The organism is Leisingera sp. ABD4_442 (genome assembly GCF_056160905.1).
Genome location: NZ_JBSWYB010000005.1, coordinates 1 through 196,218 on the forward strand (window position 1 = coordinate 1; position 196,218 = coordinate 196,218).

General features: G+C 60.3%; 179 protein-coding genes, 5 tRNA genes, 3 pseudogenes and 2 riboswitches. Of the genes and pseudogenes, 76 read left to right on the top strand and 111 right to left on the bottom strand.

Annotated features, from left to right (window positions below; translation table 11 throughout):
- Positions 1–178: 178 nt before the first annotated feature.
- Together ACXAHG_RS05835 and ACXAHG_RS05840 are read right to left on the bottom strand one after the other, a co-directional pair.
- On the bottom strand, positions 179–1,456 hold the full coding sequence (locus ACXAHG_RS05835; RefSeq protein ID WP_475056363.1) for an ImmA/IrrE family metallo-endopeptidase: 1,278 nt from the start codon (positions 1,454–1,456) through the stop codon (positions 179–181).
- A gap of 95 nt (positions 1,457–1,551) precedes the next feature.
- Positions 1,552–3,246: an RNA-directed DNA polymerase gene (locus tag ACXAHG_RS05840; protein ID WP_475056364.1), complete on the bottom strand. Its 1,695-nt coding sequence runs from the start codon at positions 3,244–3,246 to the stop codon at positions 1,552–1,554.
- 291 nt (positions 3,247–3,537) lie between these two features.
- On the opposite strand from ACXAHG_RS05840, the gene ACXAHG_RS05845 reads away from it, so the two are divergent.
- Positions 3,538–3,771 carry a hypothetical protein gene (locus ACXAHG_RS05845; RefSeq protein ID WP_475056365.1) on the top strand — a complete coding sequence of 78 codons (234 nt, stop codon included), beginning with the start codon at positions 3,538–3,540 and terminating at the stop codon, positions 3,769–3,771.
- 215 nt (positions 3,772–3,986) lie between these two features.
- On the opposite strand, the gene ACXAHG_RS05850 is transcribed toward ACXAHG_RS05845, so the two are convergent.
- The 3 genes from ACXAHG_RS05850 to ACXAHG_RS05860 form a co-directional block, all read right to left on the bottom strand.
- Positions 3,987–4,241, bottom strand: a complete 255-nt coding sequence (locus ACXAHG_RS05850) for a hypothetical protein (protein ID WP_475056367.1) — start codon at positions 4,239–4,241, stop codon at positions 3,987–3,989.
- A 303-nt stretch (positions 4,242–4,544) separates the two neighbouring features.
- Positions 4,545–6,059 carry a hypothetical protein gene (locus ACXAHG_RS05855; protein WP_475056368.1) on the bottom strand — a complete coding sequence of 505 codons (1,515 nt, stop codon included), beginning with the start codon at positions 6,057–6,059 and terminating at the stop codon, positions 4,545–4,547.
- On the bottom strand, positions 6,059–6,691 hold the full coding sequence (locus ACXAHG_RS05860) for a hypothetical protein (RefSeq protein WP_475056369.1): 633 nt from the start codon (positions 6,689–6,691) through the stop codon (positions 6,059–6,061). The genes ACXAHG_RS05855 and ACXAHG_RS05860 overlap by 1 nt, the downstream gene beginning before the upstream one ends.
- Positions 6,692–7,781: 1,090 nt before the next feature.
- On the opposite strand from ACXAHG_RS05860, the gene ACXAHG_RS05865 reads away from it, so the two are divergent.
- The 4 genes from ACXAHG_RS05865 to ACXAHG_RS05880 all read left to right on the top strand — a co-directional run bounded on the left by ACXAHG_RS05865 (position 7,782) and on the right by ACXAHG_RS05880 (position 14,377).
- Positions 7,782–8,402 (top strand): hypothetical protein, encoded by a 621-nt coding sequence (locus tag ACXAHG_RS05865; RefSeq protein ID WP_475056370.1) that lies wholly within the window; start codon positions 7,782–7,784, stop codon positions 8,400–8,402.
- 539 nt (positions 8,403–8,941) lie between these two features.
- Positions 8,942–11,977, top strand: a complete 3,036-nt coding sequence (locus ACXAHG_RS05870; protein WP_475056372.1) for a trypsin-like peptidase domain-containing protein — start codon at positions 8,942–8,944, stop codon at positions 11,975–11,977.
- Positions 11,978–12,768: 791 nt separating this feature from the next.
- Positions 12,769–14,145, top strand: a complete 1,377-nt coding sequence (locus ACXAHG_RS05875; protein ID WP_475056373.1) for a S8 family peptidase — start codon at positions 12,769–12,771, stop codon at positions 14,143–14,145.
- Positions 14,146–14,152: 7 nt separating this feature from the next.
- Positions 14,153–14,377 (top strand): hypothetical protein, encoded by a 225-nt coding sequence (locus ACXAHG_RS05880; protein WP_475056374.1) that lies wholly within the window; start codon positions 14,153–14,155, stop codon positions 14,375–14,377.
- Positions 14,378–14,641: 264 nt separating this feature from the next.
- Here the strand turns inward: ACXAHG_RS05880 and ACXAHG_RS05885 are convergent.
- Positions 14,642–15,208, bottom strand: a pseudogene (locus ACXAHG_RS05885) (IS5 family transposase).
- Between ACXAHG_RS05885 and ACXAHG_RS05890 the strand changes: the two are divergent.
- A pseudogene (locus ACXAHG_RS05890) lies at positions 15,194–15,715 on the top strand (IS3 family transposase); the annotation flags it as partial. The pseudogenes ACXAHG_RS05885 and ACXAHG_RS05890 sit on opposite strands and share 15 nt — an antisense overlap.
- A gap of 86 nt (positions 15,716–15,801) precedes the next feature.
- Here ACXAHG_RS05890 and ACXAHG_RS05895 read toward each other — a convergent pair.
- Positions 15,802–16,317, bottom strand: coding sequence for an RES family NAD+ phosphorylase (locus ACXAHG_RS05895; RefSeq protein WP_475056375.1), 516 nt, complete (start codon positions 16,315–16,317; stop codon positions 15,802–15,804).
- Between the two features lie 2 nt (positions 16,318–16,319).
- A complete protein-coding gene (locus ACXAHG_RS05900) occupies positions 16,320–16,670 on the bottom strand; it encodes an MbcA/ParS/Xre antitoxin family protein (protein ID WP_475056376.1) in 351 nt (116 codons plus the stop codon).
- Positions 16,671–16,827: 157 nt separating this feature from the next.
- Between ACXAHG_RS05900 and ACXAHG_RS05905 the strand changes: the two genes are divergently transcribed.
- Complete coding sequence (locus tag ACXAHG_RS05905) at positions 16,828–17,385, top strand: TA system antitoxin ParD family protein (RefSeq protein ID WP_475056378.1); 558 nt, start codon at positions 16,828–16,830, stop codon at positions 17,383–17,385.
- Between the two features lie 93 nt (positions 17,386–17,478).
- On the opposite strand, the gene ACXAHG_RS05910 is transcribed toward ACXAHG_RS05905, so the two are convergent.
- From ACXAHG_RS05910 to ACXAHG_RS05920, 3 genes are all read right to left on the bottom strand, one after another.
- On the bottom strand, positions 17,479–17,673 hold the full coding sequence (locus ACXAHG_RS05910) for an MbcA/ParS/Xre antitoxin family protein (RefSeq protein ID WP_475056380.1): 195 nt from the start codon (positions 17,671–17,673) through the stop codon (positions 17,479–17,481).
- Complete coding sequence (locus ACXAHG_RS05915; RefSeq protein ID WP_475056381.1) at positions 17,663–18,004, bottom strand: hypothetical protein; 342 nt, start codon at positions 18,002–18,004, stop codon at positions 17,663–17,665. The genes ACXAHG_RS05910 and ACXAHG_RS05915 overlap by 11 nt, the downstream gene beginning before the upstream one ends.
- 408 nt (positions 18,005–18,412) lie before the next feature.
- A complete protein-coding gene (locus tag ACXAHG_RS05920) occupies positions 18,413–18,958 on the bottom strand; it encodes a glutathione S-transferase family protein (protein WP_475056383.1) in 546 nt (181 codons plus the stop codon).
- Here ACXAHG_RS05920 and ACXAHG_RS05925 point away from each other — a divergent pair.
- Positions 18,947–20,122, top strand: a complete 1,176-nt coding sequence (locus ACXAHG_RS05925) for an MBL fold metallo-hydrolase (protein ID WP_475056384.1) — start codon at positions 18,947–18,949, stop codon at positions 20,120–20,122. The genes ACXAHG_RS05920 and ACXAHG_RS05925 overlap by 12 nt on opposite strands.
- A 112-nt stretch (positions 20,123–20,234) precedes the next feature.
- On the opposite strand, the gene ACXAHG_RS05930 is transcribed toward ACXAHG_RS05925, so the two are convergent.
- Entirely contained in the window at positions 20,235–21,143 is a 909-nt protein-coding gene (locus ACXAHG_RS05930; RefSeq protein WP_475056386.1) for a LysR family transcriptional regulator, read from the bottom strand.
- Between the two features lie 106 nt (positions 21,144–21,249).
- Between ACXAHG_RS05930 and ACXAHG_RS05935 the strand changes: the two genes are divergently transcribed.
- The 3 genes from ACXAHG_RS05935 (at position 21,250) to ACXAHG_RS05945 (ending at position 25,980) form a co-directional block, all read left to right on the top strand.
- Positions 21,250–22,773 (top strand): sulfatase-like hydrolase/transferase, encoded by a 1,524-nt coding sequence (locus tag ACXAHG_RS05935; RefSeq protein ID WP_475056387.1) that lies wholly within the window; start codon positions 21,250–21,252, stop codon positions 22,771–22,773.
- 47 nt (positions 22,774–22,820) lie between these two features.
- A complete protein-coding gene (locus tag ACXAHG_RS05940) occupies positions 22,821–24,485 on the top strand; it encodes an ABC transporter substrate-binding protein (RefSeq protein WP_475056389.1) in 1,665 nt (554 codons plus the stop codon).
- A 103-nt stretch (positions 24,486–24,588) separates the two neighbouring features.
- A complete protein-coding gene (locus ACXAHG_RS05945) occupies positions 24,589–25,980 on the top strand; it encodes an amidase (protein ID WP_475056390.1) in 1,392 nt (463 codons plus the stop codon).
- 48 nt (positions 25,981–26,028) lie between these two features.
- On the opposite strand, the gene ACXAHG_RS05950 is transcribed toward ACXAHG_RS05945, so the two are convergent.
- The 5 genes and pseudogenes from ACXAHG_RS05950 to ACXAHG_RS05970 all read right to left on the bottom strand — a co-directional run bounded on the left by ACXAHG_RS05950 (position 26,029) and on the right by ACXAHG_RS05970 (position 31,547).
- Positions 26,029–27,279: a hypothetical protein gene (locus tag ACXAHG_RS05950; RefSeq protein WP_475056509.1), complete on the bottom strand. Its 1,251-nt coding sequence runs from the start codon at positions 27,277–27,279 to the stop codon at positions 26,029–26,031.
- 216 nt (positions 27,280–27,495) lie between these two features.
- Positions 27,496–27,846, bottom strand: a pseudogene (locus ACXAHG_RS05955) (TniQ family protein); the annotation flags it as partial.
- Positions 27,846–28,832 (bottom strand): TniB family NTP-binding protein, encoded by a 987-nt coding sequence (locus ACXAHG_RS05960; protein WP_475056391.1) that lies wholly within the window; start codon positions 28,830–28,832, stop codon positions 27,846–27,848. The pseudogene ACXAHG_RS05955 and the gene ACXAHG_RS05960, both read right to left, overlap by 1 nt.
- Entirely contained in the window at positions 28,822–30,771 is a 1,950-nt protein-coding gene (locus ACXAHG_RS05965) for a Mu transposase C-terminal domain-containing protein (RefSeq protein ID WP_475056393.1), read from the bottom strand. Before ACXAHG_RS05965 ends, ACXAHG_RS05960 begins: the two co-directional genes overlap by 11 nt.
- Positions 30,768–31,547 (bottom strand): hypothetical protein, encoded by a 780-nt coding sequence (locus ACXAHG_RS05970; RefSeq protein ID WP_475056394.1) that lies wholly within the window; start codon positions 31,545–31,547, stop codon positions 30,768–30,770. The genes ACXAHG_RS05965 and ACXAHG_RS05970 overlap by 4 nt, the downstream gene beginning before the upstream one ends.
- Before the next feature lie 2 nt (positions 31,548–31,549).
- Between ACXAHG_RS05970 and ACXAHG_RS05975 the strand changes: the two genes are divergently transcribed.
- The 3 genes from ACXAHG_RS05975 to ACXAHG_RS05985 all read left to right on the top strand — a co-directional run bounded on the left by ACXAHG_RS05975 (position 31,550) and on the right by ACXAHG_RS05985 (position 34,507).
- Positions 31,550–32,377: a hypothetical protein gene (locus ACXAHG_RS05975; RefSeq protein WP_475056395.1), complete on the top strand. Its 828-nt coding sequence runs from the start codon at positions 31,550–31,552 to the stop codon at positions 32,375–32,377.
- 427 nt (positions 32,378–32,804) lie between these two features.
- A complete protein-coding gene (locus tag ACXAHG_RS05980) occupies positions 32,805–33,920 on the top strand; it encodes a hypothetical protein (RefSeq protein WP_475056397.1) in 1,116 nt (371 codons plus the stop codon).
- A 263-nt stretch (positions 33,921–34,183) separates the two neighbouring features.
- Positions 34,184–34,507: an H-NS histone family protein gene (locus tag ACXAHG_RS05985; RefSeq protein ID WP_475056398.1), complete on the top strand. Its 324-nt coding sequence runs from the start codon at positions 34,184–34,186 to the stop codon at positions 34,505–34,507.
- A 253-nt stretch (positions 34,508–34,760) separates the two neighbouring features.
- Here the strand turns inward: ACXAHG_RS05985 and ACXAHG_RS05990 are convergent, their stop codons facing one another.
- Both ACXAHG_RS05990 and ACXAHG_RS05995 read right to left on the bottom strand, forming a co-directional pair.
- On the bottom strand, positions 34,761–35,972 hold the full coding sequence (locus tag ACXAHG_RS05990) for a phosphoribosyltransferase family protein (protein WP_475056400.1): 1,212 nt from the start codon (positions 35,970–35,972) through the stop codon (positions 34,761–34,763).
- A 56-nt stretch (positions 35,973–36,028) separates the two neighbouring features.
- Positions 36,029–37,006, bottom strand: coding sequence for a DNA-processing protein DprA (locus ACXAHG_RS05995; protein WP_475056402.1), 978 nt, complete (start codon positions 37,004–37,006; stop codon positions 36,029–36,031).
- 727 nt (positions 37,007–37,733) lie between these two features.
- Between ACXAHG_RS05995 and ACXAHG_RS06000 the strand changes: the two genes are divergently transcribed.
- Together ACXAHG_RS06000 and ACXAHG_RS06005 are read left to right on the top strand one after the other, a co-directional pair.
- Positions 37,734–38,198, top strand: a complete 465-nt coding sequence (locus ACXAHG_RS06000) for a helix-turn-helix domain-containing protein (protein WP_475056403.1) — start codon at positions 37,734–37,736, stop codon at positions 38,196–38,198.
- On the top strand, positions 38,195–38,770 hold the full coding sequence (locus ACXAHG_RS06005) for a PIN domain-containing protein (protein WP_475056404.1): 576 nt from the start codon (positions 38,195–38,197) through the stop codon (positions 38,768–38,770). Before ACXAHG_RS06000 ends, ACXAHG_RS06005 begins: the two co-directional genes overlap by 4 nt.
- A 711-nt stretch (positions 38,771–39,481) precedes the next feature.
- Here the strand turns inward: ACXAHG_RS06005 and gyrB are convergent.
- The 13 genes from gyrB to ACXAHG_RS06070 form a co-directional block, all read right to left on the bottom strand.
- Positions 39,482–41,899 (bottom strand): DNA topoisomerase (ATP-hydrolyzing) subunit B, encoded by a 2,418-nt coding sequence (gene gyrB, locus ACXAHG_RS06010; protein ID WP_475056405.1) that lies wholly within the window; start codon positions 41,897–41,899, stop codon positions 39,482–39,484.
- A gap of 140 nt (positions 41,900–42,039) precedes the next feature.
- A complete protein-coding gene (locus ACXAHG_RS06015) occupies positions 42,040–42,660 on the bottom strand; it encodes a LysE family translocator (protein ID WP_475056407.1) in 621 nt (206 codons plus the stop codon).
- Complete coding sequence (gene recF / locus ACXAHG_RS06020; RefSeq protein ID WP_475039945.1) at positions 42,657–43,754, bottom strand: DNA replication/repair protein RecF; 1,098 nt, start codon at positions 43,752–43,754, stop codon at positions 42,657–42,659. The genes ACXAHG_RS06015 and recF overlap by 4 nt, the downstream gene beginning before the upstream one ends.
- Positions 43,755–43,817: 63 nt before the next feature.
- Positions 43,818–44,936 carry a DNA polymerase III subunit beta gene (gene dnaN / locus ACXAHG_RS06025; protein WP_475039946.1) on the bottom strand — a complete coding sequence of 373 codons (1,119 nt, stop codon included), beginning with the start codon at positions 44,934–44,936 and terminating at the stop codon, positions 43,818–43,820.
- A 259-nt stretch (positions 44,937–45,195) separates the two neighbouring features.
- Entirely contained in the window at positions 45,196–47,646 is a 2,451-nt protein-coding gene (locus ACXAHG_RS06030) for a GcvT family protein (protein WP_475056408.1), read from the bottom strand.
- Positions 47,647–47,729: 83 nt separating this feature from the next.
- Positions 47,730–48,743 (bottom strand): GlxA family transcriptional regulator, encoded by a 1,014-nt coding sequence (locus tag ACXAHG_RS06035; RefSeq protein WP_475039948.1) that lies wholly within the window; start codon positions 48,741–48,743, stop codon positions 47,730–47,732.
- Positions 48,744–48,761: 18 nt separating this feature from the next.
- Positions 48,762–49,658, bottom strand: a complete 897-nt coding sequence (locus ACXAHG_RS06040; RefSeq protein ID WP_475039949.1) for a homocysteine S-methyltransferase family protein — start codon at positions 49,656–49,658, stop codon at positions 48,762–48,764.
- Between the two features lie 123 nt (positions 49,659–49,781).
- Positions 49,782–52,229: a GcvT family protein gene (locus tag ACXAHG_RS06045; protein ID WP_475056409.1), complete on the bottom strand. Its 2,448-nt coding sequence runs from the start codon at positions 52,227–52,229 to the stop codon at positions 49,782–49,784.
- Between the two features lie 15 nt (positions 52,230–52,244).
- On the bottom strand, positions 52,245–52,616 hold the full coding sequence (locus ACXAHG_RS06050; protein ID WP_475039951.1) for a GFA family protein: 372 nt from the start codon (positions 52,614–52,616) through the stop codon (positions 52,245–52,247).
- Positions 52,609–53,010, bottom strand: coding sequence for a GFA family protein (locus tag ACXAHG_RS06055; RefSeq protein WP_475039952.1), 402 nt, complete (start codon positions 53,008–53,010; stop codon positions 52,609–52,611). The genes ACXAHG_RS06050 and ACXAHG_RS06055 overlap by 8 nt, the downstream gene beginning before the upstream one ends.
- Positions 53,011–53,020: 10 nt before the next feature.
- A complete protein-coding gene (locus ACXAHG_RS06060) occupies positions 53,021–53,608 on the bottom strand; it encodes a helix-turn-helix domain-containing protein (protein WP_475039953.1) in 588 nt (195 codons plus the stop codon).
- A gap of 180 nt (positions 53,609–53,788) precedes the next feature.
- The gene (locus ACXAHG_RS06065; RefSeq protein WP_475039954.1) at positions 53,789–54,244 is read right to left on the bottom strand and encodes a GAF domain-containing protein; all 456 of its coding nucleotides are present in this window, start codon (positions 54,242–54,244) and stop codon (positions 53,789–53,791) included.
- Between the two features lie 98 nt (positions 54,245–54,342).
- Positions 54,343–55,515 carry a thiolase family protein gene (locus tag ACXAHG_RS06070; RefSeq protein WP_475039955.1) on the bottom strand — a complete coding sequence of 391 codons (1,173 nt, stop codon included), beginning with the start codon at positions 55,513–55,515 and terminating at the stop codon, positions 54,343–54,345.
- A gap of 95 nt (positions 55,516–55,610) precedes the next feature.
- On the opposite strand from ACXAHG_RS06070, the gene ACXAHG_RS06075 reads away from it, so the two are divergent.
- The 3 genes from ACXAHG_RS06075 to ACXAHG_RS06085 all read left to right on the top strand — a co-directional run bounded on the left by ACXAHG_RS06075 (position 55,611) and on the right by ACXAHG_RS06085 (position 58,308).
- The gene (locus ACXAHG_RS06075; RefSeq protein ID WP_475039956.1) at positions 55,611–55,955 is read left to right on the top strand and encodes an STAS domain-containing protein; all 345 of its coding nucleotides are present in this window, start codon (positions 55,611–55,613) and stop codon (positions 55,953–55,955) included.
- Between the two features lie 35 nt (positions 55,956–55,990).
- Positions 55,991–56,452, top strand: a complete 462-nt coding sequence (locus ACXAHG_RS06080) for an ATP-binding protein (protein WP_475039957.1) — start codon at positions 55,991–55,993, stop codon at positions 56,450–56,452.
- Between the two features lie 281 nt (positions 56,453–56,733).
- Positions 56,734–58,308 (top strand): gamma-glutamyltransferase family protein, encoded by a 1,575-nt coding sequence (locus ACXAHG_RS06085; protein ID WP_475039958.1) that lies wholly within the window; start codon positions 56,734–56,736, stop codon positions 58,306–58,308.
- Positions 58,309–58,343: 35 nt separating this feature from the next.
- Here ACXAHG_RS06085 and hspQ read toward each other — a convergent pair whose 3' ends face one another.
- Positions 58,344–58,670 carry a heat shock protein HspQ gene (hspQ, locus tag ACXAHG_RS06090; RefSeq protein ID WP_475045174.1) on the bottom strand — a complete coding sequence of 109 codons (327 nt, stop codon included), beginning with the start codon at positions 58,668–58,670 and terminating at the stop codon, positions 58,344–58,346.
- 86 nt (positions 58,671–58,756) lie between these two features.
- Between hspQ and ACXAHG_RS06095 the strand changes: the two genes are divergently transcribed.
- On the top strand, positions 58,757–59,644 hold the full coding sequence (locus tag ACXAHG_RS06095; RefSeq protein WP_475039959.1) for an AEC family transporter: 888 nt from the start codon (positions 58,757–58,759) through the stop codon (positions 59,642–59,644).
- A 66-nt stretch (positions 59,645–59,710) separates the two neighbouring features.
- Positions 59,711–60,298, top strand: a complete 588-nt coding sequence (locus ACXAHG_RS06100) for a transglycosylase SLT domain-containing protein (protein ID WP_475039960.1) — start codon at positions 59,711–59,713, stop codon at positions 60,296–60,298.
- A 166-nt stretch (positions 60,299–60,464) separates the two neighbouring features.
- Here ACXAHG_RS06100 and ACXAHG_RS06105 read toward each other — a convergent pair whose 3' ends face one another.
- From ACXAHG_RS06105 to ACXAHG_RS06120, 4 genes are all read right to left on the bottom strand, one after another.
- Positions 60,465–61,055 (bottom strand): LolA family protein, encoded by a 591-nt coding sequence (locus tag ACXAHG_RS06105; protein WP_475039961.1) that lies wholly within the window; start codon positions 61,053–61,055, stop codon positions 60,465–60,467.
- Between the two features lie 79 nt (positions 61,056–61,134).
- Positions 61,135–64,149: a DNA translocase FtsK gene (locus tag ACXAHG_RS06110; RefSeq protein ID WP_475039962.1), complete on the bottom strand. Its 3,015-nt coding sequence runs from the start codon at positions 64,147–64,149 to the stop codon at positions 61,135–61,137.
- A 114-nt stretch (positions 64,150–64,263) separates the two neighbouring features.
- Positions 64,264–65,442: an aminotransferase class I/II-fold pyridoxal phosphate-dependent enzyme gene (locus tag ACXAHG_RS06115; RefSeq protein WP_475056505.1), complete on the bottom strand. Its 1,179-nt coding sequence runs from the start codon at positions 65,440–65,442 to the stop codon at positions 64,264–64,266.
- Between the two features lie 109 nt (positions 65,443–65,551).
- A complete protein-coding gene (locus ACXAHG_RS06120; RefSeq protein WP_475056411.1) occupies positions 65,552–66,883 on the bottom strand; it encodes an amidase in 1,332 nt (443 codons plus the stop codon).
- A 110-nt stretch (positions 66,884–66,993) separates the two neighbouring features.
- Here ACXAHG_RS06120 and ACXAHG_RS06125 point away from each other — a divergent pair, with 110 nt between their 5' ends.
- Positions 66,994–68,220, top strand: coding sequence for an FAD-dependent monooxygenase (locus ACXAHG_RS06125; protein WP_475056413.1), 1,227 nt, complete (start codon positions 66,994–66,996; stop codon positions 68,218–68,220).
- Positions 68,221–68,244: 24 nt separating this feature from the next.
- On the opposite strand, the gene ACXAHG_RS06130 is transcribed toward ACXAHG_RS06125, so the two are convergent.
- From ACXAHG_RS06130 to ACXAHG_RS06140, 3 genes are read right to left on the bottom strand one after another with little or no spacing between them, the layout of a single operon-like run.
- Positions 68,245–68,433, bottom strand: a complete 189-nt coding sequence (locus tag ACXAHG_RS06130) for a Trm112 family protein (protein WP_475039966.1) — start codon at positions 68,431–68,433, stop codon at positions 68,245–68,247.
- Entirely contained in the window at positions 68,430–69,074 is a 645-nt protein-coding gene (locus tag ACXAHG_RS06135) for an LON peptidase substrate-binding domain-containing protein (RefSeq protein WP_475056414.1), read from the bottom strand. The genes ACXAHG_RS06130 and ACXAHG_RS06135 overlap by 4 nt, the downstream gene beginning before the upstream one ends.
- A gap of 27 nt (positions 69,075–69,101) precedes the next feature.
- Positions 69,102–70,028 carry a tetratricopeptide repeat protein gene (locus ACXAHG_RS06140; RefSeq protein WP_475056415.1) on the bottom strand — a complete coding sequence of 309 codons (927 nt, stop codon included), beginning with the start codon at positions 70,026–70,028 and terminating at the stop codon, positions 69,102–69,104.
- A 74-nt stretch (positions 70,029–70,102) separates the two neighbouring features.
- Between ACXAHG_RS06140 and ACXAHG_RS06145 the strand changes: the two genes are divergently transcribed.
- Entirely contained in the window at positions 70,103–70,624 is a 522-nt protein-coding gene (locus ACXAHG_RS06145; RefSeq protein ID WP_475056417.1) for a DUF6653 family protein, read from the top strand.
- A gap of 148 nt (positions 70,625–70,772) precedes the next feature.
- Here ACXAHG_RS06145 and ACXAHG_RS06150 read toward each other — a convergent pair whose 3' ends face one another.
- Together ACXAHG_RS06150 and ACXAHG_RS06155 are read right to left on the bottom strand one after the other, a co-directional pair.
- A complete protein-coding gene (locus ACXAHG_RS06150; protein WP_475039970.1) occupies positions 70,773–71,561 on the bottom strand; it encodes an exodeoxyribonuclease III in 789 nt (262 codons plus the stop codon).
- A 245-nt stretch (positions 71,562–71,806) separates the two neighbouring features.
- Positions 71,807–72,493, bottom strand: a complete 687-nt coding sequence (locus ACXAHG_RS06155) for a response regulator transcription factor (RefSeq protein WP_039164198.1) — start codon at positions 72,491–72,493, stop codon at positions 71,807–71,809.
- A gap of 173 nt (positions 72,494–72,666) precedes the next feature.
- On the opposite strand from ACXAHG_RS06155, the gene ribA reads away from it, so the two are divergent.
- Positions 72,667–73,755 carry a GTP cyclohydrolase II gene (gene ribA, locus ACXAHG_RS06160; RefSeq protein WP_475039971.1) on the top strand — a complete coding sequence of 363 codons (1,089 nt, stop codon included), beginning with the start codon at positions 72,667–72,669 and terminating at the stop codon, positions 73,753–73,755.
- The gene (locus ACXAHG_RS06165) at positions 73,755–74,264 is read left to right on the top strand and encodes a L,D-transpeptidase family protein (RefSeq protein WP_475045176.1); all 510 of its coding nucleotides are present in this window, start codon (positions 73,755–73,757) and stop codon (positions 74,262–74,264) included. The genes ribA and ACXAHG_RS06165 overlap by 1 nt, the downstream gene beginning before the upstream one ends.
- Before the next feature lie 55 nt (positions 74,265–74,319).
- On the opposite strand, the gene ACXAHG_RS06170 is transcribed toward ACXAHG_RS06165, so the two are convergent.
- Together ACXAHG_RS06170 and ACXAHG_RS06175 are read right to left on the bottom strand one after the other, a co-directional pair.
- Positions 74,320–74,970 (bottom strand): YggS family pyridoxal phosphate-dependent enzyme, encoded by a 651-nt coding sequence (locus ACXAHG_RS06170; protein WP_475056418.1) that lies wholly within the window; start codon positions 74,968–74,970, stop codon positions 74,320–74,322.
- Positions 74,971–75,092: 122 nt separating this feature from the next.
- Positions 75,093–76,103: a porin gene (locus tag ACXAHG_RS06175; RefSeq protein WP_475039973.1), complete on the bottom strand. Its 1,011-nt coding sequence runs from the start codon at positions 76,101–76,103 to the stop codon at positions 75,093–75,095.
- 338 nt (positions 76,104–76,441) lie between these two features.
- Here ACXAHG_RS06175 and ACXAHG_RS06180 point away from each other — a divergent pair, with 338 nt between their 5' ends.
- The 5 genes from ACXAHG_RS06180 to ACXAHG_RS06200 all read left to right on the top strand — a co-directional run bounded on the left by ACXAHG_RS06180 (position 76,442) and on the right by ACXAHG_RS06200 (position 81,770).
- Entirely contained in the window at positions 76,442–76,930 is a 489-nt protein-coding gene (locus ACXAHG_RS06180; RefSeq protein WP_475039974.1) for a DUF3576 domain-containing protein, read from the top strand.
- An 88-nt stretch (positions 76,931–77,018) separates the two neighbouring features.
- The gene (gene leuS / locus ACXAHG_RS06185; RefSeq protein ID WP_475056506.1) at positions 77,019–79,583 is read left to right on the top strand and encodes a leucine--tRNA ligase; all 2,565 of its coding nucleotides are present in this window, start codon (positions 77,019–77,021) and stop codon (positions 79,581–79,583) included.
- Positions 79,570–80,085 (top strand): LPS assembly lipoprotein LptE, encoded by a 516-nt coding sequence (lptE, locus tag ACXAHG_RS06190; RefSeq protein WP_475039976.1) that lies wholly within the window; start codon positions 79,570–79,572, stop codon positions 80,083–80,085. Before leuS ends, lptE begins: the two co-directional genes overlap by 14 nt.
- Complete coding sequence (gene holA / locus ACXAHG_RS06195; RefSeq protein WP_475039977.1) at positions 80,082–81,110, top strand: DNA polymerase III subunit delta; 1,029 nt, start codon at positions 80,082–80,084, stop codon at positions 81,108–81,110. Before lptE ends, holA begins: the two co-directional genes overlap by 4 nt.
- 69 nt (positions 81,111–81,179) lie before the next feature.
- Positions 81,180–81,770 carry a glutathione S-transferase family protein gene (locus ACXAHG_RS06200; RefSeq protein ID WP_475039978.1) on the top strand — a complete coding sequence of 197 codons (591 nt, stop codon included), beginning with the start codon at positions 81,180–81,182 and terminating at the stop codon, positions 81,768–81,770.
- Here the strand turns inward: ACXAHG_RS06200 and ACXAHG_RS06205 are convergent.
- Positions 81,743–82,942: a TIGR03862 family flavoprotein gene (locus ACXAHG_RS06205; protein WP_475039979.1), complete on the bottom strand. Its 1,200-nt coding sequence runs from the start codon at positions 82,940–82,942 to the stop codon at positions 81,743–81,745. The two genes, ACXAHG_RS06200 and ACXAHG_RS06205, sit on opposite strands and share 28 nt — an antisense overlap.
- 68 nt (positions 82,943–83,010) lie before the next feature.
- Here ACXAHG_RS06205 and ACXAHG_RS06210 point away from each other — a divergent pair, with 68 nt between their 5' ends.
- On the top strand, positions 83,011–83,304 hold the full coding sequence (locus tag ACXAHG_RS06210; protein WP_475056420.1) for an HNH endonuclease family protein: 294 nt from the start codon (positions 83,011–83,013) through the stop codon (positions 83,302–83,304).
- On the opposite strand, the gene ACXAHG_RS06215 is transcribed toward ACXAHG_RS06210, so the two are convergent.
- Genes ACXAHG_RS06215 through ACXAHG_RS06225 form a run of 3 tightly spaced genes read right to left on the bottom strand, consistent with a single transcriptional unit; the run spans position 83,301 to position 85,341 of the window.
- The gene (locus ACXAHG_RS06215) at positions 83,301–83,987 is read right to left on the bottom strand and encodes a VOC family protein (RefSeq protein ID WP_475039981.1); all 687 of its coding nucleotides are present in this window, start codon (positions 83,985–83,987) and stop codon (positions 83,301–83,303) included. The genes ACXAHG_RS06210 and ACXAHG_RS06215 overlap by 4 nt on opposite strands.
- On the bottom strand, positions 83,984–84,595 hold the full coding sequence (locus ACXAHG_RS06220) for an enoyl-CoA hydratase/isomerase family protein (protein WP_475039982.1): 612 nt from the start codon (positions 84,593–84,595) through the stop codon (positions 83,984–83,986). Before ACXAHG_RS06220 ends, ACXAHG_RS06215 begins: the two co-directional genes overlap by 4 nt.
- Positions 84,592–85,341 carry an SDR family oxidoreductase gene (locus tag ACXAHG_RS06225; protein WP_475039983.1) on the bottom strand — a complete coding sequence of 250 codons (750 nt, stop codon included), beginning with the start codon at positions 85,339–85,341 and terminating at the stop codon, positions 84,592–84,594. The genes ACXAHG_RS06220 and ACXAHG_RS06225 overlap by 4 nt, the downstream gene beginning before the upstream one ends.
- A gap of 135 nt (positions 85,342–85,476) precedes the next feature.
- On the opposite strand from ACXAHG_RS06225, the gene ACXAHG_RS06230 reads away from it, so the two are divergent.
- From ACXAHG_RS06230 to lpxK, 5 genes are all read left to right on the top strand, one after another.
- On the top strand, positions 85,477–87,000 hold the full coding sequence (locus tag ACXAHG_RS06230) for a DUF2125 domain-containing protein (protein ID WP_475056422.1): 1,524 nt from the start codon (positions 85,477–85,479) through the stop codon (positions 86,998–87,000).
- A gap of 122 nt (positions 87,001–87,122) precedes the next feature.
- Entirely contained in the window at positions 87,123–88,469 is a 1,347-nt protein-coding gene (locus tag ACXAHG_RS06235) for a TldD/PmbA family protein (protein ID WP_475056424.1), read from the top strand.
- The gene (locus ACXAHG_RS06240) at positions 88,456–89,259 is read left to right on the top strand and encodes an inositol monophosphatase family protein (RefSeq protein ID WP_475056426.1); all 804 of its coding nucleotides are present in this window, start codon (positions 88,456–88,458) and stop codon (positions 89,257–89,259) included. Before ACXAHG_RS06235 ends, ACXAHG_RS06240 begins: the two co-directional genes overlap by 14 nt.
- 113 nt (positions 89,260–89,372) lie before the next feature.
- Positions 89,373–90,566 carry a 3-deoxy-D-manno-octulosonic acid transferase gene (locus ACXAHG_RS06245; RefSeq protein WP_475039986.1) on the top strand — a complete coding sequence of 398 codons (1,194 nt, stop codon included), beginning with the start codon at positions 89,373–89,375 and terminating at the stop codon, positions 90,564–90,566.
- Positions 90,553–91,554 carry a tetraacyldisaccharide 4'-kinase gene (lpxK, locus tag ACXAHG_RS06250; protein ID WP_475056427.1) on the top strand — a complete coding sequence of 334 codons (1,002 nt, stop codon included), beginning with the start codon at positions 90,553–90,555 and terminating at the stop codon, positions 91,552–91,554. Before ACXAHG_RS06245 ends, lpxK begins: the two co-directional genes overlap by 14 nt.
- Positions 91,555–91,627: 73 nt before the next feature.
- Here the strand turns inward: lpxK and ACXAHG_RS06255 are convergent, their stop codons facing one another.
- Positions 91,628–92,299 carry a DsbA family protein gene (locus tag ACXAHG_RS06255; RefSeq protein WP_475039988.1) on the bottom strand — a complete coding sequence of 224 codons (672 nt, stop codon included), beginning with the start codon at positions 92,297–92,299 and terminating at the stop codon, positions 91,628–91,630.
- Positions 92,296–92,823: a DUF721 domain-containing protein gene (locus ACXAHG_RS06260; RefSeq protein ID WP_039130804.1), complete on the bottom strand. Its 528-nt coding sequence runs from the start codon at positions 92,821–92,823 to the stop codon at positions 92,296–92,298. The genes ACXAHG_RS06255 and ACXAHG_RS06260 overlap by 4 nt, the downstream gene beginning before the upstream one ends.
- Positions 92,824–92,907: 84 nt before the next feature.
- On the opposite strand from ACXAHG_RS06260, the gene mutY reads away from it, so the two are divergent.
- Both mutY and ACXAHG_RS06270 read left to right on the top strand, forming a co-directional pair.
- The gene (gene mutY, locus ACXAHG_RS06265) at positions 92,908–93,972 is read left to right on the top strand and encodes an A/G-specific adenine glycosylase (RefSeq protein ID WP_475056429.1); all 1,065 of its coding nucleotides are present in this window, start codon (positions 92,908–92,910) and stop codon (positions 93,970–93,972) included.
- 84 nt (positions 93,973–94,056) lie between these two features.
- Positions 94,057–95,190, top strand: a complete 1,134-nt coding sequence (locus tag ACXAHG_RS06270; RefSeq protein ID WP_475039990.1) for an alkane 1-monooxygenase — start codon at positions 94,057–94,059, stop codon at positions 95,188–95,190.
- A 3-nt stretch (positions 95,191–95,193) separates the two neighbouring features.
- Here the strand turns inward: ACXAHG_RS06270 and ACXAHG_RS06275 are convergent, their stop codons facing one another.
- From ACXAHG_RS06275 to ACXAHG_RS06290, 4 genes are all read right to left on the bottom strand, one after another.
- Complete coding sequence (locus ACXAHG_RS06275; RefSeq protein WP_475039991.1) at positions 95,194–96,582, bottom strand: adenylate/guanylate cyclase domain-containing protein; 1,389 nt, start codon at positions 96,580–96,582, stop codon at positions 95,194–95,196.
- Between the two features lie 194 nt (positions 96,583–96,776).
- Complete coding sequence (locus tag ACXAHG_RS06280) at positions 96,777–97,880, bottom strand: DNA methyltransferase (RefSeq protein WP_475039992.1); 1,104 nt, start codon at positions 97,878–97,880, stop codon at positions 96,777–96,779.
- Between the two features lie 107 nt (positions 97,881–97,987).
- Entirely contained in the window at positions 97,988–98,605 is a 618-nt protein-coding gene (locus ACXAHG_RS06285; protein WP_475039993.1) for a ribonuclease HII, read from the bottom strand.
- Between the two features lie 99 nt (positions 98,606–98,704).
- Complete coding sequence (locus ACXAHG_RS06290) at positions 98,705–99,217, bottom strand: hypothetical protein (RefSeq protein ID WP_475056430.1); 513 nt, start codon at positions 99,215–99,217, stop codon at positions 98,705–98,707.
- A gap of 170 nt (positions 99,218–99,387) precedes the next feature.
- Here ACXAHG_RS06290 and ACXAHG_RS06295 point away from each other — a divergent pair, with 170 nt between their 5' ends.
- From ACXAHG_RS06295 to ACXAHG_RS06305, 3 genes are all read left to right on the top strand, one after another.
- Positions 99,388–99,681, top strand: a complete 294-nt coding sequence (locus ACXAHG_RS06295) for a hypothetical protein (protein ID WP_475039995.1) — start codon at positions 99,388–99,390, stop codon at positions 99,679–99,681.
- Positions 99,653–100,354 (top strand): winged helix-turn-helix domain-containing protein, encoded by a 702-nt coding sequence (locus ACXAHG_RS06300; RefSeq protein WP_475039996.1) that lies wholly within the window; start codon positions 99,653–99,655, stop codon positions 100,352–100,354. Before ACXAHG_RS06295 ends, ACXAHG_RS06300 begins: the two co-directional genes overlap by 29 nt.
- A 145-nt stretch (positions 100,355–100,499) precedes the next feature.
- Positions 100,500–102,074 carry a DUF427 domain-containing protein gene (locus ACXAHG_RS06305; RefSeq protein WP_475039997.1) on the top strand — a complete coding sequence of 525 codons (1,575 nt, stop codon included), beginning with the start codon at positions 100,500–100,502 and terminating at the stop codon, positions 102,072–102,074.
- A gap of 232 nt (positions 102,075–102,306) precedes the next feature.
- Here the strand turns inward: ACXAHG_RS06305 and ACXAHG_RS06310 are convergent, their stop codons facing one another.
- The 15 genes from ACXAHG_RS06310 to ACXAHG_RS06380 form a co-directional block, all read right to left on the bottom strand.
- On the bottom strand, positions 102,307–103,341 hold the full coding sequence (locus ACXAHG_RS06310; protein WP_475056431.1) for an ACP S-malonyltransferase: 1,035 nt from the start codon (positions 103,339–103,341) through the stop codon (positions 102,307–102,309).
- A complete protein-coding gene (locus tag ACXAHG_RS06315) occupies positions 103,338–105,527 on the bottom strand; it encodes a dehydrogenase E1 component subunit alpha/beta (RefSeq protein WP_475056433.1) in 2,190 nt (729 codons plus the stop codon). The genes ACXAHG_RS06310 and ACXAHG_RS06315 overlap by 4 nt, the downstream gene beginning before the upstream one ends.
- 160 nt (positions 105,528–105,687) lie before the next feature.
- On the bottom strand, positions 105,688–108,567 hold the full coding sequence (locus ACXAHG_RS06320; protein WP_475056434.1) for a Hint domain-containing protein: 2,880 nt from the start codon (positions 108,565–108,567) through the stop codon (positions 105,688–105,690).
- A gap of 360 nt (positions 108,568–108,927) precedes the next feature.
- Positions 108,928–109,410, bottom strand: coding sequence for an A24 family peptidase (locus tag ACXAHG_RS06325; RefSeq protein WP_475040001.1), 483 nt, complete (start codon positions 109,408–109,410; stop codon positions 108,928–108,930).
- On the bottom strand, positions 109,407–110,192 hold the full coding sequence (locus tag ACXAHG_RS06330; RefSeq protein WP_475056435.1) for a helix-turn-helix transcriptional regulator: 786 nt from the start codon (positions 110,190–110,192) through the stop codon (positions 109,407–109,409). Before ACXAHG_RS06330 ends, ACXAHG_RS06325 begins: the two co-directional genes overlap by 4 nt.
- Positions 110,193–110,496: 304 nt before the next feature.
- Complete coding sequence (locus tag ACXAHG_RS06335) at positions 110,497–111,498, bottom strand: type II secretion system F family protein (protein WP_475056436.1); 1,002 nt, start codon at positions 111,496–111,498, stop codon at positions 110,497–110,499.
- 14 nt (positions 111,499–111,512) lie between these two features.
- Positions 111,513–112,505, bottom strand: coding sequence for a type II secretion system F family protein (locus ACXAHG_RS06340; RefSeq protein WP_475056438.1), 993 nt, complete (start codon positions 112,503–112,505; stop codon positions 111,513–111,515).
- Positions 112,506–113,807 (bottom strand): CpaF family protein, encoded by a 1,302-nt coding sequence (locus ACXAHG_RS06345; protein WP_475056439.1) that lies wholly within the window; start codon positions 113,805–113,807, stop codon positions 112,506–112,508.
- 94 nt (positions 113,808–113,901) lie between these two features.
- The gene (locus ACXAHG_RS06350) at positions 113,902–115,131 is read right to left on the bottom strand and encodes a CpaE/TadZ family protein (protein WP_475040006.1); all 1,230 of its coding nucleotides are present in this window, start codon (positions 115,129–115,131) and stop codon (positions 113,902–113,904) included.
- A 23-nt stretch (positions 115,132–115,154) separates the two neighbouring features.
- Positions 115,155–115,799 (bottom strand): TadE/TadG family type IV pilus assembly protein, encoded by a 645-nt coding sequence (locus tag ACXAHG_RS06355; protein WP_475040007.1) that lies wholly within the window; start codon positions 115,797–115,799, stop codon positions 115,155–115,157.
- Positions 115,796–116,302: a TadE/TadG family type IV pilus assembly protein gene (locus ACXAHG_RS06360; protein WP_475045178.1), complete on the bottom strand. Its 507-nt coding sequence runs from the start codon at positions 116,300–116,302 to the stop codon at positions 115,796–115,798. The genes ACXAHG_RS06355 and ACXAHG_RS06360 overlap by 4 nt, the downstream gene beginning before the upstream one ends.
- A 2-nt stretch (positions 116,303–116,304) precedes the next feature.
- Positions 116,305–117,660 carry a TadE/TadG family type IV pilus assembly protein gene (locus ACXAHG_RS06365; RefSeq protein WP_475056440.1) on the bottom strand — a complete coding sequence of 452 codons (1,356 nt, stop codon included), beginning with the start codon at positions 117,658–117,660 and terminating at the stop codon, positions 116,305–116,307.
- 132 nt (positions 117,661–117,792) lie between these two features.
- Positions 117,793–118,599 (bottom strand): Flp pilus assembly protein CpaB, encoded by an 807-nt coding sequence (cpaB, locus tag ACXAHG_RS06370; protein ID WP_475040009.1) that lies wholly within the window; start codon positions 118,597–118,599, stop codon positions 117,793–117,795.
- 175 nt (positions 118,600–118,774) lie between these two features.
- Complete coding sequence (locus ACXAHG_RS06375) at positions 118,775–118,966, bottom strand: Flp family type IVb pilin (RefSeq protein WP_475040010.1); 192 nt, start codon at positions 118,964–118,966, stop codon at positions 118,775–118,777.
- 280 nt (positions 118,967–119,246) lie between these two features.
- Positions 119,247–119,323 (bottom strand) — tRNA-Arg (locus tag ACXAHG_RS06380).
- 146 nt (positions 119,324–119,469) lie between these two features.
- On the opposite strand from ACXAHG_RS06380, the gene ACXAHG_RS06385 reads away from it, so the two are divergent.
- Together ACXAHG_RS06385 and ACXAHG_RS06390 are read left to right on the top strand one after the other, a co-directional pair.
- The gene (locus tag ACXAHG_RS06385; protein ID WP_475040011.1) at positions 119,470–120,495 is read left to right on the top strand and encodes a LacI family DNA-binding transcriptional regulator; all 1,026 of its coding nucleotides are present in this window, start codon (positions 119,470–119,472) and stop codon (positions 120,493–120,495) included.
- Complete coding sequence (locus tag ACXAHG_RS06390) at positions 120,495–121,700, top strand: winged helix-turn-helix domain-containing protein (protein ID WP_475056441.1); 1,206 nt, start codon at positions 120,495–120,497, stop codon at positions 121,698–121,700. The genes ACXAHG_RS06385 and ACXAHG_RS06390 overlap by 1 nt, the downstream gene beginning before the upstream one ends.
- Before the next feature lie 6 nt (positions 121,701–121,706).
- On the opposite strand, the gene ACXAHG_RS06395 is transcribed toward ACXAHG_RS06390, so the two are convergent.
- The 6 genes from ACXAHG_RS06395 to ACXAHG_RS06420 all read right to left on the bottom strand — a co-directional run bounded on the left by ACXAHG_RS06395 (position 121,707) and on the right by ACXAHG_RS06420 (position 126,781).
- Positions 121,707–122,135 carry an acyl-CoA thioesterase gene (locus ACXAHG_RS06395; protein ID WP_475040013.1) on the bottom strand — a complete coding sequence of 143 codons (429 nt, stop codon included), beginning with the start codon at positions 122,133–122,135 and terminating at the stop codon, positions 121,707–121,709.
- A gap of 88 nt (positions 122,136–122,223) precedes the next feature.
- On the bottom strand, positions 122,224–122,400 hold the full coding sequence (locus ACXAHG_RS06400; RefSeq protein ID WP_475056443.1) for a hypothetical protein: 177 nt from the start codon (positions 122,398–122,400) through the stop codon (positions 122,224–122,226).
- Positions 122,401–122,550: 150 nt separating this feature from the next.
- Positions 122,551–124,056 (bottom strand): TRAP transporter large permease, encoded by a 1,506-nt coding sequence (locus ACXAHG_RS06405; protein ID WP_475040015.1) that lies wholly within the window; start codon positions 124,054–124,056, stop codon positions 122,551–122,553.
- The gene (locus ACXAHG_RS06410) at positions 124,053–124,634 is read right to left on the bottom strand and encodes a TRAP transporter small permease (protein WP_475040016.1); all 582 of its coding nucleotides are present in this window, start codon (positions 124,632–124,634) and stop codon (positions 124,053–124,055) included. The genes ACXAHG_RS06405 and ACXAHG_RS06410 overlap by 4 nt, the downstream gene beginning before the upstream one ends.
- Before the next feature lie 79 nt (positions 124,635–124,713).
- Positions 124,714–125,757 (bottom strand): TRAP transporter substrate-binding protein, encoded by a 1,044-nt coding sequence (locus ACXAHG_RS06415; protein ID WP_475056444.1) that lies wholly within the window; start codon positions 125,755–125,757, stop codon positions 124,714–124,716.
- Between the two features lie 325 nt (positions 125,758–126,082).
- On the bottom strand, positions 126,083–126,781 hold the full coding sequence (locus ACXAHG_RS06420; protein WP_475040018.1) for a fumarylacetoacetate hydrolase family protein: 699 nt from the start codon (positions 126,779–126,781) through the stop codon (positions 126,083–126,085).
- A gap of 191 nt (positions 126,782–126,972) precedes the next feature.
- Here ACXAHG_RS06420 and ACXAHG_RS06425 point away from each other — a divergent pair, with 191 nt between their 5' ends.
- Entirely contained in the window at positions 126,973–127,992 is a 1,020-nt protein-coding gene (locus tag ACXAHG_RS06425) for a DMT family transporter (RefSeq protein WP_475056445.1), read from the top strand.
- Between the two features lie 127 nt (positions 127,993–128,119).
- Here ACXAHG_RS06425 and ACXAHG_RS06430 read toward each other — a convergent pair.
- Positions 128,120–128,195: transfer RNA gene (locus ACXAHG_RS06430), tRNA-Lys, on the bottom strand.
- Positions 128,196–128,382: 187 nt separating this feature from the next.
- Between ACXAHG_RS06430 and dapF the strand changes: the two genes are divergently transcribed.
- Together dapF and mtaB are read left to right on the top strand one after the other, a co-directional pair.
- Positions 128,383–129,225: a diaminopimelate epimerase gene (gene dapF, locus ACXAHG_RS06435; RefSeq protein ID WP_475056446.1), complete on the top strand. Its 843-nt coding sequence runs from the start codon at positions 128,383–128,385 to the stop codon at positions 129,223–129,225.
- Positions 129,222–130,487 (top strand): tRNA (N(6)-L-threonylcarbamoyladenosine(37)-C(2))-methylthiotransferase MtaB, encoded by a 1,266-nt coding sequence (mtaB, locus tag ACXAHG_RS06440; protein WP_475056448.1) that lies wholly within the window; start codon positions 129,222–129,224, stop codon positions 130,485–130,487. The genes dapF and mtaB overlap by 4 nt, the downstream gene beginning before the upstream one ends.
- Positions 130,488–130,534: 47 nt before the next feature.
- On the opposite strand, the gene ACXAHG_RS06445 is transcribed toward mtaB, so the two are convergent.
- From ACXAHG_RS06445 to ACXAHG_RS06465, 5 genes are all read right to left on the bottom strand, one after another.
- Positions 130,535–132,013 carry a calcium-binding protein gene (locus tag ACXAHG_RS06445; RefSeq protein WP_475056449.1) on the bottom strand — a complete coding sequence of 493 codons (1,479 nt, stop codon included), beginning with the start codon at positions 132,011–132,013 and terminating at the stop codon, positions 130,535–130,537.
- Between the two features lie 80 nt (positions 132,014–132,093).
- The gene (locus tag ACXAHG_RS06450) at positions 132,094–132,879 is read right to left on the bottom strand and encodes a cytochrome c1 (RefSeq protein ID WP_475040030.1); all 786 of its coding nucleotides are present in this window, start codon (positions 132,877–132,879) and stop codon (positions 132,094–132,096) included.
- A 19-nt stretch (positions 132,880–132,898) separates the two neighbouring features.
- Positions 132,899–134,233, bottom strand: coding sequence for a cytochrome b (petB, locus tag ACXAHG_RS06455; RefSeq protein WP_475040031.1), 1,335 nt, complete (start codon positions 134,231–134,233; stop codon positions 132,899–132,901).
- A 12-nt stretch (positions 134,234–134,245) separates the two neighbouring features.
- Positions 134,246–134,806 carry a ubiquinol-cytochrome c reductase iron-sulfur subunit gene (petA, locus tag ACXAHG_RS06460; protein ID WP_475040032.1) on the bottom strand — a complete coding sequence of 187 codons (561 nt, stop codon included), beginning with the start codon at positions 134,804–134,806 and terminating at the stop codon, positions 134,246–134,248.
- Between the two features lie 212 nt (positions 134,807–135,018).
- Complete coding sequence (locus ACXAHG_RS06465) at positions 135,019–135,618, bottom strand: glutathione S-transferase (RefSeq protein ID WP_475056450.1); 600 nt, start codon at positions 135,616–135,618, stop codon at positions 135,019–135,021.
- Between the two features lie 111 nt (positions 135,619–135,729).
- Here ACXAHG_RS06465 and ACXAHG_RS06470 point away from each other — a divergent pair, with 111 nt between their 5' ends.
- Entirely contained in the window at positions 135,730–136,026 is a 297-nt protein-coding gene (locus tag ACXAHG_RS06470; RefSeq protein ID WP_475056452.1) for an antibiotic biosynthesis monooxygenase family protein, read from the top strand.
- A gap of 51 nt (positions 136,027–136,077) precedes the next feature.
- Positions 136,078–136,276, top strand: a riboswitch (FMN riboswitch).
- Positions 136,277–136,355: 79 nt separating this feature from the next.
- Positions 136,356–136,793, top strand: a complete 438-nt coding sequence (locus ACXAHG_RS06475) for a 6,7-dimethyl-8-ribityllumazine synthase (protein WP_475056453.1) — start codon at positions 136,356–136,358, stop codon at positions 136,791–136,793.
- On the opposite strand, the gene ACXAHG_RS06480 is transcribed toward ACXAHG_RS06475, so the two are convergent.
- Genes ACXAHG_RS06480 through thiB form a run of 3 tightly spaced genes read right to left on the bottom strand, consistent with a single transcriptional unit; the run spans position 136,790 to position 139,978 of the window.
- Positions 136,790–137,482, bottom strand: a complete 693-nt coding sequence (locus tag ACXAHG_RS06480; protein ID WP_475056455.1) for a thiamine ABC transporter ATP-binding protein — start codon at positions 137,480–137,482, stop codon at positions 136,790–136,792. The genes ACXAHG_RS06475 and ACXAHG_RS06480 overlap by 4 nt on opposite strands.
- Positions 137,469–139,025: a thiamine/thiamine pyrophosphate ABC transporter permease ThiP gene (locus ACXAHG_RS06485; RefSeq protein ID WP_475056457.1), complete on the bottom strand. Its 1,557-nt coding sequence runs from the start codon at positions 139,023–139,025 to the stop codon at positions 137,469–137,471. The genes ACXAHG_RS06480 and ACXAHG_RS06485 overlap by 14 nt, the downstream gene beginning before the upstream one ends.
- Positions 139,001–139,978: a thiamine ABC transporter substrate binding subunit gene (thiB, locus tag ACXAHG_RS06490; protein WP_475056458.1), complete on the bottom strand. Its 978-nt coding sequence runs from the start codon at positions 139,976–139,978 to the stop codon at positions 139,001–139,003. The genes ACXAHG_RS06485 and thiB overlap by 25 nt, the downstream gene beginning before the upstream one ends.
- A gap of 32 nt (positions 139,979–140,010) precedes the next feature.
- Positions 140,011–140,102, bottom strand: a riboswitch (TPP riboswitch).
- A gap of 232 nt (positions 140,103–140,334) precedes the next feature.
- Between thiB and aroC the strand changes: the two genes are divergently transcribed.
- Positions 140,335–141,435, top strand: a complete 1,101-nt coding sequence (gene aroC / locus ACXAHG_RS06495; RefSeq protein ID WP_475040039.1) for a chorismate synthase — start codon at positions 140,335–140,337, stop codon at positions 141,433–141,435.
- Between the two features lie 86 nt (positions 141,436–141,521).
- Positions 141,522–142,676, top strand: a complete 1,155-nt coding sequence (locus ACXAHG_RS06500; RefSeq protein WP_475056460.1) for an AAA family ATPase — start codon at positions 141,522–141,524, stop codon at positions 142,674–142,676.
- A 3-nt stretch (positions 142,677–142,679) separates the two neighbouring features.
- Here the strand turns inward: ACXAHG_RS06500 and ACXAHG_RS06505 are convergent, their stop codons facing one another.
- The gene (locus ACXAHG_RS06505; protein WP_475056462.1) at positions 142,680–143,096 is read right to left on the bottom strand and encodes a MerR family transcriptional regulator; all 417 of its coding nucleotides are present in this window, start codon (positions 143,094–143,096) and stop codon (positions 142,680–142,682) included.
- Between the two features lie 73 nt (positions 143,097–143,169).
- On the opposite strand from ACXAHG_RS06505, the gene ACXAHG_RS06510 reads away from it, so the two are divergent.
- Entirely contained in the window at positions 143,170–143,802 is a 633-nt protein-coding gene (locus ACXAHG_RS06510; RefSeq protein ID WP_475056463.1) for a cation efflux transmembrane domain-containing protein, read from the top strand.
- Positions 143,803–143,896: 94 nt separating this feature from the next.
- Here ACXAHG_RS06510 and ACXAHG_RS06515 read toward each other — a convergent pair whose 3' ends face one another.
- The gene (locus tag ACXAHG_RS06515; protein ID WP_475056507.1) at positions 143,897–145,399 is read right to left on the bottom strand and encodes a malonate--CoA ligase; all 1,503 of its coding nucleotides are present in this window, start codon (positions 145,397–145,399) and stop codon (positions 143,897–143,899) included.
- A 94-nt stretch (positions 145,400–145,493) separates the two neighbouring features.
- Here ACXAHG_RS06515 and ACXAHG_RS06520 point away from each other — a divergent pair, with 94 nt between their 5' ends.
- A complete protein-coding gene (locus tag ACXAHG_RS06520) occupies positions 145,494–146,429 on the top strand; it encodes a DMT family transporter (protein WP_475056465.1) in 936 nt (311 codons plus the stop codon).
- A 102-nt stretch (positions 146,430–146,531) separates the two neighbouring features.
- Here the strand turns inward: ACXAHG_RS06520 and ACXAHG_RS06525 are convergent, their stop codons facing one another.
- Positions 146,532–147,236 (bottom strand): SDR family oxidoreductase, encoded by a 705-nt coding sequence (locus ACXAHG_RS06525; protein ID WP_475056467.1) that lies wholly within the window; start codon positions 147,234–147,236, stop codon positions 146,532–146,534.
- Positions 147,237–147,332: 96 nt separating this feature from the next.
- On the opposite strand from ACXAHG_RS06525, the gene ACXAHG_RS06530 reads away from it, so the two are divergent.
- Entirely contained in the window at positions 147,333–148,169 is an 837-nt protein-coding gene (locus ACXAHG_RS06530; RefSeq protein WP_475056469.1) for a LysR substrate-binding domain-containing protein, read from the top strand.
- A gap of 3 nt (positions 148,170–148,172) precedes the next feature.
- Here the strand turns inward: ACXAHG_RS06530 and ACXAHG_RS06535 are convergent, their stop codons facing one another.
- The 3 genes from ACXAHG_RS06535 to ACXAHG_RS06545 form a co-directional block, all read right to left on the bottom strand.
- Positions 148,173–148,544 carry an SPW repeat domain-containing protein gene (locus tag ACXAHG_RS06535; protein ID WP_475056470.1) on the bottom strand — a complete coding sequence of 124 codons (372 nt, stop codon included), beginning with the start codon at positions 148,542–148,544 and terminating at the stop codon, positions 148,173–148,175.
- Between the two features lie 142 nt (positions 148,545–148,686).
- Positions 148,687–149,646: an AraC family transcriptional regulator gene (locus ACXAHG_RS06540; RefSeq protein WP_475040048.1), complete on the bottom strand. Its 960-nt coding sequence runs from the start codon at positions 149,644–149,646 to the stop codon at positions 148,687–148,689.
- A gap of 78 nt (positions 149,647–149,724) precedes the next feature.
- Positions 149,725–150,039 (bottom strand): DUF1330 domain-containing protein, encoded by a 315-nt coding sequence (locus ACXAHG_RS06545; RefSeq protein ID WP_082020690.1) that lies wholly within the window; start codon positions 150,037–150,039, stop codon positions 149,725–149,727.
- 321 nt (positions 150,040–150,360) lie between these two features.
- Here ACXAHG_RS06545 and ACXAHG_RS06550 point away from each other — a divergent pair, with 321 nt between their 5' ends.
- On the top strand, positions 150,361–151,449 hold the full coding sequence (locus ACXAHG_RS06550; protein WP_475040049.1) for a calcium-binding protein: 1,089 nt from the start codon (positions 150,361–150,363) through the stop codon (positions 151,447–151,449).
- 89 nt (positions 151,450–151,538) lie between these two features.
- On the opposite strand, the gene ACXAHG_RS06555 is transcribed toward ACXAHG_RS06550, so the two are convergent.
- Positions 151,539–152,405: a branched-chain amino acid aminotransferase gene (locus ACXAHG_RS06555; protein WP_475056471.1), complete on the bottom strand. Its 867-nt coding sequence runs from the start codon at positions 152,403–152,405 to the stop codon at positions 151,539–151,541.
- A gap of 161 nt (positions 152,406–152,566) precedes the next feature.
- Here ACXAHG_RS06555 and ACXAHG_RS06560 point away from each other — a divergent pair, with 161 nt between their 5' ends.
- The 6 genes from ACXAHG_RS06560 to dxs all read left to right on the top strand — a co-directional run bounded on the left by ACXAHG_RS06560 (position 152,567) and on the right by dxs (position 158,102).
- Positions 152,567–153,079, top strand: coding sequence for a MarR family winged helix-turn-helix transcriptional regulator (locus ACXAHG_RS06560; RefSeq protein ID WP_475040051.1), 513 nt, complete (start codon positions 152,567–152,569; stop codon positions 153,077–153,079).
- Positions 153,076–153,777 (top strand): response regulator, encoded by a 702-nt coding sequence (locus ACXAHG_RS06565; protein ID WP_475040052.1) that lies wholly within the window; start codon positions 153,076–153,078, stop codon positions 153,775–153,777. Before ACXAHG_RS06560 ends, ACXAHG_RS06565 begins: the two co-directional genes overlap by 4 nt.
- Before the next feature lie 285 nt (positions 153,778–154,062).
- Positions 154,063–154,989: a histone deacetylase family protein gene (locus ACXAHG_RS06570; protein WP_475040053.1), complete on the top strand. Its 927-nt coding sequence runs from the start codon at positions 154,063–154,065 to the stop codon at positions 154,987–154,989.
- Complete coding sequence (locus ACXAHG_RS06575; protein ID WP_019297546.1) at positions 154,986–155,228, top strand: exodeoxyribonuclease VII small subunit; 243 nt, start codon at positions 154,986–154,988, stop codon at positions 155,226–155,228. Before ACXAHG_RS06570 ends, ACXAHG_RS06575 begins: the two co-directional genes overlap by 4 nt.
- A gap of 3 nt (positions 155,229–155,231) precedes the next feature.
- Complete coding sequence (locus tag ACXAHG_RS06580) at positions 155,232–156,131, top strand: polyprenyl synthetase family protein (protein WP_475056472.1); 900 nt, start codon at positions 155,232–155,234, stop codon at positions 156,129–156,131.
- A 42-nt stretch (positions 156,132–156,173) separates the two neighbouring features.
- Entirely contained in the window at positions 156,174–158,102 is a 1,929-nt protein-coding gene (gene dxs, locus ACXAHG_RS06585) for a 1-deoxy-D-xylulose-5-phosphate synthase (RefSeq protein WP_475056473.1), read from the top strand.
- A gap of 51 nt (positions 158,103–158,153) precedes the next feature.
- On the opposite strand, the gene ACXAHG_RS06590 is transcribed toward dxs, so the two are convergent.
- Positions 158,154–159,023 (bottom strand): SDR family oxidoreductase, encoded by an 870-nt coding sequence (locus ACXAHG_RS06590; protein WP_475056475.1) that lies wholly within the window; start codon positions 159,021–159,023, stop codon positions 158,154–158,156.
- Between the two features lie 74 nt (positions 159,024–159,097).
- Here ACXAHG_RS06590 and ACXAHG_RS06595 point away from each other — a divergent pair, with 74 nt between their 5' ends.
- Positions 159,098–159,733 carry a class I SAM-dependent DNA methyltransferase gene (locus tag ACXAHG_RS06595; RefSeq protein ID WP_475056477.1) on the top strand — a complete coding sequence of 212 codons (636 nt, stop codon included), beginning with the start codon at positions 159,098–159,100 and terminating at the stop codon, positions 159,731–159,733.
- Positions 159,734–160,009: 276 nt separating this feature from the next.
- Here ACXAHG_RS06595 and ACXAHG_RS06600 read toward each other — a convergent pair whose 3' ends face one another.
- From ACXAHG_RS06600 to ACXAHG_RS06615, 4 genes are all read right to left on the bottom strand, one after another.
- The gene (locus tag ACXAHG_RS06600; protein WP_475040058.1) at positions 160,010–160,795 is read right to left on the bottom strand and encodes a carnitinyl-CoA dehydratase; all 786 of its coding nucleotides are present in this window, start codon (positions 160,793–160,795) and stop codon (positions 160,010–160,012) included.
- A gap of 50 nt (positions 160,796–160,845) precedes the next feature.
- Entirely contained in the window at positions 160,846–162,876 is a 2,031-nt protein-coding gene (locus tag ACXAHG_RS06605; RefSeq protein ID WP_475040059.1) for an acetate--CoA ligase family protein, read from the bottom strand.
- 243 nt (positions 162,877–163,119) lie between these two features.
- A complete protein-coding gene (locus tag ACXAHG_RS06610) occupies positions 163,120–163,416 on the bottom strand; it encodes an Rdx family protein (RefSeq protein WP_475040060.1) in 297 nt (98 codons plus the stop codon).
- A 3-nt stretch (positions 163,417–163,419) separates the two neighbouring features.
- Positions 163,420–164,583, bottom strand: a complete 1,164-nt coding sequence (locus tag ACXAHG_RS06615) for an acyl-CoA dehydrogenase family protein (protein ID WP_475040061.1) — start codon at positions 164,581–164,583, stop codon at positions 163,420–163,422.
- A gap of 80 nt (positions 164,584–164,663) precedes the next feature.
- Here ACXAHG_RS06615 and ACXAHG_RS06620 point away from each other — a divergent pair, with 80 nt between their 5' ends.
- Positions 164,664–165,605 (top strand): GlxA family transcriptional regulator, encoded by a 942-nt coding sequence (locus ACXAHG_RS06620; RefSeq protein ID WP_475056478.1) that lies wholly within the window; start codon positions 164,664–164,666, stop codon positions 165,603–165,605.
- Here ACXAHG_RS06620 and ACXAHG_RS06625 read toward each other — a convergent pair.
- On the bottom strand, positions 165,602–166,792 hold the full coding sequence (locus ACXAHG_RS06625) for a hypothetical protein (protein ID WP_475056479.1): 1,191 nt from the start codon (positions 166,790–166,792) through the stop codon (positions 165,602–165,604). The two genes, ACXAHG_RS06620 and ACXAHG_RS06625, sit on opposite strands and share 4 nt — an antisense overlap.
- An 83-nt stretch (positions 166,793–166,875) precedes the next feature.
- On the bottom strand, positions 166,876–167,298 hold the full coding sequence (locus ACXAHG_RS06630; protein ID WP_475056481.1) for a VOC family protein: 423 nt from the start codon (positions 167,296–167,298) through the stop codon (positions 166,876–166,878).
- 142 nt (positions 167,299–167,440) lie between these two features.
- On the opposite strand from ACXAHG_RS06630, the gene ade reads away from it, so the two are divergent.
- From ade to msrA, 8 genes are all read left to right on the top strand, one after another.
- Positions 167,441–169,243: an adenine deaminase gene (gene ade / locus ACXAHG_RS06635; protein WP_475056483.1), complete on the top strand. Its 1,803-nt coding sequence runs from the start codon at positions 167,441–167,443 to the stop codon at positions 169,241–169,243.
- Positions 169,240–170,706, top strand: coding sequence for an AMP nucleosidase (locus tag ACXAHG_RS06640; RefSeq protein WP_475040066.1), 1,467 nt, complete (start codon positions 169,240–169,242; stop codon positions 170,704–170,706). Before ade ends, ACXAHG_RS06640 begins: the two co-directional genes overlap by 4 nt.
- Before the next feature lie 139 nt (positions 170,707–170,845).
- On the top strand, positions 170,846–171,133 hold the full coding sequence (locus tag ACXAHG_RS06645) for an HU family DNA-binding protein (protein WP_008553440.1): 288 nt from the start codon (positions 170,846–170,848) through the stop codon (positions 171,131–171,133).
- Between the two features lie 163 nt (positions 171,134–171,296).
- Positions 171,297–171,920 carry a LysE family transporter gene (locus ACXAHG_RS06650; RefSeq protein ID WP_475056485.1) on the top strand — a complete coding sequence of 208 codons (624 nt, stop codon included), beginning with the start codon at positions 171,297–171,299 and terminating at the stop codon, positions 171,918–171,920.
- A gap of 71 nt (positions 171,921–171,991) precedes the next feature.
- Positions 171,992–172,897, top strand: coding sequence for a DMT family transporter (locus ACXAHG_RS06655; protein ID WP_475040068.1), 906 nt, complete (start codon positions 171,992–171,994; stop codon positions 172,895–172,897).
- Positions 172,898–173,006: 109 nt separating this feature from the next.
- A complete protein-coding gene (locus ACXAHG_RS06660; protein WP_475056486.1) occupies positions 173,007–173,570 on the top strand; it encodes a DUF4202 domain-containing protein in 564 nt (187 codons plus the stop codon).
- Between the two features lie 115 nt (positions 173,571–173,685).
- Positions 173,686–174,135, top strand: coding sequence for a peptide-methionine (R)-S-oxide reductase MsrB (gene msrB, locus ACXAHG_RS06665; RefSeq protein ID WP_475040070.1), 450 nt, complete (start codon positions 173,686–173,688; stop codon positions 174,133–174,135).
- Positions 174,132–174,647: a peptide-methionine (S)-S-oxide reductase MsrA gene (gene msrA / locus ACXAHG_RS06670; protein ID WP_475056487.1), complete on the top strand. Its 516-nt coding sequence runs from the start codon at positions 174,132–174,134 to the stop codon at positions 174,645–174,647. Before msrB ends, msrA begins: the two co-directional genes overlap by 4 nt.
- Positions 174,648–174,796: 149 nt before the next feature.
- Here the strand turns inward: msrA and ACXAHG_RS06675 are convergent, their stop codons facing one another.
- The 8 genes from ACXAHG_RS06675 to ACXAHG_RS06710 form a co-directional block, all read right to left on the bottom strand.
- A complete protein-coding gene (locus tag ACXAHG_RS06675; protein WP_475056489.1) occupies positions 174,797–176,803 on the bottom strand; it encodes a hydantoinase/oxoprolinase N-terminal domain-containing protein in 2,007 nt (668 codons plus the stop codon).
- Between the two features lie 72 nt (positions 176,804–176,875).
- Complete coding sequence (queG, locus tag ACXAHG_RS06680; protein WP_475056491.1) at positions 176,876–177,919, bottom strand: tRNA epoxyqueuosine(34) reductase QueG; 1,044 nt, start codon at positions 177,917–177,919, stop codon at positions 176,876–176,878.
- Between the two features lie 69 nt (positions 177,920–177,988).
- Positions 177,989–178,654, bottom strand: a complete 666-nt coding sequence (fzlA, locus tag ACXAHG_RS06685; protein ID WP_019297524.1) for an FtsZ-binding protein FzlA — start codon at positions 178,652–178,654, stop codon at positions 177,989–177,991.
- A 66-nt stretch (positions 178,655–178,720) separates the two neighbouring features.
- Positions 178,721–179,458: a monofunctional biosynthetic peptidoglycan transglycosylase gene (gene mtgA, locus ACXAHG_RS06690; protein ID WP_475056493.1), complete on the bottom strand. Its 738-nt coding sequence runs from the start codon at positions 179,456–179,458 to the stop codon at positions 178,721–178,723.
- A 99-nt stretch (positions 179,459–179,557) separates the two neighbouring features.
- The gene (gltB, locus tag ACXAHG_RS06695; protein ID WP_475056495.1) at positions 179,558–184,090 is read right to left on the bottom strand and encodes a glutamate synthase large subunit; all 4,533 of its coding nucleotides are present in this window, start codon (positions 184,088–184,090) and stop codon (positions 179,558–179,560) included.
- 12 nt (positions 184,091–184,102) lie between these two features.
- Positions 184,103–184,879 carry a hypothetical protein gene (locus ACXAHG_RS06700; RefSeq protein WP_475056496.1) on the bottom strand — a complete coding sequence of 259 codons (777 nt, stop codon included), beginning with the start codon at positions 184,877–184,879 and terminating at the stop codon, positions 184,103–184,105.
- 61 nt (positions 184,880–184,940) lie between these two features.
- Positions 184,941–185,372, bottom strand: coding sequence for a GFA family protein (locus ACXAHG_RS06705; RefSeq protein WP_475040077.1), 432 nt, complete (start codon positions 185,370–185,372; stop codon positions 184,941–184,943).
- A gap of 109 nt (positions 185,373–185,481) precedes the next feature.
- Positions 185,482–186,921, bottom strand: coding sequence for an NAD(P)-dependent oxidoreductase (locus ACXAHG_RS06710; RefSeq protein ID WP_475056497.1), 1,440 nt, complete (start codon positions 186,919–186,921; stop codon positions 185,482–185,484).
- Between the two features lie 242 nt (positions 186,922–187,163).
- On the opposite strand from ACXAHG_RS06710, the gene ACXAHG_RS06715 reads away from it, so the two are divergent.
- Positions 187,164–187,970, top strand: a complete 807-nt coding sequence (locus tag ACXAHG_RS06715; protein WP_475056498.1) for an undecaprenyl-diphosphate phosphatase — start codon at positions 187,164–187,166, stop codon at positions 187,968–187,970.
- Between the two features lie 63 nt (positions 187,971–188,033).
- On the opposite strand, the gene ACXAHG_RS06720 is transcribed toward ACXAHG_RS06715, so the two are convergent.
- A complete protein-coding gene (locus ACXAHG_RS06720; RefSeq protein WP_475056499.1) occupies positions 188,034–189,023 on the bottom strand; it encodes a complex I NDUFA9 subunit family protein in 990 nt (329 codons plus the stop codon).
- Between the two features lie 229 nt (positions 189,024–189,252).
- Here ACXAHG_RS06720 and ACXAHG_RS06725 point away from each other — a divergent pair, with 229 nt between their 5' ends.
- Together ACXAHG_RS06725 and ACXAHG_RS06730 are read left to right on the top strand one after the other, a co-directional pair.
- Positions 189,253–189,663 carry a globin domain-containing protein gene (locus tag ACXAHG_RS06725; RefSeq protein ID WP_475056501.1) on the top strand — a complete coding sequence of 137 codons (411 nt, stop codon included), beginning with the start codon at positions 189,253–189,255 and terminating at the stop codon, positions 189,661–189,663.
- Positions 189,664–189,772: 109 nt separating this feature from the next.
- Positions 189,773–189,859, top strand: a tRNA-Leu gene (locus tag ACXAHG_RS06730).
- A gap of 99 nt (positions 189,860–189,958) precedes the next feature.
- Here the strand turns inward: ACXAHG_RS06730 and ACXAHG_RS06735 are convergent.
- Both ACXAHG_RS06735 and ACXAHG_RS06740 read right to left on the bottom strand, forming a co-directional pair.
- Entirely contained in the window at positions 189,959–191,446 is a 1,488-nt protein-coding gene (locus ACXAHG_RS06735) for a flavin-containing monooxygenase (protein ID WP_475056502.1), read from the bottom strand.
- Between the two features lie 10 nt (positions 191,447–191,456).
- Positions 191,457–191,900: a cupin domain-containing protein gene (locus tag ACXAHG_RS06740; protein WP_475040083.1), complete on the bottom strand. Its 444-nt coding sequence runs from the start codon at positions 191,898–191,900 to the stop codon at positions 191,457–191,459.
- A 127-nt stretch (positions 191,901–192,027) separates the two neighbouring features.
- On the opposite strand from ACXAHG_RS06740, the gene ACXAHG_RS06745 reads away from it, so the two are divergent.
- The 3 genes from ACXAHG_RS06745 (at position 192,028) to ACXAHG_RS06755 (ending at position 193,428) form a co-directional block, all read left to right on the top strand.
- Complete coding sequence (locus tag ACXAHG_RS06745) at positions 192,028–193,044, top strand: AraC family transcriptional regulator (protein WP_475056503.1); 1,017 nt, start codon at positions 192,028–192,030, stop codon at positions 193,042–193,044.
- A 70-nt stretch (positions 193,045–193,114) separates the two neighbouring features.
- Positions 193,115–193,190 (top strand) — tRNA-Thr (locus ACXAHG_RS06750).
- Positions 193,191–193,341: 151 nt separating this feature from the next.
- Positions 193,342–193,428, top strand: a tRNA-Leu gene (locus ACXAHG_RS06755).
- 137 nt (positions 193,429–193,565) lie between these two features.
- On the opposite strand, the gene ACXAHG_RS06760 is transcribed toward ACXAHG_RS06755, so the two are convergent.
- Together ACXAHG_RS06760 and ACXAHG_RS06765 are read right to left on the bottom strand one after the other, a co-directional pair.
- Positions 193,566–195,041, bottom strand: a complete 1,476-nt coding sequence (locus ACXAHG_RS06760; protein WP_475040085.1) for a heme biosynthesis HemY N-terminal domain-containing protein — start codon at positions 195,039–195,041, stop codon at positions 193,566–193,568.
- Between the two features lie 10 nt (positions 195,042–195,051).
- Positions 195,052–196,218, bottom strand: a 1,167-nt coding sequence (locus ACXAHG_RS06765; protein WP_475056504.1) for a COG4223 family protein, incomplete at its 5' end; no start/stop codon positions are given.

Here is a 196,218-nt window from a genome sequence, read left to right on the forward strand (position 1 = left end):
CGGGAACAGCCTTATAAAATGGGCGTTCGGCCACATTTTAAAAGGCCATTTTCTGCGCCAGCAACAGGGTGTTTTTCAACAGAATCGGGACCTTGCAGCCATTCGCTGCGGCTGCAGCTAGGGCAAGGTCGAGAGTCCGCTTTGCCTAGGAGGCGGAGGTTGGTCAAACTCACCACCGCTAGACGCCGGGAAACCGCAGGCGATTTGCTGTGCCTGTGCCACGCATATCTGTAACGAGGCCCGCTCTCTTTAACCTGATTTCAATGGCCCGCTTCGAGGCACCAAAATGGTCCGACAATGCAGTCAATATTTGATTATAGGGTGTATAGTTACAGGGCTGATCATCAACGAAGATATAGCCGAATCCCCTGTCATTGACATTGAGTTGCCGTCTAAGCACTTTCACGGCGTGCCGAAATTGTGCCTCTGGTAGAAGCAGCATAGAACCAAAGAGATTGGCCTGATATTCGAGCCGGTCGTAGTTGAAGGCGTCTTCCGTTTCCGTTTCAATAAAGAGGTCGCGTTCAACGATTGACTCTGAACGCAGGTACTTATCGTGCTCTAAGAGAAAGTGGCCGATTTCATGCGCGACTGTGAATCTCTCGCGGTTTCGGTCGTCATGTCGGTTTACTTGGATCGACCTATTGCTGAAGTTCGCTGATCCCAAGATGGTATTCTCATCTGAGTCCTGAAGCACTTGTTCTGAATACGACAAATCAAGAGCCAGAAAAGCGCAAAGTTGCTCAACATCAACTTCACCACCATCATAACCAGCTAGGGTCAAGATCTTTTGAGCAGCCGCTTGGATCTCTGCTTCTGGCAAAAAAGTTACAGACTTAGCTTGATGGTCTTTGGTCTTGCTTGCTGTATCTGACCGATCTATCTGAAAACTATACAGCATTTGCTGGAACGAGCCGAAGTATCTACCATCGCTGCAAGCAGAGAACTTGAGCGACTTAGACCTTCTGGGACCGTCAATCATCTGCTTTTGTACGAAGCGGTTTTCTGCCCAGGCTCTGCCAGTGCGATCAGCAATTACATCGACCCCGTTAGCGTCGAACTTTACGATACCAAGCCGTCTACTCCTGGCGATACTTTCGGCACCTGACTGCAAACGCGAAGTAGTGACGATCAAGCCCTTGGCAGCATGTCCAAATATGCGTCCGATCTTGTCGGAGAAATCAGTAATGTCGCGTTCTTGAACGGGATCCTTATGGTTCTTGCACTCAAAAAGTACAAAAAGGTGGGGTTCTCGACGGCCCGAGCGACGAAGTTCGACTACTACGTCGAACTCAACATCTCCACCTCGTTCTTTGCAGAAGTATTTCTTTTTCTTATGCACTTCGCAGAGTGCAGCCGGATAAGCATCGAAAACCAGTTCCTCTCGATCCAGTTGATCTTGCAAATAGCCAAAAAGCTGGTCTTCGAGTCTATTGCCCTTCTCAATCGTGCTCATAGTCTGCCATTTGGCCATACCTGCCATTTGCCGAGTCGCAATGACTGCGCTGCCGCATTTTTAAACTTGCCCCCTCTGAGGCGGAACAACTATATTTAGTATTCATACTCGAAATCTGCTTCAAGGTCGTCGATTGCCTCATCCTCATCGAATTCAAGCAAGTCAATGTCGAAATCTTCCAGGAAATCTAGGCGAAGAATGTTAGCTCTGGTGTTTTCGGCTCTTCTGACACGAAGTGCGGATCCAATGGATGAAAAACCGCGAGACGGATCGAAGAATTTGATGTTTCTTTTCAACAGAAGTGAGAAGAATGGATCCTGCTCAATGAAGGTTCTGTCTGTGAGCGGGTTCGTTCCGTTGCGCACAGTTTCATAAGCAAACAACCACATCGGGCTCCTAAGGCCTTGTAACGTAAGATGCCTCTGCCAAACACTGTGGTCTATTGCACCCACGACCATGCCATGATGGGCGGCATAGGTTACCATCAGAGCTACCATCGAATTTTCAATTTTAAACAGGGGAGATATCTTGTCCGAAGACACTTGCATCTCAAGCCTTATGATCAAAAGCAAAAGCCAGATGATTTCACCCGTCCTGTTTTCTTGCGCCAGCTCGGGAAGCCGGCGTTCAAGAAAGCCCGCAAGTTTTACTCTATCAACGTCGTTATGTTCAACTTCGCGCAGGATCAGTATTTCAACGAGGAAGGAAACCAGTGTTGAGTTGCGCCGGTAAGCATTAATGAGATGGCTTTGCACCCCGCTCCACTCATTGGCATTTACGAATGAAGACCGCGCATTCTGGAAGGCGAACTTTTCGACATTCAACTCAGGGTGTTCATTACAGATCCTTCCTGTCTCGTAGAAGAAACGAAGAAACGAGTTAGTCGATCTATCGGTTCGTGGAAGGTGTGCCAGTGCTACTTGCTTCCAGCCTGTTGGGAGGCGCTTTGATGTGAGATGAACTTCAGATTTATCGTTGTTGAGCTCTAGTTCGAAGTTTGCAGCGGCTTGCCGTACAGCTGCGATAACGCTGTCGCCGGATTGCCCCCTATCGACGGCTATCGTGTAATCGTCGATGTACCGCGAGGCGTCTTGGTTCTCAATTTGGACAAACTGTTCAAGCTCGCTATCTATTGCAGAAGCAACGACCTCCGCAATTAGCCGAGACGTGTCAGGGCCAACGGGCAATCCGATTGTCTGCCCATCCTGAGCATTGCGGCAGTATAAGTCCAAGAGGTTACCGAAATGGTGGTTTTGACGATTTTGCTTTGCCCATTCTTTCCCATAAATAGCCCATGGAATTGCGTGCGTATAAACTGAATGGAAAAACGCTCGTATGTCTGCTGCTACATACCTTTCATGCCTTGTTGCTAGATTGACGCGAAAATCGTCACGCAGGTCAATGTTTGGTCTGAACAACGCACGGCTGCCTGCCCAGTCGAACACTAAAGGGGAGGCGCTGATTTTTGATCTTCTGGACGCTGATCTGAGTTGTACGAAATTGTCAGATAGCACTTTCGATATTGCGAGGTAGGAGATTGGATTAATAACAGCGTGTTTTCGGTCATCCCTGCCATACCTTGGAAAATAGAACCATGAAGGTTCAGAAACGAATTGCTTGGCACCTGAAAAACGCCTTCTTGGCGGAGCAGGTATGCTTTCAATTGCAGTCCACAGACTTTCTCTATAGCGGGCGAGGTCATCTGAAACGAAGCAAGGCGGCAGTTCGGGCGCAAAAAAGCCATGTGAAATTAAGCGCTTGAACCTTTGCGTCTTCGTCTTGGCAGTCATTGAGGCTTACCGAGTTGATTCAACTTGTGAGGTACTGTCACGAAGTCGACATGGATACGCAAGGCAAATGTGTTGGCCCTGATATCTTAGCTCATTAACAACACAGCAGTGTTTACTTTTTTCACGCAGCAAACAGCAAGTTTCTGCCCATAGCGAAGTGCTGCATACGCACAGACCTGGAAGATGATCAAAGGCGGCTGTGGGCTCGATCCGGTCGCCTAGTCTCGCCGCGGCATAATGTAGGTGCGAGCTCCATATTGCTCCTGTCCGCAACGCGGCTATACATTAAACATGAAATGGATCGCCCTAGTTACTGGAATACTCCTGATCTTTGCAGCTTGGCTGATCGTCCAAGTCGGCAAAGGAGTACTTTTCACCTATAGCGGCTTCGAAGAATGGGACGACACATTTTTAGCAGCATATAGAGACTGCTGCCTCATGACCGATTTACGCACGGCAGCGCCGTTTGGTTTGCTTGGTGTCGCCTTGCTTGGTTTCGCCGCGTGGAAGTTCGCACGAAACTAACGGTTACGGACGCAGCTACATTACCAATATTGAGACGGCCGGTTTTGCCGCTCTGCGGCTTTTTGGTCGACAGGTCTCAAACGACCGCTTTGCACCGTTCACGCCCTGCCGCACATGCAAAGGACTGCCAGGTGGTCAGCGTCCGCTGTGGGCTCTTTCTGCCCCCCACAGAGCTTTCCTCGCAGACACTGTGCGCGCCTAGTGTCTGCACACAGTCAGTCATCACGACCGACATTCGTCATTGCACACATCAAGCTATCGACGACATCATCTGCGCCGTGATAGCCGACTTTAAGCCCATCCAGGCCGACTGAGGCGTGAAGAATTACGGGCGCCGGCGTTGTCTTCGGCTCCTGATCAAACCAGTTCTCAAAATTACCAGTATCGCGATCAGAGCCGTTCTTGACCAGCACCGCAAGGATATGATCGTGCAGTTCTTGCCAAGATTTCAGCACCGATTTGTCAGTCATTTCGCTTCCTCGAATCATACTTCATTGCACTTCGATTGGTGCAATGAGGATTACGCAACGCCGCAATCAGGTTGAACTTAGGCGGGACAAACCGTGAATTGGGCTATCTTGCGCTAACGGTTGCTGAACCACTGTTAGCGACCATAGCCGACATCGGTCTGGAGTGACTACAAGATTCGAACATATCGAAGCACAGCGAGGCGAGTGTAAAGTCCGCCGTTCAGTCGATGAAAATTAGAAGTTCGGATCGATCATACCAAACACTGACAAAGCAGACGGACGGAAGTTCCAGTACCTTCTCGCTCAGTTCACATCGCACAACTCCAATCCCAAGCTTCGCGCCTTAGAAACTTGACTTGAAAAGAAGGCACCACAAGAAGTGGTAGCGTCCGGATTCCAAAACGCCCTTCGGTGTTCTTGGTCGTGCTGAAACGCTGCGAACGGAGAAAGTTGACCGTAACGCTCATCGACTTCTGGCGAAACCAGAGACGTTTTTCCATCCCTTAACAGCAGGCCTATCAAACTATGCGCGTTGTAGAACGCAATCGCAGGCTCATAGTTGTCAAGAAAGATAAACTCAACACTCGGGTAACCATCCACGGGCTGATATTCCGTACCAGTGTATGAAGAAGGAAATCCGGATTTGAGCGCATCAATCTCGACAACTTCGTCGTCAAAACTGCACCTCAATCGTTCAAGATCCGGTGACACTGCAATACAATCTGCACGAAAGGCTCCGCATTTTAGGTTGCGGCGATTTTTCGAATTTGAAGGCCACACCAATTGGGCAGTTATCATTTCCAACCCGAAGTAAAGGGTGTAGTTCTGCGCAATTTGGACATCACTATCGCTTCCGAGTTGAAAATTCAGGGTATCTGGTCGGGTTCCGTCCATAAGCGCTTGAACATATGAAACTACACACCGCCTTCGATAGTCGTGATCATGTCTCAACCTGTACAATCGAAGCTTAAGGTATTCAAAAGTTCGATCCAACCCGACTTCATCGGCTTGACTTGCCTCAATCGCAACGCCCATTCGCGAAATCCGAGCGGCAAGCCCATAATCATGAAATACATAGTTACAAAGAAAACCCAAGGCGACATCGCTGTCATTGAGGTCTTCATCGAGCAACTCCAGGACACTCTTAATGAACTCAAACCCCCTCCAATATACTGAGTAATCTGGTGGCTTCGCCTGCATTACGTCCAGTGTCGCTGCAAACTGTGATTTCTCCTTATTTCGCTCATGAGTTAAGAACTCTCTTAGGTGTGAAAGCATGAGTTCCTGCAAGTCACTAGAAGACGAATTCAACATTCGACCCTTAAATTCACGTTGGAGAAATAGCTTTATGATATAAAATGGAATAGGCGTCATCACCTCGGAATATCCGGGTTTAGCGAGACATTCTCCAAAAACTGCTAATCCTTCTGCGAGAGGTTGAAGCAACGCAAGCGCGGCACTATGAGCTACTCTATTTGCACATGAAATATTCTCCAAGCAAGCCAAGTCTTCTTCGCTGGACTTGCAAAGAAGCCGCAGGTTCGCTCCATACTGCGCAGCCACTCTTGCTGAAAGGATAACAGCCCCGACAATACTATCAAAACAATAATGATGAGTCGCTTCGTGGACGAAATTTGACAAGAAGCTGGTTGGAAATGTTCCATCGATGAATTCTCTATAAACTTCACCTTTCGATTTTATCTCCGGGAAGCTCACAGCGCCTGAGCAAGGATACATCCATGCTCCATCCTGAGAAGCATAGGCCGCTGGTAACGGGCACAAAATTGCGTCCTCAATGCTCGTTCCATACCATGACATTAGACCGTCGCCCTCCAGTTACCTTCGTTCGATTCCACAAATTCCTTTGAACTCCCGTCTCCAACCGGGTACTGTGATAATCTCCTTAAAGTTGCTTGAACATCCTCACCCTTCAACTCGAGGCGATCAGCGATCTCAGCACACGTGACACCACTATTGGATTTCAGGGACTTTACAAAAAGAAGCACTTGAAGCTCCTCATCACTTAATACTGCCCCCTTGTCCTTCAATCGAATAAAGACCTTTAGAAGTGAAATCGTAATTCCTACCTTTGCTGCCAAGAGTGCATGCGAAGGGACAGCTACCGCAAAAAATCCAACAGAGGCCGCAGTTTCAACTGAATTTGCCAGCTCCTCTAGGAAATTCAGGTCATCACGCCTAATAACGTACTTTCCGAATACCGCCCCAAATGCTCCTTCTGGGGTGGTATTAGTTTTAAAATCCTTATCTTCGTCAATACACTGCGCAAGCTGCTTCGAAAAGTCAGGCGAAATCTTTGAGAACCCCGAAATTGAAGAAGTTATGGTGTCCATGGAAACTCCGTACGCAAGTGTTGCACTATGGCTGCTCACAGCGTCTTGCTTCTCAAGCAACAATGGAGAAGCCTGCAAAAACAACCTCAGAGTGTTCAAGCGAACCGCTTACTATGTAGCGCGCCTGGCTTCAAAGACCAGTACGAGGAAGTGCGCTCGAAATTGCCAATGACATGGGTCATGGAGGCGGTATTCTTATAGCGGCAAGAGTGTACAGACAGCGGTCGTCGGTGCATCGGGCAACATCAGGCGCTTCGGGCTGATTCCGTTGAAAAAAGGTGTTGGTTTTTGCGTCCTGCTACGATTTATCGCATTGATTTTCCTCGGATGTCGGAGGCCCGCGTGCCTCGCGCTACCGCAACTTTCCCCATCGCCTTGAGCTTGGCTAGTTTCCGAGGATTTTAGGCGATGGCTGCGAAGGTGAACTCATCCTGGACACCAATGGGGACCCAAACTCGGAGGCGTCCCAGCCCAAGAATGCGTTTAAGATGGGCGAAGAGCACCTCAATCTTCTTGCGTCGCCTTCTGGCAGTTGACCTATACTCAGAGGCTATGCATTGGCGGAGAAGTCCGGTTCTGGTTTCCTTCTCAGAGGCAGCCGACTGTAACCTCCCTGGGGCCCCTGGTTCTCGAGTGCGAAGACTGTACGAATAGCGTGACAAGCCTCGCCTCAATTTGAAGTAGCACGACCGAAGCTTGAGTTTGACATAGAACGCCTCAAACAGAGGCGGTGCGACATGAAAACGGCCAAAATTGCCGTGATTTCATCCCCCAATGGGCGGGCTTAAGCTGTCTTCGCCTACTATCGCTGCAGGTTGGAAGCGTCGTTAGCGCTACGCCTTTTGTCGAATTCGTTATCAATCGGCTCGGAAGCGTTCACCAAGCCCTCAATGACTTGGTCGACCTGCCAAACCGCCAGAGATGGGAATCTTTTCTTAGCCTTTGATGAGGTCGTGAACTCCAAAGAACTCGCCACCCAAGTACACGCCAAAAAATTGATCATAACCAAAAAAAGATACCGCCATGATGGAATTTAAAAAGGAGAGAATTATCTTTACACGGGAGGGGTTTTCTCGAACTCGCCGTTCAAGAGACCCTCTGCTAAACAACGTACGCCTTTTGCAGATGTCGTAGCGATCCTTGGTGGAAGGCAAGACGAAAGTGAAGTTTAAGAGGGGAGGGTTAGTCGATGACCTTTGGAAACGTTAGTTGTGGAATTTTCGAAAAGTTACCTGCTGGCAGCTTTGTGGTATTGGCCGCTGTTTCGATTGTCTCACTAAGCGGTTGCGCGGAGCTGAGCCGCCCAGCGAACCCGGTCATTTCTTCCAACCTAAATGAGGATGTCAGCACACTTACGACCCGCGCTGAACGCAGAATTGTGATTTCACAATACGATAGAAAGGCCGACCGATACAATGTTTGCGCTGAACCGTCACCTGACGCTATCGAAGCTGTAGCCGCCAGCATAGAGCGATCAATAAGTGTTCAAGCAAGCGCCGGGCGGGAGGCCAGCGCGGAATCTCTGCAACAGCTCGCGACAGCTGCTGGAGCGACACTACGCAAATCTCAAGGACTTCAATTCTTCCGTGATGGAATATTTGCTCTCTGCCAAGGCGGTATGAATGGCATTGAGGACCCTGACGACATAATTACGGCCTTTGAAAACCTAGTAAAGGTGAGCGAGAGGCTGATCTTAGCGGAACTCAAGACAAAAGGGTGGAACAATCCAACTCAATTGCAGACCGTAAACGCTCCCGCGCTGTCGCAGCCTCCGAAAAAGCCAGCTCAGGATGGTGGAGCAAAGTCGTAAGTTAACGCAAAAATGGCTCTTCTGAACCAGGCGTATGCAGACATAAGCCGCAGAACACTCTTGGATTGCGTAGCGAAACTTCAATTCTTCACGCTTGAAGTTGGGCTTCGGTAGTTTCTCGCCCTGATCAGGATGTTTCGCGCCATTTTGAGCGTGAGTAAAACCGACTGTGCTCAACCCCGACGGCGTTCCCAGTACCGGCGCTCTTGGGCGCAGGCGTCCAAGCGGCGTCGCCATAAAAACTTAGATTTACTGCTACAACCAGAACATTAGTGTTACTTCGGATTGCATTAGGCATACGTCAAGCCCTCCATCCAAGCATGACATGGATCGTGCAACACTTTCTTAGAGTCCGAACGCAAAGCACCTCGATCTGATTAACTCCACCAGATCCAAGTTGGGCAGGTTTAAGCCCGACTATGGGCCCCCTTGCAACTTTTCTTTAACAAGTCGGCATTGCCGGAACCGAAAGAAGCTACTCAACGCAACCATGTTTTTCTGATATTGTCATCGCGTAAATGTTGCAGAGGGGGCCCGTTATGCCGAAGGTGATTTCGCTCGAAGAATTACAGAAAATGCTGGAAGATCCGTGTGTTGATGAGGATAAGATTGCTGAATACTTGCTGCCTCAAGATAGCTTTAGCGGTTTTGATCCGTCATTTATCCCGAATCCCGAGTTCGTTGAAATGGGCCGGGAAGAAAGCGGCATGGCAATCGGCAACTGGATTTGCCGGCGCCGCAGAAGGGCGAAATTCAAGCGAAGAGTTCGGAGGGGAGAAGACCTCCCGGTTATTGTCAGTGAAGGTGACAGCTGGCTTCAATTTCCATTTTTTATCAAAGAAGTAATAGACAACTTAGAGGACGATTACCTGATCTGGAGCTGCGGCGCTGCTGGTGACACCGCGCGAAACATGATCTTCGATAACCCGGAGTACATGACCGCTCTGAATGAACAAGCAGACCGTGTTGACGCCTTTCTGTTTTCTGCCGCAGGGAATGATGTCATCGGGGAAGATGAGACTGGTACACCTGTTCTAGAAGCACTGTTGCATCGCCCCTCCTCTACAAGGCAATCCGCGCGTCAGCTCATCAACAAGAGTGAGCTGAGGCGTGTTTTGGACGCTCTAAGAGACGGTTACCTGACGGTTATCCAAACCGTTCGCTCTGATGAACGCTTCTCAGACCTTCCGATCATCATTCACGGTTACGACTACGCTCTGCCGTATCCGGCAAGCAGAAACGACCAACGCAGTCCGATCTACGCCGCTAAGGACAAATGGCTCGGGTCACCCATGACCTCGAAGGGGATCAACGACCCTGTGGTCCGGAAAGAAATTATAGAACTCCTGATCGATGCCCTTTACGAGATGCTGCAAAGCGTTGCTGGGACAGACCCCCATGTGCACTTGGTTGATGTTCGCGGGGTCCTAAAGAAGAGCAGCGATTGGAACGACGAAATCCATGGCACTTCAAAGGGCTTCAAGAGGGTCGCTGAACGCTTCCGCCTCGTACTTGCATCCGTGGTACGTGAGAGAGCGCCGGAAGCAACAGTTTTCGAAAGCAGTTCAGGGCAGACCTACATTGATGTCGACATAAGTGACCTTTCGGTCCTGAACCGGAAAATGCGACAGGCAGACCCAGGCGTTCTTGGTTTTGGGAATGTCGAAAAGTTTGCGTCTGGCTTCACTCGTACGAAGGATCGCATTTCCGATAGATCGATACCAGAAGTTGCGATTGGCGAAGATGACTCTCTGCCCTACCGCTTTTTAATGCAGGGCGCTGAAACCGGCAGAGCAGTATGCAAAATCATGTGTCAAGGAACAAACTTCCGCAACCAGACCGGCCGCTGGAGCGGAACCGGTTTTCTCGTCGCTCCGAACGTCCTGTTGACGAACCATCACGTCGTCAATTCTCAAACGGTCGCTGGTGCTGCACAAGCGGTGTTTGACTATTACGAAGAGACGCCAGGCATCATGGCAGCAAGTTCTGTGTTCACCCTGGATCCCAACCGCTTGTTCCTTGCGAGCCCGTTTGAAGAGCTTGATTACTGCTTCGTTTGGATCAACGGCAATCCGCAGGAAACATATGGAATTATTCCCCTATGGAGGGGATCTTTCATGGCTGGACCTCAGGCAACAGCTAACATCATTCACCACCCGCAGGGGCATCCCAAAAGAACATCCATCAAACAGAACCGGGTTGTCGACCTCGGCTTCAATGACGTTCTGATCCACTATGCGGCAGATACTGAGCCAGGAAGTTCCGGCTCCCCGGTGTTTACTGATGAATGGCGTTTGTTTGCCTTACACCATGCTTCCAGCGGAGAACTGCCTCAGCACATAAAAAAACAGCTCCAGCGGGAGATTGGCCCGGATACTCACGTACTCAACGAAGGCATTAAAACCTCCGCTATTGCTATTGATATTGACCGGCGTGCGGAGCATGGGCACGACCGGTCGACGGCCAGGCAAGTGCAGGCCCACTTGTCCGGCACCGATTCACGAACCGGCTTCTTTGGCACCCTGGGCCGCGACAGCCGGGGGACTGGCGTCGAAGCAGTGGTCAACACATACCTGGGAGCGCCAGGTGACATCGACATCGCTTTCTGGAACGTTGAATGGTTCAACCGTCACTATGAAGAAAAGGCCGATGATGTGGCCCGGGTCGTTGCAGACCTAAACCTCGACATCTGGGCTTTCGAAGAAACGTCGCCCCAAGCTACTGAATTTCTGGTTAAACGGCTGCGCAAAGAGTTCGACCTTGATTTTGACTTCGCAGCGTCAGAACCCAACGCCTCTTCCGGCAAACAGACCACGACAGTGATCTGGAACAAGAAAACCGTCGCAGGAAGGAGGCTGACCTGGCCCAGAGAAATTCACAACCTTCTGAAACTGCGGAGCGACGACTCTGGTGCCAATCGCTTTGAGGCTGTCGAAGGAAAAATCTTTGACCGCTACCCAGGTCTTTTCCATTTCGAAGCACTGCATCAGGAGGCAGGCGCCCCAAGTTTCGACTTCAACCTTGTTCCGGTGCACCTAAAGGCCAAAGGGGAAGGTTCGAAACGCCGAAGAATGGCAAGCAACGTCTTGGCCGCTGCCGTTCAGATGTCAGTGGGGACTGACGTCGCAGAAAACGACTGGATGATCGGCGGTGACTTCAACGCAGAACTGGCCACCGGGGAATTTGATCCACTCATGAACGCCGGTTTCAAAGCAATGAGCGCAGCTGACGAAAAAGGTGGGGCAATTACCTACCTTGGTAGAAATCACCGCTCGCTAATCGATTCCATCTTTCTCTCTCCTGGGCTGCAGACCCGGGCTGGCGGCGACGATTTCATGATCATCGCTCCAGATCGCTTGGATTCAGGGTTCGTCAAACGAGTATCAGACCACCGCCCTGTCATGGTGAGACTGAGCACTTCAGAGGAACCGAAGTCCGGCCTGGAGAAAGATCTGGCACGCCCGTTTAGTTCCAGTTCCGAAGACAGAGAATTCCTGGACATCTTTGCAGAAGAAGTGAGGCGCAACCCTGAGAAAACGCTAGCCGAACTGGCGAAGAAGTTTCGCGACGCCTGAACTCACTTAAGACCCGCGGTCAACGCCTCAGCCGCTCCGGCGTCCAGTCCGCATAGCCCAGCACGCGCCGCACGGCTCACATACTTGCTGACTGCTGTCGCCCACTTCCCGGGTCGTCAGGCCGCTTGCCCGCAGCCTCAAAGCTTCTCTGATCTTCCTCATAGGCAATCTCGCCATTGGGGGCCTCCCGCTCTTTCAAAAGAGCGAAAGGCTACCCGCCACGTGATTGCTCAGCACCCAAAACAGACCTCCAGAGCGCTTGTCCGCGCACCCCGGAATCCTGTCCGCGCTAAATCGGAATCGCTATCCGCGTCAGATTGGAAACCTTGTCTGCGCTACCCCGGTACGCGCACGACACCCAATAGTACCCCTCGGTATCCCCCAAAATCGGGAAAGTGTACCTCGAAAAGGGGGGCTTTTCAGTGTTTGAGGTGCAGTTGCTAAAAGCAAAATCAAATCCTTTGACAAGGGATGATTTCAAAAGCATTGAAAGTATTCACTGCTCCACAAACAACAAAAGCCATGGCGCAAACCGGGGTTGTCCTTTACGAGACCAGGCTGCCGGCTATACCGCCAGAACAAGGCTGCAGACTTTGATGATCTTTGGCACCGCAGTAGCGGCGGGCGCTGTGATCCCTTCGAACTGTTTGAGTCGACAAGCTCCGATGCGGCGGTTTCCCTGAAAGGCTGCGACAAGCTTTCTCATCACACCTTAAGCAGGAATCAAACAGACTCTAAATTGAATCAAATATATGCTAGTATCACTTATTGGTGAATTGTGGGAGGTTACTATGGCTGGCGTTCAAGTGCTGATCGAGGTTGCTGCTAAACCTGGAAAATCACTGGAAATGTTTGGAGCAGCGGCAAACTCTAGTGCGGAGGCTGAGCGGCAAGCCGCTGATCTGCTATCAGACGTAGGCGGAGCGGGTATTGAATTTGATGAGGGGTTTTCCCCTGTTCCAATGTTTACTCCGGAAGATAAGCATCCCACTCCAGGAGCATTTTTAGAGACGTTTTCACCTATGGCCAGTGCTGAACCCGTCGCAGAGACTTATGTTCTGCCAGCCGAAGTAACGCGCTCGCGGCTCGAAAAACTACAAGATGCCGGGGACGTAAAGATTTGGCCCAACTCGCAAATCACACTTTTTGGGTCAGTGCGAGAAACTATTACTGCAGCCAGTTCAGTAGGAGGGGTGGACTGCCGTCCATTCCGGCCGGCAGTTGAGATGGATGTTTTGAGAGATCTATTAGGTGTGGACGTGCTTTGGAACCGAGGGTTTCGCGGACAGAATATAATCGTGGGTATTTTGGATGAAGGAATTGATGGCAGCACGTACCCGGTTGTAGGGGGATTTGCACGACCGGATGCCGCGATTCAGCCCGGAGGAGCTTCTGTCTCCAGCCATGGCTCAATGTGTGCTGCTGATGTTTTGGTCGCAGCTCCGTCCGTTCGGCTGTATGACTACCCTTTCCTTGGAATTCCTCGTTCGGGGGGCGCGATTCAGATGTTTCAAGCTGTGTTAAACCAGCGAAACATCGATGGCACACCCCATCTGACAAATAACTCTTATGGGTTCACCGGCGTTCCAGATGCAGGCAGTTTTCCCAACCACGAGATTCATAACGTGAACCATCCGCTACATAGAAAAGTGCGTGAAGTGGTAGCCGCCGGAGTGCCATGTTTCTTTGCGGCAGGTAACTGTGGTCAAAATTGTCCAAGTGGAGCATGCCACCCAAGCGGAGTTGGTCCAGGTCAATCCATTCACGCTTCAAATAGCCTAGCTGAAGTAATCACAGTTGCTGCAGTCAACGCTCATCACGAGCGGATTGGTTACTCCAGTCAAGGACCTGGCATGTTTGCCGAGGAAAAACCCGACATTGCGAGCTACTCCCACTTCTTTGGCAATTTTGGTCCCGACCGACCAGCAGGTGGTTCAACAGATAACTTTGATAATGGGACTTCGGCTGCAACGCCGGTCGCTGCTGGGGTTGCAGCTGCTCTGATGTCAGCAAATCCGGATCTTACACCTGAAGACCTAAAGAAGCTCTTTACTGCCACCGCTGGAGATGTCGGTTCAACGGTTGGATGGGATCCGGATCATGGTCACGGGATAGTCAACGCGGCAACGGCATTCATGGCTATGAACCAAAGAGCACCTTTGGTATAGTTGGCCTATGGAGAGCTGGCTGGTTACAGTTGATGATACGATCACTGATGCGGAAGCGTTCAAGCACCTCGTTGCTGCCGGTGCTACGCTGGACGCAGAAATCGAAGTGATACCCTTCGATAAAAAGGAGCGGGCGATTACAGTTTTTGCCACTGCGCCCGTTGCCTCAAATTTGATCAGCTTCAAATGGGTGTGCGGTGTGTTTCCAAACTCAGAAATGCGAGCTTACTGAGCGTTCCTTTCACCTCGCCTGCTAGCCTCCCTATCCTGCTTCGGTGAAAGCCGCCGTGTCCTGACCGCTTTGCAGCACCAGCTGCGGCCTTTAAGGGCAGACAAAGACCCGTCTGGCGTGGCCGGCAAGCGTCAACCCAATGGAGTCGGCCTACGCTGACGGGTTAACGTGACCGTCCGGCAAAAGCGCTCTGGTGCTACACTGCTATCGGGCATTGTTGCAGAACTCCCTCTTGAGGCCTGACTACCCCTTTCCCCTCCGAACTTAGGCGACGCGGATGATCTCAGCGGTGCCGAATGCGTTGAAGCGGTTGATGAGTGCGATGCGGATATGGATCTCGGCGGTTTGGCGGTCGGGGTCTCTTGCGGCAATGCGCTCGCCGAATGCCTTTAAGCAGCGCATCTTTGCCTCGATCCGGCTTCGGACGTGGTATCCTGTCCAGCGCTTCCAGAAGGCTCGACCATAGTGTCGGGTGGCTCGCAGAGTTTTGTTTCTGACCTGCGCAGCCGGACAATCTTCTTTCCACAACCGACCATTCTTGCGGATCGGGATGATCGGGGCCGCGTCGTGTTCGAGGATCGCGGCATGGCAGCGTCACGTGTCATAGGCACCATCGGCGATCACGGTGCCGATGTCTTCGTCCTCGGGGAACTGACCCAACAAGTCCGGTAAGACCGGGCTGTCGCCGTCGCGGCTGGGGGTGAATTCGACGGCACGGATGTCAGACGTGGCAGCGTCCATCGCAAGATGAACCTTGCGCCATTGGCGCCGCCCCTGAGCGGGCTGTTGCTGAGCTGGCGAGCCAGTTTGGCGTTCATGGCGGTCCCGCAGGGGCCGAACCAGCGGTGGTCGCTGGACTTCGTGTCCGACACGCTGTCAGACGGGCGCCGGTTCCGTATTTTGTGTGTGATCGACGACTTCAGCCGGGAATGCCTGGCCACTGTCGTGGATACATCGCTGTCGGGCCTGCGGGTCGCCAGGGAACTGGACAGGATCGCCGATCTGCGTGGCTATCCCTGCTTGGTGGTGTCCGACAACGGCACCGAACTGACCAGCAACGCGATCCTGAAATGGCAGCAGGACCGGCAGGTCGAATGGCACTACATCGCGCCCGGCAAACCGATGCAGAACGGCTTCGTGGAGAGCTTCAATGGCCGCCTTCGGGATGAGTGCCTGAACGAGCACTTGTTTGCGAGCCTGCGCCATGCCCGTAACCTGATCCACGCCTGGCGCGACGACTACAATCACCACCGCCCGCATTCGAGCCTCGACGGGCTCACCCCGCGGGAGTATCACCAACGGTCAAGAGAGGACCAAACCCTGAACAGAGCTAACTGAAAAACGCGGACTCTAAGGGGAGCACGTCACCACCTCAACCACACTGGTCATCTACACCACCACAGTTCAGGTATCGCTCATAAAGCTCAACGACTGGCAGGTGGGTCTGGCAGGCGCCTGTTGTTATCAACAACCTTGATCATTTCTGGAGGCGTGTCGCCCCATCGCCATAACACGACGTTAATATCAAGATCTGTCGGTGCCCTGGCGAAGCTTTGCACGCGAATTCCCACGAAACCTTTTGCGATCAATTGATCGGCAACCTTGTGAGAATCGGGAATTCCGCCACCCAGCATTTCATCCATCCAGTTCGGACACTCAAGATGACGGAACTCGATCCCATGTTTTGCAAGTAGCGTGGGGTCGGTTGCATCAAACACAGGTCCGCAATCAACTTGATATTCACAGATGGTGATTGGTTCCATTGGTCGCCCCAACGGACTAGCCTCCCGAATAGCCGTCAAAACGTTCTCGGCCATATAAAGAGCTGGGACGCCAATTTTATTGAAGCGCCCGCCATTGATGCGAGCACCCTCTCCAGACACAGGATCCCAGGACCAATAAGGGTTATGTGCTCTAAATAGCGGGCCTTTATGCTGCATGCTCAGGCGTAGCCACCAGCCGCGACGTGATCCAAGTAGCGTCGAACACGGTCGGCCTTACCCTGCCGAATGAGCTCTTCTGCTGTTTGTCCACCGAAACCAATAATCGGTTCTGATCGCATCCAGGCATAGGCAGCCAAAGGGGAGCCGGTAAACCTCTCGACACGGTTTAGGATTTCTACCATCTCACGCAGTCGCGTCTGTACTCGAGCAGACTTTAGGCGATCTTTTCGGGCAAAAGCATCGCGGGACAATCCAATAGTGGCTGCAATTTCAGATTGCGTTGTGCGCAACATGCTTGCCATCTTCTCAGGTGCGAAGATCTTGTCATCGATGAATTCGGCGAGTTCCATAACGCCTCCTGCCACGCAAAATGACATTAAATACTGTCATTATGTGCGATGTCAAGAGGTGCTGCATGGAACACACCTACCAAACATCACCAAGAGTACGACCTAAGAACCGCCTTCTTTCGCCCACCCGGGGTTCTGTTCTGAAAGGGGCCTGATGATGATCTTGAAAGTGAAGCCCAAATGCTACAGCCTTGAGTTTGCAATCTTCGATGGCAGTGCGGAGCTTCGCTACGCCAGCGGCAACACCGCAGACGGCAACCCTGCCTCGCCAGCCCAGCCGTGCCACCCGCGGGGCGACGTCCAGACTTTGACTCCAAGGTGGCATGTCGTTACCCATTTATCAGTTCAGGAGGCGAACATGGTTCAGTCCGTGAAACTTTCCGATGACATCATGGCCTTGGTCCGCCGTGAAGCACAACTGAGTGGACGCTCATTGGCTGGTCAGATTACCCACTGGCTGAAAATTGGCCGGGCAGTCGAGCGCTCCAGTAGTTTCGACTACGCCCGCATCTCCACCGTGCTCGAAGGCAATCATACCTCCACACGACCGCATGATGAGGAGGAAAATACGTGGCTGGATACATTCACCGAAAAGATGGGGCATCCGACGAAAGCTGAAGAGGATTTCTTTAGCCGACGCCAATCACTTGGCCGCGGAGTTGGCCTCGATGCTGGAGGCAATCTCGTCTACGCCAAGCATGGCACTGCCGATTGAGGCCGTGCCTTACCTTGCATGGGGACGCTTGTCGGCCTGGATTAATTGCCTCTTGGAAGGCGGAGCCATCCTAGCTCATAGCAGCCGTACTGTTCACATGGTCCAATCTCCGTGTTCCAATTCGCGAAGGTAGCGGGCAACGCGAAACACCCCACCACTGTTACAGAGATCAATCGGCCGTCTGCCATCGAATGCGTGATGCTTCTTTATCAGCCAGCTTCGGGCGTACTTGGGGCTTTCGGACCAAGCCACGATCATCTTGATGATTACGCGTTCTTCAGCTGTCATCGCGCCCACTCCCAGAGTGTCCACGCTTTAAACGAGTCATTGATTTCTCAATGTAATTCACGCGGGCACGCAGCATGGAGGTCGCATCATCGACACCAAAAGGGCGATCTGCATTCAAGGAGCGATGATGTAGAGACAGCTCAGCTTCGAGCCAGTCTAATGCGGTTTCTGCCAGCTTGCGATGCTCCTTACTCGACGCCTCATACCGGATGTCCGGAAACAAGCGTGACCAGATAAAGCCACCTGGATCTGAATGTGTCTCCCGTAATCGAGAGCCAATCTCCTTCAAGAGCTCGCGAGCCGTCGCGCTTCTCAAACCGTCTCGTGACATACCTCTTTCCTCCAATGAATCTTGGTGGAAACGTCGGGATTTGCACCCGAGGGTACACTCTGATCTGGAGCTACTGGGGGTATAAGGCCCGTCCCGCACTACGCCGCTTCCGCTGTCTGGAATTCAGATCAGGCGGATATTCGATGCAGCGTATAGAAGGTATAGGACATGCCCTCATCGTAAGCAAAGTTGGTTGTCTTGGTCAATCACTGCAGGCGCTCAGGTAAACTGACCGGGCACCTGTCCAACTACGAAACCGCCCAGAGAGCGTCTCGTGATCGGAACATCGCCCCCCCGACATCGCAAGCTTCGCAGGGTCGATCAGAAATTCGGCACCTCGCCCAGACGGCAAGCTTATCTGATCAAAGCAGTTGTTCTGCTGAGCCAGAGCAATGCCCCTAAGACCGCTTAGCGCGCAAATTCAGGGTGCCCGTAGGCTTCAGGATAAGGCGTTGGCTTGCTTGGGCCCATTGGCACCACGCCGTTCCAGCTGCGCCCGAAATATCCCTGTCGGCAGTGGTCAAGCGAGTTGCTTTCAGCAACGCCAGGAATTGCATACACACGGCAGAGCCAGCGCCAAACGTGCGGATAGTCGAGGATTTTTGCGCCGTTCAGCTTCATCCGCAGATAATAGACGGGATCGTGACGGTACAGCGTGGGGAATAAGCGCAGATCGGCTTCGGTAAAACGCTCTCCAGTCAGAAAAGGCCGATTATCAGAAGCAAGTTTTGTTTCCAGTGTTGAAAGTGCTTCAAAATATGCGTCGAAGGCGGTCGCATAAACAGCCTGGTCCGATGAGAACCCGGCCTTATAGGCACCATTGTTGATGGCGACATAGACTAGCTCATTCAGCGCATCGATCTCCACCCTCAGATCTGGATCGTTAGGATACAAGTTGGGCCGCTCAGCATCCAAAAGGCTGCTGCCAAGTAGCGCAGCGTGTTGATCCAGCATTCGGATGATTTCAGCGCTTTCGTTATTGACGATCCTTTTGAGTTTTTTGTCGTAGAGGATCGGGACAGACCGCTCCTCAGACCCTTCCAAACTGTAGATCTCCTTTACAAGCCGACAGCTCCGGCCTGTGGCTGTTTCACGGGTGCATTCTGGCAATGGCGCACCTGTCAAAGAAGCCGCAAGTTCCGGTGCGAACTGCCAGTGGTTAGGCCCTTCGGGATCGTCTTCGCCAGTTCTGTTGGGATAGCCGGGGCTGCCTCCGCACAGGAGCCGGTCTGGGACGGCAACAAGGTCGAACTGGAAGCTCAGGAACTAGCTGAAGGTGTTTTCGCCGTTATTCCAACCGGCGCAACTGAGATGGCTGAAAAGGGCTACCCGATTGCCACGACGGGCGGGTTTGTTATCGGGTCCGAAGGCGTTCTTGTCATCGAGTCGATGCTGAATGAACGGCTCAACAACCAGTTGTTTGAACTGATTGCGAAAGAGACTGACAAGCCTGTGAAGTTTCTGGTGAACACAAGCTTCCATGGCGACCATTCCTATGGAAACCAGTATGTCCCGGAAACCGTCGAAATCATTCAACACGAAAACGCAGCCTCCTATATCGACACTCACTTTGAAGCCGACACCGCCTTCATGATCCAAAACTTTGGTGAAGGCCGCGGCATCGAAGAGATCGTGCCCACAGATGCTGACGTGCTTGTCGGTGCAGGCAGCCGCTTGAGTGTGGATCTCGGAGATATCAGCGTAGACATCCGCGATTATGGCTTTGCCCAAACCGGTGGCGATTTGTTTGTCTCAGTTCCGGAGGCCAACGTCCTTTGGACAGGCAATGCTATTGTTGCAGAAGCGCCTGCTCTCCCATGGCTCCTGGATGGGCATCTCCTCGAAACTCATGCCACTTTGAAAACTGTCTATGAGGATTTCGATGCAGACACGAAGGTGGTCCCGGGACACGGGCCGGTCACAGATATCGCGGCCATCAAATGGAGCATCGACTATCTGGAAGCGGTTCGAGACGAAGTTCAGGCAGCAGTAGACCAGGGTCTATCCCTCGAAGAAACTGTAGCGAAAGTTCAGCTTCCGGACTTCAGCGGCTATGCTCTGTTCGGCTGGGTGCATCCGGGCCTGAATGTTCCTGCTGCCTACAATGACTTGAAGTAACGCTGCTTGTGCAAAAACGAAGGCGGGCCGAAACCGGCCCGTCTTTATCGCGTCATATACCACGGGCGGCCGTTTCCTTCCCGTCCAACTACTCGGGAGCTGTTGCTTTTACCTATGCGGGCATTTCGTCGACCCAGCGTAGTATGCGTTCCGTTTCGCTTATGAGTTCTTCTTTAAACCGGTGCGCGATCAGAGACGGTCTTGTGCCAATGGGCTCAAACAACGCGAAACGATAAGCTGGGAGATCGGCAATCGGAATGGCCGCAGACGGCTTCAACCCCGTCCAGAAATGCGCCGTGAATGCATCTGCGATGGGAAGGCCAACATCTTGTTCGCCCAGCAACAATGCCGTGATCGATAGCTCAGACGTCAAAGGGGAAAGGAACCTGTCTCCAATCTGACGCATGGACAATTCGTCGGCAATGGCCCCTTGCAGCCCAATGAGCCGTTCCTGTCGCAGGTCCTGAAGGCGAAGTGTCCTGTGCGCCCCGGCCAGTTCGTGCTCCTTTCTCAGAATGCACATGTGCGGGACCGCCCCTTCGTAGAGCAGGTTAACGCCTTCGGGAATGTCCTGGATGTTGGCAAAACCCAATTTCAGCGTACCCATGCTGGCGTATTCGGTGACCCAGCGGGACGTTTTGACATGCCAATTGACGGCAATACCGTGCTCATGAACCCCAAGCGCTTTCAAAGCCTTAGGCACGACCTCAAGTGACAAAGCGGTATTGGCGCCAAACGTCAGAGAACCACGTTCCTTGCGGGCAATTTCCTCTGCAGCCTCCTCAAGAGAGGCAAGCGCTGAATACGTGCGTTCGACTTCGATCAGAAACTCTTCTGCTTCCGGGGTCGGCTGCACGCCTTTGCTTTTCCGCGTGAACAGAGAGCAACCGAACTCTCGTTCAATATCACTTAGAATACGGCTGACGCTCGGTTGAGAAAGGTTCAGGCGGGTTGCTGCCCCGGATACCGAACCAGTCCTCATCACAGTGCGAAAGATCTCGAGTTGCTTTCGGTCAAACATCACAAACCATATTTGAGTTTCGAATATCAGTGCAAAAACATAGTATTTTTTTAAATGCAAATTTGTCGCTACCGTCTTGAGATCACGATCACAGGACGGTCCGAATATGACAAATGTTGTCCTTATCATGACTGATCAGCAGCGTGCTGACAGCCTAGGGTGCACAGGCAATCACATTGCTAAAACGCCCAATGTCGACGCTCTGGCTGAGCGCGGAGCAGTATTTCAGAACCACTACACGCCGCACCAGATTTGTTCGCCGAGCCGTGCAACACTGTTTTCCGGCCTTCTTGCCAGGAACCACGGGCTGACCCGCAACGGTGTTGCTCTGAGCGAAAACATTCCTCTCATCTCGCATGAACTAAAGGCGGCCGGATACAGAACGCACGGCGTTGGCAAGTTTCATTTCCAGCCGATCCTAGCCGGCGCTGAACACAAAATGCCAGATTCAAACGCCTTCTGGGAACTTCCCGAGAGCGCAGGATGGAACGGCCCATTTTATGGTTTTGACACCGTCGACATTTTGATCGGTGAGTCTGTCAGCGCCACAGAGGGCGGTCACTACGCCAACTGGCTAAGAAAAACCGCGCCAGAAGCAGCGGAGCTGTTCCTTCCCGAAAACGCCTTGGAACCGATGCCCGAGGATTGCGATGAGATCTGGAAGAGCGCGGTGCCGGAAGAACTGCACTACAATAGCTGGATAGCTGACCAGGCATGCAGCTTCATTGCCGGTGCCGACACGTCAAACCCCTTCTTCCTGCTTGTTTCTTTTCCCGATCCGCATCACCCGTTTTCACCGCCGGCTCCCTGGTGCGACATGTATGACCCCGCCGGCATGCCTGCGCCGGATGCACAGGTGAACGAGCTTGCACTAATGCCAAGCTATGTTTCTGAAAGCGACGGAGCAGACGGCAGCAAGAGCTACGTGGACTTTCTCCGCGATCCCGGACCGCCGCGGGAGCAGGGGTTCATGCAGACCACACACGGATTGTCCGACGCATCGCTTCGGCAGGCGATGGCTCACACTTACGGAATGGTCTCTATGATCGACAGCCGTGTGGGCCAGATCCTGCAAGCCCTTGATGACCGGGGGCTGACCGAAGACACATTGATAATCTTCACCTCCGACCATGGCGAACTGCTGGGGGATCACAATCTGATCCGGAAAGGGCCCGCACCTTACCGTCAGTTGCTGAACATCCCCATGATCATGGCTGGGCCCGGAGTGGAACCAGGACAGCGGCCCCAATTCACCAGCCATGTCGACCTCAAGGCGACGCTGCTGGAATACTTGGGCGTTGCCGGAGAGGCTGGAGATGGAGCGTCTTTTGCCAGCCTCCTGCCGGACGAGCACCACAAAACCCAAGACCACCTGATTGCGGAATACCACGCCCGCACCCGCACTGAGACCTACAATCAGACACTGATTACAGAAGAATGGCGCCTTACTCTCTACGCAAATAATCCGAGTTGGGGAGAGCTCTTCGACCGCAGCGCGGATCCCGGCGAGCACTTCAATCTCTACCACAACCCTGAATATGAACCGGTCCGGGAAGAGCTGGCACGCCAATTGCTGGATCGCTTCCCACCTGCGCCCGATGCAGGCGGACCATCTATCGCAACGTACTGAACCGCCACACACGGCGGACAAGCCAGGCTTCTAAACGGGAGGATGAAATGCCTAGTCAATCCAAACCAAAACTGCAAATCCATCCAGCTGCAAAAATGTACGCTGAGGAATTCGGCGCGGGCAAACTGAGCCGACGGGAATTCCTGGCGCGCGCCACGTCGATGGGTGTCGCTGCCGCAACCGCATATGGGATGATTGGAGCGGCCTCACCCGCCCTGGCGTCCCAGACACCAAAGGCGGGCGGCACTCTGCGTATCCAGATGAACGTGCAAGGTCTAAAGGAACCCCGGACCTATGACTGGTCGGAGATGGGGAACCTCACCCGCAGCACCTTGGAGTATCTGGTCGAATACAACAACGACGGAACCTTCCGGGGGATGCTTCTTGAAAGCTGGGAGGTGAATGACACCGCCACCGAATACACGCTCAATGTCCGGAAGGGCGTGAAGTGGCACAATGGCGATGACTTCACCGCCGAGGATGTCGCCCGTAATATCATCGGCTGGTGCGACAAGTCGGTCGAGGGCAACTCGATGGCGGGCCGCATGGCTACACTCGTAGATCCCGAGACTGGTAAAGCAATCGAGGGTGCCGTCAAAGTGGCGGACGATCACACCGTCCACCTGAGACTGCCCCGCCCGGATATCTCGATTGTGCCGGCCATGGCGGACTATCCTGCCGCAATCATTCATAAGTCCTACAAGGCGGACGATGGGCACAAGAATGTCGGAACCGGCCCTTACCTCATCGAAGAGCTGGAAGTCGGCACCAAAGCCGTGCTGGTCCGCAACTCGGGACAGGATTGGTGGGGAACAGAAGTCTATGGCGGGCCATTTCTGGACCGGATCGAATTCATCGACTACGGAACTGATCCGTCCTCCTGGCTTGCCGCAATCGAAGCTGAAGAAATCGACGTGGTCTATGAATCGCTGGGGGATTACATCGCACTGTTTGACGGCATCGGGCTGGAAAAATCCGAAGTGGTCACCGCATCGACTATTGTCATTCGCCCCAATCAGCAGGCCGAGGTAAACGGCGTAAAACCTTATGCGGACGTGCGGGTTCGCCGCGCGCTTGCGATGGCCGTGGACAATAAGGTCTGCCTGGAACTTGGGTACAATGATCAGGGGATTCCTGCAGAGAACCACCATGTTGCCCCAGTCCACCCGGAGTATGCCGAACTGCCGCCTCCCGTTTATGACCCCGAAGCAGCCCTTGCCTTGATGAAAGACGCGGGCATGGAAGACTTCGAACATGAACTCCTGTCTATTGACGACGACTGGCGCCGGAACACCACTGACGCCGTCGCTGCTCAATTGCGCGATGCAGGCATCAAGGTGAAACGCTCCGTGTTACCGGGATCCACATTCTGGAATGATTGGGCCAAGTATCCGTTCTCCTCGACGAACTGGAACCACAGGGCATTGGCGGTCCAGATTCTGGCAGTCGCCTACCGCTCGGGTGAACCCTGGAACGAATTCGGCTGGGAAAATGCTGAATTCGATGCCCTACTTGACGAGGCCCTCGCCATTGCAGACGCTGATAAGCGCCGCGCGGTTATGGCGAAAATCCAGAAACTCATCCAGGACGACGGGGTGACGATCCAGCCTTACTGGCGCTCACTGTACCGCCATGTGCGCCCGGGCGTTATCGGAGCGGGCATGCATCTCACCTACGATCTGCATCACTATAAGATGGGGTTTGCCGGCTAATACCGCCCGGTTCCCGGCTCGGGTCTTTTGCCGAGCACCCGGGCCCTAATTTTGAAGGGAGCGCCAGCCAGGTGCTCCCTTCGGGCAACAAGGACATGAACTTATGCAGGAATGGCTATTTGCTTCTGCGGTCGAAATGGCCACTGCAATAAAAAAGAAGACAATCTCTTCGCACGAACTAGTAGCCCTGCATCTAGACCGCATCTCAGCAGTGAACCCGGCGATCAATGCCGTGGTCGCCTTGTCTGCGGAACGCGCACTCAACGAAGCCCGAAGGACAGATGCACAAATTGCCCGAGGCGAGAATTCAGGACCATTGATGGGGGTTCCGGTCACGATCAAAGACTCGTTTGATACAGAAGGGATTGTCTCCACCTACGGAATACCGGCCCGGGCTGGATTTGCCCCCAGCAGAAACGCCACTGCCGTGGCCCGCCTGCGCGAAGCGGGCGCAATAGTCCTTGGCAAAACCAACACTTCCGAACTGACAGTTTACCAAGCGGCACACACCAATCCTTCGCTGTTTGGCCGTACCAACAACCCCTATGACCTGGCACGGTCACCGAGTGGCAGCAGCGGCGGCGCGGCGGCAGCGGTAGCGGCAGGATGTGCCGCTTTGGACATTGGCAGCGACACCGGCGGCAGCATTCGTGACCCGGCTCATGTTTGCGGAATTGCTGGGATCAAACCCTCTGCGGGCCTCGTGCCTCGCACTGGCCATTGCGTTTCATATGGTCTTGGGATGCTCGATACCCTGACCCAAATTGGGCCGATGGCACGCTACGTTGAAGACCTCGCTCTTGTGCTGTCCGTTATCAGTGGCCCGGATGGACACGACCCCAATGCAGTGTCGGTTTACTCGGACCTAACCGCAGAATCCGACTTAGCTGGCATCCGAGTGGCTTACTACAGCGATAGCGGTGCTCACCCGGTTTCTGTCGACACAACCAATGCTGTGACCAGCGCGGTTGCTGCTTTGCAGGATGCAAAAGCGGAAATTTTCCAGGACCGTCCTGCATGTCTTTCTAAAGCGTCCGAGCTGTTCGAGACCTTGGTGACAGCAGATGGCGGCAAGTGGAAGGCTGAACTTTCGAGCCGCGCTCTAGAAGGTCACTATTCCAATTCAATTCCTCTAAATCCTCTCCAAAACCCACCCACGGCAGACCAGAGCGAGGTCGAATTGAGCAAGCTGGTGTCGGGGTTTAAAGACGATCTGACGGCCTTCTTCAGCAGGTATGATGCACTGCTTGGTCCTGTGTCACCGCGGGCTGCGCGTTTGCATGGAGACACACCACAAGGCTATGAATTCTGGAACGAGCTAAGCACCCACAACATCAGTGGATTTCCAGCGGTAGTGGTTCCCGCAGCATACAGTCCGGATGGTCTGCCAATCGGTGTACAAATCGTGTCAGCGCCCGGCCGCGATCATGTTGCATTGGCAGTGGCAAAAGCCATCCAATCCAGGACAGGGCACATTCCAAAACCAAAAATTTAAGAACGGCTTCCTCGTACAACTCCTTGAGTTTGCCTCGGGAGCAGTAAGTCAACAAGTAGCTTCAGCAGCGAGCCTAGGCACCGCAGCAGCTAAATCTGTAAGCCTGATCAAATGCCCTCTGCTGGTAGCGCCCTCACTTTCAGCACCGCATGTTTCGATCCCGCGTTCTGCAAATTCTTGTAGGAGCTTCCGCGAAGACGATCCGCGTGCCTTCGCCAATGTCGCAACAGGCACGAACTCCCCCTGAAACTTCGCAAGGCTGTTAGGGCTGATCAGAAACCCAGCACCTCGCCCATGCGGCACAGACCGCGCTTCCAGCAATCCGAGCTTACACCAGTGGGTCACACACTGCGGCTTCCAACCGGTAATTTCCGCAACGTCGTGGGCCGTCCAGTCGAGTGAATGACGGCCTGATCTAAGCTCTCGCTTAACGTCAGCCTCCAGAAAGCGGAACTCGGCTAGGACCAGGCCAGCCTCAGCCACGACCGCTCTAATCTCTCCGGCAAAGATACCCTTAAAGAGCTTCGTCATTGCTGCACGATCTGTTGTGCGCCTTAGCGACAGGTCCTTGAAGGCGATTGTGCCCCCATCTCGGGCCTGGGCCGAGTTTCTAATGATTTCGACACTGGCATCGATGACACTGACATCAAACCCACCATCTACCAATGGGGGACGATCTTGCTTCAACACTTCCTTGATGGCACCTGCACCCTTGAGCAGGTCAAACTGGCCGCGGGAAATGCCCAAGCGATCACGGACAAACTTGCCGTCTCTAAACAACGAGCGGTTTGCCCTGATCTCCTCAACCTCAGAAACAGACACAACAGTGTGCCGGTGACCAAGCCCGCTGTTGGCCATTTTGCCCAAGACCTGCCCACTCGAGACTGCTTCCACAAGGCGTTGAGATGACACCCCGATCTGTGAAGCAGCCTCTTTCGCCGTCAGCCACTCCCGCGGCTGGGATGTGGAGAGCGCTCCCGCATAAGTACCGTCGAAGTTTTGCGCGATCACGGCGGCCACACAGTCTTTGTAGGGCTGGTAGGCAGGCTCTTTGAAGCTCATGAGCCTTTGATACCAATTGCCGAGCCTGGCAGGTGCTGAATTCAGACCCTGACCGCCGGCAGCAAGCCGTTCTTCAACATGGTCTTTGAAACCGCACGGCCAATTCTCCAGCAAGGGCGCAACATGCTTCAGGAGCGCTACCGTTTCAGCGACCGTCTTCGGAGTTGCGGTCTTGCCCTCCTTTCCCGTTCGGTTTTGCTGGAAACCAGAAGCAAGAAACTGGATAAACCTGCCCACGCTCACCGGGGCCTCTTTGGCCAAAGTGTCTGGAACGCCCTTGGTTCCTCCACTGGGGTCATGAGCAATCAACCGGGCTATGGCTATCTCGTGCGGCTCGGCCTCCTCCTGCGGAAACTTGCCTAGGCTGTGCCCGCAGGAACAAGTTTCTGAGCCGCCATTTCGTGGAGACCGGCGCTCAAAGCAAACGGGGCAACCGTCCTGCAATCGAACTCCGTGTACATGACAAGCAGAGACAAGAGCATGCCGCCACGACACATGATGCGTCCTACCTTCCTCACAGCAGGCTGGGCAAATAGGATCTGAATGACATCGCTCAAACTGCCAATCCAGTGGTGGTGTTGCTGGTTGAGCTGACGGCGCCAACCGGGAGAGTTCTTTCTCCGGGATGCCGAGTTGATCAGACACCGACTGGAGTTCTCCAATAAGCGGTCGGCCATACCTGACGTTTAGACGCGCCAGGAAACTTGAAGTCTCAGGATATGCGTTAAGCGTGGCTAGCCTGCGCAGGAACCCAAGCAGGCTTTCATTTTCTTGTGGTTTACAAAGGAGGAATTGGCCGGACATCACACCCCCTGAGCAGCTGCGAGATCGTGGAGAGTACTCACTTCGACATCCAGGCCAGCGTCGGTCATAACGTCGAAGTATGAATTGACCAGATCACGGTCCGATGGCGGCGTTTCTTCGAAATAGATCTTTGGCGGGACATGGGATTGCACTGTAGCCAGAGCCGCATCTGCAATCTGCTCCATTGATAATTGCTGCAGGTCCTGACCATTGGCAGAGGTTCTCAGCACCTTCAGCACGACACCCACACGACCGCCTGAGACCCCATACAACCGCCGCACCGCATCGTCAGGATCCAAGTCAATTGGCAGCCCCGCCTCTTCTAGACACATGAAAGCAGCCTGCACAGCCTCATTGAAGGACTGCCTATCCTCTTCCCTGGACCAGGAGTAGGGCAATAGACTCACTGTCTTGAGAGATCTGGCCGCGAACTGCTCATTGCCGTCAATGAGCTTTTGAAACCTGGGCAAGCCGGCCAAGATAAGCGTGACGCCCGTTTCGTCCACTATGGTCTTGAAGTGATCTCCTGCTGCACGTTCAGACAGGTTTGCCCCTCGTTCAGCGCAATGACTGGCCTCATCCAGGGCGATTACGCGGATGCCGAATTTGCGTATGAACTCTATCAGCCTGTCCCTGACCACACTCGTCCTGTCCCGCGGTCCGCTGCTGACGCCCAACGCCGACAGCATTGCGCAATAGAGATCACGGTCATTGGGCTTCGCTGAAATGCGGCCAACGGCAAAATCAGAGCTGTCCAGCATCATACCTGGTGCCTGCCTGACCGTCTCACACTGCTTTCGCAGATCTGCAAGCAGTTCCGTCTTACCGCATCTGGTAGGTGCCAATAGGGGGATGATGGATCCAGGGTTGTGGTCAGCGATGGTCAGCGAGGAAACCAACTCATCGTAGGTTTCCTGGTAAGCGCGATGGCGGATAGTGATGTTGTCTAGTGCGTCTGAGTGCGCGCCAGCAGTGTTATGGAGCATCTTTTCGTTCGACCTTTGGGAGTTTTCCAGCGGGTGGGACTTCTAGTGGTTTAGCTCTGCCCATCGGTCTTACTTGACCATTGAGCGAAGGATCTTCTTGAGAGCGCTTAAGCATTTCCTGGATCTTGCGGTTGCCAATTTCCTTCGCCCGTGCGCGCTTCATTTTGGTGCCCTGAGATTGCTTTTCCGCCTGCCTAGCCTGGATGTCCGCGAGGATTTCATCCTTGGTTCTTTGCGGTCCGCCGTGCGCCCTGCGGGGTTTTCTTCCAGCTTTAATCTCGGAGAATGGTATACCCGCCAGGCCTGACACTTTGTTGTCGGCTTTTAAGAAGTAACCAGTATGCGGGTCCTGAACCCGGATACTGCTTGCATCCAATGGATTGTATCTAATCTCAAGTTTCTTACCAAACCCGATGCGCCTGAGAAGTTCACCCAATTCACTGGAGAAGTACTGCATACGCTCGAATTCTATCCCGTACTTCCAGCCGGCTCGGATCTCTTCGCGCACCCAAAAGAACTCAGAAATCTCGGCCTCAGTGGGTGGATCTGGGATCAGATGTTCCTTGGCAAGCCTTTCCATTGCTTCAGTCGGAGTCTCTTCAATCAAAAAGACATTGTTAATTCGCCGACGCGGCGTGCGCCCATACTCATCAAAGCGCCATTTTTGGATGATTTCATTAAGCTCATTCAACGTCAGGCACGCTTCTCGTTCCGCCTTTAGCGTACGTTGTTGAGCAGGCAGAAGTTGGCTTTTTGAGGCACCAGGCAAGGTGGTGCACTTTAAGCTGAAAGCCCCGAAGAAGGACTCGACGAAGGACTTCTCCTGCGGATTTCCGCCCTCCGCCCAATATGCTTCGAAACGAGCGGCGCGAATTACTGTATCCAGGATATCACCAGCGTTTTCGGGACCCTGATCGAACACCGCAAGCTTGATGCGAGCCGCAACGTTTAGACGGTTTACAATTCCGAACTCATCAAAGAAATCATCATCGAAGAACGTCATAGCCTCCTGAAGTGCACGTGACACTATCTCGCTATTGGGAGGCTGGACAGAGATAATGAGTGCCAAGACCCAACCTGTGGCGCAATCAATGGCAGCCGTTGCGTATGGCCGACCAATATTCTCGCCTTTGTCATTTACAACGAAGGCGTCAACTGGCGTCGAGTCGATCTCCACACGGTCAAATGGAGCCTTTATGTCGTAATATTGGGACGCCAGTTTGCGATGCGTTTTGTAATACTTGCTACCGATCCGCCTCTTGACCACATCATCATGGGGTATTTTTTGCACAATCGCCTCAACGATTTTCCTGCCATGATTTCCGGGCTTCTGGCCATATTCATCACACAAGACAAGGTACTGCTCTACAGCCTTGTTCCACAGATCGCTTATTCTCATACGGTCATGTGGAAGATAGTTTTGCTCGATTAGGTCCTCCACGATCTCCCGAAACAGAGCGTCGCACCTATCAGTCCTGTTCCCAGAGCGGTGTGTCTTGGGGCGCAAACCGAGCGGCCCCATCTTAACGTAAGCATTGACCCAGTTTCGAATGGCGCTTTGCTTTGGGAATGGCTTACGTCGCTGTGAAAACTCATCGTGTTCATTGATTGTAGCTAAGATCAAATCTCGCCGGTACTTCAAAGGCACACTTTCGTCCCTTAGACGCAGTTCTTCTTGCGCGACTTTGATCCTAAACCGGTACTCGAAGTTTTGCTCCAAGGAGAGCATCCTTCCAAGCCCCTCCAACGGATCACCGGTCTCACGGACCAGCCCCTTAGAAACATGAAGTCTAAAGGCCTCCCCGCTAATCTGGACCACTTCCCCGCTCATATCCCTGAGTTGCACGGTATCCTTGTGCGGTAGGGGGCCTTCGACAGTATAGTCAGCGCCTTCATAGGTGATAATCCGACCGTCAAATTTCGATACTGGAGACGTCATAGTTCTATGATCTCCAAGTGCTTCTGACACCCCCCGCAGGGTCGCAGAATGGAGTCATGCTTAAGTTCAGCCTCGGCAACCTTGAAAGACAGCAGACCACGAAGAATAGCGGTACAAATCTCTCCCAAGGAGAGGCCGAGTTCTTCCCTGATGCCCTGCACTTTCATTCCGGTTTGAGGGATTTCATTGATAACCACTCTAGCACTGTCCTTTAAGTCGCGACCCACATAAGGAGCTAGAAGCCTGACGTTACCCCAGATAGGTCCCTGCAAAAGAACCTCGGTCACCAAGGTTAAAGAGATGCCGAATTCCTTCAATAACTCTGGATACTGAAGGTACTCGGGTTTCTTCTTGATATGGGCTGTATGTTTGGCATCCAGAAAGCATTTACCGCCCATAGTCAATTTGACTTCGATATCCGGCGTATAAGGTGACGGCTGATAACTTCGTCCCTTAAAGCGGTCTATCAACTCCTTCTGAGTTCTGTAGACCCTTCCGCTATTGAGGTCGATAGTGCATGGTTGTACCCGAAGGGTATCCACTCGTGGATCGATCTCTAAGCAAAGAACAAGCGTGGTCTCCATTTGGCTCTCGAGCTGAATTAACCCAGCGAACTTTGTGCCGCTGATTTTGCTGGCTCTTTTCTGCATGCCGCGCTTGTGAACACGGCGGGCGGTCGGATCTGCGAACTGGTCTTCCTTCATGATTTTAAAATAAAATTGCCCATTCGCATCGGCAATGGATGCGCTGCGAATGAGCGGAAAGGCGCCGATCAATAATGAAGGAGCGAGCAGAGTTTCAGAAACTCGCCAATACCGATAACTGGATTATTCTGGGAGACTGGCTGAATTCGCTGGTCGAAAACCCTTTAAAATATGGCTTTTCCTACTCGGAAGAAGCCCTCCAGGCTGTTGCTGATATTCGAGGAACAAAGGCTGCCAGTCTACGGAATCCAATATTGGCTGCGACCTGGCTACAAAAAAACTACCCAACAATTTTTAGAACCAAGCCTCAATGGTTGGGCATGATGCAGGTATTAATGTTGGCCCGCATTACCTCTTACAGTCAGGAGGAGGCGGAAAAAGTAGCCCCCAAAATATTCTCCGGGGAGATGTCCCAATCTGAAGTAAAAGATGTACTTCAGAGTGTTCGAACAAATAAAGCTGATCTAGGCTCCCCCATTAATCTCGGCAGACATAATGCCCAACTGCGAAGCCAGTTTTTTGATAGATCCGCGACACGTTTCTTCAAGACTCACTCAGACCAACTGTTCAGCAAGTGCGGCCTCACAGTTCGAGGAGGACGAGCGCTTGAACCACTATCAACAGATCTTCTTGTCTGCGAAGGGCACGAGGTAATCTGCGCCATCGAAATAAGGGGGCCACGCCTTCGGGTCGATCCTGCATACATGATAGACCAGTTAGCCCGGCTGGCCTTGCTGCTCAGAAAGGTCCCTGAAGTTCTATACGTTGTTCCAGAGGGATCTGAGTACGACTTGGTCCAATTGGAGCAAACTAGAGCAAGGCTGGAGATCGATGGTATCAGATTTGCGTCGCTGCCCGAAGGAGAGCAACTGAAGGTCTCAGATCTAAAGTTCGCAAAATAGATCCGAGCGCCCGACGTGGCACTTAAACTAGATCTGGCACAGCTCATCCGAACAGCGTCACGGGAACCGCTTCAGAAGCGAAAACTCCCGTATGGAACTTAACCTTGAGAAGCCAGTTTGGACTGGCTTGCTGCATGAGAACACCACTTCTGCCGGGCTGTCCGACGGCTCACTGAATTTTTCGTCCAACCAATGCATGATCGTAAAATGACGTCACCAGCCATTTGGACTGCTACGCAATGAAGGGCAGCTTGCTCATAGATGGCACTCGTGATTGACTGCGGTCACTGGGCGCTTCCGCCGCCCCGAACCTGAGGCCGGGTAACAATCGAAGGACACGTGTCCGCGGATTATCAACTTCGAACCTCACACTGTATCTCGGTGTAAGGGCTCTCCTGGCCAGCTCTGCACCATTGGAGATTCACTCATGGTTCATCTCGTCTCGCCCTCAGGGACAGCTCTCGACGTCTTGAAGAAAGCAGCGCGCCAACGTCAAAAAGACAGGAAACTGCCATTCACAAAGGCGCTGGACGAAACCGCCCAAGAAGAGTTTTCCCGTATGCGACGGAAGAAACTTGTCCCTCATAGTGGCTATGGTGGGCCTTTCGAGGAAGAGCTTCTGGAGCTAGCTTCGTGGCGTGACCTCACTGCTATGTCCTGGAGTTTTGATCCGGCGAAGCGGACTTTGACTTCGCCACGACCACGGAAAGAGATTGGAGTACTAGAACGTCGCGATCTTTCTCATATCCTCGACTGGAGTAAGATTGAACCTGATCCAAACTTCTTTGGAAGACCCCAAGTCAGACCCAATATTTGGGGTGCTGATACTCTTCACGTTTGGATCAGCGTCGAAAGACGCGGCGTGTATGATTATCCAGCGCGGATCTATTTCGTTGGGCATGACGAGATGGAGACAGTACCAATTGTCCGAGCAACTGACTTTCCAGGCAGCTTCGAAACCCTGGAAGAGAACCTCGCGGCTGCTATGAAATTGGAGTGGAGTCTCCATCAGGCCCTGAGAGATGCAAAGTCTTCTGGATATGAAGTTGACCCGCGTGCCAAGTTTGAATTGCAAACCAGTGAGATGCAAAACGACAGCACCCAAATACTTTGCATTCTCGGCCCTGCAGATGGCGTTCCTGGTGGCTTTGGGGCGTGGTTTTCGCATTTCCCATACTTTGGCCGCCCGCCAATGGTGCACTTAGCAAGTTTCGGCCATGATCGCTCTTTCAGTGAGCTAAGTTTGGAATCCTTAACACTGCAGGCATGGAATGGAATTGTGGCGAGCTGCTCGTCCACAGAGCGGAGCCAGGCCATCAAGGCTAACAAGGAATACTATGACGTCGCGATACCGCTTACTTCGGCCGATGTTGCTTCAGTCCGGGCCGCTATTTTTCATCCCACGCAAAGAGGTCCAGCATATATTCTTGAGGAAGTTCCCTGGATGCTTGCCAGACCGGAAAAGGGAAAAATCAGGCGCGTCTCCGAAATCCTTGACGGTGCGAGGCCTGGCATTGTTGCCCCACTGATGGCACCTTCGTAGCCGACGATAAACAGCCCCAAAACCATACCGGGTGTCTGTCTACTTACAGCGATGGGCACCCAATTCAGCTAAGCACCTTTCTCCTCGGGAGGAACCACTTTGACTGATTCAAGCTGTTCCGGCGCTCCTAAAATTTGAGCGCTGTCGCCAAATGGGCTGCGCTACGCGTCACTGGCCTTTTCTTACCCTGCGCCCTGTTCGTCTTCAGCTTGCTACAATGTCACTTTTCTGATTTGACCGTGCAAAACTGAAAAAGGTGAACCATGGCAATTGATATTACCGGCCTCAACGTTTCTGAACTTGAAGCACTCTCGCAGGAAATTGAGGCTCGCAAGGCCCAAGTTGCTGAAGAGGCCAAGCAGAATGCTTACAATGAGATGTTTGCCATTGCTGAAAAGCACGGCGTTAGCTTTGAAGAAGTTGTAGCTCTGCACAGCGGCAAAGGCCGTAAGTCAGGTTCGAAAGCAGCCGCGAAGTACGCCAACCCCAATGACCTCTCGCAGACTTGGAGCGGACGGGGTCGCAAGCCTGGTTGGGTTCATGAGGCCTTGGAAGCTGGCAAATCTCTTGAGGACATCGAAATCTGAAGAGATGGATGACGGAAGGGTCTGTCTCTTTCTTTTGGTCCGTTTCAAAATTCCTGAGCGCAGGCGGCCTCCCGCCGCCTGGCTTCTTCCTGAAATGTTGGTTCCTCGAAAAGACCGTTCAGCGACTGTCTAAAGAACCTACAGCAAGCCCCTAGTCCGCGTTCCAATCACGCCGTTGCGTTATTTGACGTACATTCGGAGGAAGAGCGTTTTCACGCTTTGATCGAAAATGAAAGTGGGTAGCCCCCCGATCCTAGAGACCGGTGGGCCAATCCCAGCAGCAATAACGCGTGAAGGCCTCACCAATCTCCTTCGCGGCGTCATAGTTTTTTACCTGATGGGAGTTCCGGTGGATAACCTCCGAGACATTGCCGGGGGGGAACGGCGCGAAGCGGTTCTTAATCGGTGGGTCCAAGGCCACGATTTCGTGGTAGTCGTTTTTACCGGGCGTCTTTAGCCACGTCAGCAATATCGCCTCGCCGCCGCCGGCCTCGACGAACGCTCGCGCCGCTTCTAGCGAAAATCCTTCTGTGCAGATGTCGTCAACGATCAAAACCTTTTTGCCCTTAAGGCTGGGTGGATGCTTGTAGGTGGAGCCCGACTGGCCCGGTTTAGTTGGTTTCCGGCGAAGGTGGATCGTCGAAAGCTGGTTTTTGCAGTCTGGCGTCAGCCCCTTGTTCCGCATGTCCTGCGATTTCTGGGCGTCCGTGTGGCGCTGGATCATATCGACAACGTATTGTGCACGCAGAGATCCAGAAACAATTGCGATGGCGTCCATCAGGTCGGCCTTCTTAGAGGTCGTCTTGTGACCCGGATAAGGGGCAACGAACTTAGCCTCTTCCCCGATGCCGGAACAATGGATGCGCGCCGCCATCAACAAGCCCCAAAAACGCTTGTGCCCGACGTCCTCTTTTACGGCGCCCTTAGCATCGGTGGAGTAGATCGCAGCCTCGGGGTACGTCGAGGAATACTCGCCAAATGGCGCGATGCAATAGCACCGCAGGTTCTGATCCTCGATTGCCCAAAACCAATTCTGGGGGATCAGACAGCAGCACTCAATGAACTGGGCCACGGCCTTTGGTGAGTCGAAACTGAAGCCGTAGGGATTGTGCGTCTCGTGCCAATCAGCGCGAAGGTATAACAGCCCACCATTCCGCGCAGCCCTCATGTCATCATCAGTGCTGCCAACGTAAACGACCTCCTGCTTTACCCACCCGAACTTCCCTCTAAGCGCGTCCATTGCCGAGGCATATTGCTTGTAGTCAATGTCACGACCACCTTCGAGGTACGGGATATCCGTTCCGACCAGTTCGGAGAGCCAATCGGGAAAGAGTTTTTGGGTTCCGTCCTCGAAGTTTACAGTCCACTCGCTGTTACTCACAAGTACCGGTTGGACGTTGACAGATAACAGAAACCGGAACAGCCGCACCACCTCTCCTAGAATGTCTTGGTCGATGTCGCCCATGCGAGCAACCACGTCGCGGAGGGAGAAAACGGCGCCTTTGATCGTATGCACTAATGTTAGTCCTCAAATAGATTAGGTTGTGGGCTACCCGCTGTCCGCCATCTGGAAGTTTCACGGAGCAAGTCGGAAAATTTCGATTGGTCGGTTGGAAGCGTGTAGAGTTTTGCGCCGTCAGCGAATTCACGCGGTATCCAGTGAAATGGCTGCTGCGTGTTGACACGGATAAATGCAAGTTGCCGACCGAGGTCTCTGGCGAATTTGACTGTGTGCGCCGTGCCGCTCTTAACGGCCCATTCTACCGGTATCACGGTGTTGCCTAACGCGGCTTGAATGCGGTTACGCCTGACGAAGTTCTTCGCGCTAAAACTGTCATTCGGGAGGTACTCGGTGACGATGGCCCCCCTGCGTCGGACTATGTCCATTCTCAATCTGCCTGCCCCCCGCGGATAGTCAGAGTAGATGCCGGTTCCTAGAACCGCCACGGTTGGAAGGTCATACCTCAGACTTGCGATATGGATCGCTTGGTCTATTCCGTCAGCCAAGCCGCTGACGCTTGTCAGCGAATGCTCCCACAGACAATGGCCCACATACTCGGCAAGCCAAACTCCGTCTCTAGTAGGCTTTCGCGTGCCAACGACCGTGAGCGTTCTGTCAAACAAAGCCGACAGGTTTCCTTGTACGAACAGCCATTCCGGGGGGTCGCGAAGATCCATCAGCCGGGAAGGGTAGTTGTATGCTCCCTTGAAAATGATGCTCACACCCTTCTCGGACATGTCATCGAATTGCGATTCCGCCTTCTCCAACAGTTCGCGTTTCTGACATCTCCATTCTTGCTCGGGAGCGAGCTCGCTGCGGGCGCCGTGCAACCGCAAGATTGAATTCAGGCTTTCGCGGTCTGCGCTGTTCCACAAGTCGGTAAAGGAATAGCCCTTGCGGGCCAACTTGCATAACGTCTCGAAACCGACCCCGCGAATCTCGGAAAGGGCCAGCAAGGCGACGGCATTGTTGATGTGGTGCGGTTCGATGGCGTTCAAATACTCTTGATTATTAGGTTCGATCCAAGACTCACCGTTTCGTGGGCCTCGGGCTGTGAACACTATGAACCGAGGCGGGAAGGAGAGAAAGTGGGGGCAACACTCAATGAGGGAAAACCACTTCCGTATTGGCCCACAGCGCCAAAAAATAACGGGTTGCGCCCCCCCGGTAAGCACCAAGCTGGGGGTTGAATGCAACGCTTTTTTCAATTGAATACTGGTTGCATAGAGAAGTTTAAGTTTGACCGAGAGTAGGTCCGCTCCGGACTACGAACGGCCTAGTGGGCTTGCAGCATCCAGGGTGGGCAGCGATGGCAGAAAGGGGCTCTATCTGCCCCCCACAGAGCCTTTCTCGCAGACACTGGGTTGCGCCTGGTGTCTGCACTTAGTCAGTCATCACGACCAACATTCGTCAGTGCACAGATCAATCTATCGGCGACATCATCTGCGCCTTGATAGCCGACTTTTAACCTATCCAGGCCGGCCGAGGCGTGAAGAATGACGGGCACGGGCGTTGCCTTGGATTCCTGGTTAAACCAGTTCTCAAACGCTTCAACGTCGCGATCAACTGGCCGCCTCTTTGCAGTAAGTGTTGTACCGCTCTCCGAACCCGGAGCTCGGTGTTTGTTAAAACTTGCCCAAATTCGAGTATTTCGTCTATTGCGTTTGCTTCGAATACGCCTTATATCCATATTCAGGATGGAGAATGAAGAAATGGAGAATGAAGATGTCTGCCCTGAAGCATGAAGCTTTTGCGGATCGCCTTCCAAATGAGCTGGAAATCAAGAACGCAGAGCAACTACGAAAAATCATTGCATCTCAGATGACTGAGGGTCGACCAACTGAACTGGCCTTGGCATTGAAGGAGGGCGAAACACAGCCACTCACCCTGGCTCCTGCCCTTGCAGAGAGCCTTCTCGAGGTGTTGCGACTGGTATCAACTGGCCGAGGTTTTCGTATGATCCCAGTGGAGGCCAGCCTTACCACCCAAGAAGCCGCTGATTGTCTCAATGTATCGAGACCATATCTCATCAAGCTGTTAGAGAGTGGTGAGATTCCTTTCACCAAAACAGGACGCCACCGGAAAATTCGAGCAAACGACCTGTTCGAATACAAGGACAAGCGTGATGCCATCAGGTCTGATGCGCTGAGTGAGCTGGCCGAATTGGATGCGGAGAACGATCTTATATGAACCACTACACCGACCGTTTTACTGCGCTTCTTGACGCCTGCGTTCTTGCCAGCGCATTGAAGCGCAATATCCTCCTCAGTTTGGCTGAAACTGGTTTCTTTCGCCCTATATGGAGCGACAAAATCATGGATGAAACTGAGGGAGCAATAAGAAAGATCACCAAGGGCAAGGCGGACACTTCAAAGCAGCGGAACGCGATGGAGCGCGCCTTTCCCGCAGCTCGGGTGGAAAACTATGAAGAGATTGGGCGACTTTTTGAACTGCCCGATCCAGATGACGTTCATGTATTGGCAGCGGCGTTAGAAGCAAAAAGTGATGTTGTTGTAACCGATAACCTTAAAGACTTTCCGGCTAAAATTCTAAAGCTTTTCAATATTGAAGCAAAGTCGCCTGACGAATTCATTTGCGACTGTATTGACCTTGACGAACCACGAGCGATGCACACCATCAATACAATGCGCGAACGTTTTAAACGACCAGAGTACGACTGGGAATCCCTTACCTGGAAAGCAGAGGCGCAAGGCCTAATCAGGACGGCCTCCGCCATGGAAAAATACAAAAACGTATTCTGAACGTTAGGAGAATAGATCCTTCGTATTGACTTTGCCCCTGGCCACCCCCGGCTTCATTGCTGGGGGTTTCCTTTGTTGAACGTTTGCCCAGCCAATTATGTGTGAAACGATAGATATCGACGATTCTCACCATGGTTTCAGGGGTGTAGAGGTAATGTCGATGCCAAGCGCGGCCGTCGGCGATTGGCGTATGCGAAGGTCGCTCTGCGAGCTTCAGATTGCTTCAGGTCTAGTGAAAAAAAGCATCCACGTTATGCAGCTTTTCCAGACGCATGAGATGCGCTCGACGATCTGGTGCCATAGACAGGTGGCAATGGCCGGTCAAGGCTCAATCCTGCCATCCACTGCGGTGAATACATAGACTGGCGGCTTGGAGCCCTTTGCGGTTGTCGGCCGCCTGACAGCCTCTCGTATGCGCAGCAAGACTTGAACGGGCCGTCACTGCCGTTCGCCGCACATGCAGCATAGGGCCTTCATTGCGCCTGGAACCTTCTTAGCCCACAGCTCACCGTGCTCATGGCGAGTACAGCTAGCCGAAGCGGCAAGCATGAAAAAGCCATAGAGCAAGAACCTCTGCTATCAACTCAAGCAAGAGTATTTTGCAGCTCCCAGCGCCCGCCTCACCTTTGCCGTGTGCGAGAACCAAAACTATGGGCAACTTCCGCAAAAGTATGGGGCTAAAACACGCTTTTGGGCGATCCTACAAAGCCGTTAGAAATCCAGGTTTTCAACGCTCAAAGCGTTTTTCTGGATAAATTCGCGGCGCGGTTCCACCACGTCACCCATTAGCTTGGTGAACAGATCATCCGCCTCGACCATGTCGTCGATCCGCACCTGCAGCAGAGTCCGCGCATCCGGGTCCAGGGTGGTTTCCCACAGCTGGTCCGGATTCATCTCACCCAGGCCCTTGTAACGCTGTAAAGTGAGGCCCTTTTCGCCTTCTTCCAGGATCGCCTTCAACAGGCCCAGCGGGCCATGGATTACCTGGCTGCGGTCGCGGCGGACCAGCTGGGCGGTGGTGCCGTAAACTTCCTGCAGGCTTTTGGTGAAACTGCCGGTCTTACGGGCTTCGCCCGAGCGCAGCATCGGGCCATCCAGGGTGCGGACTTCCTCGACGCCGCGCAGGATACGGGCCAAGCGGATGCCGTGGTCCTGGGTGATCCGGCCCTGCCAGCCGCGTTCATATTCCAATGCGATCAGGTCCAGCCGTTGGGCAACTTTGTCGGCCACGCCCTGCAGGTCGGAATCTACGGCACCGGGCACAAAGGCGCCGGCCACGGCAGCCTGCTCCAGGATGTGGCGCGGATAGTGGGTCGGGAAAGCATCCAGCACGCGTTTGAGCTGTCGCGCCTCGTCCACTACGCGGGTGAGGTCGGCGCCGGCCATTTCAGACCCGTCGCCCAGCTTCAGAACCGCGCCATCAACGCCCTGGTTGATCAAATAGTCGTCCAGTGCTGCCTGGTCCTTGAGGTAGACCTCTGACTTGCCGCGCGCGACCTTGTAAAGCGGCGGCTGGGCAATGTAGAGGTAACCGCCCTCGATCAGCTCCGGCATCTGACGGTAGAAGAAGGTAAGCAGCAGGGTGCGGATGTGGGCGCCGTCAACGTCGGCGTCGGTCATGATGACGATCTTGTGGTAGCGCAGCTTCTCGATGTTGAATTCATCGCGGCCGATGCCAGTACCAAGCGCCATCACCAGGTTGCCGATCTCCTGGGAGGACAGCATCCGGTCAAAGCGCGCCCGTTCCACGTTCAAGATCTTGCCGCGCAGGGGCAGGATCGCCTGGGTCATCCGGTCCCGCCCGGTTTGGGCGGAGCCGCCGGCCGAGTCACCCTCGACCAGGAAGACTTCGGTCTTGGAGGGGTCTTTCTCGGAGCAGTCCTTGAGCTTGCCCGCCAGGTAGTTCACGTCCATCGCGGTCTTGCGGCGGGTCAGCTCGCGCGCCTTGCGGGCAGCTTCGCGGGCCAGGGCCGCCTCGACGATCTTGCCAACGATCTGCTTGGCTTCGTTGGGATTTTCCTCGAACCATTCGGCCAGCTTTTCGCCCATCAGGCTTTCAACCACAGGGCGCACCTCGGAGGACACCAGCTTATCCTTGGTCTGGCTGGAGAACTTCGGGTCCGGCACCTTGACCGACAAAACACAGGTCAGGCCTTCGCGGGCGTCGTCACCAGTGAAGGAGACCTTCTCTTTTTTGGCGATCCCCGAAGTCTGAGCATAGTTGTTGATGGTCCGGGTCAGCGCGCCGCGGAAGCCCGCCACATGGGTGCCGCCATCGCGCTGCGGAATGTTGTTGGTGAAGGGCAAAACCGTCTCGTGGTAGCTGTCGTTCCACCACATGGCGATCTCGACGCCGATGTCGTCCTTTTCCCCCACGATGTAGACCGGGGCCTCCATCACCGGGGTCTTGTGCCGGTCCAGGTATTTGACGAATTCCTTGACGCCGCCCTCGTAGAACAGCTCAGCCGAGAGTTTCTCTGCCGGGCGTTCATCCTCCAGAATGATCCGCACGCCGGAGTTCAGGAAGGCGAGTTCACGCAGGCGCTTTTCCAGTGTCTCGAAAGAGTATTCCAGATTCGAGAAGGTATCCGTCGACGCCATGAAGCGGACCTCGGTGCCGGTCTGGTCGCCGCAATCGCCGACCACTTCCAGATGCTTGACAGTATCGCCGCGTTCAAACCGGGCTACGTGTTCCTTGCCGTTACGCCAGATCCGCAGTTCCAGCCAGTCGCTGAGCGCGTTCACCACGGACACACCTACCCCGTGGAGGCCGCCCGATACCTTATAGGAGTTGCTGTCAAACTTACCGCCTGCGTGCAGCTGGGTCATGATGACCTCGGCCGCCGAGACACCCTCTTCGGCATGGATATCCACCGGAATGCCGCGGCCGTTGTCGCTGACCGAGACGCTGGAATCGGCGTGAATTTTCACCGTCACATGGTCGGCGTGGCCTGCCAGCGCCTCGTCGATGCCGTTGTCCACAACCTCATAGACCATGTGGTGCAGGCCCGAGCCGTCATCCGTGTCCCCGATGTACATGCCGGGGCGCTTGCGAACCGCTTCCAACCCTTTGAGAACCTTGATGGAATCCGCACCGTATTCTGCGGGAGCCTGCTCGTTTCCGGACATTCACATTTTCCTGTCTTTGCTTCCGGAATTTATACGAAACCCCGGGCGGAATGTCACCCGCGGAGCCCTATTTTTCTTGGTGGAATCAGGCCGCTCCGGATCAGCCCGGCAAACCCGGCCCTGCCCCGCCGCAGTATGCCTCAAGTAAAGGGTATGATCAGCCCTACGCCAATCAGCAGCCCGCCAGACACCAGATTGATCCGGCGCAGGATCCGGGGCGAGGTGATGGCCTTGCGCACCCGGTGCACCATGCCTGCCAAGGCCAAGTTGCCGGCCAGTGGAATCACGAAGGACAGGGTCACGATTGCCGCCACATCCGGCCAGGAAGTGCCGGACAGGTCAAAGAAGCCGGGCAGCACCCCCATGTAAAACAGGATCGCCTTGGGATTGCCCAGGATCGCCGCAATCCCCGCCATGAAACCGGCCCAGATGCCGGGCCTTGTCAGCGCCCGGTTCTCCTGCACTGCCTCACCCGCATGGCGGATAAGCAGATAGCCCATACACAGGAACATCAGGCAGGCCAGCCAGCGCAGCGCGGTCATGATGCCGGTGAATTCCGACACCACCCAGGACATCCCCGCCACGGCAATCAGCGGCCACAGGATATCACCGCAAGCCACCCCCACCGCCAGCGGCCAGGCCGCCTGAAACCCGCCCGAAACGGAGCGCGCCATCAGCGCCAGCCACACTGGGCCGGGGGTCAGGAACAGGATAAGCAATGCACCCGCATACAGCAGCAGGTCCCAGGAAGTAACCGTCATTGCGGGATCACCTCTGACGTGCCGCCACTGTCGGACACTTCCAGCACCTGCGCCCGGCTGCCCAATTCGGCAAACAATTCCGGCCCCGTGCCGGTCATCCAGGCCTGTGTCCCCAGAGCGCATATCTCATCATACAGCGCGGCCCGGCGGTCGGCATCCAGATGCGCGGCCACCTCGTCCAGCAGCAGGATCGGGGGCGCCCCTTCGCGCTGTGCCAGCGCCCGCGCGTTGGCCAGAATCAGCGACACCAGCAGCGCCTTCTGCTCGCCAGTAGAGCAATCCTTGGCCGGAACCCCCTTGGCCCGGTAGGTGCCGATCAGATCGGTGCGGTGCGGCCCCACCAGGGTGCGCCCCGCCGCCAGGTCCCGGAACCGGCTTTCTTCCAGCGCCTCGCGGAAATCCTCTTCGGAGGACGGCATACTGCCTTCCGACTGCAGCAGCTCCAGCTCGGCAGCCGGAAAGGCGGTTTCCGCATCCGCCTGCGCCAGCTGCAGCAGATCCACCGCCTGCACCCGCGCTGCATGGATCCGGTGCCCGGCAGCCGCCATACGGTCTTCCAGCACCCGGTACCAGGCAGCATCGCGGATCTGTTCTTTCAGCAGCCGGTTGCGTTCCCGCATTGCCTTTTCATAGGCCAGCGAGGCCTCGGCATGGGAGGGTTCGAAACTGAGCGCAATCCGGTCCAGAAACCGCCGCCGCCCCTCTGCGGCCTCGATCCACAGCCGGTCCATCGCCGGGATCAGCCAGACCACCCGGCACACCTGCCCCAGCGCCAGTTGGCTGGCGGATTTGCTGTCGATCTTCACCTGCCGGGCATTGCCGCCCTCAGACCAGGTTTCCACTTCATAGGCCTGCGACGGCGCCCGCAGCTCGCCTTTCAGCTTCCACCCCAGCGCCTCCGGCTGGCGCGCCATGTCTGCTGCACTAGCCCGGCGCAGGCCGCGGCCAGGGGAGAACAGCGACACCGCTTCCAGAATGTTGGTCTTGCCCGCCCCGTTGCTGCCGTGAATGGCCACCGGCCGCCCATCCAAATGCAATTCCGCCCGCAAATGCGAGCGGAAATGGGACAAAACAAGTGAGGTCAGAGCCAGCACGCGGGAGCTCCCTAGTTCTTCTGGCCTAAAATATCCCCGCCGGAGGCAGCGCCGTCAGGCGCTTCAAACCCGCATTGGCATCACGACGTAGACGGCGCTTTCGTCACTGCCTTCGCGCATCAGGGTCGGATCGCCGGAGGAGTTGAACATGAACACCGCATTCTCGCGGTCCACCTGGTTGGCGATCTCCAGCAAGTACTTGGCGTTAAAGCCAATTTCCAGCCGTTCGTCGTTATAGGCCACCGCCAGCTCTTCCTCGGCAGCACCGCTGTCGGGGGCGTTCACCGACAGGATCAGCCGGTCCTCTTCCAACTGCAGCTTCACCGCGCGGGAGCGTTCCGACGAGACCGTTGCAACCCGGTCGACGGCCTGCGCGAATTCGGCGGCGTCCACTTCCAGGCGGCGGGTGTTGCCGGCCGGTATAACGCGGGTGTAGTCGGGGAAGGTCCCGTCGATCACCTTGGAGGTCAGGGTGATGTTCGGGGTGGCAAAGCGCACCTTGGTTTCCGAGACCGAAACTGCAATGTCCATATCGTCGTCGTCCAGGAGCTTGCGCAGCTCGCCCACGGTTTTGCGCGGTACGATTACGCCGGGCATATCCTCGGCACCCAGCGGCAGCTCTGCGTCGATACGGGCCAGCCGGTGGCCGTCGGTAGCAACGGCACGCAGCGCCTTGCCGCCGTCGGCGGACGATACATGCAGGTAAACGCCGTTCAGGTAATACCGGGTCTCCTCGGTGGAGATTGCAAATTTCGACTTGTCGAAGAGGCGCCGCAGCACAGAGGCCTTGGCGGCGAAGTTCGAGTGATATTCCGACGAGGCCATCACCGGGAAGTCCTCGCGCGGCAGAGTAGCCAGAGAGAAGTTCGACCGGCCTGCCTCAACGGTCAGGCGGCCAGTTGCGGCGTCCGCGCTGAGGGTGACCAGGGCGCCGTCGGGCAGCTTGCGGACAATCTCGTGCAGGGTGGTGGCGGCAACAGTGGTGGCGCCGGCGCGCTCCACCTGCGCGGGGGCCTTGTCGACCACCTCGATATCCAGGTCGGTGGCGCGGAACTGGACGTGCTCGCCTTCGGCTTCGATCAGCACATTTGCGAGGATCGGAATGGTGTTGCGGCGCTCGACCACCGACTGTGCCTGAGCCACAGCTTTGAGAAGCGTGCCGCGTTCGATGCTGATCTTCATGTCCCAAATCCTCTTCGTCAGGCGCCCGTGTCAGTAGCCGGGACAAGCAACCTACCTGTTTACCCCTGCCGCACAAGGCTTTTTATGGATTTCTCCAAGGGATTTCCGGCGGGGTCAAGAGGGGCTGCGCGGCATTGGGGCCAAAGCGGGGCAAACGTTGCAGCAGAACCCGGGACCGTTCCCATGAAAACGAAAAAGAAAACGCCCCGGCGCGCGGGCCGGGGCGTAAAACGGGCAGGTGAATGCACTGGAGAGGTGCTTAGGCTCTCACCCGCTCCGATTTCGGATCGTACATCGGCTTCAGCGAAGCCTCAGCCTTCACCTTCACACCGCAGACGTCGATCTCGTAGGTGGAACCCAGCACATCCGCTGCGCTTTCGCCTTCGCAAGGAACGTAACCCATGCCGATGGCAGCACCCAGGGTGTGGCCGTAGTTGCCGGAGCTGAGATAGCCCACGTATTCGCCGTCGCGGATGATCGGCTCGTTGTGGAACAAGAGCGGCTCAGGGTCAGTCAGCTTGAACTGGACCATGCGGTTCTTGGGGCCGCTCTCCTTACGCTCCAGCACCGCCGCCTTGCCGATGAAATCCGCCTTGTCGGTCTTCACCGCAAAGCCCAGGCCTGCGTCGATCACATTGTCCTCGCAGGTGATGTCATGGCCGAAGTGGCGGAAGCCCTTCTCGATCCGGCAGCTGTCCATCATGTGCATGCCGCAGAGCTTGAGCCCCATGTCCTGGCCTGCTTCCCACAGGGTCTCAAACGCGTGGCCCGCCATGTCGGCGCCGACATAGATCTCCCAGCCGAGTTCGCCAACGTAGGTCACGCGGTGCACACGGGCGAGCCCCATGCCCAGCTCGATCTCCTGCGCGGTACCGAAGGCGTTCACCTCGTTGGAGAAGTCGTTCGGCGAGACCTTCTGCAGCAGCTTGCGCGCGTTCGGGCCCATTACAGCCAGCACGCCTTCGCCCGCAGTCACATCGGTGATCACCACGCGGTGGTCGCCCACGTGGCGCATCATCCAGGTCTGATCGGCCAGACGCGTCACCGCCGGGGTTACCACCAGATAGGCGGTCTCGCTCAGGCGGGTGACGGTCACGTCCGCCTCGATGCCGCCGCGGGCGTTCAGGAACTGGGTGTAGACGATCTTGCCCGCCGGGACGCTAAGGTTGGCGCCGCAGATGTAGTTCAGGAAGGTTTCGGCATCCGGCCCCTCGACGCGGATCTTGCCGAAGGACGACATGTCGTACATGCCGACATTTTCGCGGACCGCCTTGTGTTCAACCGCCGAATTCTTGAACCAGTTCTGGCGCTTCCAGCTGTACTGATACTCACGCTCCTGGCCTTCGTTGGCAAACCAGTTGGCACGTTCCCAGCCGCCGATCTCGCCCATCACCGCGCCCTGCTCCAGCAGGTGGTGATGGAACGGGGTGCGGCGCACGCCCCGGGCGGTGGCCTTCTGGCGGTAGGGGAAGTGGTCAGCGTACAGAAGACCGAGAGTTTCTTTCGAGCGTTCGAAGAGATAGTGCTTGTTGCCCTGGAACGGGTGCATGCGGGAGATGTCCACGTCGCCCAAGTCGAACGGCTTCTGGCCGTCTTCCATCCACTGCGCCAGCGCCATGCCCGCGCCGCCAGCCGACTGGATGCCGATCGAGTTGAAGCCTGCGGCGACCCAGAAGTTGTCCATCTCCGGCGCCAGGCCCAGGTGGTAGGCATCGTCCGGCGTGAAGGATTCCGGGCCGTTGAAGAAGGTATGGATACCGGCCTCGGCCAGCATCGGCATCCGGTTGCAGGCAGCCTCCAGAATGGGCTCGAAATGGTCGAAATCCTCGGGCAGCTGGTCGAATTCAAAGCTGTCGGGGATGCCGTTCATCGCCCAGGGTTTGGCGTTGGGCTCAAAAGCGCCGAGCAAGATTTTGCCTGCGTCTTCCTTGTAGTAGGCGCATTCGTCCGGCACGCGCAGCACCGGCATCTGAGTCAGGCCTTCGATGCCTTCGGTGACGATGTAGAAGTGCTCGCAAGCGTGCAGCGGCACGTTGACGCCAGCCATGCGGCCGACCTCGTGGCCCCACATCCCGGCGCAGTTCACCACCATGTCGGCCTCGATATGGCCTTGGGACTGGCCGTCGTCGCTGACCCAGTCGACGCCAGTGACGCGGCGGCCTTCCTTGGAGATGCCGGTGACCTTGATACGTTCCTTGACCAGGGCGCCGCGCTGGCGGGCGCCTTTGGCCAGGGCCAGCGCGATGTTGGCCGGGTCGCCCTGCCCGTCCTTGGGCAGCCAAACGCCGCCGGTCACATCACCGACATTCAGGTGCTCGTAGCGGGCTTTGACTTCCTCGGGGGAAATTTCCTCGACCTCAACGCCGAAGGCGCGCGCCATGGCGGCCTGGCGGAAGATCTCTTCCTTGCGCTCGTCTGTCAGAGCCACGGTGATCGAGCCGCAGCGCTTGAAGCCGGTGGCGACGCCGGTTTCCTCTTCCAGCGAGCCGTAGAGTTCCTGGCTGTATTTCGCCAGCTTAGTCATGTTGGCGGTGGCGCGCAGCTGGGCGATCAGGCCCGCGGCGTGCCAGGTGGTGCCGGAGGTCAGCTGCTTGCGCTCCAGCAGCACCACATCCTTCCAGCCCAGCTTCGCCAGGTGATAGGCCACCGAGCAACCAATCACGCCGCCGCCGATAATGACCACGCGGGCCTTGTTGGGAAGATCGCTCATATCATCGCTCCTGAGTGAGGGTTTGCGCCTGATTATCACAAATAGGCGGCGAAAAATGCATGAAAAACGCCAGACTCCCGGAGCTATTCCCCAGCCTTCAAGATTTTTTCCGGGCCGTCCTCCCCCAGCCTGCGGCGCTTGCGCAGAGCAAAAGGGGTGATGCCGAAAAAGCTCTTGTAGAGGCTGGAAAATCCGTTTGGGAACCCGCAGGCGAGACCGATTTCCCGCACACTCATGGTGGTGTTCAGCAACAGATTGTTGGCCTTGGAGAGCCGCATTTCCCGGTAGAACCCATTGGGGGTTGTCCCTAGAAACGTCTTGAATTTGCGCTCCAGCGAACGGGTGGAGATGCCCAGTTCATCGACGATGTCGCTGATTGGCACCGGCTCCTCGATGTTGTCCTGCATGATGCGGATACAGTGGTCCAGATCACTGTCGCCGGTAATGGTCGGCTTGGCACCTGCAAAAGGCTGCAGCGAGGAAAAGTCGCGCACCTGCTCATGCAGCATGATGTTGGCCACGGTCATCTGCGCCGCGGCAGAGGTGAGACGCCCGACCAGTGCCAGCACGATGTCGACGGTAGAGCCCATGCCGGCGCAGGTCACGACCATTCCGTCCTCGCTGGCCAGCGCATGGCTGGAATCGTTCAGCCCCATCCGCTCACGCAAGAGGGCGGAGTTTTCCCAATGGGTCGTCAGCCGTCCAGATGCCCCCCCTTGATCGCGGATGTAGCGTGCCGCGGCCTCGGCCAGCAGATAGACTTTGATGTCGCGGCAGGTGTAGCTGGAGATCACCCGACCCAGGCTAAGGCCCGGATGGTCCGGATCCGAGTTGCCAAGGAAAAAGGCGAAATCCGCGTCCGGCTTGACCGCGAAGGGTTCGGTATCCACGCTGAGGCCAGCCCGGCAGCCCACCCGGCCGCCTTGCAGCGAGCGGACGGTCCATTTGAACGGCGGCTGGGCCAGCACGCGGTTGGCAATCCGCAGCACCTCCAGAATCGCTGACATCTCGATCAGCACAAAACCTTCGGTGACAATGATGTCAATGTGCCAGACCCGGGCCGGGTCGGCTGCCTTGAGTTTTTCCGGAGCTGCCATGCTGGTCCCCTCTCCTGGTCAGACGATCCGATGCCCGGCCGCGCGCAAGCAGCGGGCCAGTTCAGCGATGTGGTCCGGGCCGACCTCGCAGCAGCCGCCCACGATTGTGGCGCCTTGGGCGACCCAGCCCATCGCAAATTCCGCGTAGGCCCTGGGCCCCAGGTCTTGGCGCTGCTCCAGCGCGTCCACGGTGGGGGCGTCTTTCAGGAAGCCATCGGAAATCCGGGTGAAGCCGTTGGCATAGGCGCCGAAGGGCTTGCTGAAGCGTTTCACGATCTCCATGCCTGAGCCGATCACTTCGGGGCGGGAGCAGTTCAGCAGTACTGCTTGGGGCTGGAATTCCTCGACTATAGAAGCAAGGTCCGCCAGCGGCTCGCCGGAGCGCAAGAGGGTGCCGTCTTCATCGGAAACGGAGGCGGCCAGCCAGACGGGTTTGTCCGTGCCCGCGCAGCCCATCAATGCGCCCTTGGCCTGCTCCAGCGAGGAAACAGTTTCGATCAGGAACAAATCCGCCTGCGGTGCCAGCAACTGGACCAGTTCTGCGTAAGCATGTTTGGCCTCTTCCGCGGGCGGGCAGATGTCGGGGCGGTAGGAGGCAATCAAGGGGCCAAGCGCAGCAGCAACGCGGCCTGAACCATGAGTTTCGCGGGCGGCGGCGGCCTGGGTGGCAGCCTTGGCCAGCAGTTCCTCGAAATGGGTTTCGATGCCGGCGCGGACCAGGCGGTCGCGCAGCACCGCATAGGTGTTCATCGTCGCAACAGTGGCACCGGCGGCGAAGTAGTCAGCGTGAACGCTGCCCACCACCTCGGGTTTTTCGATCATCACCGACGTGGACCACAAGGGCGTCGCCCGGTCGCCGGAGCGTTTGACAACCTCCTGCCCGATCGAGCCATCCAGAAGCGTGATCTCAGCCATAATACAGTGACCTTTCCTTGGAGCGCCTGCGCCGCCAGGATACATGAAACGATCCGGCGGCGCAGGCTGTGTTTCTTTGAGGCATCGGCCCGGATCTGTAACAGCCCGGGCCTTTGCTCATTATCAGGCGCGCAGGCGCTCGTTGGCCGGATCCCACAGCGGTTCGTCCTTCTGAACCACCGCACGGCATTTCTGCCCGTAGATCTCAACCTCCAGCTCGGTGCCCGGCACCGCCAGCTCAGGACGCACCATGCCCAGCGCGATGGAGGCGTTCACACGGTAGCCCCAGTCGCCCGAGGTGGTCTCGCCCACGATTTCGCCGTCTTTCCAGATGCAGGACATGTACGGCGCATCGGCATCGCCGGCTTCGACGATCATGGTGACGAAGATCTTCTTCACGCCCTGCTGTTTTTCGTTCTGGATCGCGGCCTTGCCCGGGAAGTCCTGCGGCTTGTCCAGTTTAACGAAACGCTCAAGGCCCCCTTCGAGCAGCGAGTAATCGGTGCTGAGATCGCCCTTCCAGGTACGGTAGCCCTTTTCGATCCGCAGGGAGTTCAGCGCGTACATGCCAAACGGCTTGGCGCCGCCTTCGATCAGGGCCGCATAGATCTCTGCCTGATGCTCGTTGGCGCAATGCACTTCCCAGCCGAGTTCACCGGCGTAGGACACGCGCGCCAGGAAGGCCGGCTTGCCCGCGACAGTTGCTTCCTGGTGAGTCAGCCAACCAAGCGACAGATCCGCGTCGGAGATGCCTGCGAACAGCTCACGCGATTTCGGACCTGTGACGATCATGGTCGCGAATTCGGTGGTGCGGTCGGTCAGGGAGAGGCCTGCGGGCAGCGCCTTCTTCAGGATCTCGAAATCGTGCCACTGGGCCGAGCCTGCGGTGATCATGGTCAAGTGGTCTTCGCCATGACGGACACAGGACATCTCGGTCAGGATGCGGCCGCGGTCGTCAGAGAAGTAGACCAGGTTCATCCGGCCCACTTTCGGCAGGCCGCCGGTGACCAGGCCGCGCAGGAATTCCGCTGCACCTTCGCCTTCCAGGTTGAAGCGGGAGAAGCCTGGCAGGTCCAGCACGCCGACGCTGTCGCGGACCGCTTCGCATTCTTCCTTGATGCGCTGCTGCCACGGGCCGGAACGGCCCCAGGTGTGCGTGGCCTCTTCCGAAGTGTCATCCCCGGCTTGCGCAAACCAGTTGGCGCGTTCCCAGCCGTTGTAGGCGCCCATCACGCCGCCCAGTTCCTTGATCTTGGCGTGGACCTGGCTGACCTTCTTGTCGCGTGCGGCCGGCCATTCGTGATGCGGGAAGTGCATGGCGTATTCGTTGCCGTAGACTTCCATGCCTTTCTGGTTGCAGTAGTCCTGGTCGGTGTAGTCGGTGTAGCGGCGCGGATCGACCGCCCACATATCCCACTCGGTCGCGCCATCGACGATCCATTCTGCCAGCACCTTGCCGGCGCCGCCGCCCTGGGCAATACCAAAGGTGAAGCTATGCGCCTCAAACGCGTTTTTCACACCCGGCATCGGGCCGATCATCGGCAGGCCATCGGGAGCATAGGGGATCGGCCCGTTGATGACGCTGGAGACACCGGAGGACGCCATCAGCGGCACCCGCTCCATCGCGTCGGTAACGATATCTTCGATCCGGTCCAGATCTTCTTGCCACAGCTGGAACGAGAAATCCTCGGGCATCGGATCGTCTTCGGTCAGCCAGTGGCCTTTGCAGTTCGGCTCATAGGGGCCAAGGTTGTAGCCGTGCTTTTCCTGACGCAGGTAGTAGGACACGTCCACGTCGCGGATCAGGGGCAGCTTGCCGCCGTGTTCCTTGGACCAGGCTTCGACTTCGGGGATTTGTTCGGTCAGCAGGTACTGGTGCTCCATCACCATGGCAGGCACGGTACGGCCGCCATAAGGCTTGAACATCTCGCCCACGCGCTGTGCATAGTAACCGGCGGCGTTCACCACATAATCACAGTCGATATCGCCCTTTTCGGTGTGCACGGTCCAGGTGCCGTCTTCGTGCTGGGTCACACCGGTCGCCGGGGTGAAGCGCAGGATCTTCGCGCCCATATCGCGCGCACCCTTGGCCAGAGCCTGGGTCAGCTGCGCCGGGTCGATGTCGCCATCGGTCGGGTCATAAAGAACCCCTGCCAGGTCGTGGGTCTCCAGGAAGGGGTAGTGTTCCTTGGTTTCTTCCGGGGTCCACATCTCCATCGGGATACCTTGGTAGCGGCCCATGGACATGGCACGTTCGAATTCCTGCATCCGCTCTTTGCTGTGCGCCAGACGGATCGAGCCTGAAACATGGTAGTTCATCGGGTAGTCGACTTCTTCGGCCAGGCCCGAATACAGCTCGGTCGAGTAGCGCTGCATGTTCATGATCGCCCAGGAGGTCGAGAAGGTCGGCACATTGCCGGCCGCATGCCAGGTTGAGCCGGCAGTCAGCTCGTTCTTCTCCAGCAGCACACAATCTGTCCAGCCTTTCTTGGCCAGATGATATAGCGACGAGCAGCCGACAACGCCGCCGCCGATGATGACCACACGGGCCTTGGTTGGAAAATCAGACATGTTCGCTCCCTAATCTCAGTCTTCTTGCGGCACGTCGTCCGCAATCCGGTAGTAGTCGCCCTTGGAGGCGGTAAAGATGTGCTTTTCGACGCTGAGACCGGTGTTCCCGTCGACAGCGCCCAAAGCGAAACTGGTGGTGCCTTCCCCCGTCCCCTTCCAGAACAGAAAGGAGCCGCAGCGCGGGCAGCTGCCGCGCTTGGCCTGCGGAGTTGCCTCAAACCAGCTCACCGGGCCGGTGATGGCCAACTCCGTGTCCTTGACATAGGCCGAGGACCAGATGCCGCCCGACTGCTTGCGGCACTGGCTGCAATGGCACATCGAGGCGCCTTGCGGGCGGGCCGCGGTTTCAAAACGGATGTCGCCGCAAAGACAGGATCCCTTAAGCACCTTCGTCTCCCTTGAAGCCGGCGCATTGCGGCAGCCCGTCGGCGATCTCGTAATAGTCGCCCTTGTCCGCCATGAAGACATGCGCCTTGGTTTGCAGATCCGAGGGAGTGTCGATGGCGCCCGCTGCCACCACTGTGCGCCCCTCGCCCTCGGGCACCCAGAATAGGCTGGAGCCGCAGTCTCTGCAGAATCCCCGCCTGGTGGTTTCGCTCGACTGGAACCAGCGCAGGCCGTCCTGCCGGGTCAGCGCAAGGGCTTCATCAGGCACCGAAGTGGCGGCCCAGAAATGGCCGGAGGTCTTGCGGCACTGGGTGCAATGGCAGGCATAGACCGGCCGCAGGGGCGGCTGCAGTTCAAAGGCCACGGCACCGCACAGGCAGGATCCCTTGTGCATCACATGCCTCCTAGTAAACCGGCGGGGCGATGACCCAGACGGCCACCGCGGGTTCGTCATAAGGGTTCGACCACTGATAGGGTTCATGCTTGATCCGGAAGCTGTCGCCGGGACCGACGGTAAAAGCGCGGCCGCCGATCAAGAGGTCCAGCTTGCCCGAGATCATGTAGCCGACTTCCTGCGTCGGCCGGTGTGCCGGCGTCTGCATCCGGGAGTTCGGCCGGAAGGTGGAGTGCACCATCTCGAAGTCATCGGTCAGATCCGGGGAGAGCAATTCTTCGATCAGCCCCTCCTCGCCTGAGCCCATCGGGCGGCGGCTGCCAGCGCGCACCACATAGCCGTGCTCCTCGGCCGGTGCTTCGGAATGGGCAAACAGCATCGACATCGGCACGCCCAGCGCCTCAGCCAGCTCGCGCAGGTCGGAAATCGAAGGGTCTGACATGTCCCGCTCAACCTGGCTCAGCCAGCCGACCGAGCGGTTCAGCACCGCGGCGAGATCCGCTAGCGTCAGCCCGCGCGCCTTGCGCAGAGCACGGATGTCCGCTCCCAATGTGGCCGCTGCCAGCGCCTGGTCGTTCACCAGCTCTCTCCCGTCCATGAAAAAATCTCCTCGTTTTTCACGATGCCCCGAATCCGTGAAATTTCCAAGCTTTTTTTCACGAGGCGGGACATCCCATGAAAAAACCCAGCGCATAAAGGCGCCGGGCTGTTTCCTTCTGGTTCCAAATACCCTGGGGTGAGGCCGTCAGGCCGAGGGGCAAAGCCCTTCAGTCCCGAATCACAACCGGCCGAACACTTGGGCCAGGATCGCCGTCAGCTGCTCCGCATCCTCCTGAGTGAAGGCATCCGGCTGATCGCTGTCGATGTCAAAGACACCGATCAGATTTCCCTGCCCGTTCCAGACCGGCAGCACCAGCTCCGAGCGGGTCGAGGAGGCACAGGCGATATGGCCCGGGAAAGCCTCCACATCCGGCACCAGCTGCACTTCGCCTGTGCGCGCAGCAGCGCCGCAAACGCCACGGGAAAACGGGATTTTCAGGCAGCCGTGGCCGCCCTGGTAGGGGCCGATCTTCAGCAGTTCCGGAGCAACCGCGCGGTAAAATCCGGTCCAGTCGAAACGGCTGTCCGAATGGTGCACTTCGCAGGTGACGGTTGCCATCAGCGCCACTTCATCCGTTTCGCCTTCGGTGAGTGCCGCGATGGTCTTGGCGAGGGTTTCATAATCAGCCGGCATGGACAGCTCTCCTTCAACGTATTGAGGGGGCTGTCTGCCCCCTCTTGACCTCACGGTCAATTCACCCCCGAGGATATTTGCGGCAACAGGAAAGCGGCTCAGACCCGCTCAATCGCAATCGCCGTGCCTTCGCCGCCGCCAATGCAGATGGCGGCCACCCCCCGTTTCAGGCCGCGCTTTTCCAAAGCATTCAGCAAAGTGACCATGATCCGCGCGCCCGACGCGCCAATCGGGTGGCCCAGCGCACAGGCACCGCCATTCACGTTGACCTTGTCGCGGGGGATACCCATTTCATGCATGAAGGCCATCGGCACGACGGCAAAAGCTTCGTTCACTTCCCACAGGTCTACGTCCTCGACCGTCCAGCCGATTGACTTGAGCAGTTTCTGGGCAGCCGGAACCGGCGCTGTGGTGAACCAGCCCGGAGCCTGTGCGTGGCTGGCGTGGCCCAAAATGCGGGCACGGACCTGCAGGCCCTGCGCTTTGGCAGCTTCGGCTGAGGCAAGAACCAGAGCCGCCGCACCATCCGAGATAGACGAGGCATTGGCCGCAGTAACCGTGCCATTCTTTCGGAAGGCAGGTTTTAGCGTGGGGATTTTTTCCGGACGTGCGGATTTCGGCTGTTCATCCGCATCGGTGACCACTTCTCCCTTGCGGGTCTTCACAGTCACAGACGCGACTTCACCATCAAAGGCACCGCTTTCCTGCGCTTCCAAGGCGTTGGACAGCGACTTCAGCGCGTATTCATCCTGTGCCTCGCGGGTGAACTGGTACTTTTCGGCGCAATCTTCTGCAAAAGTGCCCATCAAGCGGCCCTTGTCATAGGCATCTTCCAGCCCGTCCAGGAACATGTGGTCAATTACCTGACCGTGACCGATGCGGGCGCCGCCGCGCATCTTCGGCAGAACATAGGGGGCATTTGTCATGCTCTCCATGCCGCCGGCGATCATCGTATCGGCGTGGCCCAGCGCAATCTGGTCAAAGGCGATCATTGCCGCCTTCATGCCGGATCCGCACATCTTATTGAGGGTCGTAGCTGGTACATCTTCGCCCAACCCTGCCGCAAAACCGGCCTGGCGTGCAGGTGCCTGGCCCTGGCCTGCTGGCAGCACACAGCCCATCAGCACCTCATCCACGGTGGCAGTGCCGGCCCTGTCCAAAGCCGCCCGGATCGCAGCACCTCCCAGCTCTGCAGCCGTCACTCCGTCATACATGCCCTGAAACCCGCCCATCGGTGTCCGGGCCGCTCCGGCGACAACAACATCTTTCATGCAATTTTCCTCCAATCGTCAAAATAATACCTACAGAATAGTAAGCTTTGCGGTCTAGAGTGCTGCCTAATGACGTTACATCCCGGGGGATTACAATGAGCCTTACCACCACCATGACGGACGATGCTCAGATCGTCAAAGTCAATGCGGAACGCATTGATGCCGCCATGGCCATCCAGTTCAAGGAGGACATGCGCACGGAAACCGAAGCAGGGCCGGACCGCGTCATCCTGGATCTTTCCGAAGTGCAATTCATCGACTCAAGCGGATTGGGGGCAATTGTCGCGGCAATGAAGCAGTTGGGCGGCACCCGCAAGCTGGACCTTGCCGGCTTGACCCCAATGGTGGAAAAGGTGTTCCGTCTGACCCGTATGGACACGGTCTTTGATCTGTACAGTTCGCTAAGCGAAGCAACCGCTCCGGCAAACGCAAACTCCTGAAGACAAAGGCGCTGCCGGCGCAAAGCGAGAACTCGATGGTAAAAACCTTTGCCTGCTCGTTCACGGCCACAAACCTGGATGCCCGTTCCGGCATTTCAGATATTGTGGCCCAGTTGCGGTCCCTGGGGATCCCAGGCGCCCGCGTGGACGAGGTGCAAATCGCCCTGACCGAAGCCGTGAACAATGTGGTCGAGCACGCCTATGAAGGCGCGCAGCCGGGCGATGTGCGGATTAGGGGCGAACTGTATTCCGAACGTTTGTGGATCAGCATCCAGGATACCGGAGCGCCGTTTCCCCAGGGAGAGCTGCCCGAAGGCAAACCTGCCGACATCAATGTTCCCGCCGGCAGTCTGCCTGAGGGCGGGTTCGGCTGGTTCCTGATACGTGAATTGGCCAGCCAGGTGCAGTATGAGCGCTCGGAAGGCAACAACAATCTTTCGCTCTGCTTCGAAATCCAAGTGACAAGCCCTTCTGCCAGTACGCAACGGGAAGCATGACCAGACTTGGCTCAGACAGTTTTGCCGCATTTTAACGCTCCGCCACATTGGCGCCGCAATCCGGGCCAACCGCAGCCAAATACATATGCGACACCTTGCCTGTAGCTAAACAGAGCTTCCCCCGGTGCCGCGTGTTCTAGCCCCCACCAGTGCGCGGCGCCGGGGATACGCCCCCCCTGCCCCGTACACTGACGCTCCGTTTCCGCCCGGCCTGCGCGGATTTGATTTGCCTTATTGACGCCTGCGCATAGGCTCTGCCCGGAAGTACAAGGAGCAGCTCTATGCGCGATTTCCATCTACCGGGGCGGTCAGCCGTTTATGCGCAGGGCGGCCTCTGTGCCACGTCGCACCCGCTGGCGGCCGGCGTGGCCGTGGACATCCTGAAACGCGGCGGCAATGCTGTGGACGCAGCAATTGCCGGGGCAGTTCTGCTGGGAATCTGCGAGCCTCAGATGACAGGGATTGGCGGGGATTGCTTTGTGCTGTTTTCACGCCCTGGCCAGGACATTCAAGCCCTGAACGGCTCTGGCCGGGCGCCGATGGCTGCAAACCCGGCAGCACTGCGGGCGCAAGGTCTTTCTTCCATCCCGCTGGGAAGCCCGGACGCGGTCACTGTCCCTTGCGCGATTGATGCATTCAGCAGACTGTCTGAGCAAGAGGGGAGACTGGGTCTTGATACTTTACTAGAGCCTTCAATCCGCTACGCCGAGGACGGGGTACCTGTTGCGCCGCGCACTGCGTTTGACTGGGCAAACAGTGCGGCAACCCTGCAGGGGACAGCACAGCGGCACTACTTGAAGGCCGGAAAACCCTTGCAGTGCGGCGATGTGTTCCGGGCCCCTGGACAAGCTGAAATACTGCGGCGTATCGCCCGGCATGGACGCGACGCATTTTATACAGGTGAAGCTGCTGAAGACATGGTTTCCGCGTTGTCAGCTTTGGGTGGCAGCCACCAGCTGGAGGATTTTGCGGCGGCGGCCAGCTTTGCAGCGCAGCCCGTCCTGGGCCAATATCAAGACCTGAGCCTGGCAGAGCATCCGCCCAATGGCCAGGGTGCAACGGCGATACTTCTACTGAATATTCTCAAGCACTTCGACATTTCCAGCATGAAGCCCTTTGGCGCCGAGCGGGCCCATATCGAGGCAGAAGCCGCCAAGCTGGCCTATGATGCGCGCAACCGTTTCCTAGCCGATCCCAGCCATGCAGCAAGGCTTGAACATATGCTGGCACCAGAAACGGCAGGGAAGCTCGCCGCACTGATTGATCCCAAAAGCGCGATGGCTGCTGCCGCGCCGTTGACTGAGGCTGTGCACAAGGACACCGTCTATATCACGGTTGTAGACCAAGACCGCATGGCGGTTTCGCTGATCTATTCCATCTTTCATGGTTTCGGCTCCGGCATCGCCTCAGAGAAGTTCGGCATTCTGCTCCAGAACCGCGGTGCAGGTTTTACTCTGGAAGAGGGCCACCCGAATGAACTGGGGCCCGGAAAGCAGCCGATGCACACAATCATCCCAGCCATGCTGCAACAGGAGGGAGCTGTCATCATGCCGTTTGGCGTAATGGGCGGCGGTTATCAGCCCACCGGTCACGCACGGCTGGTGTCCAATCTGGCGGACTTTGGGATGGATTTGCAATCCGCCCTAGATGCGCCCCGCTGTTTCGCTGATGGCGGCGTCTTGAAGGCAGAACGCGGCTATGCTGCAGATGTCCTTCAGGAACTGGCGGACATGGGTCACCAAGTGGAGGTGCCCGGCACGCCGCTTGGCGGTGCGCAGGCAATCCGGATCCATGCCTCCGGGGTGCTGGAAGGGGCCAGCGATCCGCGCAAGGATGGCTGTGCGCTGGGGTATTGATCAGCCGGCCGCTTGGCCGGCGGCCATAACAGGCGTCAATTCAGCTGATAATGCAGAGCGTAGGCGCCGCCGTCGAAGTTGCCGAACATCTCCGGCACGTCCGGGTGGCCGACAGGCTCGCCGGAGTAATCTGCGACCAGATTCTGTTCGGACACATAAGCTACATAGTAGCTCTGATCGTTCTCTGCCAGCAGATGGTAGAACGGCTGATCCTTTACCGGGCGGCTGTCCTCTGGGATCGCCTCATACCATTCCTCGGTATTTGCGAACTCCGGGTCAACGTCAAAGACGACACCGCGAAAGGGATGCTTCCGGTGGCGGACGACCTGCCCAAGGTTGTATTTTGCTCGTGTTCTCAACATGGTCATGCTAGCCCCCGTACCTTGTAAATAGCGCGCACGCCACGCAATTGTCCAACTCTTGACGCAAATTTTCAGGGAAACAGACTGTGAACCTCGCTTTGACAGTGCTCGAAATCACCACCCCGGTGTTCCTGCTGGCCTTAGCCGGGTTCACCTGGGTGAAGCTGGGTTTCGAATACCGGACGCAGTTTGTCACCCGGCTGGCGATGACATTGGCCGTGCCCTGCCTGATCTTTACTGCGCTGATGAACACCGACCTCGACAAAGGGGCGCTTGGGGCCTTTACCCTGGCGGCGCTGGCTGGCCATGTACTGCTGGCAGCAGCAGGAGAGTTCCTGTGCCGCATGGGGCGGCTTGAGAGGCGGACCTACCTGGCGCCTTTTATTTTCGGCAATACCGGCAACCTGGGCATCCCGCTGTCGCTGTTTGCCTTTGGTGAGGCCGGTCTTGGGTATGCCGTTGTCATGCTGGCCGTTTCGGCGATCCTGTCCTTTACATACGGCATCTATCTGGTTGCAGGCCAAAGCGCAGGCAGCAAGGCAGTGAAGGAGCCAATGGTGTGGGCCACGTTGCTGGGCGGGCTGTTTCTGTGGCAGGACTGGGAGACCCCGCGCTTCCTGACCAGCACACTGGAATTGGCCGGGCAAATGGCTGTCCCGCTGATGCTGATCACCCTGGGCACGGCGGTCGCCCGGCTGACCCCGGGCAAGACGGGAAAGGCCATCGCCCTTTCTTTGGTAAAATTTGCCCTTAGCGCCACCGCTGGCTGGTTTCTGGCAATGGTCTTTGGCTTGGACCCGACGGCTTCCGGCGTGCTGATTCTACAACTGGCGACGCCAGTCGCCGTAACCGCGTATTTGCTTGCAGAGAAATTCGAAGCCGACTCCAGCGCAGTTGCAGGCCTGGTCGTGGTCTCGACCTTGATGTCCGCGGTTCTGCTGCCGCTGCTTCTGACACTGATTCTGGAATTGTGATTTTCACATCTGCCGCAATCGGCTAAACTCGCCCAAAACAAACCCAGTAAAAAATGGGCAGAGGCAATGAGCAGACTCATCAGCGCCCTCGTTCTCCTCTTGGCGGTTGCGTCTTGCGGAGGCGGGCACAAAGCGCCGCCGCGTAATTTGGATAATGCCTGCAGCATTATTCAGCAGCGGCCGGAATACCTGAAGGCCTTCCGGGCCTCACAGCGCCGCTGGGGTGTTCCGGTCCATGTGCAAATGGCGACAATCTATCATGAAAGCAGGTTCCGTGGCGATGCGCGCACACCGCATCAGTTCCTGCTGGGAGTGATCCCGGTCGGGCGGCAATCCAGCGCTTATGGCTATAGCCAGGCCCTGGACGGCACTTGGGATGACTACCGCCGCGACACTGGGCGGCGGCGCGCCAAGCGCGACAGGATCAGTGATGCGGCCGATTTTATGGGCTGGTACATGCGCAAAAGCCGCGAAAAGAACGGCATCCCGTTGTATGACGCGCGCAACCAGTACCTCGCGTACCACGAAGGCCACTATGGCTATGCCCGCGGCAGCTACCGGTCAAAACCCTGGCTGATGCGGGTGGCCGGTCAGGTCGAGGCCCGCGCGCAAACCTATCAAGCGCAACTGGCAACCTGCCGCAAATTCCGGTGATCTTCAGCAGCTTTGCCTTGCCCTCCCCTCGTTTCTCATGAGGGGGAGCTTGTGTGCCAACCTACGGGCTATTCTCAAATGAGGCAAAGCCTGGGCGGGTGCCAGAAAGAATGCTGGCGCCTTGCTTCGGGGACCTACTGCCGCAGCTCTGGGCAAAGCCAGAGGTTCAGCGTGACGCGCCGCGCCCGCTTGTTTTGAACAGGCTGGATGACAACGGCAGGCCGGTTTCCATCGCGCCGAGAATGACCGTGGTCTGGCCGCCTGCACTGTCGTGGATCACCCATTTTCGCAACTCAACGGGATCACCGGTGAACATCATTTCGATGCTGCCATAGTCAGGATGCTCGGGGTCTTGCGCTCTGACAATGGTGGAAGTACCGTCAAAGGCATGACCCACCACCATGTTGGCGCGGCCTAAATCCACCTTGCGGTCCAGGATGATCGACAGCGGAGTGCGTTTCAGCGGATAGGTTTCCGGCGGCTGGTTGGACTTGGGGTCATGAATTACAACCGCCCCGCTGCCAGCAACAACTGTGCCGCCCCCCTGACCGTCGTATTCGAACCGCATCCGGCCAGGCCGGTGCATGTACAATTTGCCTGTCGACAGGCTGCCGTCGTCATTGATCTGGGTGAATGGCGACGCCGCGGTGCTGATCCCGTTCAAATAGCGGGAAATCTCGTTGAGGCTCAGCTGCTCTGCCGCCCAGGAGGCCGGGGCAGCGAGGATCAATGCAAGGGAAAGTGCAATCCGTTTCATGGGCACAACATAGGTGCACTGCTGCAGATGTGAAGATGCCGGCCCCAACAAGGACCGGCATCGGCAGAAATCCGTCAGTTCATTGCTCTGGAACCAGAATTTCCCGCTTACCCACGTGGTTGGCAGCTGAGACAACGCCCTCATCCTCCATCTGCTCTACCAGGCGCGCGGCCTTGTTGTAGCCGATCGCCAGCTTGCGCTGAATATAGGAGGTCGAGCACTTGCGGTCCTTGATGACGATGGCGACGGCCGTGTCATAGAGCGCGTCCTCGGTGTCGGTGTTGCCGCCGGTGTTCAGCCCCAGAACCGCATCGATATTGTCGGCCTTGTCCTCATCCGGGCCATCCAGAACGCTTCCCACGTAGTCCGGCGGACCGAATTGCTTGAGGTGATTCACGACTTCCTCGACCTCTTCATCCGAACAGAACGGGCCGTGGCAGCGGGTGATCTTGGCCCCGCCTGCCATATAAAGCATGTCACCCATACCCAGGAGTTGCTCGGCGCCCATCTCGCCCAGAATGGTGCGACTGTCGACCTTTGAGGTCACCTGGAAGGAGATCCGGGTCGGGAAGTTTGCCTTGATAGTGCCGGTGATCACGTCCACGGACGGACGCTGGGTGGCCATGATCAGGTGGATGCCCGAGGCCCGCGCCATCTGCGCCAAACGCTGAATACAGGCCTCAATTTCCTTACCCGCAACCATCATCAGATCGGCCATCTCGTCGACGATGACGACGATATACGGCAGTGCCTTGGGTTCGAACTCTTCGGTCTCGAACACCGGCTCGCCCGTGTCATCGTCAAACCCGGTCTGCACCGTACGGCTGAACATCTCGCCTTTGGCCAGCGCTTCCTTCACCCGGCCGTTGTAGCCCGCGATGTTGCGCACACCCATTTTGGACATCTTGCGGTAGCGGTCCTCCATCTCACCCACCACCCATTTCAGGGCAACAACCGCCTTCTTCGGGTCAGTCACAACCGGCGAGAGCAGATGCGGGATGCCGTCATAAACGCTGAGTTCCAGCATCTTGGGATCGATCATGATCAGGCGGCATTCATCCGGTGTCAGCTTGTAAAGCAGCGACAGGATCATGGTGTTGATCGCCACTGATTTACCGGAGCCGGTAGTACCCGCAATCAGCAGGTGAGGCATCTTGGCCAGGTTCGCGACCATGGCATCACCGCCGATGTCCTTGCCCAGCGCCAACGGCAGCGCGTGGTTACCGTCGCCGAAGTCGCGGGAGGACAGGATTTCACGCAGAACCACCTTCTCGCGTTTCTCATTCGGCAGTTCGATGCCGATCACGGTGCGGCCGGGCACAGTCGAAACCCGCGCTGACAGCGCAGACATGGACCGGGCAATGTCATCCGCCAGTCCAATCACGCGGGAGGCCTTGAGGCCCGGTGCGGGCTCCAGTTCATACATGGTGACAACCGGGCCCGGGCGGACCGAGACGATCTCTCCCTTCACGCCATAGTCATCCAGCACTGTCTCCAGCATCCGGGCGTTTTCTTCCAGCGCCTCGTCACTCAGGTGGTGGCGTTCGATGCTGACCGGGTTGGTCAGCAGGTTCAGCGGCGGCAGTTCGAAATCACTGCCGCTGTCTTCAAACGCTAGATTGGGTTGGGCTTCGGCCTTAGCCCGCGCCGAGGGCTGGACAGCCTTGCGCACCGGTTTTTCGACCACCGCCTTTCGCGGTTCTGCAACTGGCAGATCAACTGTAAGGCGCGGCCCCGGTGCCGTGGCCGGTTGCGGAGCTTTCTCAACCGGCAACGCTGTATCAGGCAAGGCTTCCGCCGCCACATGGTCCGGAGCCAGCACCTGAGGCACATCGTCAAATTCGCCTTGGGCGTTATGTTTCGGCGCATGAACTTCGGGCACCGGCGGGACAAATGCCTCTTGATCCGCGGTCTGCCAGGTCAGTGCTGGCTCTTCTGCGATCGACGGCACCGCCACTTGTGCAGCGGTCAACGGCGGCTCGGCTGGGAGACCACCTTGTTCTGCGGGATTAAAGATCAGCGGTGCCGGGCGCTGCCCGCGGCCCTTGGTCAGCGGCAGGTTCGGATCCATCTCTGGCGGTGTGTCGGCAGCACGGCGGATCCGCACCGCATTTGCGATCTTCTTGGAGATCCGGTCTTCGCCGCCTTCGCTGTCATCAACGGGTTCTTGTACCTCCGCATAACCCGTTTCGGCCGCAAAAGCCTCTTCAGGTGCCGGTACAGCAGGTGTGGCACGGCGGATCAGGCTTGGCACGCGCGACAGCAGACCGCCCTTGGCCGGCGCCTCAGGCTCTTCATCGAAAGTATCGGCGGAATAGGCGTCTTCCGGGTAATCCTCGAACATGTCCGGGTCAGCTTCGTCATTGGCATAAGTGTCGCCGCCCTCTGCACGTTCGGCCCGTTCCTTCCGGTAGGTCATAGCGGCCTGCAGCCCGCTGGAGGCACCACGCCCAAGCAGGGCAGCGACGGCTCCATACCCAAGAATGAGGCCGATCATCACCTTGTGGAGTCCCTTTTTAACCTCGGGCCAGGTAAAGCCCAGCACCACGCATCCAAGCGCCAGCATGCCTGCGGCGCTCAGCAGCGACATGATCTTGACCATGAAGTGCAGGCCCACAGGCAACAGCGCCAGCAGAGCGCCCAGGAAGGTGTAGCCCACCATGCCGCCAAGTCCGAAATCATAATTCTGCTGCCAGCTGGTGCTGGCATTCAGGGTCTCCATGTGCAGGGCCACCACCAGCAGCCACGGCACCGACAGCAAAAGCGGCCAGACCACGCGGTCCTCGCCCTTGTGCAGCACGAACCGCAGACCCCAGGCGCACAGAAACAGCGGCATCGCCCAGCTGGCCTTGCCGAACAGAGTGATCAGTATGAAGGAGACAGAGGCGCCCGGCCGGCCCAGCCAGTTCTGCACCGGTGCGTCGGTGGACACCGTCCAGTTCGGATCTTCGGGCGTGTACGAGCCGAGCATAGCCGCAACCATCAGCCCCACCAGAATCAGGGCAATCCCGATCAGTTCCTTGCCGCGCTTTTCAATGGCCGCCTGCATATTGCTGTCGAGCAGCGGATCGCGGCTGCGGGTTTGAAATGCCATGCCTACCTCAGTTCCGTTTCATTCGCCCCTGCCCCGCTGTTCACCGCGGGGTCACCGGCCTGTCCGTTCTTGGTTTTGGCTGCGCGGCCCCAGTCAAGGGCCGCTCAGCAGAATTCAGTAAAGGCAGCCGCGCAGCGTGCTCAGCGCTTTGCGGGTGTCCTCAGCAGGGGCGACAAGCGCCACCCGGATGTAAGTTTCGCCCGGGTTCTGGCCGGGTGCGCCTTGCGCCAGGTAGGCGCCGGGCAGCACCCGCACCCCGGTTTCCTTCCACAGCTTCAGTGCGGCCTGCTCGCCATTTTCCACCGGGAGCCAAAGGAAGAAGCCCGCCTCGGGCGCCAGGTAACCGTTGAGGCCGTTAAAGACCTCATCCGCAATTTTGTATTTTTGCTGATAGAGCGCACGGTTCTCTGCTACATGCGCTTCATCCGCCCAGACCTTGGCCGCAGCGGCCTGCAAGGGGCCTGGCAGGGGTGCACCGGAATAGGCGCGCAACTGTTTAACCCGCTTGATAGTCTCCGGCCCGCCGGCAATCAGCCCGGATCGCAGCCCCGGCAGGTTCGAGCGTTTCGAGAGCGAGTTGAACAGCACCACCTGCTCGGGATCGGCGCCCAGTTCCTGCGCAACGGTCAACGCCCCGACGGGGGCGTCGTCACGGTATATCTCGGAGTAGCACTCGTCCGCGAAGATGCGGAAATCGTATTTCTCTGCCAGTTGAATCAGCCGGGTCCAGTAGTCGCGCGAGGCCACGGCGCCCTGCGGGTTTGCGGGCGAACAGATGTAGGCGACCGTCGTGCGGTTCAGCACATCCTCCGGCAGGTTCTCATAGTCCGGCAGATGGCCGGTCGCGGCGGTTGCGGGGACAAACACAGGCTCTGCCCCGACGGAAATCGTCGCCACCATATAGACCTGGTAGAAGGGGTTCGGGATCAGCACCACCGGCCTTTGCCCATTCTTTTGCTCTGGGCATAGCGCCATGGCGGCATTGTACAGACCCTCCCGTGTGCCGTTCAACGCCATGATCTGGGTTTCCGGATCCGCTTTCACAGCATAGCGGCGGTGGATCCACTCCGAAATCGCACCGCGCAGCTCAGACGTGCCGTCGTTGTTAGGATACTGATTAAACCCGGCGGCATTTTCCGCGATGACATCAGTGACCCAGGCCGGAAACGCATGTTTCGGCTCGCCAATAGTCATATGCACCACGTCCCCGCCAGGGGTGTGATGGTCCAACAGCGCTCGCAGGCGCGGAAACGCATAGGCTGGCAGGTTCGAAAACCGCTCAGGAAAGTCCATATCTTGTGCCTCGGTCACGGGATCATTGGCGCCCCGTTTGCGCCTTAGGTTACAGGGGGTGGGCGGATGCGTCCACCCGGTGATGCGGCCGCTGGTCCGAATGTGGCTTTCAGGCCAAGGCGGCCTCGATCGCGGCGCCGGTGCGCAGCAAAGCTTCCTCGCAGTCCGGCTGCCCCAGCACCTGCAGCCCGCAGCTGGGAGTGCCAGTGGGCAGCGACAGGCCGCACAGCCCCATCAGGTTGCCAATCCGGGTGTTGCGAAGCGCCATCAGGTTGGAGCGAACGTAATAGTCGTGGTCGCTTTGCAGCCGGTCCAGATTGGGTGGCAGAATTGGAGAGACGGGGCTGAGCACTGCATCAAACCCCGCCACGGCATGATCCCAGGTCATGCGGCACTGCTCCAGCTTGGCCCAAGCGGCGACATAATCCGAACCGCTGAACTGCGCCCCTGTGCGGAATCGCTCCAGGATTTCCGGGAACATCAGTTGCGGCGACGCCTCAATCACGTCCTTCCACAGGCCATAGGCCTCGGTCGTGTAGAGAATCGGGCTGAGGCCCATCGCCTCGTCCAGCGCAGGCACCTCCAGCGGCACGATCTCCGCCCCGGAGTCTTTCAGCCTTTGCAGCGTTTCGCTGTGGGCGGCAGCAACTTTCGGATCGAGATCCTCCTGCGCCACATTCTGCAAGTCGGCAAACCGGCGGCCTTTCAGGGATCCAGAGTTGCGCAGGTCTGGACCCGCGACCCCTTCCAGCACGCCCAGCAGCAGCCCCGCATCTTCGACAGACCGGACCAGCGGGCCGACGGTGTCGAACTTCAGGCACAGGGGCACAACACCCTCCAGCGTTATCCGGCCGGAGGTTGTCTTGAGCCCCACAAGATCGTTCCAGGCGGAAGGGATGCGGACGGAACCGCCCGTGTCAGAGCCGATTCCGCCGGCTGCCAGCCCGTAAGCCACAGAGGCTGCCGCGCCCGAGGACGACCCGCCGGGGGCGGCGTTCTGGTCATTGACGCAGGGTGGTGTTTCCTTGACCGGGTTGAAGCCAAGACCGGAGAACGCCAACTCGCTCATGTGGGTTTTGCCGAGGCAGACCGTGCCCATGAGCGTTGCATTGGTCAAAACGGCGGCATCCTGATCCGGCACCCGCCCCTTGAGCAGGTCTGAACCGGATTCGGTTGCGGTGCCGGCGCTGTCGAACAGGTCCTTCCAGCTGACCGGCACCCCATCCAAGAGCGAGCGGCGCAAGCCCAGACCAGCACGCTGCTCAGCCGCTTCTGCCTCCGCCAGCGCGCGGTCATAGGTCACTTGCGCGTAGATCCGGTCTTTCAGGGGGTGCGCGTCGATAGCATCCAGATAACAACGCACCAGTGCCACCGGACTAATCTCACCGGCCTCAATCCCGCGTCCCAGATCGGCGGCAGTCATCGTTAGCCAGTCTTGCATCAGCATCTCTCCCCTTGGCAGCTGATGGTGACGGTAGCGGCAGCAGGACGCAGGTACAATCCCGCGCTTCCTGCATGGACAATCCCGTCAGCAAGCGCATATTGCGGGGCATGAAAAATGCGTCCGATATCCTGATCGTAGGCGGCGGGCTGAATGGTCCGGCCCTGGCCCTGGCCCTGGCTCAAACCGGCCACAGCGTAACCGTGGTCGACTCTCTGACCCCGGACAAGCTGGCTGATGAAGCCTTTGACGGCCGCGGCTACGCCCTGGCGCTGGCCTCGCAGCGGCTACTGCGGCAGATAGGTGTGTGGCAGCACGTTGGAGACAGCGCGCAACCCATGCTGGAGATCAAGGTGACCGACGGCCACGCGGGCCATGGGTCATCGCCGTTTTTCATCCACTTCGACCATGCTGAGCTGGAAGAAGGACCGATGGGTTACATGGTTGAGGATCGTTTCCTGCGCCGCGCCTTCCTGCAGGCGATGGAGGACGCGCCCGGTATTACTCTGGTGTCCGGACGCACCGTGGTCGCACAGGCGCCGGATCAGACCGGCGTGACAGTCACCCTGGATGACGGCGGAGAGCTGCGCGGCCAGGTTCTGGTCGGCTCCGACGGGCGCCGCAGCGGCACCGCGCAACGGGCGGGGATCAAGCGCTCCGGCTGGGACTATGGCCAGACCGCGCTAGTCTGCGCCATCGACCATGAAAGACCGCACCACGGCATTGCCCATCAGTTCTTCATGCCGCCCGGGCCGCTGGCGATCCTGCCGCTGCCGGGCAACCGGTCGTCGATTGTGTGGAGCGAGCGGACCGAGACCGCCAAGGCGATCCACGCCTTGGATGACGCGGATTACATTCAGGCGCTGCGGCCTCGGTTCGGTGATTTCCTAGGGCAGATTTCCCTAGCCGGGAAACGTTTCACTTACCCGTTAAACCTGACCATCGCCAACAGCTTCATCGGAGAGCGAATGGCGCTGATCGGCGATGCCGCGCACGGGATGCACCCGATTGCGGGCCAGGGCTTGAACGCCGGCCTGCGCGATGTTGGCGCACTGGCAGAAGTAATCACCGAGGCCACCCGGCGGGGCGAAGACATCGGCTCCTCTCTGGTGATGGAGCGCTATCAGCAATGGCGCCGTTTCGACACTGCCTCACTGGCAGCGGCGACTGACGTGTTCAACCGGCTGTTTTCCAACGCCAACCCGCTGCTGCGCCTGGGCCGGGACATCGGCATGGGGCTCGCAGGTGCCATCCCCGGCCTGCGCCGCGGTTTCGTGCGCGAGGCGGCCGGCCTTACCGGCGATTTGCCGCGGCTGCTGAAAGGGCAGGCGATCTAGGGGAAATTTGCGGCGCCAGCCGGGTTAATCCAACGCGCGCGCCTCATCCACCAGCATCACCGGAATCCCGTTGCGGATCGGAAAGGCTAAATTGGCCGCACGCGAAACCAGTTCCTGCGCCTGGGCATCGTACTCCAGCACCGTCTGGGTCAGCGGGCAGACCAGCGCTTCCAGCATACGGCGGTCAAAGGCAGGTGCCTGAGTTTCGGTCATTGCAGAGTTTCCTCCTGGGAGCCGCCGCGCAGGGCAAACTCGATCAAAGTGACAAGCGTTTCCCGCCTTGTGGCAAGGCAGGGCGCCTCGAGCAAGGCCTGTTTGTCCTCGGGATCGAATTCCAGAAGCATCGCCAATGAATTGATCAGCAGCTCATCGTCCGCCTCTTTCAGCGCCTCCCAATCCGTCGACAGGCTGCGGGCAGAAAAGAAGCGCTCCAGAAGATCCAGAAACGCGGGACGGTCGAGGCTCTTGTCCGCTTCTGTCCGGCCAAGATCCCGTTCAAAGCCAGTCCAGCTGACATCGCAGCGCCGATAGGGAGTAAAGCCGTCAGCCTCCTGAATAATCCTGAACCGGGAGACACCGGAAAGGGTGACCAGATAACGCCCGTCTTCTGTCTCGGAAAACTGGGTCACACGCCCGGCGCACCCTATGCTGTGCAGCTTTTCCCCGTCGCTCTGCCCGCCATGGCAGGGCTGCACCATGCCAATCAAACGCTGACGCGTTTTCAGCGTGTCCTCGAGCATCTGTAGGTATCGCGGTTCAAAAATATGCAGGGGCAGCCGGGACCGGGGCAGCAGAAGCGCCCCGGGCAAAGGAAACACGGCAACCGTGTCCGGCAGATCAGCTGGCTGGATCATGGGTCAGACTGTAGTGCTGGCCCGGCCTTAGGCAAATATCATTGAGCTGAGTTTGCGCCGCCCGTTCAGAACCACCGGATCATTCGGTTTGAGCGCGTCGAAAATAGTGAACAGCTGGGCCTTCGCCGCACCATCATTCCACTCCCGATCACGCCGGAAAAGCTCGAGCAATTCCGTCACGGCGGCCTCGGCATCCCCCGCCGCGTGAAGCGCCTGCGCCAGATCGAAACGTGCCTGCAGGTCATTCGGGTTTGCTTCCACAGCGGCCCGCAGTTCGGTTACCGGACCAGCATTCTCGGCCTGCCGGGCGAGTTCGATTTGAGCAAAAACCGCTTCAATCTCTGCAGCACCTGCAATTTCTGCAGGCGCGCCGTTAAGAACCGCCTCGGCCTGATCCAAGTCACCCAGCGCGATATGCGCCCGGGCCAGCCCGCCAAAGGCTGCGGCGTTGCTGCCGTCCTCGCCCAGAATCGCGGCAAAGGTCTGGACCGCGTCTGCCACCGCACCTTCGGTCAGCATCTGTTCTGCCGCTTCAAGCGCTTCGCCAAGGCCTCCGTCGGCAGAGCCACCCGCCGCTTCGATCACCTTCTTCACGAAGGCATCAATTTCCGAGGCAGGCAGAGCGCCCTGAAACATATCGACCGGGCGCCCCTGAACGAAGGCCACAACGGTCGGGATCGACTGCAGAGGCAGGCCTTGCTGTGCCAAGGCCTGTGCCAGGCGCTGGTTCTCATCCACATTGACCTTGGCCATCGTGGCCGCACCCTTGGCTTTGGTTACAGCAGCCTCCAGCATCGGGCCCAGTGTTTTGCAGGGCCCGCACCAGGGTGCCCAGAAGTCCACGATCACTGGGGCCTGCATGGATGCGTCCACGACATCCTGCATAAAGGTGGCTTCAGTCACGTCTTTGATCAGGTCGCCCGCCGGTGCGGCGCTGCCAAGAATTTCGCTCATCAGATTGTTCTCCGCTAGGAACTTGCCCCCTATATGGAATCCTGCGCGCCGGAAACCAAGAGAGGAGTTTGCCAATGGCCTGCCGCCGGTTCGATCTCTTTGCCGCCTCCGAAAGACTGATGCGCATGGATGAGGCCGCCTGGGCGCGGCACGCAAACCCCTGGAGCGTCTTCAGCCGCATGACGATCCTGCCGCTGATGACGCTGGCCATCTGGTCGCGAGTCTGGTTTGGCTGGGGGGCTTTGCTGCCCGTAGCACTTGTTCTGGCATGGACGTGCTGGAACCCGCGCGCCTTTGGCCCGCCTGCGGGCACGGATAGCTGGGCATCCCGCGGAACATTCGGGGAGCGGGTTTTCCTGAACCGCCGGCAAGTGCCGGTTCCGGCGCATCACATCCGCTGGGCAAAGGGGCTGGCCTGGATTTCAGGCCTGGCTGCCCTGCCCTGGTTGCTGGGGCTTTGGCGGTTTGACCCGGGGCTGACCCTTTGCGGGCTGGTGCTGATGATAGGCGGCAAGCTCTGGTTCGTGGACCGGATGGTGTGGCTCTATCAGGACATGCGGGACCAGCACCCGGAATACAAAAGCTGGCTGCGTTAGCCGAAGCGCTCTCACCACCGGCAGCGGGTCCCGGCTGCGCCAGGACCCTTGCGGTGTACCCGCACTGCGCGCCAGCGCAGTACCATGACCAACTGAGACGGGTCGCCTATGGAGACCCAGGATCAGGCGGGAGCCCCCCCACCTGCCGTCACAGATCAAATGTTGCAAAGACTGGCGCATGGTCGCTGGGCTTTTCCCAGCCGCGGGCATCGCGCAAAATCCGGCTGGAGTGGGCCGCATTCCGGATGTCCGGCGTGGCCCAGACATGGTCCAGACGGCGCCCTTTGTCGGCAGCGTCCCAATCCTTGGCCCGGTAGCTCCACCAGCTGTAAAGGCGGCCGTCGGGGAGGTCGTTCCGGGTCACGTCGGACCAGCCGCCCGCTTCCATCACGTCAGCAAAATGCTCGACCTCGATAGGTGTGTGGCTCACAACCTTGAGCAGCTTCTTGTGGTCCCAGACATCGTCCTCGCGCGGGGCAATGTTGAGGTCGCCCACCAGGATCGACTTCTCCGGCTTCTCTGCCTTGAACCAGTCGCGCATGTCCGTCAGGTAGTCGAGCTTCTGGCCGAACTTCTCGTTCTGCTCCCGGTTCGGCACATCGCCACCTGCGGGCACATAAAAATTGTGGATCACCACACCGTTCTCCAACCGCCCGGCCACATGGCGGGCATGGCCGAGACCGGCAAAATCCTTGTCGCCGATATCCTCGATCGGCAGCCGCGACAGGATGGCAACCCCGTTATACCCCTTCTGCCCGCGGGCAATCATGTGGCTGTAGCCAAGTGCCGCGAACCCCTCCATCGGGATCTTCTCCACCGGGCTCTTGCATTCCTGCAGGCACAGCACATCCGGGCCTTCTTCCTGCAGCAGTTTCTGCACGATCGGCTCGCGCAGGCGGACCGAGTTGATGTTCCAGGTGGCAAGGGTAAATGGCATCGCGCGCCTCATCATGTGTTCCGGGTTCCGGCGCGATACTGCCTGTCCGGGCAAGGAAGGGCCAGAGGCGATTATGCGCCCGGGTCGGAACTTTCCATGTGCCCCTGGCAAAAAAGAGGCCGGGCACGCAGCCCGGCCAAGTCCAACAGGGAGGTGCATACCGTAACCCGGATATGCGCGGGATCATGTGCAGTCTAAAGATGCGGTGCAGTTGCCTCTTTGATCTGCGTCAACAGGCCTATAGCTCAGGCCACCAGGCGGTATCCGCCTGATTCCGTCACCAGCAGGCGCGCATTCGACGGATCGGGCTCAATCTTCTGCCGCAGCCTGTAGATATGTGTTTCCAGCGTGTGGGTGGTGACACCCGCGTTGTAGCCCCAAACCTCGTGCAGCAGCACATCGCGCGGCACAACCCCGTCGCTGGAGCGGTAGAGGAACTTGAGGATGTTGGTCTCCTTCTCGGTCAGCCGGATCTTGCGGTCGTCTTCGGTGATCAGGAGCTTCATCGACGGTTTGAATGTATACGGTCCCAGGGCAAAGACCGCATCCTCCGATTGCTCATGCTGGCGCAGCTGGGCACGGATACGGGCCAGCAGCACCGGGAACTTGAACGGTTTGGAGACATAGTCGTTGGCGCCTGCATCCAGCCCCAGGATGGTGTCAGCGTCGCTGTCGTGGCCTGTCAGCATCAGGATCGGCGCCTTCACCCCCTGCTTGCGCATCAGGCGGCACAGCTCGCGGCCATCGGTGTCCGGCAGGCCGACATCAAGAATGATCAAGTCATAAAGAGCTTCCTTGGCGCGCTCCATTGCACTTTGGCCGTTTTCGGCCTCGAAGACATCGAAGTCCTCGGTCATCACCAGCTGCTCGCTCAAGGCCTCACGCAGGTCCTCATCGTCATCAACCAGCAAAATTTTCTTTAGTTGCGCCATCGGCTCGCCCTCCTGTTCTCCTGACCACACATGCGTATCCTTCACGCCGCCGGCAAGATTTGCTGCAAAACTCTCACGCCGACGTGTCCATGGCATGGAAAATGTTTCACATCCGTTGCATTTAGGCGTAAAGACAGCGAGCCTTTGTTACAAAATAACACCGGATTCCCCGCATGAGCCTGATGCCCACTATGATCGAACTGCTGGCCCGCGCCCGGGTTGATCTGCGTATGGGCCTTCCGGTGGTGCTGACCGATGGGCAGGAGGCTGCTCTGGCGATCAGTGTGGAAGCCTTGAACAGCCAGCGCCTTGCAGATTTGCGCGCGTTGGGCAGCTTGTCGCTGGCGCTGACCGCCAGGCGGGCGGAAACGCTGAAAGCACGTGTATATGACCAGGACATTGCCCGTATCGAGGTTCCGGCCGCGGAAGATCTGAAGTGGATTCAGTCTTTGGCAGATCCGGCAGACGATCTGAACACACCGATGAAAGGCCCGGTTTCCAGCCTTCGCGGCGGTTCTGCCGAGCTGCATAGGCTGGCGATTGCTCTGGTGAAGTCTGCTCGTTTGCTGCCTGCGGCCGCGCTTGTTCCCATCAGTGATGCATCCGGATTTGCCGCCGCTCACGGGCTTACTGCCCTGTCGCGCCTTGCTGCAGGGCCCTTGCTCAGCGAAAGCTCGCCCCTTCATCCGGTTGCTGCGGCCCGGCTGCCAATGGACGCAGCCGAAGCAGGCCGGTTGCATATCTATCGCCCGGAAGATGGCGCCGAAGAGCACTACGCGGTGGAAATCGGCCGTCCGGACCGGTCAAAACCTGTACTGGCCAGGCTGCATTCCGCCTGTTTCACCGGTGATGTTCTCGGCTCCCTCAAATGCGATTGCGGGCCGCAGCTGCGCGGTGCCTTAGCACAGATGGGTGAAGAAGGTGCGGGCGTTTTGCTCTATCTGAACCAGGAGGGCCGGGGCATCGGCCTTGCCAACAAAATGCGGGCCTATTCCCTGCAGGATCAGGGATTTGATACGGTGGAGGCCAATCACCGGCTTGGATTTGAGGATGATGAGCGTGACTTCCGCCTAGGCGCCGCTATTCTTCAGAAGCTGGGTTTTTCCCAGGTCCGGCTGCTGACCAACAATCCCAACAAGATCGCAATGATGAAAAAGACCGGAGTAAAGGTGGCAGAGCGTGTGGCGCTGAAAGTAGGTGAGAACGCTCACAATCAGCACTATCTGGCCACAAAGGCCCGTAAATCCGGCCATATGCTGTGATATCGCCTGCGGATCTGGTTCTGACACCGCGCGGCGTGCGCTTCATGGGGCGGCTGTTGCCCTGCACGATCGGCAAAGGCGGGCTGTCTGCCGGCAAGCGGGAAGGGGATGGCGCCACTCCTGTTGGCCTGCATCGCATAGCAGGCATGTTCTACCGTCCTGACAGGCTCGCGCGCCCCGCAGCTTGGGCCAAATCGATTGGCCCAAGGGATCTTTGGTCCGATGATCAAAGTGATACGGACTACAACCGGCATGTACGGGCACCATACGGCTTCAGCCATGAGCACCTGCGCCGGGCAGACCCGATGTATGATCTCATTCTGTTCACTGATTGGAACTGGCCAAATGCCGTTCCTGGCAGGGGCTCAGCCATTTTCATCCACCAATGGCGCCGGCCCGGTTACCCGACTGAGGGCTGCATTGCCTTCTCCCGCGCCGATCTGCATTGGCTTGCTGCCTGGGTGCAGCCCGGCACCCGGGTCCTTGTGCCGCCCTTGGCCAGCGCCTGACGGGACCAAGACTTTTTAAAAAGTCTTGGCAAAACTCTTCAAAGAGTTTTGCGCCTCAATACGTGCGGTCACCGAAAATAGCAGAACCGACACGCACATGAGTGGCACCGAGGGCAATTGCTTTCTCGAAATCTCCGCTCATGCCCATGGATAAGCCTTGCAGCCCGTTTCGTTCAGCAATCTTGGCTAGTAGGGCAAAATGCAGGCTCGGCTCCTCGTCGACAGGCGGAATGCACATCAGCCCTTTGACGGGCAGGCCCAGCTGACGGCACTCCGCAATGAAAGCATCTGCGTCGGCAGGCAGGACACCCGCTTTCTGCTCTTCTTCACCGGTGTTGACCTGAACAAACAGCTCAGAGCATTTGCCTAGTTCCTGCGCCACCCGGGCCAGCGTTTTTGCAAGCTTGGGCCTGTCTAACGAATGGATGCTATCGAACAGCTCCATCGCCTGGCGGGCCTTATTGGTCTGCAGGGGGCCGATCAGATGGAGGTCAATCCCGTCAAAATTCTGTGCGAAGCCAGGCCATTTGCCTGCGGCCTCTTGCACCTTATTCTCGCCAAAGCAGCGGTGTCCCTGTTGCAAAACGGATTCCACACGCTCATTCGGCTGCACCTTGGATACCGCAATCAGCTGAACACTGCCTGCAGCACGTCCGGCTTTCGCTTCAGCCTTGGCAATCTTGGATTTGATATCTTCAAGCGGCATTGGATGGGCCTCATATCTGTTTGGCCGCAAAGAACACTGTTTGCCAGGAAATGTTAAGAGGCAAAAGAAAAGGGCGGGCCCCCGAAAGAACCCGCCCCAAATCACGCTAGGCGTGCTTCAGCTTAGAAGCTGAAGTGCAGACCTGCCTGAACCTGCTGATCGTCGTCGTCAGCTGCCGAGTTCACATAGCCGGCAACAAAGGTCACGCCGCCGCCCAGGTCATACTCGTAGTTGATGCCGAAGGAGGTGCCATCGGTCACGGTCTGGTCAGCTGCTGCCACACCAGCGTCAACGTCTGCGGAGTTAACCCATGCGATCAGGTTCGAAGAAGCGCCGATCTCTGCTTCACCAGCCAGGGTAACGCTGTCTGCGCGCTCGGTCTGACCATAAGAAACGGTTGCGCCGAACTGACCGAAGTCTGCGCCAGCTGCAACGAACACAACGTCGTCGTTTGCTTCAACAGTTGCGCCGTTCTTGGTGATGGTCGGGCCGTCGGAGGACGACTGGTATGCACCGGAAACGAAGAAATCGTTGAAGGAGTAGGACAGAGCGACTGCAGTGCGCGATTCGCCGCCTGCGGTACCAGCAACAGTGCCGCCGTTACGCTGCGAGTGCGAGATGTGGCCGGTGAAGCCGCCTGCGGAGTAGATGGCTTCAACACCAACCGGGCCGATCGCCGCGGAGGTGAAGGAGTCCCAGCCTGCGCCTTTGATTGCGACCGAGTTGAAGTCCATGCCGTCGATGCCGGTGCCAACAGACAGGCTGTTGATGTACAGGCCGCGAACGCTGTCAACTGCGCCCCAGAGCTGGCCAGCGTTCACACGCAGACCGCCGTAAGCAACGTAGAACTGAGGGTTGTTGAAGGTTGCCTGACGACGGGCATCGCCACCGTCACGGTCACGGCTCTGTGCACGCAGACGGGCACCAACGGTCACGCCGCTGTCGGTTTCGGTCGACGCGTCGATGGTCAGACGGAAACGGCTGGTGATGTTGGTGTCGGAGGTACCAACAACGTTTTTGTTGGCTTCGTTGTAGTCCAGGCCAAAACGTGCGTAGCCGGACAGGCGGACTTCAGCCGCAGCCATGCCAGCGGTGGCGATCAGCGCGGTGGTCGCGAAGAGAACCTTTTTCATAGTTTTTCCCTCGGTTTTCTAATCTGTAAGCCCAAACCGGGGAATCCGGCGTGGGTATGCCAAGGGGTTTCGCTCTTTCGCCCCCGTTTTGGCAAGTCTTGGGAAAGTTGAGGGAAACGATGCAGTCCGGGATGGTGCAGCTTTGCCACAGTCCACCTCATCACAACTCCCTCAGGACAGTACAAACAGTGGAGGAGTTGCCTGAAACCACCTTTGAACAGCGGCCTGGCTTACCTGGCCGCCTCACGGCATCCATATAAGGAGCAAGGCACTTGCTCCGCCTGCGCCGCTTGCGCTAGGTGTTCGCCCAGATCCAGATATTGGCTCCGGGAGCGGTTATGATCAGAACAAAAACCTTGCAGGCAAATTTGGCCGGCGCATTATGCTTCACTCTGGCCGCGTGCGGCGGCAGCGGAGACCGGGTCCCGGACGGCACGCAACTAGGCAAGGACCGCCTACCGGTTGATGAGGCCGCGGCCCAAGGCAAGCAATCCTCTATCTGGGACGTGTTCCGTGGCAAGCCTGATCAAAATGTGCAGGTGAACCGCTACCTTTGGACCGCCAGCTTGGACGTTCTGAGCTTCCTCCCGGTGCAATCCGTGGATCCGTTCACAGGTGTCATCATCACAGGCTACGGCACGCCGCCCGGCGGAGGCAAGTCCTACCGGGCGACCGTGCACATTAAAGATCCAGCACTGGATGCGCGGTCTTTGAATGTTGCCCTGCAGTCCAAAGGTGGCCCGGTCAGCGCCAGCACCACACGCGCGGTTGAAGATGCGATTCTCTCCCGTGCCCGGCAGCTAAGGATTGCGGATAAGAACCTCTGACCCGCTGCCCTCTGGAATCGCCAGCCAAACCCCATTATCAGAAGCGCCGGGCCCGAAGCCCGGCGTTTTCATGCAAAGGACCGCTCTGATGTCGCGTTACTCCGCCACGGAAATCGAAGCTAAATGGCAGGAAGCCTGGGACAAGGCCGGGATTTTCCAGGCCAAGCGCACCGGCGATAAGCCAAAGTATTATGTGCTGGAGATGTTCCCCTACCCGTCAGGTAAGCTGCACATGGGCCATGTGCGCAACTACACCATGGGCGACGTGATCGCGCGCTACAAGCTGTCGACCGGCCATAACGTGCTGCACCCAATGGGGTTTGACGCCTTTGGCATGCCGGCCGAAAACGCCGCGATGGCCTCGGGCGGGCATCCGAAGGACTGGACCTATTCGAACATCGACACCATGGTCGAGCAGATGAAACCGCTGGGCCTGTCGCTTGATTGGTCCCGGATGTTTGCCACCTGCGATCCGGAGTATTACGGCCAGCAGCAGGCGCTGTTCCTCGATTTCCTGGAAAAGGGCCTGGTCTACCGCAAGAACGCGGTAGTGAACTGGGACCCGGTCGACATGACCGTTCTGGCCAACGAGCAGGTCGAGAACGGCCGCGGCTGGCGTTCCGGCGCGCTGGTGGAGCGTCGCGAGCTCACGCAATGGTTCTTCAAGATCTCGGATATGTCCGAGGAGCTGTTGTCGGCGCTGGATACGCTTGAGAACTGGCCTGCCAAGGTCCGCCTGATGCAGGAAAACTGGATCGGCAAGTCGCGCGGGTTGCAGTTCTCGTTTGAGCGCACCGATGGCGGCGAGCCGATTGAAGTCTATACCACCCGCCCCGACACGCTGATGGGCGCGTCCTTTGTCGGCATCTCGCCAGACCACCCGATTGCCAAGGCTCTGGAAGCCGAATCGGAAGAAGTTGCAGCCTTTGTTGCTGAGTGCCGCAAGGGCGGCACCACCGAGGAAGCCATCGAGACCGCTGAAAAGCTGGGCTATGACACCAGCATCCGCGTGAAGCACCCGCTGAACCCGGATTGGGAGCTGCCGGTCTGGATTGCCAACTTCATCCTGATGGACTATGGCACCGGCGCAATCTTCGCCTGCCCGGCCCATGACCAGCGCGACCTGGATTTCTGCCGCAAGTATAACCTGCCGGTCACAGATACTTTCTTTGCGCTGGACAATGATTCCCCGGTCGCAAACGAGGCCTTTGTCCCGCCGAAGACCGAAAAGGTCCGGTGGGTTGACCACTTTGCCGGGCTGACCGAGGCAACCGGCGAGGAAGCAATCAATGCCACCGTCGATTTTGCGGAAAAGGCCGGCTGGGGCCAGGGCGTCACTAAATACCGCCTGCGCGACTGGGGGCTTTCCCGCCAGCGCTACTGGGGCTGCCCGATTCCCGTGGTCCACTGCGAAGACTGCGGCGTGGTGCCGGAGAGGAAAGAGAACCTGCCGATCGCCCTGCCCTATGATGAAGATGGCAAAGCCATCGACTTCTCGGTGCCAGGCAACCCGCTCGACCGCCACCCAAGCTGGCGCAACTGCGCCTGCCCCTCCTGCGGCAAGCCTGCGCAGCGCGAAACCGACACCATGGATACCTTTGTCGATTCGTCCTGGTACTTTGCCCGGTTCACCGCCCCGCGCGCCGGAACTCCGACCGATATGGCCGATGCCGAATACTGGATGAACGTCGACCAATACATCGGCGGCATTGAGCATGCGATTCTGCACCTGCTTTATTCGCGCTTCTTTGCCCGCGCGATGCAGATCTGCGGCCACCTGCCCCAGAAATCGGTAGAACCCTTCGACGCACTGTTCACGCAAGGCATGGTGACCCACGCGATCTACAAGACCACCGGCGACAACCACCGCCCGGTCTACCACTACCCCGAGGAAGTGGAGCTGCGCGACGGCAAGGGCTTCCTGAAGGACGGCACCGAGGTGGAGATCATCCCGTCGGCCAAGATGTCCAAGTCCAAGAACAACGTAGTCGACCCGCTGCACATCATTTCGTCCTTCGGCGCCGACACCGCGCGCTGGTTCGTTCTGTCCGATTCGCCGCCCGAGCGCGATGTGGAATGGACCGCAGCCGGGGCCGAAGCGGCCTACAAGCACCTGAACCGGGTCTGGAACCTGTGCGACCGGATTGGCGAGATGGATCCGGAAGCGGCAGGCCAAGGCGACGAGGATCTGCTGCGCGAGATGCACAAATGCATCCGCGACGTGACCCTGGGTGTCGATTCCTTTGGCTTCAATGCGGCAATTGCCAAGCTTTACGCCTTCACCAACACGCTCGCCAAATCCAAGGCCAGCGCCAAGGTGCAGAAACAGGCGATCATGACCCTGGCCCAGCTGATGGCGCCGATGACACCGCATCTGGCGGAGGATATCTGGAACCATCAGGGTGGCGAAGGCCTGGTGGCCACCGCGCCCTGGCCGGTCGCGGATGAGGCGATGCTGGTCGAGAACACCGTCACCCTGCCGATCCAGATCAACGGTAAACGCCGCGGCGAAATCGAAGTTGCTAAGGATCTGGACAAGGCAGAGGTTGAAAAACTCGCTCTGGCGCACGAAGCTGTGCAAAAGGCGCTGAATGGCGGCGCGCCGAAGAAGGTGATCGTGGTGCCGGGCCGGATTGTGAATGTCGTTGCTTGACCGCAGAACCCTGCTGCTGGCCCTGCCCCTGACCGCAGCGGCCTGCGGCTTTACCCCGGTGTATGCCCCCGGCGGCACCGGCGCCGCGCTGCATGGCCAGATCGTGGTTCAGGCGCCGGAAGAGGTCAAGACAGCCAGCGGAACGGATGCCTATTTCCTGGTGCAGAACCTGGAACAGCGCCTGGGCCGCGGCGGCAGCGCAGCATACAAGCTCGACCTGACGCTGCGCACGCAGGAAGAAGGCCAGGCGATTACCGCAGACAATGAGATTACTCGCTATTCGGTGATCGGAACGGCTGGCTATTCGCTGACCCGCCTGGCCGATGGCAAGGTCGCCTCCAGTGGCACGGTGCAGAACTTCACCGGCTATTCCGCCACCGGCTCCACCGTGGAGACCCTGGCGGGCGAACGCGACGCGCATGAGCGACTGATGGTGATTCTGGCCGATCAGATCACTGCGCAGATCCTAGCAACTGCGGATCTCTCCGCACTTGTCGAATGAAACTCTCGCCGCGCGAGGCGGATGGCTATTTCGCCAAGCCCGATCCGGGCAAGACCGGCATCCTGATCTATGGCGCCGATGCAATGCGCGTGTCACTCAAGCGGCAGCAGGTGCTGGCGGCCCTGCTTGGCCCTGGGGCCGAGGAGGAAATGCGCCTCAGCCGCCTGCCCGGCGGCGACCTGCGCAAGGACCCTGCGCAGCTGTTGGATGCAGTGAAGGCCGTGGGTTTCTTCCCTGGCGTCCGTGCGGTCTTTGTCGAAGGCGCCAATGACACCGCGACACCTGCGATCACTGCGGCGCTGGAGGAATGGCAGCCGGGCGACGCGCAGATCGTGGTCACGGCCGGGCAGCTCAAGGCCACCTCCAAGCTGCGCAAAGCGTTTGAAGGCCACAACAACGCCTATGCGGTTGGGATCTATGACGACCCTCCCTCGCGCGCCGAAATCGAACGGATCCTGGGAGAGGTCGGTATCCGCGATGTTCCTGGCGACAGCATGTCGGCGCTGTCAGACATTGCGAACGACATCGGTCCCGGCGATTTCTCCCGCATGATCGAGAAGCTGGCGCTCTACAAACACGGCGACACCAGCCCGCTGTCGCTGGACGACATCGGCGCCGTGGCCCCGCAATCGACCGAGGCCGCGCTGGATGACGTGCTGAACGTGGTGGCCGAGGGACGCAGCCCCGAAATCGGCCCGCTGATCCGCCGACTGCAGGCGCAGGGCACCAATGCGGTGACCCTCTGTATCGGGGCCACCCGGCATTTCCGCACGCTGTACACCATCGCCGCGGCCCCCGGCGGCCCGGCCCAAGGCATCGGCCAGCTGCGCCCGCCGCTCTACGGAAAGCGCCGCGACCGGATGCTGCGGCAAGCGCAAAACTGGGGTGCAAACCGTCTGGAAACCGCGCTCACGATCATCACAGACACCGATCTTGCCCTACGTTCAGCGGGGCAGACCGCCCCTGCGCTGGCTCTGATGGAGCGCGCCCTGATCCGTCTTGCCATGCTGAGTCGCGCCCGCTAACCCGGCCGCCTTGCCTTGATCCGCTCCTCTGAGCAGTTCATCTTAGCTGCACACAACAGGAGAGAGACGATGTATACGGTCACCGGCATCCCGCTCACCCGCACTTTCCGGGTGCTCTGGGCGCTTGAAGAGCTTGGCGCGCCTTACGAACTCAATCAGCACGGCCCCCGCAGCCCGGAAGTTCAGGCGCTGAATGTCTCTGGTAAGGTACCGGTGCTGCAGGTGGAGGGTGAGGTCATCACCGATTCGACCGCCATACTCACTTATCTGGCTGATAAGCATGGTGCACTGACCGCCCCGGCCGGCACCGTGGCCCGCGCTAAGCAGGACGCGATGACTCACCTGCTACTAGACGAGGTCGACGCCGTTCTCTGGGCCGCAGCCCGCCACAGCTTCATCCTGCCCGAGGATCAGCGGGTGCCTGAGGTGAAAGCCAGCCTGAAATGGGAATTCGCCCACAACTTGACCCGGCTGGAAACCAAGATAGCAGGCCCCTTCCTTATGGGAGAGAACTTTACCATTGCCGACATCATCTGCACCCATTGCCTGAATTGGGCACGCAGCGCCAAGTTCCCGGTAGAAAGCGAAAAACTGCAAGACTACGGCAAGCGGATGCGGGAACGCCCAGCATTTCAGCGGGTAGCCGAACTCGCTAAGTAATCCGCTGCCGCACGCCCGGCCCAGCGCCCTGTTGCCAGACAGGCAGTCAGCAGATAGCCGCCCGTCGGAGCTTCCCAATCCAGCATCTCTCCGCTGCAGAACGTTCCCGGCATCTGTTTAAGCATCAGGCCTCCGTCCAGCGCTTCGCGGCACACTCCGCCGGCCGTCGAAATCGCCTCATCCATCGGACGCAGGCCAGCGTGCTTCACCGGCAGCGCCTTGATCAGCTGTGCCAGGGCCGTTGGATCCTGAGGCAGCGGACGCCCGAACTCCTGCAAAAGCGCTGCAGCTGCCGGAGCCAGCTTCAAGGTCTTGCGCAGATGGTTTGAAAAACTTGCCTTGCCACGCGGACGAGACAGGCGGCGGGCGGCCTCCGCCTCTTCGAGGTCTGGCAACAGATCCATGTGCAGCGCCGCACCGTCCCGAACCGCAGCGCAAATGGAATAGATGCCGCCGCCCTCCAAGCCTCGTTCCGAAATCACCGCCTCGCCGCGCGACACCAGATCGCCAGACCGCAGCGCAATACCTTTCAGGGGCTGGCCAAAGTACGGCACCATATATTCGGACCATTCTGCTATCAGGCCGGCATTAGCGGGTTTGAACGGCGAGACGTCCACCGCTCTTTCCTGCAACAACGGCCTCCACGCGCCATCCGATCCCAGCCGCGCCCAGCTCGAACCACCCAGCGCCAGGACAACGGCCGCTGCCTCAATACGCTTCGGTCCGCCCAGCGTTTCAAACTCAAGAGTTGCGCCGTCCCAACCCGCCCAGCGCCAATGAGTCCGGATATGCACACCGTACCCGTCCAAACGCCGCAGCCAGGCACGCAAAAGCGGCGATGCTTTCATCACCTTCGGGAACACGCGGCCGGTTGAGCCGGTGAATAACTCGCTACCAAGCCCCCTCGCCCAGCTCTTCACAGCCTGGGCATCAAAGACCCGAATTATCGGCGCCAGCCAGTCAGCAGCGTCACCGTAGCGGGTGATCAGTTGATCGAACGGTTCGTCCTTGGTCAGATTCAGGCCTGACTTGCCCGCCATCAGAAACTTGCGCGCAGCTGACGGTTTGGCCTCAGCCACCAGCACCCGGTGCCCGGCCCGGCCCAGCTCTTCCGCAGCCATGAGCCCGGCTGGCCCGGCTCCAACCACCACTGCGTCCCACGCCTCTGTCATGCCACCCCCTTGCCAGCCCGTGGTGAGGGCGTATCTAGTATCCGCACGAAACCAGTTGAGGCCAGTGCATGTCTGATCCGGTCTGCCCGCTGTGCGGCCGCCCCATTCCAGAGGGTGTTCCGCAAAGCCTGCACCATCTGATCCCAAAATTGAAAGGAGGCAAGGGCGGACCAACCGTTCTGCTGCATGACATCTGCCACCGCGAAATCCATGCCACGCTGACAGAAGCGGAACTGGCCCGCGACTTCAACTCCCTGCAGGCACTGCAATCCCATCCGCGGCTGGCGAAATTCATCGCCTGGGTCCGCAAACGCCCGCCGGAGTTTCGCTCCAGTGTCCCAGGCAAGCGCCGCAAACGCTAACTAATTTCAAGCCCCATAAACGCCGGGCTGTCGCGCAGCTGCGCCCCAGGGATGTGCTGGAACTCCAGCGTTGTATACGGCCGCCGCCAAAGCCATTCACGGTTCGCCACTGACCGCAGGTCCGGATCTGGCGGCGTCTCTTCGGTGAAGGCCAGGAAATGCAGATCAAACCCGAACTCCGCTACCTCCTGCACCGACAAGAGCTTCATGTCGGCACGCAGGGCAAGTTCGGCAGCGATGTCCCCGGTGCGCAAAGTGATCTGCCCGACATGCGCACCGCCGCCTAGCGGCAGTGCAGGATCGCCAGCACCACCGGGCCGGTTGCCCAAAAAATCATGCTGCAAAAGCTCTATCGAAAATCCCTCAAGATCGTGCAGATGTGCCATATAGCCGATATCGCGGAACTGGTGCGGTGCCGAAACCGCCACCCCCTTTTGACGCAACTGCTCGCAAGCAAGGTCCAGATCAGGCAGGCAGATACCGGTTTTCCAATAGCGCTCATCGCGAGTATGCGGCGCCCGGGTTCCACCGGGCAGCAGGATCAAGTCTGCATCGCCGCCGGCATAACCGGCGCGCCAGGCATCACCATCAATCCGGGCCTCCATGCCGAACACATCCGTATAGAAACCAGCCAGTCGCTCCGGATCTTCAACCTGAAGCTGAAGCCCTGACAGCCGCTTCACCGGCACATCCTCAGGATGCCCGCAGCGATCTCCGGCTTAGCCTCCAGCGAATGGGTCAGCAAGTCCTCCGCCGTTTCCAGCAAGGCCTCAGGCTCTACGATCCGGTCCACGAGGCCATAGCCGTATGCCTCCTGCGCGGTGATCCTCTGCCCGGCCGCCAGAATCATCTTGGTGCGGGCGGGCCCGATCAGCGCCGCCATACGGCCTGCGTCCGAAGGCTGCGGCAAATAGCCGAGCTTCATCACCGGGTAAAAGAACTTGGCCGACGGCACCGCAATACGAATGTCACAGGCTAAAACCATACCGTTGGCGCCACCCGCCAATGTGCCGTTCAGCGCGGCCACCTTGAGGCAAGGCACAGCAGCCATTGCCGCCGACAGCCGTTCCCACACCGGCGAGGTCGCCAAGCCTGCCCGCGCCTCGTCCAGATCAGCGCCGGCGCTGAACACTTTGCCGGTGCCGGTCAGGATCAGCCCGCGGGCCTCCTGCGCGCGTTCGGCAATGTCCGCCAGTTCAGTCAGCATCGCCTCAGTCAGTGAATTCGCCTTGTCTGGCCGATTGATAGTAACGGTCCACTGACCGTTTTCCGCGACCTCCAGCCCGATCATAGCAGGCCCACCCGTTTCCGGATGCTATCCTCGCGCAGTGAAACTTCCTGGCCGATGCAGCCGTCTGCGTCCGGCGTACACATCCACATCAGCGTCCGGGCCGGCCACTCTGCTGGAATGTGATCTTCCCAGTCCAGCTTACTCACCGGATTGATGCCGCTGGCCTTGATCTCACGCTGCATCCGGGTCGCAACCGTTCCTGGCGACAGGCCCATAGCGCGGATGCCATTTGCGCGTTCCTCCAGATCAAGCGCCGAAGTCAGCATCGCCGCACCGGCCTTAGAAGCACAATAGGCGCTCCACCCCTCAAGCGGCCGGTGCGCGGCGCCGGAGCTTACGGTGATAATGGTGCCACCACCCACCGGCTTCATCAGCGGCAATGCGGCCCGGATGCCATTGAAAACGCCTTTCAGGTTGATGTCGATCAGCTTGCCCCACTCATCTGATGACGCATTTTCCAGCCGGGATATGGGCTCGATCACACCTGCATTGTTGATCAGGACATCAAGGCTGCCAAATTCCTGATACGCCGTGCCCAATGCGGCCTCCACGGAAGCAAAATCTGCCACATCGCAGGCGAAGGTCAGCACGTTTCCGCCGATCTCCTCCGCGAGGGCCTGCATTGCGTCCGCGCTCCTTGCCAGCAAGGCCAGATTGGCCCCGGCGGCAGAAAATACACGGGCTGCATCCGCGCCAATTCCGCGGCTGGCTCCGGTGATTGCAATTGTTTTTCCGTTGAAATCCATCCGCCGTCCCTCCAAGTGACTGATAACCCATGTGGTAAAGCGGTTAGGGGGAACGGTCCAGCCCATGGCCCCCTTGACGGCGCTGCCCGCCGGGCCGACGATGATTTCAATTATCTCTCAGAGGAAGGTTCTCTTATGTCCGTTAATTTTGCGCGCGGCGGAGCCGCAGCAGCAATTTTGGTTGTTTCCGCCCAGGGAGCGCTGGCTGATCTCAGCGCTCAGGATGTCTGGGCCGACTGGAAAGCCTATCTGACCAGCACTGGCTATAGTGTTTCCGGCTCCGAGGCCGTGTCCGGCAATACGTTGACCGTCTCCGATGTTGCTATGGTAATGCCTATCCCGGAAGAAGACGGTTCCGGCACAATCAGCTTCCCGCAGATCCAATTCGTGGAAAACGGTGACGGCACTGTAAACGTGCTTCTACCGGCGGAATTTCCCATGGGGTTTGAGTTTTCCGGTGAAGGAGAAACCTTCTCCGGCAAGCTGATTTATGCCCATGACGGCAGCCCGATGAAAGTGGCCGGCGACGCGGAAAGCATGAGCTACGACTACAACTCCTCCAAAGTTACTTTGACCTTGGACGAGTTGACCGCAGACGGCGAAGCGGTTCCAGCGGAGGTGGCGAAAGTACGGATCGTTTTGAACGACGTTGCCACAAGAACTGACATGAAAATCGCCGGAGCGCGCAGCTACGACCAAACGCTGACAGCTGAAAGCCTTAGCTACGACATGGGTTTCAACGATCCGGAAAGCAATGGCACCGGTTCTTTCAAAGGGGCTTTGCAAGGGCTTAACTTCACTGGCACCAGCACCGTTCCTGCTGATTTGGAAGGTCCGGATATGGCGGCGCTGCTGGACGCAGGATTTGCTTTTGACGGCACATTCACCTTTACCGGCGGCAATGGTGCAATCTCCGGGGTGGACGGCAGCGAAAGCTTCGCAATGGAAAGCAATTCCCAAGGCGGCGCAATCACCGTTGCAATGGACAAGCAGCATCTGACCTACGACGTTTCACAGGTTGGCACCAACGTGAATATCTCCGGTTCGGAAATTCCGTTCCCGCTGGCACTCAGCATGGCGGAGACTGGTTTCAAGCTGATGATGCCGCTTGCCAAGTCCGACGCGGAGCAGGATTTCGCCCTGGGTATCACCCTGCGCGATTTTGCAGTTCCGGAGATGCTGTGGGGCATGGTCGACCCGACCGGCCAGCTGCCGCATGACCCAGCAACAGTCATTCTGGACCTGGCTGGCAAGGGCAAGGTTTTGTTTGACCTGTTTGACCCGGAAGCCATGGAAGCCGTGGAAATGGGTGATGAGCAGCCAGGTGAGCTGAACGCCCTGACCGTGAAACAACTGCAAGTGTCCGCGGCGGGCGCCGAGTTGACCGGCACCGGCGATTTTACCTTTAACAATGAAGACTTGGTCAGCTTTGACGGCATGCCTGCACCCTCAGGCGAAGCCAACCTCAAGCTGGTAGGTGCCAACGCACTGATCGACAAGCTGATCGGTATGGGCCTGATGTCTGACAGCGATGCCATGGGCGCGCGGATGATGATGGGAATGCTGGCTGTGCCGGGCGAGGGCGAGGACACTTTGACCTCGAAGATTGAAATCTCTGAAGGCGGTCAGATCCACGCCAACGGACAACGCATTAAGTAAGCATAAAAATCCTGAAGGGGTCAGCAAAGGGGCTGCCAAACGCAGCCCCTTTTTTGCGGCCTGCACTTGCGGCACGGCGCTTCACTGGATAGCTCTTTTAGAGAGCAGAACAGAAGGTGCCCATGACCCAGTCTCCCGAAGCGCTTTGCCACGCCCTAATCGATGCCGCCTGCAAGGCTGGCGCGGATGCCGCTGACGCAATGGCAGCGGAGGGCAGCTCTCTCAGCATCGAAGTCCGCGAAGGCAAGCTGGAGCATGCAGAACGCTCAGAAGGCACCGATCTGGGTCTGCGGGTGTTTATCGGCAAACGCCAGGCCCTGGTGTCTTCGTCGGACATGCGTCCGGAAACGATAGCCGCAATGGCAGAACGTGCAGTCGCCATGGCCAAGGAAGCGCCAGAAGACCCCTACGCGGGCCTCGCCGATTCGTCTCAGCTGGCCGAAGATTGGGACCTTGCCGCACTTGAGCTGGAAGACCCAAGCGGAGAGCCGGAACCGGCTTCCCTCCAGGCAGACGCGCTGGCCGCCGAGGCAGCCTGCCAGGCGGTCGAGGGCATCACTCAAGTACAGTCAGCCGCCGCCGGATACGGCCGCCACGTGGTGCATCTGGCAGCCACCAACGGTTTTTCTGGCGGCTATCAGCGTACTGGCCGATCGCTCTCTTGCACCGGGATCGCGGGCGCGGGCACTGGCATGGAACGGGATTACGACGGCGATTCCCGCACCTTCCAAGAAGATCTGCGCAGTGCCGGGGAAATTGGCCTTACCGCAGGCGAGCGGGCCGTTGCCCGTCTGGGTGCACGCAAACCCAAGACCGGCAGCTTCCCGGTCCTGTTCGACGAACGCATTTCTTCATCCCTGATCGGGCATCTGATGTCGGCCGCGAATGGCGCGGCAATTGCCCGCGGCTCCTCCTGGCTGAAAGATTCGCTCGGCCGACAGGTGCTCCCCAACTCTCTGTCCGTTGTCGAAGATCCGCACCGGCCGCGGATTTCAGGCTCCCGCCCCTTTGACGGCGAAGGCCTGCCAACCCGCCAGCGCACGGTGGTGGACAAGGGGATGCTGACCGGCTGGACGCTGGACCTCGCCTCTGCCCGCAAGCTGGGGCTGGAAAGCACCGGCAACGCCGCCCGCGGCATCGGCGGAGTGCCCTCTCCTTCCACGTGGAACATCGCGCTGACGCAGGGCGAAGCCAGCCGCGAGGACCTGATTGCGCAGATGGGCACCGGGCTGCTCGTCACCTCTATGATCGGCTCCACCATCAACCCGAACACAGGTGACTATTCCCGCGGCGCATCTGGGTTCTGGGTTGAAAACGGCGCGATTGCTTACCCGGTCAATGAATGCACCATTGCAGGCAACCTGCATGACATGCTGCGCCGGATCGTGCCTGCAAATGACGCGCGCCGGCACTTGTCTACAGTGGTCCCGTCACTCTTGATTGAAGGGATGACCCTTGCCGGCAACTGACCTTTCCCTGCTTGTGAAAGCGGCGGAACGAGCCGGGGATATCGCCTGCCGTTACACAGGCCCTGAAGCCAAGAGCTGGGACAAGCCGGGCGGTGCAGGCCCGGTGACAGAGGCCGACTTGGCCGTGAATGCAATGCTTGAAGACATGCTGCAGAAGGCGCGGCCCAAGTACGGCTGGCTGTCTGAAGAGACTGAGGACAGCGGCGTGCGATTGTCGCGCGACCGGGTGTTCATTGTCGATCCGATCGACGGAACCCGCAGCTTTGCAGAAGGCTCCCGCACCTGGGCGCATTCCTTTGCGGTTGCGGAACACGGCGAGGTGACGGCGGCGGTGATCTACCTGCCGCAGCGCGGGCTGATGTTCACTGCTGCCAAGGGCTGGGGCGCGGCGTGCAACGGCAAACCCATCCAGGTTTCCGCAAACGCAGAGCTGGCCAGCTCCGAAGTCCTTGCCGCCAAACCGAACCTGCAAGCCCACCATTGGATTGGCGGAGCTCCACCGGAGTTCATCCGCAGCTATAGGCCGTCGCTGGCTTACCGCTTGGCCAAAGTGGCGGATGGCCGCTTTGGGGCCATGCTGACGCTGCGGCCCAGCTGGGAATGGGATATCGCGGCTGGCGAGCTGCTGGTGCGGGAGGCCGGCGGCACGATCACGAACCGGGACGGCGAACCGCTGCGTTTCAATAATCCAAACCCGCGCTTAAACGGCGTGATTGCTGCCAGCAGGCCCTTGCACCAGGCTCTGCTGGGATCGTTAAACCCGAACGGCCCAGGCATTGCTGGACATTGAACCGGTTTACCCTTATCCGGCCATCGCAGGCCCGCCACGGTCAGACGCAAGTTTTTCACAGACAAACCGGTATGTTGCAGATACTTTGGGCCGGAAAAAACAGATCGAACCAAATGCAACGGCGAACAAACGCACCCAGCCGCCAATCCGTGCTGCAGCCCCGCCCAAGAGGCGAGCTGCTGTGGGTGCATGCCACAACGCCGGAACGCTACCTGGCTCTTTGCGACCTCGGCCGCAGGCTTAAGTCCTTGCGCCCTGATCTTTCGGTTCTGGCAAGCTGGGAGCCTGGTTTACGGATGACCGGAACAGTCGGTTGCGACATTCCTGTCGGGCCGCTTGCAGAGGATACGATGGCGGAGTCCCGCGATTTCCTCGATCACTGGCAACCTGACGCCTGCATCTGGACCGGAACTCCGGCACGGCGGGTCATGCTGCGGCAATTACGCGAGCGGGGAACCGGAGTTCTGCTGGCAGATTTGCTGGAAGATGAAATGCCCAACCGTGCCAGCCGCTGGCTGCCGGATCAACGGCGGCGCCTTCTGGAAGGGCTGACCTGCATCCTGACACCGTCAAAGGCCGTTCAGGCCCGGCTGATCCGGGTCGGTTTTCCAATTGAACGAGTAGAGCTGGCCAGCAAACTGCGGGTGTCCGCTCTTCCGCCCGGCTGCAATGATGATGAACTTGCGGCCATGCAGCAAACGCTGGGCAGCCGCCCTGTCTGGCTGGCTGCCCATACCAAACTAAGCGAGCTGCCCCGCGTATTGGACGCGCACAAATCTGCCCTGCGGTTGCTGCACCGGCTTCTGCTGGTCGTCGCCCTGGACGATTATTCCAACTTAGACGCCGCCCGCAGCCTGCTGCAAAACAGCGGCTTGTCTTTTGCGGATTGGGAAGACGGCGCTGAACCGGAAGACCTGACGCAGGTTCTGCTAACCGGCGGCGAGGATCTGGGCCTATGGTACCGCCTCGCCCCCGCGGCCTTGATCGGCAGCAGCCTGGACCCGGCAGCGCAGGGCCAGTCACCGCTGGATGCCGCCGCATTGGGATCTGCGCTGCTGCATGGTCCGGGCGTCCATGCGCACCGTGATCTCTATGAAAGACTTGCAGCCGCTGGCGCGGCCCAAGCGGTATTAACGCAATCTGAACTTGCAGATGCGGTTGTCGCCCTGTCAGCGCCCGACAAGGCTGCCGAAATGGCCTTGGCCGGCTGGCAGAGTGTAACTGAAAGTGCGGCAACTACTGACACACTTCTGGAAAAGGTCCAGGTTCTGCTGGACCAGCGAGAGGCTTCGCATGCGGCCCCCTGATTTTTGGCACAAGCCACCGAACGCCTTTGACCTGCGGGCCGCCTTGCTGGCGCCGCTCGGCTGGGTCTATGCCCGCGCCACCGCTTCCAGGCTTGCAAAGGGCACTCCCGGCGCGCCGGGTGTCCCGGTGATTTGCGTCGGTAATTTGAACGCAGGCGGTACCGGCAAAACGCCCACAGTGATCTGGCTGCTGGAGACATTGCGCCACCTGGGACACGAGCCGCATGTTGTGACACGCGGCTACGGCGGCACGCTGAAGGGGCCGGTGCAGGTGTTTCCAGGTCGGCACGAGGCTGCGCAAACCGGGGATGAACCGCTGTTGCTGGCCGCCTTTGGCGAAGTATGGGTCGCCAAGGACCGGGCCGCAGGCGCCCAGGCGGCGGCCGCAGCAGGAGCCACAGTCATCATATTGGATGACGGTTTTCAGAATCCATCGGTGGCCAAGGATCTGTCGCTTGTTGTTGTGGATGCTCAGCAAGGGTTTGGCAATGGCCGCTGCCTGCCTGCGGGCCCATTGCGCGAGCCGGTATCTACTGGGCTGAAACGTGCCGACGCCATCCTGTCTCTGGGGACGGATACCGCCCAACAGAAGTTTGCCGCCGCCTGGGGCAACCAGCTGCAGGGGCTGCCGCATTTCACCGGTGCGCTGGAGCCGCTGCAAACCGGGATGCCCTGGAACGGCACCCGGGTGCTGGCCTTTGCCGGCATCGGCCATCCGCAAAAGTTCTTTAACACTTTGCGCGGCCTTGGGGCTGATATCATTCGGGCTGAGGCACTGGACGACCATCAGCCGTTGACTACTGCACTTCTCAACCGGCTGGAAAATGAGGCCAAGCAACAAAACGCACAACTTGTCACCACGGAAAAGGATGCCGTGCGCCTGCCGGACAAATTCCGGCGAAAGGTAATCACCCTCCCGGTCAGGCTGAAGGTTGCCGGGGATAGTGCCCTAAGGACATTGCTGGAAAGTTCAGCACCCGCACCCTGACTGCTCACACCTCTGAGAAAAAAAAGCCCGGGTAAATGGCCCGGGCTTCGCAAATCTGCGAACAGGTTTTCACTCAGCTTTCCAGCTCTGCGTCGAGCAGCTTTCTGAATTCATCATAAGACTGGTTCGAAACCTTTTCGCCATTGAGAATGAAGGAAGGTGTCGACTCGATACCGTGCTCGGTCGCGTTCTCCTGGTACCAGGTCACCAGGGTCTGTGCCTTGGTTCCATCCTGCAAGCAGGCTTCCAGTTGCTCACTCTCCAGCCCTGCAAGGCGGCCGATCTTGCGCAGCTCGTCGATGATCTCCGACGCTCCCCCAGCGCGTGCCCATTCGGACTGCCCCTTATAGATCAAGTCAGAAATGCCAAAGAACTTCTCCGGTCCGTTGCAGCGTGCAATCATCGACGCCCACAGCCCGTAGCGGTCGAAGTAAACCTCGCGGTAGATGAACTTCACTTTGCCGGTGTCGATATAATCTTCTTTCAGCTGCTTGAAGACATTGTTGTGGAAATTGGCACAGTGCGGACAAGTGTAAGATGCGTATTCTATCAGCGTGACTGGCGCATCCTCGGCGCCAAGGGTCATCTCGGTGATAGTAGAGGTATCCACTTCAGTCTCCTGCGCGAAGGCTGCGCCGACCAGCGGGTTTTGCGGCAGATTGTTCTGGCCACTGAAACCTGACAGGACATAACCACCTGCAACCACCGCAACCGCGGCAAAGACACCAGACATGAGACGGGTCATTTGAACCCCTTTCCTTGCGTTTTTTGTTTTGTCAGCACATTGCGCCCCAGGCGTTCCAGGGCGGCGCGCAAATCGTCGTTTTCCACCCCTTCCGCCGCTTTGCTGGCCTCCGCAGCATCCTGCGGGTCTGGCTGAAGCGGCGCTTGCACTTTGGGGGCATATTTGAATTCCACGCGGCCATCGGAGAAACCCGTCGGCGCCGTTTGCGTGATCCGCACCTTGGAGATGGCATTGAAGCCATAGACCGCATTCACCCGCTCGCGCAGGCGTTCCTTTTGCATTTCGAGCATGGGCGCGTTGGCGCCGGTCGTGAGCACTGTCAAAGTAGCACCAAAGGAGCCGCGCCCGTAGCCTACGTTCACCGGGCGCGCCATCGCAGCGATATCCGGCCCGGCGATCTCTTCCCAATGGGTGAGCAGGCGCGATACCGCGAATCCCCGGCTTTCCCCCGCCTTGCGGATCTGCTCGCTAAGGAGCTTGGAGGTCCGGGAGAACCCGCGTGTGGTGCTGCGCCTGAATGCCATGATCTAGGTTTTGCTCGACTGCCTGCCCTATTGTAAAGAGCGGTAATGCAGGCGCCAGCCAAACCGCAAGCCAAGGAATAAACAATGCGTGACTTAAAGAGCGATTCCGCGGCGATGAGCGAAGAGTTGCTTGCGTGGTATGACATTCATGCCCGCGAGATGCCTTGGCGTGTAAGCCCGGCGGACCGCGCCACAGGCATCCGCCCGGATCCTTACAGGGTCTGGCTCAGCGAGGTGATGCTGCAGCAAACGACCGTGGCCGCCGTCCGCGAGTACTTTCTCCGCTTCACTAGCCGCTGGCCATCGGTTCTGGATCTGGCTGCTGCGGAAGACAAAGACGTGATGAGCGAATGGGCCGGCCTCGGCTATTACGCCCGCGCCCGCAACCTGCTGAAATGCGCCCGCGCGGTGGCGCAGGAGCACGGCGGCAGCTTCCCGGACAGCTATGAGCGCCTGCTCAAGCTGCCTGGTATCGGCCCCTACACCGCTGCGGCCATCGCCTCCATCGCCTTTGACCGGCCTGAAACTGTGCTGGATGGCAATGTGGAGCGAGTGATGGCCCGCGTTCACGACATTCACGACCCGCTCCCAGGCGTCAAACCGGTCCTGAAAGACCGCGCAGAAGAACTCACGCCAATGCAACGGCCCGGCGACTACGCTCAGGCAGTGATGGATCTGGGCGCCACCATCTGCACCCCCCGCAACCCGGCCTGCGGCATCTGCCCCTGGCGCGGCCCCTGTGCGGCGCGGGTTGCCGGAACCGCCGCCCAGCTGCCCAAAAAAACGCCAAAGAAACCGAAACCCACCCGGCAAGGAATTGTCTATCTGGCGGAATCCGCCGATGGAACCTGGCTTCTGGAACGCCGTCCGGACAAGGGGCTACTGGGGGGTATGCTGGGCTGGCCCGGTTCTGACTGGAGAGATATCCCCATCCCGAAACCGCCCTTTGAAGCGGATTGGCAGGAACTGGCTGGCGAGGTCCGGCATACCTTCACCCATTTTCACCTGATCCTGCGTGTCATGACTGCAGAATTGCCTGGCGGGTTCAATCAAAGTGCAGAGCAGGAATTGATTGAACGCCACGATTTCCGCCCTTCCAGCCTGCCAACTGTGATGCGCAAAGCCTTCGATCTATACAAAGGCCGCTAAGTTACCCTGCGCCCCTATTGGGTTTTCAGAAATCTGGGCATAGGGTTTGCGCAAACGCGCGCTGACTGATTTGGGAGACCCGGCATGATTGCCCCCGAAACTCTTTCCCGCTGGCAAAGCGCCCTGCCGTTCTGGATGTCTTTCCTGTTGCTGCCGCTGGTCTGGATCGCGGCGCTGCAAGGCGGCTGGGCACTGCTGCTGCCGCCGCTGGTCACCTGGCACCTGTTTGCGCTGCTGGACGGGATGTTCGGGCTCAACCTGGAAAACGCCGACCCGGAAACACCGGACAGCGACCTCAAGTGGTACAAGGCACTGACTGCGGCCTGGGTGCCGCTTCAGTTCCTCACACTTTTCGGGCTGATCTGGTATGTCAGCGACGCAGAACATCTAAGCGCGTTCGAGAAATTCGCAGCCTTCTTTGGCGTAGGCGTTGTGACCGGCGCGGTTGGCATCAACTACAGCCACGAGCTGATGCACCAATCCAGCCGGATGGAGCGCTGGCTGGGGGATATCCTGCTGGCGATGGTGCTATACTCGCACTTCCGGTCTGAGCACCTGCTGGTGCACCACCGCCATGTCGGCACGCCGCGCGATCCGGTCACTGCGCGCTACAACGAGGGTTTTCACCGTTTCTATCCGCGCGTGCTGCGGCAATGCTGGCACTCCGCCTTCCAGGCCGAGAAGGAGAAGCTAGCCAAGAAAAACCGCCCCTGGACCGACCGGTCCAACCCGTTCTTCCGCTACTGGGCGTTGCAGGCAGCCATGCTTCTGCTAGCTCTGATGCTGGGTGGGCTGACTGGTGCCCTCCTCTTCCTGGTTCAGGCCGGCACTGCAATCTGGCAGCTGGAAGTGGTCAACTACGTCGAGCACTACGGGCTGACCCGCAAACACCTGGGCGAGGGCAAATACGAGCCGGTCCAGCCGCGCCATTCCTGGAACGCGGCGCACAAGGCATCGAACTGGCTGCTGATCAACCTGCAGCGCCATTCGGACCACCATTACAAGCCGAACCGCCGTTTTCCGCTGCTGCAGAACTACACTGAAGCTGACGCCCCGCAGCTGCCTTACGGTTATCCGGTAATGACAATTGCCGCGATGATCCCGCCCCTGTGGCGGCGTGTGATGAACCCGCGGGTGCGCCGTTGGCGGCAGACTTATTATCCCGAAATCACCGACTGGCACGCCTATAACAAGGCGCAGAACCCGATGCCGCGTTAGAGGTCAGGCCCAAGCCAAAACCGTCATCGGCTGATCCAGCCCGCGCACTTCCTGATCTGGATGGCGGGCTGCGCCGGCCAGCAGGTCCAGGCTGGCCAGCTCAGCCTTGACCTGCGCGTCCACAGTTTCGCTGACAACAATACTAGCCTCCAGCCTGCGCGTCAGGTTCTCCAGCCGCGCGGCGATGTTCACTGTCAAACCCAGAACCGCATATTCCAGCCGGTTGGCACCGATATCGCCCAGCAGCGCCTCACCATAATGAATACCAATCCCTGCCCGGATCTCGGGCTTCCCCTGTTTGGCGCGGCCCCGGTTCCATCTCGCAAGCGAAGCCCGCATCGCGAGGGCGCAGGCCAGTGCATTGGTGGCGTCCTGCTTGCCAGCCACCGGCGTGCCAAAGGTCGCCATCAGCCCGTCTCCCAGATACTTGTCCAGCGTTCCGTGATGGCGGAACACCTCCCGTTCCATCCGGCCATGAAATTCGCGCAACAGGTCGATCACCGCGTGCGGGTCCATGCCTGCTGACAGCCGGGTAAAGCCGATGATGTCGATGAACAGAACCGCCACGTTCTCGCTGCGCACCTGCTTCAGCGGCTCATCGTTCTGTGACAGCTGTTCCACCACATTGGGCGAGAAGTAGCGCGACAGGTTCGCCCGCTCCCGTTCCAGGCTAGCATTGTTGCGCAAGAGCCCATTGAAACGGCGCACCGAAAAAGCCAACGTTACGGCCACCAGAACAAAGACAACCGCCTCTTGCACCCGTAGCTTGATCACGAAGCTGTTCGGGTCAAAGAATTGTGCCAGTTCCGGCTCAAACCCAAGGGCCGCACCAACAGCCTCCGTCAAGCCAGGAACTGGGCTGGAGAACCACCAGACCAGCCCCAGAGCGCTGAGCCACATCATCGCGGTCCAGGTCCCGATCGCGATAACTGTGCGCCAGGAATAGGCCATAGTGCCCGCTGCAAGAATGATGAAGAAATACTGGAAGTTGTCGAATCTGTAGTGCATCGCCGCAGGTATTTCGCGGGCATCAAACGGGTTGGGCACAACCAGCGCAAATGTCATGATCACCAGGTCAAGGAAGATCAGGAACAGCTCCAGCCGCGATTTGCCAACCTTTCCCGCCCGGCCGATAAACCAGCCATTCAGGCACAGAAGCGCAAGAAGTCCGTGGTAATACAGCACGCTCCAGACAGGGTTAAGAAAGACGATGAATACCGCGACGATCGGCAGCGCGATCCATCGCGCCCGCACAGCAAGCTGCAGCCCGCGCCGCTTGTGCGCATCCAGTGCAGCTTCCGCAAACCTGCCCTCCGCAGCAGAGAGCTCCTGGCGGCTTGCTTCTGCTGCACTGGCAGCTCCGGGTCCTGTTGCAAACGCCGTATCGGTCATTGGCTCTCCCTCTTCCCGCTGGCTGCGGCAGGCATCGCACTTCAAATAGTGATCTTGCGTCAATCAGGAAATAGCGCATCAGACCGCATCCTTGCAAAAAACCCCGCCTGAACCAGGCGGGGCAAGGTGTGCGCCTGCGCAAATTGCACAAGCACCTGCAATAGACTATTGGGTACTAAATAGCTCCAGGAGCGTCAGTTCTGCATTTCCGCCCGGATCTGCTGGCGCAGCACGTCGATCGGCACGGTCTTGCCATCGCGCTTGAAGCACCAGTAAGTCCAGCCGTTGCAGGACGGAGCATTTTCCAGATGTGCACCGACCTGATGGATCGAACCCTTGATGTTGTCGCCGATCAGGGTGCCGTCTGCCCGCACCTTCGCCTTGTGGCGGCGGTTCATCGAATAGAGCTCCTCTCCCGGGCGCAGCATGCCGCGCTCCACCAGCTGCCCAAAGGGCACCCGTGGCGCCGCGCGCTTGCTGGCGGAAACCTCCAGCGCTTCGCGGTCGAACTTGCGCACCGCCTTGATCCGCTTCTCCGCTACCTTGCGGTAGGCTTCCTCGCGTTCGATGCCGACGAACTCGCGGCCCAGCATCTTGGCCACCGCACCGGTGGTACCAGTGCCAAAGAACGGATCCAGCACCACGTCGCCCGGGTTGGTCGCGCCGACCAGGATCCGGTGCAGCAGCGATTCCGGCTTTTGCGTCGGATGCGCCTTGTCGCCGTTTTCGTCCTTCAGCCGCTCGTGGCCGGTGCAGATCGGCAGCACCCAGTCGCTGCGCATCTGGATGCCCTCGTTCAGTGCCTTCAGCGCTTCGTAGTTGAAAGTGTATTTGGCACCCTCGGATTTGGACGCCCAGATCATCGTCTCATGCGCATTGGTAAAGCGCTTGCCGCGGAAGTTTGGCATCGGGTTCGACTTGCGCCAGATCACGTCGTTCAGCACCCAATAGCCTTCGTCCTGCAGCACGGCGCCGACGCGGAAGATATTGTGGTACGAGCCGATCACCCAGATCGAGCCGTTCGGCTTCAGCACCCGGCGCGCTGCCTTCAGCCACTCGCGAGTGAACTGGTCATAGGCCTGGAAGCTGGAGAACTGGTCCCAGTGATCATCCACGGCATCGACTTTGGAGTTGTCAGGACGGTGCAGCTGGCCTTTCAGCTGCAGGTTATACGGCGGATCCGCAAAGATCAGATCAACCGAATTGGCCGGCAGACTGTTCATCGCTTCGACGCAGTCCCCGCCAATAATCGTGTTTAAAGGGAGCGCTGCCGCGCCCTTTGTCATGGTTTTATTCATTGCTCTGCCTCATAACCGCGGCGCATTTTTGCGCTCATTAGGTTGTCCACAGGATGAGTCATCGCGGATTCGAGGTCAATTTGTTTATTATAACAACGCCCTACGGTTCACTCTTGATACAAGATATTGTGTACCGGCTTAAACGAGCGCCGATGATGTGGGGTCACACCAAGATTAGCTAGCGCTTCACGGTGCTGTTTCGATGGATAGCCTGCGTTTTTCTCCCAGCCGTATCCCGGAAACTGTTGCGCCAAATCCACCATGATCCGGTCGCGTGCCAGTTTTGCGACAATTGAAGCGGCGGCAATCGAGAGTGACTTGGCGTCCCCCTTGACCACGGCTTCAGAAGACAGGCTTAGCCCTTTAGGGATCATGTTGCCGTCAATCAGCAGATAGTCTGGCGCCGGGTTCAATGCCGCAACCGCGCGCTCCATCGCCAGATGCGAGGCCCGCAGAATGTTCAGAGAATCAATCTCTTCCACCGTCGCATGGGCAATGGCCACATCAGCAGTCGCAAGAATTTCCGCCTCCACGGCCTCCCGTTTCTTCGGGCTCAGTTTCTTGGAGTCGTTGAGCCCTGCAGGAATGGCAGAGACGTCCAGCACCACCGCTGCGGCAGTCACCGGACCGGCCAGCGGGCCGCGGCCCACCTCGTCCACTCCGGCAATTCTCAGGTACCCTTTGAATCGGGCGGCGTCTTCCAGATTATAGTCAGGCTGTGTCATGCCCCTGACAAACCCAATCCCGGTCCCGGATGCAAGCCGCACAAAAAGGGGGAGCCGAAGCCCCCCAGGTTTGCTGCTGCTCGAAACTGAAAGTCTATCTTACCGGCCAACCATCCTGTAGCCGTGCCGTTTGAGGCAGTGTGGCTTGAAACCGGTGCGGTGGCGCTGGCCGTTCCAGAAGGTCACCTTGCAGGCCTTCGGCAACTTGTGTGTCTGACCGTAGTTACGATCCAGGCAACCTTTTCCGGCCAGCGGGTAGCTGGAGCTGTAGCGCGGGAAGTAACGCACGCAGTGGGCCGGCAGGTCATAGCGGCGCACTCGCGGCGGCAGCGGTTTTACATAACCGCCGTGGCGGTTGTGAGAATGATGCCCGGAACCATGCCGATGGTCATGCGGCGGGTTATAAGTCCGGGAAACATGGCGGTCGTCATCTTTTCTGGCGTCATTGATGGCAGCCCCCAGAATCCCCAGCAGCGCCATCCCGGCAATGAACTTTGCGACATCCTCATCGGCGCGGGCGGGAGCTGCAGAGAAGCCGGTGATGGCAATCGAAACTGCCACGATCAGCGCGATGAACTTGCGGTGCGGTTTGGAAGCTTGTGTCTGGGCCATGTCGGGACCTTTCTTCTTGATTGGCAGATGCGCAGCCATTGCGCTTGGATGAGCCCAACCTGCTCCCGCCCCCTTCCGACAGGCAATATCGGCCGCATGTTATCGGATATCAGCCACCTCAACCCCCTGCGGTTATTGAATTTCACCCGGCTTCCACGCAGGATGCCCCTATGAAACAGCACCTCCTGATACCCGCCCTTGCGGCTGCCCTTCTGGCGCTTTCATCGCCGGCCCAGGCGGCTGACTGCTATGCCGACTACAAGGCCAAGCAGGACAATCCGCTGCGCCTGCATTACGGCGTCATCCAGCTTTCCGGCGCCTGCAAGAAGAAAGCGGCCCGCCAGGAAATTCAGGCCCGCATTGCACCCGGCGGTTGGAAACTCTTGAATGTCCTGTCGGTCTTTGGCCCTGAAGGCCTGCAGCAGAGGAAGGCAAATGCCGGATCCTACTATCTCCGTTTCTGAGGCCCGCGCTTCCGGCAGCAAGGTGATTGCGCTTGGCATCGCCGCCATAGTAGCGCTCTTGGTGATTGCAGGCACCGTGCTGCTGCTGACCCTGCCCGATGCCAATGCCTTCAACGCCCGGGTCGAGACCCTGTTCATCGAGAACGACCTGACCACGCAAGGAGAGATCAAGCTCCTGGAGATCCTCGCCCAGTCGGGAACCGCCTTTGCCGACACGCTGACCAGCTACAGGATGGTGATCTTTGTGCTGCTGGTCTTTGCCACTGCAATGATGGTGGCGGCGCTGACGGTGCTGGGCATGCTGGTGATGCTGAACCGGCGCATGGCGCAGATCGAACGGGCCGGCATCCAGGTGACCGAACTGCTGATCAGCCGCGACGAGAACACCGTCTACCTCAACAATATGGGGTTCAAGCTGACACCAGCCGCAATGGAGACCCTCTCCGTCCTGGCCGAAGCCCGTTTGGACGACGACGTGCTGTCAGGGGCTGAAATCGAGGCGGTGATTTCCGGCCGTGCCTCCGCCGATTGCGAGGAGGCCGCCGGCGCCACCCGCATCAAGCGTCTGCGCGACACATTGGGTAACCAGATGGTCAGCGAGCTGCTGGTCAAGAATATTGCCAAACGCGGCTATGTGCTGTCGATCAGCAAGGACGTGATCCGCATGGTCTGACCCGGGGCGCACTTGCTCCGCTTTGCTCAACATCCTGTGTTCCCCTCTGGAATTCCGGCACCAGAACCCCAAATAGCCCAGAACCGGCCCAAGCCGGCCGGTCCTGGTTTTGGCATGTTTCGGCATAAGGACAAGGACCACTGGGATGGACACACAGGTGCATGCACCGCGACAAGGCTACGGCATCATTGTCGAGCCGCTGCAGGGCCAGATCACGGCCCGGCGCAATGGCACCATCCTGGCGCAAAGCAGCCGCGCCAAGGTGATGTATGAAACCCGGCTGCCACCCGCGATCTACTTCCCAGCCGAAGATGTGACGGCGCCGCTCTCACCCCATACTGATCTGCAAACCTTCTGCCCGTTCAAGGGCACCGCCAGCTACCGCGATATCCTGCTGCCCGATGGCGGTGTGCAAAACGGTGTCTGGGCCTATGAAGAAGCCATGCCAGAAGCGTCGGCCATTGCCGGCCATGTCGGCTTTATGCCCGGCGCTGGTGCGGAATTCGACCTGGGCAGCAACACGGTGGAGATGCCGGACTACGGCAATATATCCGGCCCGGTGATAGACTGGCTTCTGCGTGATGCCGCACTGGTGCAAACACCAGAGGAGCTGACCTCCGCCCTGGCGGAGAAATTCGTCGAACAGGGCATCTATCTCTCCCGCCTCTCGGTCATGGCCTGGTCCCTGCATCCGCTGATCGCGGGCAAGAATTTCATCTGGCAGAAGAAGACGGGCGAGGTCACCACCTATGCCCCCTCTTACGAGATCCACGACCACCCCGCATATCAGAACAGTCCGCTACGGCATGTCTCCAACGGTCTGGGCGGCGTGCGGCACCGGCTGGACCGCTGCTGCACGGATGATGCCTTCCCGATCCTCGAAGACCTGCGCAATGAAGGCGCCACCGACTATGTTGCCATGCCCCTGCGGTTCTCGGACGGGCGCATCAATGTGCTGACGCTTACCAGCAACCACACAAACGGCTTCTCCACTGCCAACCTGGGGCTGATTTTCGAATGCTCCGACGTGATCGCCCGCTACTATGAAATCTTCATGCAGCGCGAAAACGCTCAGTCTCTCCTGGAGACATATGTCGGCAAGCGAACCGGCGCCCGGGTGCTCGGCGGCGAGATCCGCCGCGGCGACGGCGACGAGATCGACGCCGCCATCATGTTCTGCGACCTGCGCGGCTCGACCCGGCTGGAAGAGCAGCTGGGCCGCCAGGACTATATTGCGCTTCTGAACCAGTTCTTCGAGACCGCCTCGACCCTCGTGCATGATCACGGTGGCGAAGTGCTGAAGTTCATCGGCGACGCTGTGCTGGCGGTATTCCCGGCCGGCAGCAACCCGGCGCATGCCCGGCAGCAGGCCCTGAACAGCGCCCGCGCCATCGTCACCCGTCTGGAGGAGATCGCCAATCAGCCGGACGGCCACCGTTGCGAAGCTGCCATCGGCATCGCTTACGGGCGCGTCACCTACGGCAACGTCGGCTCGCGCGAGCGGCTGGACTTCACGGTGATCGGCCAGGCCGCCAATATCGCCGCCCGGCTCGGCGACTACGGCAAGACCGTCAGCCACGCGGTTGTTGTCAGCCACGACATTCTAAGCAATCCCTCCCAGGGCATCCCCCTCGGAGCGGTCAGCCTGCACAATGTGTCTCAGCCGGTCACCTGCTTTGCCATCCCGGCTGCCGAGAAACCGCAAGCCGCCGCCGAATAGCCCCTGCCGTTCAGCCCTGGGTCAAGGCGGCGCAGCCGTCGCGCGGTTCACCCTTGGGGCGTGGATGAAGCCTCCCTAGTCGAAAACGGTCTTCGGGAGCAAAGCCGCCTCTGAAGGCCGTCTCGGCAAAAGCCTTCCGCCCTGCCCGCAGGGCAGGGCCACGCCCAAGGCTGCTTTGCCCGCATCTTGGATGCAGGCAACAGGCGCGAGAGCCCCTCCCCTTGCGGCAGGTTCAACCCGTCACCAAAGCGCGCTGCACCGCATCCCCCATCGACACCAGCAGCGGCGCGTCTGCCTGCCGTGATTTGAAGACATCCTTGGATACCATCCCCTGCCAGCCGCAGTGCACCAGCGATTGCGCCACCGCGCCGCCCAGCGTGGTGCCGGGGCCGGTGACGATGAACAGATCCGGTGCAAACTCGCAGGCGGCATTCTGCACCGCGCGGGTGAAGTCATAAGGCTCCAACACCTGATGCCCCAGCGTGTAGTCCCAGAGAGTTCCGTTATCTGTTGCCCCCGGCCACCAGATCTGGCCACGCCCGTCGATCAGCGGAACCTGCGGCTGGGTGAACATCTCCGCCCTCAGCCGCTTGCGCCCCTCAGCCGCCACCGGCGCCTGCAGGCTGGTGTGAAACGCCGCATGATTGGCCAGCCGCATCGGGAAACGCTCATCCGCCACCGGCACCGCCGCCTCGAACGCCCGCAGCCCGGCCTCGTTCCCGGCCAGGACCAGCATGCCCCCCAGATCAATCGACAGTGCCAGAACATGCTCTTCGCGCGCATCGATCTCTGCCGCCAGCACCAGCAGCTCCGCCTTGCGCCTGGGATCGTTCTGCCAGTCCGCCCCGGCAAATGGATAGACCAGCTGGCCGCCGATCAGCTGCTCCTGCATCAGGGTGCCCATGGTGTTCACAACGTTGAACCCGCCATCTGCGCTCAGCGCCCCGGCCGCCGCCAGTGCAATGTACCAGCCCATCGAGTTGCCGGTGACCGCAACCACCTCGATATCCTCCGCCAGGGACTGTGCATCCGCGAGAGCCGAGGCATAGATCAAGGGCGAGGCAATATCCCCGCGGGAATACTTCGACACCGAAAACCGCGCTGCGCCGTCCAGCGCAGTAATCTCCTCCTGCCCGGAAGCTTTGCGTTGCGCGTCAAAACCGGCAAACAGCGCCGCCTTGTCCGCGTGATGGCGATGCAGATACCCCAGCTCGGCCTTGTTGTAACTGCCCCGGCCTGGGCAGATCAGAACAGCAGTACGGGTCATGATGCACCTCCTGCAAGCGTCAAGGCCGCTTCAACGATACTGTCCTTCGAGGGCAGCGTTGCGCCATAAGCAGGTCCGGTTGCAATGAAACAGTCACTGGCTGCAATTCGCGCAGTGGGAAGGTCAGACTGCTCTGCAAACAGCGCCATCAGCGCCTCCGACTGGCTGCCGGTGATGCGGCATTCGTCGACGATCAGCACATGCTTGCAGCTCTTGACCGCCTTCAGCAGCGCAGCCTCCGGCAAGGGCGCCAGCCAGCGCAGATCCACGATCCGCGCATTCACGCCTTTCGCCGCCAGCTCCGCCTGCGCCTGGGCCGACAGATAGCGCCCGTTGCCATAGGTCACGATGGCCAGATCGGTGCCCTCCCCATCCACGCCAACTTCTCCCAAGCCAATGCGCCGGTCTGGCGACGGATAGCTGCGCATCCAGCCGCCATCTTTCGCCTCTTGCAGATCCCGCATCGGGTAGAGCGCGATGGGTTCGACAAAGACCACCACCCGCTGCTCCTCGCGCGCTAGCCGCACCGCCTCGCGCATCATCATCGCAGCCTCAGCCCCGTCCGAGGGGCAAGCAATCACCAGCCCCGGAATATCGCGCAGCACCGCCAGCGAGTTGTCGTTGTGGAAATGGCCGCCAAATCCCTTTTGATACCCCAGCCCGGCAATCCGCAGCACCATCGGATTGGAAAACTGCCCGTTGGAGAAGAACGAAAGCGTCGCCGCTTCGCCGCGCAGCTGATCCTCGGCGTTGTGAAGATAGGCGAGGAACTGGATTTCCGGGATGGGCAGGAAGCCGTTGTGCCCCATGCCGATCGCCAGCCCCAGGATCGACTGCTCATCCAGCAGCGTATCTATCACCCGGTCCGGCCCGAACCGCTGCTGCAGCTTCTGAGTGACACCATAGACCCCGCCCTTGCGGCCCACATCCTCGCCCATCATGACGATTTCGCCGTGTTCCAGCATCAGGTCTGTCAGCGCCCAATTAATCAGGCGCGACATCGGCTGCGGCTCCTCTATCGCCCGCATGTCGCTGCCGAACGTCTCTGCGCGCGCCTCGGCACTGGGGCCGTTGTTGGGCGCACAATCCCGCTTGGGCGGAATCAAACTAGCCGCCACATCGGCAGCCGTCTTCAAATGCGGCCGCGTCACCGCTTCCGCCCGGATTCGCTCAACCCGCGCACAGGTGTCCGTGTAGATCTTCAGCGCGTCCTCGGGACGCAGCGCGCCTGCCTGATCCAGCAGCCGCACCGAATGCAGCAGCGGATCATTGGCCTCATCCGCTTCCACCTCGGCCTTGGCCATATAGGTGGTCGGCATATCTGCCCCGGCATGACCGTACAGGCGCACCGTGCGCAGGTGCAGGAATGCCGGCTTCTTGCGCGTCCGCACATACTCCGCCGCCTCCTGCGCCACCGCATAGGCGTTATAAATATCCAGCCCGTCCGCCTTAAAATATTTGATGCCGGGCCGCCCCGACATCGAGGCCTCGATCCACCCTTTCGGCGTCTTGGTCGAAATCCCGATACCGTTGTCTTCGCAGACAAACAGCAAGGGCAGCGGCGTCGACTGAACCGAGGTCCAGCCCGCCGTGTTGACCGCCCCCTGCGCCGTCGAGTGGTTAGCCGACGCATCGCCGAAGGAGCATATGACAATCGCATCCTCCGGCAGCAGCTGATGCTCCGGCTTGTGCCGCTTGGCTGCACCGATGGAATAGGCAGCGCCCACCGCCTTGGGCAGATGCGAGGCAATGGTCGAGGTCTGCGGCGGGATCATCAGCGCCTTAGACCCCAGCACCTTGTGCCTTCCACCGGACGTCGGGTCCTCGCTGGAGCAGGCAAAGGACAGCAGCATATCCCAGGCAATCCGCTGCCCCGGCACCTGATCTGCCCGGGCGATCTGAAACGCTGCATCGCGGTAATGGAGAAAGGCCATGTCTGTTGGCTGCAAGGCTTGCGCGACCGCTGCCATCCCTTCGTGCCCGGAGGAGCCGATGGTATAAAACCCCTCTCCCGCCTTCTGCATGGACCGGCTGGTCAAATCCAACGCCCGGCTCAAAACTTGCGAGCGATAGACTGAAACAGCTTCAACAGCAGACAATGGCCCGGCAGGAACGGCGCCTGCCGGGAAATCTCCAGCCTGAACGCGGTTCAGGAAATTTTGGTGCACAATCTCGGCGCGGTCCATGCAGCCTCCTCAAAATACAGCTGCGTCTTTATCCGGGAAATCACGGTCCAACGCCAATGAGATTGAGTCCTCCAGCTATTCCATAACGGAATAAATAACCCTGGATACAGTCGAAATGCTCACGCCGTGGCAGCATCCGCATTGTAGCGGATGACGAACATCATGCTACCTGAATGCCTTGCAGATCGCGCCTTTTCAGAACCTGACGGGCCAAGTCACCGTAGGTAGACCGAACATGGCTGCGCCCCGCTTCACCGGAAAGCCCGTGAACGGATGCCAGGTCCGGGAAAAGATCAAACAGCTCCCGCATATCCGCCCGGCTCAATCCGCGTACCGCCTCAGGGCCTGGCCAAAACGTTTCTGTGGCTATACCTTCAGCGAAAATCACCTCATGCCGCTCTGTCATAAGATGCACATAGGTAACCGGTTCGGCGGCAAATACCTTTTGACTGCAGCTCTGGTCTATATCAGCCAACAGCTTGACAGGCACAAAGCGCTCATCCTGACTGGGATTTCCAGAAAGGGCATGTCGGCCCAAAAGCAAGCGGTGCTGCGGCGACAACAGCATCGGGCGTTCCGGGGACAGGAGCCCGCCAGGAGAGACACAATAGGGCCTTAAATGGGGACGTTGAACCAGCTCAGCCGGGCAGAGTGTTCGTTTTCCAACCCAGATGACCGGCTGATAACCATTGTCTGCGGTTTGCAGCAGATCGCCCACCTGAATTCTTCCTGCAGGTATGGCACCGCGTTGCGTAGCCAGGCGAACGTCTGGGGTAAAACACGGAATACCTGCAGACAAAAGTTGCGCATTTGAGGTGATCTGAGCAGGAGCTACCCCTTGCAGCACAAGTTTTTCACCGCCTGGAAACGTCAGAAGCGCATTGCCGCTGCCGTCATCTGAAACGGAAACATCATGAGTGCGGATCGCACCGCTCGGCCCCGTGCCGCCGGTCAGTGCGGATACATCCAGCTGGTCGTTGAAAAAGCCATCAGCGTCGTCATCACCGATATCGAAATCGCTTATTGTATCAATCCCGCCTGCTGCAGTCAGGATTACGTCGTCGTAGCCGGAACCGGTCGTCAGAATATCATTGCCGGCACCCAGCGTAACGGTGTCGTCGCCAGCGCCCGCATCGATATCCACACCAGCGCTGTCAGCAGAAGCGTCCACCAAATCGGCCTGGTCCGTCAGATCCAGCGCCTCGATCTCGGAATATGTGATCGTGTCTGTGCCGTCGGTAATCGTGCCTGCCTCATCACCCGTATAGGTGACCGTTACCCCTGCTGTGACGGCAGAAACATCAACATTATCAAAGTCGTTCCCGGTTTCCCCGCCGGTCAAAGTGTCGTTGCCGAAACCATCGGACATTTCAAAGGTGTCCGCATCAGCCTCGCCGTGCATCAGATCATCGCCACTGCCACCAATCAGGAGGTCGTTATCGTTGCCCCCGTACATGGTGTCGGCACCGTCGCCACCTTCCAGAGTGTCGTTGCCATCGGTCGCCACGATGCTGTCATTGCCGGTCCCGCCGACGAGACTGTCGTCGCCAGCCGAGTTTCTGAGCGTATCATTGCCAGCACCGCCAATCAGCGTGTCGTTACCCAAGCCGGTGGTCAGGCTGTCGTCGCCATCGCCGCCATCAATGTAGTCGTCACCATCCCCACCAGCGATCGTATCAGCGCCAGCACCGCCAATCAGCGTATCGGAGCCAAGACCACCATCCATGACGTCATCGCCGTCGCCGCCATCAAGGCTGTCGTTGCCATCCTCGCCGTACATAAGGTCCGCATCCAGCCCGCCGGACAGAACGTCGTTGTCGTTGCCGCCATACATGGTGTCGGCGCCATCCCCGCCCTCGAGGGTGTCATTGCCGTCAGTCGCTACGATGCTGTCATTACCGGTCCCGCCAACCAAGCTGTCGTCGCCAGCAGAGTTTCTCAGAGTGTCGTCGCCTTCACCGCCGATCAGCGTGTCATTGCCAAGCCCGGTGGTCAAACTGTCGTTGCCTGCCCCCCCTTCGATATAGTCGTCACCGTCTCCGCCCGCCAAGGTATCGCCGCCGGCTCCGCCAATCAGGGTGTCGGCGCCAACTCCGCCGTCGATGACATCGTCGCCATAACCGCCATCCAGACTGTCATTACCTTCTTCGCCGTAAAGGGAGTCGTCTCCTCCTTGGCCAAAAACAACATCGTTGCCCGCCCCGGCCAGAACTGTATCGGCTCCTTGCTCGATCGGAGTGACAACAGGATTGTCAATGGTATCGCCAGACAGCGTAAAACCAGCGGGGCCTTCGCGGGTCTGCAAAGTAAATTCGATGGAGGAGCGGTCTTCAAACTCTGCGGAAAACCAAGCATCCTGATCGGTGTAGGCGTTTTTCTCCGCTCCGGTAGCTGTCACCATGTTGCCATTGACAGCCGTGCTAAGAGAAGAATCTGCAGACACCCCAAAGGAGGTGAAGCTGTTACCGTCAATGATCACCGCCTCGGCGTCGCCGTAGCCGCTGTTGTCATCGACGTCATTGAAGGTTGCAGTCGAGTTCAGATATACGGGTTCGCCGGTCGCCGGATCGAAAAACTCCAGCCGGAAAGTGGCCTGATCTCCGGGATCATCACCGTCCAGCAGGATTTCAGCCCCCTGAGTGTAACCGAATTCCACCGACATATACGGGTTTGACTTTTCAACAAGGACCAGTTTGCCCCAAACCTTGGAACCGTCATTCAAAGTTGCAACATCTTTGAAGACGGCGTAGTCACCCGAAGACCCCGTCCATCCATCGTGCGAGATGCCTTGGATGTTGTAGATGTCCAGAACCAGCGGGCTGGCATCCAGGCCCTGCTCGAACCCGTCTCCCATGTCACCATAAACCGTATCATTGCCAGCACCGGCATCGATAACGTCGTCACCTTCTTCGCCTGCAACGGAATCCTGTCCTTCTCCGGCATCGATCGTGTCGTCGCCCGTGGATCCATCTAATTTGTCATTTCCCTTCGAGCCAGTTTTGCTGGCCACAAGGTCCTTGACCCAATCCAATATCCCCATGCGCTTTTCTCGGCTTTCAAACAGGCGTTGGTGACGCGCAACCCCTTGCTCTGAGGAACAAGAGTTTACGCTCTGCAGTTGCCGCTGACGGCAAAAGCAGAGTTATGAGTATCCCGGTAAAAAAGCGTAAATCGCAGGCGAATAATCCGAGCTGAGACTGGCAATTTTTGCGGTTTAACGCTGTCAGAAACTGTTCCTCATTCCGTTAACAGCACAGCACATGCTGTCGGCCGCCTCCGTCAGCCGGCCTCAACATCCGGCGAAGAAAAATCTGTATTGTATCTCAGGTGTTTGAGAAAAGCCCTGCTGGCTCAGACAGCAGTTTCAGCCGCTGCACGCCGTTGGTTACAGAAAAGAATTTCAGGAAGTAAGCAGTTCGACCGCAGGCAGCATTGCCAGTGACAAGGAGATTGCCAGACCCATGGGCAGTTTGCCAGGTTGCGCGACCGCGGCCCATCGGGCTTGCCCCGGAAACAGGCATGTCCGCCGCAGCGCGGAAACGGCGGCAACGGCGGCAATCATAGAGATGCTGAAGCTCCAGCCGTAATTGCTTAAGGAAAGTGAAGGCACGAACAGCAGTGCTGCTGACATCATTTTCACATCACCGCCTGCCAGAACACGCCGGCAGAACAATAGAAAGCAAACCACAAACACCGTCCCAGCCGCGAGCAGCCGCATCCCGGCCTCAGGCATCTCAAGCGCCGGGGCCGTGAGGACGAACACCCCCATCAAGCACAGCACCAAGCGGTTTGAAATATGCAGGCGCCGCACATCTTCAATCCCGGCATAAAGCAACAGCGGGCTGGCCGCGATCAATGGCACAAATTCCATCACGGCTGTCATGCAGCGGAACCGCGCCGGGGCAGATGGCCTGAAAACGTATCGACTGAGACCAGATTATACACCAGCTCTGTCAGGTTGCGGGAGCCCGTCTTGGCATAGATGTTGCGCAGATGCGTCCGCAGCGTTGACTTAGAAATCCCCAGGTCATTTTGCACCCGCTTGGCGGGCTGACCTTTACTCAGCAGCACACAGACTCGGTATTCCGCGCGGCTCAGCTGAGCAGGGTTCTCCATACTCAAAAGATGCGCTTGAACATCCCGGTGCCTGCGCAGCCGGCGCCCCTTCAAACAGGCCTCCGTATACAAGCCTGGCGACCGGTTGGTCCAGGTGCCCACCAGCGTGCCGGAAATCATGTTCAGCAGCGCCTGCTGCACCGCTCCTGGACTGGCGGCAAAATGAAGTTCCAGAAAATCTATGTGCTGTTTGCCGGAGGAGAGTGGAATGACAGCAAGCTCGGCCAATTTGCGCGCTGAATGAAATTGCTCAAGCGCTGGTTCCTGGTCTTCGCCGCTCATTGACTTGTACCAGATCAGCCCTGGCTTTGCCTTGTCCAGATATGTCCCCAGCACGGATCTTGCAAATGACCGCTCAAGCGGCGGGCCCTTCCCCGCGGCCACCACCGCGTCATAAATAACTGATCCGGAAAGCCGGCCACTGCCGGTCGAAACTCTGCAAACAGCTGCAGCTTCTCCATTGATGGCTGCAGCCAAGGCGCGCAATGCATCCCTGAACGGCGCACAGCCATGAAGGCACTCACACCACCGCGCAATAGGCGCGATCATTCCAGCCTCAGCGGCTTGGATGGTGCGGGTGTCAAAAAGCGCATTGGTCCCCATAACGCGCATCCCCCACAGTAACATGTACTCATTTAACTTAGCGCCTTTAGCGACTTAGCAAGCGCTGATATCAATTTACCCCTCGTTACCCTTATAATGCTGGTTCGCTCACTGCAATTCGTCAAGAGTTTGACAGGCATTACGTGGCACAGGTCAATTTTTCAATTAATAGGCGAATTTATCACCTCTATCAGCGACCGAGAAAGAACCAATTCCAGCACTTAACCCGAATTGTTGAACGTTTTCCGGCTCAGCTGGCGATAAAGCGAATGTAGCGGATTACCACTGGCCCGATCGTGATCATGATCAAGGCTGGCAACATCAAAGAAGCCAGAACAGCTGACATTTTAACCGGCAGCTTGTTGGCCATTTCCTGCGCCCGCATCTCCCGCTGTTCCCGTAAATCTTCAGAATAGGTTGCCAGCGCTGATGCCATGCTGGTTCCGAACTGCATGGACTGCAGGGCAACATTGGCAAAGGATTTAGCAGTCTCAACGCCGGTCCTGCTGGCCATGTCCAGCAGGGCGTCTTCCCGCTGCCTTCCAGCCTGAACCTGCCTTTGCATACTCAGCAGTTCAAAAGCCAAATCGGGAGCGACCACTGCCAGCTCGTTGCCAACCCGGGTCATGGCAGCATCAAAGCCCAAGCCGGAATCCACTGAGATCCTCATCAAATCCAAAGCGTTGGGAAACGCTTCCTCGATTCTGCGGCGCCGTGCGGCCGCACGTGCGTTCAGCACGTAAACCGGACCGAAATAGCCCGCCCCAACCAGGCTGCTGAGCCCCTGAAACACCTGCAGATTCGTCCAGCCGGCAACAAATCCGGTGACCGGATTTGGCGGAAGCAGGCCAGGCGTTTTCCCGGCGGCGATGATCAAAAGCAGCAATCCAGGCACGGCAAGCCCCAAAAAGACACGGATCAGCATGAATTTCTGCAGCGCTCCGGCTTGCGAAAACCCGGCCTGGGACAATTTGCTTTCCAGCGCAGAGCGCTCACGCTGGTCAGCCGGAACGAAGGCTTTCATCAGCCCGTCCGCAGAGGGTTCCGGGTCTTTGAGCAGGTTCATATCCCGGCGCATCCGCTTTCGGGTATCACCCAACAATGAGAGACGGGCCGCTGCGGGTGATTTTCTGGCCAGGGTTCCAGCCAAACCAAAGTAGAGAAGCAAGGCTGCCACCGCGAAACCCGCCATAGCTATCACGCTCGCGGACACGTCCAATCGCACCAAAATTCCGTTTATGACTTCTTGCATAGCTACCTCCCCGGTCAAATCCGGAAACTGACGAGTTTCTTGAGCGCGGCAGCGTTCAAAACAGTCAGCAGGATGATCCCGCCCATCATCGGGCGGAACATCGGATCATCGGCCACGCCCGAGTAATAGCTGGGCGTCAGGACAGAAACCGTCGCAAAAATGACCAGCGGAAGTGCCGACAATAGCCAAGCCGTCAACCGCCCCTCGGACGCCAGCGCGTGTACTTTCCGGCGCAACGCAATGCGGCTGCGGATGACCCGCGCCAAGGTTTCCAGCATTACGGACAGATCACTACCGGTTCCATGCTGGATCCCAATGCTGGCAGCCAAATATTTGGCGTCCTCAAGCCCCGCCCGGTCCGCGAACTCCTGTACGGCATCTGGTAAGTCTTCCCCGAAAGTCACTTGGTCAAAGATAACCCCCAGCTCCGTCCCCACCGGGTCCGGCATTTCACGGGCGGCTATATCTATGGAGTTGTTCAGCGGATGGCCGACCTTTAACCCCCGCGCCATCATTTCCAGCGCGTCCGGCAATTGGTGCATCAGCTTTTCCAACTGTTTCTGCCGCTGATTAATAACCAAGGCGACCGGAATCCCAAGTCCTCCGCTTACACCTATTGCAATGCCTGCCAACGGACCCGCAAAGGAAACCGCAGCCAGACAGAAAATCAGGGTCAGCGCAGCGCAGCCGCTCAGGAACACCCCGGCGCCGAATGGCAAGCCTGCCTGAAGAAGGAGCTTCGGCAGTTGCCCCACGACAGGCAAACGGAGCCATCCTGCCTTGGAGGAAGGCGGTTTCAGGAGCGCAAGCCGCTCGGCCCCGCTGCGGCCCTGCGCGATCATCTTCAACCGGCGGCTGCGCATCGCTTCTGCGCTGGCTTTCCGGCTTAGGATTTGTTTAAGCCCGGACATTGCAAGCAGCACACCCACGGCAACCCCGCAATAGATGGCATACCCGCCCAGATACCCATTCCATCCTGCAAAAGCGCTCAAGAGATCCTGGTACATTCACGCTCCCTCCGGCAGAAACATGTTCGCGTCGAGGCCAGCGCCTGCTGATTCAAGCAGCCCCGCACATTGCGGCCGAATACCCGTGGCAAGGAACTCGCCTGCGATTCCGCCCTCCGGGGTTTTGCCGAGCCTTCGGAACACAAAAATGTCCTGCATTGTGATGACCTCCCCCTCAAGCCCGGTAAGCTCAGAAATGCTGACCACCCGCCGCTGACCGTCTGCCATCCGGGCAAGCTGCACGATGAACTGAAGACCAGACGCGATTTGAGAACGGATCGCTGCCAACGGCAGCTCCATGCCCATCATCGAAACCATCTGCTCGATCCGGCCCAGCGCATCCCGGGCAGAGTTTGCATGAACGGTGGTCATTGACCCGTCATGACCAGTGTTCATTGCCTGGAGCATGTCGAAGGTTTCTGCACCCCGCACTTCGCCCACTATGATGCGGTCCGGGCGCATCCGCAGGGCATTGCGGACAAGATCCCTTTGGCTCACGGCGCCGCCGCCGGAAGGGTTCGGCGGCCGCGTCTCCAGCCGAACAACATGCGCTTGCTGAAGCTGCAGCTCTGCCGCATCTTCGATGGTCACAATTCGCGACCGCGGATCGATGCCTGCGGAGATCGCGTTCAGCATGGTGGTCTTGCCTGAACCAGTCCCGCCAGAGATCAGGATGTTCATCCGCGCCTCTACCAGCGCCTGCAAAAAGGCTGCAGCCCGGCCATTCATCGCCTTGTTCGCAACCAGTTTTTCCAGCGTCAGAGGATCACGCGCAAACTTGCGGATCGACAGGGACGGCCCGTCAATTGCGCAGGGGCGGATGATTGCATTGACCCTGCTGCCGTCTTCCAGCCGCGCATCTACCCACGGGTTGCTTTCATCAACCCGGCGCCCGACACGGGAGACGACTTTATCGATAATCCGCAACAGATGCTTCTCGTCGCGGAACCGCACTCCGGTCTGCTCCAGCACCCCGCCCCGCTCGACAAACACAGTCTTATGGCCATTGACCAGAATGTCATTCACACCCGGGTCCGCCAAAAGCGGCTCCAGCGGCCCGAGCCCCAGCACTTCGTCAATGAGTTCATCCACCAGGCGGCGGAATTCATCCGCGCGCAGCGGATTGTTTTCCTCCGCCAATACGTCGCTGACAAGCTGGGCAACTTCCCGGCGCAGCTCCTCTGCCTCAACCTTGTCGATCACAGCAAGATTCAGGCGCTCAATCAAGGCTTCATGCATCCGGCTCTTGAGTTCCAGAAACGCAATCAGTTTCAGATCTTCAACAGGAAGTTCCGCTTCCAAAGGAGATGCCGCCTCCTCCGTCTGGGGCCAAAGGGAAACAACCGTCTCCGCATCGCCGGCGGATTTTGTCCGTTTGCCAAAGTTCCTGAACATCTCAAACCGCCTTTCTATGCGTGGCCTGCTCCGCCGGCGGGCGGGCGTTCCGGGTTTCGATCAACTCCTCGGCCATGCGCCGGATTGCCTTTGTCAAACCCGATCGCTTGGCAGCTGAAGACAATGGCACGCCGCTGTCAGCAGCCGCGCCAGCCGCCGAAGGATCGTTTGGCAGCCAGTACTTGAACGGCCTTTGGAGCAGCTTGGAAGCTTCCTTGTGATGACTGGCAGAAAACAAGGGTTTGCTTTCCCGGCTGATCACAATATCGGCCTGCAAACGCATGCTGGTTTCGCCGTAAAAGTCGAGCAATCGCCGCGCCTGGCATATCGACGGGACAGAACTGCCCGTCACCATGAGCAGCCGTTCGCTGGCTTCCAATACGGGCGTCAGCCATTCCGCCACCGCCCGGGGCAAATCGAGCACAACAAAATCAAACTTATTGCGCAAATGCGCGATCAGGGTCTTAATCTGCTCCGGCTGCAAGGCATGCAAGGGCGCGATTTCTAAGGGTGCGGCCAGCACCCACAAGCCCGGCTGGGCTTCGGTCATGGATTGCTCCAAGAATACTTGGTCCGGGATAAACCCTTCGCTGGCCAGTTCATAAAGGCAGCGGTTCGGTTGCAGATCCAGAAAGCTCCCGATGGTCCCGAACTGAAGGTCAAGATCTACCAAGGCCACTCGGAATTCGGCTTCCTTGACACGCAGCCCGCGTCGGCGGGTCAGGCAATCTGCCAAGTTCACTGCCAGGGTCGTCGCACCCGCCCCGCCGCCAGACTGGCTGACCGGGACCACCATCCCCTCGCGTGAACCACGCTCATTCACCTCGCCATTCACAGGCTTCACCCTATTCAGGCAATTCCGAATGGACTTGGACAGTTCATCCGGCGAGACCGTGTCCGGCAAGACATCATCAACCCCGGCGTCAGCCAGTCTGCGGAGTTCCGAAAAGGGCATGTTCGCGTCTGCCAGCGCCAGGAAGAGTGCCCCGCCGCCTGTGCGGTCCAAAATTCCTCTTACTGCCGCAGCATCTCTTTTGGCACTTTCGCCAACCCGGAAGATCACCAGGTCGTTTTCCTGCGCCAATTCCAGAGCAGTACCGTTGATTTCGCTCAGCTCCGCGATGCACTTCTTTACCCCGGTCCCTGGTCGGAACTGCGCCACGCTTGTGACCAGCGTGCTAAGCGCCGGATCATTCGAGACCACAACGATGGAAGTACCTTCATCCTGCATCGGCAACTCCTTTCTGCTATGCCTCAACCGCTTTGCCCTAGCGCCAGGTCCTCAGCCGGCAAGGAAACACTCATCGGCGGAAACGGCACATCCGCCCCCAGGGATGGATCCGCAGAGGCGCCCGCCAGCGCTGCCAGCCGTCCCAAAGGCGATACAAACTCAAACGACTGGTTCCGCAGCTCAACAGTGACAACAGGCACATAAGGGCCACCCAGAAACCCGAGATTCTGGTCATAACTGTAGCTAAAGGAGAGCGCAGAGATCGTAGCGCCCGGCGGCATAGCCCCGCGCACCAGCTGCCAGATTTCAGTCGCTGTCGAACTGGCGGCCAAGCCAGCGCACGTCACTGTTCCAGCATCATAACAGACGTCAGGTCCAGCCCGGCACGACGTTCCAAAGCTGGGCAGCGTTCCGCTGGCGGCTGGATCGCGCTCATGAATTTCCGGGACTCCGGCACAGGCGGGCGGACGTACCGCTGCCACCCGCGCAGCGACATTCATCGCGCGTTCGGCCACCACATAGTGGAATGCCATTCTGCCAAAGTCGATAATCCCCATGAACAATAGCAGGAACAGCGGCATAGTTACCCCAAGTTCCACCAGAGAGGCACCGCCCTGATCCTGGCGGAACCGGCGCAGTGCCGCATATGCCCTCGTAAAGCTTTTCACGTGCCAAACACCCTGCTTTGATCGGCAACAAAGGTGGTGATGCCAGGCAAGCTGCCACCATTCAGCGCAAAGATGCCTGCAAACGGGAATGTCATTGATAGGCTGGCCCTGACTTCCACGACTGGAGATGGAGAAACCCTGTAACTGCCAGCGTGACAGGTCAGGGCTGGCGTGACAGACGTCACTGCCAAGCCCGGCGGAAACAGCGCAGTTTCTTGAATACTCTGCTGCACGATGCTGGTCAGCTGTGGCGTGTAGCCGGCAACAGACCCGCCAGAGCTGCAAATATCCTGAGGCGCGACCCGCGCCAGATACCGGGCGGCGTCACGCACACCGGAAACCGCGGCCTGATAGGCCCACATCATTCTGCCGCCCTCAATGATAACGGCGAAAATCAGCAGCATCATGGGCAGCATCAGCGCGAACTCCACCAGGACCGCGCCATAATCTTCCCGGCGAAAGACCGCTATTCTGCTTTTGATATGTCCCCGGCTCAGCATCATTTTCACCGGTACAGCTGAACTACATCGCGGAAGACGCCTGCATTTCCGGTACCTCCGGAACCGCCCCCCGCACTGCCGACAACTTCACCCCAGATATCCAGGGTCGGTGGCGACGCGCCGTCGTCACCAACTGGTTCGGTCAGAAACACCTTCACGAATTCCTCGACCGGCACGTCAGTGGCTGAGCCGTTAACGGGATTCGCTGCACAGTCCACGCCCGCAGCAATGACCACGCGCCGGTTCTTGTCCACGCTCTGGCTTGGTGCACAGATTGGCCGCCCAGTTTCGGCCAAGCCACTCAGAATGTCAGCACTGCTGCCCGGACCGCCCGCTGCGTTGATTTCCGCCTGATAATATTCAAACCGGGTTGCTGCGCCGGGATGCGGATCAACCCCGCCGTAGTTAATATCGACATATTCAGTCCGGCCTGCCGTCCATATACCGTCCCCGAAGCGGGAGCATCCGCCGGTGCCAAAGCAGTCATCCCGAGGCAGGCCGACCGTGTCAGGGGAAACCTGCTCTTTCCCTTTGATGCAGCTCCCGCCGCCCTTTGGCACGATCCCCTTGATGACATTGGGCGCCGGCCGGTAATCGGGATCATTCCGCTTGCCGTTCATAATCGCTTTATAAATGTCAAAGCGGACATTGAAGACCGCATCACGGATTCCGACCTTTTGGCCTGGCTCGATATCCACGCCCCGCTGATTAAAGCACTGGGTAATGGTGCCCTCAGCGCCAAGCAGGCAAGCATCCAATTGCGCTCCGTTCAGACCAGCGCACGGGCCCTCGTCATCCACCAGCACCTTGGCCGGATCAAGAAAGCCGAAGTCACCCGGCCCCCAAGCCGCGCCGTTGCCGCCAGAGCGCAACAAGATCATTTCCCCGATACTGGCATCAGCTGAAAACCCTGGCGGGATACAAAACATCAAAGGAGTAATGTCGCAGGCATATTGAGTGAATCCCGCAACCGAGGACGCCCGCGCCTGCTCATTCGGTCGGGTGGTTCCTGCAAGTGCGGCAAAGGCGGCGCCTAACGTGGCACCCACCGTGCTTGGAACGGCCTCAGCGCGCACAAAAACAGCCTCCGCAGGATCCGCGGTGACGGCCGTAAGCGCCGCTGTGTCATCACTTGGCAGCTCGGTAAAAAATGTGAGTACGTAATCGGTATCCCCGCTCAACACGCTGCCTCCTGAGCCGAAGGTCTTCCGGTCGCTGATCAGATTGGCTGCGGCGGCACGGGCGCGGGTAATCGAATCAGAATTTCCGTCCAATTCCCCAGCGGCCGCCAGGGCGACATTATCGGTGAAGGCTTGCAGTTCGCTTCGCGTGATGCCGGTCCGGCCCAGATCGAATGACATTGCGGCGATGCCAAGGAGCACTGCAAAGCTCAGCCCCCAAGTGACAAGCATGGCGCCACTCTCACTGGCGATGAATTCTCGTGTGCGGGATGTCCGGGGCATGGCTGCTCATCTCCCAAAATGCGGCAGGTTTCAGCGGATCTCAGTTTCGGACACTTCGGTGCCACGCCGGATGAGGACGGTTTTTCGCACCGGCTTGTCCGCGCTCAGCGGTGCAGGGTTGCGCAGAACATCGCGCAGGCCAATGGACTCCAGCGGCACGTCCTCATCAGGCGCATCCAGGGTCCGCAGGGTCAGGCTTAGCGTGCCAGCCCGCTGTGCCAATGCCAGCCTCTGGCCCTCCTCCGGTGTAACTTCGACAGTAACGGTGCGGGCCACGCCAGGGGCCTCGGATTCCTCATTGGCATCCTGATCCACACCAATCACTCTCGCGTTTTGCAGGATGGTTACTGTTTTAAGATCCGTTCCCCGGCCTTGCGTCAGCAGAATATCAACGTGATCACCCGGTGTAACAAATCCGCCCACAGCGGTTTCGGCGCTGACCTTGATTGCCATCGCCCTGTGGTTCGGGCTTAGGGCCTGAACAATGGTCACCTTTTCCCCGAACTTGGAAATCTTCGACGCGCGGATCAATTCACCCTGAGCGATGGGGCGGCGTGCCCGGCGTGGCGGCTGGCCTGCATCCGGCAGCAAAGCATCAAATCCGGTGAATGTTCCCGCCGGCTGCGCCTGGGCCGGCCAGGCGATGGTGGTCAGGGACTGGGCCGTGATCACCGTGCCGAAAGCAATATCATGCGAGGCAACAACAACTTCGACAAGTTCCGGCCCGGCGGCCGTGCGGGCCGCATTCTGCCCGTCAATATAGTCCTTGGCGACATAAGCCGAGCCTCCAGCCAGGGCGAGTCCGGAAATCATGCTCAAAAGTGACGGAATATTCATGCCATGTTTCCTTCCATCAGTGATCTGCTGAAGCTTGGTCAGCGGATGGCTGCTTCACCGGTTTGCCTAGCGGCGGGGTCCAGTGTTGTTCTGTGCCTTCGGCCGGGCTGCTGTTCGGCAGCGCAGGGTTTGATACCAGCTGTTGACCCTGCGCGGCCGAGTATCCAATCCCCTATCAGGGGGTACCGGAGTCCGGCATTTCGGCGCCTGCGGCCACCATGCCATCTTCGATTTCATCGCCGAGATCAGTCAGCGCCGCCGTTCCCAATGCAACAGCCAGCGCAATTGCAATGCCGTACTCAACCAGCGTCACTCCACGCTCGTCGCGGCGCAGGCGGGACAGCATTTCTTTCAGATAAACAGTCATTTCAGTCTCCCATCAGATAAATGCCGGCGGGCCGGCAGTTCATGTGCCAGAAACCGCGCTTGGCACTGGCTCCCTTTCAGCCTGGCCCGCATCGGACTGAGCCGCATCATCCGGAGAGATTGAAAAAACACCCTGAAATTGTATTTCTCCCTGCCAAGGTACGAACAGATGAAGTTTCAACAATGGAGAAACTGCATCGTACCCCAGATGGCGGCGTAACAGCCCGCGTTCTGCGTCAAGCCATGCAAGGCGTTGAAAGGAAAATGCTTTCAGGAGCTACTGGCGACCCCGGCAGGATTCGAACCTGCAACCTGCCCCTTAGGAGGGGGCTGCTCTATCCAGTTGAGCCACGGGGCCGTGCGTATTAACGCGATAGCAAATCCCTCCTGCGATCACAATGGGATGGGGGCGGCCAAAAGCCGATTTGCCGCGCGCAGTTTCCATTGTGCAGCAACAGATGTCTGCGCTAACCTGAAGACAGCAGTAACAAGAGGCTCAGGAACGTGACCACGGACAGCAAGCGCCCGCTCACCCTTCGCGACGTATCCGAAGCAACCGGTGTTTCAGAAATGACTGTGAGCCGCGTGCTGCGCAACCGCGGGGACGTTTCCGAGAAGACCCGCACCAAGGTGCTGACCGCGGCCAAGGAACTCGGCTATGTGCCCAACAAGATTGCGGGTGCATTGGCGTCGAACCGGGTGAACCTGGTGGCAGTGATCATCCCGTCCTTGTCGAACATGGTGTTCCCCGAAGTGCTTACCGGCATTAACAAGGTGCTGGAGAACACGGAGCTTCAACCTGTGGTTGGCGTGACCGACTATCAGCCCGAAAAAGAAGAAAAAGTGCTCTACGAGATGCTGTCTTGGCGCCCTTCCGGGGTGATCATCGCGGGCCTGGAACACACTGACGCCGCGCGTGCGATGCTCAGCAGCGCCGGCATCCCGGTGGTTGAGATCATGGACACAGACGGCAAGCCGGTGGATGCGATGGTCGGCATCTCCCACCGCCGTGCGGGCAGGGAGATGGCCAAGGCGATTCTCAAGGCCGGCTACCGGCATATCGGATTCATGGGTACGAAAATGCCGCTCGACCACCGGGCGCGCAAACGGTTTGAAGGCTTCACAGAGGTTCTGGCCAAGGAAGGCGTGGAGATCGAGGACAGGGAGTTCTATTCTGGCGGTTCGGCGCTTGCCAAGGGGCGAGAGATGACCCAAGCCATGCTGGAGCGTTCCCCAGAACTGGATTTTCTTTATTATTCCAATGATATGATTGGCGCGGGCGGCTTGCTGTTTCTGCAGGAGCAGGGCATCAGCGTTCCAGGCCAGATCGGCCTGGCCGGGTTCAACGGTGTTGAATTGCTGCAAGGCCTCCCCCGCAAGCTTGCTACAATGGACGCCTGCCGCCTGGAGATTGGCCGCAAGGCAGCAGAGATCATCGCCGCCCAGCTTGAAGATCCGGAGGCTGACATCGAGAAACATGTCACTCTGACCCCGACCATCGCTTACGGCGACACGCTGAAACGGCGCTGATGGCGCTTCAAAGGCTTGGCAATCAAGATGCGCGCCGGCTTTTCCTGGAACGCCATGCGCTGCTGGAACAGCCCTCGGGGCCAGCCAAGGGCTCCGATCTGCTAGCGCTGATCGAGCGGCTTGGTTTCGTGCAGCTGGACAGCATCAATACTGTGGCGCGGGCCCATGATGTCATCCTCTATTCCCGCCGGCCAGGATACCGCGCCAAGCATCTCAAGCAGCTCTATGAACGCGACAAAAAGCTGTTTGAGCACTGGACCCATGATGCCGCTGTGATCCCCATGGCGTTCTTTCCGCATTGGCATCTTCGGTTTCAGCGCGACGCCGGCCTGCTGCGCAAACGCTGGCGCAATTGGCGCCGGGACGGATTTGAGGCACGGTTCGAAGCCGTGCTGAATTACGTCCGCGACCATGGCCCGGTCAGCTCTTCCGACGTCGGCAAGGATGAGAAGAAAGGATCAGGCGGCTGGTGGGACTGGCACCCCTCCAAGACCGCGCTTGAGTTTCTCTGGCGCTCCGGCGCTTTGACCGTGGTCGGGCGTCAGGGTTTCCAGAAACGCTATGACCTGACAGAGCGGGTAATCGAGGCGCCTCTCTGTCCCGGCACTCTTTCCTGCGATGAAACGGCTACCGTCCGCTGGCTCTGTTCCGCCGCGCTGGACCGGCTGGGATTTGCGACATCCGGTGAAATTGCGGCTTTCTGGGACACGGCTTCTCCGGCCGAAGCCAGGACTTGGTGCGCGGAACAACTGCGCCTGGGTGAATTGGAAGAAATCGAAATCACGCAATCAGACGGAAAGCTGCGCAAAGTGTTTGCCCGCCCAGGCACGGTTGAGGCCGCTGCAGAGCTTGGCCCGGCGCCGGGACGGATGCGGGTGCTCAGCCCCTTTGACCCTGCGCTGCGCGACCGCAATCGGGCGGAACGGCTGTTTGGCTTTCACTACCGGATCGAAGTCTTCACCCCGGCCGCAAAACGGCAGTACGGCTACTACGTCTTTCCCCTGATGGAAGGCACACGGCTGGTGGGCCGCATAGACATGAAAGCGGACCGCGATGCAGATCTGTTGCGCGTGGCCGCCGTTTGGCCGGAGCAGAACGTAAGGTGGTCAGCAGCCCGCACAGCACGGCTTGACGCGGAGCTGCACCGGGTGGCGCGGTTTGCCGGCCTTAGCAGCGTGAGTTTTGCAGACAGCTGGCTGCGCTAGCCGGTTTCAGTCCGGCTGCAGCCGCGCCTCAATCACGTGACGGTAGTCCTGCGGCGCTGATTTGGCCGTAAACGTCTCAGGCGCAATGAATACGCAAACAAACTTTCCCTCGAAACACAGCTTGCCATCCTGCCGTGCGGCCACCCGGAAGGTGACTGACTTGCCGCCCAATGCCGACGGCCAAACCTCGCACATTAACCGGTGACGGGGCGTTACGGGCGACCGAAAATCGATACTCATATGCACAAACGGCGTGCCGGTGCCGCGGTCCAGTTCCATCTGATACCAGCCGTCACCATTCAGGTGATGCTCCCACCAGGCGTCGATTGCCTCCAGCGCAAAGGCCGGCAGCCGCCCGGTATAGGCAATCCGCGCCGGGTCGCAATCGCCCCAGCCCACGCGGATTTCGTGGATGAAACTGTCCTGCACTGCCATTGTTGACCGCTCCGCATGAAACCTGCGCGGGTATCCTACCGGTGCGGGCCGGCGGCATCAAATGGCAATAACGGCCAGAGCCGCAGCGTCAGGTATTGCCGCGCTTTCGGGAGAGGATCAGGTCGGGCAGCACCAGCGCTTCAATCAGCGCATCGCAAAGCCCGACGCAATTTGTGCAGCCGACACAAGGCCCCTGCAACCCGGACACTTCCGTTGCCAGCGCCTGAACTTTCGGCGCAGAGGCTTTGCTGCGGCTGATCTGCATGGCGGGTCTCCCCATTTTCTGCAATTCGGTCGGATTATCGGAACCTCAAATTGTGATTCAGGTCAATCAGAGCCTGTGTCACAAAATATTTCCATTTCCTGCACTGGAAAACATGTGCCCTCCCCGGCATTGCGGGAAGGGCGGTCAGTCTTACTGCGTCAGCATCAGGGGCAGCAGCGTGATGACCGGAAAAGCGACCAAGATTATCACCCGGATGATGTCGGAGGCGACAAAGAACATCACCGCCTTATAGGTATCGATCATCTTGGTCTTGCGGTCCATCGCGTTGATGATGAAGAGGTTCATGCCAACCGGCGGAGTGATCAAGCCGACCTCCACCACGATCAGAACCAGCACGCCGAACCAGATGGCGACATATTCCGCCTCGATCCGGTTCACCCGGCCCTCAGTCACCCGGATGCCCAGTTCCTTCATCTGCTCACGGGTCAGTTCAGCACCGGCGGCTATGGCGTCCTGTATCGAGGCCAGCATTTCGGCCCCCATACCCTCGGGCACGCCTGCCTTCAGCACCTCCATTGCCGCGTCCGCCTGCATTGCGGGCAGCGACAGCAGGCCGAAATCCATCGCCGAAATCACCGGGAAAAAGATCGGGATGGTCAGCAGGATCATCGACAGCGAGTCCATCAGGCATCCGAACACCAGATAGAAGGCGAGGATCAGCGCCAGCACCACCCAGGGGCTGAGACCCTGGCTGACCACAAAATCCGCCAGCTCCTGCGGCACCTTGGTCAGCGCCAAAAAGCCGTTGTAGAAACCCGCACCCAGCACAATGAAGAAGATCATCGCGGTGGAGCGCGCCGTGACCATGAAACTCTCACCCAGGGTTTCGCGGGTGAGCCCGCCGTTCAACCAGGCAATCAGCCCGGTGCCAAAGGCACCCACGGCCGCGCCCTCGGTCGGGGTGAACCAGCCGAGATAGATGCCGCCCACCACCAGGCCAAAGACCAGCAGCACGGGCCAGACATGGAACAGCGCTGCAAAGCGTTCGCGCATCGGAACCGGCGGGCGGGTGCCTGCGCTTTCCGGGAACAGGCGCACATAGATGGAGATCGCAATCACATACCCCAGGGCCGCCAGCAGACCGGGGATGAAGGCCGACAGGAACAGTTTGGCGATGTTCTGCTCGGTCAGGATGGCATAGATCACCAGAACCACAGAGGGCGGGATCAGGATGCCCAGCGTGCCGCCCGCCGCCAGCGTCGCAGTGGAGAAACCACCGGCATAGCCATATTGCTTCAACTCCGGCAGCGCCACGCGGCCCATGGTGGCGGCGGTGGCCAGAGACGAACCGCAGATTGCGCCAAAACCCGCACAGGCGCCGATGGAGGCCATCGCCACGCCGCCCTTCCGGTGCCCCAGGAATCCTTCGGCAGCCTTGAACAGCGCCGTGGACATGCCGCCCAGCGTTGCGAAATGCCCCATCAGCAGGAACATCGGCACAATGGTCAGCGAATAGGAAGAGAAGGTCGTATAGGTCTCGCTTTTCAGCCGCCCGAATGCCACCTGGGTGCCATCCGTGACCCAGATCAGCCCGCCAAGCCCGACCAGGAACATCGAAAGCCCGATCGGCACCCGCAGGAAAATCAGCAGCATCAGGACCGGAAAAGAGGCGATGCCAATTTCAAGAGCCGTCACTGTTCGCCCTCCACGCCGTCCCAGATCAGGATCCGGCCGGTAAAGAATTCAAGGGTGCGCACCGCACCCATGTAGATGCCCACAATGGCTGCCACGACTGCCGCCACCATGCTGATCGCATAGGCCCACCAGATCGGAAATTCGAGCAGGAAGGAGGTCTCGCCATTGGAATATTTGCCGGCAAGCCCTGCCCCCAGCCGCCAGGCAATCAGCACCAGCACAGCGGCAAAGATAAGTTCGGTCACCATCCGCAGGAACCGCTTCACCCCGCGCGGAAAGGCGTTTGCCACCACATCGACCGAAGCATGGCCCGCGGTGATCTGGCACAGCGGCAGGAACGCGAAGATGGCAAAGGCCACGCCCGCCTCGACCAGCTCAAAGTCGCCGTTGACCGGTCCGATCCAGCCCGTCATCCATTTCGAAAACCCAGGTGCAATCCGCTCCATCAGATCGCCATGGAAGACGCCGTTCAGCAGCCGTCCGGCGATCGAGACACATGTCAGAATGATCAGGAGAGTGAGGACCGCACCGCCCAGGTAGGCCATGGCCTTGGCCAGCCGCATCATGAGCTTGTGCATGGTTCTATTGCCTTATTCCGGTATGCAAAGGGCCGCTGCCAATGCCGCGCGGCCCTTCACCAATATCAGTCAATCCGCGTTACTGGTACTGCGGCGTGTATTTCTCGATCAGCCCGCTGGCCTCTTCGATCAGCGCGGCACCGTCGATACCCTTTTCGTTCATATCGGCGATCCACTTGTCATAGATCGGCTGCGAACGCTCACGCCAGATGGCGGTCTGTTCTTCGTCCAAGGTGATGACAGTGTTGCCCAGATCCAGCGCCATTTCGCGCGAAGGGCCGTCGGAATCTGCCTGGGTGCCGCCGGCAAAGACCGAGAATTCCAGCCCGGAGTTGTCATCGATGGCCTTTTTCAGATCGTCGGGCAGGCTTTCATATTTCTCTTTGTTCATCGCCAGAACGAAGGTCAGCGTATAAAGCGCCTTTCCGGTGAATTCGGTGTGGTTTTCCACCAGTTCCGGGACCTTCAGCGCTGCGGTCACTTCCCACGGGATGGTGGTGCCGTCGATCACGCCTTTGGACAAGCCTTCCGGGATTGCCGGAACCGGCATGCCAACCGGGGTTGCGCCCAGCTCGGTCAGCAACGCATTGACCGAACGGCCGCCGCCGCGAATCTTCATGCCTTCCAGATCTTCAGGCGTTTCCACCGGATCTGATGTGTGGATCATGCCCGGCCCGTGCACCCAGGTGCCCAGGATATGCACGTCCTTGAACTCGGTGTCCTTCATGTGCTTGTCGAACATTTCCCAATAGGCATGCGACACCGCGCGTGCATTGGTCATCATGAAGGGCAGTTCGAACACTTCGGTCGAGGGGTAGCGGCCGGGCGTGTAGCCGACCACGGTCCAGACGATGTCCGCCACGCCGTCGATGGCCTGGTCCATCAGCTCCGGCGGCTTGCCGCCCAGCTGCATCGACGGGAACCTGTCGATCTTGATGCGCCCGCCCGAGGACTCCTCGACGTTATCCGCCCAGACATCCAGGATCAGTTTCGGCACGTTTGCCTGCGCCGGCAGGAATTGGTGCAATTTCAGGGTCACGTCCTGGGCAAATGCCGGTGCCGCGCACATCGCTGCGACGGCTGCCGCGCCAACCGCGCCCAGTAGCTTTCTCCGAGTGGTCATGTCGTCCTCCCTTTGACCTATTCACTTGCCGGGCACCCGCTTCGCGCAACATTGCTGCGTCACCCGGCCAAAATCTTCCCGTTTCCGCCGTCAGAGCCCCGCCTCAGGTTCATTTAACGAACCGCTTGCATCCCTGCTATTAGGTGCGTTTGTAACTATCAACAGCAGATTATGCATTTTTCACTCATGAAATACGCCTGCAAATGAGGTCTGCAGACAAATTCACAAGATTATATGTTACGAAGCTCCCCGCATTTACACCCAAATTGATACATATCGAATCGGCCATATGGCAACAACAATCGTGACGGCCGCCCGCCTTGCGTCATTCCGCAGCAGTCAGGGACAGCCCGACCGGTTCCAGCCCGTCAATGCCGCCGCGCATGCGGTTGCCGCCTTGCACCGGCCCCACCCCGGCCGGTGTTCCGGTCAGAATCACATCCCCAGGCCGCAGGTGGTAATAGCCGGACAGGTGGCAAATGATTTCCTCCACAGACCAAATCATCTCGTCCAGCGAGGCATCCTGGCGGATCTCCCCGTTCACCTCCAGCCAGATCCGCTGCCCCGCAGGGCTGCCCCAGTCCGCGGCCCGGGTCAACGGTGCCAGCACCGTGCCATTCTCCAGATCCTTGCCCAGATCCCAGGGCCGCTGCTTCTGCCGCTCGCGGATCTGCAAATCGCGCCGCGTCATGTCCAGCGCGCAGCAATAGCCAAAGACAGAAGCCTGCGCCGCCTCGGGCGAAGCCCGGAAGACCGGCGCGCCAATGGCCACCGCCAGCTCCATCTCGTAATGGAAGTTCTCGGTCCCCGGCGGATAGGGCACAACTGTGTCTGTCAGAACCGCGTTGACCGCTGCCTTGGTGAAATAGAACGGCGCCTCCCGGTCCACTTCATTGCCCATCTCGGCGGCATGGGCTGCATAGTTGCGCCCGACACAGAAAACCCGTCCCACAGGATAGCCCGCAGTTTCCCCCTGCACCGGAATCACCGGCGCCTGCGGCAATGCAAACAGAGCCTCACCCATCTGAATATCTCCTTTCGCCTGGCTTTCCCCCAACTCAGACCTGCAAAGCCAGCCCCTGTAAACCCCGCTTCAGTTCGGTAACGGTTTGAATTTTCACACCCATGCGCTTGCCAGCGACGCTCTTGTCGCAGTTCCGCCAGAAGCCGCCGCCTTCTCAGGCAGCCTGTTCCTCCAACACGAGGAGTCGCGCGATGGCTGTCACAGAAGCAAACACACCGGAATTTGCCCCGCAGGCACCCCAGGTGCAGGACGCCCCCGATTCCCGGCCCGTGGCCGGGATTTTGTTCCTGCTTCTGGCCACCACTCTGTTTCCGATTCAGGACGTGATCATCAAAAGCCTCAGCGGCGGCTATGCGGTGCATCAGATCGTGTTCTGGCGCGGCGTATTTGCGCTGCCAATCGTGGCTGCCATTGCCTGGCTCGACGGCACCCTCTGGCCGCTGCGGCTAGGCTCGATCCCGCTGCAGCTCCTGCGGGCTGCTGCCGGCTTCAGCTCCTACCTAGTCTACTATATGGCGCTGGCCGCCATCGGCCTGGCCGAGACCGCCGCCATCACCTTTTCCACCCCGATCTTCGTCACCATGCTGGCCACCGTCTTCCTTGGTGAAAAGATCGGCCTGTTCCGCTGGTTCGCCGTTTTCATCGGTCTTGGCGGCGTGCTGGTGATCGTGCAGCCCGGCGCCGGTGTTTTCGAACCCGCAGCCGTCCTGGCCCTGCTCGCTGCCATTGCCTATGCGGTCTCGATCATCACCACCCGCAAGCTGGGAAAACGCACCAACGGCGGCTCAATGACCCTGTCCACGCTGGTGTTCTTTATCACCGCAGGTGCGCTCCTCGGCCTGATCTTCTCAAACCTGCAGACCGAATCGCCGCACCCCAGCCTGGCCTTCCTCTACCGCGAATGGGCCGCCCCCAGCCAGCGCGACTGGCTGTTGCTGCTGGCCCTTGGCGGCATCTCCGGTGTCGGTTTCTTTGCTCTGTCGCAGGCCTACCGCCTCGCCGAGGCTTCGGTCGTCACCCCTTTTGAATACACTTACCTGCCTTGGTCTGTGTTCTGGGGGTGGATGATCTTCGGCAGCCTGCCCGGCCTTGCGACCTGGACTGGGCTATCAATGATCGTCGGTGCCGGCCTGCTGATTGTCTTCCGCGAAGCCGTCAAGGGCCGCCGGCTGGTCCGCCGGAAGGGGCTTGGCATTCTGCGCCAGCGCTGACTAAAGCCTGGCCGGAGCAACGTCCTGCAAGCCATCATGTCAGGGAGATCATCAGAAATGGAACTAGCCACGATCTCTGATGCAAATCAGCAGTTTGAGCTAGTTTCAGTGGATATTTTGGAGGAAGTGGTGAGCCGTGCAGGATTCGAACCTGCGACCCACTGATTAAAAGTCAGTTGCTCTACCAACTGAGCTAACGGCCCACTTCTTCGTCGCGGTCTAAGTGTTTTTCCCAGAAGGTTCAAGCACTTATTTCGCTTTGGTCCGGCGTGGCGGTGTGTGTCACGCTGTCCCGATAGGCGGCGTATCTAGGGGGAGTAGCGCAGGGGGTCAACCCCTTTTTTCAACTTTTCTCGCCGAAGGCTGGATTCATCTCCGCGCCGGGTCTATATGCCCGCCATGAGCACCTCCGCAGACATAAAAATTCCCTTCATGAAGATGCACGGGCTGGGCAACGACTTCGTCGTTGTCGACGCGCGCGCACAGGACATTGCCATCACCCCGGCAATGGCCAAGGGAATCGCGCACCGCCAGTTCGGCGTCGGCTTTGACCAGCTGACTGTGATCTCAAACGGCCCGGGCGACGCGCATCTGACCTTCTACAATGCCGACGGCTCCACCTCTGGCGCCTGCGGCAACGCCACCCGCTGCATTGCCCGCCACCTGATCTTGGAAAGCGGCAAGGCGGATCTGCATCTGACCACGGACCGTGGCGATCTCTATGCCCGCGACGCTGGCAATGGGCTCACGTCGGTCAATATGGGCGCACCGCAGCTGGACTGGCAGGACATCCCGCTGGCCGAAGAAATGGACACGCTGGAACTGCCGATCGAAGGCGGCCCCACCGCCACCGGCATGGGCAACCCCCACTGCACTTTCTTTGTCGAGGACGCTGAAGTTATTCCGCTGGCGGAGTTCGGCCCCCGCTACGAGCACCATCCGCTCTACCCTCAGCGCACCAATGTGCAGGTCGCCCAGGTGACCGGCCCCGACCGCATCCGCATGCGCGTGTGGGAGCGCGGTGTGGGCGTCACGCTGGCTTCCGGCTCCTCCTCCTGCGCAACAGCCGTTGCCGCGGCACGGCGCGGGCTGACAAGCCGCAAGGTGCAGGTTGATCTGGACGGCGGCACCCTTTGGATCGACTGGGCAGAGGATGGCGTCTGGATGACCGGCCCGACCATGCATGTTTTCGACGGCATCTTTACCCGCGAATTCCTGGAGTCGCTGGAATGAACGCACCCAAATTCACCACCCTTGGCTGCCGCCTCAACGCCTATGAAACCGAGGCGATGAAGGAGCTGAGCCAGCAGGCAGGCCTGGAGAACGCCGTGGTGGTCAACACCTGTGCGGTAACGGCGGAGGCCGTGCGCAAGGCGCGCCAGGAGATCCGCAAGCTGCGCCGCGAAAACCCGGAGGCGCCGATCATCGTCACCGGCTGCGCGGCCCAGACCGAGCCGGAGACCTTTGCCGCAATGGAAGAGGTCACCCGCGTCATCGGCAACACCGAGAAGATGCAGCCCGAGACCTGGCAGGACATCGCCAAGGGCCCGGATTTCATCGGCACCACAGAAAAGGTCCAGGTCGACGACATCATGTCGGTGACAGAGACCGCAGGCCACCTGATCGACGGCTTCGGCACCCGCAGCCGCGCCTATGTTCAGGTGCAGAACGGCTGCGACCACCGCTGCACCTTCTGCATCATCCCTTATGGCCGCGGCAACTCCCGCTCCGTCCCCGCGGGCGTGGTGATCGACCAGATCAAGCGGCTGGTGGACAGGGGCTACAACGAGGTGGTTCTGACCGGCGTGGACCTCACCTCCTGGGGCGCTGATCTGCCCGCACAGCCCCGCCTGGGAGACCTGGTGATGCGGATCCTGAGGCTGGTGCCGGACCTCCCGCGGCTGCGCATCTCCTCCATCGATTCGATCGAGGCGGACGAGAACCTGATGCAGGCCATCGCCACCGAACCGCGGCTGATGCCGCATCTGCACCTGTCGCTGCAGCACGGCGACGACCTGATCCTGAAACGCATGGCCCGCCGCCACCTGCGCGACGACGCCATTGCCTTCTGCGAGGAAGCCCGCCGCTTGCGCCCGGAGATGACTTTCGGCGCCGACATCATCGCGGGCTTCCCGACCGAATCCGACGCCCATTTCGAGAACTCGCTGAAACTGGTCACCGACTGCGATCTGACCTGGCTGCACGTCTTCCCCTATTCCAAGCGCGAGGGCACCCCGGCGGCGAAGATCCCGAACCAGGTGAACGGCAGCGTGATCAAGGAACGCGCAGCCCGCCTGCGCGCGGCTGGTGACGCTCAGGTGGAGCGCCACCTGGCGGCGCAGGTGGGCCAGACCCACCGCATCCTGATGGAAAACCCGCATATGGGCCGAACCGAACAGTTCACCGAGGTGGCCTTTGCCACCGCGCAGGAAGAAGGCAGCATCGTCACGGCGGCGATTGCAGGAGCAACCAGCACCCGCCTCACAGCCGCCTGATCTAAAACTGGCCGTCTGCCGGCTCCGGATCAGCTGGTCCGGCTCGACTACAGCAGGAAGTTGTCCTCCGTCAGGCCGGTTGTTTCCAGCAGGACGATCTTCAGATCAGCCTTGCCATCACCGTCTGCATCGGCGCGGATCACTGTATTGCCATCTTTGCGGAACACCCGCAGCTCCGCGTCTCCGGACGCCGTAAACCTGCCGGAGCCGAGGTAAGTGAAGCTGTCCGCCTCCAAAACGTTTTGAAAGTCGAGAAGATCGTTGTCTGTGTCGAATCTTTTGACCCGGTCGTGACCGCCCCCAACAGGAGATTCTCCAACCGACGTCCAGACAAAAGTATCAATGCCGCCACCGCCTTCCAGCGTGTCAGCCCCCACTCCACCGTGCAGCCAATTGTCACCTCCTGACCAATAGCCAGACAAACTGTCATTGCCCTTGCCCCCGATGAGGGTATTGCTGCCAGTCCCGCTGGACAGAATGTCATCACCAGCCCCCCCGGAGATAAAGTCATCCCCCGAACCGCCCCATAGGGTGTCATCTCCGTTCCGGCCCCTGAGCCGGTCATCGCCAGTTCCGCCGCCAAGATAGTCATCAGCATCGCCACCGATCAGGGTGTCGTTGTCTGCCCCTCCGGACACTGATGCCGCAGATCCGTTTCCGATAGTCCGGTACAAATCGAAGCCGGCTCCAAGATCAACAGCGCCTTCAATGCGGCCAGCGTTTACAAAAACATCCCCGGTATCGCCGCCACGTGTTTCCTCATAGACCGCGCTGCCCTGGATATTTCCAGTGATCAAGCCATGATTGGTCAGTTCCAGTTCCCTATGCGTGTAGCGCCCAAGTGCGGAGATAGCGAAACCGGAACTGTCTGCAGAGATTGTCCCGTAATTTACAATTTGCGCACGAGCACCCACTTCGATTGCAGTATCGCCTGCAATATCTCCGTAGTTGACGATTTTGACGAAACTGCGCCCATGTGATTTGACACCAAATGCATCACCTGTGATGTCACCGGTATTTATGATCGTCGCCGTCCCTGAAACCGATACCGCGGTCCGGCCGGAAATACTGCCACTGTTGGTGATGTCGGCGGACCCTGGGCGGCCTACCCTGACGCCAAACTGGACGCCGTCCAAATTGCCGCTGTTGGAAATATCAGCGCGCGCGGACACGCTGTCAGAAAAGCTCGAAACATTAACGGCCGCAGCCACCCCGAAAATATCGCCCCGGTTGACCAGATCAACACCCGTGCTTGCAACCCGGACCCCGTCCCGGTCCGCAACAATGCTGCCGCCCTTAGCGTTCAGTACATAGGCATCCGCGGCCCGCACCATAACACCTGAGCCGGCCCCGGCTTCGATCCGGCCCTCACTCCGGATGACCGCCCCATCCGCTTCGGGCGTGACGGCCACGGCGGGCCCGTCAGCAGCCCCTGCTGTGAGGCGGACATGCCCGCCGATAAAGACAGCGCCGGGCTGCGAAACAAAAAATTTGCTATCTGCGGACGCAGGAAAAACAGAAGCCATCTTAACAATCCCACAAAAAAAGACCCCTGCACCTTAGCGCAGGGGTTTCCTAAAATAAGTCTGAAAAACCAGACCTCTTGTCAGTGCTTGCCCTTGTGCGGCGCCCACAGTTTCTTGTTGGTCAGGTACAGCATCACCGACAGCAGGGTCAGGAACAGCACGCCGACAAAACCGGCCTGCTTGCGCGCCATCATCTTGGGCTCAGCCGTCCACATCAGGAAGGCTGCGACGTCCTGCGACATGGCTTCCACGTCGTTTGCGTGACCGTCGGCATATTCCACCTGCTCATCCGACAGCGGCGGCGCCATCGAAATCCAGCCGCCCGGGAAGGCGGTGTTTTCATAGAAGGTGGTGCCTGCCTCTTCCTTGGTCTCACCGGTGTAGCCGGCCAGCAGCGAAGCGATGTACTCAGCACCGCCCATGCCTTTGAACAGCTGGTTCAGACCCAGGCCGTAGGGGCCGTGGAAACCCGCACGCGCCTTGGCCATCATGCTGAGGTCAGGGGCGCCTGCGTTGTTGTTCTCCGGGAAGAAGTCGACCGGCTTGGCCGGGCGGTCCTCATCCAGTTCCGGATCGTAGACGCTGAAGTTGTCAGCTGCATAGGCACGCACCTGATCCTCCGGCATCTGCGGGCCGCCCTCGTCGGACAGGGTGCGGATCGGCACCAGCTTCAGCCCGTGGCAGGCTGCGCAGACTTCGGTGTAGATCTGCAGGCCGCGCTGCAGCTGGTTGCGGTCGTAGGTGCCAAAGGGACCCTCAAACGAGAAGTCGTAATCTTCGACATGGCCTGCCCCGCCTGCTGCGAAGGACGCAGCAGGGATCAGGGCCAGAGCGAAGGCGGCACCGGTTGCCAGTTTCTTGAACATTGCTAGGTGTTCCTTCTTCTTACTCGGCAGGAGTGGCGTCTGCAGAAGACTTCTTGCCATAGTGGGCGTCGAAATCCTCTTCGATGGTGGCAGGCTGTGCCAGCGGCTTCTCGATCACGCCCAGCAGCGGCAGGATCACGAAGAAGTAGCCGAACCAGTAGGCCGATGCGATCAGCGAGAAGGATGCATAGGGCTCTTCCGCCGGCATCGCGCCCAGCCACATCAGGGCAAAGAAGTCGACAACCAGCAGCGCGAACCACCATTTGAACATCGGGCGGTAACGGCCCGAACGCACGTTGGAGGTGTCCAGCCAGGGCGCCAGCGCCATGGCCAGGATCGCGCCGAACATGGCGATCACGCCGAAGAACTTCGCGTCGATAATGCCGCCGGTCACGAAGGAGGCAAACTGCACCACCCAGACCTCGGAGGTGAAGGCACGCAGGATCGCGTAGAACGGCAAGAAGTACCATTCCGGAACGATGTGCGCCGGGGTCACCAGCGGGTTGGCTTCGATGTAGTTGTCCGGGTGGCCAAGGTAGTTCGGCATGAAGCCGACGATGGCCCAGAAGATCACCAGCACAACGGCCAGGCCCAGGAAGTCCTTGATCACGAAATACGGCCAGAACGGCAGGGTGTCTTTCTCGGCTTCCGCTTTCGAACCTTTACGGACATCAACACCGGTGGGGTTGTTGTTGCCGGTGGTGTGGAAGGCCCAGATATGCACGATCACCAGCGCTGCGATCACGAAGGGCAGCAGGTAGTGCAGCGAGAAGAAGCGGTTCAGGGTGGCATTGTCCACCGCCGGTCCGCCCAGCAGCCATGTCTGGATTGCTTCGCCGATGAACGGGATCGCGCCGAACAGGCCGGTGATGACGGTGGCACCCCAGAAGGACATCTGGCCCCAGGGCAGCACGTAGCCCATGAAGGCGGTGCCCATCATCATCAGGTAGATCAGCATGCCGACAATCCATGTGATCTCGCGGGGCGCCTTGTAGGAGCCATAATACAGGCCGCGGAAGATGTGGATGTAGACGGCAACAAAGAACAGCGAGGCGCCGTTCATATGCAGATACCGCAGCATATGGCCGCCGTTCACGTCGCGCATGATATGCTCGACAGAGGCGAACGCCAGATCAACATGCGGGGTGTAGTGCATCACCAGGACGATGCCGGTGACGATTTGCAGCGCCAGGCAGAACGCCAGGACGATGCCCCAGATCCACCACCAGTTCAGGTTCTTGGGGGTGGGGATCATGATGGTGTCATAGATCAGGCCGACGATGGGCAGGCGGCTGTGCAGCCACTTTTCTGCGCCTGTCTTCGGCTCGTAATGGTCGTGCGGAATACCGGACATGAGCGCGTTTCCTTATCCCAGCTTGATAGTGTTGGCGTCGGTGAACTCAGCCACCGGCACGTGCAGGTTCTCAGGCGCCGGGCCTTTGCGGATGCGGCCTGCGGTGTCGTAGTGCGAACCGTGGCAGGGGCAGAACCAGCCGTTGAACTCGCCTGCACCGTCGCCCAGCGGCACACAGCCCAGGTGGGTGCAGACACCCATCATCACCAGCCATTCGCCGGCTTCGTCCATGGTGCGGTTGACGTCAGCCGCATCGGTGCCCGGCTTGTTCGGGTTTTCCGACCGCGGGTCGATCAGTTCGGACAGCTCCACGGCACGGGCGGCCTCGATCTCTTCCGGGGTGCGGCGGCGGATGAACACCGGCTTACCCAGGAACATGACCGAGATCTGCGTGCCAACTTCCACGCCGCTGACATCGACCAGGATCGAGGACAGCGCTTTCACGTCGGCGGAGGGGTTCATCTGGTTGACCAGGGGCCATACGGCGGCACCCGCAGTCACTGCCCCGGCGCCGGCAGTGGCGTAGTAGAGGAAATCTCTCCGGGTTCCTTCGTGGTCTTCTGCGTGGGACACGAGGTTTTCTCCAATTCCAGCGCCCGTTTAGGGCAAACATGCGCATGCACCGCGATTGCTCGCAGTGACTCAGGCGCGTGTCTAGCGGGGAGAGAGCCGTTCGTCCAGCGGTCATGGGCGCGCAGAAAGCCGCAGACGGCAATTCTGTCACGCCTGTGTGACAGTGCCGCACCCATATCGGCGCGGCACCGGCCTGTTTCAAGGGGCAGGCGTCAAGCCGCGGGCGGTTTTGACGCCTGCATCGACGGGCGCGATTCGAAATCCGCGAACCAATCTGCCAGCGCCTCATTGCCATGGCGCCAGTTGGTGTCCGGGTGGCGGAAGTCCACATAGGCCAGTGCGCAGGCCACGGCGATCTGCCCGGTGTCCAGCGGCCCCTGCAGGTGGCTCATCCAGCGGGCATTCAGCGCAGCGCAGCCGCCCAGCACCTTGCCCTGCTGTGCCTCCAGCCAGCTATCCCACTGTTTTTCCTCTGGGCGCAGCCGTCTTTCATAAGACATCAGCACCGCCGCATCCATGATCCCGTCGGCGGTGGCTTCCAGCACCTTGCTGTCCCAGCCGCCCGACAGCCTGCCGCCCGCGCGCTCATCCAAGTACGCGCAGATCACCCGGCTGTCATACAGCGCCGGGCCGTCATTGCGCTCCAGCGCCGGGATCTTGGCCAGCGGGTTGCTGGCCTTCACATCCGCAGCAGGTTTCAGGGGGGTGGTGGTGACGTCCAGTATTTCAACATCCTCCAGCTGCCCGGTTTCATGCAGCAGCACCACAACCTTGCGGGCAAAGGGGGATGCTTGGGAAAAAGTGAGCTTCATGGGAAATCCTCCGCTGTTTGGCTGCAGCCTAATGCAAGCGGGACTGAGGGGAAGGGGCAATTGCCGCACTGTGTTAAACTGGAACTCTGTAACAAGTGACAGGAGCCCAAAATGATCATGCGGATATTCCAGGTTACCGTCCGGCCCGGCAAGGAGGCTGAATTCAGCAGGTTCTTTCACGAAACCGCAATCCCGCTGATGAAGGGCACCGATGGCATCGTCTCAGTGCTGCCGGGCGCACCGCGCTCTGAAACCCCGCGGGAGTTCAGCTTTGTCATGGTGTGGAAGGATCTGGCCTCGCTCAAGGCATTTGTGGGTGAGGATTACACCAGCCCGCACATCGACCCGGCCGAGGCCAAACTGGTCGAGTCGCGCACCATCAGGCATTACGATCTTGTGGAAACCTGACGCGGCCGCGTTTTTCCTGCTTGCAGGAATCTCCGCTGCTTGCCAATGTCGCGCCGTTCTCAGGGCGGGGCGGAATTCCCCACCGGCGGTAAGCGGGCACGTCCCGTAAGCCCGCGAGCGGCGTCTGTGTCTACAATCCGAAAAGTGGAAACCGGTTTTCGGATAAATTGTGGAACAAAGCACAGATGTGTCAGCAGATCTGGTGCGACTCCAGAGCCGACGGTCACAGTCCGGATGGAAGAGAACGTGCAGAAGGGCGGCGTCAGGCGCGCGCCCGTCTGCTCGTGATCGCCTTGGGTGACGTGTCAGAACCACAAGGAGATTACGAAATGACACACACCCGCTATGCCTTCATCAAGGCGCAATGGCATGCCGATATTGTCGACCGGGCGCTGGAGGGTTTCCTGCAGCTGATCCCGGCAGAGCAGGTCGACGTGTTCGACGTGCCCGGCGCCTTTGAAATGCCCCTGCTGGCGCAGGAGCTGGCCAAAACCGGAAAATACGCCGCCGTGGCCTGCGCAGCGCTGGTCGTCGACGGCGGTATCTACCGGCATGATTTTGTCGCCCAGGCGGTGGTCGACGGGCTGATGCGCGCCGGCATGGACACCGGGGTGCCGGTGCTGTCGGTCTCACTGACCCCGCACCACTTCCAGGAAACCGAACATCACATGGCAATTTACCGCGCGCACTTTGTGCAAAAAGGCAACGAAGCCGCCAGCGCAGCCCTGATGATTACAAAAACGCGGGAAACGGCACTGGCCGCTTAACCTAAATACGCCTTCAAGGCAGGCGGCGGGTTGTCCAGCAGCTCCGCCGTCTGTTGCGGCTCATGCGCCCTTCCCTCCGCCACCAGCACCACCTGATCCGCAATCCGGCGGGCGTCGTTCGGGTCATGGCTGACCATCAGCACCGTGGCGCCGCTTTCGCGCGCCAGCTCTGCCACCAGATCCAGCATTTCAGCCTTCAGCGCCGGGCCCAGCGCGGCAAAGGGCTCATCCAGCAGCAGAATGTCGCGCCCCTGCACCAGCACCCGCGCCAGCGCCACCCGGCTTTGCTGCCCGCCCGACAGCGCCGCAGGCTTGCGGGTGCCCATGCCGTCAAGCCCGACACGGGCCAGCGCGGCCTCTACCCGGCCCCACTCCGCCGCGTTCAGCCGCAGGTTCGCATGCAGCCCCAGGCCCACATTCTGCGCCACGGTCAGATGCGGGAACAGGTTGCCGTCCTGAAACAGCATCGCCACCGGCCGCTTGCCCGGCGCCTGGCGGGTCAGGTCCGTGCCATTCCACAAAATGCGCCCGCGGGTGACGGGGAGGAAACCGGCAATCGCCTCCACCAGCGTCGATTTCCCGGCACCGGAGGGTCCGATCACAGCCACGCAAGCGCCGCGCGCGATCGCCAGATCCGCTTCCACCGCGTAATCGCCATTCATGATCCGGCAGGTCTCAAGCCTCAGCATGCCAGCGCCCTCCGCGGTCCAAAATCCAGAACGCCCCCATCGACAGCAGCAGCAGCAGCAGTGCTGCCCCTGCCGCCGCCTCCATCCGGTAGGCCCCCATCAGCCGGTAGATTTGTAAGGGCAGCGTTGCGAACTCCGGATCAGCAAACAGCGCCACCACACCCAGATCCCCCATCGACAGGGCGGCGGCCAGTCCTGCGGCAAACCCGGTCTGCGCCCGCATTCGCGGCAGGTAGACCCGGCGCACAAACGCCCAGCCCTGCATGTCCAGCGACAGCGACAAGCGGCCATAGCGCCCCAGCACCTCCCGTGCACGCGGCACCAGAATGCGCATGGCAAAGGGCAGCGCCATCACCGCATTGACCAGCGCTGTCACCGGCAGCGCCAGCGCAAAAGGGTCCGCAATGGGGTAGACCAGGATGAACAGCCCGGTGCCGATCACCAGCGGCGAGGCCGCAAGCCCCAGGATACCCGACAGCTCGCTCATGCCGCTACGCCCGGCAGCAGCCGCAGCGGCCATCGGCAGGGCCAGCATCAGCAGAATCACGGTGCTGAGCGCGGCAACCAGAATGGAGTTGCCCGCCGCCTGCCAAACACCGCTGTTCAAATCTGTCAGCCCCTGCATCCCCGCCAGCACAATCGCCGCCAGCGGCAGCAGCAAAAACGCGGCAGACAGGGCAATCCAAAACCCATCCAGGCAGCGCGCAAATCCGCCCTGCCCGTCCCAGCGCCGCACCGCCCGGTCCAGGCCCGCGCCAAAGCCCTCACCCGCCGACACCCGCAGCGCCACCATCGCGGCGGCACCGGTCAGCAGCAGCTGCATACCCGACAGCAGCGCCGCGCGGCCCAGGTCAAAGTCAAAACGAAAGGCCTGATAGATGGCGAGTTCAATGGTCGTCGCCTTCGGCCCGCCGCCCAGGGTCAGCGCCACCGCAAAGCTCGACAGGCAAATGGCAAAGACAACCGCCAGCGCCCCCGGTGCCACCCGCCGCAGCATCGGCCCTTCCAGCAGCCGCCACATCGCCAGCGGCCCGGCATCCAGCTGCGCCGCCAGCCGGAAGCGTTCGGCGGGGATCTCCTGCCAGCCCTGCAGGATCAGCCGCGTCGCCAGCGGCAGATTGAAGAACACATGCGCCAGCACCACTCCGTGCAGCCCGTAGATCTGAACAGGCTCTAACCCTAGGGAAATCAGCACCTGGCTCAGCCAGCCCGCCCGGCCAAAGACCGCCAGCAGGCCCAGGATGGCCACAATAACAGGCAGAATGAAGGGCGCGCCCAACAACGCAATCAGCAGGCTCCGCCCCGGAAACCGCCGCCGCGCCAGCGCGCGGGCGACGGGAATGGCGAGGCCAACACTCAATAGCGCCGACAGGCTCGCCTGGGTCAGGGTGAACCGCAGCGCGGCCCAGTCGCTGGCGCCAAACCCGGTGCCGGCCTCAGCCCTGAGCGCAACAGCCCCCAGCGTCCCCAATATCAGCGCAGCCACCAAAAGGGCAGCGCTAATACCGGGAAAGGCGCTTACTGGCTGAGCGCGTCCAGCCATTCGCCCAGCGCCGCATCGCGCACCTCTGCCGCTTCAGCTTCACTCAGCAGCAGCGATTTTTCAGGCGCGATCAGGGTGCCGAATCCTTCCGGCAGGCCTGCCGCCGGGGTCACCGCCGGGTACATCCAGTTGGTGGTCGGGATGATCGACTGGAACGCGTCCGACACCATGAAGGCCAGGAACTGATCCGCCAGCTCCGGCTGATCGCTGTTCGCCAGCTTGCCGGCCACTTCCACCTGCATGTAATGCCCCTCGTCAAAGGCCGCCGCCGCCTTGGAGCCGTCTTCCTCGGCAATCAGGTGATAAGCGGGCGATGTGGTGTAGGAGAGCACCATGTCGGCCTCGCCTTCCAGGAACATGCCATAAGCCTCGGACCAGCCCTTGGTCACGGTCACGACGTTGTCAGAGAGCCCCTTCCAAATCTCCGGCGCCTCGTCGCCATAGGCGGCCTTGACCCACAGCAGCAGGCCCAGGCCGGGGGTCGAGGAGCGCGGATCCTGAATGACGATCTTGGTGTCGCTGGCGGCCAGCGCCTTGAAGTCCGCGGGCGCTGCGGCATCAGCGTTGTGCACAAAGGCGAAGTAGCCCCAGTCATAAGGCACAAAGGTCGCGTCGTTCCACTCCACCGGCAGCGCAAACTCGGCGCTGACCGAATGCTCTGCAAACAACCCGGTTTCTTTGGCCGCCGCGGTCAGGTTGGTATCCAGCCCCAGCACCACGTCCGCGTCCGACCGCGCGCCCTCCAGCTTGACCCGCGCCAAAAGCGCAGCACCGTCGCCCGCTCCAACCAGTTTCAGGTCGCAGCCGCACACTTCCTCAAACGCTTTCTCCACCGCAGGCCCCGGCCCCCAGTCGGAAACAAAGCTGTCATAGGTATAAACGACCAGTTCGGGCGTCTCGGCAAAGGCTGCCGAGGCGCCGAGCAGTCCCGCTGCAAATGCAAGATGTTTCATGCCATCCTCCTTTGCGGCTTTGGGCAAGGGTGGAGGCTGTCCAGTACCTTCCCTCCGCCGGTGTGATCCGGTTCAGGTTCAACGGGTGTCATCTCAGCGCCTGCGCGCACCCCGAGGTGGCGCGAACATTATGCCCCAGCCGCAGCAAAGACAAGCCAAAGCCCCGTCAGGACCTACGGTCCATGCAAACTGGACCGCTGCCCGCGCCGATCCCGTGTTCTTCTGGCAGAAAATATCCCGGGGGAGCCGCCCCAGGCGGCGGGGGCAGCGCCCCCTCTCGCCTTTGCCGCAGAGGAATCCGCTTGAGGCACAGGCCCCTGCCCGCTAAGCACGTCCCGCAAAGGAGACCGCGCCTCATGTCGATGAACAGCTTTGGACACCTCTTCCGCGTCACCACCTGGGGCGAAAGCCACGGGCCTGCGCTTGGCGCCACCGTCGACGGCTGCCCGCCGAACGTGCCGCTGGCGCCGGAAATGCTGCAGCAGTGGCTCGACAAGCGCCGTCCCGGCCAGAACAAGAACACCACCCAGCGCAATGAGCCGGACGCGGTCAAGATCCTGTCCGGCGTGTTCGACGGCATGACCACCGGCACGCCCGTACAGCTGATGATCGAGAACACCGACCAGCGGTCCAAGGATTACGGCGAGATTTCCCAGACCTTCCGCCCGGGCCACGCCGACATCACCTATTTCCAGAAATACGGCAACCGCGATTACCGCGGCGGCGGCCGCTCCTCCGCACGCGAGACCGCGGCGCGGGTGGCGGCCGGCGGTGTTGCACGTGAAGCAATCAAGGCGCTGGCGCCCGGGCTGGAGATCAAGGGCTACATGACCCGAATGGGCGAGCTGGAGATCGACCGCAGCCGGTTCGACTGGGACGCAATTGAGAAGAATGATTTCTGGATCCCCGACGCAGGCGCAGTGCAGGAATGGGAAGACTACCTGCAAGCCCTGCGCAAGGCGCATGACTCGGTCGGGGCAGTTGTTGAAGTTGTCGCGCGCAATGTCCCCGCAGGCATCGGCGCGCCGGTCTATGGCAAGCTGGACACCGACCTGGCCGCCGCGATGATGTCGATCAACGCTGTAAAAGGCGTGGAAATTGGCGAAGGCATGAATGCCGCGCGCCTCAAGGGCTCGGAAAACGCCGATGAGATCTTCATGGGCGAAAACGGACCCGAGTATTCCTCCAACCACGCCGGCGGCATCCTCGGCGGCATTTCCACCGGGCAGGATGTTGTGGTGCGCTTTGCGGTAAAGCCAACCTCCTCGATCCTCACTCCGCGCCAGTCGATCCGCAAGGACGGCTCCGCGACCGAGGTGATCACCAAGGGCCGCCACGACCCCTGCGTCGGCATCCGCGCGGTGCCAGTGGCAGAGGCGATGATGGCCTGCGTGATCCTGGACCACCTGCTGCTGCACCGCGGCCAGATCGGCGAAAACCAGGGCCATATCGGCTGAACAGTTGATGCCTGACGGGACCTGTTGCGAAGCGCTGCAAAACCAAGCAGGTTTTGCACAGCGCTTTTCACATCCGGTCCTTCGCCATGCTGATTACCCTGGCCATCTCCGGCTACCGCTCGATCCGCGATGCAACCCTGCCGCTGGAGCAGCTCACCGTGGTGAGCGGCGCCAACGGGGCAGGCAAATCCTCGCTCTACCGTTCGCTGCGGCTGCTGGCGGAGGTGGCCCAGGGCAGGGCCATCGCTTCACTGGCAGGTGAGGGCGGGCTGGAGTCGACACTGTGGGCCGGCCCGGAACACATCAGCGCCCGCATGAAGCGCGGCGAAGTTCCCGTTGAGGGCACTCGGCGCAAGGGAGCTGTGGCTCTAAAGCTGGGGTTTTCGGCAGAAGACTACGGATATGCGGTCGACCTTGGCCTGCCCGCGCCGGTGCCGCGGACGATGTTCGGCAACGATCCCGAAATCAAATCCGAAGCGCTTTGGGTCGGCGAAAGCCTGGGCCGCGCCAACAGCATTGCCGAGCGCCGCGGCGCGGTTGTGACGGGCCGGGACGGCAGCGGCCGGCGGGTGGAGCTGTCGCGCGACCTGCGTCCCTTTGACAGCATGATGACCCATGCCGCCGATCCGGTGCAGGCGCCGGAAATGCTGTCATTGCGCGAACGGATGCGTGGCTGGCGCTTCTATGACAGCCTGCGCACCGACCGGGACTCGCCCGCCCGCCGCCCCGCCGTCGGCAGCCGCACCCCGGCTTTGGCGGGGGACGGTGCGGATCTGGCTGCGGCGATTGCCACCCTGCGGGAAATCGGCGACGGGCCGGGTTTTGACGCAGCCATCGAAGATGCCTTCCCGGGCGCCAGCGTCGATGTCTCGCTTCAGGGCGGGCTGTTTGCGGTGGAGATGCAGCAGCACGGGCTCTTGCGGCCTTTGTCGGCGGCGGAGCTGTCGGACGGCACCCTGCGCTATGTGCTCTTGGCCACCGCGCTGCTGACCCCGCGCCCGCCCGAGCTGATGGTGCTGAACGAACCCGAAACCAGCCTGCACCCGGAGCTGATCGCGCCCTTGGCGCGGCTGATCAAACGCGCCAGCCGGGACAGCCAGATCATCGTGGTGTCCCACAACAGCCATCTGGCGCAGGAACTGGAGGACACCGGGGCATTGTCCGTGATCTTGCAAAAGGAATTCGGAGAGACCCGGATTGAGGATCTGGAGCCGCCGCGCTGGAGCTGGCCGAAGCGGTAGCGTTCAGATGTGATCGCCTGCGCATTGGCTGTGGTCGCCCAGGGCTGTCAGCACCTTGCAGCAGCCCCCGTGCCCGCCGTCGCAGAGATGGCTGATCCGCTCCAGCTCGGACGCCAGCTGCTCCAGCTTGCGGATCCGGTCCCGGACATTGGCCAGCTGGCTGCGGGCAATCCGGTCAGCCTCGGCGCAATCCTCGCCCAAGTGCCCGTCGAGCGCCATCAGCGATCTGATGTCCTCCAGCGGGAAGCCGAGGTCGCGGGCGTGTTTGATGAAACCCAATGCATCCATGCCGTCCTGCCCGTAGCGGCGCTGGTTGCCGGCATTGCGGCCCGGTTGCGGCAGCAGGCCGATTTCCTCGTAATAGCGGATGGTGGGCACCTTGACGCCGGTGGCCTTGGACAGCTGGCCGATGGAAAACACGGTAAGAACCTCTTGAAGCTCTAGTGACTAGAGCACCTACATTGATCTCGAATCAGGAATGAGGACAAGAGCAATGGCAGGCTGCTGCAATCACAAAGCCCGGTTCGACGGGGTATCAGCGGACTACAAACGCAGGCTTTGGCTGGTGATCGCCATCAACGCCGGCATGTTTGCGGTGGAAATGGGGGCGGGCCAGCTGTCCGGCAGCCAGGCGCTGAAGGCAGACGCCCTGGATTTTCTGGGCGATGCGCTGACCTATGGTATTTCACTGGCGGTGATCGGCGCCAGCTTGCGCACCCGGGCGCTGGCCGCCTTGGGCAAGGGGATCAGCCTGCTCTTGATGGGCGCCTGGGTGTTCGGCTCCACTATCTATCAGGTGTTTTACGTTGGCGTGCCGCAGGCGCAGATCATGGGAGTGATCGGCTTCATGGCGCTGGCGGCCAATCTGATCTCGGTCATGCTGCTGGCGCGTTACAAGGACGGCGACGCCAATGTGCGTTCGGTCTGGCTGTGCTCGCGCAATGATGCGATCGGCAATGTGGCGGTGATGATCGCGGCGCTGGGTGTCTGGGGCACCGCCACCGGCTGGCCGGACCTCATTGTGGCCGGCATCATGGGCGGGCTGTTCCTCAGCTCTGCGTTCCAGATCCTGGTGCACGCGGTGCGGGAATGGCGCGAGGAAGAGGCGCATGCCCACGCTCACTAACCCGCCTGCGCCGCTATGCGGCGCGGGCAGCGCCCGTCCCGCCCCCCACGGGGTGGGCGCTACACGCCCTCCCCGCCGGGCCGGACGCTGCCCCTCAAGCAAACAGCCCCGCGTATTCCTCGCGCAGGGCTTTCTTCTGCACCTTGCCCATGGTGTTGCGCGGCAGGGCGTCCAGAAGGATGATCTCCTTGGGCTGCTTGAACTTGGCCAATTGCCCCGACAGCGCCGCCGTGATCGCCTCAACGCTGGTGCCGTCACCTTCCGGCACCACCACCGCAACCACCCCCTCGCCGAAATCCGCATGCGGCACGCCGATCACCGCGCTTTCCAGAACCCCGGGCAGATCGTCGATCAGGCTTTCGATCTCCTTGGGATAAACGTTGAAACCGCCGGTGATCACCAGATCCTTCTCGCGCCCGACAATGGTGACATAGCCATCCGCGTCGATCTTGGCCATGTCGCCGGTGATGAACCAGCCATCGGCCTGCAGTTCCTCCGCCGTCTTCTCCGGCATCTGCCAGTAGCCCTGGAAAACATTGGCCCCGCGCACCTCCAGCACGCCGATCTCTCCAGCAGACACCTCTGCACCGTCCTGCATCACCCGTGCCTCAACCCCTGGCAGCGGGAAGCCGACGGTACCGGCCCGGCGCTCGCCATCGTAAGGGTTCGAGGTGCTCATATTGGTTTCGGTCATCCCGTAGCGTTCCAGGATGCGGTGGCCCGTGCGCGCTTCCCATTGCTCATGCGTATCCACCAGCAAGGGCGCAGAACCAGAGATAAACAGGCGCATATTCGCCGCACGCTCCCGGGTCAGGCGCGCGTCCGCCAGCAGGCGGGTATAGAAGGTCGGCACCCCCATCAGCGCAGTGGCATTGGGCATCGCGTCCAGAATGGCATCGGCATCAAACCCCGGCAGGAACACCACCTGAGCACCTGCAAACAGCGCCACATTGGTCGCCACAAAGAGGCCATGGGTGTGGAAGATCGGCAGCGCGTGGATCAGCACGTCCTCCGCCGTGAACCGCCAGTATTCCCGCAGCATCAGCGAGTTGGAGGCGAGGTTATCGTGGCTCAGCATCGCCCCTTTGGACCGCCCGGTGGTGCCCGAGGTGTAAAGGATCGCAGCCAGGTCACCGGGCTCCCGGGCAACTGCCGCAAACCCGCCCTGCCCGTCCGCCAGATCGCGCAAGCTCCCCTGCCCCTCGGCGTCCAGCGTCAGCACCTGCGCGGCGCCTGCCACGGCGCTGATCTCCTCCAGCCGCGCCGGGTCGCAAACCATCACGCGCGGTGTCGCATCACCGATGAAATAGGCCACCTCCGGCCCGGTGTAGGCAGTGTTCAGCGGCAGGAAGATACCGCCGGCCATGACGGTGCCCAGATACAGCTCAATCGCCTGAATGGTCTTCTGCACCTGCACTGCCACCCGGTCGCCGGGCAGCACGCCCTGCGCAGCCAGCGCTGCGGCCATCCGCTCCGCCCCTGCAAACAGCGCGCCAAAACTCACTGTGCTGCCATCCGGCAGGCGGGCAAAAACATCATCCTCGCGCCCCAGGGACGACTCGCGCAGCTGGCGGATCAGGTGGTTGGCGTCATACATCGGCGGCTCCTTCATCTGGCGGCGCCATTTGCGCGCGGCCAAAGGCTGAAATCAAGCCATTGATCTTTGCGGCGCAGGGGCGCAGGTTCGCGCCATGGCAAAATCCTTAACATCGCATCGGCCTATGCTGGCGATCCTGCTCAAGGTGACCGCAATTGCGCTGTTCACCGCGCTCTCGGGGATCATCAAGGCGACGTCGGAACATGTGCCCGCGGGCGAGGCGGTGTTTTTCCGTTCGTTCTTTGCGATTCCGGTGATCGTGGCCTGGCTAGCGATGCGCGGCGAGCTGCGGCACGGGCTGATCACCCGCAAACCGATGTTTCACGTGTGGCGCGGGCTGGTGGGCACCTCGGCAATGGGGATGACCTTCATGGGGCTGGCGCTGCTGCCGCTGCCCGAGGTCACCGCCATCGGTTATGCCACCCCGATCTTCACCCTGATCCTGGCAGCGCTGTTTCTCGGCGAAAAGATCCGGATGGTCCGGATTTCAGCCGTGGCTGTTGGGCTGTTGGGGGTCATGATCATGATCTGGCCGCGCCTGGGCGGGGACCTCGGCGACGGCGCTCTGCTGGGCGTGCTGCTGGTGCTGGCGGCGACAATCGCCCGCGGCTTTGTGCAGATCCACATCCGCCGGATGGTGCAATCCGAACACACAGCGGCGATCGTGTTCTACTTCTCGCTGACCGCCTCGGGCCTGGCGCTGCTGACCGCGCCCTTCGGCTGGGTGATGCCGGATACGCAAACCTCGGCGCTGCTGGTCAGCGCCGGGCTGGTCGGCGGGGTGGCGCAGATCCTGGTCACCTCCTCCTACCGCTTTGCACCCGCCTCGATGCTGGCGCCCTATGACTATGCCTCGATGATCTTTGCCATCGTGATCGGCTATGTCTGGTTCGAGGAATGGCCGACGCTGGTGATGCTGGCAGGCGCGGCCCTGGTGATTGCCGGCAATGCGCTGGTGATCTGGCGCGAGCACCGGCTGGGCCTGCAGCGCGGCAAGGCCAAGCCAATGATCGACCCAAAGGGCGGATAACAGGCTCTGCAAAGGGCTCTTGAGCGGCTGGAGCCCGCCAGGGCGACGCGCCCGCCCTCATTTGAAGGGGCGGGCGCCCCGCCTGCGTCCAGGTGGAACAGGTCAGATGGCGCGGGTCAGGGCACCATCCACACGGATATTCTGCCCGGTGGTATAGGCGGCATCATCCGACGCCAGATAGGCCACCAGCGCGGAGATTTCACGGGCAGTGCCATAGCGGCCCATCGGAATCCGCGCCTTGCGGTCCTCGGTCTCCGGCAGGCTGTCGATGAACCCCGGCAGCACATTGTTCATCCGCACGCCCTGGGCCGCGAATTTGTCGGCAAACAGCTTGGTAAAGCTCGCCAGCCCGGCCCGGAACACGCCGGAGGTCGGAAACAGCGGATCCGGTTCGAACACCGCAAAGGTGGAGATGTTGATGATCGACCCCTTGCCCTGCGCCGCCATGATAGGCGCCACCAGCCGCGCCGGGCGGATCACATTCATCAGGTAGTATTCCATTCCCAAGTGCCAGTCGTCATCGCTGATCTCCAGGATGTCGCCCTTGGGACCGTGGCCTGCCGAGTTGACCAGCACGTCGATCCGGCCCCAGCGCTCCATCGCCTTGTCCACCAGCGCCTGCAGATCAGACTGCTCCAAATTAGAGCCCGTATGGCCCACCCCGCCAAGCTCCTGCGCCAGCGCCTCGCCCTTGCCGGAGGAGGACAGGATCGCAACCTCATACCCCTGTGCGTGAAGGTGGCGGGCGGCATCTGCGCCCATGCCGCTGCCAGCGGCTGTGAAAAGGGCAACTTTGGTCATATCCATACTCCTTTGCTTGGTCTCAGGATGGCGGCTCAAGCCGCTCTTGACCAATCATGTCTCATCGCGCCAGACTGTAGGAAAACTACTGGCTGAGATGCGATGCGCCTGCCCAACCTCAATGCCCTGCGGATGTTCGATGCCGCCGCCCGCCACCTGAATTTCGGCCGCGCTGCGGAGGAGCTGCACCTGACCCAGGGCGCCGTGGCGCAGCAGGTGCGGCGGCTGGAGGCCGATCTGGGCCACAAGCTGTTCCACCGCCATGCCCGCGGCCTGACGCTGACCGACACAGGGCGCAGCTACCACGCCCCGGTCCGGCAGGCGCTGATGCTGATCCGCGATGCAACGGACCAGCTGGCCCCCGCCGTGCAGCGGGTGACGCTGTCGGTGCCGCCCTCCTTTGCCTCGAAATGGCTGGTGCCCCGCCTGCCGGAGTTCGAGGCCCGCCACCCCGATATCGACCTGCGGATCGTGGCAGAGGAAAGCCTGACCGATTTCAAGCGCGACGGCATCGACATCGCCATCCGCCAGGGCGCCAAACCGCAGGAAAGCGGATTGAACTCTGCCCTTCTATCGCTGGTGGATCTGGTAGCAGTGAGCAGGACAGATGCGGCTCTAACAGCGGGAAATCAGCCTGAATTGGCGGATCTTGCGGCGCAAACCCTGATCCAGGACGGGCACCGGCACTGGGACCTGCTGCTGCGGCAGGACGGGCTGACGGCAACAGGGCGGATCCTGCAATTCAACCAGACCGCCTTGGCGATGGATGCGGCAATGAACGGTCAGGGCATTGCGCTGGTGCCGCGGATTTTCCTGGGCGGCCAGCCGCTGGAAATCCTTTGGCAGGCACCGCGCCTGGGAGATCAGGGGTTCTACGTGCTTTGGCCCAGCACACAGGGCCGGGCCAAGGCGGTGGTGGACTGGCTGCTGCGCCAATAGGGATCAGGCCGAGGCCGCCTCTGCCTCTTCCGGCGCGCTGAGCGAGATTACCGCAACAACAGCGGCCCCGTTCAGCCAGTAGAAGGCCGCATCCAGCCCGGCAAAACCAAAGACAAAAGGTGCTGCCAGAAAGGTCAGGCCGACAATCAGATCCACGGTCAGATGCAGCTTGTATGGCAGCACCCGGATCAGGCCGAGGTGATGATCGGTCAGCACCGTCAGCACAAAGGCGGCAATGCCGGTCACCACCGACAGCCACAATGCCAGCGGGTTGCTTTCGCCAAGGCCCAGCAGGAACGGCAGCCCCATCAGGGCGATGGCAACGGGGTAGTCGAGGTAAGCGTGGATGGTGCGGGTGACAAAACGCAGAGACATGGGTCAGGTCCTTGTGATTGAAGCTGTCTTGGCCGCAGCTTTGCGGCTCTGACCCCAATCTGGCCTCTTACCTCTGGACGTTGAATTTCAGATCCTCTGCAAAACAATGCAGATCGTTCAGAACTCCGGCGGCACAGCCTGATCACGCCGCCACATGCTGCTGCCGGTAGGCAGCGGGCGACATGCCCACCTGCTTGCGGAACACGCGCGAGAACGCCGCCTCGGAGGCATAGCCAGCCAGCTCCGCCGCATCGGCCACGTTCATCCCCTGCTCTGTCAGCCCCTGGCAGGCGATCTGCATCCGCCAGGTGGTCAGGTACTGCATCGGCGTCACTTCCATCTTGGCAGTGAATTCCTGCGCAAAAGCGGTGCGCGACATGCCGGCCTCGCGCGCCAGCCCCTCGACGCTCCACTCCTGCGCCGGGGACTGGTGGAACGCAGTCAGCGCGCGGGACAGCCGCGGGTCGGCAAACCCCGCCAGCGCCGAGCCGCTGGGGCTCTGATGCTCCAGATAGGCGCGGATCGCCTGCGCAAACAGCACCTCCGACAGTTTCAGCGCAATCAGGTCGCCGCCGATGCGGGCACCCTGCACCTCCGAGCCGATCATCCGCAGCGTCGCCTCAATCCAGGCGCCGGCCTCCTCGCCGTAGTTCTCGATCACGATAAAGGGCGGCAGCCGGTCGATCAGCATATGCCCGGTGCCGCGCCGCCCCGGCATGGCGGCAAAGGAAAAATGGCCGCAGATCAGCTGGGTATCGCGCCCGGCACCCTCGCCGCCGTAAACCAGCACCCCGCCGCCATCGTATCCGGCCTCCTCCAGCACCTGCTCCAGCGGCAGCGCCTCCAGCGGCTGCACCTCGTTGCACAGCAGCATATGCGCCGCGCCATGCGGGATCAGCACCAGGTCGCCCTGCTTCAGCCGCAGGGTCTCGCCGGTTGCAGGCACATGCACCTTCAGTTCGCCGCGCTGCACGAAATGGAAACGGGCGACGTTTTCGTAAGGCGGCACCTGGATCCCGAACGGCGGGGTAAAGGAGGTGCGGAAGTAAAACGTCCCCTTGAGAGACAACCGGGTGAGAATATCGCTAAGCAGGTCCAACATGCCGCCTATGTTAGGCGTCTGGCGCCCCGCGTCCACGGTTCAGGACGATCTGCAAAGGAATGTGAACGTCCGGGCGCATCAGCGGACCAGCGGCGAACCTTCAGCTTCCACAACGCCAATCTGATAGCTCAGAAACGCCCTTTGGCGGATCTCTTTCAAAGCATGGTACTCAGCACTCTGAAACACTTTATCGACGGCCTCCCGGTCCGGATAGCGGACGATCGTTGCCATTTCCGGCAGTTTTTCACCAACAATTGTGTCCGAAATCTCATAGCCTTGGATAATCTCCGCGCCTGCCTCCTCCAGCAGAGGCCTGGTTGTGCCCAGATACATGCTGAGCGCTTCCAGATCGTCCGGATTTACCGTTGTAAGTGCAAATACGATGACCGCCATATTCCCCCGCGACTTGTTCCCGTTTCCCCGCTTAGCCATGGGAGTTATCAGCCCTCACCCAGAACAGCAAAACCCTCAGGCACCGGGCAGCTCATCCCGATGATGCAGGCCCGTTAACATCCACTATGCTTCCAGCCGCGGCGCAATTAAACAGATTTCACGCCGTCTGCAGGCGCACAGACGGTCAGCCAGCTATCCGTTGGGATAGGCCAATCCGCCTTTCCTGTGAAGGTTTCCAAGCATCACACTGCCAGAGACATCCTTGCGGTGCCCTTCCACCTTGCTTAACTACAGGTTGAAATTTAATTCCGGAGCAACTCTGTGGCAAACGTAACTGCAACCGCCCCTGTCGATCTTCTGGCTCTCAGCGACGACAATTTCTGGTACATGGGCAACCTTTCCAGATGGGCTTCCGGCTCCAGCTATATTGCAGGCGATACTTCCTTCAATGAAATGCTAGGAGGCCAGCGACTGCTGTTTGAAGGAGATTTTAATCGGTATGATTACCGGGCACCCGACGAAACTGCACGGAAGGATCCGGTATATGCGGTGTCTATTCTTGGAGACAACGACAGCAAACTGGTGACGCTGTCGTTTGAACCCGGCAGCCTGAGTGAAGACGATCTGCGGCGGGTTGAGGGTGCCAGCGATCTGGAAGGCTTTGAATTCCTTCTGCACTACGATGATACTTTCGAGCTATTGGACTATGACGACCGGGTCTTGGGGTACTACGGCAACGACTTGATCCGCGGCCGGGGTGGAAACGACACTTTGCTGGGCGACGATGGCAGCGACACTTTGTTCGGCGGGCTTGGAAATGACTCTCTGTCTGGCGGCTACCACAATGATACCCTTTACGGAGGAAATGGGCGGGACACGCTGACCGGTGACTACAGCGACGATGTTCTCTCCGGAGGCAGCGGGCGTGACTTTTTGTTCGGCGGTTATGGCGGCGACCGCCTGTCCGGCGGCAAAGGCTGGGACCGGCTGAAAGGCGAACAGGGCGATGATCTCCTGAACGGCGGCGGCGGAAATGACCGTTTGGCCGGCGGTTTGGGAAATGATCAGCTGAACGGCGGTGCCGGCAGGGACCGGCTTAACGGCGGCTGGGGTCAGGATACGCTGGACGGAGGCGCCGGAAACGACGTGCTGTATGGCGGCAGAATGCCCGACATCTTTGTGTTCTCTGACGGCGGCGGCCAGGACACTATCCGCGACTTTGGCGCCAGAAAAAGCGCGGAAAAAATCGACCTGTCAGGCGTGGCCTCTGTCGATCAGTTTGAAGGGCAGCTTTCCTCCCTGCTGAGCCAGCAGGGGTCAGACGTTCTGATCGATTTCGGAAATGGAGATTCGATCCTGCTGAATAACGTCGAACTGTCCGATCTCGGGGCGGATGACTTTTTGTTCTGAGCCAGCAATAAAGCCCCTGCCGGTGAGCAGGGGCTTCTGTTAACGCCAGCGGTGCAGGATATTCGGGTCCTGACCCTAGCCAGCTGCGCTTAAGCGCGCACCAGCTTCTCGTAGTCCTCGGCGATCTCGCGGGTCAGCGCGCCGACTTCGAACTTGTAGGGGCCGATTTCGCCAACCGGAGTGACCTCGGCCGCGGTGCCGGTCAGCCAGCACTGTTCGAACTCTTCCATCTCTTCCGGCTTGATGCGGCGCTCATGCACAGTGATGCCCTTGTCCTTGAGCATGCCGATCACGGTCTGGCGGGTGATACCATTAAGGAAGCAGTCCGCCAGCGGGGTATGCACCTCGCCATCCTTCACAAAGAAGATGTTGGCGCCGGTGGCCTCGGCCACATAGCCGCGCCAGTCCATGAACAGCGCGTCCGAGCAGCCCTGCGCGGTCGCCTTATGCTTGGAGATGGTGCAGATCATGTAGAGGCCGGCCGCCTTGGCATGAACCGGGATGGTCTCGGGCGAGGGGCGTTTCCACTCGGCAATCGCCAGCTTGGCGCCCTGCATCTTGGCATCGCCGTAATAGGCGCCCCAGCCCCAGACCGCGATCGCCATGCGCACCGGGTTGGCCGCCGAAGCAACGCCCATGTCGTCCCCCGAGCCGCGCCAGACCAGCGCCCGCACATAGGCGTCCTGCAGGCCGGAGGCTTTCAGGGTCTCTTCCTTGGCCGCCTCGATCTGGTCGACGGTATAAGGCATCGGCATGTCCAGCGCCTCGGCCGAAGCAATCAGCCGCTCGGAATGCGCGCGGCTCTTGAAGATCTTGCCGTTATAGGCGCGCTCACCCTCAAACACCGAGGAGGCATAATGCATCGCATGGGTCAGGATATGCACTTTGGCATCCCGCCAGTCGACCAACTCGCCGTCCATCCAGATCACACCGTCGCGGTCATCATAGCCTGCCATACCGCACCCTCCTAAACTCAGCGGAATTTCCATTAATTGCGCCAGATACGGCCGGTCCGGTCATAATCTTGCGCCAAAGCTGCGATTCGATACATCTTCACCCTTGGAATGTCAACAACACTGACATAAACTGCCCGGCAAGACAGATAAGGGGGCACCGAATGCCTGAGGGCCGGACAGGGCAGGGATACGGCGGCGAAAGCCTGCTGTTTCTGACAGATGAACAGCTGCGCCAGGGGATTGAGGCAATGTTCTTTGCCTACCGCGGCTTTACTGCTGATCCGGACCGGATCCTGGCCGAAATGTCCTATGGAAGGGCGCATCACCGGGCAATCCATTTCATCAACCGCTCGCCGGGCACTACGGTGAACAATCTGCTCAGCATCCTGGGCGTGACCAAGCAGTCGCTGAACCGGGTGCTGCGCACGCTGATCGGCGACGGTCTGGTGATCAGCAAGGTGGGTGAGCTGGATAAGCGCGAACGCCACCTGTATCTGACCGATCAGGGTGCCGCCCTGGAGGCCACCCTGTCGGACGCCCAGCGCGCCAGGATGCGTGCCGCCTACAAGGATGCCGGCCCCGAAGCGGTGCAGGGTTTCAAGAAAGTGCTGGAGGCAATGATGGACGCGGACATGCGCCGCGCCTACACCAAGCTGCGGGAAACCGGCGTATGACAATGAACGACGCCCATCTGCTGATCGTGGATGATGACGAGCGCATCCGCGGCCTGTTGAAGAAATTCCTGATGCGTTCCGGCTTTCTTGTCACTGCTGCGCGCGATGCCGCCCATGCCCGGCGGGTGCTGGCGGGGCTGGATTTCGACCTGATCATCATGGATGTGATGATGCCGGGCGAGGATGGCATCTCGCTGACCCAGTCGCTGCGCGAGAGTATGGCCACCCCGATCCTGCTGCTGACCGCCAAGGGCGAGACCGAAGACCGGATCGCAGGACTGGAGGCCGGCGCCGACGATTATCTGCCGAAACCGTTTGAGCCCAAGGAACTCTTGCTGCGCGTGAATGCGATTCTGCGGCGGATGCCAGATACCACGGCCCAGGACAGCGCCCCCAAGGTGCTGCATCTGGGCGCCATCCGCTATGACATAGAGCGCGGCGAGATGTGGCAGGGCGATGAGCTGATCCGCCTCACCGGCACTGAAAGCCAGCTGATGAAGATCTTCTCGGCCCAGCCCGGCGAGCCGGTCTCCCGCACCAAGCTGGTCGAGGATCTGGGCCGCGACCGCGGCCAGGCGCAGGAACGCGCGGTCGACGTGCAGATCACCCGCCTGCGCCGCAAGATCGAGCCGAACCCGAAACAGCCGCAATACCTGCAGACCGTGCGCGGCGCAGGCTACATGCTCGCCCCCGACTAGGACCAGCCCGCCTCTTCTTCTGGCCAAAAATATCCCGGGGGGTGAGGCCCGTCTTGGAAACCGTCCGGGGGACGGTTTCAGGGCCGAACGGGGCAGAGCCCCACTCCGCGAGTGCCGGGGGCAGCGCCCCCTTTTCCTTCCAGCCAAGCGGCACCGGGGCGGTGCACAGGGGGTGTACGGACGGTGTACGCCCGGTGCACGCTTGGCACTCCCCGTTTTTCCTTGCAGCCACACCCTGCCCCCTCCTAGGGTCGCGCCAGAACCCGCCGCAGGAGGAAACCGCCGATGACCACCGCCCTGATCACCCATGCCGACTGCCTGGGCCATGTGACCCCTGACGGCCACCCGGAGCAGGTCGCGCGGCTCGAACACATCCTGCACGCGCTGGAGCCCTTGGACCTGAAGCGGGTGACAGCCCCGATGGCGGCTGAGGACGACATCCTGCGCATCCACCCGGCCGGCTACCTCTCAGACCTGCGCAAGGCTTCCCCCGCTGAGGGCTGGGCACAGATCGACGGCGACACCTTCATGTCCCCCGGCTCGCTGGATGCGGCCTTCCGCGCCGCGGGCGCGGTGGTGCGCGGCGTCGATATGGTCTTAGGCGGCGAGGTGCAGAACGCCTTTGCCGCGGTGCGCCCGCCGGGCCATCACGCGGAAACAGACACGGCTATGGGCTTTTGCCTGTTCGGCAATGCCGCGCTGGCGGCCAAACACGCATTGGACCATCACGGCCTCAGCCGCGTTGCGGTGGTGGATTTCGACGTCCACCACGGCAACGGTACCCAGGATCTTCTGTGGGACGAGCCCCGCGCGCTGGTGGTGACCAGCCAGCAGATGCCGCTCTGGCCCGGCTCCGGCCGCCCGGATGAGGACGGCGCCCATGGCCAGATCCTCAACATGCCGCTGCCGCCGGGTTCGGGCCGGACAGAGATGCAGGCGGCCTATGAAACCCAGGCCTTCCCCCGTATTAGAGCCTTCAAACCGGAGCTGATCATCATCTCCGCGGGCTTTGACGCCCATCAGGACGACCCGCTCGCCAGCCTCAACTGGGCCACCGCCGATTTCGCCTGGATCACCGCCGAACTGTGCAAACTTGCCAGTGAACTCTGCGGGGGCCGTATCGTCTCGACTTTGGAAGGCGGATATGATCTGAACGCGCTGTCCGCGGCAACCCGCGCGCATGTGGAAGAATTAATGAAGGCACCGGCATGACTGAGACCCCCGTAGACCAGATGAGCTTTGAACAGGCCATGCGTGAGCTGGAAGGCGTGGTGGACCAGCTGGAGCGCGGCGACGTGGCGCTGGATGCGTCCATCGCTTTGTACGAACGCGGTGCCGCGCTGAAGAAACGCTGCGAGGACGAGCTGAAGCGCGCCGAGGAAAAGGTGGCTGCCATCACCCTGGACGCAAACGGCACCCCCAAGGGCACCCAGCCGCTGGACGCCGGCTGAGCCATGAGTGCCGCCGCAGACACCCAGTTTTCCCTTGAAACTGCGCGCCCCTTTGCAGAGGCGCTGAAAGACGCGCATGCCCGCATCACCGCGCATATGGAACTGCGGCTGGCGGGCAGCGACGATCTGCACGCGGCGATGCGCTATGCCATCACCGGCGGCAAGATGCTGCGCGGTTTCCTGGTGCTGGAAAGCGCCCGTCTGCACGGCGTGCCGCAAGAGGCCGCGATAGAGGCGGCGCTGGCCATCGAGTGCATCCATGCCTACTCCTTGGTGCATGACGACCTGCCCTGCATGGACGACGACGACCTGCGCCGCGGCCAGCCCACCGTGCACCGGAAATGGGATGAGGCGATGGCAGTGCTGGCAGGCGACAGCCTGCAAACATTTGCCTTTGAATTGCTGGCGGACCCCAAGGTTGGCCCCCATGCGCTGGAGCTGATCCGCGGGCTGGCGCAATCCTCCGGCAAGGACGGCATGGTCTCGGGCCAGATGCTGGACATCGCTGCCGAAACCGCAGCCGCACCGCTGACCTTGGACCAGATCACCAAACTGCAAAGCCGCAAGACCGGCTGCCTTATTGAATGGTCCGCTACCGCCGGTGCTGTGCTGGCAGGCGATGATGCGGCGCCGCTGCGGCAATACGCACGCGCGCTTGGCCTTGCATTCCAGATCGCTGACGACATCTTGGATGTGGAAGGCGATGCCGCCAAGGTCGGCAAGGCCGTGCGCAAGGATGCCGATGCCGGCAAAGCGACCTTTGTCTCGCTCTTGGGACTGGCAGAGGCAAAAGCCCGCGCACAGTCGCTTTGCGAGGATGCCTGTGCCGCGCTGTCACCCTATGGTGAAGACGCCGCAACCTTGAAGGAAGCCGCGCGTTTCGTTATTGCGCGCGACAGCTAACCCCGCGCCACGCCGCTAAAAGGCGCAGCCCAAGGAGACACCATGTCCGACCGGCCCAAGACCCCGCTTCTGGACCAGATCACGCGCCCCGCGGATCTGAAGGGGCTGACGGATGCGCAACTGGTGCAGGTGGCGCAGGAACTGCGGCAGGAAACCATTGCCGCCGTCTCGGTCACCGGCGGCCATCTGGGCGCGGGCCTTGGCGTTGTGGAACTGACCACCGCGCTGCACGCCGTGTTCGACACCCCGCGCGACAAAGTGATCTGGGATGTCTCCCACCAGTGCTACCCGCACAAGATCCTCACGGGGCGCCGCGACCGCATCCGCACCCTGCGGATGAAGGACGGGCTCAGCGGTTTCACCAAACGTTCCGAGTCGCCGTACGACCCCTTCGGCGCGGCCCACAGCTCCACCTCCATCAGCGCAGCACTTGGGTTCGCCGTGGCGCGTGACCTGGGCGGTGTGATCCCCGAGGGCAACGGCGATGCCATCGCGGTGATCGGCGACGGCTCGATGTCCGCAGGCATGGCCTTTGAGGCGATGAACAACGCAGGCCATCTGGGCAAGCGGCTGATTGTGATCCTGAACGACAATGAAATGTCGATCGCCCCGCCCGTGGGTGCGCTGTCCTCCTACCTGTCGCGCCTTTACGCGGGCGAGCCGTTCCAGGAGCTGAAGGCCGCCGCCAAAGGCGCCGTCTCGCTGCTGCCCGAACCCTTCCGCGAAGGCGCCAAGCGCGCCAAGGATATGCTCAAGGGCATGGCGGTAGGCGGCACCATGTTCGAGGCACTTGGCTTCTCTTATCTCGGCCCCATCGACGGCCACGACATGGACCAGCTGCTGCCGGTCCTGCGCACGGTCAAGGCGCGGGCAACCGGCCCGATCCTGATCCACGTCCTCACCAAAAAGGGCAAGGGCTACGCCCCGGCAGAGGCCGCCCGCGACAAGGGCCACGCCACCGCCAAGTTCGACATGGTGACCGGCGAGCAGAAGAAGGCCCCTTCCAACGCCCCCTCCTACACCTCGGTTTTCGGCAATGAACTGGTGAAACTGGCCGCCAAGGACGACAAAATCTGCGCCGTCACCGCAGCAATGCCCGATGGCACCGGCCTCAACCTGATGGCCGAACGCTACCCCTCGCGCACCTTCGATGTCGGCATTGCCGAACAGCACGGCGTCACCTTCGCCGCAGCGCTGGCGGCGGGCGGTATGAAACCCTTCTGCGCGATGTATTCCACCTTCCTGCAGCGCGGTTACGACCAGGTGGTGCACGATGTGGCGATCCAGCGCCTGCCGGTACGCTTTGCCATCGACCGCGCCGGGCTGGTCGGCGCCGATGGCGCCACCCACGCAGGCAGTTTCGACATCGGTTTCATGACCAACCTGCCCGGCATGGTGGTGATGGCCGCCGCCGACGAGGCCGAACTGGTGCACATGGTTGCCACCGCGGCCGCCCATGACGACGGTCCCATTGCCTTCCGCTACCCGCGCGGCGAGGGCGAAGGCGTCGAGATGCCGGAGACCCCGGAAGTGCTGGAAATCGGCAAGGGCCGGATGATCCAGGCGGGCAAGCGCGTGGCGCTCTTGTCCTTCGGCACCCGTTTGGGTGAGGTCCGCAAAGCTGCCGAGGCGCTCTCTGCCAAAGGCATCACGCCCACGATTGCAGACGCCCGTTTTGCCAAGCCGCTGGACCGCGATCTGATCCTGCAACTGGCCGCGGATCACGAGGCGCTGATTACCATCGAAGAGGGTGCCGTGGGCGGTTTCGGCTCCCACGTGGCGCAGCTTCTGGCCGAGGAAGGCGTGTTCGACGGCGGCCTCAAGTACCGCTCCATGGTGCTGCCCGACACCTTCATCGACCAGGCCAGCCCTGCGGATATGTATGAGGTCGCGGCGATGAATGCGCCCCAGATTGAGGCGAAGGTTCTGGAGGTGCTGGATGTCGCTACGATTGGCGAGAAGCGGGCTTAATTTCCGTCATCGTCAGACTGGAGGCCAACTGAACGGGTCCAGTCAACGCATTCACACCCCCGGCGGCTCGGCCGGCGGCACAAAGCTCTCCATATCCTCGGCCTCCAGCACCGCCCGCAGCCCCTCGCGATACGTCGGGTAAAGCAGCTCCACCCCCAGCTCGTCCTTGATCCGGCGGTTTCTGACCCGCTTGTTCTCGCCATAAAAGCTGCGCGCCATCGGCGTCATGCCGGCCTCGTCAAAGGGCACCTCGGCCGGCACCGGCAGGCCGAGCAGCTCTGCCGCATGGCCCAGCACGTCCTGCGGCGGCGCCGGGTCGTTGTCGCAGACGTTGTAGATGGCGCCGGGGCGGGGCTGCGCGATGGAGGCCGCCAGCACCTGGGCGATGTCATCGACATGGATACGGGAAAACACCTGGCCCGGCTTCACGATCCGCCGCGCCCGGCCCACCATCAGCTTGGCAAAGGGTCCGCGGCCAGGGCCGTAGATGCCCGCCAGGCGGAAGATATGCAGCGGCAGGCCGGGAATCGCCTGCCATTGGGCCTCTGCCAGGGCGCGCCAGTCGCCGCGCTGGCTGGAGGGTGAGACAGGCGTGTCTTCGTCCACCCAAGCGCCATCATGATGGCCGTAAACAGCAGTTGTGGAAAGGTAGCCAACCCATTCCAGCCCGGACGCGGCAGCGATCTGATTCCCCAGCGCAGCCAGCACCGGATCCCCTCCGGCATTTGGCCCGATCGAGTTCAGGATATGCGTCACCCCGTCCAGCGGCACGTCCTGCCCGGGCCAGGTGATCATCTCCACGCCATCAACCTCCATTGGCTCACGGGAGGTGCCGATGACACGCCAGCCCTGCGCCAGCAGGCGCGGCGCAAGCGCCCGCGCGGTATAGCCAAATCCAAGACAAAGCAGCGTTTTTCTCATGTCTCTTAGATGCGCCGGCGATGCCCCGGGCGCAAGGGTTGATTCGAATCCCCATCCGCCTTTTGATGGCGCGCATGGACAATCAGAAACCCGGACTTTCAGAGGCCTACGCCCTGCGGACGGCTGCCGATTCCAAGCGGCTGTACGGCGGCTGGGCCAGCACATACGATCAGGATTTCGCTGCCGGGCAGGGCTATTGCCTGCCCGGATCAACCGCCAAGGCTTTTGCCGCCGCCGGAGGGCAGGGCCCGGTTCTGGATGTCGGCGCAGGCACCGGCCTTTGCGGCCAGGCCTTGCGGGCCTTCGGGGTTGAGCCTGTCGACGCCACCGACATCAGCGCCGCCATGCTGGCCGAAGCCCTGCGCAAGGACGCCTACCGCGATGTGATCGAGGCTGACCTGCTGGACGGCATTCCGGTGCCGCGCGGATCCTACAGCGGCGTGGTCTCCTCCGGCACCTTCACCCATGGCCATCTCGGCCCGGAAGTCCTGCCCGCCCTGCTGCGGGTTGCGGCACCCGATGCCTGGTTCGCCCTGTCAGTAAACGCGAAGTTCTACCAGAAGGCAGGATTCCCCGAAACTTTCGACCGGCTGCAGCGCGGGCACTGGATCAAGAACCTGACCCTGCCGCAAGTGCGGATTTACGGTGACCGTGCAACCGGGGATCACAAGGACGACACCGCGCTGATTGCGCTGTTTCAGAAAGTGTGACTCTGTCCCGTCAGTGCCGGGTCAAGGGAGGCGCAGCCTCCGCGCGGCAAGCGCGGCTTGCCCTTGAGGCGGCGATGCCGGGTCATACACCCGAACTGGCTGCTTGAGGAGCAAACCTGCTCCTCAAGAGCTTCTCAGCGGAAAGAAAACGCCGCGCAAAGCGCGGCGCCGGGCCCAACTGAGCAGGGGCATCTGCAGATGTCCCGCGTCTTTCAGCAGCACTTGCGGAGCTACCTGCAGCCTTGGGCCCGGCAGCGCGCCTGGCGGCGCGCTGCGTCAGCGCCCCTTCCAGACCGGATCGCGCTTTTCGGCAAAGGCGCGGGCGCCTTCCAGGTTGTCCTCGGATCCATAAAGCACATCCACGGTGGCCAGCTGGCGCTGGGTGATGCGGTTCATCGCATCCTGGAATTTGCTGTCCTCGGCGTCGCGCACGATCTCCTTGATCGCCGCATAGACCAGCGGCGGGCCGGAGGCCAAGAGGCGCGCCAGCTCCCAGGCGCGGTCCATCAGCTGGTCCGCTGCCACGATCTCATTCACCAGCCCCCAGCGGTTGGCCTCTTCGGCATCAAACCACCGCCCGGTCAGCAAGAGCTCCATGGCGATGTGATAGGGGATGCGCTTGGGCAGCTTCACGCTGGCCGCATCCGCCACGGTACCGGAGCGGATTTCCGGCAGCGCAAAGGTGGCGTGATCGGCGGCGATGATCATATCCGCCGACAGCGCCAGCTCCAGCCCGCCGCCGCAGGCAATACCGTTCACCGCTGCAATCACCGGCTTGTTCATGTCGCGCAGCTCCTGCAACCCGCCGAAGCCGCCAACGCCGTAGTCGCCATCCACCGCATCGCCGTCAGCCGCAGCCTTCAAATCCCAGCCGGGGCAGAAGAACTTCCCGCCGCCGCCGGTCAGGATCGCCACCCGCAATTCCGGGTCGTCCCGGAAATCGCGGAACACTTCGCCCATCACCCGGCTGGTCGCAAGATCGATGGCATTGGCCTTGGGCCGGTCCAGCGTCACTTCCAGAATGGCGCCATCGCGGCGGGTCTTTACGGGGTTATCGCTCATGTCATCTCCTCCTGGCATCTGCCATGCCGTACCATTTCCGGGCTGAAGCCCTAGTATTTCCTGCGCATCAGCGCATCCGCTGCCACCGCATCCGAAGGTGTGCACAAAAGCGGGTTGATCTCGATCTCCTCCAGCCCCAGTGCGTTTTCCATCACATAGGCCTCAACCGCCCGGATGGCGCGCAGGATCGCCTCGCGGTCTGCCGAAGGCGCGCCGCGGTAGCCGTCCAGCAGCTTGGAAACCCGAAGCGAATTCATTGCCGCCTCAACCTCCGAATCCGAAGCCGGCAGCAGGAAAGAGGCACTGTCCTCCATCAGCTCAGTCAAGGTGCCGCCCGCCGCCAGCGTCATGACAAAGCCATGCGCCGGATCCTTGACCACGCCAATCAGCAGTTCTGCCACCGTGCCGGTGACCATCTCCTCCACCAGGAAACGCTGCGCAGGCATGTTGAAGGCGGCGTCGCTGACTTCCTGGCCGGAATTCAGGTTCAGCGCCACTGCCCCCGCCTCGGTCTTATGCGCAACGCCTTCGCCCTTCAGCACCACCGGGAAGCCGACGTCCACCGCCACCGCGCGGGCGTTGGTGGCAGAAGCCGCCCGTTTGGAGCGCGGAGTGCGCAGCCCATAGCTCGCTAGCTGCCACTTGGCTTCGGCTTCCGGCACCAGATCGGGCTCTACAACCGGGGTCGGCAGCAGCAAAGGCGCAGGCCCGTCCGGCAACGGCATGCTGGCCGCCTCGCAAGCGGCAATCGCTTCGCTAAGGCCGCAGAAGGGCACCACGCCCGCATCCATCAGCCGGGCCGCCACGTCCTCCGGCAGCAGTTCCGGCAAGGTTGCCACCAGGCCAACATTGGCGCCGGTGGCCTGATGCGCACCGATCGCGGCCTGAATGGCGCATTCCCAGTCCGACGCATCACAGCGGTCATCGCGCGGGAAATCCACGATCAGCATTGTCATCGCCAGCTGCGGATCCATCATCGCGGCAAACGCCTTGGTCATCGCCTCGGTGTCGCGCCAGATATAGGTGTGGTAGTCGAGCGGATTGGCCAGCGCCACCATCGGGCCGAGTGCCGCGCGCAGATCCGTTTTCTGGCGGTCATTCAAAGGCGGGAACTCCACCTTCCGTGCATGGCCGGTGTCCGCCGCCAGGCTTGCCTCCCCGCCGGAGCAGCTGATGGTTGCGATGCTGTTCGAGGGCAGCCGCCCCGCCGCATGCAGCAGCTTCAGCGTCTCCAGGAAGGAGGGCAGGTCATCCAGACGCGGAATGCCAAGACGTGAGAGCAAAGCCCCAGCCCCCGCGTCACCGCCCGCAAGCGAAGCGGTATGAGAAACAGTTGCGGCCTGGGCCTCAGCCGATTTGCCGACCTTCAGCGCGATGACCGGCTTGCCCAGTTCGCGCGCCCGCGCGGCCAAAGCCTCAAAGGCGCGCAGATCGCCAAAGCCCTCGATGTGCAGGCCCAGCGCGGTGACACGGTCATCTTCCAGCAGCGCCTCGCCAATTGCGGCAATGCCGGATTGCGCCTGATTGCCGGCAGTGACCACATAGGCCAGCGGCAGGCCGCGTTTCTGCATGGTCAGGTTGATGGCGATGTTGGAGCTTTGGGTGACCAGCGCCACGCCTTTCTCGGCCCGCTGTCCGCCATGCTGATCCGGCCACAGAAGCGCGCCATCCAGGTAGTTGATGAAGCCATAGCAGTTAGGGCCAAGGAAGGGCATTTCACCCGCCGCTTCCAGCAGCTGCGCCTGCAGACCGGCGCCTTCTGCGTCCTCGGCAGCAGCCTCCAGGAACCCCGAGGCAAAGCACACTGCCCCGCCAGCACCGCGCGCCGACAGCGCTCGCACCACCTCGATCGTGGCAAAGCGGTTCACCCCGATGAACGCCGCATCAGGTGCCTCCGGCAGGCTGTCCACGTCCTTGAAGGCAGGCAGGCCTGCGACCTCCTCGGCCTTGGGGTGGACGGGCCGGATGGTGCCCTCGAACCCCATCTTCTGGCATTGCTCGATTACCTGGCGGCACCATGCGCCGCCGCCGATCACAGCAATGGTTTTAGGACGGAAAAGGCGGGAAAGGTCGCGTGTCATTTTCTGGCGGTTCCGCTGGTTGAGAGTTCGGGAGCCTCCGGCGGGGATATTTTGAGCCAGAAGAAAGGTAGGGTTTCATTAACCAGAATCGGCAACGCTGATTGCGCGGTACAGGCGGGGACGCCGATGACCGCGCCAGGAGAAGGCCCCCGGTTGCGGCGTTGCCCTCCGGGGGCTGGATCTGGTTTCATTCTTCTTCTGGCCTTCAAATATCCTCGCCGAAGGCGAAAGAACTGCTGGGTTTCAAGGTGCCGGCCGGTCGAGATGGCCCAGATCCCGGTCCGGGTCAATCCGGTCTCGCACGCGGGTCTTCAGCTCTTTCACATCCGGAAAGCCGCCGTCCCGTTTGCGTTCCCAGACCAGCTCCTCGTCAACATGGATCTCAAAGATCCCGCCCAAATCTCCGGGAACCAGTGTCACTCCTCCCAGCTGGTCCTGGAAGGTCTGCAGCAGCTCCTGCGCCATCCAGCCCGCCCGCAGCAGCCAGTTGCAGCCGGTGCAGTAGGTAATGGTAACAACTGGTTTCCCGGGTTGGGTCATGGATCAGCCTCCGACGGCGCGCAGCATCTCGCGGCTGATGATGTGCCGCTGGATTTCACTGGTGCCTTCCCAGATACGCTCGACCCGCGCGTCGCGCCAGATGCGTTCCAGCGGCAGCTCATCCATCAGGCCCATGCCGCCGTGAACCTGGATCGCCTCATCGGCGACAAAGGCCAGCATCTCGGTCGCCTTCAGCTTGGCCATCGACATATCGCTCTCGGTGACGGTGCCCTGGTCGAATTTCCAGCCGGCTTCCCAGGTCAAGAGGTTCGCTGCCTTCAGCTCCAACGCCATGTCGGCGAGTTTAAAGGAAATGCCCTGGAACTTGCCGATCTGCTGACCGAACTGCTTGCGCTCGGCGGCGTATTCGATCGAGTGCTGCAGCGCCCGTTCGGCGCGGCCCAGGCAAGTCGCGGCCACTTGCAGCCGGGTGGCGCCCAGCCATGTGTTGGCCACCTCAAACCCCTTGTCGACCTCCCCCAGAATGGCCGAGGACGGCAGGCGGCAGTCGTCGAATTCCAGCACCGCATTGGTATAGCCGCGGTGGCTGACGTTGCCGTAGCCGTCGCGCACCTCGAAACCGGGCGTACCCTTGTCGACGAAAAAGGCGGTGATCTTTTTCTTCGGCCCGCGCGGGGTGTCCTCAACCCCGGTGGCCATGAAGCAGATGGCAAAATCGGCGATATCGGCGTGGCTGATGAAATGCTTGGTGCCGTTCAGGATCCAGTCGTCACCGTCCTGGCGCGCGGTTGCCTTCATGCCGCGCAGGTCCGATCCCGCATCCGGCTCTGTCATCGCCAGGCAGTCCCATTTCTCGCCCTTCATGCACGGCACGAGGTACTTCTCTTTCTGCTCCTCGGTGCCCGCCAGCAGGATGTTCGACGGCCGCGCCACGCCGGTCCAGTGCAGCGCATAGTTGGCGCGGCCCAGTTCCTTTTCATACATCAGCCAGGTCAGGGTATCGAGACCGGCGCCGCCGACTTCCTCTGGCATGTTGGCGGCATAAAGCCCGGCTTCCATCGCCTTCTTCTGCACATCGCGGATCACGTCCATGTCCAGGTGGCCGGTGCGCTCGATCTCCGCCTCATGCGGATAGAGCTCCTTTTCCACAAAGGCGCGGGTGGTCTCCACGATCATCGATTGTTCTTCGGTCATCCCGAACTGCATGGCGGTCTTCCTTCGGCAAATCTGTTGCGGATCAGATTACGCCGCTTGCACGCGTTCATCATGCAAGGTTAGAAATAATCATGCGAAGTTGGACAAAAGATGCCGCTGCGGCGCAGCAATTGGATGTGCTGCTGTTTGATGCCTTTTCCGCCCATTGCCTGGCCAACACGGTGGAGCCGCTTCGCGCAGCCAATACCTTCTCGGGCCGTCAGGTTTACGCCTGGCGGTTCCTGACGCTGGACGGCGGGCCTGCGGTGTCGTCCTCAGGGATGGAGGTGCGGGCGCATGGAAAACTGGGTGATTGCAGCGGCGATCTGCTGATTGCGATACCGTCTTATGACTTCCTGCGCCATGCTACCGTGGCCACTGCCCGGGCGCTGAAATCGGCTTCGCACCGCTACAGGGTGCTGGCGGGTTTTGATACCGGCGCCTGGCTGCTGGCGCAGGCCGGTCTGCTGGACGGACGGCGCGCCACCATCCACTGGGAGGAACTGGACCGCTTTACTGAGGCTTTCCCAGAGGTTCAGGCAGAGCGCGCCCGTCAGGTCCGGGACGGCGACCGCATCACCTGCACCGGCGCGCTCGCCGCTTTTGACACCATGATGGAGCTGATCGGAGACCAGCATGGCGCCGCGCTGCGGCTGGAGGTTGCCACGCTGTTCATGGCGCCTGAGGCAACCGAAACCCAGGACCCGATCCTGGTGCGCGGCAAATCGGTTGCCCGCGCGGTTGCGGTGATGCAGGCCAATCTGGAAACGCCCCTGCCCATCGCTGCCGTGGCCAGAAAGGCAGGCCGCAGCCAGAAGGACTTGGAGGCGCGGATGAAGGCGGAGCTGGGGGCGACACCGCAAGCGGTCTACCGGCGGCTGCGGCTGATACAGGCCAGAAAGCTCGTGTTAGAGACTGTTTTGAGCGTTTCCGAAATTGCCCTGCGCTGCGGCTACGACGACCCAAGCGCGCTGACCCGGGCCTTCAAGGAAGAGTTCGGGACCACCCCGCGCAGCTTGCGCAGCACCGGTTAGGCCTGCTTGGCCGCCATCCACTGGTTCAGCCGCCACAACCCCCAGGCCAACGGAATCGCGGCCAGACCGCCGATCACATAGGCCAGCGGCTCATCTGCGAAGGATTCGAACATCTGGGTATAGGCGTGGATCGCGGCAAAGGTCAGCGCCGCATTGAACAGCCCGCGCTGGTGCCGCTGCGCCGCCCAGAAGATCACCGCCGCCAGCACGGCTGCCCAAAGCACGGAATAGACGTTTTCGGAGATGAACAGCGCGCTGTCGCGGAAGGCATCGCGCGCGGCGGCATAGGCCTCCCAGTCCTGGTAACCATCGCTGTAGCGGCCCGGCCCCCAGACGGTTTCACCCACCACGTCCCCCCACAAGGAGCCGACCAGCGCACACAGGTTTGCGACCACAAACCCCAGGATCGCCAGAACGCGCAGGTGCCGGGCATCGCGCTCCGCCAGCCGGGACGCGCCCCAGACGCAAAGCACGATCAGCAGCACCATCTGCAGGATCGTCAGCGTCGATTCCGGCGAATAGAACACATAGGCCGCGTGAAAATAGCTGGTGCCGGTCTCCAGCATCTGGGCAAAGGGCGCAATTGCCAGCGCGGTGACAAACCGCACGTCCACCTGCCAGCCGGTCAGGGCCAGCGCCGCGGCATAATACAGCAACGCCAGGTTACGCAACGGCGAGCCGATTTCATACTGTTGCAGCAGCAGTTCGATCCCCGCCAGATGCATCGCCAGCCCCATCAGCAGGATCGCCCCCAGCACAAAGCCCGCAGACCAGGCCCCGTGCCGCCAGCGCCAGGTGCAGATCAGCGCCACCAGCGCCCCTGCGGGCAGCATCACCCAGCCGGCGATGTCCTCGTATTTGTCCACCAGCTCAATCCCGGCACCGCCCATCAGCATGCCCGCGCCGATCAGGGTGGCGGAATTGCCGAACATCCGCAGCGTCTCGCCGCCGCGCGCCAGCACCGCCAGACCACCGCCCAGCATCAATACGCCTGTCACCGCCACCGCCAGGGGGTCGGCCAGCCAGAAAATGAAGCCTGCCGTTGCCGCGATGATGCCGAAACACAGGATTGCATTCACCGCCAGCGAGACCATCACCTCGCGCGAACGCACCTCGATGGCGCGGGCCTGATCCGGGGTCAGCACACCCTCCTCGACCAGGGCGGTTGTATCGGCAATGGCGTGCATCAGCGGTCCCTCGCGGCATCCAAATAGTTCCGCCTAGCATGGACCGGCCTTGGGCGGGGGGAAAGGGGAGGAATTCCCAGCCCTTACCCCTTGGGCCGGCTCGGCACCCAGGCATAGCCGTTTTCACACAGGATATAGGCCTCGCGCAGGCCATGCGGCTTGTCCGCGGGCGCCTGCAGAATGGTGAAACCCGCGGCATCCGCCCGCGCCACAGCCGCATCCGGGTCAATGTCATAGAGCCGGATCTCAATCCCAGCCCCGCGCGGCGGGTTTTCCGGCAGCAGCCCCAGCAGCGGATTTTCCGCATAGGTGCCGTCGCTGTGCAGCTGAAACACCTGATCGCCATAGGTGACAATGGCAAAATCCTTGCTCACCTGATGGCCCTTCATGACAAAAACAGTCTCTAGAAAGGCAATTTCTGCCGGCACATTACGCACCAGCAGATTGATCCCGATCCCGCGCAGGGAACGGCCGAAACTGTCGGCATCTGTTTTTTCGTAATCCATACAGGCCAGTGTTGCCCCGTTGCGGCCCGGCGGCAATGCCAAACACGTCAGTCTTCGGCGCCTTTCCACCGCCCGCATGAAGCTTTGATGGCAAAGCCAGCAATCCGCTTGCCTTCCCGCCCGCAATCGGAACAATTGGATTATGTCAGAAAACATTTTTCCGAGCTGGCCCGACTCCGCCCCGCAATTGATCGAAGTAGCAGCCGGCCGCGCGCCCGCTGACACGGTGATCCGGCAGGGCATCTGGGTCAACGTCCACACCCGAGAGCAGCTGCCGGGCCATGATATTGCGATCAAGGCGGGCCGCATCGCCTATGTCGGGCCGGATGCCTCCTATTGCACCGGGCCGGACACGCAAATCATCGAGGCGGGCGGCCGCTATATGATCCCGGGGCTGTGCGATGCCCACATGCATATTGAGAGCGGCATGCTGACGCCCGCGGAATTCGCCCGCGCGGTGATCCCGCATGGCACTACGTCGATGTTCACCGACCCGCATGAGATCGCCAATGTGCTGGGCCTGGACGGCGTGCGCTACATGCATGACGAGGCACTGATGCAGCCCGTGAACATCTTCACCCAAATGCCCAGCTGCGCGCCCTCGGCGCCGGGGCTGGAGACCACGGGCCATGAAATCACCCCCGAAGATGTGGCAGAGGCGATGAACTGGCCCGGCATCATTGGCCTCGGTGAAATGATGAACTTCCCCGGCGTCGCCAATGCCGACCCCAAGATGCTGGCCGAAATCGCCGCCACCCAGCGCGCAGGCAAGACGGTGGGCGGCCATTATGCTTCCCCCGACCTCGGCCCCGATTTCGCAGCCTATGTGGCCGGCGGCCCGGCCGATGACCACGAAGGCACCTGCGAGGCCGATGCCATTGCCCGGGTGCGCCAGGGGATGCGGTCGATGATGCGGCTCGGCTCTGCCTGGTATGACGTCGAAAGCCAGATCACCGCCGTCACCGAGAAAGGGCTGGACCCGCGCAACTTCATCCTCTGCACCGATGACTGCCACTCCGGCACGCTGGTCAACGACGGCCATATGAACCGGGTGGTGCGCCACGCCATTGCCTGTGGCTGCGATCCCGTGGTGGCACTGCAGATGGCGACCATCAACACCGCCACCCATTTCGGGCTGGAGCGCGAGATCGGCTCCATCACCCCGGGCCGCCGGGCTGATGTGATCCTGACTTCGGACCTCACCGAACTGCCCATTGAAGTGGTGATCGCCCGCGGGCAGATCGTGGCAGAATCAGGCTCTATCAAGGTCGATTGCCCGCACTATGACTGGCCCGCCAGCGCCCGCGGCACCGTGCATCTGGGCCATGAACTGACATCTCAGGACTTTGAACTCACTGCGCCCCAAGGCGCCAATGCGGTGACTGCAAATGTGATCGGCGTGGTCGAAAACCAGGCTCCGACCAAGGCGCTGCAGGCAGAGCTGCCTGTGGTGGATGGCCTGGTCGAGGGCAGCGGCGACGTCTGCCAGATCGCGCTGGTGGAACGCCACCGCGCCACCGGCGGCGTCACCAACGCCTTTGTCTCCGGCTTCGGCTACAGCAGCAAGATGGCGATGGCCTCCACCGTGGCGCATGACAGCCACCATATGATCGTGGTCGGCACCGACCGCGAACAGATGGCGCTGGCCGCCAACCGGCTGGCGCAGGTGGGCGGCGGCGTCACCATTTACAGGGACGGGCAGGAACTGGCGCTGATCGAACTGCCGATCGCCGGGCTGATGTCCGACAGCCCTGCAACCGAGGTCGCCGCCAAGGCACAGGTGATGGTGGAGGCGATGCAGGCCTGCGGCTGCACCCTGAACAACGCCTATATGCAGCACTCGCTGCTGGCGCTGGTGGTGATCCCGGAACTGAGGATCTCCGACCTTGGCCTTGTCGACGTGCGCACATTCCAGAAAATCCCGGTAATCGAGCCTGCCCAATGATAACAACAAAACATCCCGGCCATCCGCCGGACGAAAGCTTCAATGACGCCACCGAGGCAGTAGACCGGCTGAATCTGCTCTACAAACAGGCCACCGGCTTCATCTGCGAGGAATTCACCCGCGCTATGGCCGACGGCGCGCCGGACAACCAGCGCATCCGTGCCTATTACCCGGAGATCCGCTTTTCCACCCTGACCTTTGCCCAGGTGGACAGCCGCCTCAGCTTTGGCCATGTCTCCGCGCCCGGCACCTATGCCACCACGGTGACACGGCCGGACCTGTTCCGCAATTACCTGATCCAGCAGATCACCCTCTTGATCCGCAACCACGGCCAGCCGGTGACCATCGGCGTCTCGGACACTCCGATCCCGGTGCATTTCGCGGTCGCCTCCCGGCCCGACCTCACGGTGCCGCAGGACGGTGCGGCGGGGTTCACCCTGCGCGACGTGTTTGACGTGCCGGATCTGTCGACCACCAATGACGACATCGTCAACGGCACCTATCAGCCGCCCAACGGCACCGGACCGCTGGCGCTGTTCACCGCCCAGCGCATCGACTATTCGCTGGCCCGGCTCAGCCATTACACCGCCACCAGCCCGGAGCATTTCCAGAACCACGTTCTGTTCACCAACTACCAGTTCTATGTGGCCGAGTTCGAAGCCTATGCCCGCGCCCAGCTGGCCGATCCGGACAGCGGCTATACCAGTTTTGTCAGCACCGGCGATCACGAAATCACCGACGCCGCGGCAAAGATCCCGGAAAACGGCAAACTGCCGCAGATGCCCACCTACCATCTCAAACGCAAGGACGGCGGCGGCATCACCCTGGTCAACATCGGCGTCGGCCCCTCCAACGCCAAGACCGCCACCGACCACATCGCGGTGCTGCGCCCGCACGCCTGGCTGATGGTCGGCCATTGCGCCGGCCTCAGGAACACCCAGGCGCTGGGGGATTTTGTCCTCGCCCATGGCTACCTCCGCGAGGACCACGTGCTGGACGACGACCTGCCGGTCTGGACTCCGATCCCGGCTCTGGCGGAGATCCAGGTGGCACTGGAGGAGGCCGTGGCAGAGATTACCGAATACGAAGGCTACGACCTCAAGCGGATCATGCGCACCGGCACCGTCGCCACTATCGACAACCGCAATTGGGAACTGCGCGACCAGTCCGGCCCGGTGCAGCGCCTGTCCCAGTCCCGCGCCATCGCGCTGGACATGGAAAGCGCCACCATCGCCGCCAACGGCTACCGCTTCCGGGTGCCCTACGGCACGCTGCTGTGTGTGTCCGACAAACCGCTGCATGGTGAGCTGAAGCTGCCGGGCATGGCGTCGGACTTTTACCGCACCCAGGTTGCGCGGCACCTGCAAATCGGCATAAGAGCTATGGAACGCCTGCGCGGTATGCCTTTGGAGCGGTTGCACAGCCGGAAACTGCGTTCGTTCGACGAAACAGCCTTCCTTTAAGGGCGAAAATCGCAGATTTCCCCGAAAAAATGCCTGTTTTACTGCCTCCAGCGCACACAAGAAGTTGTGTTGTCCCACAACATAACGATAATGTCGCGCAATGAGGCCCCACAGTTCGGGCAGTTTAAGGAGACGAAGAATGTCCAAACCGATGACCAAAACCCAGCTTGTTGCCGCTCTGGCAGAGGAAATGGGCAGCGACAAGAAAACCGCTGGCTCCGCGCTGGAAGCAGTCTGCTCGCTGATCACCCGCGAAGTGTCGGGCGGCGGTGCCGTGACTCTGCCGGGCGTCGGCAAGATCTACTGCCGCGAGCGCCCCGAGCGCGAAGTGCGCAACCCGGCCACCGGCGAGAAGTTCACCAAAGAAGCCGACAAGGTGGTCAAGATGACCATCGCCAAAGCGCTGAAAGACAGCGTCAACGGCTGATACCGGATCACATGCCGGATGGTTTCAGGGCTGCCCCGCCGGGCGGCCCTTTTCTTTTGCCGCAGCAGTCCCAGCTGACAGTTCGCCCGCCAGCGCATCGTTCCTGATTGCAAAGCCCCACCCAGAGGCGCACGCTGCTGCCAAAGCGCAAGGGAGCCGAGCCATGGAAAACGTCAATCTGATCCTGATCCTGGGTGCCGCGCTGCTGGCCGGCGTCAGCCCCGGCCCCGCCACCCTGACCATCGCCGGCACCTCCATGCAGCGCGGCCGTGCTGCCGGGCTGGCGCTGGCAGCCGGGGTCAGCACCGGCTCCTTGATCTGGTCGGTCTCCGCCGCCTTCGGCCTCGGTGCCGTGATGCTGGCCAACGCCTGGATGTTCGAGACGGTCCGCTATTTCGGTGCGGCCTACCTGATGTATCTCGCCATCCGCTCCGCCCGCTCTGCCCTCCGGCCCGGCACGCCGGACCTGCGCCCCTCGTCTGCCGCCTCGCTGCGTGCGGCCTTTGCCAAGGGGCTGGCGCTGCATCTGACCAACCCCAAGGCGATCCTGTTCTTCGGCTCTGTCTATGCCATCGGCATCCCCCCCGGCACCGAACCCTCGGTGCTGCTGGTGGTGATCGGCGCCATCGCGGTGCAAAGCACGTTGATCTTCCACGGCTACGCGATCCTGTTCTCCAGCGCCGCCGCCAGCCGCCTGTACCTGCGCCTGCGCCGCGGTTTTGAGGCCGTCTTTGCCGCCGCCTTCGGCGCTGCCAGCTGGCAGATTCTGGTGGCCCGGCTGGGCTGACCACCAGCATCAGCCCGCTTGCACTCCCCCGCCAATTCCCCGAAGCTCCGCCGCAGCAGGAGGAATTCACGATGGACGCACGCGCAATTGCCATGGGGCTGGCCTTTGCCCTGATGTGGTCCTCCGCCTTCACCTCGGCCCGGATCATCGTGCAGGATGCCTCGCCGCTGTTCTCGCTGGCGGTGCGCTTCCTGATCTCCGGCCTGATCGGCGTCGCCATTGCCCGCGCCATGGGCCAGACCTGGCGGCTGACCCCCGGCCAATGGCGCGCCACGGTGATCTTCGGCATCTGCCAGAACGCGCTTTACCTCGGCCTGAACTTTGTCGCCATGCAATGGATCGAGGCGTCCCTGGCCGCCATCATCGCCTCCACCATGCCGCTCCTGGTGGCGCTGGCGGGCTGGATGCTGTTTGGCGAGCGGCTGCGGCCGTTGGGTTACGCCGGGCTGGCCGCAGGCATCCTGGGTGTGGCGCTGATCATGGGCACCCGCCTCAGCGCCGGCGTCGATATGCTGGGCGTTGGTCTCTGCGTCATTGGCGTCCTCGCCCTCACCACCGCAACGCTTGCCCTGCGCGGCGCCACCTCGGGCGGCAATTTCATGATGGTGGTCGGGCTGCAGATGCTGGTCGGCTCCGCCATCCTGTTCATCGCCGCGCCGCTGACCGAGGACATCTTTGTCACCCCCACCTGGCGCCTGGCCGCGGCTTTCACCTATACCACCATCGTGCCGGGACTGATGGCCACCTTCATCTGGGTTCTGCTGCTGAACCGCATCGGCGCGGTGCGCGCCGCCACCTTCCACTTCCTGAACCCAGTGTTCGGCGTCGCCGTCGCCAGTGTGCTGCTGGGTGAGAAACTCGGCCCCCTCGACCTGCTCGGCGTGGCCATCGTCACCGCTGGCATCCTGGCCGTGCAACTGGCGCGGCAACCCGCCCCGCCGCCAGCAGAGCCCTCCCGCGCGGCAAAACCGGGCTGACGCCCGTTCCTGCCCCTTGGGCCCGGCACGCCTGACGGCGTGCAGGCCCGTTGCAACCCGCAGCCCTTCAAGCGTAACCTGTTTCAAAGACTTAGCAGGAGGACGCGGCATGAGCGCGCAACTGACCCAGGTGCTGGAGGCGATCGACGCCGCCAATGCCCAGGACCCCACCTTGGAAGACGGCCAGCCTGCCGCGCTGCTCTATGGCCAGCGGATGAGCGCAGAACAGGCCCGCCTGTTCCCGGACGCAGCCGAGGTGCTGCAGATCACCGCCCGCGGCCAGCATGTGGAACGCTGGAAACTGGAGCGCAGCGCCTTCCCCGAAGGCCGGGCCGGCTATCTCGCCTGGCGCAAGGCCGAGGCAGAGCACCACGCCGAAGTGGTCACCGCCCTGATGCAGGACGCAGGCTATGGCGCCGATGACGTGGACGCCGCCGCAAAGATGCTGCGCAAAGAAGGCATCAAGCGCGATGATCAGGTGCAGGCGCTGGAAGACATCATCTGCTTTGTCTTCCTGAAATGGTACTTTGCCCCCTTCGCCGCCAAACACCCTGCAGACAAGGTGCAGCGCATCGTCGAAAAAACCGCCCGCAAGATGTCGGCAGAGGCCCGCGCCCGGGTGCTGAGCGAATTCGAACTGCCGGCGGAACTGGCCGGCGCCTTCGCCGCCTGAAGGCACACCCGGCGTTCCTCAGCACACGGCTTTGCGAGCCGCCTGTAACAGGGCTTTGCATTTGACCATCCAGACCCCATGTTCTGCAGCAAACGCGAACAGGCGGGAGGACACCATGACCAAATACTTCAAAAACCCGGACGCCATTGCCGCGCTGTCGGAGGAAGAGTTCTATGTGACCCAGAACGCGGGCACCGAACGGCCGGGCACCGGCAAGCTGCTGAACAACAAGGAGCCGGGCATCTATGTCGATATCGTCTCGGGCGAGCCGCTGTTTGCCTCCTCCGACAAATACGAGAGCGGCTGCGGCTGGCCCAGCTTCACCAAACCTATTGAGGCCGCGCATATCCAGGAACTGGAGGACCGCACCCTCGGCATGATCCGCACAGAGGTCCGCTCCACCCATGGCGACAGCCACCTGGGCCATGTCTTCCCGGACGGGCCGATGGACCGCGGCGGCCTGCGCTACTGCATCAACTCCGCCTCCCTGCGGTTCGTGCATCTGGACGACATGGAGGCCGAGGGCTATGGCGCCTATATCAACCAAGTGGAGGTCGTGAAATGAGCACCACCGAACGCGCCGTCCTGGCAGGCGGCTGTTTCTGGGGCATGCAGGAACTGATCCGCAAACGCCCCGGCGTCATCAGCACCCGCGTCGGATACACCGGCGGCGATGTCCCGAATGCCACCTACAAGAACCACGGCACCCATGCCGAGGGGATCGAGATCATCTTCGACCCCGCCGTCACCTCCTTCCGGGAACAGCTGGAGTTCTTCTTCCAGATCCACGACCCGACCACGCTGAACCGCCAGGGCAATGACCTGGGGATGAGCTACCGTTCCGCGATCTACTACGCGGATGAGAACCAGAAACAGGTGGCGCTCGACACCATCGCCGACGTCAACGCCTCCGGCCTCTGGCCCGGCAAGGTGGTGACAGAGGTTGAGCCGGTGGGCGACTTCTGGGAGGCCGAGCCTGAGCATCAGGACTATCTGCAGCGGCTGCCCAATGGCTACACCTGTCATTTTGCGCGCCCCGACTGGGTGCTGCCCAAGCGCAACGCAGCCGCTGAATAGGCTCTAACAATACGCTTTCAGCCCCGCCGCACCCCGGCGGGGCTTTTCATATGCCGGATCCACAGCAACCATCCGTGCTTCTTCTGGCTGAAAATAACTCCGCCGGAGGCTGCGGGTTTTCCCCGAAAACCCGCTCAGTGAAACCGGCGCTAGGCGTGCGCCACCCGCGGCCTCCCGCTGGCTTCCACCGTCAGAGTGCCCTCGACAAAGACCTCACGCGATTCCACCTGCGCGGTGCGGATATCCCGCTCCACATGCACGTGAATATCCTCGGCGCCGGCATCCTCCGCCGCGCTGCGGGCCTCGCCTGCCAGCGCCGCCTCCAGCGCCGTCAACGCGTCGCCGGACTCCGGGTAATCCACTGGCCCGCTCTCCAAATGCACCCGGTACTTACCCTCTGCTGGCGACGTCACGGTGCCGCTGCGCCGCATGGTGACACGCCCCACCACAGCACCGATGGCATTCGCCACGCCGGCATGTTCCGGCAGGATCATATTGCAATGCAGCCGCTCCCCCACCGCCGGGTAATAGCTGGGGGCAGAGGCGCCCAGCCCCACCACATCCACATTCAGCGCCGCATCCAGCGCCAGCAGGCCGCGGTGCTTTGCCAGCCCGCGCTGCATCAGAACATGCCGCGCCAGCTGATCCGCAGGCAGACCGAAATCTTCGGCTTCCTCGGCAAAAGCAGACTCTAACAAGGTCAATGCGGTCTGTTCTGTCAGCTGATCAATGATCATTTGCGCCAATGCCTCCGCGTCCTTGGCCACCATGTCGCCGCTGCCCACCCGGCGCCGTGCAAACAGAGTCAGCGCCTTCTCTGCCGCCTCCCGGTCCCAGGCCTCCACCCGGCCCAGCACATGGCTGGCATCCGAGGGCGTCACGCCGGAAACCTGCACCAGCCCGCGGTCCACCAGCCGGCCTAAGGAGCCATGCTCCATCCGGGTGCGCAAGATCTGCCCCAGGGGATGCACCTGCATCCCGATCCGCGCCAGCAGCCCGGCCTCGCGTTCGCTCAGCCCCGCCACCGGCACTCCCGGCACCGCCCGCACAAAGCGCCCGTCAAACTCGCCCACGGTGGGATTGCGCAGCTGTTCATCCAGCGCCGCATGCACCACCTCCGGCGCGTCAGCGGCAATCAGCGAAACCGGCACCACCCGCCGCGGCCCCAGGGTCAGCCCGCCCGACAGCCCGCTGGTGTTCAGATGCACCTGGCTGTCACCGCCCAGGCCCGTAGTCCGCATCGCCACCGCCTCCACCATGGTGCGGAAGGCCCCGACCCGCGCGCCCGCCGGATCAATCGCCGGCTTACCATCCTTGATCAACGCCACATCCGTCGTGGTGCCGCCAATGTCGCTGACCAGCGCATGGTCCGCCCCGGTCATCCAGCGCGCGCCGACGATAGAGGCTGCGGGGCCGGACAGGATGGTCTCGATCGGCCGCTCGCGCGCCTGCTCGCCGCTCATCAGCGCGCCGTCGCCGCGCACCACCATCATCGGCGCCTCGATCCCCAGATCGCGCAGCGTATCCTGCGCCCGCCCGATCAGCTGGTCGATCATGCCGATAAGGCGGGCATTCAGCACCGCCGTCACCGCCCGCTTGGGCCCGTTCAGCTTGGCCGACAGCTGATGCGAGCAGGTGGCCGGCGCGCCGGTCAGCTCGTGGATGATCCGCGCCGCTTCCACCTCATGCGCCGGATTGCGGGTGGCAAAAACACTGGCCACGGCAAAGCCGGTCACCCCCTGCCCTTCGGTGCGCAGGAACATCTCCAGCGCCTCCGTGTCCAGGGGCGCCGCCTCGCTGCCCGCATGGGTGTGGCCGCCCCCGATCACCAGCGCCGGATCGCCCTTCAGCGCGTCCCGCAGCCCGTGCCGGTCCAGATCGTCCTCTTTAAAGCCGATATAGATCAGCGCCACCCGGCCGCCCTGGCCCTCGACCAGCGCATTGGTGGCCAAAGTGGTGGACAGCGCCGCCAGCGACACCTCCTGCGGCTGCACCCCGGACTGCTCCAGCACCGCCCGGATCGCGCCGCCGACGCCGATTGCCAGATCCTGGCGCGTGGTCAGCGACTTGGCTGAGGCGATCACCTCCTTCTCGTCGCGGATCAGCACCGCATCCGTGTAGGTTCCGCCCGTGTCCACTCCCAGCAGCAACGCCATGCCCAGCCCCTTCTAATTCTGTTCGCCGGACCGGGTGTAACGCCTATTTGCGGCCCGTCCATCCTGTTTGCGTCACGAAAGCCGTTGAACCGCCCAAGCCGCCGCATCCGCCACCGCCGGGTCCGGATCCTCCGCCAGCCCGCGCGCCACTTCGCGCAGCTCCACCAAGCCGGAATTGCCAATCGCATACAGCACATTGCGCACAAAGCGGTCGCGCCCGATGCGTTTAATCGGCGAGCCGGAGAACATCGCCCGGAACGCCGCATCATCCAGCACCGCCAGCTCCGCCAGCCGCGGCGCCTTCAGCTCCTCGCGCGCGGCATAGCGCATGTCGCTCGCCGCCACTGCAAACTTGTTCCAGGGACAGGCCGCCAGGCAATCGTCGCAGCCATAGATCCGGTTGCCCAGCTTGCCGCGCAGTTCCTCTTCCACAGGGCCTTTATGCTCAATGGTCAGGTAGGAAATGCAGCGCCGCGCATCGACCTGGTAGGGCGCGGGGAAAGCATCGGTCGGACAGCTGTCCAGACAGGCCCGGCAGGACCCGCAACGGTCCGGCTCGGCTTCATCCGCGGGCAGCTCCAGCGTGGTGAAAACAGAGCCTAAAAAGGCCCAATTGCCCCAATCCCGGCTCACCAGATTGCTGTGCTTGCCCTGCCAGCCCAACCCAGCCGCCTGACCCAATGCCTTCTCCGGCACCGGTGCGGTGTCGACAAAAACCTTGACCTCACAGTCCTCCCCGGCCTCCGCAATCAGCCAGCGCGCCAGCCGTTTCAGCCGTTTCTTGACCAGATCGTGATAATCCTTGTTACGGGCATAGACCGACACCGCGCCGCGATCCGCCTGCCCCACCACCGCCATCGGGTCCTCTTCCGGCGTATAGCTCTCGGCCAGCATGATCACTGAGCGCGCCTCCGGCCACAGCTCAGCCGGGTCGCCGCGCCAATGGATCCGTTCCGCCATCCAGCCCATCTGCCCGTGATACCCGGCCTCAAGAAAGGCCTGCAGCCGCCCGGGCACCTGCGGCACATCCCACGGGCGGCAGATCCGGCAGGAGACAAACCCCTCCGCCAGCGCCTGCGCCACCAGTTTATCCTTGATGCCGGCTCGCTCTTTCATCTTGCCAAAAATACTCCGGGGGAGCGGCCCGCAGGGCCGCGGGGGCAGCGCCCCCTAACCCCGTTGATATCAGAAATCCAGGTCGGTGTAATGCGGCGGCGGCCGGAACCCCGGCACCTGATCGGCCAAGATCGACCGGAAGGCAGGCCGCGACTTGATCTTGGCATACCAGTCCTTGACCACAGCCGAGCGGTTCCAGTCCACATCCGAGATATAGTCCAGCGAAGACAGATGCGCGGCGGCAGCAAAATCCGCCAGCGTCATCATGTCCCCGGCCAGCCAGCGCCGGTGATCCAGCAGCCAGGCCATGTAATCCAGATGGTACTTGATCGCCTTGGCACCGGCCTTGACATTGCGGCTGTCCGGGTAGCCCTCGCCGGTAATCTTCTTGTTCACCCGCTCATACAGCAGCTTTGACGTGACCTCATGGTGGAACTTGTCGTCAAACCAGCTCACCAGGCGGCGCACCTCATAGCGGCCCTCGGCATCCTTGGGCATCAGCGGCGGCTCGGGCCGGGTCTCCTCCAGATATTCGCAGATCGCCGCGCTTTCGGCCATCATCTGCCCGTCCAGTCGGATCACCGGCACCTTGGCGGCCGGGTTGCGGCGCAGAAAATCCGGATCCTGCTCCCAATAGCGCTCCTCGACCAGCTCAACCTCGATCTTCTTCTCTGCCAGCGACAACCGCACCTTGCGGCAATAGGGGGACAGGGGAACGTGGTACAGGCGCGCCATGGCTACAGGGGGTCTCCAGAAAACTTACAACGGTTGTTTCAGCAATGCCTTGGGCGGGCGGAAGATTCAATCCTCGAAACAATCCGCCCGCCCGTCTGCGCGAATGGTGGCCGCCCCGTCCTGGATCTGCCGCGCCCTCCGCTGCACAAAGCTTGACGGTTTGCGGGCCGACCGCTCCTTGGGGTTGGGCAGCACCGCGGCAATCAGCGCCGCCTGGCGGGCGCTCAGATCCTCCGGGCCAACCCCGAAATATTTACGCGCCGCCGCTTCGGCGCCAAAGACGCCCTCATCCATTTCGGCCACGTTCAAATAGACTTCCAGGATGCGCCGCTTGCTCCAGACGATCTCCACCACCGGAGTCAGCAGCGTTTCCAGCACCTTGCGCGGCCAGCTGCGGCCCTGCCACAGGAACACGTTCTTCACCACCTGCTGCGAGATGGTGGAGCCGCCGCGGCTGCCGCCGGCCTCGATTGCCGCCTGAATGGCACGGGCATCAAACCCCCAATGGCGGCAGAACTGCGCATCCTCCGCCGCCACCACAGAGCGCGCCAGCACCGGCGCGGTTTCCTCCAGCGGCACCCACATCCGGTCCACTTCGCCCAGGCGGCGCTGCTCGGCCCAGATGGTATGGGTGATCGGCGGGTTCACCAACGAATAGAGCAGGATCAGAAACAGGAACACCGCAGCAACGCCCAGCGCCCCCCGCAAAACCCAGCGCCGCAGCCAGCGCAGCGGCTGGATCTTCAGCCTGGCCGCTTTCCTGCTGCTCTTGGATTTCTTCTTTTTTGCAACTGCCTTTGCCATGCCTCTCTATAGGCCAGCATGCACCCGGGAACCAACTGCCAAAAAGAAAACCCCGCAAGCATTTGCCTGCGGGGTTCTGATTCCAGTCTCTAACCAGGCTTATTCCGCCGGAACAGCTGCCTGCTCCTGCATCACCGGATGCGGCAGCTTGTCGAGCATCTCTTTCGGGCAGACCTGCAGGAAGTTCGCCTTCTCGATGTCCCAATGCTGCAGGATTTCAGCGGCCTTGCGGCTGCCGGTTTCATCCAGGTGGCGCGCAATCAGGCCCTTCAGCTCTGCTTCCCAATGGGCAACGGTGACCGGGCAGGTGACCAGCGATTCCATATTCATCAGATCCGCGGCCTTGCCCTCAGGGTCATAGAGGTATGCCATGCCGCCGGTCATGCCGGCGCCGAAGTTGGCGCCGATTGAGCCGAGGATCACCGCAACACCGCCGGTCATATATTCACAGCCGTTGGAGCCGCAGCCCTCGATCACCACCGATGCACCGGAGTTGCGGACCGCAAAGCGCTCGCCCGCGCGGCCCGCCGCAAACAGGTAGCCATCGGTGGCACCGTACAGCACGGTGTTGCCGATGATGGTGTTCTCGCTCGCCGCCAGCGGGCTGACCTGCGGCGGGCGCACCACGATGATGCCGCCCGACAGGCCCTTGCCGACATAGTCGTTGGCATCGCCCGACACTTCCAGCTTCAGCCCCGGCGCCGCAAAGGCGCCAAGCGCCTGGCCGGCAGACCCCTGCAGCTTCACCGTCAGGTGGTCCGGCTGGAACGAATTCCGCATGCCGAAGTTGCGCACGATATGGCTGGAGGTGCGGGTGCCCACGGTGCGGTGGGTGTTCTGCACGGCATAGGACAGCTGCATCTTCTCGCCATCCTGCAGGAAGCGGGCGGCATCGCGCACGATCTCCGCATCCAGCGTGTCTGGCACCGCATTGCGGTCCTTGTCGCGGTTGTAGACGATATTGGCGGAGCCATCGACGGTGATCAGCAGCGGGTTCAGGTCCAGGTCATCCAGATGCGCGGACCCGCGCGATACCTGCGCCAGCAGGTCGGCCCGGCCGATCACCTCATCCAGCGAACGGGCGCCGATGGAGGCGAGGATCTCCCGCACTTCCTGGGCATAGAAGGTGATCAGGTTCACCACCTTGTCCGCGTTGCCGGTGAACTTGGCGCGCAAGCTCTCGTCCTGGGTGCAGACCCCCACCGGGCAGGTGTTGGACTGGCACTGGCGCACCATGATGCAGCCCATGGCGATCAGGGCAGCTGTCCCAATGCCGTATTCCTCGGCCCCCAGCATCGCTGCCATCACGATATCGCGCCCGGTGCGCAGGCCGCCGTCGGTGCGCAGCGTCACCCGCTCGCGCAGGTTATTCATCGCCAGCACCTGATGCGCCTCGGTCAGGCCCATCTCCCACGGCAGGCCCGCATATTTGATCGAGGTCGCAGGCGACGCCCCGGTGCCGCCGTTGTGGCCCGAGATCAGGATGATGTCAGCCTTCGCCTTGGCAACGCCCGCGGCGATGGTGCCAACACCCGAAGACGCCACCAGCTTCACCGTCACCTTGCAGCGCGGGTTGATCTGCTTCAGGTCATAGATCAGCTGCGCCAGATCCTCGATCGAATAGATATCATGGTGCGGCGGCGGCGAGATCAGCGTGACACCCTTGGTCGAGTGGCGCAGGCGGGCAATCAGGTCGGTAACCTTCATCCCCGGCAGCTGGCCGCCCTCGCCGGGCTTGGCGCCCTGGGCCACCTTGATTTCCAGCTCTTCGCACTGATTCAGGTATTCGGCAGTGACGCCAAAGCGGCCCGACGCCACCTGCTTGATCTTCGCAGACGGGTTGTCGCCATTCGGCTCCGGCACGAAATGCGCCGGATCTTCACCGCCCTCGCCGGAGTCCGACTTGGCACCGATCCGGTTCATCGCCACGTTCAGCGTCTTATGCGCTTCAGGCGACAGCGCGCCGAGCGACATGCCCGGGGTGACAAACCGCTTGCGGATCGAGGTGATCGATTCGACCTCTTCAATCGGCACTGCCTTGCCCAGCGGCTTGATCTGCAACAGGTCGCGCAGGTGGATCGGCGGATTGCTCTGCATCTTCGCCGAATACTGTTTCCACAGCTCATATGAGGCTCTGTTACAGGCCATTTGCATCATATGCATGGAGGTCGCTTCCCACGCGTGGGTCTCGCCCGATTTGCGCGCCTTGTAGAAGCCCCCGATCGGCAGGATGCCTTCCTGGGTCTTCCAGGCCTTGGCGTGGATTTCCTCCGCCTTGGTCTGGATGCCGGTCACACCGATGCCGGAAATGCGGCTGGTCATGCCCGGGAAATACTCCGCACACATGGCGCGGGACAGACCCACCGCCTCAAAGTTCAACCCGCCGCGGTAGGAGGACACCACCGAAATCCCCATCTTGGCCATGATCTTCAACAGGCCCTGGTCGATGGCTTCGCGGTAGCGCGCTACATTGTCGGTCAGCGAGCCGTCCAGCAGCCCGCGTTCGATGCGGTCAGCCAGCGAATCCTCGGCCAGATAGGCGTTCACCACGGTGGCGCCGCAGCCGATCAGCACCGCAAAATAATGCGGGTCGATGCATTCCGCCGACCGCACATTCAGCGAGCAGAAGGTGCGCAGCCCCTTGCGGGTCAGATGCGAATGCACGGCAGAGGTCGCCAGGATCATCGGCATCGCCACCTTGTCAGCACCGGAATGCTGGTCGGTCAGCACGATGTGGCCGGCACCGGACCGCACCGCCTCCTCGGCCTCGGACCGGATCCGCTCCAGCGCGGCACTCAGGGACCCGCGGCCCGGTTCAAAGGTACAGTCGATCTCTGCCAGCGGCGCATTCAGCTGCTCCACCAGCTTGTCCCACTGGGCGTTACCCACAAACGGGCTTTCCAGCACGATGATCTCAGTCTGGGAGCTGTCCTCATCCAGCACGTTCTTCAGGTTGCCAAAGCGGGTTTTCAGCGACATCACCCGGAATTCCCGCAAGCTGTCGATCGGCGGGTTGGTCACCTGGCTGAAGTTCTGGCGGAAGAAATGGCTCAGCGGGCGGTACATCTTGGACAGCACGGCAGACGGGGTGTCATCACCCATCGAGGCCAGCGCTTCCTTGCCGTCCTCGGCCATCGGCGCCAGGATCTGCTCCAGCTCCTCAATGGAATAGCCCGCGGCCACCTGGCGGCGGCGCAGCTCCTCGCCGCTGAACAGCGGCTGTTCGGTCACTTGCGCCAAAGTCGCGTCCAGATCGTTGATCCGCTTGACCCAGTCGCCGAACGGCAGCGCGCGCGCCAGCTTGTCCTTGATCTGCTGGTCGTTGAACAATTTGCCCTTTTGCATATCGACGGCCAGCATCTGGCCCGGACCCAGCGCGCCCTTCTCAACCACCGATGCCTCGTCAATCGGCACCATGCCCGCCTCAGAGCCCGCAATAACCAGCCCGTCGCCGGTCACCACATAGCGCATCGGGCGCAGGCCGTTGCGGTCCAGGCCCGCGCAGACCCAGCGGCCGTCGGTCATCGCCAGCGCCGCGGGGCCGTCCCAGGGCTCCATCACAGAGTTGCAGTAGGAATACATGTCGCGCCACGCCTGCGGCAGTTCGACCGCCTGCTTGGACCAGCTTTCCGGCACCAGCATGGTTTTCGCCATCGGCGCCGACCGGCCCGCGCGCACCAGAACCTCGAACACCCCGTCCAGCGCGGCAGAGTCCGACGCCCCGCCCGGCACGATCGGCTTGATGTCCTCGGCATAGTCGCCAAAGGTCGCCGACGCCATGCGGATCTCATGGCTCTTCATCCAGTTCAGGTTGCCCTTCAGCGTGTTGATCTCGCCGTTATGCGCCAGCATCCGGAACGGCTGCGCCAGCCACCACTGCGGGAAAGTGTTGGTGGAATAACGCTGGTGATAGATCGCAAAGGCGCTCTCAAACCGCTCATCCATCAGGTCCGGGTAGAACACCGCAACCTGCTCCGCCAGCATCATCCCCTTGTAGATGATCGAGCGGCAGGACAGCGACGCAATGTACAGGCCCGGGATAGCCGCCGCATTGGCTGCCTTCTCGATCCGGCGGCGGATCACATACAGCTCGCGCTCAAAGGTTTCCTCATCCACACCCTTGGCGTTGGAAATCAGGATCTGCTCGATTTCCGGGCGGGTCGCATTGGCCTTTTCGCCCAGGCAGGTCACATCCACCGGCACATGGCGCCAGCCGTAGATCGAATAGCCCATGCGCAGAACTTCGGTTTCCACGATGGTCCGGCAGCGCTCCTGGGCGCCGAAATCGGTGCGCGGCAGGAACACCTGGCCCACCGCCATCAGCTCATCCTGGCGCGGCTCGTGGCCGGTGCGGCGGATCTGGTCATAGAAGAACGGAACCGGGATCTGCACATGGATGCCCGCGCCGTCGCCGGTCTTGCCGTCGGCATCCACCGCGCCGCGGTGCCAGATCGCCTTCAGCGCGTCGATGCCGGCCTCAACCACCTTGCGGCTTTTCTTGCCGTCAACCGAAACCACCAGGCCCACGCCGCAGGAGGAATGCTCTTCCTCCTCGGAATAGAGACCATTTTCGGCCATCCATTTGCGCTTGTTTTCCTCGGCCTTGACCCATGCGGCATCAAATTTGGTCATGACGTTCTCCGATTAACTGATGGCGCAGCATTCAGCTGCGGCCGGTTGTGTGTGCAGATCCAGGGCGCGTTCGCCCCAGGCGCGGGGCACCGCGCGGATCCGTTGCATTAGGGTTTTCACGTGGTCCTGATCGTCCTGCCAGACGGCGCCGATCACCGGATATAGCGCCCCCGCGTCGCGCAGCGGGTCGACAACATCGTGGCTGTCGCGGTCAGCCAGGTAATGATGGATACCCGGCCCCTGCGGGAAGGCCTGCCAGTGCAGCGCATCCTCGGCATTATGGCGCCCATGCAGCAGGGTGTACTGCACCTGCCCGCCCATCGCCTGATCCAGCGCCGGACGGCTGAAGTCCGCGATCCGGCTGCGCGCCCCGATCCAGCGGCGGTCCGCCGGAAACGTCTCCGGGCGCGGGCAGTATTGCGGCGCCAGCGCCAGCGCGCGGCCGGCCCCCAGCTCCGCGGCATAGGACAGCGCGCCATATCCGCCCATCGACACCCCGACCGTCATCAGCCGCCGCAAGCCGTGCTGCTGGACATAGCCGGACACGGCCCGAAGAATCGCAGCCGCAACGCCTGCGCCCTGGAACCAGCCCTGGCGGCGGTCGGTGACAAATATGCAATGGCGCGCACCGCGGTCCGAGGCGCTGGCCGCAAACTCCAACAGCCCGCGCTTGGCGGCATTGGCGTTGTAGCTGGTGAACACGATCATGCCGCCGTCCCCGCGCCCTTCCAGCGCACGGATCTCCAGCGCCGCATCCGCGTGGAGGCGGCGGGATCGCAGGCGGAACATGGCCTGGCGGAGGGATTTGCGTAGCTTCAGCCGCATGGCAATCAGCGCGGGGCCCGGGGCCTCACGCCTCTTCCTTATTGGCTTGGGTGAACATGCCGATCACCTCGGCACCGGTCAGCTTGCGGCAGCTGCTGTCAAAGGCATAGCCCGCGGGCTTCTTGTCGACATAGATCTCCAGCCCCAGCGCATTGCCGCCAGCATTTTCAAACAGGCCAGCCGACATCTGCGTCTGGCCCTTATGCTCGCCCGAGGTCATCCGGTACCACAGCGACGATCCGCACTTGCCGCAGAACGCCCGCTCGGCCCAGCTGGAGGACTGATAGGTCTGCACCGGCCCCAGCGCCGCATAGCCGCTGGCCGCCTGAAAGCTCAGATACGGCCCGCTGGCCCAGCGCTGACACATTTCGCAGTGGCAGGCGGAAACGGACGCGCGCGCCGGGGTGGCGGTGACGGTCACCGCGCCGCACATGCATTGTCCCTTCAACTCGCTCATATCCATGTTCCTTCTGCTGGCTGGGTCAGCAATGCTGACCTTGCTGCGGTTGGCCCGCTGCGCCGCCGGTGCACAGGGGGTGCACAGACGGTGTACGGGGGGTGCCGGCTTATTCCGCCGCCACCGCGGCCTTGCTGTTGAAGTTCTCCAGGATCGCCTCGGCGCAGTCGCGGCCGTCCTTGATCGCCCAAACCACCAGCGAGGCACCGCGCACGATGTCGCCCACCGCATAGACGCCGTCCAGTTCGGTCGCACCGGTCTTGAACGCGGCTTTGACAGTGCCCCAGCGGGTCACCGGCAGTTCCGGCTGGTTCCACAGGGTGGGCAGCTCCTCCGGCTCAAAGCCCAGCGCCTTGATGACCAGATCGGCCTCCTCAACATAGTCCGCACCTTCGATCACTTCCGGCGCCTGGCGGCCCGAGGCATCCGGCTGGCCCAGACGCATCTTCTGCACCATCACGCCGGAAACCTTGCCGCCCTCATCGGTGAAGCCCTTGGGCGCCGACAGCCATTCGAAGACCACGCCTTCTTCCTCGGCGTTCTGGGTCTCGCGCTGCGAGCCCGGCATATTGGCGCGGTCGCGGCGGTAGAGGCATTTGACAGAAGTCGCGCCCTGGCGGATCGAGGTGCGGACGCAATCCATCGCAGTATCGCCGCCGCCGATCACCACAACCTTTTTGCCTTCCGCATTCAGGTCGCCGTTGTCGAACTCGGCAACCTCATCGCCAAAGCTCTTCTTGTTGGAGGCGCACAGGAAATCGATCGCCTTGACGATGCCTTCGGACCCGCTGCCCGGCATCGCCAGATCGCGCGATTTATAGACGCCGGTGGCGATGATCACCGCGTTATGCTTGGCCCGGATCTCCTCAAACGAGATGTCCTCGCCCACATTGCAGTTCAGCACGAAAGTCACGCCGCCGTCTGCCAGCAGCTTGTTGCGGCGCTCCACCACGTCCTTTTCCAGCTTAAAGCTGGGGATACCGTACATCAGCAGCCCGCCCGCGCGGTCATAGCGGTCATAAACGGTGACCTGCACCCCCGCCTTGCGCAGCATATCCGCCGCCGCCAGGCCGCCGGGGCCGGCGCCGATGATGCCAACGCTCTCGCTGCGCTCGGCCAGCGGCGCGGCGGGCTTCACCCAGCCGTTTTCCCAGGCGGTGTCGGTGATGTATTTCTCGACCGAGCCGATGGTCACGGTGCCATGGCCGGACTGCTCGATCACGCAGTTGCCTTCGCACAGGCGGTCCTGCGGGCAGATGCGGCCGCAGATCTCCGGGAAGGTGTTGGTGGCCTGGCTGGTGGCATAGGCCTCTTCCAGGCGGCCGGTGGCGGTCAGGCGCAGCCAGTCGGGGATGTTGTTGTGCAGCGGGCAGTGGCTCTGGCAATAAGGCACACCGCACTGGCTGCAGCGGCTGGCCTGTTCTTCTGCCTTGGCAGCAGCGTACTCTGCGTAAATCTCATTGAAGTCTTCCTTGCGTACACTCGCGTCACGCTTCTCCGGCATGTCGCGTTCGATCTGCACAAATTTCAGCATCGGTTGCTTGGCCACGGGCTGGACTCCATCGTTTGTCTGGCTGCGCAGGCACCCCTGCAGGTACGGTTACGCTTTTATGTCAACTTTGCTGACCTATTTTGCCAGCGCTTTACTTCTGATATCGTTTTTCGCGGAAATGTACAGAAATTTTAGGTCCGTATCGGACCCGAATAACCGCTTTCCAATCCAGAGCCGGGATTTATACAGAGTCGCGACAGTTTACGGCCCATCCGCGGCCAGCGAAGGATGATTTCAGCATGCCGCTTTTTCAGCTGATCCTGGTTGCGTTGATCCAAGGCATTACCGAATTCCTGCCTGTTTCCTCCTCCGGCCACCTGATTCTGCTGCCTGGCCTCACAGGACTCAATGACCAGGGCCAGGTGATCGACGTCGCCGTGCATGTGGGCACCCTGGCGGCAGTGATGGTCTATTTCTGGAGCGATGTGCGCACAGGGCTGGCCGGCCTGCCCCGCGCTTTGACCGGCCGCACCGACACGCAGGGCTCCCGGCTTGCTACAGGGCTGATCGTGGCCACCATCCCCACCATCCTGTTCGGCGCAGCACTGCATTTCACCGGCCTCAGCGATGCGCTGCGGTCGATCACCGTGATCGGCTGGACCATGCTCGGCTTCGGGCTGGTGCTGTATTGGGCCGACCAGAAAGGCGCAGCGGTGAAACAGGCCGGCGATTGGGGCCTGCGCGACGCGCTGATCATGGGGCTGTGGCAAATGCTGGCGCTGATCCCCGGCACCTCGCGGTCCGGCATCACTATCACCGGCGCGCGGCAGCTCGGCTACACCCGCGAAGACGGCGCCCGGATTGCCATGCTGATGTCGATCCCGACGATCATCGCCTCCGGCGTACTGCTGGGAACCGAAGTGGCACTAGAGGCCAACACTGCGCTGATGCGCGATGCCGGGATCGCCGCGGTGCTGGCCATGCTTTCCGCCCTGGCGGCGCTCAGCCTGATGATGCGGCTGCTGCGCTCCGTCAGCTTCACGCCCTACGTGATTTACCGGGTGATCCTGGGCCTGGTGCTGCTGGCCATCGCCTACAGCAGCTGAACCGGGATGCGAAAAAGCGCGGAATTGCTTCCGCGCTTCAAACCCTTGGCCGTAACTGGCTGTTCAGGCACCATTGCGCAGGTTGCGCGCCGAATTTGTCATTTCGTCGTATTGCCCCGAAGGACGGAATTTCCACAGGTAATCCGGCAGCACAGACCCTGCGGAAACCGGGCTGATGCCCAGATCAGCAAATCCCTTGGCCCCTTCGGAAACAACATTGTCTGCCTTAAGGCTTTTCAGCTGATCGCGGGTCAAAACCTTGTTTTCAATAAGCTGGAAGCTGGCAGCCTGAACCATATCGAAGCCAAAAGCCACAAGCTTTGCCACAAACCCCGGCAGCGACAGAATGATGCGGCGGCGGTGAATCACGCCCAGCATTTGCTCCATCAGCGCCCGGAAACTCTTCACTTCCGGCCCGCCCAGCTCATAGATGCCGCTTTCTGCTTCGCCCAAAACGCCCATAACAGCGGCCTTGGCCACATCATCGGCAAAGACAGGCTGGAATTTGGTTGCGCCCGCAGCAATCGGCAGCAGCGGAGACAGCCGGCACATCGCGGCAAAACGGTTGAAGAACCCGTCTTCGGCCCCGAAGATCACGGAGGGGCGGAGGATCATTGCATCCGGGAAATTCTGCAGCACTGCGGCTTCGCCTGCGGCCTTGGTGCGGGAATATTCGCTGGCAGCATTCGCGTCAGCGCCGATTGCGGAAATATGCACGAGCCGGGCAACACCCTGCTGCGCTGCAATACGGGCGATACGGCCTGCACCTTCAGCGTGGATTGATCCAAAAGTGTTCTTACCCAACTCATTCAGCACGCCGACGCAGTTCACCACCGCATCCGCCCCCTGCATGACAGAGGCGACCGACATGTCGTCGCGGATATTGCAGAAAACCGGCTCCACCTGGCCCGGAACACCATAAGGCTTCACATGCATGGCTTCATTTGGCCGGCGCACGGCCACCCGCACACGCCAGCCTTCCTTGGCCATGCGCCGCGCAATGTAACGGCCTGCAAAACCGGATCCGCCATAGATCGTGACCAGTTTGGACATCTTTAGGCTCCTGAATTTAGCTGCCCCTATGCTGTAGCGCCGCATGAGGCGTCAAACAAGGCGCAAAACGTGGATATTCCACAGCATTGGTATCAGAAACCGCCGCCTCCGCAGGCTGGGAGCTGCGCTTTTTACGGTTTGCTTAACCTTCCCTTCAGCCCCGGGGCGTTAAGGCAAAATGGTGTGTTTAATACTCTTATTCTGATGAGTGCTCAGGAGACTTATTCAAATGGTCAGCGAAAAGGACAAAGCCCTGATCCGGAAGAGCATCGAAAGCGAGCGGATGGACCTCGAAGCTTTCGTGCCGGCGTTCTACCGGAAGTTCTTTGAAACCTGCCCGGACATCCGCGATCTGTTTCCAGATGACTTGTCACAGCAAGAGGAAAAGCTGCTGGCGTCGCTCACCCATATTGCCGAAGCACTGGATGATTCCCGCCGGCTGGATGCAATCCTTCAGCAGCAAGGCAAAAAACACCGCAAGCTGGAAGTGTCCGACGCCCATTTCGAAGGTTTCATATCCAGTTTCACCGGCGCCCTGGCGAGTACGCTGGGGACTGACTGGAATGATGAAACCCAAGCTGCCTGGGTCATTTTTCTGACTGATATTGCTTGCAAGATGAATTTCATGACCCGGATATAACACGCCGCGGCAATGGGCTCTGCCCAGGGTTCCGACCCTCGCCAAGCTGCGCCAATTTTCCGTTTGACGCCCTCAGGAAACCGCCATATACGCCGGTCTCACGACACCTGCCCAGGTGGCGGAATTGGTAGACGCGCTAGCTTCAGGTGCTAGTGTCCGTATGGACGTGGAGGTTCGAGTCCTCTCCTGGGCACCATTCCCCCGAAAACCCATCGAAACAGATTGCGGCGAATTTGGCTTGCTTGCGTCCCAAGGCACCGCGCCCACCGTTTCCAGCGGGCGCAGCAGTGAGACCTCAAGCCGCTTGATACTGCGGCGCTGTTGCCAGAAACCGCCCGTAGGCACTGGCATCGGGAGGCGCGAATTGCTCCGTCAGAAAATTGGACCGCTTCCATTGCGACGCGCCCATATCAATCAGCAATTCATCGAAATGCTTGAAATGAAAGGGAGCCGAGCAAAGCCCGCCATAGATCTGAGCTGCCGGCCTTTCCTTGCGGCGCCAATCAAGCATCATCTGGATGTTCTCTTCCATCTCGGCCCGGGAGGGCTGCCGCGCCAGTTTCCCATCGGCAAAGCGGACAAGCCAGTTGGCCACCATCTCCGCCGACAAGATGGTACAGAAGCTGGAGTTGAAGCCAACAAACCCCATCTCCGGCAGGTCCGGGTTCACTGCCAGGCGGTACGTCCGGTACTGGCCGTCCGCCTCGATGAGCTTGTCCAAATAGGGCTGCGCCAGATACGGGATGCCCAGTTTCCAGCCAACCGCTGAAATCACCAGATCAGCACCTATTCTTTCGCCGGTCTCCAGCACAATTTCATCCCCTTCGTAACGCGAAAAGGTTGTGCGGCGCGGGATGATAGAGCCGTCTTTGAACCCTTCGAACAAACCCGGCGTCACAATTGGCACTGAGCAGGACACATCCTTTTCAATCGGAATGTCCGGCACCATGTCCCATTTCTTCAGCCCCAGCTGCATCTTCAGCAAGGTCTCGAGACCGCGGAAATTTACCCATATGAGCGGTTTTGCAAGGCTGTACAAAGCCTTGTGCAGAAAACTGCGGCCCCAGCCGTTGAACTGCGCTTCCTGTGCCCGCATGTACAGCAGCTTCTTGAAATTGATACCTCCGACGAAATACGGCACCCGCCAGACATTCTGCCTGTAGACCAGATGCACCTGCCGGGCACCGTTTTGCGCCGCGTTTACTGCAACGTCCGTGGCGGATTTGGATCCGCCCAGCACAACAACACGTTTGCCGCGCGCCTGTTCGGGGTCCAGGTATTCGGAGGAGTGCATCACCTCACCGCCCTGCGAGACAAAGGCGTCCTGTCCGGGGTGGGTCAGTATGTTCTTTTCCGAGAACTGACCGGTGCAGATCACGGTAAAGTCGGTGTCCAGCACCTTGCGTTCGCCACCGGTTTCTATGAGCAGCCGCCAGCCCGGCTGTCCATCCGGCCGCCGGTCCATTTCCATCACATTGCTGTTCAGCTGAAACAGCTTATGCAGCCCATGCCTGGCCGCGTAGGAATGCAAATAGGCGTGGACCTGAGGCCCCTTTGGCCATTCCGGATACTCCTTCGGCATTGGAAGGTCCGTGTAGCAATAGAGATCCTTGGGGGACTGTGTCTGGACACCGGGGTAAGAGCGGGACGGCTCCCAGACTCCCCCCAGGTCCTGGCTGCGCTCAAACCCCAGAACCTGATGGCCCTTCTCGGCAAATGCCTTGGCGGCGGCAAGCCCGCTTACTCCGCCGCCGATGACCGCGACCGTTTTACGCTTCACCATCTCCGCCCCCTTATTCCGAAGGCGGCGGCAGGAAGTCGACCTCGTGCAAGGCCGAAAGCCGCACCAGTTCCTGAGGATCGGTCACCCCGTCCAGTGCGCAGAACAAATCATAAAGCTTGCGCGAAGGCGCTACGCCAAACACGCAGGAGGCAGTGCCACCGGAACGGTTGAATATACCATGCGCCACGCCCATCGGCATCCGCACCGTGTCGCCCGGGCCTGCCTGAAACACATCACCGCCAAACTCCACCTCCAGCGTGCCCTCAAGCATCGTGATCCATTCATCCTGGGTCGGATGCACATGCGGCGGAACAAAGGTGCCGTCTGGAATGACCGCGTGCCACACAAAGGCATTTTCGCTGTGCAGTTTAGGCGTGTAGGTGTGGCCGACCACATTCCAGGACCGGCTGTCCAGCCCATCCGCGGCCTTCGTAATTCCCTGATCGAGAGCCATGTTTTCCTCCCTCATGCAGCTCATCCATCAAGCCTACGGCGGGTCAGGAAAAAGGATTATCCAGAATGCGCAAAATAGCGCAGGACCGTGTGATTGCCTGACGGCACCGGCGTGCTAGGCTGCCGGTATGACCCGTCCGCAGACAACAGAGCAGCATGAACCCTTGCGCGCATGGCGGCAGTTTGAGGGCCATGACTTTGACCAAGTGCGCGCCCTGGTCGCGGGAAAATTCTGCGACCACAGCCTGAGACCCCTTGGTGCCCCGCAAAACACCAGTATGCGGTACAACCATGTGCGCGGACAGGCGCTGTCGCTCAACTATCTGAGCTATGGGTCAGCAGTTGAGATCAATCCGGGAGAGCTCCAGGATTTCTACCTGGTGCAATTGCCGGTCAGCGGGCAGGCTCTGGTCGCCAATGGTGCGGAACCCGCTGTGTCTGACCCTGGCCTGGCCACAGTGCTCAACCCGTCCCGGGAAACACGGATGACATGGCACACCGGTTGCCGGATGCTGCTTCTGCAGATCAGCCGTGAAGCTTTGCATGCAACTGCAGAACGCGCCACCGGTCTGCCGCTTTGCGAAGGCGTCATGTTCCGTACTGCGGTTCCCTTGGAAAACGGCGCCCTGCGGGATTGGATGCGCCAGTTTTCAGCCTGTGTCGCCGCAACGGAAAACAAGGCGGGCTTCGGGTCTTGGAATTCAATGCAACAGACGATGATCGAAGAGCAGCTGATCCTGGGGCTGCTGACGCATCAGGACAGCAATATCCGTCATTTGATGAAGCCAAAATCAGCGCCATCAAACTGCCAAATGCGCCGCGCCAGGGACTTCATTCATGCCAATGCTTCCGAGCCCTTGACCGTTTCTGCCATTGCCGCTGCAGCCGGTTGCAGCATCCGGTCACTGCAAGCCGGTTTCCGCAGCCAGCTCAGCCTGACGCCGATGCAATACCTATGCGCTGTCCGGCTGGACATGGCGCGCTACCTGCTGCTGTCCCAGCCCGCCGGAACACCGGTCAGCAGTATCGCTTATGACTGCGGGTTTTCCCACCTGGGCCGGTTTTCCCGGCTTTACCGCGACCGCTTTGGCGAGCTTCCCAGAGACACCTCTCCCGCGCAGGGAAATCTGCAAAGATCCGGATGATCCCTGCTTGCACGGTGCAGGCTCAGTGTTTAAACGGTCTGCACTGGTTTCTGCCGCTGGCAGAAACTGTGCCGCTGTAGCTCAGCTGGTAGAGCACGTCATTCGTAATGATGGGGTCGGGGGTTCGAGTCCCTTCAGCGGCACCACTTTCCCCGGTTTTGCAATCACCCGGCATATCAGTGCTTTGCAATGTCCGGAGCGGATTCTTACCGGCCTGGCAGAAAAAGCTATCTTTGGCGGCGGGTTTCCATTTGACGCTGCCTGCGACTCCGCTTATACGGCGGTCTCACGACACCTGCCCAGGTGGCGGAATTGGTAGACGCGCTAGCTTCAGGTGCTAGTGTCCGTATGGACGTGGAGGTTCGAGTCCTCTCCTGGGCACCATTCTCCCAAACATTCAGTAACACTGTAAACGCGGTATTCTGCTGCATCGTTTTCAGCACACCGCGCAAGCGCCTGAAATGAAAAACGGCAGGACGCGCCTGCCGTTCATCATGACTGGTATTGACCAGAAACTGCCGTCAGCCTGCTTCTTTGGCCGGGCTCTGTGATACGCCGGCTTCCTCCGCAGCTTCTTCGACAATCTCAGCGTCCTCAACCGGCTCCGCGCTCTTGTCCTCCAGCGCACCGGTGATCAGCGGCAGCATGTGGGCAGCCGCCACGCTGGCCACTTCAGGCGTTTCCGGGCGTTTCCAGGACAGCGTGTCAAAGCTGGAGCAGTGCTCGCAGACCGGCGCCCATTCGGCATGAATGTGGTTGCAGCTGTCACAGACCCACTGGGGCCCGCGCGGCGCGGTCAGCGCCTTGGCCAGCCAGCCCTGCACCACTTTGTCGCCGGCGCCTTCGCCGCGTTCGATTGCGGCCATCAGTGTCAGCGCACGGGCATCCAAAGCTCTTTCGGCAAGATCGCTCAGCCAGCGGCGGGCCTCAGGAAAATCTTCGGCCACGATGTTCAGTTCCGCCATGATCAGCCGGGTTTCGTCATCCTGCGGCTTCAGACGGGCCAGCTGGTCGAAACGCTTGACGCGATCAGCCGCCGTTTCCTCCGGTTCAATTCCGGCAAAGGCATGGGCCAAATCGGGGTGCGGCTGGCTTTCCCAGGTTTTCTTGAGCAGACGGGCTGCCGGCCGTTTCTTTCCTTTGGCAATATATGCACGGGCGGCCATGGCTGCGGCGGGCACCAAATCCGGAGAGAGCCGGTTTGCCTCTATGGCCTGCTCCTGCTGCTCGATGGTTGCACTTTCATCCAGAAGACCCTTGGACGCTGACAGTGCCAGCACCGCATCGCGCCGTTTGAACACATCGCGCGGCAGGGTTCCGGTCTTGAGCTTGGTCGACAGCGTCTTGCGCGCCCCGGCCCAGTCTTCCGCCTGAGCCTGCAGGCGCAGCAGCGTGTCCTGCACCTCTTCGTGCTTGGGCCGCAGTGCCAGTGCCTTTTCCGCCAGCTGGCGGGCGGTGTCCGTGTCGCCCTCGGACAGCTTCTGCTTCATGATCCCGCGCACCCCGACAAAGCGGGTCGGCTGGTTGGACAGAAGGCGCTTGTAGGCCTCCGCCGCCTTGTGGGTGTCACCGCTCATCTCTGCCGCCTGCGCCACCAGCAGATCGGTCAGCTCCGGCTTTTGCAAAAACTTTTCGGCCCGCGCCGCCTTGGCCAGCGCCAGGCGCCCCTCGCCCGAGGCAAGCGCCATCAGCCCGTCCGACAGCGCCTGATAGCCTTTGCGTTCGCGGCCCTTGTCCCAGTAGCGCGACAAAGCAGTTTCATCGCCATTCAAGAACCGCAGAGTCGCAACCAGCAGCGACAGCAGCTTCAGGAACAGCCAAACGCCAAAAACCAGAACGCCCAGCGCAATAACCGATTGCAAGGCGCCAAGGGTATATTCCGTGCCGGCGACGGTTACCTGCACACCGCCGGCTGTTTCCATCAGCAAACCCGCGCCAAAGGCAAGAAGCGCGACGATTGCGACAAATACGAGGATCTTCAACAACGACCAGAGCATGGCGGCTTCCTTATTTGGCTTGCAGGCTTTGAGCCAGTTCAGCAGCTGCCGTCACGGCAGCCACCCGCGCATTTGCCGCGGCTTCCCAGTTGGACAGGGCGGCACGGGCCGTTTCGGGCAATACAGTGAGTTCGTTCAGCGCATCCTGCAGCTTGCCTGCGGCCACCGCTGCCTCAGTCCGGGACAGAACAGCATCCGCGCCATCGCCTTCCTGCGGCGTCACAGACCGCGCACCCAAATGCCGGTTCACATAATCCAGCAGGCCGCCGCCGCCCTTGGTTTCTTCGCGGGCTGCGGCCAGCGCCAGCCGCGCTGCCGGGGCAAAGCTGTCGCGCAGGGCGGAAATGGTGGCGACACCGCTGTCGGCCGGGCCTGACAGGACCGCCGGCACGTCCACGCCGAGGTTCGAAAGCTCCTGCACATTAGCGGCATAGCTGTTGCCGCTGTCCAATGCGGACCGCAGCTGTGCCAGCTGGGTCTGGGCGCTGGCGATCCGCGCGGCCTCGGCACTGGCGGCATCCATCGCCTGGGCTTCGGCCAGCATCTGCTCGACTTCCGCGCGCTGTGCGGCAAGGCTGTCCTGCAGCTTGGCCAGTTCGGTTTCAAACGCGGCCACTGCCTCCGGCGAGGCCCCCTCCAGCGGCCGGGTTTCCAATGCGGACACGCGGGCGGCCAGTGCGTCCAGATCCGCCCGCAAAGCCGCATCCGGTGCCGGCGCGCTCTTCAGCGGCTCAATTTCAGCGGTCAGGGCATCAATGCGGGACGCAAGCGGCGCAAGGTCGGGCGCCTGATTGGCTTCCACCTGCTGTTTCAAAGCGGCAAGGGCTGTTTCCAGCTCTGCCTGGCCGGTCTCAAGCGCGGTCAGATCAACACCGCCGCGCATAGAGGCAGGCAGCACGTTGTCGAGCCAGCCGCCCTGGCCGGCCACAAAGCCGATTACCGCGGCCACGGCGCCGCCCAGAACCGCAGAGCCGAAGCCGCCGCGTTTTTCGACAACCCGCTCCACCTCGCGCACAGGCTTGGCGGCAGTTGATTCAACCGGATCTGCAAGCGCCTCTTCAACCGCCGCATCCTCAGCGGCGGTCTCGGTCTCGGTCTCGGTCTCGGTCTCGGTCTCGGTCTCGGTCTCGGTCTCGGTCTCGGTCTCGGTCTCGGTCTCGGTCTCGGTCTCGGTCTC

Bases quoted from the DNA above. Each gene is read 5' to 3' on its own strand.
- ACXAHG_RS05835 (WP_475056363.1), bottom strand. From the start codon at position 1,456: ATGAGCACGATTGAGAAGGGCAATAGACTCGAAGACCAGCTTTTTGGC.
- ACXAHG_RS05840 (WP_475056364.1), bottom strand. From the start codon at position 3,246: ATGACTGCCAAGACGAAGACGCAAAGGTTCAAGCGCTTAATTTCACAT.
- ACXAHG_RS05845 (WP_475056365.1), top strand. From the start codon at position 3,538: ATGAAATGGATCGCCCTAGTTACTGGAATACTCCTGATCTTTGCAGCT.
- ACXAHG_RS05850 (WP_475056367.1), bottom strand. From the start codon at position 4,241: ATGACTGACAAATCGGTGCTGAAATCTTGGCAAGAACTGCACGATCAT.
- ACXAHG_RS05855 (WP_475056368.1), bottom strand. From the start codon at position 6,059: ATGTCATGGTATGGAACGAGCATTGAGGACGCAATTTTGTGCCCGTTA.
- ACXAHG_RS05865 (WP_475056370.1), top strand. From the start codon at position 7,782: ATGACCTTTGGAAACGTTAGTTGTGGAATTTTCGAAAAGTTACCTGCT.
- ACXAHG_RS05870 (WP_475056372.1), top strand. From the start codon at position 8,942: ATGCCGAAGGTGATTTCGCTCGAAGAATTACAGAAAATGCTGGAAGAT.
- ACXAHG_RS05875 (WP_475056373.1), top strand. From the start codon at position 12,769: ATGGCTGGCGTTCAAGTGCTGATCGAGGTTGCTGCTAAACCTGGAAAA.
- ACXAHG_RS05880 (WP_475056374.1), top strand. From the start codon at position 14,153: ATGGAGAGCTGGCTGGTTACAGTTGATGATACGATCACTGATGCGGAA.
- ACXAHG_RS05895 (WP_475056375.1), bottom strand. From the start codon at position 16,317: ATGCAGCATAAAGGCCCGCTATTTAGAGCACATAACCCTTATTGGTCC.
- ACXAHG_RS05900 (WP_475056376.1), bottom strand. From the start codon at position 16,670: ATGGAACTCGCCGAATTCATCGATGACAAGATCTTCGCACCTGAGAAG.
- ACXAHG_RS05905 (WP_475056378.1), top strand. From the start codon at position 16,828: ATGATCTTGAAAGTGAAGCCCAAATGCTACAGCCTTGAGTTTGCAATC.
- ACXAHG_RS05910 (WP_475056380.1), bottom strand. From the start codon at position 17,673: ATGACAGCTGAAGAACGCGTAATCATCAAGATGATCGTGGCTTGGTCC.
- ACXAHG_RS05915 (WP_475056381.1), bottom strand. From the start codon at position 18,004: ATGTCACGAGACGGTTTGAGAAGCGCGACGGCTCGCGAGCTCTTGAAG.
- ACXAHG_RS05920 (WP_475056383.1), bottom strand. From the start codon at position 18,958: ATGCTGGATCAACACGCTGCGCTACTTGGCAGCAGCCTTTTGGATGCT.
- ACXAHG_RS05930 (WP_475056386.1), bottom strand. From the start codon at position 21,143: ATGTTTGACCGAAAGCAACTCGAGATCTTTCGCACTGTGATGAGGACT.
- ACXAHG_RS05935 (WP_475056387.1), top strand. From the start codon at position 21,250: ATGACAAATGTTGTCCTTATCATGACTGATCAGCAGCGTGCTGACAGC.
- ACXAHG_RS05940 (WP_475056389.1), top strand. From the start codon at position 22,821: ATGCCTAGTCAATCCAAACCAAAACTGCAAATCCATCCAGCTGCAAAA.
- ACXAHG_RS05945 (WP_475056390.1), top strand. From the start codon at position 24,589: ATGCAGGAATGGCTATTTGCTTCTGCGGTCGAAATGGCCACTGCAATA.
- ACXAHG_RS05960 (WP_475056391.1), bottom strand. From the start codon at position 28,832: ATGCTCCATAACACTGCTGGCGCGCACTCAGACGCACTAGACAACATC.
- ACXAHG_RS05965 (WP_475056393.1), bottom strand. From the start codon at position 30,771: ATGACGTCTCCAGTATCGAAATTTGACGGTCGGATTATCACCTATGAA.
- ACXAHG_RS05975 (WP_475056395.1), top strand. From the start codon at position 31,550: ATGAAGGAGCGAGCAGAGTTTCAGAAACTCGCCAATACCGATAACTGG.
- ACXAHG_RS05980 (WP_475056397.1), top strand. From the start codon at position 32,805: ATGGTTCATCTCGTCTCGCCCTCAGGGACAGCTCTCGACGTCTTGAAG.
- ACXAHG_RS05985 (WP_475056398.1), top strand. From the start codon at position 34,184: ATGGCAATTGATATTACCGGCCTCAACGTTTCTGAACTTGAAGCACTC.
- ACXAHG_RS05990 (WP_475056400.1), bottom strand. From the start codon at position 35,972: ATGGGCGACATCGACCAAGACATTCTAGGAGAGGTGGTGCGGCTGTTC.
- ACXAHG_RS06000 (WP_475056403.1), top strand. From the start codon at position 37,734: ATGTCTGCCCTGAAGCATGAAGCTTTTGCGGATCGCCTTCCAAATGAG.
- ACXAHG_RS06005 (WP_475056404.1), top strand. From the start codon at position 38,195: ATGAACCACTACACCGACCGTTTTACTGCGCTTCTTGACGCCTGCGTT.
- gyrB (WP_475056405.1), bottom strand. From the start codon at position 41,899: ATGTCCGGAAACGAGCAGGCTCCCGCAGAATACGGTGCGGATTCCATC.
- ACXAHG_RS06015 (WP_475056407.1), bottom strand. From the start codon at position 42,660: ATGACGGTTACTTCCTGGGACCTGCTGCTGTATGCGGGTGCATTGCTT.
- dnaN (WP_475039946.1), bottom strand. From the start codon at position 44,936: ATGAAGATCAGCATCGAACGCGGCACGCTTCTCAAAGCTGTGGCTCAG.
- ACXAHG_RS06030 (WP_475056408.1), bottom strand. From the start codon at position 47,646: ATGAGCGATCTTCCCAACAAGGCCCGCGTGGTCATTATCGGCGGCGGC.
- ACXAHG_RS06035 (WP_475039948.1), bottom strand. From the start codon at position 48,743: ATGGCAGCTCCGGAAAAACTCAAGGCAGCCGACCCGGCCCGGGTCTGG.
- ACXAHG_RS06040 (WP_475039949.1), bottom strand. From the start codon at position 49,658: ATGGCTGAGATCACGCTTCTGGATGGCTCGATCGGGCAGGAGGTTGTC.
- ACXAHG_RS06045 (WP_475056409.1), bottom strand. From the start codon at position 52,229: ATGTCTGATTTTCCAACCAAGGCCCGTGTGGTCATCATCGGCGGCGGC.
- ACXAHG_RS06055 (WP_475039952.1), bottom strand. From the start codon at position 53,010: ATGCACAAGGGATCCTGCCTGTGCGGTGCCGTGGCCTTTGAACTGCAG.
- ACXAHG_RS06060 (WP_475039953.1), bottom strand. From the start codon at position 53,608: ATGGACGGGAGAGAGCTGGTGAACGACCAGGCGCTGGCAGCGGCCACA.
- ACXAHG_RS06065 (WP_475039954.1), bottom strand. From the start codon at position 54,244: ATGCCGGCTGATTATGAAACCCTCGCCAAGACCATCGCGGCACTCACC.
- ACXAHG_RS06070 (WP_475039955.1), bottom strand. From the start codon at position 55,515: ATGAAAGATGTTGTTGTCGCCGGAGCGGCCCGGACACCGATGGGCGGG.
- ACXAHG_RS06075 (WP_475039956.1), top strand. From the start codon at position 55,611: ATGAGCCTTACCACCACCATGACGGACGATGCTCAGATCGTCAAAGTC.
- ACXAHG_RS06080 (WP_475039957.1), top strand. From the start codon at position 55,991: ATGGTAAAAACCTTTGCCTGCTCGTTCACGGCCACAAACCTGGATGCC.
- ACXAHG_RS06085 (WP_475039958.1), top strand. From the start codon at position 56,734: ATGCGCGATTTCCATCTACCGGGGCGGTCAGCCGTTTATGCGCAGGGC.
- hspQ (WP_475045174.1), bottom strand. From the start codon at position 58,670: ATGTTGAGAACACGAGCAAAATACAACCTTGGGCAGGTCGTCCGCCAC.
- ACXAHG_RS06100 (WP_475039960.1), top strand. From the start codon at position 59,711: ATGAGCAGACTCATCAGCGCCCTCGTTCTCCTCTTGGCGGTTGCGTCT.
- ACXAHG_RS06105 (WP_475039961.1), bottom strand. From the start codon at position 61,055: ATGAAACGGATTGCACTTTCCCTTGCATTGATCCTCGCTGCCCCGGCC.
- ACXAHG_RS06110 (WP_475039962.1), bottom strand. From the start codon at position 64,149: ATGGCATTTCAAACCCGCAGCCGCGATCCGCTGCTCGACAGCAATATG.
- ACXAHG_RS06115 (WP_475056505.1), bottom strand. From the start codon at position 65,442: ATGGACTTTCCTGAGCGGTTTTCGAACCTGCCAGCCTATGCGTTTCCG.
- ACXAHG_RS06120 (WP_475056411.1), bottom strand. From the start codon at position 66,883: ATGCAAGACTGGCTAACGATGACTGCCGCCGATCTGGGACGCGGGATT.
- ACXAHG_RS06125 (WP_475056413.1), top strand. From the start codon at position 66,994: ATGAAAAATGCGTCCGATATCCTGATCGTAGGCGGCGGGCTGAATGGT.
- ACXAHG_RS06130 (WP_475039966.1), bottom strand. From the start codon at position 68,433: ATGACCGAAACTCAGGCACCTGCCTTTGACCGCCGTATGCTGGAAGCG.
- ACXAHG_RS06135 (WP_475056414.1), bottom strand. From the start codon at position 69,074: ATGATCCAGCCAGCTGATCTGCCGGACACGGTTGCCGTGTTTCCTTTG.
- ACXAHG_RS06140 (WP_475056415.1), bottom strand. From the start codon at position 70,028: ATGAGCGAAATTCTTGGCAGCGCCGCACCGGCGGGCGACCTGATCAAA.
- ACXAHG_RS06145 (WP_475056417.1), top strand. From the start codon at position 70,103: ATGGCCTGCCGCCGGTTCGATCTCTTTGCCGCCTCCGAAAGACTGATG.
- ACXAHG_RS06150 (WP_475039970.1), bottom strand. From the start codon at position 71,561: ATGCCATTTACCCTTGCCACCTGGAACATCAACTCGGTCCGCCTGCGC.
- ACXAHG_RS06155 (WP_039164198.1), bottom strand. From the start codon at position 72,493: ATGGCGCAACTAAAGAAAATTTTGCTGGTTGATGACGATGAGGACCTG.
- ribA (WP_475039971.1), top strand. From the start codon at position 72,667: ATGAGCCTGATGCCCACTATGATCGAACTGCTGGCCCGCGCCCGGGTT.
- ACXAHG_RS06170 (WP_475056418.1), bottom strand. From the start codon at position 74,970: ATGCCGCTTGAAGATATCAAATCCAAGATTGCCAAGGCTGAAGCGAAA.
- ACXAHG_RS06175 (WP_475039973.1), bottom strand. From the start codon at position 76,103: ATGAAAAAGGTTCTCTTCGCGACCACCGCGCTGATCGCCACCGCTGGC.
- ACXAHG_RS06180 (WP_475039974.1), top strand. From the start codon at position 76,442: ATGATCAGAACAAAAACCTTGCAGGCAAATTTGGCCGGCGCATTATGC.
- leuS (WP_475056506.1), top strand. From the start codon at position 77,019: ATGTCGCGTTACTCCGCCACGGAAATCGAAGCTAAATGGCAGGAAGCC.
- lptE (WP_475039976.1), top strand. From the start codon at position 79,570: ATGTCGTTGCTTGACCGCAGAACCCTGCTGCTGGCCCTGCCCCTGACC.
- holA (WP_475039977.1), top strand. From the start codon at position 80,082: ATGAAACTCTCGCCGCGCGAGGCGGATGGCTATTTCGCCAAGCCCGAT.
- ACXAHG_RS06200 (WP_475039978.1), top strand. From the start codon at position 81,180: ATGTATACGGTCACCGGCATCCCGCTCACCCGCACTTTCCGGGTGCTC.
- ACXAHG_RS06205 (WP_475039979.1), bottom strand. From the start codon at position 82,942: ATGACAGAGGCGTGGGACGCAGTGGTGGTTGGAGCCGGGCCAGCCGGG.
- ACXAHG_RS06210 (WP_475056420.1), top strand. From the start codon at position 83,011: ATGTCTGATCCGGTCTGCCCGCTGTGCGGCCGCCCCATTCCAGAGGGT.
- ACXAHG_RS06220 (WP_475039982.1), bottom strand. From the start codon at position 84,595: ATGATCGGGCTGGAGGTCGCGGAAAACGGTCAGTGGACCGTTACTATC.
- ACXAHG_RS06225 (WP_475039983.1), bottom strand. From the start codon at position 85,341: ATGGATTTCAACGGAAAAACAATTGCAATCACCGGAGCCAGCCGCGGA.
- ACXAHG_RS06230 (WP_475056422.1), top strand. From the start codon at position 85,477: ATGTCCGTTAATTTTGCGCGCGGCGGAGCCGCAGCAGCAATTTTGGTT.
- ACXAHG_RS06235 (WP_475056424.1), top strand. From the start codon at position 87,123: ATGACCCAGTCTCCCGAAGCGCTTTGCCACGCCCTAATCGATGCCGCC.
- ACXAHG_RS06245 (WP_475039986.1), top strand. From the start codon at position 89,373: ATGCAACGGCGAACAAACGCACCCAGCCGCCAATCCGTGCTGCAGCCC.
- lpxK (WP_475056427.1), top strand. From the start codon at position 90,553: ATGCGGCCCCCTGATTTTTGGCACAAGCCACCGAACGCCTTTGACCTG.
- ACXAHG_RS06255 (WP_475039988.1), bottom strand. From the start codon at position 92,299: ATGACCCGTCTCATGTCTGGTGTCTTTGCCGCGGTTGCGGTGGTTGCA.
- ACXAHG_RS06260 (WP_039130804.1), bottom strand. From the start codon at position 92,823: ATGGCATTCAGGCGCAGCACCACACGCGGGTTCTCCCGGACCTCCAAG.
- mutY (WP_475056429.1), top strand. From the start codon at position 92,908: ATGCGTGACTTAAAGAGCGATTCCGCGGCGATGAGCGAAGAGTTGCTT.
- ACXAHG_RS06270 (WP_475039990.1), top strand. From the start codon at position 94,057: ATGATTGCCCCCGAAACTCTTTCCCGCTGGCAAAGCGCCCTGCCGTTC.
- ACXAHG_RS06275 (WP_475039991.1), bottom strand. From the start codon at position 96,582: ATGACCGATACGGCGTTTGCAACAGGACCCGGAGCTGCCAGTGCAGCA.
- ACXAHG_RS06280 (WP_475039992.1), bottom strand. From the start codon at position 97,880: ATGAATAAAACCATGACAAAGGGCGCGGCAGCGCTCCCTTTAAACACG.
- ACXAHG_RS06285 (WP_475039993.1), bottom strand. From the start codon at position 98,605: ATGACACAGCCTGACTATAATCTGGAAGACGCCGCCCGATTCAAAGGG.
- ACXAHG_RS06290 (WP_475056430.1), bottom strand. From the start codon at position 99,217: ATGGCCCAGACACAAGCTTCCAAACCGCACCGCAAGTTCATCGCGCTG.
- ACXAHG_RS06295 (WP_475039995.1), top strand. From the start codon at position 99,388: ATGAAACAGCACCTCCTGATACCCGCCCTTGCGGCTGCCCTTCTGGCG.
- ACXAHG_RS06300 (WP_475039996.1), top strand. From the start codon at position 99,653: ATGCCGGATCCTACTATCTCCGTTTCTGAGGCCCGCGCTTCCGGCAGC.
- ACXAHG_RS06305 (WP_475039997.1), top strand. From the start codon at position 100,500: ATGGACACACAGGTGCATGCACCGCGACAAGGCTACGGCATCATTGTC.
- ACXAHG_RS06310 (WP_475056431.1), bottom strand. From the start codon at position 103,341: ATGACCCGTACTGCTGTTCTGATCTGCCCAGGCCGGGGCAGTTACAAC.
- ACXAHG_RS06315 (WP_475056433.1), bottom strand. From the start codon at position 105,527: ATGGACCGCGCCGAGATTGTGCACCAAAATTTCCTGAACCGCGTTCAG.
- ACXAHG_RS06320 (WP_475056434.1), bottom strand. From the start codon at position 108,567: ATGGGGATATTGGATTGGGTCAAGGACCTTGTGGCCAGCAAAACTGGC.
- ACXAHG_RS06325 (WP_475040001.1), bottom strand. From the start codon at position 109,410: ATGACAGCCGTGATGGAATTTGTGCCATTGATCGCGGCCAGCCCGCTG.
- ACXAHG_RS06330 (WP_475056435.1), bottom strand. From the start codon at position 110,192: ATGATCGCGCCTATTGCGCGGTGGTGTGAGTGCCTTCATGGCTGTGCG.
- ACXAHG_RS06335 (WP_475056436.1), bottom strand. From the start codon at position 111,498: ATGCAAGAAGTCATAAACGGAATTTTGGTGCGATTGGACGTGTCCGCG.
- ACXAHG_RS06340 (WP_475056438.1), bottom strand. From the start codon at position 112,505: ATGTACCAGGATCTCTTGAGCGCTTTTGCAGGATGGAATGGGTATCTG.
- ACXAHG_RS06350 (WP_475040006.1), bottom strand. From the start codon at position 115,131: ATGCAGGATGAAGGTACTTCCATCGTTGTGGTCTCGAATGATCCGGCG.
- ACXAHG_RS06360 (WP_475045178.1), bottom strand. From the start codon at position 116,302: ATGATGCTGAGCCGGGGACATATCAAAAGCAGAATAGCGGTCTTTCGC.
- ACXAHG_RS06365 (WP_475056440.1), bottom strand. From the start codon at position 117,660: ATGTCATTCGATCTGGGCCGGACCGGCATCACGCGAAGCGAACTGCAA.
- cpaB (WP_475040009.1), bottom strand. From the start codon at position 118,599: ATGAATATTCCGTCACTTTTGAGCATGATTTCCGGACTCGCCCTGGCT.
- ACXAHG_RS06375 (WP_475040010.1), bottom strand. From the start codon at position 118,966: ATGACTGTTTATCTGAAAGAAATGCTGTCCCGCCTGCGCCGCGACGAG.
- ACXAHG_RS06390 (WP_475056441.1), top strand. From the start codon at position 120,495: ATGGCGCTTCAAAGGCTTGGCAATCAAGATGCGCGCCGGCTTTTCCTG.
- ACXAHG_RS06395 (WP_475040013.1), bottom strand. From the start codon at position 122,135: ATGGCAGTGCAGGACAGTTTCATCCACGAAATCCGCGTGGGCTGGGGC.
- ACXAHG_RS06400 (WP_475056443.1), bottom strand. From the start codon at position 122,400: ATGCAGATCAGCCGCAGCAAAGCCTCTGCGCCGAAAGTTCAGGCGCTG.
- ACXAHG_RS06410 (WP_475040016.1), bottom strand. From the start codon at position 124,634: ATGCACAAGCTCATGATGCGGCTGGCCAAGGCCATGGCCTACCTGGGC.
- ACXAHG_RS06415 (WP_475056444.1), bottom strand. From the start codon at position 125,757: ATGACCACTCGGAGAAAGCTACTGGGCGCGGTTGGCGCGGCAGCCGTC.
- ACXAHG_RS06420 (WP_475040018.1), bottom strand. From the start codon at position 126,781: ATGGGTGAGGCTCTGTTTGCATTGCCGCAGGCGCCGGTGATTCCGGTG.
- ACXAHG_RS06425 (WP_475056445.1), top strand. From the start codon at position 126,973: ATGGCTGTCACAGAAGCAAACACACCGGAATTTGCCCCGCAGGCACCC.
- dapF (WP_475056446.1), top strand. From the start codon at position 128,383: ATGCCCGCCATGAGCACCTCCGCAGACATAAAAATTCCCTTCATGAAG.
- mtaB (WP_475056448.1), top strand. From the start codon at position 129,222: ATGAACGCACCCAAATTCACCACCCTTGGCTGCCGCCTCAACGCCTAT.
- ACXAHG_RS06445 (WP_475056449.1), bottom strand. From the start codon at position 132,013: ATGGCTTCTGTTTTTCCTGCGTCCGCAGATAGCAAATTTTTTGTTTCG.
- ACXAHG_RS06450 (WP_475040030.1), bottom strand. From the start codon at position 132,879: ATGTTCAAGAAACTGGCAACCGGTGCCGCCTTCGCTCTGGCCCTGATC.
- petB (WP_475040031.1), bottom strand. From the start codon at position 134,233: ATGTCCGGTATTCCGCACGACCATTACGAGCCGAAGACAGGCGCAGAA.
- ACXAHG_RS06465 (WP_475056450.1), bottom strand. From the start codon at position 135,618: ATGAAGCTCACTTTTTCCCAAGCATCCCCCTTTGCCCGCAAGGTTGTG.
- ACXAHG_RS06470 (WP_475056452.1), top strand. From the start codon at position 135,730: ATGATCATGCGGATATTCCAGGTTACCGTCCGGCCCGGCAAGGAGGCT.
- ACXAHG_RS06475 (WP_475056453.1), top strand. From the start codon at position 136,356: ATGACACACACCCGCTATGCCTTCATCAAGGCGCAATGGCATGCCGAT.
- ACXAHG_RS06480 (WP_475056455.1), bottom strand. From the start codon at position 137,482: ATGCTGAGGCTTGAGACCTGCCGGATCATGAATGGCGATTACGCGGTG.
- ACXAHG_RS06485 (WP_475056457.1), bottom strand. From the start codon at position 139,025: ATGGCTGGACGCGCTCAGCCAGTAAGCGCCTTTCCCGGTATTAGCGCT.
- thiB (WP_475056458.1), bottom strand. From the start codon at position 139,978: ATGAAACATCTTGCATTTGCAGCGGGACTGCTCGGCGCCTCGGCAGCC.
- aroC (WP_475040039.1), top strand. From the start codon at position 140,335: ATGTCGATGAACAGCTTTGGACACCTCTTCCGCGTCACCACCTGGGGC.
- ACXAHG_RS06500 (WP_475056460.1), top strand. From the start codon at position 141,522: ATGCTGATTACCCTGGCCATCTCCGGCTACCGCTCGATCCGCGATGCA.
- ACXAHG_RS06510 (WP_475056463.1), top strand. From the start codon at position 143,170: ATGGCAGGCTGCTGCAATCACAAAGCCCGGTTCGACGGGGTATCAGCG.
- ACXAHG_RS06515 (WP_475056507.1), bottom strand. From the start codon at position 145,399: ATGTATGACGCCAACCACCTGATCCGCCAGCTGCGCGAGTCGTCCCTG.
- ACXAHG_RS06520 (WP_475056465.1), top strand. From the start codon at position 145,494: ATGGCAAAATCCTTAACATCGCATCGGCCTATGCTGGCGATCCTGCTC.
- ACXAHG_RS06525 (WP_475056467.1), bottom strand. From the start codon at position 147,236: ATGGATATGACCAAAGTTGCCCTTTTCACAGCCGCTGGCAGCGGCATG.
- ACXAHG_RS06530 (WP_475056469.1), top strand. From the start codon at position 147,333: ATGCGCCTGCCCAACCTCAATGCCCTGCGGATGTTCGATGCCGCCGCC.
- ACXAHG_RS06535 (WP_475056470.1), bottom strand. From the start codon at position 148,544: ATGTCTCTGCGTTTTGTCACCCGCACCATCCACGCTTACCTCGACTAC.
- ACXAHG_RS06540 (WP_475040048.1), bottom strand. From the start codon at position 149,646: ATGTTGGACCTGCTTAGCGATATTCTCACCCGGTTGTCTCTCAAGGGG.
- ACXAHG_RS06545 (WP_082020690.1), bottom strand. From the start codon at position 150,039: ATGGCGGTCATCGTATTTGCACTTACAACGGTAAATCCGGACGATCTG.
- ACXAHG_RS06555 (WP_475056471.1), bottom strand. From the start codon at position 152,405: ATGGCAGGCTATGATGACCGCGACGGTGTGATCTGGATGGACGGCGAG.
- ACXAHG_RS06560 (WP_475040051.1), top strand. From the start codon at position 152,567: ATGCCTGAGGGCCGGACAGGGCAGGGATACGGCGGCGAAAGCCTGCTG.
- ACXAHG_RS06565 (WP_475040052.1), top strand. From the start codon at position 153,076: ATGACAATGAACGACGCCCATCTGCTGATCGTGGATGATGACGAGCGC.
- ACXAHG_RS06570 (WP_475040053.1), top strand. From the start codon at position 154,063: ATGACCACCGCCCTGATCACCCATGCCGACTGCCTGGGCCATGTGACC.
- ACXAHG_RS06575 (WP_019297546.1), top strand. From the start codon at position 154,986: ATGACTGAGACCCCCGTAGACCAGATGAGCTTTGAACAGGCCATGCGT.
- ACXAHG_RS06580 (WP_475056472.1), top strand. From the start codon at position 155,232: ATGAGTGCCGCCGCAGACACCCAGTTTTCCCTTGAAACTGCGCGCCCC.
- dxs (WP_475056473.1), top strand. From the start codon at position 156,174: ATGTCCGACCGGCCCAAGACCCCGCTTCTGGACCAGATCACGCGCCCC.
- ACXAHG_RS06590 (WP_475056475.1), bottom strand. From the start codon at position 159,023: ATGAGAAAAACGCTGCTTTGTCTTGGATTTGGCTATACCGCGCGGGCG.
- ACXAHG_RS06595 (WP_475056477.1), top strand. From the start codon at position 159,098: ATGGACAATCAGAAACCCGGACTTTCAGAGGCCTACGCCCTGCGGACG.
- ACXAHG_RS06600 (WP_475040058.1), bottom strand. From the start codon at position 160,795: ATGAGCGATAACCCCGTAAAGACCCGCCGCGATGGCGCCATTCTGGAA.
- ACXAHG_RS06605 (WP_475040059.1), bottom strand. From the start codon at position 162,876: ATGACACGCGACCTTTCCCGCCTTTTCCGTCCTAAAACCATTGCTGTG.
- ACXAHG_RS06610 (WP_475040060.1), bottom strand. From the start codon at position 163,416: ATGACCCAACCCGGGAAACCAGTTGTTACCATTACCTACTGCACCGGC.
- ACXAHG_RS06615 (WP_475040061.1), bottom strand. From the start codon at position 164,583: ATGCAGTTCGGGATGACCGAAGAACAATCGATGATCGTGGAGACCACC.
- ACXAHG_RS06620 (WP_475056478.1), top strand. From the start codon at position 164,664: ATGCGAAGTTGGACAAAAGATGCCGCTGCGGCGCAGCAATTGGATGTG.
- ACXAHG_RS06625 (WP_475056479.1), bottom strand. From the start codon at position 166,792: ATGCACGCCATTGCCGATACAACCGCCCTGGTCGAGGAGGGTGTGCTG.
- ACXAHG_RS06630 (WP_475056481.1), bottom strand. From the start codon at position 167,298: ATGGATTACGAAAAAACAGATGCCGACAGTTTCGGCCGTTCCCTGCGC.
- ade (WP_475056483.1), top strand. From the start codon at position 167,441: ATGTCAGAAAACATTTTTCCGAGCTGGCCCGACTCCGCCCCGCAATTG.
- ACXAHG_RS06640 (WP_475040066.1), top strand. From the start codon at position 169,240: ATGATAACAACAAAACATCCCGGCCATCCGCCGGACGAAAGCTTCAAT.
- ACXAHG_RS06645 (WP_008553440.1), top strand. From the start codon at position 170,846: ATGTCCAAACCGATGACCAAAACCCAGCTTGTTGCCGCTCTGGCAGAG.
- ACXAHG_RS06650 (WP_475056485.1), top strand. From the start codon at position 171,297: ATGGAAAACGTCAATCTGATCCTGATCCTGGGTGCCGCGCTGCTGGCC.
- ACXAHG_RS06655 (WP_475040068.1), top strand. From the start codon at position 171,992: ATGGACGCACGCGCAATTGCCATGGGGCTGGCCTTTGCCCTGATGTGG.
- ACXAHG_RS06660 (WP_475056486.1), top strand. From the start codon at position 173,007: ATGAGCGCGCAACTGACCCAGGTGCTGGAGGCGATCGACGCCGCCAAT.
- msrB (WP_475040070.1), top strand. From the start codon at position 173,686: ATGACCAAATACTTCAAAAACCCGGACGCCATTGCCGCGCTGTCGGAG.
- msrA (WP_475056487.1), top strand. From the start codon at position 174,132: ATGAGCACCACCGAACGCGCCGTCCTGGCAGGCGGCTGTTTCTGGGGC.
- ACXAHG_RS06675 (WP_475056489.1), bottom strand. From the start codon at position 176,803: ATGGCGTTGCTGCTGGGAGTGGACACGGGCGGAACCTACACGGATGCG.
- queG (WP_475056491.1), bottom strand. From the start codon at position 177,919: ATGAAAGAGCGAGCCGGCATCAAGGATAAACTGGTGGCGCAGGCGCTG.
- fzlA (WP_019297524.1), bottom strand. From the start codon at position 178,654: ATGGCGCGCCTGTACCACGTTCCCCTGTCCCCCTATTGCCGCAAGGTG.
- mtgA (WP_475056493.1), bottom strand. From the start codon at position 179,458: ATGGCAAAGGCAGTTGCAAAAAAGAAGAAATCCAAGAGCAGCAGGAAA.
- gltB (WP_475056495.1), bottom strand. From the start codon at position 184,090: ATGACCAAATTTGATGCCGCATGGGTCAAGGCCGAGGAAAACAAGCGC.
- ACXAHG_RS06700 (WP_475056496.1), bottom strand. From the start codon at position 184,879: ATGTTCCGCCTGCGATCCCGCCGCCTCCACGCGGATGCGGCGCTGGAG.
- ACXAHG_RS06705 (WP_475040077.1), bottom strand. From the start codon at position 185,372: ATGAGCGAGTTGAAGGGACAATGCATGTGCGGCGCGGTGACCGTCACC.
- ACXAHG_RS06715 (WP_475056498.1), top strand. From the start codon at position 187,164: ATGCCGCTTTTTCAGCTGATCCTGGTTGCGTTGATCCAAGGCATTACC.
- ACXAHG_RS06720 (WP_475056499.1), bottom strand. From the start codon at position 189,023: ATGTCCAAACTGGTCACGATCTATGGCGGATCCGGTTTTGCAGGCCGT.
- ACXAHG_RS06725 (WP_475056501.1), top strand. From the start codon at position 189,253: ATGGTCAGCGAAAAGGACAAAGCCCTGATCCGGAAGAGCATCGAAAGC.
- ACXAHG_RS06735 (WP_475056502.1), bottom strand. From the start codon at position 191,446: ATGGTGAAGCGTAAAACGGTCGCGGTCATCGGCGGCGGAGTAAGCGGG.
- ACXAHG_RS06740 (WP_475040083.1), bottom strand. From the start codon at position 191,900: ATGGCTCTCGATCAGGGAATTACGAAGGCCGCGGATGGGCTGGACAGC.
- ACXAHG_RS06745 (WP_475056503.1), top strand. From the start codon at position 192,028: ATGACCCGTCCGCAGACAACAGAGCAGCATGAACCCTTGCGCGCATGG.
- ACXAHG_RS06760 (WP_475040085.1), bottom strand. From the start codon at position 195,041: ATGCTCTGGTCGTTGTTGAAGATCCTCGTATTTGTCGCAATCGTCGCG.